Here is a 227,249-nt window from a genome sequence, read left to right as displayed (position 1 = left end):
CGCGGACCGGCCGGTGCTCGCGGCGCGGCTCGCCGGGCGGGCCGGCAGGCGGCTGGAGCGGCCGGCCGCCGAACCGGGCACGACCCTGGCGATCGCCGCCCGGCTCGCCACGGGAGACGGGCTCGCCGACGGGCTGTTCGGCCTCGCGTACGCCGCCCGGGGCGGCGACCTGGGCTGGCCGGAGCCGTGGCGCGACGTCGTCGCCACGCTGCGCCGCCACCCGGTCGCGGAGGTGCGGGACGCCGCGCTGGCCCTGTCGACCGACCCGACCGTGGATCAATGAACATCGGCTTTCCAGACGGCGTACACCTCGCGTGAGCCATCCCCGAACCCGGCGGGCGTGCCGCACCATGTCCGGCGTGAGAGTTGCGCACTTCTGCGACAGCCATCCCGGCCGCTCCGACGGCGTGGCCATCTCGGTCGCGACGACCGTGGCGCTCCTGCGTGACGCCGGGCACGAGGTCCAGGTGTACCAGCCGGCGCCGCTGCTGCGCGGGCGGGCCGAGCCGTGCGGGGTGCGGTCGGTGCCGGTGCCGCTGCGCAACGTCCGGATCGGGGTGCCGAGGTTCCCGGGGATGCGGCGGGTGCCGGAGGTCGTGCACATCCACACCCAGGGCCCGGTCGGCGTCGGCGGCCTGCGGTACGCGCGGGCCCACGACATCCCGGTCGTCATGACCTGGCACACGGACCTGCTCGCCTACTCGGCGCACTTCATGGAGATCCAGCTCGGCGCCGCCCACGCCGCGCAGCGCCTGCAGGTCGGCTGGACCGTCCGCGACTACCTGAAGCTGACCCGGCCCGGCACCGAGCGGCGGGCCCAGCTGGTGCGGGTCGGCCAGGAGTTCCTGGACCGCACCGCGATCCTCATCGCGCCGTCGGAGAAGACGGCGGCGAGCCTCGCCGAGTTCGAGCGCGTCCCTCCGGTGTGGACGGTGCCGACGTCGGTGACGCTGCCGGACTGCCCGCTGAGCCGCGACGACCTGCGGCGGTCGCTGCGGCTGCCGGCGGACGCCCCGGTGGTCCTCGCCGTCGGGCGGGCCACCAAGGAGAAGGACCCGCAGCTGCTGCTCGAGGCGTTCGCGCGGCTGCTGCGGCGGCTGCCGGACGCGCGGCTGGTGATGCTCGGCGTGCTGCAGCGGCGGCAGGCGGTGCTGCGGCAGGCGCGGCAGGCCGGGGTGGCGCACGCGCTGCGGCTGGTCCGGCCGGTGCCGCACGCGAGCATGGCCGCCTACTACCGGATGGCCGACGTCCTGGCGTTCGCGTCCACCACCGACACGCAGGGCCTGGTGCTCATCGAGGCGGAGGCGCAGGGCCTGCCGGTCGTCCTCGCGGACGCGGCGCTCGCCGGCACGCACCGGCTGAGCACCGCGCCCGACGCCGACTCGTTCGCCGCCGCGCTCGTGCGGGTCCTGACGGATCCGTCGCTGCACCGCGAGGTGGCCGAGGCCGGCCGGGCCGCCGCCGGGGCGTACTCGACCCAGAACTACCTCGACCACCTGCTGCGTGCGTACAGCGCGGCTCAGGGTGTCGCGAGAGCCTCCGTCGGGGCGAGCCTGGCGGCGCGCACCGCCGGGTAGAGGCCCGCGATCGCGCCGATCACCAGCGTCGCGACGACCCCGCCGGCGGTCGCCCACGGCGGCACGACCGCCGGCCACGACCTCGTGAGGGCGTAGACGCCGGTGACCGTGACCCCGAGGAACACCCCGCCGACCCCGCCGAGCGCCGACAGCAGCAGCGACTCGGCGAGGAACTGCAGCAGGACCTGCCCGCGGGTGGCGCCGAGCGCCCGCCGAAGGCCGATCTCGGCGCGCCGCTCCAGGACCGAGATGACCATCGTGTTGGCCACCCCGACGCCGCCGACGAGCAGCGCGACCGCGCCGAGGCCGAGCAGCAGCCCGGTGAACGTCTTGTCCGTCGCCTGCCGGGCGGCGAGCGCGTCGGACGGCCGGGACACCTTGACCTCGTTGGGCTTCTGCGGGTTCGCGGTCGCGGCCAGCACCGACCGGACCGCCTCCACCTGCTCGTCGCGGGACCGCGTGTAGACGGTCGTCGGGTGCCCGTCGAAGCCGAGGTAGGTCTGCGCGGCCGCCCAGCCGACGAGCGCGGCCGCGTCGAGCTCCGGCGCCAGCGGCACCGGCCGCAGCACCCCGACCACGGTGAACCACCTCCGGTCCAGGTACACCTGGACGCCCTCGCCGGCCGTGTCGATGCCGAGCCGCCGGGCGGCCGCCGCACCGAGGACGACCGCCGGGTAGCGGGCGGTGGCGTCGTTGAGCCAGACGCCGCCGGCGAGCGACGCGCCGACGGTGCGCGGCAGGTCCAGGTGCGCGGCCTGGACGCTGATCGCGCCGGTCTGCGCGGCCGGGATGTGGTCGCTGCGGTACACGTGCGCGCCGGACACCTTGCCGGTCGCGGCGACCTCGGTGACCGGGCCGATCCGCGAGATCATCGGCACCGACTCGTCGGGCAGGGTCGCCTCGCCGCCGAACAGGTCGTTGCCGGGGGCGACGGTCAGCAGGTTGGTGCCGAGCGCGTCGAGCTGCCGGTCGAGCTCCGCCCGGCTGGACGAGGAGATGCCGACGACGGCGGTCATCGCGGCGATGCCGATCGCGATGCCCAGCGCGGACAGGAACACCCGCATCGGCCTGGTCCGCAGCCCGGCGCTGCCGACCCGCAGCACGTCGCTGAGGAACAGCCGGGCGGGGCGCAGCGGCGCGGTCGCGCTCGTCATGCGACCACTCCCCCGGTCGGCGCGACCACCTGACCGTCGCGCATGACGACCTGGCGCGGCAGCGCCGCCGCGATCGCCTGGTCGTGGGTGATGACCAGGACGGTGGTGCCGGCGGCGTGCAGCTCGCGCAGCAGCTCGACCACGCCGGCCCCCGACGTGGAGTCGAGGTTGCCGGTCGGCTCGTCGGCCAGCAGCAGCGCCGGCTCGCCGACGACGGCGCGGGCGATCGCGACCCGCTGCCGCTCGCCGCCGGACAGCTCGTGCGGCAGGTGGTCGAGGCGGTCCGCGAGGCCGACCCTGACGAGGGCCGCCTCCGCTCTGGCCCGCCGTTGGGCCCGCGACGGCCCCGCGTAGAGCAGGCCGTCGGCGACGTTGTCGAGCGCGCTCTGGCCGGGCGCGAGGTGGAACTGCTGGAAGACGAACCCGATCCGGTGGGCCCGCAGCGCCGACAGCTGCCGGTCGGTGAGCGCGGAGACGTCGTGCCCGTCGATGCGCACCGTGCCGGACGACGGGCGGTCCAGCGTGCCGATGAGGTGCAGCATGGTCGACTTGCCGGAGCCCGAAGGCCCGACGATCGCGACCATCTCCCCCGACTCGACGGTCAACGAAACCTCCCGCACCGCGGTGACGCCGCCGGGGTACGACTTGCTGACCCGCTCCAGCGCGACCACCTCGGCCGGTCCGGCCGCGACGGCGTCCCCCGCCGACAGGTCGATCACGGCGGTCATGACGGCACCCCGACCTGCATGCCCTCGGTGAGCCCGCCGCCGCTGACCTCGACCCGCCCCGCGGCGAACATGCCGAGCTCGACGGCGACGACGCGGCTGGCGCCCTGCTCGACGACCTGGAGCCCGTAGCCGCCCTCGGCGAGCGCGAGCAGCGCCGAGACCGGCACCGTGAGCACGTTCTCCTTGCGCGAGGCGGTGAACACGACCTCGACGGTGATCTGGTCGAGCCCGGCGAACGCGGCGCCGTCGTCGGGTGTCACGGTCACCTCCAGGTTCGTCTCCGCCGGGTTGTTGCCCTGCGCGGGCGTGATGACCGTGACGACCTTCACGACCTTGCCGGGCACCGTCCTGCCGGTCGGCAGCTTGACGGTGACGGCGGTCCCCACGGCCGCGAGCCGCTGCTCGGAGACCTCCAGGGAGACGGTGACGACCGGCCCGGTGCCGGTGCAGGTGAGCAGCGCCCCGCCGGCGGGGTCGCCGAGGGCCGCCTTGTGCTCCTCGACGCGGACCGCGCCGACCGCGTAGACGACCCGGCCGAGCTCGACCACGCCGGTCTTCGTCAGCCCGAGCTTGCCCTGCCACGCCTTGACCGCGGTCGCCGTCGACGCGGTGTACTCGTCGTCGACGGTGAACCCCTTGTAGCCGAGCGCGGCGAGGTTCTCCTCGAACTGGCGGACGTCGGCGCCTTCCGTGCCGGGTGCCAGGTTCCGGTAGGCGGGCAGGCCGCCGTACAGGAGCACGACCGGCGTGTCGTCCACCTTGTACAGCGGTTGTCCACGCTGGACGGTCGCGCCGACGGCCGGCAGCTCGGTCAGCGTGCCGCTGAGCCGCCCCGACACGGTCGCCGAGGTGCCGTGGCCGAGCTTGCCGTCCTCGGTCTGGGTGTCGACGAGCGTCTGCCGGGTGACCTTCGTGGTCTTCGGCGGCGCCGCGGCGGCCTGGGTGCTCGCGTCGCTGTCCCGGTCCGGCAGCCCCAGCCCGGCCGCCGCGGCGGCTCCGACGGCCGCCACCGCCACGACCGCCACCGCGACGCGCCCCGCCCTGCTCCTCTTCCTCCGGCGATCGACGCTCATGCGCCGCCGCCGGTCTCGGTCTTCTGGTTGGTGGCGGGGCCGCCGTCGCCGGGGCGCTTCGGCCCGAACTGCTGGCACGCCTGGTCGGCCTTCTTGAAGGCCTCGCTGCCGGGGTCGAGGTTGCTGCCCTGGCCGCCCTCGATGCGGATGCCGCCGTCCTCGCTCGGGTCCGGGAACTCCGGCACGCCGTTCTCCCGCATGCACTGCGAGTACTTGCGCATCCGCTCCTGCATCTCCGGGTCGGCCTTCATCGGCTGGCCGCCGTTGGGCATGTACTGCTTGCACTCGGCGTTCGCGGCGTCGACCTTCGCTTTGTCGGCACCCTGCGGGAGCATCATGCTGACCCCGCCGCCCTCGAACTGCGGGTCCGGCATGTCGATGCCGTGTTCACGCATGCACTGGGCGTACTTGAGCATGTTCTCCTGGTCCTTGGCCGGGTCCCGGGGCTGGTTCCCCGACCCGGCGCTCGCGCTCGCGGTCGGCGTGCCGCCGGCGCTCGCCACCCCGTTGTCGCCGCCGCCGGTCTTGCCGCACCCGGAGACGGCGAGGCCGGCGACGAGCAGCAGGCCGAGCAACAGACCCCGCGCCGGGGCTGTCCTGACGCGCATCATGGTGTTCCTCCTGAGAGGGGCCGGGCCTTCGCCGGCCGCTGCGCCGAAGTCAAGCGGGGAGCGCGTCACCCGGCCGTAACCGCGAACGTTGACGCCGGCGTGACGTCACCACGCGTCACCATGGAGGCATGCGCATTCTGGTGGTCGAGGACGAGCCGCTACTGGCCGAGACGGTCGCGCAGGGGCTGCGGCGCGACGCGCACGCGGTCGACGTGGTCCACGACGGCGGCGCCGCCCTGGAGCGGCTCGACGTCAACGACTACGACGTCGTGGTCCTCGACCGGGACCTGCCCGTCGTCCACGGCGACGACGTGTGCCGGTCCCTGGCGGCCCGCGACGGCGCGGCCCGCGTGCTGATGCTGACCGCCGCCGCCGACATCGACGACCGGGTCGCCGGCCTCGCCATCGGCGCCGACGACTACCTGCCGAAGCCGTTCGCGTTCCGGGAGCTGTCGGCGCGGGTCGCCGCGCTCGGACGGCGGGCGCGGGCGGCGGCCCCGCCGGTCCTGGAGCGCGCCGGGATCCGGCTCGACCCGCACCGCCGGGAGGTGTTCCGCGACGGCCGGTACGTGCCGCTGTCCCGCAAGGAGTTCGCGGTCCTCGCCGAGCTGCTGCGCGCCGACGGCGCCGCGGTCTCCGCCGAGCAGCTGCTGGAGAAGGCGTGGGACGAGCACGCCGACCCGTTCACGCACACGGTGCGGATGACGATCCTCAAGCTGCGGCGCAAGCTCGGCGACCCACCGGTCGTCCACACCGAGCCCGGCGTCGGCTACCGGGTGGCGTGATGACCACCAGACTGATGAACAGGCTGACGATCCGGGCGCGGCTCACGCTGGTGTACGGAGGGCTGTTCCTCCTCGCCGGGCTGCTGCTGCTCGGGGTCACGTACGTCCTGCTGTACCAGCGGCTCAGCGGCAACGCGATCATCAGCGGGACCGTCAGCGGGCTGCCCCCGGGTGTCGCCGCGCCGCCGCCGGACGGGCAGCTGTTCGTCCGGCAGATCAGGGACGACATCACCACCGACACCCGGCAGACGCTGATCGTCCAGGGCGGCATCGCGCTCGCCGTCATCGCGGCCGCGGCGACCGCGTTCGGCTGGCTGATCGCCGGGCGGCTGCTCCAGCCGCTGCACCAGGTGACCGCCACCGCCCGCCGGATCGCCAACGCCCCCGACCGCGGGCTGCACGAGCGGATCGCGCTGCCCGGTCCGCACGACGAGGTCAAGGAGCTCGCCGACACGTTCGACCTGATGCTGGCCCGGCTCGACCACGCGTTCGACGGGCAGCGGCGGTTCATCGCCAACGCGTCCCACGAGCTGCGGACCCCGCTGACGCTCAACCGGACGCTCCTGGAGGTCGCGGTCGACCCCGAGGACGCCTCCCCGGAGCTGCGGCAGCTCGGCAGGACGCTGCTGGCCGTCAACGCCCGGCACGAACAGCTCATCGACGGGCTGCTGCTGCTCGCCAGGTCGGAGCGGGAGGTGACCGACCGGTCGTTCGTCGACCTCGCCGACATCGTCGAGCACGTCACGGCTCAACTGCCGCCGGGCAAGGCGGCCGTGGACAGCGCGCCGCAGGAGGCCCCGACGACCGGCAACGCCGTGCTGCTCGAACGGCTCGTCCACAACCTGGTCGAGAACGGGGTCCGGCACAACCTGCCCGACGGCGGCTGGGTCCACGTCAGCTGCGGCACCCGCCCCGACGGGACCGTCGCGCTGACCGTCAGCAACACGGGTCCGGTCGTGCCACGGTACGAGATCCCGCGCCTCTTCGAACCGTTCCGGCGGCTCGGGCCCGAGCGGGTCGCGGCCGGCGTGCCCGGCGCCGGGCTCGGCCTGTCGATCGTCGGTGCCGTCGCCCGCGCCCACGGCGGGCGGGTGCGGGCCGAGCCGCGGGAGGGCGGCGGGCTGGTCGTCACGGTGATCTTGCCCATCGCACCGCCGGATTCCTGACATAACGGGTTGCCACCGTCCGGCAGACTCGGATCATGCCAGTTCCGACCGACCCACCGGCCAGCACCGCCGAACTCATCGCGCTGATGTCGACCGACGCGCGGGTCCGTTTCCTGCACTTCTGGGGGCACCGGCCCAACCGCGACGGTTCCGTCGGGCCGGGCTGCCTGAGCCAGTGGTGGCCGGCCGAGTTCCAGGTCGGCGGCGTGCGGTACGCGTCCGCCGAGCACTACATGATGTGGTCGAAGGCCACCCTGTTCGGCGACGCCGCCACCGCGGCGAAGGTGCTGAAGGCCGGTCACCCGAACGACGCGAAGACCCTCGGCCGTGAGGTCCGCGGCTTCGACGAGACCGTCTGGAAGCGGGAGCGCTTCGACATCGTCGTCAACGGCAGCGTAGGGAAGTTCGGCCAGCACGAGGACCTGCGCGCGTTCCTGCTCGGCACCGGCGACCGGATCCTGGTCGAGGCGAGCCCCGTGGACCGGGTCTGGGGCATCGGGCTGAGCGCCCAGGACGCCTCCGCCGACGAGCCGGCCCTGTGGCGCGGCCTCAACCTGCTCGGCTTCGCCCTCATGCGGGCCCGCACGATCCTGGCGGCGGCATGACATCGCTGAAGAAGCAGTCCCGCGAGCCGGAGCCGCTTCCCGACTGGCTGGCGTGGCCGGTGCGGGTGGTCGCGGTCGTCGTGGTCGTGCCGTTCAAGCTGCTGTGGGAGCTGCTCGTCGCGATCCGCAGGTACGTCCTGGAGCCGATCCCCCGGCTCGTCCACCGGTACGTCCTGCGCCCGATCGGCATCGCGATCAACTACGTCCTGCTCCGGCCGCTCGCCTGGGTATGGCGCACCCTGATCTGGATCCCGCTGGTCTGGGTGCTGCGCAACCTCGTGGCGGCGCCCCTCGCGTGGCTCATCGAGCACGTGGTCGCGCCCGCGCTGCAGGCGCTCTGGGACGCGACCGTGTGGCTGGCGAAGCGCACCCGCCTGTTCTGGGTCTACCTCGGCAAGGGCGTCTACTACGTCCTCTGGGCCCTGGTCCAGGGGGTCCGGTGGACCGGGATCGGGCTGTACCGCTACGTCCTGCGCCCCATCGGCATCGCGATCGCGTGGCTGGCCGAGACCGGGTACCGCTACGGCATCCGCCCGCTGGGCATCGCCATCGCCTGGCTCGCGGTCGCGCTGTGGCGCTACGTGCTGAGGCCAATCGGCCTCGCGGTCGCGTTCGTCGTCGGCGTCATCGGCTACTACGGGATCCGGCCGGCGGGCCTGCTCATCGCCTGGCTCTGGCGCAACCTCGTCGTGCCGGTCGGGCGGGGGATCGCGTGGGCTGTGTCATGGGGGTGGAACCACTCGGTCGTCCTGCTGTGGAAGTACCTCGTCGTGGCGCCCGTGCGGTGGGCCTGGCAGTCGGTCGTCGCCCCGACCGGCCGGTGGATCCGCGATGCGGTCCTCCGGCCGGTGGGGCAGACGGTCGGGCGGGTCCTCGCCGCCCTCGGGCTGCGCTGAGGCGCTGCGCTGAGGCGCTGCCCCGGGGCTGCCCCGGGGCAGCCCCGGGGCTTACGCCACGGGCGCGAGCTCCCGCTCCTCGGCCGCCTCGACCTTCACGTGCGGCAGGAGGCGGTCCAGCCACGCGGGCAGCCACCAGTTGGCGCGGCCGAGCAGCGACATCGTCGCCGGGACCAGGACCAGGCGGACCAGGGTCGCGTCGACGAGGACGGCCGCGGCCATGCCGACGCCGATCATCTTGACCGTCACGTCGGGGTCGAGGGCGAACCCGATGAACACCGCCACCATGATGGCCGCCGCGCCGCTGATGACCCGGCCGGTCGCGGACAGGCCGCGGACCACGCTGCCCTGCGCGTCGCCGGTCGCCAGCCAGTCCTCGCGGACCCGGGACAGCAGGAAGACCTCGTAGTCCATCGACAGCCCGAACAGGACGGTGAAGAGCAGGATCGGCACCCAGCTCGACACCGGCACCGAGTGCGGCAGCCCGACCGCCTTCGCGCCGGCGTCGGTCTGGAAGACGGCGGTCATCACGCCGTACGCCGCGGCGACCGACAGCAGGTTCATGATGGCGGCCTTGACGGCCACGACCGGCGCCCGGAACAGGACGGTGAGCAGCAGCAGCGACAGCGCCACCACGAACGCGACCACGATCCACAGCCGGTCGGAGAGCCGGTCGGAGATGTCGGCGAACACCGCGACGAGCCCGGTGACGAGCGCGCCGTCGGGCAGGACGTCGGCGCGGAGACGGTTGAGCAGCTCGGTGGTCCGCTCGTCCTGCGGTCCGGTCGTGGGCTCGACGAGGATGACGGCGGCGTCGGCGGTACGGGCGGCCGGCGCCACCAGCGCCACACCCGGCACGGCACGCAGGGCGGCGACGAGACCGTCGACGTCCGGCACCTTGGCCGTGTCGACGGCGATGACGAGCGGGCCGTTGGCTCCGGCGCCGAACTCGGCGGAGGTCAGGTCGTAGGCCTGCCGGGTCGTGTTGGAGGTCGGCTGGCTGCCGGCGTCCTGCGGCCAGGTGCGCATGCCGAGGACCGGCGCGGACAGCACACCGAGGACCAGCAGCGACGCCAGGGCCGCGACGACGGGCCGGCGCCCGACGAGCGCCGCCCACCGCGCCGTGAGCCCGGGCCGCGCCACGGTGTCCCGCGCCACGGCGGCGCCCTTGCGGACCGCGCGGGGCAGGACCCGGTGGCCCGCCAGGCCGCACAGCGCCGGCACGAGGGTGATCGAGGCGAGCATGACGGCGCCGACGGCGGCGAACGTGGCGTAGCCGAACGACGAGTAGACCGGCAGCGTCGCCAGCCTCAGGCCGAACAGCGACACCAGCACGGTGAGCCCGGCGACGATGACCGACGCGCCCGCGGTCGCGTTCGCCGCGGCGGCCGCCTCCCGCGGGCTCAGCCCCACCCGCAGCCCTTCGACGTGCCGGGCGACGAGCAGCAGCGCGTAGTCGATGCCGACGCCGAGCCCGACCATGGTCGCGATCGTGGGGGCGGTGCCGCTGATGTCGGTGACCTTCGCGAGCAGCGCGATGATGGCGCTGGCGACGCCGAGGCCGCTGATCGCCACGATCAGCGGCAGGCCGGCGGCGATGACCGAGCCGAGCGCGAAGACCAGGATGAACAGCGCGGCGACGATGCCGACGGCCTCGGCGGTGCCGGACGGCGCGGAGATGTTCTCGGCGACCTGACCGCCGAACTCGACCTGCAGGCCCTCGCGGACGAGCGGCTCGGCGGCGGCCCGCAGCGCGTCCATGCCGGTGGTGCCTTCGAAGTCGGTGACCGGGATGGTGTACCTGACGGCGATGAGCGCCGTGTCGCCGTCGGCCGACATGCGCGGCTGCGACACGTCCCCGGCGCTCGGCATCGCGGCGAGCCGGGTGCGGAGCCCCTCCAGGGTCGCGGGGTCCACCTTGCCCTTGCCGTGGACCACGACGCGGGCGTCGGTGCCGGCCAGCTCCGGCAGGTGCTTGCGCAGGAACTCGGTGCCCGCCTGCGACTCGGTGCCGGGCACGTTGTAGTCGTCGTGCGGGGTGCCGCCGAAGCCGGCGGACAGCGCGGTGAACGCGACGAGCACGATCACCCACGCGCCGATGATGCGCCAGGGATGGGCGGCGGCCGCTCCTCCGAGCCGGCCGAGCAAGCGGGACATATGTGGTGCCTCCAAGTCGTCTGAATCAGCAGCGACACCATCCCGGGTGCCACTTACAGCCGACTTGGAGGTGACTAGGACAGCACTAGAGCCGCATGACCGGCGGCGGCTGGAACGTCCCGGACAGGACGGCCTGGCTCGGCTCGTACACCCGCAGCACCGGCCGGAAGCCTCCCTCCGGCGCCGGAAGCCAGTTGGCGACATCGTCGGGCCGCTCGTGCTGGATGCGGATGGTGAGCGACCCGTCGGCCTCGGGCCGCAGCCCGGGGGTGCCGCCGCCGATCGCGCGGCGGTCCAGGGGGTTCGGCACCGGGAAGGAGCCGGGCGCGTCGTACATGGACAACGACCACCCGGCCTCGGTCGGCGGCGGCTCGGAGAAGCGGAGCTCGTAGCGGTGGGCGCCGCTGAGCCGGACGCCGGCAGCGTCCTTGTGCACGGTCGGCGCGACCGACTCGTAGGCGTGGTTGCCCCACAGGCCGGTCCGCGCCGCGACGGCCCGCATCACGTGCGCCTCGTCGCGGTCCGGCATCGTCCACTCCGGCGTGTCCATCGTGCCGACCTCGAAGAAGTCGAGGTTGAAGTCGAACATGTGCAGGTCGTTGGTCCAGCCGTTGACGAGTTCGGCGTGCCGGGTCGTCGCCTCCTCCTCCAGCTGGTCGCGGGCCGCTTCGAGCCCGTCGCGCAGCGTCTCGCGGAACTCGCGCGGCGCGCCCGCGTACGGCGACGTGCCCGGCTCCAGCAGCCCGATCGCCGCGAACCTGCGCTGGTAGCGCCGCTCCGCCGGCGACGGCGGGAACGCCGCGAGGGCCCGTCGCAGCGTCTCGAAGAACACCAGGTCCTCCGGGACGCCCGCCTGCGGGTGGGGCAGCCCGTCGAGCGGGACCTGCGGGTACATCGGCTCGATCCGCAGCGCGTCCTGCAGCGCGTGCACGGCGGTCTCGTCGTCGGCGCCGCCGCAGGCGAACCGCCCGATGAGCGTCGTCACCATCGTCGGGATCCTGATGACCTGGGCGCCGGGGGCCTCCCGTCCGGCCCACCCGGGCGGCACGAGCAGGAACTCGCGCTCGCCGCCGCCGGTGGACCGCCGGCCGACGTACGCGAAGTTGTCCGTCCACGCGTCGACGAACTGCAGCACGTGGTACCGGTCGCCCGTGTCGGGGACGCGCAGCCACAGCGGCCCGCCGGACAGGTCGAGCCGCGCCGTCGAGTGCAGCAGGTCCGGGTTGGCGTTGGCCCGGTCGTCGAAGCGCCGCTGATGCCTGAACGTGTTGTCCGCGCCACCCTCCCGCTCCACGGCGGCGAGGCTGGTCAGCAGCGGGTAGCCGTACTGGAACGCCTCGGCGGCCAGTGTGGTCAGGTCCATCGCGCGGAAGTCCATGCGTCCCTCCCGGAGTTGGATCGCCTCCTCTGGACTCCAGCCTGCCCGCCGGCCGTGACGCCGGTGGGTGAGTCGCCGGGTGGCTTCACCCGCACGGGTACACGCGGCCCCGGTTGGCTTCACCCGCGCGGGGTCCCGCGCCCGCCGGTGCTTCCCTTGCGCGGTCTGGTGCGCCTGGTCGAGGTTTCACTTGCGCGGGTTGGTGCGCCTGGTCGGGGTGGCGGTGGCCGGGTCCTCCGGCCAGGGGTGGCGTGGGTACCGGCCCCGCAGCTCCGCCCGGACCTGCGGATATCCGGTGCGCCAGAAGGACGCCAGGTCGCGGGTGACGGCGGTGGGGCGCCCCGCGGGCGACAGCAGGTGCAGCAGGACCGCCACCCGGCCGTCGCCGATGCGTGGGGTCTCCAACCAGCCGAACGCCTCCTGGACCTTCACCGCGAGGACCGGCGCCTCGGGGTCGCTGTAGTCGAGCCTGACGAGCGACCCGCTCGGCACCGGCAGCCGCTCGGGCGCGAGCTCGTCGAGCCGGGCCGCCGCGGGCCACGGCAGCATGGCCCGGAGCGTCGTCCCGGGGTCGACCGCGGAGAGCTTCGTGACGCGGCTCAGGTCGGTGTGCGCGATGACGGCGGCGTCGCTGACGTCGGGCCACGGCGGGCCGAGGACGCGGTGGCAGAAGTCCATCCGCTGCCGCAGCTGGGCCGCCTCCTTCGTCCAGCGCAGCCCCTGCTTGGCGAGCGCCTCACGGAGCGCCCGCTCCACCAGCTCCCGCGGCGGGTCCTTCAGCTCGCGCCGCCGCAGCGTGATCGCGCCGAGCCGCTCCTGGCGCTCCGCGCCCTCCGCCGTCACCTCGTCCACCGTGGACAGCAGCGCGACGCCGGCCTCGCGGGCGGTGTCCTCGTCGATCGCGGCGGCGAGCCGGACCCTGGCGGAGGCGCTGCCGGGCTGCCGGTCGGCGACGGCGACCGCGAGCCACGGGTGCCCCGTCAGCGCCGACCCCTGCGCCAGGGCCGCCTCGGTCCCGCCCGCCATCAGGTACGCGCCGCCGCGCAGCCGGGCGAGCCGCTCCGGGTAGGCGAGCCCGACGATCAGCCCCGCGACCAGGTCGTCGGGCATCGTCACGGGCGCCCCATCCCCTCCGGCGGCACGCCGCCGCCCGCCGTCCTGGTCGGCGCGCTTCCGGTCGTCGTCGGCGGGCTGCCGGTCTTCAGTGGCGGTGCGCTGCGGGGCGTCGGGGGCGGCGCTGCGCTGCAGGCGGTCGGCCTCGGCGCGCCAGCGGGGGTCCCGGGCGTCGCGGAGGTGTCGCCAGGCGGCGGCGAGGTCGTCGCCCCTGGCGAGGGTGTCGTCGGCGAGGATCGCGACCACCTCGGCCGCCTTCCGCGCCCCCCCCCGCCGGCGCGCCGTCCAGCAGCGCCCGCGCCAGCCGCGGATGCGCGCCCACGCGCGACATGCGGTGCCCGCGCGGCGTCGCCCGCCCCGCGTCGTCCACCGCGCCGAGCGCCCGCAGCGTCGCCTGCGCCACCCGCATCGCCGCGTCCGGCGGTGTGTCCGGCAGGGCGAGGCCCACCCCGCCCGGGTGCCCCCAGCAGGCGAGCGCGAGGGCGAACGCGCTCAGCTCCGCCACGGCCACCTCGGGCTCGGGCTGCGCCGGCAGCCGCTCGTCGTCCAGTTGCGACCAGCAGCGGTACACGACGCCGGGCCCCTCCCGTCCTGCCCGCCCGGCGCGCTGGACGGTGGAGGCCTTCGCCGCTCGTACCGTGGCGAGAGACCCCAGACCGCGAGCATGATCCGTCCGTGGGACCCGCGCCAACCCGGCGTCGACCACGACCCGCACTCCCGGCACCGTCAGGCTGCTTTCCGCCACCGCCGTCGCGAGCACGACCCGGCGCCGGTCGCCGGCCCTGATCGCCGCGTCCTGCGCCGCCGCCGGCAGCCGGCCGTGCAGGACGTCCGTGGGCAGGTCGGCGAGCTTGCCGCGCACTGAAGCGATCTCCGCCGCGCCGGGCAGGAACACCAGCAGGTCCCCGGCCGTCTCCCGCCACGCCCTGCGCACCACCGCCGCCACGTGGTCCAGGAACGCCGGGTCGACCTTGAGCCCGTGCGGCGGCCTGACCGGCCGCTCCGGCGGGCACCACACCACCGCCACCTCGTGCGGCGACCCGTCCGCCGCGACGACGCCCGCCTCCAGCAGCTCCGCGAGCCGCAGCGTGTCGGCCGTCGCGGACGTCGCCAGCAGCCGCAGCTCCGGCCGCAGCGTCTGCCTGCTCTCCACCAGGAACCCGAGCGCCAGATCCGTGTCCAGGTGCCGCTCATGACACTCGTCGATCATCACGGTCCCCACCCCCGCCAGCTCCGGGTCCGCGAGGAGCCGCTGCACGAGCAGCCCGGTCGTGACGACCTCGACCCGCGTCCCGGGCCCGACCCTGCGGTCGCCGCGGACGCTGTACCCCACGCTCTCCCCGACCCGCTCGCCCCGTAGCTCGGCCATCCTGCGCGCCGCCGCCCGCGCCGCGATCCGCCGCGGCTCCGCCACCACCACCCTGCCCTCGAACGCCCCCGCGAGGACCCCCGGCACCAGCGTCGTCTTCCCACTCCCCGGCGGCGCCACCAGCACCCCGGCCCCACCCCCGAGCACGGAGACCACATCCCCGAGCACCCGCTCCACCGCCAGCTCACCCACGCCCCCACTCCTACCCCATCCCGGCCACGGCCTGTGGTCGGGGGGCGGTGGTGGGCGGAAGGTGACGGTGGGGAGCGACTTTCGGCGGTAGGCGGGGCGGTGGCGGGCCGGTGGACTGGAGGCATGGGAGCGTTCATCCGCAAGATGGCGCCGGTGGCCGGGCTGCTCGTGCTGGCGCCGTTCGTCGGGGAGTACCTGCTGGGCAACATCTCGGTGCGGGAGCTGGCCGCGCTGCCGTTCCTGGTGCCGATGTACGGCGCCGGCGCGCTGCTCATCAGGGAGGTGGTGCGGCGGGCCGGGTTCGGGTGGCCGGCGGTGCTGCTGCTCGGGGCGGCGTACGGGGTGATCGAGGCGGGGCTGGCGGACCAGTCGATGTTCAACCCGGCGTTCGAGGGGCACGACTTCCAGTCGGTGACACCCGTGCCGGCGCTGGGGATCAGCGCGCTGCACTCGATGGCGTTCGTCGTCGGGCACGCGGTGTGGAGCATCACCCTGCCGATCGCGCTGGTGGAGCACCTGACGCCCGGCCGGCGCCGCACCCCGTGGCTCGGACCGGTGGGGCTGGTGGTGACGGCGCTGGCGTACCTGGGCGGGCTCTGGATCATCTTCAAGGAGCTGCACGACTCGTCGGGGTTCCTCGCCACGCCGGCGCAGCTGACCGGGGCGGCCGTGGTGGCGGCGCTGCTGGTGGTGGCCGCGTTCCTGACCCGCCGGCCGGGACCGCCCGGCGCGGGCGGGTGGGTGCCGAAGGCGTGGCTGGCCGGGGCCGGTGGGTTCGTGCTGTCGGGGGCGTTCGTGGCGGTGCCGGAGAGCTGGGCCGGGGTCTGGATCGGTGTGGCGCTGCTCGGGCTCGCCGCCGTCGTCGTCTCCCGGCTCGCGCGGAGCCCACGGTGGACGCACGGGCGGCACATCGCGCTCGTCGGCGGGGTGCTGCTGACGTACGCGTGGCTCGGCTTCGTCCTGACCTGGCTGGTGCGGCCCGACGACCAGGTCCGGTGGTGGGGCAACGCCGGGTTCGCGCTGGCCGCGGTAGCGCTCCTGACCTGGTGCGGACGGGTCCAGCGCAAGCCCAGCGCAGACTCAGGGCAGGTTCAGCGCGGATGAGCGCGGAGCCCCGACAGGGCGGCCTCCGCGTCGGCGACCCAGTGGGCGGCGCCCCACGTTGCGGCGACGTCCCGCGACAGCTGGAAGTGCTCCGCCGCCCGGTCGTGGTCGCCGAGGAGCTCGAACAGCCGGCCGAGGATGTACGCGACCGGGCGCATCGCGATCGAGGTGCTGCTCATCCCGGCGATCTGCGTGCGGACCGGCAGCAGCGCCTCGATGACGGCGGGTGCCAGGTCGGCGCGGCCGAGCGCGACGACGGCCAGCCCCCGCACCGCCATGAACGCGGACTGGAAGTAGTCGGGCCGGTGCCGGTGCTCGCCGACCGCGATGGCCCGCGCCTCGTCCGGCCGGCCCGCCTCGACGAGCGCCAGGGCGAGGGCGTCGTCGGCGATCGGGCCGAGGGCCGCCTGCGTCGCGCGGGTCTGCGCCAGGTACTCCTGGAAGCGGCCCTGGCTGATGAGCAGGCTCGCGGTGGCGAGGAAGTGGAACCCGTCGGCGTGCAGCGACCCCTGCCGGCGCATGTATTCGAGCGCCTCGTCGTAGAGCCGCTGCGCCTCGGCGTAGTCGCCGGCGACGTGCGCGAGCGCGGCCCGGGCGCTGAGGATGATCGCCTGGGGCTCCGGCAGCTGGTACGCCGTGGCGAGCGCCCCCTGCCGCGCGATCCGGTCCCGCACGCCGGCGGCGTCGTTGCCGGCGGCGGCGCAGTTGGCGAGGATCTGCTCGGCGGCCCACTCGTAGGCGACCATGTCGTGCGCCCTGGCGAGCTCCGCCAGCCGCGCGCCGACCTCGGCCCGCTCGCCGGCCTCCAGGTCGAAGCGCATCGTCCTGGCCCTGGCGGCCAGCCCGAGCGCCCGCACGGCCGGGTCGGGCAGGGACGCGGCGAGCTCGAAGGCCTCCAGGCCGGCCGCCGGGCCGCGTGGGTCGTCCTCGCCGTCGAGCTCGGCGGTGAACGCGTCGAGCAGCCGCACCCTGGTCGCCGGGTCCAGGTCGGGCCTGCGCAGGAGGCGGCTCAGCAGGCCGACGACCCGGTGGTCGATCACGCCGTACGGGCGGATCTGCCAAGGCGTCGGCACGTTCCACGCGGTGAACGCCGCGATCAGCAGGTCCTCGCGCCCGCCGGCGACGGCGATGTCCAGCGCGCGGTCGCGGGTCTGCCGGGCCTGCGCCACCGCGCCCGCCCGCGCCTGCGCCCGCAGCAGCCGGCCGAGGAGGTCGATGCGCAGCTGGTCGCGGTCCCCGGCGACGGCCTCCACGGTCTGCACCGCGCCTTCGAGCAGCTCGATCGCGGCGTCGTACGCGTAGCGCCGCTCGGCCAGCTCCGCCGCCCGCACCGCGTAGTCGACGGCGAGCGCCGCGGTGTCCGACGAGGCGGCCCGCGCGTAGTGGTACGCCAGCGCGGGGTAGTCGTCGGGGCGCAGCTGCCTGGTGCACGCGGCGACCTTCGCGTGCATGCGGGTGCGGCGCAGCTGCGACAGGTCCGTGTACATCGTGTCCCGGACCAGCCCGTGCACGAACCTGACCCGTCCCGGCGCCGGCTCCGTCAGCAGGCCCGCGATGAGCCCGGCCTCGAGCGCGTCGAGGACGGCGCCCTCGTCGGTGTCGGCGGCCCCGACGAGGGTCTCCACGTCGGCCTCCCGCCCGACGACCGCGGCGAGGCGCAGCACCGCGACGGCCGGCTGCGGCAGCCGCGACAACCGGCGGCGCAGCACGTCGCGTACCCCTTCCGGCACGTCGGACGTGGCGACGAGCGCGCCCTCCGAGGCGAGCAGCCGCGCGGACTCCCGGACGTAGAACGGGTTGCCGCCGGTGCGTTCGGCGAGGGCCGCGACGGTGCCCGCGTCGGCGTCGGCGAACGCGCCGACGAGCCGCTGCACGTCGGCGGGCCCGAGCCCGTCGAGGTGGACGCGCAGCGGCGACCGCCGGGCGAGCGCCGCGAGGGTCTCGGCGAGCCGCTCCCGGTTGTCGGCGGGCCGCAGCGCGGCGACGATGAGCACCGGCGCGTCGGTGAGGTCGGCGACGCTGGCGAGCAGCAGCAGCGTCTCGGCGTCCGCGGCGTGCAGGTCGTCCAGGACGATGGCCACGGGTCTGCGGGCGGCGGCCCGCCGCAGCCACGCACGCACGGACCGGTGCAGGCGGAACCGGCCGCCGGCCACGTCGCTGACCTCGCCGGGGGCCGCCAGGGGGCGGTCGGCGTCCTCGAGCAGCGGCGCGAGCGCCGGCGCGAGGTCGTCGGGCGGCACGTCGCCGGCGAGCCCGCGCAGCGCCTCGACCCAGGCCCACGCCGGTGGCGCACCGTCGACCTCGGGGCACCTGCCGACCGCGACGAGCCAGCCGCCGTCGAGCAGCTCCTGCCGGAACCGGGCGAGCACACTGGTCTTGCCGACCCCGGCCTCGCCGCTGAGCAGCACGATCCGCGGACCGCCGGCGACCGCCTCGGCGGCGACCCCGGAGAGCGTCGCCAGCTCCTGTCCCCGCCCGACGAACACCTCGTCCTGCCCGGCCCCACGCGCCTGCGGTGGCGTCGCCCGCTCATGTACGGGGCTGCCGGCCGCACGTTCATGGTGCTCCTGGCCTGCCACCCGTGCGGCGGGCGACCGGTCCGGCGGCGCCGCGCCCTCGGCAGTCCACCCCTCGGCTCCGCCGGAGCCGGGGTTTGGGTGCGGGTGCGGGTCGGGCTCGGCGGTTGCCGGTACATCTGCCCGGACGCTGCCCGCGGAGCTGGGCGCCGGGCGCAGGCTGTCGAGGATCTCGACGCGCTGGCCGAGGATCGCGGACTCCAGCTCCACCAGCGCGGGCCCCGGGTCCAGGCCCAGCTCGTCGGCGAGGACGGCGCGGGCGCGGCGCAGCGCGGCGAGGGCGTCGGCCTGCCGGCCGGTGCTCCACAGGGCGAGGGCGAGCAGCCGCCACCCCTCCTCCCGCAGCGGCGCCTGCCGGGTCAGCAGCTCCGCCTCCGGGACCGCCTCGGCGGCGCCGCCGGTCCGCAGCGCCACGTCCAGCAGCAGCTCCCGGGCGACCAGGCGGAGCTCTTCGAGGCGCGCCGCCTCCGGCTGCGCCCAGGGCTCCTCGGCGAACTCGGCGTACGCGCCGCCCTGCCACAGCTCCAGCCCGGCCCGCAGCAGCAGCCGAGCCCGGCCGGGCTCGGCGGTGTGCGCGGCGCGCGCCTCGGCGAGGAGGGCCTCGAAGCGCCACGCGTCGACGGCGTCGGGCGGCACCCGGATCGCGTAGCCGGGCGGCGCGCTGATCAGCAGCCGGGCCGGCGCGCGGCGTTCGCGGGCGGGTTCGAGGACGCGGCGGAGGTTGGAGACATACGCCTGCAGGGACGCGATCGCCCGCGGCGGCGCCTCGCCGCGCCACAGGTCGTCGATCATCCGGTCGACGGAGACGACGTCGCCGCCGGCGGACAGCAGGAGCGCGAGCACGGCGCGCTGGCGGGGGCCGCCGAGGTCGGCCGCACCGCCACTGACGTCGACCGCGAACGGCCCGAGCACCCGCATCAGCATGACGCGGGCCATCGTAGCCGTCCCCAAGCGTGTTCCAAGACCGCTACAAGACAGTCCCCGCACCTTGAACGCACCACTGAAACCGCGTTCTAGGAGTTACCGATATGACCACCACCGTTGAGCGTCCCTGGGTCCAGGAGATGGTCGTCGTGCACCGCGTGTTCCGGCGCGAGTCGCGGCTGATGCCCCAGCTCGTCCGCAACGTCCGGCCCGGCGACGTGGAGCGCGCCAGGTTCCTGGGGTCGATGTTCCGCGAGTACGACGCCGGCCTGCACGCCCACCACACGGGCGAGGACGCGATGCTGTGGCCGAAGCTGCTCGCCCGCGTCGACCTGGACGCGGACCTGGTGCTGCGGATGGAGCAGCAGCACGAGGTCGTCGCCGCCGGGCTCCGCGAGGCGATGGCCCTGCTCGCCGCGTGGGAGGCCGACGCGTCGGCGCCGGCCCGGGACGCGCTCGCCGACGCCATGGACCGGCACCGCCGGGACCTGCTCGTGCACCTCGACGAGGAGGAGCACTCGGTGCTGCCGCTGGTGTCGGAGCACATCACCGTGGCGGAGTGGGCGGCGCTCGGCGAGGAGGCCCGGTCGCACACGCCGAAGGACAAGCTGCTCTTCATGCTCGGCGCGCTGCTGGAGGATGCCACGCCCGAGGAGACGAGCCGCTTCCTGTCGCACCTGCCCATGCCGGCCCGGGTGCTGTGGCACACGGTGGGCCGCCGCCAGTACGAGAAGCAGATGCGCAAGGTCCGCGCGGGGCTGCGTTAGTTGCCGGGCCAGCTGCCCGGTCAGTTGGACGTGTAGCCGGGGACGTCCTGGGAGCCGTCGGCGCTCTCGACGCGGTCGACCTCGCCGTCGAAGTCGTCGTCGTGGTAGATCAGGTCGATCTTGCCGTCGTGGTCCTGGTCGTAGGCGACCTGGTCGATGAGGCCATCGTCGTTGGTGTCCCACATGGCGATGTCGGTGACGCCGTCGTGGTTCTCGTCGGCGACCAGCACGTCGGCCACGCCGTCGCCGTCGCTGTCGTAGCTCGCGGTCTCCAGCCCCTCGGTGGACGGCGGCGTCTGCGACCCGGCGGCGGCCGCGGCGGAGTCGGAGTCGGACTCCTCGGTGCCGGGGTCGGCCGTGGTCTCGCTCGCGGGACTGAGGCCGGCCTCCACCCCGTGCTCCTCGCCGAAGACCGCGTGCGGGTCGGCGAAGTCGGACACGCCGAGGTCACCCGGGTCGAAGTCGACGCCGAAGTCGGACTGCAGGCCGAAGTCACTCATGCCTGTCACCTTTCCAGCACCGGCGAACCCGGCGCCACCCGGGACACGTGCGGGTCGGTATGAGAAGACCCGCGATCCGGGGGCGCCGGCTCCGCGTCCCGTTCGGCCCGAGCCTTCCTACGACGTCCGGTCGCCCGGCGCTGACCGGTCGTCCGGCCGCCCGCCGCCCGCGGTGAGCCCCTCCCGGGCTTCCGTGGCGAGCGCGAGGTTGGCGCGGCGCATCCCGTACAGGAAGAACAGCACCAGACCGACGGCCATCCAGATCAGGAACCGCACCCAGGTCACCACCGGCAGGTTGAGCATCAGCCACAGGCTGGCCAGCACGCTCAGCGCCGGCAGCCACGGCACCCCCGGCGCCCGGAAGGCCCGGGGCAGGTCGGGCCGCGTGCGCCGCAGGACGATCACGCCGAGCGACACCACGATGAACGCGAACAGCGTCCCGATGCTGGTCAGCTCCGACAGCTCCGACAGGGGCACGAACGCGGCGAGCACGGCGACCACGACGCCGGTGATCGTCGACATGACCCACGGGGTGCCGTAGCGGGGATGCACCTTCGACAGGACCGGCGGCAGCAGGCCGTCGCGGGCCATCGCGAACGACACCCGGGCCTGCCCGAGCAGCAGCACGAGGATGACGGACGTGATGCCGCACACGGCGCCGAGGGAGATCAGGTCGGCGGCCCAGCCCTGCCCGACGAGGTCGAACGCCTTCGCCAGCGGCGCGGCGGTGTCGAGCTGCCCGAAGGGGACCATGCCGGTCACCACGAAGGCGACCGCCATGTACAGCACGCCGCAGATGACCAGGGAGCCGATGATGCCCCACGGGACGTCGCGCTGCGGGTTGCGGGTCTCCTCGGCGGTGGTCGCGACGACGTCGAAGCCGATGTACGCGAAGAACACGATGGACGCGGCCGCGACGATGCCGAACCAGCCGAAGTGCTGCGGCGTGATCCCGGCCAGGACCTGCAGCAGCGGCGCGTCGCCGCCGCTGGCCTTGGTCGACGGCTCGGCGGCGGGGATGAACGGCGTGTAGTTGGCGGCCTTGATGAAGAACACGCCGAGCCCGATGACGAACACGACGACGGCGACCTTGACGACGACGAGGAACCCGGTGACCCGCCCGGACAGTTTCGCGCCCATGACCGCCACGATCGTGAGGGCGGCGACGATGAAGGCGGCCCCGAAGTCGGGCAGGGCCTTGTCCCCGGCGAGCCAGGCGGGCAGGTCGAACAGCTCCTGCAGGTAGGCCGACCAGCCGCGGGACACGACGGCGGCGCCGAGGGCGAGCTCCAGGCACAGGTCCCAGCCGATGATCCAGGCGACGAACTGCCCGAGGGTGGCGTAGGAGAAGGTGTACGCGGAGCCGGCGACCGGCACGCTGGAGGCGAACTCCGCGTAGCAGAGGGCGGCGAGGGCGCACACCACCCCGGCCAGGGCGAACGAGATCACGATGGCCGGGCCGGCGTTACGGGCGGCCTGCTGGCCGGTCAGCACGAAGATGCCCGTACCGATGATCACGCCCACCCCGAAGACCGTCAGGTGGAACGCCGACAGGTTCTTGCGCAGTCCTCTGCCCGGTTCGTCCGTGTCCCGCAGCGACTGCTCGATCGGCTTGGTCCGAAAGATCGACATCGGTGCACCTCCTCGGGGCCCGACAGGCCCTGAACCCGACATGCCCGGACGATCTGGGTTCTACACCCGGACGGCCGCACCTAGTACAGTTAAAACCTACCGGTTAGATAGAAATTAGGGGCGGGCATGCAAACCACAGTGGTCGTGGGCGGAGGCTGTAGCGGCGCCCTGACGGCGATCCACGTCAGCGGCCCGGCGGACCGGGTCGTGCTGGTCGACCCGGCGCCGGCGGACACGCTCGGTCGCGGCGCGGCGTACCGCACGACCGACCCGACACATCTGCTCAACTCGCGGGCGGCGGCGATGAGCGCGCTCGCCGACACCCCGGACGACTTCGTCGACTGGTGCCGGGAGCAGGGGCTCCCCATCGGCCCGGCGGACTTCGCGCCCCGCGCGGTCTTCGGCGAATACCTGCACGACCGGCTGCGCGGCGCCGACTTCGAGCACGCCCGCGGCGTGGCGATCCGCCTGGACACCGGCCGGGAGCGACTGAGCGTGGTGCTGCGCGGCGGGCAGACCGTGGCCGCGGACCGGGTCGTGCTCGCCCTCGGCCACGGCGCCCCGGCGGGCCCGCTGTCGATCACCTCGGCCGTGCGCACCCACCCCTACTATGTGGGAAACCCGTGGACGCCGGGCGCGCTGGACCGGGTCCCGGGCGACGTGCCGGTGCTGCTGATCGGCACCGGGCTCACCGCGCTGGACGTGGCGATGTCGCTGAGCAACCGGGGGCGCCGGGCGCCGCTGCACGCGGTGTCGCGCCGTGGCCTGCTCCCCCAGCCGCACCTGGAGACCCAGCCGAAGGCCACCGGGACGTTCGCCCACGACGGCGCCGACGCGCGCGGGCTGCTGCGGGCGGTCCGGCGCTACGCGGCGACCGAGGCCGACTGGCGCTGCGCCGTCGACACGCTGCGGCCGCAGATCGACCGGCTGTGGCGGCAGCTGTCGGTGGACGCGCGGCGGCGGTTCCTGCAGCACGTCGCGGCGTACTGGGAGGTCCACCGGCACCGGATGGCGCCGACGGTCGCGGCGCGGGTGGCCGCGCTGCGCGACAGCGGCGCCCTCCGCACGCACGCGGCGGCGATCCACTCGATCCGGCGCGGCGAGCGCGGCTTCGTGGTGACGCTGCGGTTCAAGGACAGGGACGTGAGCTGGCCCGTCGGCGCGATCGTCAACTGCACCGGCCCGGGCGGCGCCGCCACCAGCACGCTCGGCCGGGCGCTGCTGGACGACGGGCTGGCCCGCCGCGACCCGACCGGCACCGGCCTCGACGTCGACGGGCACGGCCGGCTCGTCGGCCGCGACGGCGAGCCGTCCGACCGCATCTTCGCGATCGGCCCGACCCGCCGGGGTGCCTGGTGGGAGACGACGGCCGTGCCGGAGATCAGAAGCCAGGCCGCCGCGCTGGCTCGAGTGCCGGTGCCTGCTTGATCGTCATGACGTGCTCGACGAGCGCGATGAGCACACCCTTGATCGAGCGCCGGTCGCGGGCGTCGCAGAGCACCACGGGCACGTCCGGGTCGAGGTCCAGCGCCCGGCGGACCGCCTCCGCGGTGTGCTTCTGCACGCCGTCGAAGCAGTTGACGGCGACCAGGAACGGCGTGTTGCGCTCCTCGAAGTAGTCCACCGACGGGAAGCAGTCGGTGAGCCGCCGGGTGTCGGCGAGCACGACCGCGCCGAGCGCGCCGAGCGCCAGCTCGTCCCACAGGAACCAGAAGCGGTCCTGTCCCGGGGTACCGAAGAGATAGAGCACGATGTCGTCGTTGATGCTGATCCGGCCGAAGTCCATCGCCACCGTCGTGGTGGTCTTGCCCTCCACGCCGTTGACGTCGTCGATGCCGACGCCCGCGTTGGTGAGCACCTCCTCGGTCTGGAGGGGACGGATCTCACTGACCGCGCTGACGAGCGTGGTCTTGCCGACGCCGAACCCCCCGGCGATGAGGATCTTCACCGCCAGCGGGATGTGCCCGTCAGAGCGATCGGAGACCATTGACAACCGCCTTGAGAATGCGATCGTCGGGCCGCTGCGGCCCGACGGATTGGTCGTACACAGGTTCGTGCATTTCGATGAGGCCCTGCTGGAGCAGGTCGCCCAGCAGCACGCGCACCACGCCGAGCGCGAGATCGAGGTGTGAGGCGAGCTCCGCGACCGTGATCGGCACGCGGGTGCGGGCCAGGATCGCATAATGCTCGGGCTGCAGGTGCCGCGGGCCCGTCCCGCCGTCGGCGTTGACGACGAACGCGACCAGGTCGAAGCCGCCGACGGCGGGCTTGGCCCGCCCGCCGGTCACCGCGTACGGGCGCACCACCGGCCCGGCGTCGGAGTCGAGCCAGTCGTGCTCACCCCGCGACATCGGACGGAGCGCCCGTTCGTGACGGTGCGGTGAGGTACTGCCCGACCCGGGTCACCAGCATCGCCATCTCGTAGGCGATCACGCCGATGTCGGAGTCCGCCGTGCTCAGCACCGCCAGGCAGGCGCCCTGCCCGGCGGCCGTGACGAACAGGAACGCGTCGTCCATCTCCACGATCGTCTGCCGGACGGTGCCGCCGTTGAAGTGCCGGCCGGCGCTGCGGGCCAGGCTCTGAAACCCGGACGCGACCGCCGACAGGTGCTCGGCGTCGTCCCGGCCGAGGTGGCTGGACGCGCCCATGAGCAGCCCGTCGGCGGAGAGCACCACGGCATGCTGCGCCGACTCGACCCGATCGACGAGGTCGTCGAGGAGCCAGTCGAGCTTGCCGGTGCGACTCGTCGATTGTGCCACCTATGCGTCCCTTTCCAGTGTGGGTTGATCGTCGGTGAGCGCCGCCTCCCGGCGCCCCCGGGTGAACCCCGCCTGCAGCGACGTCATCATCGCGCGGGTCTGCTCGGGCGACCTGCCACCGGTCCCGGCGGCCGCGAACTGCGACGCCGGCACGCCGTCGACCGTGTGCTCGTCGTCAGGTCGCTCCCGGAGCTGCGGGGCGAGGCTCGCCTGCCGGCGCCGCTTGGGGAGTCCGTCGTCGGTGAGATCGACGGGTTGCTCTGGTGGTGTCTGCCGCGTCGATACCGCCTGAGCCGGCACGACCGGCGGCGGCATCTCGGCGTCGGCGTCGCGCCCGCGGACGGGCAGGGGCACGTGCGTGGCGGCCGTGCTCACCTGCGACGGGACGAGCTCCAGGACCTCCGCGGTGAGCCGCTCGTCCGGCCCGACCCGGCGCGTCTCGAACTCGGGCTGCGCCGCCACGTCGCCGGCCAGCTCACCGTCCAGGTCACCGGCCAGCTCGCCCGCCAGCTCCGACGCCGCCTCCGACGGGGTCGACGCGGTCAGCTCCGGGGTGGCGCCCGTGATCAGATGGGGCGGGATCAGCACGACCGCGGTGACGCCCCCGTACGGCGACGACCGCAGCGTGACCCGGACGCCGTGGCGGGCCGCGAGCAGCGCCACCACGAACAGGCCGAGCCGGGCGCTGTTGGCCGGGTCGAAGTCCGGCGGGTGCAGCAGCCGCTGGTTGGCCTCCTCGATGGCCTCCGGCGACATGCCCAGCCCGCGGTCCTCGATCTCGACCGCGAATCCGTTCGGCACGAGCTGCCCGCTGATCTGCACCCGGGTGTGCGGCGGCGAGTACGACGTCGCGTTCTCGATCACCTCGGCGAGCAGGTGGATGACGTCGGCGACGGCCCGCCCGACCAGCGACGCCTCGGGCAGCGTGAGGAAGCCGACCCGCGCGTAGTCCTCGACCTCCGACACCGCGCCGCGGACCACGTCGACCATCGGCACCGGGTTGCGCCAGCCGCGGCCGGGGGTCGCGCCGGCCAGGATGACCAGGTCCTCGGCGTGACGGCGCATGCGGGTGGCGAGGTGGTCGACCCGGAACAGGTCCTCCAGCTCCTCCGGGTCGCCGGTCCGGCGCTCCATCCGGTCCAGCAGCGCGAGCTGGCGGTGCAGCAGCGTCTGGCTGCGGCGGGCGATGTTCAGGAAGACCTCGTTGAGCCCCCGGCGCAGCTGCGCCTCGTGCGCCGCGGACTCGATCGCGGTGCGCTGCACGGCGCTGAACGCGTTGCCCACCTTGCCGATCTCGTCGGTGCCGTAATCCAGTGGCGGCGCCGCCTCGGCCAGGTTGAGCTCCTCGCCCCGGCGCAGCCGGCCGACGAGCTCCGGCAGCCGCTGGTCGGCGAGGATCTGGGCGTCCTGGCGCAGGCCGGTGAGCCGGTTGATCAGCGACCGGCCGATCCGGATCGACAGCACGACCGAGATCGCGATCGCGAGCAGACCCAGCACCGCGGCGAGCACCAGCCGGACGATGATCGCGACACCGACGGGCTCGGCCCGCTCCAGGATCGTGTCGCCGTACTGCAGGTCCAGCTGGCGCAGCTGCTCGGCGAGCTTGTCGTAGGCGTCGCGCCACACGGCGATGTCGACCGGGATGGCGACGTTCGGCCTGGCCTCGGCGATGATCTTGTCCTCGAAAGCGGTCAGCTTCTTGTGCGCGTCGCCCGCGACGATGTCCCGGTAGACCCGCTGCACCGTCTCGGGCAGCTCCGCGGACTGCTCCGCGTATTCGGCGCGCTTCGCGCCGATCGCCGCGATCAGGTCGGCGGCCTCGGTGCGGATGAACTTGCCCGCCGCGGCGGCGCCGTTGACCAGCGAGTCCTCCCGCGCGAGCAGCTCCCGGGCGCGGCTCATCGCGATGTTGGTCCGGGCGTCCTTGCTCAGCTGCGCGTCACTGACGCCGGGCAGTGCGTTGTACCAGCGGTAGATCGCGTTGATCGGCTCGTTGTAGACCTCCATCGCGCCGGTCCGGTCGATCTGCCCCAACGAGATCCCCGAGCGCCCCGACACGATCCCATCGAGCGCCACCATGATCTCCGTGAGGCGCCCTCTGGCGGCCTCCGGCATGGCGTCCTTGGTCTCCCCCTTGCCGGCGAGGGACCGGAAGTGGCTGATGGCGGTGTCGGTCTTGCGCCGCTGCTCGGCCAGCAGCGCCGCCTCCGGCTTCCCCTCGGCCCGGCCGGACCCCAGGTACACCTGCGAGAGCTTCCGCTCCCGCTGCAGCTCGACGGTCATCGTCTCGGCCGGCTCGGCGGCCAGCTCGTAGTAGGTCTGGGCATCGAACAGCTCGACCACCGCGCTGGACGTCAGGCTGGTCGCGAAGACCCACAGCACGACGAGCGACAGCAGCGGCGGGAGCAGCAGGGTGACGATCTTGGCGCGGATCGACCACGTGCGGATTCTCCACGTGCGGGTCTTCATGTGGTCCTCGTGGGTCGCGTCGACAAGGGGGGTGGCGCGTCTCGGGCATGATACGGACAGACAGGCGAGGAAGTCACCAACAAGGTCGTCGCCGTCCCAAACCCGGCTCGCTCCGGATCTCCCTCCCCCGCCGGTGTGCATTCCCCGCCCCCGGGCAGGGCGCCCCGCATGCGGCGTGGACGGTGGGTTTTCGCGATCAGTGCCTGGGCCGTGTGCACGACGGCGCTCAGCGTCGTCGGCATCGACAAAGTGGAGGCCGTCCGCTCGTCCATGGTGGCCGCCACCAGCGGCGGCCGCCCTTCCGCCACCCCTTCCCCGTCCCCTTCTCCGTCGCCCGGCTCCACGCAGATCCTGCGCACCCCCGGCGGCACCGTCGCCGCCCACTGCAACGCCGGCCTGACCTGGGCCGACTACCTGCGCCCGGCGACCGGCTTCCACGTCGAGGACGCCCAGCAGGGCCCGGCCGCCGAATACCGGGTGACCTTCAAGACGAACGGCCAGGAGGTCCGGGTCGTCGTCCGCTGCGACCCCAAGACCCTCCTCCCCACCACCGAGGTCACCCTCGGCTGAACCACCGCACCCCGCGGAACAAGACCCACGAATCGCGACATTGACCAACGTCTGCGCGGGCGGGCGAGGAGGGCGTACACGGTGCGGGGAAGTCGAGCGGCTCGATGGTGGGTCAGGCTGGGGTGGGGTCCAGGGAGCCGAGCTGGGCGGCGGCGAAGGGGAGGTCGCGGTCGCGGATGGCGGCGCAGCGCTGGGCGGTGGCGGCGGCCTCCGGCAGGGCGGCGCCGGCGAGCTGGGCGAGGATGAAGCCGGCGACGTACGCGGACCGGTTGCGTGGTGTCGGGGCCGCCGAGGTGTGGACCGTGTCGGCGTCGTGGCTGTGCACGACCGCACCGTCGGCGTCGAGGGTGACGGCCACGACGGCGGCGGCGGTCGAGCGCAGGAGCATGCCGCGGGATGCGATGACGGCGGCGGTGGTCGTCCCGTCGACGACCCCACCGACGGTGTCGAGGGTGGGTGTGACGAGGTCAGGGCCGAGGTGGGCCCACGGCGCGAGGTCCAGCGCGTCGACGGCGAGGAGCGGCACGTCGAGGCGCCGGCTGGCCAGGAGCGCGCGGACGGCGGGGCCGAGGGTGCCGGCGCCGAGGTCGCAGACGACGACCGCCGCGGGGCGCTCGGCGAGGGACTCGCCGAGGCGGTGCAGAAGCGTCTCGGCGGCCCCGCCGGTGAGGGGGCTCGTGTCGCCGTCGTCGAACCGTGCCACCACCTGACCTGCGGCGACGACGCGGCGCTTGGTGAGCGTACGCCGGCCGACCGCGACGACCAGGCGGTCGGTGGCGCCGCCGTCCCACACCCTGGAGCGCAGCGTGGCGCCCGCGTCGTCGTCGCCGGTCACGCCGACGACGGTGGTCCTGGCGCCCAGGCCGGTGAACGCGCCCGCGACGGCCGCGGCACCGCCGGCGACCTCGCGGGTCGTCTCCAGCGTGATGACGGGGACGGGAGCCTCCCGGCTCATGCGGGTCGGGGTCCCGGTCAGCCAGCAGTCGAGCACGGCGTCGCCGACGACGAGCACGGGTCGGTCCTGCCAGCGGGCGGCGAGTTCGGCGAATCTCACGCCTCCATGCCTACCCGACTCGAATCGGAACATTCTGCAACATCACAACATCGCCTGCGACAATTGCAGGATCGAACGCGCAGACGTGGCGATGATCGGTGGGGGCATGGCCGGCCTGTCCCTTGCCGCGGAGCTCGCCGAGCTGGACAGCCGGATGGTCGCACGGGTGGAGGCGGCGGGTGGCCACCGCGAGCCGTTGCGGATCATGGTGCTCGAACGGGAGAACCAGTTCGGTTACCACACGACCGGGCGGTCCGTGGCCGCCTTCCTCGAGAGCTACGGCACGCCGGAGGTGCGGGCGCTGACCCGCGCGTCGCGGGCGATCCTCGACGCGCTCGGCGCCGAGTCCGGCACGCCGCTGCTGCGGGCCAGGCCGCTGGTCTGGATCGCCGGCGAGGAGCAGCTCCCGGCGATGAACGCGCTGCTGACCGCCAACCCGGCGCTGCGCGGCACGGACGTCGCCGGGGCGCAGACGCTGTGCCCGGCGCTGCGCCCGTCGGCGGTCGCCAGGGCCGCGGTCGAGCGCACCGCGCAGGACATCGACGTCGACGCGCTGCATCAGCTGTACCGCAAGCGCGCCGCCGCCGCGGGGGTGGTGCTGCGCACCGCGATCGGCCTGGAGGCCGGCGAGTGGACCGGGCGCGGCTGGCGGCTCACCACCGACCGCGGCGAGCTGGAGGCCGAGCGGGTCGTCAACGCGGCCGGTGCCTGGGCGGACGCCGTCGCCGGGCGGCTCGGGGTCGCGGCCGCGGGGTTGAAGCCGCTGCGCCGTACCGTGGCGATCGTCTCCATCGAAGGGGTCGCGCCCGGCTGGCCGCTGGTGCACGACGTGGGCGACGAGTTCTACTTCCGCCCCGAGGGCGGCGGGCTGCTGGTGTCGCCGTGCGACGAGACGCCGTCGCCGCCGGTCGACGCGGTCGCCGCGCCGGAGGACGTCGCCCTCGGGGTCGAGCGGGTCGCCGCGGTCACCACCCTGGACCTGCGGCGGGTGCGGACGAGCTGGGCGGGGCTGCGGACGTTCGCGCCGGACCGCAACCCGGTCGTGGGGCCCGACCCGGTGCAGGACGGGTTCTACTGGTTCGCGGGGCAGGGCGGCTCCGGCATCCAGACCGCGCCGGCGCTGGCGCGGCTGGGCGCGGCGGAGCTGCTGGGCGAGCCGTTCGAGATCCCGGGCCTGCGGCGGGGCGCCCTGCACCCGCGTTAGGCGGGTTGTTGCAGCTGGTCCGGGCCCGTCGGCCGGACGCCCTTCAGCGTGGCGACCGTGGCCGGATCGCTCAGCAGCGCCCGCTCCGCGTCGTCGACGAACGCGAGGTCGGCCTCGACGTGCCGGGTCGCCGCCGACAGCAGCAGCCCGACGACCGGGTCGGCCGCCTTGCGCCGCAGGCCGTCGAGGTTGCGCAGCTCGCGCAGCAGGTACGTGCGCTGCTGGCCCAGCACGGTGCGCACCACCTCCCCGTCGCCGGAGCGGGCCGCGGCGGTCACCTTGAGGAAGAAGTCGTCGCGGAAGCCGCCGCTGCGCGGGCTCGCCTCGTCCAGCCAGCGCCGCAGCTCGCCGCGGCCGGCGTCGGTGATCTCGTAGACGACCCGGTCGGGCTTGACCGCCTGGGCGTGCCGCTCGGAGCTGACCATGCCGTCGCGGGAGAGCCGGTCCAGGATCTGGTACAGGTGGCCGATGTTCAGCGGGCCCCACTGCGGGCCGACCGCGGTCTCGAAGGCGCTCTTCAGCTCGTACCCGTAGCTGGGCCCGTGCGACAGCAGCGACAGCACCGCGTGATGGATCGGCATGTCCAGAGCCTACTCGCCCCTTGCATTGTCGCAATGCATTGCGACAGAGTAGGGCGATGACCGCACCGTCCACCGGCGCCACCCTCTCCACGGGCGCCGCGCTGTCCGTCGCCGGGTTGACCAAGCGCTTCCACACCGGGGAGCAGGACATCGTCGCCGCCGACGAGCTGACCCTGAGCGTGGAGCCCGGCAGCTTCACCGCGGTCACCGGGCCGAGCGGGTCGGGCAAGTCGACGCTGCTGCACCTGGTCGGCGCGATCGAGAGCGCCGACGCCGGCACGATCGTCGTCGACGGCGTCGAGGTGACCGCGCTGCGGCGGCGCAAGCTCAGCGAATACCGGCGCACGGTCGGGTTCGTGTTCCAGCGGTACCACCTGCTGCCCGCGCTCACCGCGCTCGACAACGTCATCGCGCCGGTGCTGCCGTTCCGCGTCGGGTTCGACAAGCAGCAGCGCGCCCGCGAGCTGCTCGACGCGGTCGGCCTCGCCGGCCGGGAGCGGGCCCTGCCGGCGCAGCTGTCCGGCGGCCAGCAGCAGCGGGTGGCGATCGCCCGGGCCCTGATCGGGTCGCCGAAGCTGCTGCTCGCCGACGAGCCGACCGGCAACCTCGACTCCGCCAACGGCACGCAGATCCTGGACCTGCTGCTCGACCTGCGGGAGGAGCGCGGCATGACGGTGCTGCTCGCCACGCACGAGCAGCAGATCGCGGCGCGGTGCGACCGGCTGCTGCGGCTCGCCGACGGGCGGCTCACCGACGACATCGACCTGACCGCCGGCGAGGACCCGTCGTCGACCCTGGCCCGGGCCACGCAGCTCCGGCTTTAGTCTGATTTAGCCCCTTTGCGCGGGTACCATCGACCTAGCTGCTCGCGGGTTGGGGGTGGACATGCCGCAGCTCGACCTCGGCGTGCTCACGCAGCCCGAACGGCTTGCCGCGCTCCGGCGCGCCCAGACACTGCTGGCGTCGTCGTCCGCGCCGGTCGACGGCCTGGTCCGGCTCGCCGCACGCTCGGTCGTCGCCCCCGTCGGTCTGCTGACCCTCGTCGACGACGAGCGGATGCACATCATCGGCCGGCACGGCCTCCCGCCGGACCTCGACCGCGTCCACGCCGAGCCGGCGACCAGCTCGTTCTGCCAGTACGTGGTGACCGAGAACGCGCCGCTCGTCGTCAGCGACGCCCGGGACCACCCGGTGCTGCGCGACCTCGGCGCGGTGCTCGACCGGGGCGTCACGGCGTACCTCGGCCACCCCATCCACGACCTGCACGGCAACACGCTCGGGGCGATCTGCGTCACCGATTCGGTCCCCCGGCACTGGACCGACGACGACATCGCGGCCGTGTCGGAGTGCGCCGCGATGCTGGAGGTCATGCTCGGCGCCGAGACCAGCCGGCAGGACATCTCCATCGCCGCGGCCGAGACCGACGCGGTGCTGGAGACCGCGCTGGAGGCGTTCATCGCCATCGAGCTCACCGGCGAGATCACCCGCTGGAACAAGGCGGCCGAGCGCACCTTCGGCTGGTCCGCCGCGGAGGCGATCGGCAAGCAGGTGGACGAGCTGATCATCCCCGAGCGGTTCCGGGCGGCGCACCGCGCCGGGCTGACCAGGCTGGCGCGGGGCGGCGTACCGAAGCTGATCGGGCAGCGGCTGCAGCTGTACGCCACCAACCGGGCCGGCGACGAGTTCCCGGTCGAGCTGACCCTGAACGTCGTGGAGGGGCCGGCCGGGCGGCACGCGCACGCGTTCGTGTACGACATCAGCGAACGCGTCACCGCCGAGCGGCAACTCGCCCGCGAGCGGCACTTCCTCAGCGCCCTGCTCGACAACCTCGACGCCGGCGTGGTCGCCTGCGACGAGCGCGGCCGGCTGATCCTGTTCAACCGCGCGATGCGGGAGATCACCGGCGGCGACGCCGACCAGTCGACCGCCTCGAGCTGGGTCGAGACCTACCGGTCCTACGGGGACTCCGGCTCCTCGCAGGCGGAAGACCTGCCGCTCGTCCGCGCCTTCCACGGCGAGCACGTCCGCGAGGCCGAGGTCGTCGTCCACATGCCCGGACGCCCCCGGCGCAGCTTCACCGCCAACGCCCAGCCGATCCGCGACACCGACGGCAACCGGCTCGGCGCCGTCGCGGCCCTGCACGAGGTCACCGACCGGCGCCGGGCGCAGCGGCTCATCGAGTGCGAGCTCGCCGTCTCCCGCATCCTGGAGCAGGCGCCCACGATCGAGGACGCCGGCCCGGAGCTGCTCGGCACCGTCGCGCGCACCCTGCAGTGGCCGCACAGCGAGCTGTGGCTGGTCGACAAGGTCGGCAACGTCCTGCGCAACGCCGCCATGTGGACCGAGCCCGGCTACGTCATCCCCGAACCCGGCCCCCTCGCCCCCGGCGTCGGCGTCTCCGGGGTCGCCTGGGAGACCGGCCAGCCCGCCTGGGTCCCCGACATCTCCGTCGTCGGCAGCCGCCTCAACGTGCCGTCGCTGGCCCGGCACGGCCTGCGGGTCGGCCTGGCCGTGCCGATCCGCGACGGCACCGGGGTCACCGGCACGCTCAGCTTCTTCGGCGACGCCGCCGAGGAGCCCGAGCAGTCCCTCATCGCGCTGCTGTCCGGGATCGCCGCGCACGTCGGGCAGTTCCTGGAGCGCCGCCGCGCCGAGGACCTGGCCCGCCAGCTGGCCCGCACGAAGGACGAGTTCATCTCCCTCGTCGGCCACGAGCTGCGCACCCCGCTCACGTCGATCTCCTCGTACACCGAGCTGCTCCTGCACGACAACGACGACGAGACGACCCGCTCGCAGTTCCTGTCGGTCATCGCCCGCAACGCCGAGAACCTCCGGGCGATCATCGACGACCTGCTGGACCTGGCCGGCCTGGAGAGCGGCTACGTCTCCCTCGTCGAGCGTCCCCTGGACTTCGCGGCCGTGGTCGGCGACTCCGCGCTCGCGGGCACCCGCGCGGCGCAGGAGAAGGACATCGACATGCGGGTCACGCTCCCCGACGGCCCGGCGCCCGTCGCCGGCGACCCGCCGCGGCTGCGCAAGGTCGTCGACCACCTCGTCACCAACGCGGTGAAGTTCACACCCGCGGGCGGCCGGGTCGAGATCGAGCTGACCCGCGACCGGGCCGGCGTCGACCTGCGGGTCACCGACACCGGCGTCGGCATCCCCGAGGAGGAGCGGTCCCGGCTCTTCGAGCGCTTCTTCCGCGGCTCCAACATCCGCAGCCTCGGCCTGCCCGGCACAGGCCTCGGCCTGGCCATCAGCCGCACCGTCATCGAACGCCACGGCGGCACGATCACCGTCACCGACCACGGCGACAAGCCCGGCACCACGTTCCTCGTCCGCCTGCCGTCGCTGTAGCCCGTGGCGGCCGCCCGCTCGCCCTCCCGGCCCGCGACCACCGCCAGGTTGCCGTCCCGGCGGGCTCCAGGTTGCCGTCCTTGCGGACCCGGGCACAATGGTTGCTGATGCAACTACGACGACTGACCTCCGTGTTCGTGGTGAGCGCCCTGCTGCTCGCCGGCTGCAGCGACCCCGCCCCGTCCTGGAAGGGCGGCGGCAGCGGCTCCAGCGCGGCGGCCGCCACCGTCAAGGTGACGGCCCCCACCGACGGCGCCAAGGACGTCTCGACCGCGACGTCCCTCGTGTACGAGGCCTCCTCCGACGCCACGGTCACGCTGCAGGACGCCTCGGGCGCCACCGTGTCCGGCGCCGCCCTGCCCGCTGGTGGCCAGGGTGCGCCCTCCACCGGCGCCTCGCCCTCCACCGCCGCCTCGCCCTCCACCGCCGCCTCGCCCTCCACCGCCGCCTCGGGCTCCACCGGCGCCTCGGGCAAGGGGGTCGAGTGGATGCCGGACAAGCAGCTGAAGTACTCCACCGAGTACACGGCCACGATCACCGCCGGCAGCGCCAAGTCCACGGTGAAGTTCACCACCATGGCCAAGCCGTCCAGCCTCGCCCGCACCAGCAGCCAGATCGGCGACGGCCAGGTCGTCGGCGTCGGCATGATGATGATCCTGTCCTTCGGCGTCGAGATCCCGAAGGACAAGCGGGCCGGCATTGAGCGGCGGCTCCTCATGTCCTCCGACCCGCCGCAGGAGGGCAGCTGGAACTGGTACACCAGCAAGGAGATCCACTACCGCCCCAAGGAGTACTGGCAGGCGGGCACGAAGCTCTCCCTGCGCGCCCGCGTCGGCGGCGTCTCCTTCGGCGGCAGGTCCTACGGTGAGAAGGACATCACCGTCGACGCCACCGTGGGCAAGAAGCTCATCATGGAGGTCGACAACGCCACCAAGCAGATGACGATCACCGAGGACGGCGTCCTGCTCAAGACGATGCCCGTCTCCCTGGGCAAGCCGAGCAACCCCTCCGACAGCGGCAACTTCATCGTCATGGTGAAGAACGAGTGGGAGTGGTTCGACTCCTCCACCTACGGCGTCCCCGTCGACTCCCCCGACGGCTACCGCACGAAGGTCGAGTACCCCCAGCGGATCACCTGGAGCGGCCAGTACATCCACGCCGCCCCCTGGTCCGTCAAGGACCAAGGCAAGCGCAATGTCTCCCACGGCTGCGTCAACATCTCCCTCGACCTGGCAAAATGGCTGTACGGCGTGACCCACATCGGCGACCCCGTCATCGTCAAGGGCACCGAGGAGCGCGTGAAGTACGGCGACGGCTGGACCGACTGGGAACTGTCCTGGGACGAGTACAAGAAGGGCAGCGCCCTGTAAGACCCCACCCCACCGTGGCCGCCCGTTTTGGCTGGCAGGGTGGGGACCTGGTAACCTGATTCATCGCGCACGGTGACGCGTCCCTGTTGCTTGCGCCTAAACTTTTCCAACCCGAGCTAACAAGACGAGGTCTGTCGCGTGGCGAACATCAAGTCCCAGATCAAGCGCAACCGGCAGAACGAGAAGCGCCGCCTGCGCAACAAGTCGGTCAAGTCTTCCCTGAAGACCGCGATCCGCAAGTTCCACGAGGCCACCGCCGCCGGCGACACCGAGGCCGCCACCACCCTGCTCCGCGACGCCTCGCGCAAGCTGGACCAGGCTGCCAGCAAGGGTGTCATCCACAAGAACCAGGCGGCCAACCGCAAGTCGGCCATCACCAAGAAGCTGGGCTCGCTGGCCGCCTGACCGGCCCCAGCACTTCTTCTCAGCTCCGCGAAAGGCGCCGCCCCACCGAGGGCGGCGCTTTCGCTGTTCCCACTCCCCGCCGCGGACACCGGGGGCTGCCGCCGGCCCCGCTCCGCATACATCCGGGTCCTGGTAGCGCGCCCCCACCGCCCCGGGCATCGCTGCGCTGGAGGCGACCAGGGCCAGGCAGGCGTCCGCTTCCGGCACGCCGCCCGAACCCCGCTGACAGTCCGCCAGGCCCGGTCCCGGTCGAAGCCAACCCTTCCGCCATCGCCAGGCCACGCCCCAGACGCCGCCACCAGGCCGATGCAGCACCCTCAGACGCCAAGAGCCGGAGGCGACCAGGGCGAGTGCCCCGAGCCGCCTCCGGCTCATCGTTCATGGCGTCCAGCGCCCGTCAGGCCCCTGTACTGGCCGGCCTGCTGTTCGGCTCAGGCGAAGCGGCCCTGGTTGAAGCCTCCGGTCCGCTGCCGGGTCAGGTCGTCGTCGGTCCGCCAGGGCCGCTCGGCGTGCCGCCCCGACTGGAACTGCCCGGACGGGAAGTGCCCCGTGTCATCCGCCCTCCGGCGCCCTCCCGGCTGACGCTGCGCGTGGCGCCCACCGGCGGCATCCCGGTTGGCGGCGGTCCGGCCGTTGTCGACGGGTCGCACCGGCTCGTCGGTGTCGGGCTCGTCGGCCGGCTCGTACCCGTTCCACGCCGCCTGACCCGCCCCCCAACCGGTCTGCCCACCCCGGCTCGGCGCGGCACCCCACTGCGACTGGTCCGCCCACCCGGTCTCGTCGTCCCACTCCGCCCACGGGTCGACCGGCTCACCGGGCACCACGTTTCCGTGCCCGTCGCCGCGCCCGCCCTGCTCGCCGCCGGTGTACCCCGAGCCCGCCTGCCCGGCATACCCCGCCTGCCCGTCGCCCGCGTACTCCGCCTGGCCGTCGCCCGCGTAGCCCGCGTAGCCCGCCTCACCGCTGCCCGCGTAGCCTGCCTGACCGGCCGCGTAGCCTGCCTCGGCGCTCGCCGCGTAGCCCTGCTGACCGGGCACGTAGCCAGGCCCGCCGTCGCCCGCATGACCCTGCTGGCCGGTTGTGTAGCCGGCATCGCCGCTGGCCGCGTAGCCCTGCTGACCAGGCACGTAGCCCGCGTCGCCGCTGCCCGCCCGGCCGGACGCGTAGCCCGCTTCGCCGTTGCCCGCGTAACCCTGCTGGCCGGCGCCTGCGTAGTCCGCTTGGCCGTGGCCGCCCGCGTAGCCGGCCGATCCGCCGGCGACGGTGTAGCCGGCCCCCTGCTGCGCGTCGGCGTGACCGTCCGCGTACGCCTCCATCGCCGCCCGCGCACCCGGGGCCGCCTGCTCGGTGCGTGCGGCGGCGGCGCGGCTGATCCACGCGGCGCGGTCGCCCCAGGCGGTCTCGTCGCCCCAGTTGGCCTGGCCGTCGCCGGCACCTTGCCGGCCGGCCCACGCCGCCTCGTCGCCCCAGCCGGCCTCGGTGTCCTCGCCCCACGCCTGCTGGCCCTCGCCGGCGCCGCCGTGCCCGGCACGCGTCACCCGATCCTGGCCGGCGTCCTGGGCGACCTGCTCCCAGCCCGCGGGGGTGGCCCGGTCCCAGCGCTGACCCTCGTCGTCGTGCCCCCACTCCGGCGCGCCATGGCCGGTGTAGCCCTTCGGGTCGCCCTGCCAGCCCTGGGGACCGTGCTGCACGCCGCGCCAGCCACGGCCGTCGGAAGCGTCCTGGCCCCCCTGCGAGCCGTGGCCGTCATAGCCGCTACGCCGGCCGTGGCCGTCGGAGGCGTCCCGGTCGCCCTGCGAGCCGTGACCGTCGTGGCCGTCGTGACCGCTGCGCCAGCCGCGGCCGTCGGAGGCGTCCCGGCCGTCCTGCCAGTCGCGGCCGTCCTGACCGGCGCGCCAGCCACGGCCGTCCGAAGCGTCGTGGTCCGCCCGGCCGTCGTGCTCCCAGGCGCCGCTGTCGTGGGCTCGGTCCTGGGTGGGCCGGCCGGACACGTCCCAGGCCTCGGTCGCCTCGTCGTCGCGGCTGCGGCGCTGGCTGATCTGCGTGGCCTGGCCCCGGTCCTGGCCGGCACGGCCCGCGCGGTCCCAGTCCTGGCCGGTCTCGCCGGAGTGGTCCCGGTCCCGGCCGGTGCCGGAGTAGTCCCAGTGCTGACCCGCGTGTGCGGACTCGGCCGACTCGTCCCAGCCGCTGCGGGTCGGCCAGGTGGCGTCGCCGGCGGCCTGGTCCCAGCCCTCGTGCTCGCCGGTCCGGCCATGGCGGCCGTCGGACTCGTCGGCGTGCACGCGCGACCGGCGGCCGTCCGAGGTCTGGTACGCCGAGTGGCTACCCGTGTCCGCCTCGTGGATGTCCTCGTGACCGCCCTGGCGGAACGCGGACCGGGCGCCGCCGCCCTCCCCCGTCCGGAACGCCGGGTGAACCCCGGTGTCCCCGTCGCGGACCACGACCTGCTGACCTGGGACGCCTTCGCGGAACGCCCGGCCAGAACCCGTGTCACCCTCTTGGAAGGCCCGACCGGAGCCGGTCGTGTCGCCGTCGCGGAAAGCCCGGCCGGAGCCCGTGGTGTCGCCGTCGCGGAACGCCCGACCCGAACCCGTCGTGTCCCCATCCCGGAACGCCCGACCCGAACCCGTCGTGTCCCCATCCCGGAACGCCCGACCCGAACCCGTCGTGTCCCCATCCCGGAACGCCCGACCCGAACCCGTCGTGTCCCCATCCCGGAACGCCCGACCCGAACCCGTCGTGTCCCCATCCCGGAACGCCCGACCCGAACCCGTCGTGTCCCCATCCCGGAACGCCCGGCCAGAGCCCGTGGTGTCGCCGTCGCGGAAGGCCCGACCCGAACCCGTCGTGTCACCGTCGCGGAAAGCGCGGCCGGAGCCCGTCGTGTCGGCGTCGTCGAACGCCGCGTGGGAGCCGGTGTCGGCGTCGCGGACGGCCTGACCGGAGGCGGCGTGGTGGCCGGCGGTCTCGGCGGTGGGCTGGGTGGGCGGGGCGTCGCTGGCCGGCGAAATGCCGTATTCGTTGTTCGTCTCCGGCTGGCGGGCGCCGCGCGGCCCGCCGTCGCGGGCCGGGACCGAGATCCGGATGACGCCGACCTTCTTGCGCTGCGCCGGCGGCTCGCCGGATGCCGGCCGGGTCGCGGTGCGCGTGGCACCCGCGCCGCCCTGGCGGACGCCGACCCCGCCGGAGCCGTTGCCGGCGGAAGCGGCCGCGGCACCGGCGGACGAGCCGGCACCCCGGGCCCCGCCGGACGGATCCGAACCATCCGCCGAGCCGAAGCCCGCCGAACCCGAACCACCTGACGAGCCGAAGCCCGCCGAACCCGAACCACCTGACGAGCCAGAGCCGGCCGAACCCGAACGGGAGCCGTAGACGCCGGAGCCGCCGACGCCTGCCGCGGCGAAGCCGGACCTGGCGACGCTGCCCGCGGCCGCGCGGCCCGAGCCGGCGGTCGAGACCCCGATCCCGGACGAGTCGCGCCCGGCGCCCGCGGCGCGGGCCGCCGCGCCGGAGCCGGTGCCGGTGCCCCGGGCCATCTCGGCGCGGTCCAGCGCGGTCGTGGTCCGCCGGGTGGCGGATGTCGGCTCATCGGTCTCGGTGGCCGGATCCACCCGAGTGGATGACGCCCGTTCGGATGAACCCCGGGCCGCGGAACGCGCCTGCGCCCGGACCCGCTTCGAGCCGCCGATGGCCACGTCGTTGACCTTCACCATGACGGCGACGACGGCGGGGAGGACGGGGACCGCCCACCAGCTGGCCAGCTCGGCGAGTGCGAGCAGCACACCGCCCGCGATCATGCACTCGAACAGCATGAAACTGACGAATCCGCCGATATGCAGGTGGCGAAGCCGCAGCGCACGCACATACAGCGGCGCCTGTGAGGCGAACCCGTTGCTCGTCGTCATCGTCCTATTCCTCCAGCACGCGCCGCGACCACTGCGAACACAGCCCGCTCGAGCGCATAGCCGCGGTCGTCCGAGCCACCCTTCACGGCGGCATTGCACTCTGCCGCCACTCGCATGGCATCAACGAGCGCCTCGGCCGTCCAGCCACGGGCTTGGCGCTGTGCGCGTTCGACCTTCCACGGAGGCATTCCCAAATTTCCGGCGAGTTGATATGCGCTGCCCTTGCCCGCGGCGGCCACCCGGGCGACGGTGCGGACGCCGTCGGCGATGGCGTCGGCGATCGGCACGGGGTCCACTCCGACGTGCATCGCCCACCGCAGGGCCTCCAGCGCCGCGGCCGTGTCGCCGACCATGACGGCGTCGGCGACGGTGAACCCGGAGACCTCGGCGCGGCCGCGGTAATACTGCGCCACGGTGCTCACGTCGATCCGCCCGCCGGTGTCGGCGACCAGCTGCGAGCATGCGGCGACCAGCTCGCGCAGATCGTTGCCGACGGCGCTGAGCAGGGCCTCTGCCGCGTCCTCGCCGATCTTGCCGCCCTGCCGGCGGATCTCGTTGCGCACGAAGTCGACCCGCTCGCGGTGCTTGCCGATCTTCGCGGCGGGCACGACGTCGGCGCCGGCGGACTTGAGCCCGTCGGCGAGGGCCTTGCCCTTGGCGCCGCCGGCGTGGGTGACGACGAGGACGACGTCGTCCTCGGGGTCGGCGGCATAGGCGAGCAGCGCCGCGACGATGTCCTTCTTGGTGTCCTGGCCGCTGTCGACGACGAGGACCCGCCGCCCGCCGAACAGCGACGGGCTCAGCAGCTCGGCCAGCTCACCGGCCGTCAGATCGGCCCCTGGACGGCGGTGGACCTCGGTGTCGGGGTCGTCCGCCCGGGCGGCGGCGATGGTGTCGGTGACGGCGCGGGAGACGAGCAGCTCCTCGTCGCCGATCACCAGGCGGAGGCGGGGCAGACCAGATCCAGACACGCGAGCCATCGTGTCACGACCCCCTGACAAAAGCGGACGAGCCGTGGGCCACGACCGCGAGCCGACCGGCGGCGTCCCGGACCACGGCGATGTCGCCTTCCTCGTCGGTACGGACGACCCGCGCACCCCCGCGGACCAGGCGGCTCAGGACGGCGGGGCTCGGGTGGCCGTAGTCGTTGCCGGAGCCGACGCTGACCAGGGCGACCCTCGGGGCGACCGCGTCGAGGAACGCCGGATCTTGATACGCCGAGCCGTGGTGGGCGACCTTCAACACGTCGGCGTGCAGGGGCGCGTCGAGCAGGCTCAGCTGCTCCTCCGTCTCGGCGTCGCCGGTGAGCAGGATCCGGATCCCGCCGACGGTGACCGCGACGACCAGCGAGTTGTTGTTGACGTCGGACCGGGTGCCGGTCACGGGGCGGGCCGGGCCGAGGACGGTGAGCCGCGCCGCGCCGGCGGTGAGGACGGTGCCGGCGGGCGCGTCGAGGGTGGCGACGCCGCGGGCGAGGACGGCCCGGCGGCCGCTCGCGGGCTCGGCGAAGGGCGGCACGAGCAGCCGGTCGACGCGGCGGCGGCGCAGGACGCCGTCGAGGCCGCCGATGTGGTCGACGTGGAAGTGGCTGACGATCAGCAGCGGGACGCGGCGGACCCCGAGGTCGCGCAGGCAGCGGTCGACGGGGTCGGCCTGCGGTCCCGCGTCGACGACGACGGCGTCGCCGCCCCCGGCGGCCACGACGAGCGCGTCGCCCTGGCCGACGTCGCAGGCGACGACGACCCAGCCGGGCGGCGGCCAGCCGCCGGCGAGGATTCTGACGGGGACGGCGCCGAGCACGCCGGCGAGGGTGATGACGACGACGATCCGCCGCACCGCCCGGCGCCGGAACGCGAGGATCAGCGCCGCGAGCAGCCCGCCGAGCAGGATCCCGCCGAACGCGCCGCCCGGCCACGGGAGCACACCGTCCGGGACGGCGGCGCCGTGGTGGGCGATCGCGACGAGCCAGCGGGCCGGCCAGGCGGCCACCCAGGCGGTGAACGCCGCGACGCCCGGCAGCACCGGCGACGTCACGGCGGTGATGATGCCGAGGATCGTGGCGGGGGCGACGGCGGGCGCGGCGAGCAGGTTGGCCGGCACGGTCGTCAGGCTGACGCCGCCGGAGATGCCGGCGATCACCGGCGCGCACGCCGCCTGCGCCGCGGCGGGCACGCAGACCGCCTCGGCCGCGAACGCCGGCCAGCCCTTGGCGCGCAGGGCCTCCGCCCAGCGCGGCGCGAGCAGGACCAGGCCGCCGGTGGCGAGGACGGACAGCGCGAAGCCGGCGTCGACGGCCAGCTCGGGGTCGGCGACCACGAGCACGAGGACGCTGGTCGCGAGGGACGGCAGGACCGCCCGCGGGCGGCCGAGCGCGAGCGCGACCAGGGCGAGGCCGCCCATCGCCGCGGCCCGCAGCACGCTCGGCGACGGCCGGACCAGCACGACGAACCCCGCGAGGGCCAGCACGCAGATCAGCGCGGCGACCTTCGGGCCGGCGCAGCACCATCGGGCGAGCAGCAGCACCAGCCCGACCACGATCGCCAGGTTCGCGCCGGACACGGCGGTCAGGTGGGTCAGGCCGGTGGCGCGGAAGTCGTCGGCGAGCTGCTGGTCGAGCCGGCTGGTGTCGCCGACGACGAGCCCCGGCAGCAGGCCGCCCGGTTCCGCGGGCAGGGGCAGGCAGGCCCGCTGGAGGCCGGACCGCAGCGTGCCGGCGGCCCGCTGGATCGCCGGCGCCGGGGTGACGCGGGCCGGGGCGTCGGTGACGGAGATGATCGCGGCGCGCAGGTCGCCGCCGTCGGCCGGGGACAGCCGGCCGGTCGTCTCGACCCGCTGGCCCGGCAGCAGCCCCAGCCAGCCCTTGTCGGCGGCGAGGACCAGCACCCGTGCGCCCAGGTCCACGTTCATGCCGTCGGCCGTGCGCAGCCAGGTCAGCCGGGCGGGCAAGACGACCGTCGGCGACCGGCCCGCCGTGGAACGGCCGAGCCGCGGGTCGTCGGAGATCCGCAGGCCGAGCCGCACCGTCGTGTGCGCGGCCGCGAGGCCGGCGAGGGGCTCGGCGTCGCGCTCGCCGACCCGGGCGGCGGTGGTGACCGCGCCGCAGGCGACGCCGAGCAGTGCCGCGACGACCACCCACCGGGTCGGGCGCAGCGCCCGCACGGGAAGCCGCCCCCACAACGCGGCGAGGGCCACCGCGCCGAGACCGACCGCCCAGCCGGCCCGCGCGGGGCAGAACAGGCAGCCCAGCGCGGTCAGCCAGCAGCCGATCGCGGCGCCGGCCAGGCGCAGGTCGGTGCTCACACCGTCACCCGGTCCTTGAGCTGCGCGAACTTGGCGTCGCCGATGCCTTCGACCTGGCGCAGGTCGGTGACGGCGCGGAAGCCGCCGTGACGGTCGCGGTAGTCGATGATGCGCTGCGCGAGGACCTGACCGATGCCGGGCAGCGTCTGGAGCTCCGCGACGGTGGCGGTGTTGAGGTTGACGGGGCCACCGCCGCCGGAACCGCCGCCCGCACCGGGTGGCGCGGCACCGGGCGGCGCAGGGATCCCGACCGCGATCATCTCGCCGTCGACGACCTTGCGGGCGAGGTTGAGGCCGGTCGGCTCGGCGCCGGGCAGCAGGCCGCCGGCGGCGGTGATGGCGTCGGCGACGCGGGCCCCGGGTGGCAGGTCGACGAGGCCGGGGCGCTGCACCTTGCCGACGACCGAGACGACCAGCCGGGGCGGGGCGCTGGAGGCCGCGGCGGGCGGGGCGGCGGAGACGGAGGCGACCGGCGGCGCCGGGGTGACCTGCGGCCGGGAGCGCCAGGCCAGGAACGCGGCCACGCAGACGACCAGCACGGCGACCACGACGAGGGCCCGGACTCCACGCCGACCGGGGTCGACCGCCGACAGCCACGACCGCCCACCGGAGGCGTCCGGACCGGGACCGGGGTCCAGGCCAAGGTCAGGGCGAGGGTCCGGAGACCCGGCGGACCGAAACGACTCATCCCACGGATACGGATCGGGATCCGGCGGGAGGCCGACCACCCTCGCCAGCCGCCCCGCCGTCTCGCTGTCACCGTCTGCAGTACTGCGCCTCATGCCCGGTCACGCTAAGACCGGTCACGACCGCGCCACCCCCGCGAACGCACCGCCCTGTGGACAACCACGCGCTTGTGGACAACCGACACGAAGGGACAACCGACAGCGGCGGCTACACCGTGTGCACCACCACGGCCACCATCCCCGGCCCGACGTGGGCGCCGACGACCGCGCCCACCTCCGTCAGGTACACCCCCCGCAGCCGCTCCCCGAGCCGCTCCTTCAACGTCGTGAGCAGCGCATCGGCGCGCTCCGGCGCGGCCAGGTGGTGCACCGCCACGTCGACGACCGACGACCCCGCCGCCTCGTCGGCCATGTCGACCAGCCGGGCCAGCGCGCGGCTCGCCGTGCGGACCTTCTCCCGCACGACGACGCCTTGGTCGGTGGTGTGCAGGATCGGCTTCACCGACAGCGCGGTGCCGAGCAGCGCCGCCGCCGCCCCGATCCGCCCGCCCCGGCGCAGGAACTCCAGGGTGTCGACGTAGAAGAGCGTCGAGGTGCGGCCGACCGCGTCGAGGGCGGCCTGCCTCGCCTCCGACAGCGCGGCACCCGAGGAGGCCGCGGCCGCCGCGGCGAGGGCGGGAAAGCCCAGCCCCATCCCGGTGGACTGGGTGTCGACCACGGAGACGGCATCGCCGAACTCGGCCGCCGCCAGGCTGGCCGCGTCGTAGGTGCCGGAGAGCTTCGCCGACAGGTGCACGGACAGGACCGCGGTCGCCCCGGCGGCGAGCAGCCCCCGGTAGACGTCGGCGAACGCCTCCGGCGAGGGCCTGGAGGTGGTGACGGCGACCCGCCGGGCGTTGAGCGCCTCGGCGACGGTGGCGGAGTCGACATCGACGGTGTCGAGGCCGGGGACGCCGTTGACGACGACGGCCAGCGGCACGACGGTGAGCCGCCGCGCCGGGTCGGTGGCCAGCTCGGCCGGCAGGCAGGCGGTCGAGTCGGTGACAACGGCGACGGCGGGGGGTGCGCCGGTCATGCCGCCACCTCCGCTGCGCTCCGGCGTCGGCCTGGCCGACGGACTGCGCTCATGATGCCGACGCTCCGCTCCGGTCCGGTCATGACGGCACGGTACCCGACCGTCCGCTCCGCTCCGGTCCGGTCATGACGGCACGGTAGCCGATCAGCCGCCCTGGACCGAGCTCACCTGGAACGGGGTGCCCTGCTGGCACGTGCTCATCAGGTCCGGGGTGGGCCGCCCGGTGACGGTGACCTGCTTGCCGACCTGCAGCACGGCCCGGTCACCACCGATCAGCAGGTACGTCTTGTCGGGCGCGCGAAGCAGCAGGCAGCCCGACTCGACACCCTCGACGACCTGACCGGAGACGGTGATGGCGGCGGGAGCGGAGCCGGGGGCGGCGGCCGACGACGGCGCGACCGACATGGACGACGGAGCGGAAGCGGAGACCGACGGAGGCTCCCCGGGAGAGGAGGTCGGAGACGCGGCACAGCCGCCGAGCGCGAGAGCTACGGCGGCCACCAGAAGCACAGAACGCACTGCCATGATCCCTTCGACGCTACCGGCGCCCGCCCGGTTCCGCGACAATCATGGCAGGTTGTGGCCAGCCAGCTGCCACCCCCGGGTCGCGTCGAACCGCAGGTCGGTCGAGTGGCAGTTGTGCAGCGCGCCCAGCGTCGCCGCCAGCGCGTGCGGCCAGCCCAGCAGCGCGCACGTGCCGTGCCTGGCCACGGCGCCGTGCGTCGCGACCACGATCGTCGACCCGTCCGGCGCCGCCGCGACGATCTCCTGCAGCGCCTCGGTCATGCGCTTGCTGAGCGCGTCGACCTCCTCGACGCCGGCGTCGTCGACGGGCTCGCCCCGCCGCCACCGCTCGAACGCCTCCGGCCAGGTCGCGCCGATCTCGGCGTGCGTCAGCCCCTCCCACTCGCCGAAGCTGCGCTCGCGCAGGCGCGGGTCACGGGTGACCGGCACGTCCACGAGCGCGGTCAGGGCGTCCATGGTGGTGCTGGCGCGGCGCAGATCGCTGGAGACGAGCACGGCGGGCTCGAGCGCGGCCAGCCGGGGCGCGGCCGCGGCCGCCTGCGCCAGACCGGTCTCGGACAGCGGCGTGTCGATCTGCCCCTGCACCCGCCCACCGGCATTCCAGGAGGTCTGTCCGTGCCTCCAGAGAATCAGCCTGGTCACGCCGGCGCGGGCAGGTCGCGGTCGACGAACTCGATGACCGGGCAGTCCTTCCACAGCTTGTCGAGCTGGTAGAACTCGCGCTCCTCGCTGTGCTGCACGTGCACGACGATGTCGACATAGTCCAGCAGGACCCAGCGCCCGCCCCGGTTGCCCTCGCGACGCACCGGCTTCGCCTTCTCGGGCAGCTGCACCAGCTGCTCCTCGATGGCATCGACGATCGAGAGGACCTGCCGCTCGTTGGGCGCCGACGCGATCACGAACGCGTCGGTGATGGCCAACTGGTCGGCGACATCCAGGATGACGATGTCTTCAGCCTTCTTGTCGGCGGCCGCCTGTGCAGCGGTGAGCGCCAGCTCGATGGCACGCTCAGTCGCGGGCACCGGGCTCCCTTCGTCGGTCTCCCCCGGCCTGCTGTGCCGGGCTCGTTCTAGCCTCTCACGCCCGTACGACACTCTGCCCCTCAGATGTTGTCGACTTTTCGGTACAAACCGCGCTTAGCGATGTATTGCACCACTCCGTCGGGGACGAGATACCAGACCGGCTTGCCGGACGCGACCCGCCGCCGGCAGTCGGTGGACGAGATCGCCATCGCCGGCACCTGGACCAGGCTCACCGAGTCCGCCGGCAGGTGGGAGGCGTCGAGCTCGAACCCGGGCCGCGTGACGCCGACGAAGTGCGCGAGGTCGAAGAGGTCCCGCGCGTCCTTCCACGACAGGATCTTCTTGAGCGCGTCGGCGCCGGTGATGAAGAACAGCTCCGCCGACGCGCCGTACTGCTCGCGCAGGTCACGCAGCGTGTCGACGGTGTACGTCGGCCCGCCGCGGTCCACGTCGACGCGGCTGACGGTGAACCGCGGGTTGGAGGCGGTCGCGATGACCGTCATCAGGTAGCGGTCCTCCGGCGAGCTGACCACCGACCCCGTTTTCTGCCAGGGGTCGCCGGTCGGCACGAACACCACCTGGTCCAGCCCGAACCGATCGGCCACCTCGCTCGCCGCGACCAGGTGGCCGTGGTGGATCGGGTCGAACGTCCCACCCATGATGCCCACGCGCATCCTGGCATCGTAGTGATCACCACGTCGCCCGGACGAGTGCTCCGTTTCCGTCGTCCCATGTTGTACGTGTAGCCTCAAGTTCCATGACGTTGTCGCACCCGAAGGGTGCCTTTGACAGCTCCCGCGCCGTGTGGCGCTCGGCGCCGGGCGAGAGCCACGGCAGCCGCGTGGAGGTCGCGTTCGTGGACGACCTGATCGGCCTGCGCAACGGCGCCGACCCGCACAGCCCGGTGCTCGTCTTCACCCAGGACGAGTGGGACGCCTTCGTGGCCGGCGCCAAAGACGGCGAGTTCGACGTCTGAAAAGCCGCACAGCGGCGACAGACGCAAAGCCGTAACGCCGCAGCCGCCGCAACAGCGACGGCCGCGGCGACGACCGACCGTCACGGATACAGCAGCGACCGGATCGGCGGCATCCGCTCCAGCTGCGGTGCCAGCGCCCGCAGCCGGAGCGCCAGCGTGACCGCCTCCAGCGTCACGTCGGCGTTCCCGGCGGACGGCACCGGCGCGCGGTGCAGGTCGAGCCAGGCGGACACGTCCGGCCAGTGGTAGACCGGCCGCCGCGGGTGCTCCCGGACCGGCGCCGGAAACCCGGCGTGCGTCCACCCCCGCACGACCTCGACCGGCCGCCGCACCCGGGCCGCGATCACCTCCAGGGTCACCAGCGGGTCGTCGGCGACCGCCCGCACGATGCCGACCCCCGCCGCGTCCAGGTCGCGGACCCCGGACACCACCGCGTCGACCAGCGTCGGCGCGACCCGGTCGAATGCCACCCAGGCGACCCCCTCGCCGGGCACCACCTCCACGCTCAGGTCGTCCGCCCTGTCGAACAACAGGTCGGCCCGCTCGTCGTCCAGCGGCCCGCTGGCGGTCAGGCGAAACTGGCGCAGCATGGTCACCGCCCGCACCGCGCGTGCCGCTGCACGAACGCGTCGATGCGCCGCGCCACCAGCTGCGCCACCATCCCCGGCGGCACCTCACCGGGCACCCCCAGCCACCCCCGGCAGCCGGGACAGCTGAGCCGCAGCCAGTGCCGCTCCCCCGCCACGTCGATGTCCGCCCCTGTCATCTCGTGCATGTCGCGCCTCCCCGATCGAACCTCCGCTCCAGCCAACACCTGGATCCGCCGCTTGGGAGGGGCCAGAGAGGGGGCCACTGTGACCACGGCAAGTGCCATCGCGGGCTGCTATCGTGGTGACGTGCTGCACCGTGATTCGAGCTGGCGCGCCCGCTAGGGGCGGCCGCTGTTTCCTGCACACATCCCCATCGAGGCCGTCCGTTTCCGGGCGGCCTTTTGCGTGTCCCGGTGGCGGCGGGCCTCCAGACCCAGACCGAGGAGCCCCCATGTCCCGCCGCATCTCAGGCTTCAAGCCCACCGGCCCGCTGCAGCTCGGCAACTACGTCGGCGCCATCAGACCCGTCGTCCGGGGCCAGCACGAGCAGGACACGGTGGCGTTCATCGCCGACCTGCACGCCCTGACCGTCCAGCACGACCCCGTCCTGCTGCAGAGCCGGTCCCGCGAGGTGGCCGGCCTGATGCTCGCCGCGGGCGTCGATCCCGATCGGACGCTGCTCTACCGCCAGTCCGACGTCGCCGCCCACCTGGAGCTGCACTACCTGCTCGAATGCGTCGCCAGCTACGGTGAGGCGCACCGGATGATCCAGTTCAAGGAGAAGGGCGGCGGTGGCGGCTCACGGCTGTCGCTGCTGACGTACCCGGTCCTGATGGCCGCCGACATCCTGGTGCACGACATCGACGAGGTACCGGTGGGCCGCGACCAGCGCCAGCACGTCGAGCTGACCCGCGACCTGGCGGAGCGGTTCAACGAGCGGTACGGCCGCACGTTCACCGTGCCGCGGGCGGTCCACCCGGCGTTCGCCGCCCGGATCGCGGACCTCGCCGACCCGGCCCGCAAGATGGGCAAGACCAACGCCTCCACCGCGGGTGTGCTGTTCCTGCTCGACCCGCCGGACGTGCTGCGCCGCAAGGTGATGCGGGCGGTCACCGACGCCGGCACGGAGGTGGTGTACGACCCGGAGGGCAGTCCCGGCGTCGCCAACCTCCTCGACATCCTGGGCGCGCTGACCGACCGCGCGCCGGAGACCATCGACTTCCGGGGCAGCGGGTACGGCCGGCTCAAGACCCAGGTCGCCGACGCGGTGATCGCCACTCTGGAGCCGCTCCAGCGCCGCTACCAGGAGCTGACCGACGAGGAGATCGAGGCCGTCCTCGCCAAGGGCGCCGAGCAGGCCGCCCAGACCGCCGACGCGACCGTGCGCCGCGCCAAGGCGGCGATCGGCCTCACAGGTGGACGGCGCGCTCCCGCAGGTAGCCCAGCGACGCCGGTGACGGCCGGTCGACCGCGGTGAAGCGCGCCGGCCGGAAGTCGATCTCCTCGATCAGCAGGTCGGCCTCGATCATCAGCGCCCACGGCACGTAGAACACCCGCTCCCCCGGCAGCGCCACCCCGACGAAGTCGACGACCGGCAGCAGCGTCGGCTTGCCGACCGCCCAGACGGCGGTGGTGAACGTGGAGCCATCGGGCCGGGCGGTCAGGGTGCAGTCGGACAGGCGCGGGTCGGCGAGGGTCCGCCGCTGGTGCTCGGCCACGTCGGTGGCCAGGCGGCGGCGGGCCTTCGCCGCGGCGTGGAACGCCGGGTGGCCCGGCGACGGGTCGAAGGGCACGACCCGTCCGTCGTCGTCGGTGGTGTACGCCATGGGCGACAGCGGCACCGGCGTGCGCGCGTACTCGTCGGCGGCCAGGTCGAACAGCTGCTCCACCAGGCGCGGCTCGTCGGCGCAGACCAGCAGCATCAACGTGCTCGGCAGGAACGCGACGGCCCGCCCGCCGACCTGCTCGTCCAGGTCGGCCAGCCAGCCCTCCAGGAGCACCCAGGAGACCAGGTGGTCGCCGGAGTGGTCGGGCACGTGCAGCACCGACGGGCCGAAGAGCGCGGCGCTGGCCGGCAGTTCGGCGCGGGCGAGGGTGTGCTCGTGCGCGGCCGCGAAGATCTGCTCGGCGCTGACCCCCCAGCGGGCCGGGCTGTCCAGGTCGACCGGGATGTCCTCGACGAGCACGACCTCGTCGAGGTGCGGCAGCGCGGGCCGGCGCAGCGTGCGGGTGCCACGGGCGGCGTGCCGCAGGGCGAGGCGCAGCCGCGGCAGCGCCTCTTCGAACGTCGAAGGCTGGGCCGGCGGCGCGAGGCTGCTGGCCACGAAGTCCCGCACGAAGCGCTTCCGGTCGCCGGGTCTGCGTTGATACTGGCTGAATGCCTTGGCCAGGAAGAGCCAGCTGTACGCGTCCTGACCGCACTCGCACACGATCGCGAACTGGGTCGGGCGGAACTCGGCGTCCCGGACACCGAGCCTGCGCAACTCTGCCAGCACCTGGTCGGCGAAGCGCTCACGTGGCGATCGCGCAGGTCGGGTCAGCCGCTCGAGGATGCCCACCGACCGAACATTAGCCTCACGCGAGCCCCCGCGCGATGGCCTCGGCGGCCATTGCCGGTTTTTCGTAGCAGAGGCTGAGCGGACAGTAGACGGACGTAACCCGCAGATTCGTACAAACGGATCGGCGGGTCAGAAGTCGTCCTGGTCGTCCTCGTCCGAGGGGGCGAGCTCCAGCGTCTCGTACGGCTGACGGCGGGCCCCCCGCATCGCCTTGCGCTCCGCGGCGCGGACCCGCTTGTTGGGCTCCTCCAGGCGGTAGTCGGTGCCCCGGTTGCCCGGCACGAAGTCGTCGGCGGTGTACGTGTTGGGCTGCCAGTCGAACTCGCGGGCGCCGATGCGGACCGGCGACCCGGGCTCCGCGCCGGCCTTCTTGAGCGCGTCCTCGACGCCGAGGCGGGCGAGCCGGTCGGCGAGGTAGCCGACGGCCTCGTCGTTGTCGAAGTTGGTCTGCCGGACCCAGCGCTCGGGCGCGCCGCCCCGGACCACGAAGACGCCCTCGTCGTCCTGGACGATGGTGAAGCCGCTGTCGTCGACGGCGGCGGGACGGATGACGATGCGGGTGCGCTCCGGCGGCGGGGCCAGCTTGCGCTGCTGCCCGACCAGCTCCGACATCGCGAAGATGAGCTCCTTGAGCCCCTCGTGGGTGACGGCGCTCACCGCATACACGGCGTAGCCGCGCTCCTCCAGGTCGGCGCGCATGATGTCGGCGAGGTCGCGACCGTCCGGCACGTCGATCTTGTTCAGCGCGACGATCCGCGGCCGGTCCTCCAGGCCGCCATACGCCGCCAGCTCGGCCTCGATCGCGTCGATGTCGGACACCGGGTCGCGCTCGGTCTCCAGGGCGGCGGTGTCGACCACGTGGACCAGCACCGCGGTGCGCTCGATGTGCCGCAGGAACTGCATGCCGAGGCCCTTGCCGGTGGCGGCACCGGGGATCAGGCCGGGCACGTCGGCGACGGTGAACGTGTTGTCGCCGGCCTGCACGACGCCCAGGTTGGGCACCAGGGTGGTGAACGGGTAGTCGGCGATCTTGGGCCGGGCCGCGGAGATGACCGAGATCAGCGACGACTTTCCGGCCGACGGGAAGCCGACCAGGCCGATGTCGGCGACGCTCTTGAGCTCCAGGACGACGTCGATCTCTTCGCCGGGCTCGCCGAGCTCCGCGAAGCCGGGCGCCTTGCGGCGGGTGTTGGCGAGGGCCGCGTTGCCGCGCCCGCCCCGCCCGCCGCGGGCCAGCTCGAACTCGGTGCCCTCGCCGATCAGGTCGGCGATGACCTCGCCGTCCATGCTGTGCACGACGGTGCCGTCGGGCACCCGCAGCACGAGCGTCTGCCCGTTGGCGCCGTCGCGGTCGTTGCCCGCGCCGCCGGCGCCGTTGCCACCCTTCTGGTGCGGGTGGAAGTGGAAGTCGAGCAGCGTGTGCACGGCCGGGTCGACGACGAGCTTGACGCTGCCGCCATGGCCACCGTCACCGCCGTCAGGGCCGCCGAACGGCTTGAACTTCTCGCGGTGGATGGACACGCAGCCGTGGCCACCGTCGCCCGCCCTCACGTGCAGCACGACGCGGTCAACGAACGTGGTCACGACCCGATCCCCTCAACCTCACAGATCGCCGGCGGCACGGCACTGCCGCACCCCGAGGACCTCACGAACACAAGAACGGCGGGCCGGGAGCGAATATGCCCCCGGCCCGCCGTCCGGAAAAGCTGCTTCAGCCAGCGACCGGGGTGATGCTCACGGTCTTGCGGCCCCGCTTGGTGCCGAAGAGCACGTGGCCCGCGGCGAGCGCGAACAGCGTGTCGTCGCCACCGCGGCCCACCAGGTCACCCGGGTGGAACTTGGTGCCGCGCTGCCGGATGATGATCTCGCCGGCGTTGACCAGCTGGCCGCCGAAACGCTTCACGCCGAGCCGCTGGGCAGCGGAGTCGCGCCCGTTCCGCGAGCTGGACGCACCTTTTTTATGTGCCATCGCGCTGCCCCTACTTCCCGGTGGAGATGCCGGTGACCTTCACCTGGGTCAGCGGCTGGCGGTGACCCTGGCGCTTGTGGTAGCCGGTCTTGTTCTTGAACTTGTGGATCCGGATCTTCGGACCCTTGGTGTGCGCGACGACCTCAGCGGTCACCGCAGCGCTGGCAAGCTTCGCCGCGTCGGTGATGAGATCTTCGCCGTCGACAAGCAGCACCGCCGCGAGCGACAGGGAGTCGCCAGGCTGGCCCGCGAGCTTCTCGACCTCGATCACATCGCCCTCGGCGACCTTGTACTGCTTGCCGCCGGTCTTGACGATCGCGTACATCGGACGCGGACTCCTGTCGTAGCTACTGGCGGTTGGTCATCCGCGTGACCCATACAAAGCACGCAAAGACCCGACGCACGAAAGTGCGCCTTGAGAAGGGTACGCCATCGGTGGCGTACCCCCCAAATCAGGGGCGGGTCCGCCTGCGCAGACCACCCCGGCGGGTCCGGCGGCGGGCACCGTTGCCGGCCGACTCGTCCTCGTCGTCGTCGATGTTGTCCGGGTCGTCCTCGGAGGCGATCGGCGTGAACTCCGCCTCCTCCTCGACGTCCTCGACCGTGTGCGGCACGTCCACCGAGTCGGTCTCCTCCTCGACGGCCTCGACGGCCTCGGCCACCTCCGCGACCGCGGCGCCGCCCCGGCGGCCACGCCGGCGACCGGTGCGGGCCGGCTGGACGTCGGCCTCTTCCACGCCGCTGGTGACGGTCGCCGCGGCCACCTTCGCCGCACCGTGACCGTTGCTGCCGGCGCTGCCGCCGCCACCGCGCTTCTCGGGGATCGGCTCGGTGTGGATGATCAGGCCGCGGCCCTTGCACACCTCGCAGGTCTCGCTGAACGCCTCGAGCAGGCCCTGACCGACCCGCTTGCGGGTCATCTGCACCAGGCCGAGCGAGGTGATCTCGGTGACCTGGTGCTTGGTCCGGTCCCGGCCCAGGCACTCGGTCAGCCGGCGCAGCACCAGGTCGCGGTTGGACTCCAGGACCATGTCGATGAAGTCGATGACGATGATGCCGCCGAGGTCCCGCAGCCGCAGCTGGTGGACGATCTCCTCGGCCGCCTCGAGGTTGTTGCGGGTGACCGTCTCCTCGAGGTTGCCGCCGGCGCCCGTGTACTTGCCGGTGTTGACGTCGATGACGGTCATCGCCTCGGTGCGGTCGATGACGAGGCTGCCGCCGGAGGGCAGGAACACCCGCCGGTCGAGGGCCTTGATCAGCTGCTCGTCGATGCGGAGGTCCGCGAAGACGTCGTTGACGCCGGTGTACCGCTTGACCCGGTCGACCAGGTCCGGCGACACGTGCGACAGGTACGGCTCGACCGACTCGTAGGCGTCGTTGCCCTGGATGACCAGCTCGCCGAAGTCCTCGTTGAACAGGTCACGGACGACCCGCACGACCAGCTCGGGCTCCTCGTAGAGCAGGGCCGGCGCGCTGCTGCTGCCGGACTTCTCCTGGATGGCCTCCCACTGCGCCTGCAGCCGCTTCACGTCGCGGGCCAGGTCGTCCTCGCTGGCGCCCTCGGCCGCGGTGCGCACGATGACCCCGGCGCCGTCGGGCACCAGGTTCTTCAGCACGTCGCGGAGGCGCTTGCGCTCGATGTCCGACAGCTTGCGGCTGATGCCGGACGCGTTGCCGTGCGGCACGTAGACGAGGTGCCGGCCGGACAGCGCGATGTGGCTGGTCAGCCGGGCGCCCTTGGTGCCGATCGGGTCCTTGGTCACCTGGACCAGCACCGAGTCACCCGACTTGAGGGCCTGCTCGATCGAGCGGGTGCGGCCCTCCAGGCCGGTCGCGTCCCAGTTGACCTCGCCGGCGTACAGCACCGCGTTGCGGCCCCGGCCGATGTCGACGAACGCCGCCTCCATGCTGGGCAGCACGTTCTGCACGCGGCCGAGGTAGACGTTGCCCACCATCGAGCTGGACGAGGCCCGGGTGACGTAGTGCTCGACGAGCACCTTGTCCTCCAGGACCGCGATCTGCGTGCGGTCGTTCTTCTGCCGGATGACCATCGTGCGGTCGACCGCCTCGCGGCGGGCCAGGAACTCCGACTCCGACAGGATCGGCGGGCGGGTCCGGCGCTGCTCGCGGCCGTCGCGGCGACGCTGGCGCTTCGCCTCCAGGCGGGTCGAGCCGGAGATCCCCTGCACCTCGTCGCGCTCGCGCTCGCGGGCGGCCGGGCGGGGCTCGCGGATCTTCACGACCACGTGCGGGTCGTCGGCGGGCTCGGTGTCGGCGGAGCCCTTGCGCCGGCGGCGGCGCCGGCGGCGGGTCATGCCCTCGCCGTCCTCGTCGCCCTCGTCGGACGCCTCGGCGTCCTCGTCGGCGGCCGCCTCCTCCTCGCCCTCGGCGTCGGTCTCGGCCTCGCCCTCGACCTCGTCCATGTCGTCGCCGAGCGTGCCACGGCCACGGCCACGGCCACGGCGGCCGCGCCGCCGCCGGCGGCGGGTGCCGGGCTCGAACTCGTCCTCGTCCTCATCCTCGTCGACCTCGGCGTCGACCTCGTCGGTCTCCACCGGAGCCTCGACGGCGGCGGGCGCCTCCTCGGCGCCGCGGCGGCCCCGGCGCCGGCGGCTGCGGCCGACGGGCTCCTCGGGAGCCTCCTCGCCCAGGTCCTCGTAGTCGACGGCGGCGACGGCCGGCGCGGCGAACGGGTCGATGCCGGACGTGGCGCCGGACGCGGCACCGAACGCCGGGGCGGCCGGGCGGACCGGCTCCACCTCCTCGCTCGGCGGCATGAACAGCACCTGGATCGGCGCGGCCCGGCGCCCCCGGCGGGCGGGCGGCTCCTCGACCGGCGCGACGACCTCCTCGGCGGGGGTCTCCTCGACCGCCTCCTCGACCGCCTCCTCGCCCTCGGTCTCGGCCGGAGCGGTCTCCTCCGGAGCCTCGGCGACCGGTGCCTCGGCGACCTCGGGGGTGACGGCCTCGGGCACCGGCAGCGGCTCGGGCTCCTCCACCGGCGCGGCCTTGACCGCCCGGCGGCGGGTGCGCTTGACCGGCGCGACGACGGCCGGCTCACCAGCCTCAGGGGCCTGGTCGCCGACGGCCGCTGGGCTGTCCGCAGCGGCGGCGGCCGGGGTGCCGGCGTCCAGCGGTAGCGCCTGCTGTCCAGACTCGCCCAAATCGTCCGATTCGGCGCTCGCTGTCGCCTTCACCGCTCTGCGGCGCGTCCGGCGGACCGGCGCGGCCTCCTCCGCCGGTGCCGCTTCCGGGGTCACCTCCGGAGTCGCCTCGGCAGCGGCCGCGTCTGGCTCGGCGGCGGGGGTGGCGGCCGCCTTGGTGGTCCGGCGCCGCGTGCGGCGGACGGGAGTGGTCTCTTCGGTGGTAGCGGCGTCTGCAACCGGCGCGTCGCCGGTTGCCTCGCCGCTTGCCGACTCGTTGTCGAACATGCGGACGTTCTCCAGTTCTGGCGCTCCCGGGCGCGTAGCAACGCAGCCACACGGGGGCACCGCATATATGTTGTGCCGGCGGAGGTATCCGCTCACACGGACGATCCGCCGAAAGTCTGCCAACCTCGCCGACTACTCCAGTGACGAAGCCCCGACGACGACCGCCGGCCGATCCGCGGCGAGCGGATCGACAAGCTCTCCCTGCGCGGTCAGCACTCCCTGAGCCAGTCGGGTCGCACGAGGCGGGACCGGAGGCTCCAGGTCGGCTACTACACGCAGACCGGACAGCACATCGTCGGGTCGCACGGTCGGGGTTCCCTGCCGCACGACAAGGTCGAGTATCGCACACGGTGCCTCGGTGACCTCGGAAGGTACGTCACCGGGGGTCGAAGGGACGGAAAGTACGGCGAGCCGGACAACCGCGGCACGCGTGTCGAAGACCCGCTTGCCCTGCTTGGTGAGCCGCTCCACGAGCACCTCGGCGGCGCCCAGGAAGGCCTGGACCGCCGCCTCGGCCTCGGCCGGCGTGACGCCGGGCAGCTCGAGGTGCCAGGCCGACGCGTCGATACGGTCGGCCAGGCTGCCGCCGCCGTTGAGCGGCGACTGGACGGCCTCGATCACGTCGAGGCCGGGCGAGAGGGCCGCGTCGAGGGCGGCCCGCAGGTCGCCCGGGTCCACGACGGCCCGCAGGCCGATCTCCAGGTATTCGGCCTCGCTGGCCACGCCGGTCGGAGCGGCGGAGGCGTAGGAGACCTTCGGGTGCGGGGTGAAGCCCTGCGAGTACGCGATCGGCACGTTGGCGCGCAGCAGCGCCCGCTCGAACGCCCGGGCGAAGTCGCGGTGCGAGGTGAAGCGCATCGGGCCCCGCTTCGAGTACCGCAGCCGGATCCGCTGCACGACGGGGTCCTGGCCGCCCTCAGGCTGTCGCTTAGCCATGACGGTGCACCGCCTCAGGCATCCGCAGTCCCGCGCCGACCGGGGTCAGCGGCAACAGCTTCTTGCCCGTGGGGCCGATCTGGATCTCGGTGTCCTGGCTCGGGCACACGCCGCAGTCGAAGCACGGCGTCCACCGGCAGTCGTCCTGCTCGAACCCGGTGAGCGAGTCCTGCCAGTCCTGCCAGAGCCAGTCCTTGTCCAGGCCGGAGTCGAGGTGGTCCCACGGCAGGACCTCGTGCTGGTCGCGCTCGCGGGTGGTGTACCAGTCCAGGTCCACGCCGCGCTCGGGCAGCACCGCCGCGGCGGCGTCGACCCAGCGCTGGTATGAGAAGTGCTCGGACCAGCCGTCGAAGCGGCCGCCGGACTCCCAGACCCGCCGGATGACCGCGCCGACCCGCCGGTCACCCCGGCTGAGCAGGCCCTCGATCAGGGAGGGCTGACCGTCGTGGTACCGGTAGCCGATCGCCTTGCCGAGGTTGCGGTCGGCGTTGATCGCGGTCTTCAGCGCCCGGAGCCGGTGGTCGATGACCTCAGGCGGCTCCATGCGCGCCCACTGGAACGGCGTGTGCGGCTTGGGGACGAACCCGCCGATCGACACCGTGCAGCGGATGTCCCGGGAGCCGGTGGCCTCCCGGCCGGCCCGGATGACGTCGTGCGCCAGCTTGGCGATCTGCAGCACGTCGTCGTCGGTCTCGGTCGGCAGCCCGCACATGAAGTACAGCTTCACCTGCCGCCAGCCGTTGCTGTACGCCGTGACGACGGTCCGGATCAGGTCCTCCTCGGTGACCATCTTGTTGATCACCTTGCGGATCCGCTCCGAACCACCCTCGGGCGCGAAGGTCAGGCCGGTGCGCCGGCCGTTGCGGGCCAGCTCCTGGGCGAGCGTCACGTTGAACGCGTCGACCCGGGTCGAGGGCAGCGACAGGGAGACGTTGGTCCCCTCGTACTGCTGGGCGAGGCCGGAGCACATGTCGCCGATCTCGGAGTGGTCGGCGGAGGAGAGCGAGAGCAGGCCGACCTCGTGGAAGCCGGAGAACTCCAGCCCCTCCTTGACCATCTGCCCGACGGTCGTGATCGAGCGCTCGCGCACCGGGCGGGTGATCATCCCGGCCTGGCAGAAGCGGCAGCCCCGCGTGCACCCGCGGAAGATCTCGACGGCGTAGCGCTCGTGCACCGTCTCCGCGAGGGGCACCAGCGGGCGCTTGGGGTAGGGCCACGCGTCCAGGTCCATCGTGGTGCGCTTGTGCACCCGGAAGGGCACGTCGGCGCGGTTGGGCACGACCCGCTGGATGCGCCCGTCGGGCAGGTAGTCGACGTCGTAGAAGCGCGGCACGTAGACCGACTCGGTCCGCGCCAGGCGCAGCAGCAGCTCGTCGCGGCCGCCGGGCGAGCCGTCGGCCTTCCACTGCCGCACGATGGCGGTGATCTCCAGGACCGCCTCCTCGCCGTCGCCGAGCACGGCGGCGTCGATGAAGTCGGCGATCGGCTCGGGGTTGAACGCGGCGTGCCCGCCGGCGACGACCACCGGGTGCCGGTCGTCACGCTCGCGCGAGTCGAAGGGGATGCCGGCCAGGTCCAGCATGGTGAGCATGTTGGTGTAGCCGAGCTCGGTGGCGAACGAGATGCCGAACACGTCGAACGCGGTCACCGGGCGGTGCGCCTCCACGGTGAACTGCGGCACACCTTCGGCGCGCATGAGCGCCTCCAGGTCGGGCCACACCGCATAGGTGCGCTCGGCGAGCACGTCCGGCTGCTCGTTGAGCACCTCGTAGAGGATCTGGACGCCCTGGTTGGGCAGGCCGACCTCATAGGCGTCCGGGTAGGACAGGGCCCACCGCACGGTGGCGGAGTCCCAGTCCTTGACGACCGCACCGAGCTCACCTCCCACATATTGGATCGGCTTGCTGATCCTGGGCAGGAGACGCTCGAGTTGCGGGAAGACGCTTGCGACGCTCACGAGCTACCAGGGTACCCGCAGCCTCAGAACGCCCCCGGCCGCCGCCTCAGGAGTTCCGGTGCCGCCGCCTCGGCTCCCGCCTGGCGGGCGGCTTGGGCGCCGGCGTGGCCGGCCGCGGCGGCGGGACCCGCAGCGTGACCGGTTTGTCCGCCGTGACGGTGAACCGCTCGCCGTGGTGGCGCAGTGTCATCTCCCCGGAGTCCAGCTGGTACGTCGCCTCCTCGTGGTCGACGGTGACCCGCAGGATGGCGCCGTGGCAGGTGATCGCGAACGACAGCCGGTCCAGGCGGTCCGGCAGCCGCGGCATGAACGACAGCTCCCCGCCGTGGTCCCGCATCCCGCCGAAGCCCGCGACGAGCGCCAGCCACGTCCCGGCGAGCGAGGCCATGTGCAGTCCGTCACCGGAGTTGTGCTGCAGGTTGTACAGGTCGACGAAGGCCGCCTCGCCGAGGTAGTCGTAGGCCAGCTCGGTGTGCCCGACCTCGGCGGCCATCACCGCCTGCGTGCAGGCCGACAGCGAGGAGTCGCGGACCGTGCGCTCGTCGTAGTAGGCGAAGTTGCGGGCCTTCTCCTCCGCGGTGAAGGCGTCGCCCCGCCAGTGCATGGCCAGGACCAGGTCCGCCTGCTTGACGACCTGCCGGCGGTACAGGTCGAAGTACGGGTAGTGCAGCAGCAGCGGGTAGTGGTCGTCAGGCGTGTGCTCGAAGTCCCACTCCTGGTGCCGGGTGAAGCCGGCGGACTGCTCGTGGACCCGCAGCTCGTTGCTGTAGGGCAGGTGGATCCTGGCGGCCGCGTCGCGCCACGACGCGATCTCCTCGTCGTCGACGCCGATCGCCCGCGCCTCGTCCGGGTGGCGTTCGGCGGCGCCGGCCGCGGCGACGAGGTTCTGCTGGGCCATGAGATTGGTGTAGATGTTGTCGTCGGCGATCGCGCTGTACTCGTCGGGGCCGGTCACCCCGTCGATGTGGAAGACGCCGTGCCGGTCGTGGTGGCCCAGGGAGCGCCACAGCCGGGCCGTCTCGACCAGTAGCTCCAGGCCGAAGTCGGCCTCGAAGGCGGTGTCGCCGGTCGCCTGGACGTAGCGGACCGCGGCGGCCGCGATGGCGGCGTTGACGTGGAACCCGGCGGTGCCGGCGGGCCAGTACGCGGAGCACTCCTGCCCGCGGATCGTCCGCCACGGGAAGGCCGCCCCGGACAGGCCCAGCTGCGCGGCGCGGTCGCGGGCGAGCTGCAGCGTGTCGTGCCGCCAGCGCAGCCCGTCGCGGGCCGCCTGCGGGTGCGTGTAGGTCAGCACCGGCAGCACGAAGCCCTCCGTGTCCCAGAACACGTGCCCGTCGTAGCCGCGGCCGGTCAGGCCCTTCGCCGCGATCGGCCTGGCCTCGGCCCGCGCGCCGGCCTGCATCAGGTGGAACAGGGCGAACCGCACGGCCTGCTGGATCTCCGCGTCGCCCTCGACCTCGACGTCGGCCTGCGCCCAGAAGCCGTCGAGGAACCGCCGCTGCGCCGCGACGAGGCCGTCCCAGCCGCCGAGCCGGGCGCCGGCGATCGCCCCGTGCACCTGGTCGCGGATCGCCTGCCGGGACCGCTGGCTGGACCAGCCGTACGCGAGGTACTTGACGATCCGCAGCCGCTGGCCGGGCTGCAGCTCGCACGCGAACGTGGTGCGCGCCCAGTCCTCTCTGGCCTCGGTGTGCGAGCGGACCGGCACCGGCGCGTCGACCTCGTGGTCCATCTCCGCGCCGAGCCGCAGCCAGCTCGCCTTCGTGCGGTGCAGCAGCTGGCCGTTGAGCCCGCTGGCCGTGTGCTCCTCGGGCTCGAGGGCGTGACCGAGCGCCGCGGCGACCCGCGGATCCTTGCTCGTCTGCGGGATGTCCTCGTTGGCGACCAGCTCCGACTGCACGATCACCCGCGCCGGGCCGTCGACGGGCTCGACCTCGTACAGGAACGCGGCGATCGACCGCTGCTCCAGCGACACCAGGCGGGTGGTGCTGACCTTGACCCGCTGCTGGGCCGGCGACATCCAGTCGACGTCGCGCCGCAGCGTGCCGGCCCGCAGGTCGAGCACCCGCTCGTGGCTCAGGAGGTTGCCGTACCGCACGTCGAACGGCTCGTCGTCGACCAGCAGGCGGAACACCTTGCCGTTGGTGACGTTCAGGATCGACTGGCCCTCTTCCGGGAAGCCGTAGCCCGCCTCCGCGTAGGGCAGCGGGCGCTCCTCGTAGAAGGAGTTGAGGTACGTGCCGGGCAGCCCGAACGGCTCGCCCTCGTCGAGGTTGCCGCGCAGCCCGACGTGCCCGTTGGACAGCGCGAACAGCGACTCGGTCTGCTCCAGGTCGTCGAGGTCGAGCTCGGTCTCGCGGACCGCCCAAGGCTCGACCGGGAATGTCGCCATCAGCGGTCCCGCCCTTCCGGCTGGTCCTGACTTTCCAGCAGCGCGTCGAGGTCCGGCACGACGATGTCGGCGCCGGCGGCCCGCAGGTCGTCGGCGTGCCCGCCGCCGATCCGGTCGATCCCGACGACGTAGCCGAACCCGCCGGCCTTCCCCGCCGCGACCCCCGAGAGCGCGTCCTCGAACACGGCGGCGTGCTCCGGCGCGACGCCGAGGTCCCGCGCCGCCGCCAGGAACGTGTCCGGGGCGGGCTTGCCGCGCAGCCCCTGCTCGCGGACCGTGACGCCGTCGACCCTGGCCTCCAGGTAGGCGTCGAGGCCGGTCGACGTGATCACCTGCAGCGTGTTGGCGCTGGAGCTGACCACCGCCCGGCGCAGCCCTTCCGCGGCGGCCGCCTTCAGGTAGCGCACGCTGCCCGGGTACGGCTCGAGCCCCTCCTTGATGAGGGTGAGCAGCAGCTCGTTCTTGCGGTTGCCGAGCCCGTAGACGGTCTGGGCGTCCGGAGGGTCGTCGGGGGTGCCTTCGGGCAGCGTGATGCCGCGGGAGGCGAGGAAGTCGCGGACGCCGGCCTCGCGCGGCTTGCCGTCGACGTGGTCGTTGTAGTCGGCGACCGGGTCGAACGGCCGCTGGCCGTCGCGTCCGGCGAGGAAGTCGTCGAACGTCCTGGTCCATGCCTTGTTGTGGATGATCGCGGTCGGGGTGAGCACCCCGTCGAGGTCGAACAGGCAGGCGGTCACGCGTTCCGGTAGACCCAGCACACCGCAACCGTATCCGCGCGAGGTGTCCGTCAAACCTGCCGCCGCTGAACGGCGGGCCGTGCACGGGGTCGCTAGCCTTCAGGGTGTGACACATCCGGATGAATCGCCGACCGACCGCCAGCCGGCCACGCCGACGTGGGTGGGCTCGGCGTCGGTGCCTCCGGGCGGGTCACGCCGGCGACGGCAGTGGGAGGACACCCTCGATCTGCCCGCCGCGCCGCGGACGGTCCCCCTGCCCGCTGATCCTTCCCCGCCGCCGCCGGAGATCCGGTACGTGCCGGTGCCGCAGTACGGTCCGCCGCCGCCCGGGTACCGTCCCCCGCCCGGTTACCGCCCGCCGCCCGGCTACGGCCCGCCGCCCCCGGCCTACCGGCGGCGCAAGCGGCGCTGGCCGTGGGTGATGCTGCTGCTCTTCGCCCTGTGCGCGGGCTGCTGCGGCGGCTCGTACGCCTGGGCCCGGCCCTACTGGGTGCAGTACCCGGCCTCGGTGCAGGTGGACGCGACGGTGCCGGGGCTCACCCGTTCCAGCGACGCGAACGCCAAGAAGGCGGCCACGGACCTGCAGAAGGCCCTGACCTCCGACCACCTCGACGAGTCCGGCTTCACGGTCACGTACACCGACGCCTCGAACAAGCAGCTGCGGGTCCTCGTCGCGGGCGCCACCCGCTTCATCACCGACCCCACCCGCGACCTGGAGGCCTCGATCCGCAAGCTCCCGGCCGCGCTGCAGGTCGGCACGGTGCGCGACATCGACCCCGGCCCCTTCGGCGGCGAGCAGCGCTGCGCCGCGGCCCGGTTCGACGGCCGCTCGGCGACCGTCTGCGGCTGGGCCGACCACGGCGTCATCGCCCTGGCCGTCTTCCCCGGCAAGTCCGTCGAGCAGGCCGGCACCCTGACCCACAACATCCGCGGCTCCATCGTCCGCCGCGGCTGACGACTCAGTCCTTCTCTGCCGCGCCGTTCGCGGCGGCGATCTGGTCGGGGCGCTTCGGGGCGTACCGGGTGACGTACTCCTGGCCGGTGAGCTGCTGGATCGCGTTCATGAGCTTGAGGGTCAGCTCGCGCAGGCCACGGCTGTCGATCTCGCCGCCCTGCCACTGGCTCAGGTCGAGCGGCTCGCCGACGCGGACCTCGACCGTCGGGCCGATGCGCGGCACGGAGGCGCCGATCGGCTGGATCTTCTCGGTGTTGAGCAGGCCGATCGGGATGATCGGGGCGGGCGCGTCGAGGGCGAGCTTCGCCACGCCGGGGCGGCCGCGGTACAGGCGGCCGTCGGGTGAGCGGGTGCCCTCGGGGAAGATGCCGAGGACGTGGCCGTCGCGCAGGACGGGCAGCGCGGCGTCGAGGGCCATCAGGCTGGCCCGGCCGCCGGAGCGGTCGACGGGGATCTGGTTCAGCCCGTACATGACGTTGCGCATGACGGTGCCCTTGACCCCGGGGGCGATGAAGTACTCGTCCTTGGCGAGGAAGTAGACGTTGCGCGGCATGAGCGCGCCCATCAGCACCGAGTCGATGACGGACTGGTGGTTGCTGGCGAGGATGGCCGGGCCGGTGGCCGGCACGTTGTCCAGTCCGCTGACCTTGGGCCGCCACAGCAGGCGGGACACTGGAGAGATCGCGAACTTGCCGACCGCATACAGCGCGGACAAATGCCCTCCACCAGGCTCAACAGACGATGCCGCCCACTGTAGACGGCGCGGGTCGTCAGGTCAGCCGCTGAGCTCACACCGTGGGCAAGACCACCCGCGGCTCATGCCGCCACCTCCGCTCCGCTCCGGCGTCGGCCTGAGCACAAACCTGCAATACCGATTCGCAGCCCTCCGCTCCGCTCCGGCCCGCTCATGCCGCCACCTCCGCTCCGCTCCGGCGTCGGCCCGAGCGCCGACCTGCGATACCGATTCGCAGCCCTCCGCTCCGGCCCGCTCATGAGGCGACGAGCACCAGCGCGGTCGCGGCCAGTCCGAGCCCGGCGAGCTGCACCGGCCGCAGCCGCTCGCGGTCGACGAGCATCGCGAGCAGGACGGTGCTCACCGGGTACAGCGACGCGACCGGCGCGATGATGCTCAGGTCCCCGCGCTGGACGGCCAGGACATAGAGGGCGTTGGCGCTCATGTCGAGCATCCCGGCGGCGAGCAGCCAGCGCAGCGGCGTCCCGGACGGACGTGCCGCGCCCCGGCCGCGCAGCAGCAGCGGCGCGCCGAGCACGACGGCGGTGACCTGCGCGCCGAGGACCGGCCACATCCCGGCGGCACCGCCGGCGGCGTCGCTCGCGGCGGACAGGCAGATGAAGAACAGACCGAACGCGACGCCGGCGCCGAGCGCCATGCCGAGGAGCCGGGCGGAGATCCTGCCGGCACCGTCGCCGTCGCTGTCGCCGCCGGGCGCCAGGCTGACGAGCGCGATGGCGACGATCGCGCAGCCGGCGCCGGTCAGGGCGAGCGCACCGGGGCGCTCGCCGGAGAGCAGGCCGGCGGCGACGGGCAGCAGGGCGGTGGTGACGGCGCTGACGGGAGCGACGATCGTCATGGCGCCACCGGCCATCGCCCGGTAGAACACCATCATCCCGACCATGCCGAGCGCGCCGGCGGCGGCGCCCCAGCCGAGGGCGCCGGCGTGCGGCGCGGCGGGCATGAGCACCAGGAAGAGCAGCAGCAGTGGGATGCTGGCGGCCTTCGACAGCACGACCACGGTCTTCGAGTCGACGCGCTGGCTGGCCTTGCCGCCCGCGAAGTCGCCGACGCCCCACACCAGCCCCGACAGCGCGGCGAGCACGATCCCGATCACGCGAGCCTCCGTACGGTGATCGTGTCTGCGTCGAGCAGGTCGGCGAGCATCTCCGCGGCCGGCGTGAGGTCGGTGTCGAGGCCTTCCAGGAGGAAGGCGGCCGAGGTGGTGGCGGCGGTGACGGCGGTGCGGCGGCCCTGGCGCCAGTTCCACCGCCGGCAGGTCACCCCGAGGTCGTCGCGCCAGATCACCTCGCCGGGCTCCGGCGTCTCCACGACCGGCGCGCCCTCCTTCACCGTGTCGAACGGCTCGTCGCCGGCGGCGAGCACGAGCCGCTCGGTGCCGGCGAGCGCGGCGCGGTCCTCGCCGCCGATCGGCACGGCGAAGCGGATGCTGACGGCGTTGTACGCGTCGACGATCCGGTCGATCACGGGCACGTCCCCGCGGGCGGCCCGCTTGCGCAGCGCCTCCGCCGAGCACGGGGTGCGCTGCGGCTTCGCCCCGAAGGCCCGGTAGACGTCGCGCCATGCCTGCAACGGAGCGTCGAGCGGCAGGCCGGGACCACCGGCGTCCTTGATCGCCTGGTGCAGCACGGCGCCGTCGCTGGGACCGTTGCGGAGTCCGTCGGCGAGCACCGCGAGGACGGTAGCCTCATGGCCCACGGACCGGCACAGGTCGAGCACCTCATCGGCGATGGCGAACATGCCGCAGTCGTATCACGATATTGACTGTGAAGGAAAATATTTTGACCGACGATGTGGCGCAGGTCGCCCAGGCGGCGATCGCCAGGCACGTGAAGGCGCTGCGGCAGGGCCGGCGCTGGTCCCTCGACGAGCTGGCCAGCCGGTCCGGCGTCAGCAAGGGCATGCTGGTGCAGATCGAGGGCGCGAAGACCAACCCGAGCATCGGCACGCTGTGCCGGATCGCGGAGTCGTTCGGGGTGAGCATCGGCCGGCTGCTGGAGTCGGAGCCGGAGCCGGTGGTGCGGATCGTCGGCGCGGACGAGCCGCCCGTGCTGTGGCGGGGCGGCGCCGGCGGGACCGGCAGGCTGCTGCGCGGCGTGAACGACCCGGCGTTCGTCGAGGTCTGGGAGTGGCGGATGCCGCCCGGCGAGACGCACGACTCCGGCGACCATTCCTCCGGCACGCGGGAGCTGATCCACCTGCGGGAGGGCTCGCTCGTGGTGACGGTCGACGGCTCGCAGTACACCGTGCGGACCGGCGAGACGATCGACTTCCGGGCCGACCGCCCCCACACCTACCGCAACGCGGCAGACGTGGAGGCGGTCCTCACGATGGTGGTCGTGATGCCCGAGGGCGAGTTCGACCGGCGGGCGCCTAGGCCTTCGTCACCTTGACGACGACGGCCTGACCGTCGCCGACCTCTCCGGCGAAGCCCTGGGGCACCGCCCCCAGCGACACCGTGTCGGCGAGGACCTCGCCGGCCACGAACGCGCCGTGCGCGGCGAGCACCGCGTCCAGCCCGTCGCCCTGCACGAGGACCGTGACGCGGTCCGAGACGTTCAGGTCCGCGTCCCGCCGGGCCTGCTGCACGACCCTGACCAGGTCGCGGGCGAGCCCTTCGGCCGCCAGCTCCGGGGTGACCGTGCTGTCGAGCACGACCACGCCCTCGCCGCCGGGCAGCGGCGCCGACTGGGTCGGGTCCGCCGCGACGAGCTTCAGGTCGTACTCGCCGTCCTGCAGGGTCACGCCGCCGGCCACGACCTCGTCGCCGGCGTGCTGCCAGTCGCCGGCCTTGACCGCCTTGATCACCTGCTGGACGTCCTTGCCGAGGCGCGGGCCGAGCACCCGCGGCACCAGCGTCAGCACCGGCGTGCAGTGCGCGGCGACGTCGCCGGTGAAGACGACCTCCTTCACGTTGACCTCGTCGGCGACGAGCGCGGCGAAGGGCCGCAGCGCCTCCGCCCGCGGCGTGGCCACCGTCAGGGTCTGCAGCGGCAGCCGTACCCGCAGCCCGCGGGCCTTGCGCAGGGAGAGCGCCGCCGAGCAGACGTCCCGCACCGCATCCATGTCCGCGACCAGCGCGTGGTCGGCGGGGAACTCCGCCGCCGACGGCCAGTCGGTCAGGTGCACCGACCGCTCGCCGGTCAGGCCGCGGAAGATCTCCTCCGCGGTCAGCGGCGCGAGCGGCGCGACGACCTGCGTCAGCGTCGACAGCACGGTGTAGAGCGTGTCGAACGCGTCGTGGTCGCCGGACCAGAACCGGTCGCGGGAGCGGCGCACGTACCAGTTGGTCAGCGCGTCGAGGTAGGACCGGACCGTCCCGCAGGCGCCGGACAGGTCGTAGGCGTCCAGCTGCGCGGTCACGGTCGCGACCAGCTCGCCGGTCTTGGCCAGCACGTACCGGTCGAGCAGGTGCGTGCTGTCGGCGCGCCGCCGGGCGGTGTAGCCGTCCGCGTTGGCGTACAGCGAGAAGAAGTACCAGACGTTCCACAGCGGCAGGAGCACCTGCCGGACCGCGTCGCGGATGCCGACCTCGGTGACCGGCATGTCACCGCCGCGCAGCACCGGCGACGCCACGAGGAACCACCGCATCGCGTCGGAGCCGTACTCGTCGAACACCCGGTAGACGTCGGGGTAGTTGCGCAGGCTCTTGGACATCTTGCGGCCGTCCTCGCCGAGGAGGATGCCGTGGCTGACGCAGTTGTTGAACGCCGGGCGGTCGAAGAGCGCGGTGGCCAGCACGTGCATGGTGTAGAACCAGCCGCGGGTCTGGCCGATGTACTCGACGATGAAGTCGCCCGGGTAGTGGTGCTCGAACCAGTCCCGGTTCTCGAACGGGTAGTGGACCTGCGCGAACGGCATCGAGCCCGACTCGAACCAGCAGTCGAGGACCTCCGGCACGCGGCGCATGACGGACTGCCCGGTCGGGTCGTCCGGGTTGGGCCGGGTCAGGTTGTCGATCTCGGGCCGGTGCAGGTCGCCGGGGCGCACGCCGAAGTCGCGCTCGAGCTCGTCGAGCGAGCCGTACACGTCGACGCGCGGGTACTGCGGGTCGTCGGACTTCCACACCGGGATCGGCGAGCCCCAGAACCGGTTGCGGCTGATCGACCAGTCGCGGGCGTTGGCCAGCCACTTGCCGAACGAGCCCTCCTTGATGTGCTCCGGCGTCCAGGTGATCTGCTGGTTGAGCTCCACCATCCGGTCGCGGAACGTGGACACGGCCACGAACCACGACGAGACCGCCTTGTAGACCAGCGGCGTGTCGCAGCGCCAGCAGTGCGGGTAGGAGTGCGTGTAGGAGTCGTGGCGCACGACGACGCCCGCGGCCTTCAGGTCGCGGATGACCGGCTTGTTGGCCTCGAAGACCTGCAGCCCCTGGTACGCGGGGACGACCGAGGTGAAGCGGGTGTGCTCGTCGACGGTGACGACGGTGGGGATGCCGACGGACGCGCAGGCCGCCTGGTCGTCCTCGCCGAAGGCGGGCGCCATGTGCACGACGCCGGTGCCGTCCTCGGTGGTGACGAAGTCCGCGCCGATCACCTGGAACGCGTTGGGGGTGTCGGCGAGGAAGTCGAACAGCGGCGTATACCGGCGACCGACCAGGGTGGCACCCTTGACGGTTTCGACCTGGACCGCGCTCGCGAGTTCCTTCTCGTAGGCGGCGACGCGGGACGATGCCAGGATGAACCGCTGCCCGTCCTCCTCGAACACCGCGTAGTCGATGTCCGGGCCGACGGCCAGGGCCAGGTTGGACGGCAGCGTCCACGGGGTCGTCGTCCAGGCGAGGATCTTCTCGCCGCTCTCCAGCTGGAAGGCCACGGTCAGCGCCGGGTCCTGCCGGTCGCGGTAGACGTCGTCGTCCATGCGCAGCTCGGTGTTGGACAGCGGGGTCTCGCAGCGCCAGCAGTACGCGAGGACCCGGAACCCCTCGTAGACGAGACCCTTGTCGTGCAGGGTCTTGAAGGCCCACATGACGCTTTCCATGTAGTCCAGGTCGAGCGTCTTGTAGTCGTTGGTGAAGTCGACCCAGCGCGCCTGGCGCGTCACGTACCGCTCCCACTCGGCCGTGTAACGCAGCACGGACTCCCGGGTGGCGGCGTTGAACTTGTCGACGCCGAGCTGGAGGATCTCCGCCTTCGTGCTGATGCCGAGCTGCTTCTCCGCCTCGACCTCGGCCGGCAGGCCGTGGCAGTCCCACCCGAAGCGGCGCTCGACCCGGAAGCCGCGCATCGACTTGTACCGCGGGACGACGTCCTTCGCGTAGCCGGTCAGCAGGTGGCCGTAGTGCGGCAGGCCGTTGGCGAACGGAGGGCCGTCGTAGAACACGAACTCGTTGGCGCCGTCGACGCCCGCGTCACGCTGCTCGACGGAGGCCTCGAAGGTCTTGTCGGCGGCCCAGTGGTCCAGGACGCCCCGCTCGACCTCGGGCAGGTCGGGGCTGGCCGGCACACCCTGCGCGGCATTGTGCATCGGATAGGCCATCGGCGGTCGCACTCCTCGCGTGACGTCAGCTGTCTCGACTCCACGCGGGGACGAACCTTCACAGGTCCGCGGTACCACCCCGCTTGCCACCTGACGGTGGCCGCTCGTTGGCCGGCTGTAACGGACCGGTGCCCGTCCGGTTCTACTGAGGCCGCCGATGACCGGCGGCCCGTTCTTCCGGAGGCTCGCCGGTGATGGCCGGGTCGACGCCTGTGCATCCAGGGTACCGCGTCGCGCATCCAGGTTTCCCCGGCTGCCATAAAGAATAGTAAAGAAACCTTGACATTAATTCCCCGCTGGAGTTTCGTGACACCAAACGTCGACGCCCATCGACGTCACCCCCACCTGGAGCCACGATGCGTCCACGCACTATCGCCCTGCTCGCGGGCACCGGAGCGGCCGCGCTGACCCTCGCCGGGGTCGTGATCGCGCTGCCCGCCTCGGCCGCCGAGCTGCTCACCAACCCAGGCTTCGAGACCGGCAACGCCAACAGCTGGAGCTGCGAGCCGTCGGCCGCGGTCACCTCCGGCGGCGCCCGGTCCGGCAGCTACAAGCTCACCGGCACGCCCGGCGGCACCACCGCCCGGTGCCAGCAGACGGTGTCCGTGCAGCCGAACACGAAGTACACCTTCTCCGGCTACGTCAACGGCTCCTACGTGTTCATCGGCGTCACCGGCGGCGTCGACGCCAGCACCTGGACGCCCGGCACCGGCGGCGCCTACTCGCAGCTCTCGGTGTCGTTCACCACCGCCGCGACGCAGAAGACGGCGGTCGTCTACGTCAACGGTTGGTACGGGCAGCCCGCCTACACCGCGGACGACTTCTCGCTGAACGGCCCCGGCGGCACCCCGCCGACGACGCTCGAGCCGACCACCCCGTCCGCGTCCCCGTCGCGGTCGACCTCGCCCTCGCCGTCGGTGTCGCCGTCGGTCTCGAAGTCCCCGTCGACCTCGCCGTCACCGTCGACCTCGACGCCGCCCAGCCCGCTGCCGAAGCACTTCCTGACCGGCTACTGGCAGGACTTCGTCAACAGCGCGGCGAAGCTGAAGCTGCGTGACGTCCCCAGCGAGTACGACCTGATCGACGTCGCGTTCGCCGAGACCGGCTCGCAGCCGGGCCAGCTGACCTTCGCGGTCGACCCGCAGCTCGCCTCGGCGCTCGGCGGCTACACCGACGCGGAGTTCAAGTCCGACATCGCCACCCTGCACGCCCGCGGCAAGAAGGTCATCCTCTCCGTCGGCGGCGAGGCCGGACGGGTCAGCGTCGGCGACGCGACCGCCGCGACGAACTTCGCCAACAGCGCGTGGGCGCTGATGCAGCAGTACGGCTTCGACGGCATCGACATCGACCTGGAGAACGGGCTCAACCCGACCTACATGGCGCAGGCGCTGCGCTCGCTGCGGGCCAAGGCCGGCGCGAACCTCATCATCACGATGGCGCCGCAGACGATCGACATGCAGTCCACCGGCGCCAGCTACTTCGCGCTGGCACTGTCCATCAAGGACATCCTCACGGTGGTCTACACCCAGTACTACAACTCCGGCGCGATGCTCGGCTGCGACCAGATGGCCGCGTACTCGCAGGGCACCGTCAACTTCATGACCGCGCTCGCCTGCATCCAGCTGGAGAACGGGCTGCGCCCCGACCAGGTCGCCCTCGGCCTGCCGGCCGGCCCCGGCGCCGCCGGCGGTGGCGTGGTCGCCCCGGCGCTGGTCAACCAGGCGCTGTCGTGCCTGGCGTCCGGCACCAACTGCGGCACGTTCAAGCCGCCGCACACCTACCCCGGCATCCGGGGCGCGATGACCTGGTCGATCAACTGGGACGTCACGAACGGCAACAACTTCGCCAAGACCGTCAAGCCGCACCTGGCGACGCTGCCCTAAGGCTTTCTTCCCCAACACAGTGAGGAGGGCGGGTGTCCCAGCACCCGCCCTCCTCGCCATTCAGGTCTCGCCCATTCAGGGTGATTTTTATTCCGCGAGCTCCGGGAACCACAGGGCGATCTCACGCTTCGCACTGTCCACCGAGTCGGACGCGTGCACGAGATTCTCCCGGTTGGACAGCGAGAAATCGCCGCGGATGCTGCCCGGCGCGGCCTTCCTGCCGTCGGTCGAACCGATCAGGGTGCGGATGACGGCGATCGCCTCGTCGCCCGAGACGACCAGCGCGACGAGGTCGCCGCTGGTCATGAAGTCACGCAGCGGCGGGTAGAAATCGCGCTCCACGTGCTCGGCATAGTGCTGGTCGGCGAGGGTCCGATCCATGGTGCGCAGCCGCATCGCGTCGATGGCGAGGCCCTTGCGCTCCAGGCGCCCGATGATCTCGCCGACGAGTCCACGGCGCACGGCATCAGGCTTGATCAAAACGAGCGAACGCTCGGCCACGAGGTGCCTCCAAGATGGGTCCGGTTCGCCCCCGAGCCTACCCAGCGTCACCGAACCCGACCCGCCCGGGTGCCGAAGACTTCCGTTCCGGCGATGATCAGGCATAGCCTGATGTCAGTCGTCTGGGGAGGTCGACTTTGCCGTCCAGCAATCGTGCGCAGGACACCGGCACCAGGAAACTCGTGATCGCACTGCTCGTCGTGGTCGGTAGTTTCCTGGCATTCTGCGGACTGGGGATGACCAACGCGTTGGTGGTCGCGTTGGGCATCATCCTGGCCGCGGCCGGTCCGGTGCTGATCCTTGTCCTCAACTCGCGCAACAAGGTGCGGCAATACGTCTACGGCACAGCGAGGGTCGCCGATATCTCGCCCCGCCCGACGACCGACGGACGCACCGCCCGCGGGCGGCTCAAGCTCGTCGTCAGGGCGACGGGCATCAACGGCGTCACCGTCTCCACCGTCGACCCGGCCATCCCGCTGGACAAGTGGCCCGACGCCGGCGCGACCCTGCCGGTCCAGGTCCTCAAGGGCAACCCGCGCAAGCTCGCCGTCGTCTGGGACAAGGTCCAGTCGCACCAGGACGCCCAGGCGTCGGAGCGGCGCCCCTCCGGCGGCGGCGGCCCGCGCTACTCCGTCGACGGCGACGAGTTCGACGTCGTCGACTCCCCCACCGACGACTACGAGCGCGAGCGCGAACGCGCCAGGGTCGCCGCCGGCGGCGCTGTGGGTGGTCCGGCCGGTGGCCCAGTCGGGGGCTCAGTCAGGGGGCCGGGCGGTGGCTCGGTCACGCCCTTCGAGCGGCCCGCCGAAGACCTCCCGCCCGACAACCGGCCCACGCTCACCGACCTCCCCCCGATCGCGGCGCCGGTCATCGAGCCGGTCCGGCTGTCGGGGCGCGGTGACCGCACCGGCCAGACCCGGCCCGCCCAGCGGCCGACCACCCCCGCGCCCAGCGGCACCGGCACCGGCACCGGCGGCACGTCGGGATTCGCGGCACCGGCGGCGGTCGCCTTAACTAAGACGGGCTCGCAGGCCACCGGCTCGCCCACGGCGAGCGCTTCGCCCACGGCAACCGGCTCGCCCACGGCGGCCGCCTCACCGGCGTCGGCCGGCGGGCAGGCATCGGCCGGCGGGCAGGCATCGGCCGGGGAGCACGCCGGGGTCGGGACCGTCACCGCCGCGCCCGTCAGCGGGGCCGGGGTCGCGGATCCCGCCGCCGACGCCCAGGCCACGCACGCGGGTGTCGTGACCGAGGACACCCCGCCGATGGTGGTGCGCCTGCCGTCCAACCCGGTGCGGGGCGGCGCCCGGCGCCGGCCGAGCCCGCGTCCCCGCCCCGGCACCCACGACCGCGCACCGGCGAGGACCGTGGAGCCGGCGGTCGCGCCCACCCCGGAGGAGACCCCGGCCGCGGTCACGGAGGCCGCGCCGTCGTACACGATCCCGGAGGCGGGCTCCACCCTCTCGCCACCGCCGGACCTGCCGTCCTCGGACCTGCCCGAGCCCCTCGCCGCCGATCAGCCCTCTGACCAGCCCTCTGAGCAGGCCGCCTCGGAACAGGCCTCAGTGCAGGCCTCTCAGCAGGCCTCGGAACAGGCCTCGGAACAGGCCTCGGAACAGGCCTCGGAACAGGCCTCGGAACAGGCTCCGGAGCTGACGCCCGCGGTGCAGGACGTCGAAACCGCCGTCGAGGGGGGTGTCGAGCAGCCCGCCGACGAGCCCACGGGCGCCGCCGCCCTTCCGCCAGGGATCACCTGGTGGCCCGACCGCGAGACCGAGCAGCTGCCGACCCGGCTCCCGCACCTGGAGCACATCCAGGTCCACGACGCCGAGCCGCCCGCCGACCCGGCACCCGCCGACACCGCTCCCACCGGCACGACGCCCACAGACACCACTCCCTCGGACTCGGCCCCGGCGGACAGCGGCCCCGCCGACCCCGCGCCCGCGGGCGGCACCGACGAGTCGGCACCCGTCGTGGGGCCGGCACCGGTCGTCGGGCCGTCGCCGGTCGTCGGGCCGTCGCCGGCCGGGCCGCCGACGCCGCTGCGGTCGGCGAACGAGGCCGCCGCCGGCGACCCGGCGAGCAACGGCAACGCCACCGTCCGCCCGTGGGGTACAGGCGACGCCGGCGGGCGCACGACGTCGGCGTGGTCGAGCAACGGCCACTCGCGCGACGCCACCCCGCCCGGCACCGGCGTGTTCGGCGCCGCGCCCGCGTGGCCGACGCCCGGCACGGCGCTGCCCGGCGGGAGCGGCGACGACGATGACGAGGAGCCGGTCGCCCCGAACCCTTACGCCACGGAGCACTACGTCGGCGACTCGCCCGAGGACCAGCTGGAGGAGCAGCCGCCGTCCGAGGGCGCGGTCGGGCAGTTCCTGGCGACCGAGCAGCGGCAGCAGCCCAACCCCCTCGACGGCGTCAACGGGGTGAGCATCACGCTGATCGTGTCGGACCTGGAGCGGTCCCGGCGGTTCTACCGCGACACCCTCGGCCTCACCGAGCTCGACAGCGGCGACACCGCCGCGGTCCTCGCCACCGGCGACGCCAGGGTCGTGCTGCGCCGGGTCGCGGACATGCCGCCGGTCGACCGCCGGGTCGTGCACCTCAACCTCGAGGTCCCCGACGTGTACGAGGCGTACGAGCGGCTCCGCGAGCAGGGCGTCGACTTCGTCCACCGGCCGCGGGTCGTGCCGCAGGGCGAGCAGCTGGAGCTGTGCTCGGCGACGTTCCGCGACCCCGACGGCCACGCGATCGCGCTGACCAGGTGGGAGCTGCGGCGCTAGCCGGAGTAGCGGCGGAGGGTCTCCTCGGCGGTGCGGCGCATCAGTTCGCGCAGCTCCGCCGGGGCGAGCACCTCGACGTCGGGGCCGAAGCGGCCCAGGTCGACCCGCACGTGCTCGAAGGTCTCGATCGGCAGGACGATCTCCACCCAGCCGTCGGCGTCGGGCGGGCCGGCGGTCTCGCGCAGGGCCCGTTCGGCGACCGGGCCCAGCATCCACCACATGCTCGCCGCGCGGGGCCCGACGCGGACGGTGGCCTCGCCCCCGCGGTACAGGGTGCGCTGCAGCCGATCCGACCACCCGGTCCAGTAGTCGCGCAGGTCGAAGCCCTCGGGCCGCTCGAACCGCTCCGGCAGCACGTCGACGGCGTCGACGCGGGAGATCCGGTAGGCGTTGACGCGCTCCCGTCCGCGGGCGACGACGTACCAGGCCGTGCCCTTCAGCACCAGGCCGAGCGGCTCCAGGCTCCGTTCGACCTGGGTGCCGTCCCACTTGCGGTACGACACCCGCAGCCGCCGCTGGTCCCACACCGCGCCGGCGACGGCGTCGAGATGCGGCGGCGCCTCCGGGTCGCGGAACCAGCCGGGCGCGTCGACGTGGACGCGCTCCTGAATGCGCGCCGCCATGGTGCGCTGCTCCAGGGGCATCGCCGCGAGGAGCTTCAGCTGCGCCGCGTCGAGCGTCGGCCCGAGGCCCAGGTGCCCGGCGGTGGCGCCGCTGCCGGCGAGGAAGAGCGCGGCCGCCTCGTCGGTGGTCAGCCCCGTCAGCGTCGTGCGGTAGCCGTCGACGAGCTGGTAGCCGCCGGCGGGCCCGCGGTCCGCGTACACGGGAACCCCTGACGCGGAGAGCGCCTCGATGTCGCGGTAGACGGTGCGGATCGAGACCTCGAGCTCGTCGGCGATCTGCTGCGCGGTGAGCCGGCCTCTGGTCTGCAACAGCAGCAGCGTCGAGAGCAGCCGGCTCGCCCGCATGCGTCAGGGTTTGTTCGCGTAGACGGCTCGCCGCACGTACAACACGTAAGCCCACGTCAGGCCGAAGACGATGCCGAGGGCGAGCAGGGACCAGTGCAGGACGCCGCCGGCGAGCAGCGCGACCGGCACGACCAGCGCCGCGTGCCACGCCCATCCGTGCCGCAGCAGCCCGCAGAGGGCGAAGCTGAGCACGGCGAGCCCGCCGCAGAGCCACAGCGCGCCGGCCGACTGGCCGAGCTTCGCCAGGGGCAGCAGCGCGAGCAGCAGGACCAGGCCGAACACGACGAGCGCGGACGCGCCGACGCCGCGGACGGCGCCGCCGGGGTTCTTCAGGCCGGCGGTGCTCATCGCTTCAACAGCCCGCGGGCGTCGGCGACGGTGACGACCGAGCCGGTGACGAGGATGCCGATCGAGCCGGGGATCGCGTTGTCGGACTCGGCGAGCGTGACGGCCGCGTCGATCGCGTCGGCGAAGTCGGGCACGACGTGGACCCGTTCGGGCCCGTACAGCTCCTCGGCGATCGCGCCGAGCTGCGCGGCCGACATGGCCCGGGGCGAGCTGTTGCGGGTGCAGACGATGCTCTCGGTGATCGGCTCGAGCAGCTCCAGCATGCCTTCGACGTCCTTGTCGGCGAGGGCCGCGACGACGGCGACGAGGCCGCTGAACGCGAACTCCTCGTTGAGCGCGCGGACGGTGGCCTGCATGCCGACCGGGTTGTGCGCGGCGTCGACGAGGATCGGCGGTGACTTGCGGACCCGTTCGAGCCGGCCCGGCGAGGTGGCGCCGCCGAACCCCTCGCGGACGGCGTCGGCGCTCAGCGCCCGCTCGTTGCCGGCGCCGAGGAACGACTCGACGGCCGCCAGGGCGATCGCCGCGTTCTGCGCCTGGTGCTCGCCGTGCAGCGGCAGGAAGACGCCCTCGTAGGTGCCGGACAGGCCCTGCAGGGTGAGGACCTGCCCGCCGACGGCGAGGTCGCGCCGGACGACGCCGAACTCGCGGCCCTCCCGGGCGATGGTCGCGCCGACCTCAGCGCAGCGCTCCAGGATCGGGCGCATCGCCTCGTCCGGCTGCGCCGCGCAGATCAGCGTCGACCCCTTGTGCACGATGCCGGCCTTGGCGAGCGCGATGTCCTCGATGGTGTCGCCGAGCCACTCGGTGTGGTCGAGGCCGATCGGGGTGATCACGGTCGTCTGCGCCTGCAGCACGTTGGTGGAGTCGTCGGCGCCGCCGAGGCCGACCTCGACGACGGCGACGTCGACGGGCGCGTCGGCGAACGCGGCGAACGCCATCGCCGTGGTCATGTCGAAGTACGTCAGCGGCGCGTCGCTGCGCGCGTCCAGGTACTCGGCGAGGGGCTGGACCTCGTCGTACACCTCGACGAACCGCTCCTCGGTGATCGGCTCGCCCTCGATGCTGATGCGCTCACGGATCGTCTGCAGGTGGGGGCTGGTGTAACGCCCCGTCCGCAGGCCGTGCGCGCGCAGCAGCGAGTCGATCATCCGGGCCGTCGAGGTCTTGCCGTTGGTGCCCGTCAGGTGGATCGCCGGGTACGCCCGCTGCGGGCTGCCCAGCGAGTCGAGCAGGGCCTCGATCCGGCCGAGGTCGAACACCATCCTGGTGAAGCCCCGGCCGTTGAGCTCCTGCTCGACCTCGTTGAAGCGACCCGGCCCGCTCACGCCGCCCCCTCCGCTGCGCTCCGGCGACGGCGCGAGCTCCACCCTGCAATCCTGGTTCGCAGCCCTCCGCTACGCTCCGGCCCGCTCACAGCGCGTCCAGCTGCCCGTTGATCCGGGCCAGGTCGGTCTCGGCGGCGGCGAGCCGCTGGCGGATCTTCTCCACGACCGCGTCGGGTGCCTTGTCGGTGAACGCCGGGTTCTCCAGCTTGGCCCGGCACTGCGCGGCTTCCTTCTCCGCGGCGGCCTTGTCCTTGCCGAGCCGGGCCCGCTCCGCGGCGACGTCGATCGTGCCGCGGGTGTCGAGCTCGACGGTGACCCCGACGCCGACGCTGAGCTTCGCGGTGGCCGCGAACTCCGCACCGGGCGCCTCGAGCCGCGCCAGGGACCGGATGAGACCCTCGTGCGCGGACAGGCCGGCGGCGTCGAGGCCTTCGAGCCGGGCGACGACCCGCTGGGCCGGCTTGACGCCCTGGTCGGCGCGGAACCGGCGGACCTCGGTGACGACCCGCTGCAGGTCGGCGACCTCCCGCTCGGCGGCGTCGTCCACCAGCGCCTGGTCGGCGAATGGCCAGGCGGCCCGCACGAGCGTCGGCGCGCCGGTCAGCGTCGTCCACAGCTCCTCGGTCACGAACGGCGTGATCGGGTGCAGCAGCCGCAGCAGCTGGTCGAGCACGTGCCCCAGCACCCGCTGCCGCTGCGGCGTCATGGCGCCCTTCGACAGCTCCAGGTACCAGTCGCAGACGTCGTCCCACGCGAAGTGGTAGAGCGTGTCGCACACCTTCGCCAGCTCGAACGCCTCGAACTGCTCGTCGACCTCGGCGATGACGTGCTGGAGCCGGGACAGGATCCACCGGTCGACGGTCGACAGGTCCTCGGTGGGCAGGTCACCCTCGACGGTCGCGCCGTTGGACAGGCCGAACCGGGTGGCATTCCACAGCTTGTTGCAGAAGTTGCGGGCGCCCTGCACCCACTCCTCGCTGACCGGCACGTCGGCGCCGGGGTTGGCGCCGCGGGCGAGGGTGAAGCGGGTCGCGTCGGCGCCGAACCGGTCGATCCAGTCGAGCGGGTCGACGACGTTGCCGAACGACTTCGACATCTTCTTGCCGTGCTGGTCGCGGACCATGCCGTGCAGCATGACGACGTCGAACGGCTGGCGGCCGTCCATCGCGTACAGGCCGAACATCATCATCCGGGCGACCCAGAAGAACAGGATGTCGTAGCCGGTCACCAGGACGCTGGTCGGGTAGAACTTCGCCAGGTCGGGGGTCTCGTCGGGCCAGCCGAGCGTGGAGAACGGCCACAGCGCCGAGGAGAACCACGTGTCGAGGACGTCCTGGTCCTGCGTCCAGCCCTCGCCCGTGGGCACCTGCTCGTCGGGGCCGACGCACACGACCTCGCCCTGCGGCCCGTACCACACCGGGATGCGGTGACCCCACCACAGCTGCCGGGAGATGCACCAGTCGTGCATGTTGTCGACCCAGCCGAAGTAGCGCTTGGTGAGCTCCGGCGGCTCCACCCGGACCCGGCCGTCGCGGACGGCGTCGCCGGCGGCCCGCGCCAGGGGCTCGGTGCGCACGAACCACTGCAGCGACAGGCGCGGCTCCACGGTGGTGCCGCACCGCTGGCAGTGGCCGACGGCGTGGACATACGGCCGCTTCTCCGCGACGATGCGCCCCTCGGCGCGCAGCGCGGCGACGACGGCGGGCCGCGCCTCGAAGCGGTCCAGGCCGAGGAACGGGCCGTGCACGGTGATGACGCCGTGCTCGTCCATGATGGTGAGGCTCGGCAGGTCGTGCCGCTGGCCGATCTCGAAGTCGTTGGGGTCGTGCGCGGGGGTCACCTTGACCGCGCCGGTGCCGAACGCCGGGTCGACGTGCGCGTCGGCGACGATCGGGATCCGGCGGCCGGTGAGCGGCAGCTCGACCTCGGTGCCGACGAGGTGCTTGTAGCGCTCGTCGTCGGGGTGCACGGCCACCGCGGTGTCACCGAGCATCGTCTCGGCCCGCGTGGTGGCCACGACGATCGCGTCGGCACCCTCGCCGTAACGGATCGAGACCAGCTCACCGTCGTCGTCGGAGTGCTCGACCTCGATGTCGGACAGCGCGGTCAGGCACCGGGGGCACCAGTTGATGATGCGCTCGGCCCGGTAGATGAGGCCGTCGTCGAAGAGCCGCTTGAAGATGGTGAGGACGGCGCGGGACAGCCCCTCGTCCATGGTGAACCGCTCGCGGCTCCAGTCCACGGAGTCGCCGAGGCGGGTCATCTGGCCGAGGATCTTGCCGCCGGACTCGGCCTTCCACTGCCAGACCTTCTCCACGAACGCCTCGCGGCCCAGGTCGTGCCGGGACTGCCCGGACGTGGCGAGCTGCCGCTCCACGACGTTCTGCGTGGCGATGCCGGCGTGGTCCATGCCGGGCAGCCACAGCGCCTCGAAGCCCTGCATCCGCTTCCGGCGGATGATCGCGTCCTGGACCGTGTGGTCGAGGGCGTGACCGATGTGCAGCGAGCCCGTCACGTTGGGTGGGGGCAGCACGATCGTGAACGGTGGCTTGTCGCTGGCCGTGTCGGCCTTGAACAGACCGTCGGCCACCCATCGCTCATACCGCCGCTGTTCCACCTCGCCGGGCGCATACTGGGCCGAGAGCACCGAGGCAGTGGGGGCGGTCGGCTCGGCGCTGCCGGGCGTCCGTTGAGTCTCCGTCACAACAGCGAGTCTAGAACTTCGCGCGTGGGGTCTACGCTCGCCATTGCCCCCTCACTCAGGAGACTGATCGACGGTGACTTACCCGCCCCGCCCGTCCGACGACGAGCCCCACTCGCAGCCGTTCCAGCCCCAGTCGTACGACCTGGCGCCGGAGTTCGGCACGCAACAGGCTCCGAGCGGCGGGTCCTACCCGCAGCAGCCCGGCCCGTACGGCCCGCCGCAGTCGTATGCGCAGCCTCAGCAGCCGTACCAGCAGCCGGCGTACCAGGACCCGTACCAGGCGTCGGCACCGCCGTTCCAGCCGTCTGTACCGCCGTTCCAGCCCGCGGCGCCGTTCCCGGGGCAGGGCCCGGCCTTCCCGCCGCCCCCGCCGCCGCGCCGGGGCAAGGGGCTGAAGATCACACTCGGGATCCTGGGCGCGCTGTTCCTGATCTGCGCGGTCGGCTGCGGCGTGTTCCTGTATCCGATCATCGACGCGTCCGGCACCACGGTGACGGCGCCGGAGACGCTGCCGGGCGGGCTGAAGAAGGAAACCTCCGACGAGATGCAGACGATCGTCGACCAGATGGAGCGTGATCTGCGCAACGACGTCGGCGACGTGGACGAGGTCGCGGCGGGCATCTACAGCACCGGCGACCCGCAGAAGCTGGTCGTGATCGTCGCGGCGACGTCCACGGTCGTCTTCCCCGACGACGAGATCGAGGACGCGTTCAAGGGCTTCAACTCCACCGGCGGCAGCGTCGGCGGGCAGACCAGCTACCCGGCCGGCGACCTGGGCGGCACGGTGAAGTGCGCGAGCGGCACCGAGGACGAGCTGCCGATGACCCTGTGCGCCTGGGCCGACCACGGCAGTGTCGGCATCGGGGTGTTCATCGGCCGGGACCTCGGGGAGGCCTCGGACCTGTTCCTGCAGATCCGCCCGGCGGTGGAGTCCCGCTGATCGCGTTTTCCGCTGATGTACCGGTGGGGTCGGGCCGCTGCGGTCCGGCCCCACTGTGCGTGCGGGGCCTTGCTAGGCTGCGCCGATGGTCGATCTTCCGGGCATCTCCGACGCGGATGAGCCTGATGACGAGCCGCGTTCTTCCGTCAATGTGAAGAAGGTGGCCATCGTCTGCGGGGCCCTCGCCGGCGTGGCCCTGCTGGGCTCCGCGGTCGTCTACGGCCCGACGGTCTGGCGGGTGACCCAGCAGAGCGACACCAAGGTGTCCACACCGACGCAGATCGGCTCCTACACGCTGTTCTCCACCGACGAGGCCGCTCAGGCCTCCGAGTACGTCCGGGACGCGATCGTGACCGAGGTCAGTCTCGACGACAGCCTCGGCGCCATCTACCGGGAGCCGAACGGCTCCGAGGCCCGCACGGTCATCCTCGTGGCCGGGACCGGCCGCATCTGGAAGCCGGAGCGGTCCCTGGACGGCGCCTTCAAGGCCGTCGCCGGCGCGGACACCGCGATCCGCGGGGTTCATGACGTCGACGCCGGCGACCTGGGCGGGGTGGCCCGGTGCGGCGAGATCGACGACAAGGACGGCGTGATCGCCGTGTGCGGCTGGGCGGACAACGGCTCGCTCGGCGTCGTGGTGCTTCCCGGCAGCAAGACGGCGGACGCGGAGAAGGCCCTGTCGACGATCCGGCCGGCCGTCGAGAAGCGCTGACCCCGGCTTTTTCTTCCGGCGCCTATCCGGCGCTGTTTTCCTGGTCTGGAAATGCGAGTAGCCCCAGCCGGATGGCTGGGGCTACTGCGAAATTTTGTCCGGCGGCGTCCTACTCTCCCACACTCTCTCGGGTGCAGTACCATCGGCGCTGGAGGGCTTAGCTTCCGGGTTCGGAATGGGACCGGGCGTTTCCCCTCCGCTATGGCCGCCGTAACTCTATGAACCTGTCAACCACCGCACACCCCAATCTCTGTCGGGGGTGCGTTCTGGTGTTGGTTCAGAATCACACAGTGGATGCGTTGTCTTCACAGCTTTTGTGTATGAGGTCAAGTCCTCGGCCTATTAGTACCGGTCAGCTCAAACCTGTTACCAGGCTTCCACTTCCGGCCTATCAACCCAGTGGTCTAACTGGGGGCCTTAACCCTCAAGGGGTGGGATACCTCATCTCGAAGCGAGCTTCCCGCTTAGATGCTTTCAGCGGTTATCCCTTCCGAACGTAGCCAACCAGCCGTGCTCTTGGCAGAACAACTGGCACACCAGAGGTTCGTCCGTCCCGGTCCTCTCGTACTAGGGACAGCCCTTCTCAAGTATCCTACGCGCGCGGCGGATAGGGACCGAACTGTCTCACGACGTTCTAAACCCAGCTCGCGTACCGCTTTAATGGGCGAACAGCCCAACCCTTGGGACCTACTCCAGCCCCAGGATGCGACGAGCCGACATCGAGGTGCCAAACCATCCCGTCGATATGGACTCTTGGGGAAGATCAGCCTGTTATCCCCGGGGTACCTTTTATCCGTTGAGCGACACCGCTTCCACCTGCCAGTGCCGGATCACTAGTCCCGACTTTCGTCCCTGCTCGACCTGTCAGTCTCACAGTCAAGCCCCCTTGTGCACTTGCACTCAACACCTGATTGCCAACCAGGCTGAGGGAACCTTTGGGCGCCTCCGTTACATTTTAGGAGGCAACCGCCCCAGTTAAACTACCCACCAGACACTGTCCCTGAACCGGATCACGGTCCGAAGTTAGATACCCAAATCCAACAGAGTGGTATTTCAAGCTTGCCTCCACAACCACTGGCGTGGCCGCTTCACCGGCTCCCACCTATCCTACACAATCGAATTCGAGTACCAATGTCAAGCTATAGTGAAGGTCCCGGGGTCTTTCCGTCCTGCCGCGCGTAACGAGCATCTTTACTCGTAGTGCAATTTCGCCGGGCCTGTGGTTGAGACAGTGGGGAAGTCGTTACGCCATTCGTGCAGGTCGGAACTTACCCGACAAGGAATTTCGCTACCTTAGGATGGTTATAGTTACCACCGCCGTTTACTGGCGCTTAAGTTCTCCGCTTCGCCCCGAAGGACTAACAGGTCCCCTTAACGTTCCAGCACCGGGCAGGCGTCAGTCCATATACATCGTCTTACGACTTAGCATGGACCTGTGTTTTTAGTAAACAGTCGCTTCCCCCTGGTCTCTGCGGCCACCAACCGCTCCACCAGCACGTGGTCTCACCATCGGTGGCCCCCCTTCTCCCGAAGTTACGGGGGCAATTTGCCGAGTTCCTTAACCACAGTTCGCCCGATCGCCTCGGTATTCTCTACCTGACCACCTGTGTCGGTTTGGGGTACGGGCCGCTCGAAACTCGCTAGAGGCTTTTCTCGGCAGCATGGGATCACTGACTTCGCCTGAAACGGCTCCGCTTCACGTCTCACCCTCAAGCAGTGCGGATTTGCCTACACTGCGGGCTACACGCTTGCCCCGGCACAACCACCGGCCGGGTCCAGCTACCCTCCTGCGTCACCCCATCGCTTGCCTACTACCCCACAAGTTCCCAACATCAACCCATCCACCCGAAGGCTTCAAGGAATCCGGAGGTTAGTACATGAAGGTTCAGCATGGACGCTTCTACGCGGGTACGGGAATATCAACCCGTTATCCATCGACTACGCCTCTCGGCCTCGCCTTAGGCCCCGACTCACCCAGGGCGGATTAGCCTGGCCCTGGAACCCTTGGTCATCCGGCGGCAGGGTTTCTCACCCTGCTTTCGCTACTCATGCCTGCATTCTCACTCGCGTCACCTCCACGGCTGGATCACTCCGCCGCTTCACCGGTGACACGACGCTCCCCTACCCATCCACACACCTGGACCCTCATCCGAAGAATCAGGCCGGGTTATCATGTGAATGCCACAGCTTCGGCGGTGTGCTTGAGCCCCGCTACATTGTCGGCGCGGAACCACTTGACCAGTGAGCTATTACGCACTCTTTCAAGGGTGGCTGCTTCTAAGCCAACCTCCTGGTTGTCTATGCGACCCCACATCCTTTACCACTTAGCACACGCTTAGGGGCCTTAGCTGGTGATCTGGGCTGTTTCCCTCTCGACTACGAAGCTTATCCCCCGCAGTCTCACTGCCACGCTCTCACTTACCGGCATTCGGAGTTTAGTTGACTTCAGTAAGCTTGTAGGCCCCCTAGGCCATCCAGTGCTCTACCTCCGGCAAGAAACACGTGACGCTGCACCTAAATGCATTTCGGGGAGAACCAGCTATCACGGAGTTTGATTGGCCTTTCACCCCTAACCACAGGTCATCCCCCAACTTTTCAACGTTGGTGGGTTCGGCCCTCCACGCGGTCTTACCCGCGCTTCAGCCTGCCCATGGCTAGATCACTCCGCTTCGGGTCTAGGACACGCGACTGAACGCCCTGTTCAGACTCGCTTTCGCTACGGCTCCCCCACACGGGTTAACCTCGCCACGTATCACTAACTCGCAGGCTCATTCTTCAAAAGGCACGCCGTCACCCCCACCAAACGGTGGGACGCTCCGACGGATTGTAGGCGCACGGTTTCAGGTACTATTTCACTCCCCTCCCGGGGTACTTTTCACCTTTCCCTCACGGTACTAGTCCGCTATCGGTCACCAGGGAGTATTTAGGCTTACCAGGTGGTCCTGGCAGATTCACGGCAGATTACAGGAGTCCGCCGCTACTCGGGAACACACCAACACAGACCCGCGATTTTCGCCTACCGGACTCTCACCGTCTACGGTGCCGCTTTCCAGCGGACTTCGACTAACCACGAATTTTCTGACTGTGCAACCAGATGGCAGCCTGGTTCAGACATGTCCCACAACCCCGCACACGCAACCCCTGCCAGGTATCACACGTGCACGGTTTAGCCTCATCCGCTTTCGCTCGCCACTACTCACGGAATCACAATTGTTTTCTCTTCCTGCGGGTACTGAGATGTTTCACTTCCCCGCGTTCCCTCTACCCGCCCTATGTGTTCAGGCGGGAGTGACACCACATGACTGGTGCCGGGTTCCCCCATTCGGACACCCTGGGATCACAGCTCGGTTGACAGCTCCCCCAGGCCTATCGCGGCCTCCCACGTCCTTCATCGGCTCCTGGTGCCAAGGCATCCACCGTACGCCCTCAGCAACTTGACCACAAAAAAAGCTATAAAGATGCTCGCATCCACTGTGCAATTCTCAACCAACACCAAACCCACACCTCTTTATCAGCCACAACCTCGCCGGCTACGCCGACCGGTTTTGCGACAGATGTGGATCTCGTCTGAAAACAACCCCGCTCACGCGCTGATTGTTTCAGGACCCAACAGGGTGCCTGTGTGACCTCCCAACCGCATCCAATCGCCGTTCCACGCCCACAAGTGAGCAGTACTAGGACACATGAACCGTTGTCAGGAAGTCTTCGCCAGTGTCTCCGCCATATGAGCACCCTGTCGACACATTCGGTCGACCATGGGCTCCTGTCACCTTTCGGTGAAGGTTGCTCCTTAGAAAGGAGGTGATCCAGCCGCACCTTCCGGTACGGCTACCTTGTTACGACTTCGTCCCAATCGCCAGTCCCACCTTCGACGGCTCCCTCCACAAGGGTTGGGCCACCGGCTTCGGGTGTTACCGACTTTCGTGACGTGACGGGCGGTGTGTACAAGGCCCGGGAACGTATTCACCGCAGCGTTGCTGATCTGCGATTACTAGCGACTCCGACTTCACGGGGTCGAGTTGCAGACCCCGATCCGAACTGAGACCGGCTTTTTGGGATTCGCTCCACCTTACGGTATCGCAGCCCTTTGTACCGGCCATTGTAGCATGCGTGAAGCCCTGGACATAAGGGGCATGATGACTTGACGTCATCCCCACCTTCCTCCGAGTTGACCCCGGCAGTCTTCGATGAGTCCCCGGCATAACCCGCTGGCAACATCGAACAAGGGTTGCGCTCGTTGCGGGACTTAACCCAACATCTCACGACACGAGCTGACGACAGCCATGCACCACCTGTGAACGCCCCCGAAGGACACAACATCTCTGCTGCTTTAGCGCCCATGTCAAACCCAGGTAAGGTTCTTCGCGTTGCATCGAATTAATCCGCATGCTCCGCCGCTTGTGCGGGCCCCCGTCAATTCCTTTGAGTTTTAGCCTTGCGGCCGTACTCCCCAGGCGGGGCGCTTAATGCGTTAGCTGCGGCACAGAGAACCGGAGAGGCCCCCCACACCTAGCGCCCAACGTTTACAGCGTGGACTACCAGGGTATCTAATCCTGTTCGCTCCCCACGCTTTCGCTCCTCAGCGTCAGTATCGGCCCAGAGACCCGCCTTCGCCACCGGTGTTCCTCCTGATATCTGCGCATTTCACCGCTACACCAGGAATTCCAGTCTCCCCTACCGAACTCAAGCCTGCCCGTATCAGCTGCAAGCCCACAGTTGAGCTGCGGGTTTTCACAGCTGACGCAACAAGCCGCCTACGAGCTCTTTACGCCCAATAAATCCGGACAACGCTCGCGCCCTACGTCTTACCGCGGCTGCTGGCACGTAGTTGGCCGGCGCTTCTTCTCCAGGTACCGTCACTTGCGCTTCGTCCCTGTCGAAAGAGGTTTACAACCCGAAGGCCTTCATCCCTCACGCGGCGTCGCTGCATCAGGCTTCCGCCCATTGTGCAATATTCCCCACTGCTGCCTCCCGTAGGAGTCTGGGCCGTGTCTCAGTCCCAGTGTGGCCGGTCGCCCTCTCAGGCCGGCTACCCGTCGTCGCCTTGGTAGGCCATCACCCCACCAACAAGCTGATAGGCCGCGAGCCCATCCCAGGCCGAAAAAACTTTCCACACCCCACGATGCCGCGGAGAATGAATATCCGGTATTAGCCCCCGTTTCCGAGGGTTATCCCAAAGCCTAGGGCAGGTTACTCACGTGTTACTCACCCGTTCGCCGCTCGAGTACCCCGAAGGGCCTTTCCGCTCGACTTGCATGTGTTAAGCACGCCGCCAGCGTTCGTCCTGAGCCAGGATCAAACTCTCCAACAAAATCTGGAAAATCAGTCCTGGCAACAAACAATCGTTTGTCACCAAAGGAATCCTCGGACACGACAACAAAGCCATGTCACGGGGTCAATCAATTGGCACTGGCTTAACAAGCACCCTGTTGAGTTCTCAAACAACCAACACACACCGCTGAAGCTCGCTCAGTTGAGCTTGCCTCATCCGGGGCAACTTCTCTACTTTACCAGGTCGCTCGCCGTTGTCAAGTCCGTATTTCCGGGCTATTCAACTTCAAGCGGCTTCCCGAGCATAACAAGGACACCGTTTCCGGTGATCTTGTTCGGGAGATCCAGTAGGACCGGCCGGCACTGGAGCGTGTGTCGCTCGCTTGCCCGCCCGGCTCCCTGCCGGCTTTGTTACTTTACCAGGTCGTTCCTGCCTGTCAAGTTCGCGTTATCCGCTTGTCGACCTTCTGGAACGTTTCCCGCACACGCCAGCCACACCGTTTCCGGTGTGGAGACCTGCTCGGGATTCCGACTGGACCGGCCGGCTCGAGCCTCTCGGCTTTCACCCGCCCGGCTCCCTGCCGGCTGGATCAACTTACCTGGCCGGCTTCGCGATCGCAAATCCGGCTTACACCGGTTGAAACCGCACCACCCAGGAAGAAGTCCGGCGAACCGGTCGTTTCCGACCAGTCCCTCGGACCTGGAGAACCGTACGGGGAACGGCGAACCCGCGTCAAATCGGGGAGGATGACGGCATGACGCCGAGCCCCCACGCGGACGCACTGCTGGACATGCTCTTCCCGCTGTGGCAGTTCGTCATCGGGATCGCCGTGGCGTTGTTCGTGGTCGTGGCCACCTATCGGCTGGCGATGCGCGGGCCTTCACGGATGCGGGCCGCGATGCTCGTCACGGGCGCGGCGATCGTCGGGATCACCGTCGTCGGCATCCTGAGCAACCGCCACGCCTGACCCGGCGGCAACCGCCGGGCCGGCGCGGGGAGGGTCAGAGCCGGCGGTTGGCCAGGCTCGGCAACGTGGCGCGGATCTCCGCGAGCCGTGCGAAGTCGAGATCGGCGAACGTGACGCCCACGACATCGGGCGCCAGGGCGACGACCGTCCCCCAGGGGTCGATCACCATGCTGCGCCCGAAGCAGGTGCGGTCGGGGTCGTGGTTGCCGACCTGCCCGGCGGCCAGCACATAGCACTGGTTCTCGATCGCGCGGGCACGCAGCAGCGGCTCCCAGTGGTCGCGGCCCGTGTGGAGCATGAACGCCGCCGGCACCACGAGCACCGTCGCACCGTCGATCGCCAGCTGCCGGTACAACTCGGGGAAACGAAGATCGTAGCAGATCGACAGGCCGAGAACGGCCTCGTCGACGTCGAGCAGCGTGGTCTGCGTGCCGGGCGCCACCGTCGCGGACTCATGATAGGAGACGCGACCGGGGATCTCGACGTCGTAGAGGTGGATCTTCCGGTAGGTGCCGGCGAGTCCGCCCTGGCGGTCGAAGACGAGCGTGGTGTTGTACGTGTGCTCGGGGTCGGGCCCGACCTCGTGGAAGGAGCCGGCGTGCACCCACATCCCGAGCTCGCGCGCGGCGTCGGCGAAGAAGGCCGCGAACTCCCCGTCGATCGCCTCCGGCTTCGGCGCCCCGTCGGCGCGGCCGAGGTAGTCCACGTACTCCGGAAGCACCGCCAGATCCGCACCGCCCGCGGCGGCACGCTCCAGCAGGGTCCTGGCCACCCTCAGGTTGTCGGCCCGGTCGTCACGGGCGTTCAGCTGACACACCGCTACGCGCATACCCTCAGCCTATCGATCAGGCGGCGGTCAGGACGAGAGCAGCGGCGGCCAGACCGAGCCCGGTGATCTGCAGCGGCCGCATCCGCTCCCGGTCGACGGCCATCGCGAGGAAGACCGTGCTCACCGGGTACAGCGACGCGATCGGCGCGGTGATGCTCAGCATGCCCCCGCGGACGGCCACGAGGTAGAACGCGTTGGCGGTCACGTCGAACGCGCCGGCGGTGCTCGCGAGCGCCACCGACGTCCGGTCCATCCGCAGCGGCACGCGCATGACGCGCATCGCCACGAGGAGCCCGGCGACCCCGGCGACGCGGCCCGACAGCAGCGGCCACATCCCGGACGCGTGCGATGTCTGGGCGATGAGGGTGAAGTACCCACCGAACAGCAGCCCGGCGCCGAGCGCGGCGACGATCGTCCCCCGCGGGACGGTGACGCCGCCGGTCGGGCCGGCGCTGACGAGCGTGATGGCGGCGACGGCGAGCACCGCGCCGCACAGGGCGAGCGCCGACGGGCGCCGGTCCAGGACGAGGCCGAGCAGCAGCGGCACCGCGGCCGTCGTCGTGGCGGTCAGCGGCGCGACGACCGACATGGCGCCGCCGGCGAGACCGCGGTAGAAGACGACGAGACCCGCGACGCCGACGACGCCGGCCGCGGCGCCCCACGTGAGGTCGGCGGCGGCCGGCAGGCCCGGGCGGGTGACGATCAGCCAGCCGACGACCAGTGGGATGCCGGCCAGCTCGGCCACGAGCGCGATGCCGAACGAGTCGGTGCGCTGACTCGCCTTGCCGCCGGCGAAGTCACCCGCACCCCAGACGAGCGCGGACACGGCGGCGAAGACGAGTGACAACACGCCGAGAACGCTATTGGTTGTCATCGTGCACCGCCACCGCGTTTTCCGTCGCGTTACTGGCAGTGTGATCCGTATTCCGTTGCTCAGGTCGTACACATGCCGCAAACGCCACAAAGAGAAGCGCCGCCCACCCGTGGGGGTGGACGGCGCTGCGTCTCGTGCGGCTAGGCCGACTTCTCCTCGCGGTCCGCGCGGCGGCGGCCGGCCCGGTGGGCGGCGAGGTCGCGGGGAACGATGGTCGGGATGACCTTCTCGAGGACGACCTCGCGGGTGATCAGCACGCGGGCGATGTTGGGGTTGCTGGGCACCTCGTACATCACGCTGAGGAGCACTTCCTCCATGATCGCGCGGAGGCCGCGGGCGCCGGTGCCTCGGAGGATCGCCTGGTCGGCGATCGACTCGAGGGCCTCGGCGTTGAACTCCAGCTCGACGCCGTCGAGCTCGAACAGGCGCTGGTACTGCCGGACGAGCGCGTTGCGCGGCTCGGTGAGGATCTTGACCAGCGCGTCGCGGTCGAGGCTCTTGACGCTCGTGATCACGGGGAGGCGGCCGATGAACTCGGGGATGAGCCCGAACTTCAGCATGTCCTCCGGCATCACGTCGCCGAAGCTGTCGTCGAGCGTGCGGTCGGTGATCGAGCGCAGGTTGGCGCCGAAGCCGGTGCCGCCCTTGCCGACGCGCGCCTGGACGATCCGGTCGAGCCCCGCGAACGCGCCACCGCAGATGAACAGCACGTTGGACGTGTCGATCTGGATGAACTCCTGGTGCGGGTGCTTGCGGCCGCCCTGCGGCGGCACGTTGGCGACCGTGCCCTCGATGATCTTCAGCAGCGCCTGCTGCACGCCCTCGCCGGACACGTCCCTGGTGATGCTGGGGTTCTCCGACTTGCGGGCGATCTTGTCGACCTCGTCGATGTAGACGATGCCGGTCTCGGCGCGGCGGATGTCGTAGTCCGCGGCCTGGATCAGCTTCAGCAGGATGTTCTCGACGTCCTCGCCGACATAGCCGGCCTCGGTGAGCGCCGTGGCATCCGCGATCGCGAACGGCACGTTGAGCATCCGGGCCAGGGTCTGCGCCAGGTGGGTCTTGCCGCAGCCTGTGGGGCCGATCAGCAGGATGTTGGACTTCGCGAGCTCGACGCCGTCGCTGGAGTTGCCGCCGGACTCGGCCTGGACCCGCTTGTAGTGGTTGTAGACCGCCACCGCGAGGGCCTTCTTGGCCTGGTCCTGCCCGACCACGTACTGGTCGAGGAAGGCGCAGATCTCCATCGGCTTGGGCAGCTCGTCGAACTTGACGTCACCCGACTCGGCGAGCTCTTCCTCGATGATCTCGTTGCAGAGGTCGATGCACTCGTCGCAGATGTAGACGCCCGGTCCTGCGATCAGCTTCTTCACCTGCTTCTGCGACTTGCCGCAGAAGGAACATTTCAGTAGGTCGCCGCCGTCGCCGATCCGTGCCACCTACGATCTCCCTGCATTCGGCCGGACTGACTGCCCGGATCGCGTCGCGCCTGTGCTTCGCGCTTTGCGCGCTTTGCGCTTTTGTTCAGCTCACGTGCGCGGCTTGCTGCCGGTCGCCGCTTGCGTCGTGCGTGTTGCTTCGTGCTGCCTCGACGTTACCTGGTGGTCGGCCGTATTCCGACCCCCTGAGCGGTGGTGTCTTTCCGGATGGCCACATCGGCCCGCCAGACCGTGAGGTGAGGCGGGCCGACCGTGAACCTTGTGGGCTACGCCCCGGAAGCGACCAGCGCCGACTTCTTGCGGCTGACCAGGATGTTGTCGACCAGACCGTACTCCTTGGCCTCGTCGGCCGTCAGGATCTTGTCGCGGTCGATGTCCTTGCGGACCTTGTCGATCGGCTGCCCGGTGTGCCGGGACACCATCTCCTCGAGGTTCGTGCGCATCCGCATGATCTCGCGGGCCTGGATCTCGATGTCGGACCCCTGCCCGTAGCCGCCCTCGGTGGCCGGCTGGTGGATGATGATCCGCGAGTTGGGCAGGGCCAGCCGCTTGCCGGGCGTGCCGGCCGAGAGCAGGACCGCTGCGGCGCTCGCCGCCTGGCCGAGGCAGACCGTCTGGATGTCGGGCCGCACGTACAGCATCGTGTCGTAGATCGCCGTCATGGCCGTGAACGAGCCACCGGGCGAGTTGATGTACATGATGATGTCGCGGTCCGGCTCGTTGCTCTCCAGCGTCAGCAGCTGCGCCATCACGTCGTTGGCCGACGCGTCGTCGATCTGCACGCCGAGGAAGATGATCCGGTCCTCGAACAGCTTGTTGTACGGGTTGGTCTCCTTGATCCCGTACGACGTGCGCTCCACGTAGGACGGGAGGATGTAACGGTTGTGCACCTCGCGCATCGCCGGGGGCAGGCTCAGATCGGTCATCGCTTCGCTCCTCAAGCCAGGGTTCCGGCGCCTTCCGGAGCCTGCTGGGCCCCGGTGATCACCTTGTCGATGAAGCCGTAGTCGCGCGCCTCTTCGGCGGTGAACCAGCGGTCGCGGTCGGAGTCGGATTCGATCTGGTCCAGGCTCTGCCCCGTGTGGAACGACACCCGCTCCTGGAACATCCGCTTGGTGTAGAGCATCTGCTCGGCCTGGATGGCGATGTCCGAGGCCGTGCCGCCGATGCCACCCGAGGGCTGGTGCATCATGATCCGCGCGTGCGGCAGCGCCATGCGCTTGCCCGGCGCGCCGGCGCACAGCAGCAGCTGTCCCATCGACGCCGCCATGCCCATCGCGACCGTCGCCACGTCGTTGGTGACGAACTGCATGATGTCGTAGATCGCCATGCCCGAGTAGACGGAGCCACCGGGCGAGTTGATGTAGAGCCAGATGTCGCGCTCCTCGTCCTCAGCGGCGAGCAGGAGCATCTGGGCACAGATCCGGTTGGCGACCTGGTCGTTGACCTCGCTACCAAGGAAGATGATGCGCTCCTTGAGCAGCCGGTTGAACACCGAGTCGTCGAGCGTCAGGCTCGAGTCCGCGCCCCGACCGCGCCCCGAGGGCGCGGGACTGACTGGCGACGCTGGAATATGCAGGTCGGTCATGGCAGCCCTTCGCAAGAGTCTTGTACTTGCCGACCCTAACCGGTGTTGGGAGCGGGAGCTTCCCATGCTCACCGCATTTCGCTATGAGCGCACCGTGGTCGGCCGGGCCCGTTGTGCGTGCTTTGCCGCGTTGCGTGCATCCACGCTGCGGCTCGGACCCGGCCGGATCCCAGATCAGTGGTTGTGACCCTCGTGGTCACCGTGGTCGTGGCCCTCGTGCTCGTCCACCGGGCCGCGCAGGTCGTCCAGCGACAGGGCGGTGCCCTCCGAGTCGACGATCTTCACCCGCTCGAGCACCACACCCAGCGCCTTGCCCCGCCGCACGTCACCGAAGACCGCACCGGCGACGCCGGCCTGGACCAGCTGGTCGTAGTACTGCTGCGGGCCGACCCCGGCACGCTGCGCCCGGTGCACGATCTCGTGCCCGAACTCGTCGTCGCTCACCTGGATGCTCTCGGCGTCGGCCAGGGTGTCGAGCACCAGCTGCACCTTCACGCCCTCGACGGCCGCCTCGTTGAGCTCGGCGTCCATCTCTTCCTCGGTCTTGCCCTCGGTCGACAGGTAGTCCTCGAACGACGCACCGATGCGCTGGAGCTGGTCGTTCATCGACTCCTTGCGCGACTCCACCTCGTCCTTCACCACGCCCTCCGGCGCGGGGACCTCGGTGGCCTCGATGACGGCCTTCAGGGCAAGGTCACGAGCCGAGTAGAGCTGCTCCATCCGCTTCACCCGGGTCAGCCGGGTGCGCAGGTCGTCCTTGAGCTCGTCGAGCGTGTCGAACTCGCTCGCCAGCTGCGCGAACTCGTCGTCGACCGGCGGCAGCTGCTTGTCCTTGACCGACTTCACGGTCACCGACACCTCGGCGTCGCGCCCCTCGAAGTCGCCACCGACCAGCTGCGTGGTGAACGTCGTCGACTCACCCGCCGACATCCCCGCCAGCACGTCGTCGAGCCCCGGCACCAGCTGACCGCTGCCCACCTCGTGGGAGATGTTGGTGGCGCTGCCGCCCGGCACCTCCTCGCCGTCGACCGTCGCGACCAGGTCGATCTGCACGAAGTCGCCGACCAGCGCCGCCCGCTCCACCGTCTTCAGCGTCGCGAACCGGTCCCGCAGCCCCTTGAGCTGCTCGTCGACGTCCTCCTCGCTCACCACGAGCGCGTCGACCGTCACCTGGATCTCCGACAGGTCCGGCAGCGTGATCTCCGGCCGCACGTCCACCTCGGCGGTGAACTTCAACGGCTGCCCGTCCGCGAACTCGGTGATCTCCACCTCGGGCCGGCCCAGCGTCTTCACCTCGTGCTCACGCACCGCGGCCAGGATCTGCGTCGGGATGACCTCCTGCACCGCCTCGTTGAGCACGGCACCCCGCCCGACCCGCTGGTCGATGACGGCGGTCGGCACCTTGCCGCGGCGGAACCCGGGAATCACGACCTGCGAGCCGATCTCCCGGTAGGCCTTCTTCAAGCTGGGCTCCAGCTCGGCGAACGGCACCTCGATTTCGAGCCGCACGCGCGTCGGGCTCAGGGTCTCGACGGTGCTCTTCACAGAACTTCTCCTCATGGGTCGCGGTCAGCCGCTCCAACGGCTGGGGTGGACTGGCGGCTGCCTGGTATGTCCCGGTCGGGGTGGCGGGATTTGAACCCACGGCCCCTCGCTCCCAAAGCGAGTGCGCTACCAAACTGCGCTACACCCCGGTGCTGTGCGTCGGCAAGTGTATGCGTTGGGTCTGACAGTCCGCCGCTCGGTATGGCGGTGTCGCACTGCATGGACCCGCCATATGCCCTCCGGCGGAGGATTCGGTACGCTGGGAGGCGCACCCGGCAGCGCTGGGAGCACGCGGGCGTAGCTCAATGGCAGAGCTTCAGTCTTCCAAACTGACGGTGTGAGTTCGATTCTCATCGCCCGCTCTTAGCTCTTCAAGCAGGTCACAGGCTCCATCGTCCCACTGCCGCGACCTGCGCCTCTCACCCTTGGGCCGTTAGCTTCTCGCCCGCGCCCTGCTGATCCTCTGCACTCATCGCCCGCGGCGATCTCACGCGGCCCTGGTCGCTCGCGCGGGCCGGCGCTCCGGATCCCTGGTGCGCCGGCATACGGGTTCCTCGTGCCTATCAGGTCATCGACAGATCACCCCGTGCTGAGAAAGTCAGACGGAGACGGGGCGGGCGGTGGCGAGGACCTGCTGTCCTGAGGCGGCGACGGCCTCGGCGAGGGCGCGGCCCAGGCCGGTGGAGCATCCGGTGATCAGCCAGCGGCGAGTCATGCCCGACAACGTGACGCTGAGTGCTCGGCACGGAACAGAGCGAGAACGTGAATGATCGTCATTCATCACCGGAAATCCGTCGTTCGTGAATGCGAACGCGGCGGGGCGGGGCGTCGTACAGTTGCGGAATGCGCTCGCTCGCCGAGCTGATCTCCGAGGACCGGTCGGCGTGGGCCGAGGTCGAGGCGGCGGTCAGCGGGTCACCGTTCGCGGTGGAGATCCTGCCGACCGATCCCGACAGGGCGGCATCCTGCCTGGAGCGGCTCCAGGTCACCACCAAGTCGTGGCTCGGGTCGCTGGTGTACCTGTCCGGCGGGCTGGTCATCGACGACGGCTGGCTGCGGATCCTCGGCTCCGGACACCCCGAGCGGCGGCTGCCGGACATCCACACGGTCAACGCCGGGTTCGAGGGTGCGGGGCTGGTCGTCGCGCAGGACGTGATGGGCGGCGAGTTCGTGTGGCGGCAGGGTGACGGTCCGTCACCGTCGATCCACTACTTCGCGCCCGACACGCTCGGCTGGGAGGACCTCGGCCTCGGGTACACCGACTGGCTGTACGCGATGCTCGGCGGCGCGATCGACCAGTTCTACCTGAGCTGGCGCTGGCCGGGCTGGCAGGACGAGGTGGCCGCGGTGCCGTTCGACGCCGGGATCCACACGCTGCCGCCGCTGTTCGCCGCGGAGGGCAAGGACGTGGCCGAGGTGAGCCGCCGGCCGGTCCCGATGACCCAGCTGGTGAGCGTCCTGCACGACTTCGCCGACCAGCTCGGCGCGTAGGTGGAGCTGCACCATCGCGACCAGGGCCCGCGGGACGCCCCTGCGGTGGTCCTGCTGCACGGCGGGGGCAGCCGCGGCGCGACCTGGGACCTGTTCGCGCCGGCGCTGATCGAGGCCGGGCACCGGGTGGTCGTGCCGGACCTGAGAGGTCATGGAAGCAGTCCGCGCTCCCGCCAGTACACGCTGAACTCCCACCGCGACGACGTGCTCGCGCTGCTCGACCGGCTCGGTCTGGACCAGGTGACGCTCGTCGGGCATTCGCTGGGCGGGTTCGCCGCGTCGCTGGTCGCGCAGGAGCGGCCGGACCGGGTCACGCGGCTGGTCCTCGAGGATCCGCCGGCGCCGCCGCGCGTCTCCGAGGGCCGGTTGTCGCTGGGCCGGCTGTTGCTGCTGTCGATCGGGACCGCCGACCCGCACCGCCGGTACGACCGGCTGGCGCTGACCTCCGCGATCGCGCAGCTCAGGCAGGCGCAACCGCAGTGGTGGGACGCGCTGCCGGCGATCGCGGCGCCGACCCTGCTGCTGTCCGGCGGGCCCGCGAGCCACATCGCGCCGGCGCGGCTGGCCGAGGTCGCGGCGCGCATCCCGCGCTGCGAGCTGGTCACCCTCCCGGTCGGGCACCGCATCCACAGCACCGCCCCGGACCGGTTTCGCGAGACGGTCATGAAGTTTCTCGGCGATGCTGTCCGGGACGGCGCGCCCGCTCCGACGTCTCCGGCGTCACCGGTGGACGGTGCCGTTCGAGAGGAGTGACCGTGAAGTACATGATCCTGACGTACGCGTCGCAGCGGGACTACGACGAGATGGCCGGCAAGCCCGGCGACGCCCCGGTCTGGACCGCCGAGGACTTCGCCGCGATGGGCGAGTTCATGACGAAGTTCAACCAGGAGCTCGAGGCGGCCGGCGAGCTGGTCGAGACCCGTGCCCTGGGCGCCCCGGTGCACACCCGCCGCATCGGCGGGACGCCGCCGCTGGTCACCGACGGGCCGTACGCGGAGACGCAGGAGGTCCTCGCCGGGTACTGGATCGTCGACGTCGACAGCTTCGACCGGGCCACCGAGATCGCCTCCCGGCTCGGCCAGTGCCCCGCGCCGCCCGCGGCCGCCGCGACGGCCTACGCCGACGTGCGGCCGATCATCGAATCCGGCGATGAGATCGGTCTCTGAGGACGCATCAGGGGACCTGCTGCGTTCACTCGCGCCGCAGGTCCTCGGCGCGCTCGTGCGCCGGTACGGGCACTTCGACCACGCCGAGGACGCCGTGCAGGAGGCGCTCATCGCGGCCGCGGCGCAGTGGCCAACCGGCGGCGTCCCCGAGTCCCCGCGCGGCTGGCTGATCACCGTCGCGTCGCGGCGGCTGACGGACCTGCTGCGCAGCGAGCAGGCGCGGCTGCGCCGCGAGGCGGAGTGGGTGCCCCCGCCGCCGTCGGGCGCGGCGCACGACGACAGCCTGATCCTCCTGGCGATGTGCTGCCACCCGTCGCTGACCCCGCCCGACCAGATCGCCCTGACGCTGCGGGCCGTCGGCGGCCTCACCACCGTCGAGGTGGCGCGGGCGTTCCTGGTGCCGGAGGCGACGATGGCCCGCCGCATCAGCCGCGCCAAGCAACGGATCAAGGCCAGCGGCGTGCCGTTCGCGCTGCCGTCCGGCTTCTCCGGCGCCGTGCTGCACGTGCTCTACCTCATGTTCAACGAGGGCTACGCCGCCACGACCGGCCCGGACCTGCACCGGCCCGATCTGGCCGCCGAGGCGATCCGGCTGGCGCGGCTCGTGCACCGGCTGATGCCCACCGACAGCGAGGTCGCCGGGCTGCTGGCGCTGATGCTGCTCACCGACGCGCGGCGGCCCGCCCGCACCGCACCCGACGGCACCCCGGTCCCCATGGACACGCAGGACCGCACCCTCTGGGACGCGGCGCTGATCGCGGAAGGTGTCGCCCTCGTCACGGCGGCGCTGCCCCGCGGCCCGGTCGGCCCGTATCAGCTGCAGGCGGCGATCGCGGCCCTGCACGACGAGGCCCCCACCGCCGCCGAGACCGACTGGCCGCAGATCGTCGCACTGTACGAGCTGCTGCTGACCCTGACGGACAACCCGATGGTCGCGCTGAACCACGCGGTGGCGGTGACGATGGCCTCGGGCCCCTCCGCCGGCCTGTCGCTGCTGTCGTCGCTGAGCTCCCTGGCGGGCGATCACCGTTTCCACGCGGTGCGGGGGCATCTGCTGGAGATGAGCGGCTCGCTCGCGGACGCCCGCGACGCCTACACGAAGGCCGCCGGCCTCACCGGCAGCGTGCCCCTTCGCCGGTACCTGCACACCCGCGCCGCCGCGTGCCAATGATCGGACGGTCCGGCACGTAGCGGGCGTTCCTCCTGGTCAATTCCATGATCCGGCTGATTTCGAACGCCTGTTCGACTACTGTCCCCACTCATGGAGATCACCTGCACCGCCGTGAAGCTCACCCCGACCGCCACCGGCGACGTCCCTGTCCGCTGCTCGAAACACCCCGACCACGTCGCGGCCGGCGACCCGGTCCACGAGTCCCGCGTCGGCGTCTTCCCGGTCCGCTGGACCTCCCAGGAATGACCGGCGCTGTCCGAACGTACTGGATCCTTGACTGAACGTGATTCCGATGACGTCCGCGCGACCGATCAACGATGGCGCTCCGCGGCGGAAGATCAGCGCATGAGCCGTCGCCGCCTCACCGCCGCCGTGATCGTCCTGCTCGCCCTCGCCGGCTGCGGCTCCACCGCGAAGCCGGGCACCCAGTCCGTGGCCGCGGCCGGCTCCGCGTCGCCGTCGGTGTCCGCGTCGGCGTCCGACTCCCCGTCTCCGTCTCCGTCCCCGTCCGCGTCGCCATCTGCGTCCGTTGCCGCGTCTGTACCGGCGACCGGCGTCCCCGCGCCGAAGACGACGACCGGCGCCGCGAAGCCGACCACGACGAAGCCGGCGCCTCCGAAGACGACCGCCCCGGCCGGCGGCGGCAACAACAACGTCCACCCGGGCGCCTTCTGCTCGCCCGAAGGTGCGATCGGACACACGTCGACCGGAACGCTGATGCGCTGCACCCGTAAGCCGGGCGAGGACCGCGCCCGCTGGCGCGCGGCGACCTGATCGCCGCAGCCCGGCGCGGAAGGCACCGCCGCCGCCTAGTGCAGTCCGACCGTGCGAGCGAGCTCCGGGCGCGGCACCGGGAGGCCGGATCCCCGCCGTGCGCCCACGCCGACCTCGCCAAGGAGTACTACCTCGGCGCCCAGACCGGCGACTACATCTGCACCGCGTGCGGACGCGAGTTCGGCAGCGTCGCCGAGCGCGACGCAGCGGTGAAGAAGGACGCGACCTGACGATCGCCTCGCCGCGATGCTTGACCTACGGCGAGGCATCCGCATGGACGGCGAAGCCTGCGAGCTGGGGCCGGCCCGCCGGCGGGACGGCGCGGCCGTATCGATGCTGGTTTGATGATCGGCGTGGCGAAGGATCTATGGTGGCGGATCGGTGTCCCCGCGGTGGGGCTGGTGGTCGCCATGGCGGTGGGGTGGCGGCTGGCGCACGGCGTCGTCGCACCCGTCGTCGTCTGCGCATGGCTGCCCCTCGCCGCGTGGTGCCTGTTCGCGCCCCGCGTCCGGGCGGCGCTGCCGATCGCGCTGGTCCTGCTCGCCGCGATCGCCACGATCCGGTGGACGCTGCCCGGGCAGCCCGGCGACCGGAGCATGGCGATCGTCGTGCCGACCCTGATCTGGTACCTCGTCCCCGGCGGTGTCGCGCTGCTGGTGGCGGCGACCCGGCGGTCCCAGCCGTTCCGGACCGTCCCCACGCTGGTCGCCTGCGGGGCGCTGGCGCTCGCCTGCGGCGTCGGCGTGCTCTCGTGGAACCAGGTCGGCGAACCGTCGCCGGACGAGCTGTTCCCGTTGCCCGCCGGGCTGACCGCGACCAGCGCCACCGGGCCTAACGGAACCGACGGCTGCGACCAGGGCGGCCACGCCTGCTGGACGTACTACCGCGTCACCGGCACCGCGGGTGACTCCACCGCCGCCCTCACCGAGCGGCTCCGGCGGCACCTGCAGGAGACCAAGGGATGGGGCACCTTGGCGATGCCGGGCGGGGCCTCGTCCGAGTCGTGCCGCCCGGTACGCCGCCTCGGCCGGCCTGCCACGACGGACCTCTGCATCGCCGTGACGAGTGACCCGGCCGGCACCCCCGACCGCCCGGCCATCGGCGTGGAGCTGTCCATGTCGAAGATCGGCCGCGCGCCCTGAAGCTCGTGTCGCCCGCCGATGCGTGTTCGCGGAGTACATCTGTTCGCCTGCCTAGGATCTCCGCTCGTGGACATCGCAACACTGCTGCGGGAGATCGGGTCGCGGGCCGGATGCCGGGTGTTCCCACCGTCCGGCCCGATCCGGATCGAGCCGCACCACACCGCACCGCGGGACGTCATCGACTTCTATGCCGCATGCGGCGGCGCGGAAGTGTTCGCCGACGAGTTCTACGGCGCGCTGATCCTGCCTCCGGACCAGGTCGTCAAGGCCAACCCGGCAATCGTTCGGGAGGAGTTCCCGGACGACCCGTCGTTCCCGCGGCTGGGCGACGCCTACGACTGAGCGGGCCGGGACGGTTCAGGCGACCAGCGCGGCGCGCAGGGCGGACAGGTCGTCGTCCTTCAGCCCGTACGTGTGGGCCCAGTCCTGGATCGAGCCCCAGCGGTCCTTCACCAGCTCCAGCGTCCGCAGCATCATCGTCGCCTCGGGGGTCCAGTCCAGGACGGAGGCGGGGCGGGGCGGGAGGCCGAGGCGGTCGACGACGACCGAGACGCGCTCGTGGATGCGCGGCATCGCGGCGGCCGTGGCGGCGTAGTCGGCGGCGATGACCTCGTCTGGGACGCCCAGGAGGCCGAGGACCACCGCGGCCAGCACGCCGGTGCGGTCGCAGCCGGCCTCGCAGTGGAAGACGGCCGGCAGGGTCGAGGAGGTGGACAGGAGGCGGACCGTGGAGGCGAGGACGTCGCCCTTCTCGGTGAGCATCGCGACGTAGTGGCCCACGAGGTCGGCGGCGCCGCTGACGTCGGCGATCGGGGCGGAGACGTAGTCGACGGGGGCGGTCTCGACGAACCCGCGGCCCAGGTGGGCCACCTCGTACTCGCCGCGCAGGTCGATGACGGTGGCGACGCGCAGGTCCTTCAGGAGGTGGGTGGCGTCGGCGCCGGTGGCGTAGGCGAGGGAGTCGCTGCGGAAGAGGCGGCCGGGGCGGACCGCGCCGCCGGCGGCGGGCAGGCCGCCGAGGTCCCGGAAGTTGATCAGGCCTTCCAGGGTGTGGGTGGTGCGGCGGCGGCGCCAGCGCCTCCCCCGGCCGGGCTGCCAGCGCCTCACCCGGACAGGCCGGTCAGCCAGGTCCAGAACTGCATGAACCAGCCGACCTCGCGCAGGTAGGCGACGCCCGCCCCGGCCAGGAAGAGGCCGGTGAGCGCGTGGGCGCCCTTCGCGCTGCGGCGGATCCGGCCGAAGCGCTGCTCCAGGACGAGCCGGCCGACGAGCCGGGTGAGGGTGAACACACCCGCGGCGACGGCGAGGACGACCAGGAACGCGATGAACGGGCCGCTGAGGCTGCCGTCGCTGTCCAGCGCCCAGAGGCCCCAGCAGATGAACGCGATGAACGCGCCGGTGCCGGTCAGCTCCCAGCCGATCTTGAGGGTGCGGGCGCGTTCGCCGGGCTCCGGCCGGTACATGGGGCGCTCGATCTCGGGATCGGAGGGCATCATGCCGGTCGGGTCGGGCGCCGGCCGGTGCACGACCTTGGCCCGGCCGCGCATCTGCGGCACGCCGGCATCGGAGACGGCGACGCCGGTCGCGCCGGGCGACACCGGTACACCGGACACAGGCGGTGCGGAGACAGGCGGCGCGGAAACGGGCGGCGCGGAAACGGGCGGCGCGGTGTAGAACGCGGTCGGGGCCGAGGAGCCGGCGCGAAGGGCGACCAGCTCCCGCTCCAGGCGTTCGATGCGCTGGTACGCGTCGGTCTCGGTGCCCGTGACGGACGGCCTGGCCCGGCCGACGGCCCGCGACGTCTCCGACGCCTCCGGCTCGACCCAGTCGCAGCCGACGTCGGGCAGCCCGGACCGGCGCACCAGCTCCGCCAGGTGGGCCAGCCACGACGGCAGCTCGCGGGTGTCGGGGCGCTCCGCCGGGCGGTCGGCGAGCGGCGCGTGCAGGTGGTCCCGCAGGGCCGGGATGCGCTCCAGCAGCGGGTGGCGCCGCAGCACGTTCCACTGCGGCGGCGAGGCCTCCTGCGGGTTGCGCTGGTCGGTGCGGCCGTCGACCCGCGGATACGCACCGGTGACCATGAAGTAGGCGACCGCGCCGTAGCCGTGCACGTCGTACGCGGGACCGACGTACTTCACGCCGCCGAACGCCTCCGGGCCGCCGGACTCCGGGGTGTAGGCGATCTGGGTGATCTCCTCCTCGCGGAAGTACCGGGCGCCGGTGAAGTCGATCAGGCGCACCTCGCCGGTCGCGAGGACCATGAGGTTGGACGGCTTGACGTCCATGTGCAGGACGGCCGTCGCGCCGGACTGCTGCGGGTAGTGCAGCGCCTGCAGCACCGACCCGAGCGTCTTGAGCGCGCCGACGGCGTTGAGCCGGCGGCCACCGGGCGCCATACCGGCCCGCTGCGCGATGTACTCGCGCAGGTTGACCCCGTGCAGGTAGTCGTAGACCTGGTACGGCACGGCGTCACCCGGCGCCGGCCGCTCCCCCGGACGGTGCGGTGGCGGCCCGTAGAAGCCGTCGGCGCGCCGGCAGATGCCGCCGACACCCCGGTTGTTGAGGTCCATGAGGGCGGCGTCGCCCTTGTCCCACGAGCGCAGCTCGTCGGCGATCGGCCGCTGCGGGTCGATCCGGAAGACCTTCACGGTCATCGGCGCCGACGTCACCCCGCCGCAGATGCGCACCGCGCGATAGACGTCCGCCTGACCGCCCGAGCCCAGATGGGCGACGAGCCGATAGCGCTGGAACGTCTCGGGCAAAGGGCTCGCCGGACCACATACCAGGTCCAGCAACGCACCCTGCGTCATCGTGCGACTCCCCCCAGACAGACTTCCGCCCCCGGATACTTGCCGTCGGTCACTTCCGAGAGTAACCACGCCACGAAATCGGTCGCGCTCAGTGGAGGTCACGAGGTAGACACGACTGCGTGACCGGATACACGCTGCGCGCCGCGACACCCGCCGACCTTCCCGCCATGCGCGAGGTGATCCGGTCCAACTTCAACGGGCTCGGCGCCCCCGACCCGGGCAGCAAGCTCCACCTGGTGCTCGACCTGGCGCGGTACCTGCTGACGGAGTCGGACGGGCGGATCGTCGGCACCGCCGGCGCGCTCACCCGCGACCTCGCCGTGCCGGGTGCCGTGATCCCCGCCGCCCACGTGACCGCGGTGACCGTCTCCCCCGTGCACACCCGCCAGGGCCTGCTGCGCCGCATGATGACCGAGCAGCTCACCACCGTGCCGGAGGCGGTCGCGGTCCTGTGGGCGTCGGAGGGGCGCATCTACCAGCGGTTCGGCTACGGCCTCGCGTCGCAGAACGTCACCATCCGCGCCGACCGCCGTGAGGTCGCGATCCGCGGAACCATCGGCACCGGCGCGGGGCACCTGCGCGGCGCGGCGCCCACCGAGGTGCTCAAGGAGCTGTCCGAGGTGTACGCCCGGTCGCTCGCCGGCCGGCCCGGCCTGTCGTCCCGCAGCGACGCCTGGTGGACGTTCCTCACCACCGACCTGGAGTCCGAGCGCGACGGGCACACGGCGACGCGTGCCGTGCTGTTCGAGAACGCGGACGGGGTCGTCGACGGGTACACCCGCTACCGCATCCGCAGCCAATGGGACGACAACGGCCCGAAGGGCGAGGTCAACGTCGTGGAGCTGGTCGCCGCGACGCCCCACGCCTACGCCGCGCTGTGGCGCTTCCTGCTCGGCGTCGACCTCACCCGCACCGTCGTCATGGGCCTCTCCAGCGTCGACGAGCCGATCTTCCACATGGTCGACGAGCCCCGCCGCCTGGCCGGCAAGGTCGGCGACGGCCTGTGGCTGCGGATCGTGGACCTGCCCCGGGCGCTGACCTCCCGCAAGTACGCCGCCCCCGTAGATGTCGTCATCGAGGTCACCGACGCCCTCCTGCCGGCGAACGCGGGCCGCTGGCGCCTGCGCGCCGGCGCCGGAGGCGCCCTGGTCAACTGCTCCCCCACCGACGCCCCCGCCGACCTCACCTGCGACATCCTCGAGCTCGGCGCCGCATATCTCGGCGGCACGACCCTCGGCACGCTCGCCGCCACCGGCCGCGTCCAGGAGCACCGCCCCGGCGCGGTCGCCGCGGCGAGCACCGCCTTCGGCTGGCACGTCGCCCCCGTATCGATCGAGATCTTCTGATCCCTCTGCTCCGGGCCCCGGAACGGGTAGGGTCTGTGCTGTGGGTGGGATCCAGCGCCGGCGGCGCCGCATGCGGCATCACCAACCGGTGACCACCGACGCCCAGCCACCCGCCATGGACGACCTGGACCCCGCCGCCGACACCGCTCCCGATGCGTCTGCGGCCGATGTACGACCAGCTGCCGCCACCCCCTCCGACGCCCCGCCGGCGGACATGCCTGCGGCGGAGCCGACGACGACGGAAGCGGCGGTGACGGAAGCGGCGACGGCTGAGCCGACGACGGCGGAAGCGGCGACGGCGGCCAAGCCCCACGCGCCCGTGCCCCGGCCGCCGATCCACCCCCCGGTCAGCACCCAGCCGACCTCCGGCCCGCCGGCCGCCGCCGCTCTGTCCGCCGTCTCCCCGGCAGATCTCGCATCGGCCGGCCGCCCCTCCGGCAGCGGCCAGGACGCCCCCTCACCCCCGCTACCGCTCGGCGCTCCTCCGCTGCCCGGCAGCCCTTCACGTGGGGCGGGACCGAGCGCCACGCCTCCGCAAGGGGCGGGCGCGGCACCCTCGCCGAGCGTCATGCCTCCGCAGGGAGCGGGACCGAGCGCCGCTTCACCGCAAGGAGCAGGACCAGCGCCCGCGCCGAGCGCCACGCCTTCACAAGGGCCCGAAGGCACGCCTGTGCCGAGCGTCGCCCCGACCAGCCCGGCCCCGCCGAGCCCGGCCCAGCTCGCGGAGCTGTCGGGCGCGTTCGCCATGACCGCGAACGTCCACGACCCCGAAACCGCGGACACCGACCCCCACCACCACGCCGACCGGCACCCCGGCAGCCCCAGGGACGACCAGGACCGCGACCACGACCACCACCACGACACCCACCACCATCACCACCACCACGACGAGGTGGTCTCCGAACGCGGCCTACGCGGCCTCGTCGGCGGCGGCGCGTCCCAGGTGAGCGTCTCCGCCGCCATGCGCGCCCGCGACGCCGCCCGCCCCACCGACGACGACCTGGCCGCCGCCGAGCGCGACCTGCAGATCATCCGCCGCGGCTGGGTCCCCCGCGAAGAACTGACCCGCCCCGGCCACCGCCCCCGCACCTGACCGGCCGGCCGGCCCCGACGACACGCAACACAGACGTTGGTCAATGCGCAGGTTGCGGCCCTCCACACAATGGACGACGCACGGCCACCCCACCCGCCGACAGGGCGCAGCACAGACGTTGGTCAATGCGCAGGTTTGCGGCTTTTTTCCCATAGACAGTGCGCGATCCACCCCCGTTTCAGAGATCGAATTGGGGGTGGATCGCGCAGCGTCGATTCGGAAAAGGGGCATTTCAGGGCATTGACCAACGTCTGTACAAGAGCAGAGCAGCGCAGGGCAGAGCGGCTGTCAGGACTCGGGCAGGGGTGGCAGGACGCGGGTGGTGTCGTAGTCCAGGACCTGCGCGATCCGGCGGGCGTGCCGCTCGTTGCCGGAGAAGGACGTGGACAGGAACGCCGTCACGAGGGCGGTTGCCTCGTCGAGCGTGTGCTGGCGGGCGCCGACGGCCACGATGTTGGCGTCGTTGTGCTCGCGGCCGAGGCGGGCGGTGTCCAGGTTCCAGGCCAGGGCGGCCCTGACCCCGAGGACCTTGTTGGCCGCGATCTGCTCCCCGTTGCCCGAGCCGCCGATGACGACGCCGAGGCTGCCGGGGTCGGCGACGACGCGGGCGCCGGTGTGGAAGCAGAAGGCCGGGTAGTCGTCGTCGGGGTCGAACTTCGCCGGGCCGACGTCGACGACCTCGTAACCCTGCAGCTGCAGGGCGCCGACCAGGTGCACTTTCAGCTCATAGCCGGCATGGTCCGAACCAAGATAGACGCGCATACCGGGAAGTCTGTCAGAACTGGATCAGGCCCAGGCAGGAACCCACCACCAGGGCGAAACCGACGAAGAGCAGCCCGGACACCCATCCGGCGGTGGCGCCACCGGTGAGGCCCCAGTGCCGCCGCCGGTCCCAGACGAGGGCGGCGGCGGCAAAGGCGCCGATACCGAAGGCGGCGACCATCGCCGCGATGAAGATCTGCATGTGCACACCCCAGGCCGTAGACGAAGCGGCCTAGTGTCTACCACGATCGGGTGAAGCTACGACAGTTGGGCGACGACCAGCCCGGCGCGTGCTTTCGGGGTGAACCAGGTGCTCTTGCGGGGCATCTTCTGCCGGGCGAGGTTGACCGCGACGAAGTCGTCGACGGTGACGGGGGCGATGAGCACGGCCAGCTCGGCGCGGCCCGCGTCCACCTCGTCACGCAGCCACGACGCGGGGTAGTCGCCGCCGACGTACGTGATGCGCTTGTCGCCCGGGTCGAGGCCGAGGGTCTCGGCGAAGAGCCGGCGCTCGACGAGGGCGTGGTCGAGGTTGTCGATGACGCCGCCGTCCGCGTCGCGGGGAAGCTCGACGGACCAGGCGCCGTCCCGCGTGTACAGGTGGACGCGCCCACCGGAGGCCGGCACCTCGGCGGCGTCCAGCGCGGTACCGCCGAACGACACGCCGCCGGGGAGCTCGGAGACCAGGCGGTTGTAGGGCTGGATCGCCACCGACTCGGGCGTGGTGACCACGGCGAGGAAGCGCGGGTAGCCCGCGGTCTGCGCGGCGAGGCTGCGGTGGTTGCCGTCGGCGACGACGAGCTCACCGCCGCCGGCCAGCGCCAGGAGCCGGTCGCGGGTCGTGCCGGCGCCGACGGCCCAGATCTCGTGGCTGCGGCCGGCGGGGTCGATGTCGGCGACCGCGGGGCTGCCGGCGTGGGTGACGGCCTGGGCGATGGCCGCGTGCAGCGCCTCGCCGTGCGCGGTCTGCAGCAGGAGCACCGGCGACAGCAGGTGCTGGGTGGCCTCGGCGAGGGCGACCCGCTCGCGGACCTTCTCGATGAAGACGTCCTCGTTGCGGATCACGGCGCCGGGCTCGTCGGCGCTGGTGGAGATCTGGTCGGTGGCGACCATGCACCACAGGCCGTAGGCCCGGGCGCCGTCGGGCGACGTGATCCGGTACAGCACGACCACATCGTCGGCTGCGGTGTAGTGCCCGGCGTCCTTGGCCGCCTGGAGGCGGCTCACGGCGTCGGGAAGACTGTCGGTGAAGGAGCGGCCGACATTGTCCGGCGCCCGGTGGGGCATCTCGATGGCGAGCGCGCTGGACGGGTTGGCCGCGATGATCGCGGTGATCTCCGCGTCGTCGGCGAACTCGTCGTAATTCTGCGCGCCGGTGCCTCCGGCGGACAGCCAGGCGTGGGCGATCGGGTACGCAACCGTCATGAACGAAACGGTATAGCTCAGACATCCCGCGGGGAGGTGCGGGGGACGGTGCGTCCCGCGATGGTGGACGCGCTGACCACGACCGGTGGAGCCAGCAGCGCGATGACGTCGTCGGGCAGGTCGGGCAGCTCCTGCTTCCAGGCGCGTTCCTGCACCGTCCAGCGGGTCTCGACGGGGATGGTCGGCGTGGTCATGATGTTGAGCCCTCCGGCTTCGTTGGGTGACGTTGCACACTGCGCAACGGTGCCCAGATGCGCCGGAGTCGCACCGGCTGTGCGGCTCCATTGCAGACCCGCTCGCCGATCGACGGCATGGTTCCGTCCAGAAAATCACCAGGGTGGGCAGGAACGATCAAAGGGTGAGGTCAGACGGTCGCCGGGGTCACCCTCGTCAGCATCTTCACGATCCGCAGCGCCACCCCGTGCGGCTGGTGGCGGCGCAGCTCGACCATGTCCGCGAGGGCGTGGATGATCCGCAGCCCGCGGCCGTTCTCCGCGATGTCGGGATCCGCGGACGGCTCGGACTCCGGGGAGGCGGCGGCGACGTCGGACATCCCGATCCCCTCGTCGACGACGTCGATGACGCAGCGGTCCTCGTGGATCGTGACGGTGACCTGGTAGTCGGCGCCGGCGTGCTGTACAGCGTTGGCACAGGCCTCCCCGACGGCGAGTCCGATGTCGTCGCGGCAGTCCCGGGTGACGGAGAACACGCCCAGCGCGGCGTCGAGGACGCGGCGGGTCAGCGGGACGGTGGACCGATCGCGTGGCAAAGAGAGTGTCAGCTGGATTTCCATGCCCACGGACCAGCCCTCCTTCATCGCACTGCAACGTCGTACTGATTAGATGCCCCGGCTCGCGGCGACAGAAACGGGCGCCGCAACCGCTGCCGTCATATAGCGAAGCACGCATAAGATGGCTGGCATGGGGCACGACCACGATCACGACCACCACCACGCCCCGTCGGCCGACGCCGACCGGCGGCTGCTGAGTGTCGCGCTGGCGCTGATCACCGGCTTCATGGCGGTCGAGGTGACCGTCGGCGTCATGGTCGACTCGCTGGTGCTGCTGTCCGACGCGGCGCACATGCTGTCGGACGCCGCGGCGATCGCCCTCGCCCTGTTCGCGACCCGGCTGGCGGCGCGGCCGCCCTCGGGCGGGTTCACGTTCGGGCTGAAGCGCGCCGAGATCCTCTCCGCGCAGGCGAACGGGCTGACCCTGCTCCTGCTGGCCGTCTGGATCGGCTACGAGTCGGTGGTCCGGCTGGCACACCCGCCGTCGGTGGGCGGCGGCGCGGTCCTGGTCACCGCCCTGGCGGGCGCCGCCGTCAACCTGCTGGTGGTGTGGATCCTCCGCCGGGCCGACCGCTCCAGCCTCAACGTCGAGGGCGCGTTCCAGCACGTACTGACGGACCTGTTCGCCTTCGTCGCGGCGGCCGTGGCCGGCCTGGTCGTGCTGCTCACCGGCTTCCACCGGGCCGACGCGATCGCCTCGCTGGTGGTGGCGGCGCTGATGGTGCGCTCAGGGCTCGGGCTGGTCCGCGAGTCGGGCCGGATCTTCCTGGAGGCGGCGCCGGCCGGGCTGGACCCGGCCGCGCTCGGCCGCGAGCTGGTCGGCGTGCCGGGCGTGGTCGAGCTGCACGACCTGCACGTCTGGCAGGTCACCTCCGGCTATCCGGCGCTGTCCGCGCACGTGCTGGTGGCGCCGTCGGGCGACTGCCACGCGGTGCGCGAGGCGATCGAGGAGCGGCTCCGGGAGCGGTACGCGATCGAGCACACGACGCTGCAGGTCGACCACACGCTCGACACCGAGCACTGCGCCGACTCACACGGCGCTTCCTACAAGGGGTCGGGCTGACTGGACCCGGCGGGTCACGACCCGCTCGGCCACGAACGACAGGAACGGCACCGTGCCGGCCAGCAGCACCAGCAGGGTGAAGCCGAGCTTGAACTTCGCGCGGCGGGCCAGATCGGCGGCGAGCACCAGGTAGGCCATGTAGAGGAAGCCGTGCGCGGGGCCGACGAGCGCCACGATCGTCTCCTCGTCGGCGGCGTACTTCAGTACGGTGCCGACGGTGAGCACGACCAGCAGCACGCCGACGATCCAGGCGATGATCCGGAAGCGCACGAGCGCGTTGTTCAAGGGCACGGGAACCTCATCCTGGGAAGTCGCCGGGGCGGCGGTCGGGATTGGCGGCGAGCCAGGCCAGCATGCGGTTGTACTCGGCGAGCTCTGGATCATCGTCGGCGGTGGCGGGCCGGGGCGCGGGCCGTGCGGCCCTGGGGCGCAGCGGCTCCTGGGTCTTCACGGGCCTCGGCCCGAGGACGTCCCGGACGGCCCGCACCCACAGAAACACCACAAAAAGCGCAAACAGCGGCCACTGTACGGTGTAAGCCCAGCTCAGCATGTTGCCGGCGGCCGCCCGCTGATACTGCCAGCGACCGGCGACCAGGCACACGGCCACCCCGGCGAGCGCCAGGACGTGCCAGAGCACCCACCGAGGAGTCAGGAACCGCCGCACAGGTAGGCAGCCTACCGCTTCCGCATCAGTCGAAGACCGGCCCCACGTCGCGGGTCCGCTTGATCTCGTAGAAGCCGGGCGTGCCGGCGACCAGGAGCGTGCCGTCCCACAGCCGGCCGGCGGCCTCACCCTTCGGCGCCGGCGTGACGACCGGGCCGAAGAACGCGATCGGCTTGCCGTCCTCGCCCGGCACGTGGATGACGGGCGTGCCGACGTCCATGCCGACCGGGTTCATGCCGGCGAAGTGGCTCTCCCGCAGCTGCTCGTCGAACTCGGTGGAGTCCGCGTACCCGGCGAGCTGCGCCGGCAGGCCGGCCTCGACGAGCGCGGCCTCGTACAGCTCCGGGCCGAGCTCCTGCTTCTCGTGGTGGATCCGGGTGCCGAGCGCCGTGTACAGCGGGCGGAGCACGTCGTTGCCGAACTTCTGCTCGGCGGCGATCGCCAACCGGACCGGCCCCCAACCCTTGGCCAGACCCTCTTTGTATCGGTCCGGCAGATCGTCGCGACCCTCGTTGAGGATCGACAGACTCATGACATGAAACCGCACGTCAACTGGGCGAACCTGCTCCACGTGGAGCAGCCAGCGGGAGGTGATCCAGGCCCACGGGCACCGCGGGTCGAACCACATGTCTGCGATGATGCGCTCTTCTGCCATTGGCGGCGACACCTCACTCGAAAAGGCCCTACAGCAACGCTACTGAAAGAGTCGGGAATCCGATTCGATCCTTACGTCCTGTGGGTCTCGGGTGCCAGGCGAGCTTGGGGTGACCTGAGCCACTCCTCCGGTGTCCGCCATGGACGTGGAAGACTCTGAGATGGCGCCGTCGACGGGGACGGCCACAGCGAACGACAGGAGACGACACGTGGCCGGTGTACGCAACCTACGCCAGGTTGAGGCGGTCGACCGGGCCCGCCTGCTCGACGTTGCGGCGTACGACATCAGTCTCGACCTGACGGACGGCGCCGGCTACCCAGGTGAGGGCACGTTCCGCACGACCACCGAGGTGCGCTTCTCGTGCACCGAGCCGGGTGCGGAGACCTTCATCGAGCTGGCCGTCACGGAGGTGCTCAGCGCGACGCTCAACGGCGCCGTCGTGGACACGTCCGCGTGGTCCCCGCAGACCGGGCTGCGCCTGCCCGGCCTCGCCGCCACGAACATCCTCATCGTCGAGGCGATGGGCACCTACTCGACGACCGGCCAGGGGCTGCACCGCAGCGTCGACCCGGTCGACAAGGAGGTGTACCTGTACAGCCAGTTCGAGACGACCGACGCGCAGCGGGTCTACGCCTGCTTCGACCAGCCCGACCTGAAGGCCAGCTTCACGTTCCACGTGACGGCGCCGGCGCACTGGCGGGTCATCTCCAACATGGCGCCGGAGCGGCGCGACGGCCTCACCGTGCACTTCCCGCCCACGCCGCGGATGAGCACCTACGTGACGGCGATCTGCGCCGGTCCCTACCACGAGGTCCGCGACAGCCACGACGGGATCGACCTGGGCGTGTTCTGCCGCCAGTCGATGAAGCAGTACCTGGACGCCGACGACATCCTGCTGATCACCAAGCAGGGCTTCGACTTCTTCCACCAGGAGTTCGGCATCCGGTATCCGCTGCCGAAATACGACCAGGTGTACTCGCCGGAGTTCAACGCGGGCGCGATGGAGAACTTCGGCTGCGTCGTGCACGCCGAGCAGCACTACATCTTCCGCTCCCCCGTCACCGACTTCGAGTACGAGCAGCGCGCCAACACGATCCTGCACGAGCTCGCCCACATGTGGTTCGGCGACCTCGTCACCATGCGCTGGTGGGACGACCTGTGGCTCAACGAGTCGTTCGCGGAGTGGGCCAGCCACTGGTGCAACACCCGCGCGACCCGCTTCACCGACGCATGGACGACGTTCCTGTCCATCCGCAAGAACTGGGGCTACCGGCAGGACCAGCTGTCCTCCACCCACCCCGTCTACTGCGAGATGCCCGACGTCGAGGCGGTCGAGGTCAACTTCGACGGCATCACCTACGCCAAGGGCGCGAGCGTCGTCAAGCAGCTCGTCGCGTACGTGGGGATCGAGGCCTTCACGACCGGCCTCCGCGCGTACTTCCAGCAGCACCAGTGGGGCAACGCCACGTTCGACGACCTGCTGTCGGCCCTGGAGACCGCCTCCGGCAAGGAGCTGCGCAAGTTCGCCGCGCAGTGGCTGGAGACCGCGCAGGTCAACACCCTGCGCCCCGAGCTGACCATCGCCGCCGACGGCACGTATGAGCAGGTCGTCGTCGTGCAGGAGGCGCCCGCCGCCTACCCGACGCTGCGCACCCACCGCATCGGCATCGGCCTGTACGACGTGACCGACGCCGGCCTGATCCGCCGCGAGCTGGTCGAGGCCGACGTCGACGGCGAGCGCACCGAGATCACCACCCTCGCCGGCCGCCCCGCCGCCGACGTCCTGCTGCTCAACGACGACGACCTCACGTACGCGAAGCTGCGCCTGGACCCGCGCTCGATGGACACCGTCGCCGACCACATCCTCGGCATGGACAACTCCCTGGCCCGGGCGCTGGTCTGGACCGCGGCGTGGGACATGGTCCGCGACGCCGAGCTCGCCGTGCGCGACTACATCAAGCTGGTCGCGTCGGGCCTGCCCGCCGAGCGCGACATCAACCTGGTCACCGCGACCATCCGGCAGGCGCAGTCGGCGCTCGTCTTCTACGCCGACCCCGCCTGGGCCCCGGAGGGCTGGCGCGTCCTCGCCGCCACCGCCCGGGTCGCCCTCCGCAACGCCGAGCCCGGCAGCGGCTTCCAGCTCGCCTGGGCCCGCTCGTTCGCCGCGGCCGCCCGTACCCCCGAAGACCTCGCGGTGCTGACGGGCTGGCTGGACGGCGTCGACGTCCCCTCCGGTCTCACCATCCAGGCGGACCTGCGCTGGGGCATCCTGCACGCCCTCATCGCCAACGGCGCGGCCGACCCGGCCCAGATCGAGACCGAGCTCGACCGCGACCGCACCGCCAGCGGCGAACGCCAGGCCGCTCTCGCCCGCGCCCTCGTCCCGACCGCCGAGGCGAAGGCCGAGACCTGGCGCCGCCTGGTCGAGGACCACCACCTGCCGAACTGGCTGCAGCGGTCGCTGCTGCAGGGCTTCCAGCACTCGGCGCAGGTGTCCCTCACCGCACCGTTCCTGCCCGCGTTCTTCGACGCCCTGACGACCGTCTGGGAGAACCGCGACTCGGAGCCGGCCGCCGAGTTCGTCGAGCTCGGCTACCCGTCGTTCCAGGTCAGCGAGGACACGGTCGCCCGCACGGAGGCGTGGCTCGCCGAGCCCGGCCGGCCCGCGCCGCTGCGCCGCCTGGTCGGCGAGGGCCGCGACGGCATCGTCCGCGCCCTGAAGGCCCGCGCCAAGGACGCCGCCGCCGACTGACCCGCTCCCCCCGTGATCCGGAAGACTTTGTGTCGCCCTGACAGCACAAAGTCTTCCGGATCATTGGCAGCGGCGGCCTCGGGGCTTATTGCCCGTGATCCGGAAGAGTTTGGGTCGGGCTGACAGAAGCGTGGAGGGACGGAAAACGCCGAACGCGCGGCGGATCCTCTGAAAGAGGGTCCGCCGCGCGTGTGTAAGCAGCGGTCAGTGGCGGCCGGCGTGGTCGGCGAGCTGGGACAGGCCGGCGACCAGGCCGCCGGCGAGGTCGCCGCCGCCGAAGGCGGCCGCCATGGACAGGGCGGCCAGCTTGGCCGCGCGGTCCGGGAGGCGGCGGCGCGCCTCGCCGCCGGTGATGATCTCAAGGATGCGCTGGTTGGGCGACACCGCGATGAGCACGGAGTGCGGCGGGTCGGCGAGCTGACCGTGCAGCTGCTCGGCGTGGCCGCGGACGGGCTCGTCGAGGTCGCCGACGTAGATGCTGAAGGTGAGGCCGGTCGAGGAGTCGGCCAGGCGCAGCGCCTCGTCGAGGCGCAGCAGCTGGCGCGTGGTGAACGGCCCGTTGAGGACGTCGGGCTGGCCCTTCAGGCCAGCTCCGTTACCACCGGTCACTTGCGCCTCCCATGGCGTGCGGCTGCGCCCGGTCGCCGGACCACTCGGTCACGGCCGGCGCACCCGCGGTCAGCTCGGCCCGCCGCGCGCCGGTGAGCTCGCGGGCCTTGGCCGCCTGCGTCACCTGCTCGGGCACGGACAGGAACCAGACCGGCGTGAACTCGAACGGCCGGCCCGGCCGGTAGCGCCGGGCGCGCCGGGCACCGCCGGCGTAGTTGGCGCCCGCGATGAGCACGATGACCACGGCCGGGATGCCGGCGAAGATCAGCGTCGTCTCGATGATGGACAAGCTCAACGCCCCCAGGCGTCGAAGGGACTAAAAGACTGGCTTCACGTTAGCGGTCCACGATGACCAGCGCGTTGCCGGGGGTCTTGCCGATCTTCGCAGACGATACCGTCGGGGCCATGGACCTCAGCCGCCAGTATGCCGAAACGCGTGACGCACAGGACCCGATCGGTCACTTCCGCGCGCGTTTCCACATCGCCGACGAGCAGCTCGTGTACTTCGACGGCAACTCGCTCGGCCGGCTTCCGCTCACGACGCGTGACCGGCTGCGTGACGCGGTCGACCGGGAGTGGGGCGGCGAGCTCGTCCGCGGCTGGGACAGGTGGATCGACCTGGCCGGACAGGCCGGTGACGTGATCGCCGAGGGGGTGCTGGGCGTCGACCAGGGCGAGGTCGTCCTGTCCGACTCGTCCAGCGTCAACCTGTACAAGCTGGCCTCCGCGGCGCTGGACGCGAACCCCGGCAGACGCGTCATCGTGACCGACGACGACAACTTCCCCACCGACCGTTACGTGCTGGAGGGTCTGGCGTCGGCGCGGGGCCTCGAGCTGCGGGTCGTGCCGACCGACATCGACGAGGGCATCGACCCGGCGCGGGTCGCCCGGGCGCTGGACGACGACGTGGCGCTGGTGTGCCTGTCGCACGTGGCGTACCGGTCGGGTGCGATCGCCGACATGGTGGCGATCACCACTGCCGCGCACCGGGTGGGGGCCCTCACACTGTGGGATCTGTGCCACTCCGCCGGTTCGGTGCCGGTGCCGCTGCGGGAGTCGGGGGCGGACCTGGCGGTCGGGTGCACGTACAAGTACCTCAACGCGGGGCCCGGCGCGCCGGCGTTCCTGTACGTGCGGCGCGACCTGCAGCAGCGGCTGCGGCAGCCGATCTGGGGCTGGTTCGGCCAGCGGGACCAGTTCGCCATGGGCGCCGGCTACGACCCGGTCGAGTCGATCGGGCGCTTCCAGGTCGGCACGCCGCCGATCCTCGGTGGATACGCCGCGCTGGAGGGCGCCAGGATCACCGCCGAGGCCGGCATCCGGAGCCTGTACGACAAGAGCGCCGAGCTCACCTCGTACGCCATCCGACTCAGCGACGGGCTGACGCTGGCCTCCCCCGTGGATCCGGCACGGAGGGGCTCGCACGTGACCTTCCACCACCCGCAGGCGTGGCAGATCTGCCAGGCGCTGAAGGCGGCCGGGGTCGTCCCCGACTTCCGGACCCCGGAGCGGCTACGGATCGGGCTGGCGCCGCTCTACACCCGCTTCGTGGACGTGTGGGAGGGCATGGCGCGGCTGCGCGACATCCTGACCAGCGGCTCCTACCGTGAGTTCGCAGCAGCCGCCGGCCGGGTGACGTGATGCGGTCAGGCGGCGAGCTGCTGGCTGTCCATCGGCATGTCGAGCCAGTCGGCCCAGCGCGGGTCGGGGGTGCGGTGACCGAGGACCCGCCACGCGACGCCCTTGGGCGCATGCGGGCTGGCAAGCAAACGCCAGCCGAGTTCGGCTGGCGTTTTGTCACCTTTGGTGTGGTTGCAGCGGGCGCAGGCGGCGACCACGTTGTCCCAGGCGTGCCGCCCGCCACGGCTGCGTGGCATCACGTGGTCGATGGTCTCGGCCGGGCCCCGGCAGTAGGCGCACCGCCATCCGTCGCGGGCGAAGATGCCCCGGCGCGACAGGCCTATGTGCGTGCGGTACGGAACCCGCACGTAGCGCGTGAGCCTGACCACGGAAGGCACGGGAAGCTCGTTCATCGCACTGTGCAGGATGCCCTCACCGTCAGCGACGCAGACCGCCTTCGAAGTGAGGACCAGGATGGTGGCACGTCTGACAGACACGACACACAGCGGCTCGTAGGTGGCATTCAGAACCAGCGCACCCGATACTCGTGCGGGTCGTATGTCAGGCATCGCCGTCCCCCTAGTGCGTGAAGGAAACTCCCTGGAGAAGGTCTGTGTGGCGGGCCACCGAGGTGGGGGTCCGTGCGCTAATCGTCCCTGATAGATCCTCGGATTGCACGTACTATTTGCGGCCGGCGAGTGAACCTTCGCCCACCGCACCGAGTGTTTGTGTGGACTTCCCCCGGTTCGCACCGTTTGCAAGGAGTGCTTGTTGAGCAGCGTGCTCGCCCTCGCGCCAACCCCGGCGCCCGCGCCCGATCCCACTCCGAGCTGCTCCGACAACGGGTTCTGCGAGTTCGTGTACGAGCAGACGAAGATCACCTGGTTGGCCGAGAGCAGCTACTGGGTACTGGTCAAGCCGCTGACCATCGCGTTGATCATCGTCCTCGCGTTCCTGGTCCGCTGGGTGATCCACCGGGCGATCGACCGCCTCATCAGGCACACGGTCTCGGACAACGAGACCGGCGGCTCGCTGCTGCGCCCGCTGCGCCGGCGGCTGCCCAACGCACTGACCGCGCCGTGGGAGCGGCGCAACCAGCGGGCCCGGGCGCTCGGCTCGGTGCTGCGCAGCATCGCCTCGGCGGTCGTGTTCAGCATCGCGGCCATGCTGGTGCTCGGTGAGATCGGCCTCAACCTGGGGCCGCTGCTGGCCAGCGCCGGGATCGCCGGCCTGGCGATCGGCTTCGGCGCACAGAACCTGGTGAAGGACTTCATCGCCGGCCTGTTCATGCTCCTGGAGGACCAGTACGGCATCGGGGACGTGGTCGACATCGGCGAGACCGTGGGCACCGTCGAGGCGGTCGGCCTGCGGATCACCACGATCCGGGACGCGGGCGGCGTCGTCTGGTACGTGCGCAACGGCGAGATCGTCCGGGTCGGCAACAAGAGCCAGGGCTGGGCCGTGGTGAACATCGACGTGCCGGTCGGGTTCGTCGCGGTCGACCAGGCCACCGCGGTGCTGCGCGAGGCCGCCACGACGGTCGCGGAGGACCCCGACTTCGTCGACGACTTCATCGACCCGCCCACCGTGCTGGGGGTCGAGCAGCTCACGGTCGAGGGCGCCGTGCTGCGCACGACCGTCAAGACGTCGACCGAGGCGCAGTGGCGCGTCGGCCGGGAGCTGCGGCGACGGCTCACCGAGGCCCTGGAGAAGGCCGGGATCACGGCGCAGATCAACGCCTCGCGCATGTTCATCCGCCCGCCCGCGGACGGCGGCCCCGACGGCGGCCCGGGCGGACCGACCTGACTCTGACCATACCGATGGTTTTGCCCGATCTTGCGGTCACTTGCGGCCAGCCCACTGGGTAGGGTCGCGCATCGGGTGGCTAGTCGGTTATCGTCCGTTCGTTCAGGTGCATCGCTGCACAGTGTCCCGGTCCGGCGTCGTTCGACCCCTCTCGACGCCGACAAAGGCCGGCTCGGCCGCGCCCGCGAACGCTCGACGCCGCTGTCGTGACCGATGGAAAGGGGGCTCCACCGGTGTCTGATCCCGACGAGTCCGCCGAACGCCCGGCCGGCGCCTGGGAGGTGCTGGCCGACCGCGAGTACCGTGCGGTGTTCACCGCCAGCGCACTGTCCTGGTTCGGCGACAGCGCCGCCCGGGCGGCCGTCATCGCGCTGGTCTACCAGCGCACGGAGTCACCGATCGCGTCGGCGGCGGCGTTCGCGATCAGCTACCTGCCGTGGCTCGGCATCGGCGCGGTGCTGTCGGCGATCACCGAGCGGCACTCGTACCGCAAGATCATGATCCTGTCGGACCTGATCCGGATGGGCATCATGACCGCGCTCGCGGTCTTCGGCGGCCTGCCGGTCGGCGCCCTGATCGGCCTGCTGTTCATCAGCGCGCTGCTGAGCCCCCCGTTCGACAGCGCCCGCTCCGCCCTGCTGCCGCGCATCCTGCAGGGTGAGCGGTACGTCACCGCGCTGACCCTGCAGCGCACGTCCGGCCAGTTCGCGCTCATCGCCGGGTATGCGGTGGGCGCCGCGCTGACCGCCGTCGACGCCCGGTACGCGCTGCTGCTCAACGCCGCCAGCTTCGGCCTCTCCGCCCTCCTGGTCGCGGTCCGGGTGCAGGAGCGCACGCCGAGCCTCACCGCCGACAAGCGCACCAACCTGCTGCGGGAGAGCGCCGAGGGCTACACGGTCGTGTTCCGCTCGCCGGTGATGCGCTCGATCGCGCTCATCGTCTTCTGCGGGGTCTGCTTCGGCGTCGTGCCCGAGGGTCTCGCCGCGGCCTGGTCGGCCGACCTCGCCGGCGGCCCCAACGCCGTCTACCTCGGCACGATCATGGTCGCCGCGGCGGTCGGCTTCGTCGCCGGCAGCATCGTGATGACCTGGCTGGTCAAGCCGCAGCGCCGCAACGCCTTCATCCGGCCGTTCTCCCTGCTCACGCCCCTGGCGCTGGTGCCGGCGCTGTTCGACCTCAACATCTACGGGGTCCTCGCGATGACCCTGATCTCCGGCGCCGCCCTGTCGGGGACCCTGCCGGCCACCAACGGGCTGTTCGTGCAGGTGTTGCCGCCGGCGTACCGGGCGCGCGCGTTCGGCGTGATGCAGAGTGGCGTGCACCTCATCCAGGGCGGCTCGATCCTCTTCACGGGCTGGCTCGCCACCCACAACCCGCTGCCGCAGGTGGTCGGCTACTTCGCGATCGCGGGCGTGGTCGTGATGGCGGTCATCGTCGCCACCTGGCCGGCCCACGCCACGATCGCCGACGCCATCGCCGCCAACAAGGTCCAGGTCGCGGCCGACGCGCACGCCGCCAGCCCCGGCGCCGACGAGGACTTCGGCGAGGTCACCATCGACCTCGGCCGCGCGCCCCTCGCGGCCCGCCGCTCGCGCCCGTCGCCCGGTCCGGCACAGCGCCGGACGCCCAGTGCCGAATCCAGGGCCGAATCCAGCGCCGAATCCAGCGCCGACCCCGACGCCGCTGAGCGCGGCCCGGCGCAGCGCCGGATGCCGGTCTCCGACCCGGAGGAGCGCACGGTCGACCTCAGCGAGCGCACGACGGACCTCGGTGCGCTCCCGCCGCGCTCGTTGAGCCACGGTCGCGGCATAGTTGACGGGTGACGTCCTCCCCGAACTTCTACGAGCTCGTCGGCGGCGAGCCGACGTTCCGCAAGCTGGTCGACGAGTTCTATGCCGGCGTGGCCGACGACCCGATCCTGCGGCCGCTGTATCCGGAAGAGGACCTGGGGCCGGCGAACGAACGGTTCCGCCTCTTCCTGATCCAGTACTGGGGCGGCCCCAGCACCTATTCGGAGGCCCGCGGCCATCCCCGGCTGCGGATGCGGCACGCGCCGTTCGTGATCGGCCCGGCCGAGCGCGACGCGTGGCTGCGGCAGATGCGCCGGGCGGTCGACGCGATCGCCCTGGAGCCTGAGGCCGAGGCCGTGCTGTGGGAGTACCTGGAGCGCGCCGCGCACTTCATGGTCAACGCCCCCGAGGACGGCCATATCGGACACATCGTGTCTTAGGTAACTTTCCTTCGTTAGTGGGGTATGCGCCCCATGTTGGGCGCTTCCCCTGGCACTGACGAAGGAGCCGCACGTATGCGCCGACGATTGATCGCCGCCGCCGCTACCGCACTGGCCGCGCTCGCGGTCGCGATCCCCGCCTCGGCGGCGCTGAACCACGCCACGACCGTGTCGACGAACCCCGCCGACAACACGCCGAACGTCCTGGACGGCGAGGTGCGCGCGTTCGCGCTCGTCGGGGACGTCGTCGTGGTGGGCGGCGACTTCACCACCGTCGTCCCGGCCGGGAAGAGCGCGAAGCTCAAGCGCAAGAACATCTTCGCGTACCGGGTGGCCACCGGCGAGATCCTGCCGTTCGCGCCGGAGGCCGACGACGCGGTCCTCACGCTCGCCGCCGGGCCAAACAACACCGTCTACGCCGGTGGCGCGTTCAAGAAGATCGGCGGCGGTGCGCAGCGTGGCCTCGCGCAGCTCAGCCTCGCCGACGGCAAGCGGGTGCCGGCGTTCACCGGTGAGATCAACTGGGGCGACCTGCGCAGCCTCGTCACGTACGGGCCGTGGCTCTTCGCCGCCGGCTCGTTCTCCTCCATCGGCGGCCAGAAGCGGGCCGGGCTGGCCCGTCTCAACGCCACCAGCGGCCTCGCCGACACGACGTTCGACGCCAGGCTCGCCGCGCCGAACCTGACCCGGGTCAAGCTCGAGGACCTGGCGATCAGCCCCGACGGCAACCGGCTCGCCGCCGTGGGCGCCGTGGAGCAGGCGTTCGGCCAGTACCGCGCCCAGCTGGTCGTCATCGAGAACGCGTCGAACTCGGCCCGGCTCGCCGACTGGTACACCGACGTCTACACCAAGCCGTGCCGCGCAGGCTTCGAGACCTACCTGCGGGGCGTCGACTTCGACCCGACCGGCACCTACGCCACGGTCGTCACGACCGGCCGCAAGTGGGGCGACCACCTCATGTGCGACACCGCCGCCCGCTTCGACCTGCGCGGCACCGGCCTGCACAAGCCGATCTGGACCAACTGGACCGGCGGCGACTCGCTGTACTCCGTCGCCGACACCGGCGCGGCCGTGTACGTCGGCGGCCACCAGCGCTGGATGGACAACCCGTTCGGCAAGGAGACCGCCGGCAAGGGCGCGGTCAGCCGGCCCGGTATCGCCGCGATCAGCCCGGTGAACGGCAAGGCCACCTCGTTCAACCCCAAGCGGGAGCCGCGGGGCGTCGGCGCCAGGGCGCTGCTCGCGACCCCGTACGGCCTCCTGGTCGGCTCCGACACGGAGAAGATCGGCGGCGAATGGCACGCCAGGCTGGCGATGCTCCCCTTGTAGACGTATCTGGTTCGCACGGCCCCCGTCTTGTTGGACGGGGGCCGTTTTCGTGTGTACGCGTGGCCACACTCTCCGCGACGACCAGTCGAATGTCGGACACGCGTCGGTGCACGCGGCTACGGCGGCGAATAGTTTTGAGGAGCATGGATGCGAAGGGACGGAACCAATGGCATCGCAGGGCTATCGCGACTGGATCAGAGCCGGCCGGCCGTACACCCTGATCCGCCCGGCACGAGCGGTCCAGGCGGCGCTGCTCAAGCACGGCATCACCGTCTGGGACTTCCCGGACGAGGGCCACCAGAAGGCAGAGCCGCCCGAGGACCACACGCCCTACTCGACGACGGGCTTCCCGGGCCAGAACCAGCGCTGGAACGCCCGCGGCCTGGACATCATGCCGCGCTCGGACTCCAAGGCGCACCGCAAGGAAAACGCCGACATCGCCCGTCAGATGATCCGCGACCGCGACGCCGGCGTGCCGGGCGCCATGTGGATCAAGTACATCAACTGGACCGACGAGGACGGCGCCTGCCGCCAGGAGCGGTGGACGAGCAGGAGCAACCAGTTCCAGCGGACCACCCGGTCCTCGACCGACAGCGGACACGTGCACGTCTCGGGCCGGTCCGACGCCGACAACGACGCCCGAGCCGACGGCTACGACCCACTCGCCCGCATGCGCGGTATGACAGGAGACGACATGAACCTCGGCGACCGGATCACGATCCCGCTGTACGAGGCGCCCGACGGCGTTCCGCTGCCGACCGGGCCCGAGACGCTCGACGTGGCGACGATCCTCGGTGGCGCCCACCGCCGGGCGTACATCGCCATGCACCTCGCCCAGCAGGCCCGTGACGAGGCCCGGGCCGCGTCCGTGGCGGACGCGCAGCGGGACCAGGCGGCGATCGCCGCCATCCAGGCGCTGACCGCGATCATCCAGGCCGGCGGCGGGACCGTCGACACCGCGCCGATCCTCGCCGAGATCCGCGCGGTCCGCGAGGAGACACATGCCGAGGTGACCCGGCTGCAGGAGGAGATCAACGCGCTGAAGGCGCAGAACGAGACGCTCGCCACGGCCCTGGCGGCCGCGAACAAGGACTGAAAACAGTTCGGCCCCGGTCCTTCCGGACCGGGGCCGAACTGTCCTACATGGGGTGACTGATGGGATTTGAACCCACGACACCCGGGACCACAACCCGGTGCTCTGCCAACTGAGCTACAGCCACCATGAACGTGCTCGCCAATAATAGGGCATGAGCACGGGCATACGTCGACTGGGTTAGCGCGCGCCGGTGTCGGTTTCCCGGCTCAACTCCGCCCCGATCGCCTTCGCCGCCTCCACGTCCGGCCCCGGCAGCGGCACGAACAGCGTCCGGCGGTAGTACTCGAGCTCCCGGATGCTCTCCCGGATGTCCGCGAGCGCCCGGTGGGCGAGGCCCTTCGGCGGCTGGCCGAAGTACACCCGCGGGTACCACCGGCGGCACAGCTCCTTGATCGAGGACACGTCGATCATCCGGTAGTGCAGGTGGTTGTCGAGCCGCGGCATGTCCCGCGCCAGGAACCCCCGATCGGTGGCGATCGAGTTGCCGCACAGCGGCGCGGTGCGCGGATCGGGCACGTGGGCCGTGATGTAGTCCATGACGAGGTCCTCCGCCTCCGCCACGGTGACCGCCGACGCCCGCACCGCGTCGGTGAGCCCCGACTTGGCGTGCATGTCGCGCACCACGTCGAGCATGCCGTCCAGCAGCGCGTCCTCCGCGTGGATCACCACGTCGACGCCCTCGCCCAGCACGTTGAGATCCGGGTCCGTGACCAGCGCCGCCACTTCGATCAGCGCGTCCTTCCCCAGATCGAGCCCCGTCATCTCACAGTCGATCCAGACCAAAAGATCACCCACGCCCCACAGCCTAGTGTTCATCTGGCCGACTTCTCACACTCCACATCTCCTCGTTACCTTTATCCTTCGGTCGGGACCCGCCGGACGTGGTGCGGCTCACGTTCCGCCGGGGAACCGTCACCGCGAGGTGGCCGCCTCTTCCTGCCCCTCCACCGCGACCGGCGCCCAGGTGAACTGCAGCTCGATCGGCGGCAGCTTCGGCAGCGGCGGCAGCGCCAGGGGCCCCGGGGCGTCGTCGTCGAGCGCCTCCGCCGGAGCGGGGCGGTCCAGTTCGGTCTCCGCGAGGCTCTCCTCAGCAGCGGTCCGACGTTTTGTCCGCGGCGTCTCCTGTACAGCGACCGCCGCATCCGGGGCGTCTTCGCCGTCGGCCGCCGCTTCCTGCCGCGCCTCACCCTCGGGCTCCGTGGCCTGGGCCGGGTCGTCGACCGGCTTGTCCGTCACCACGACGCCGATCACGGTGGTCTGGCGGTCGGCCTCGTCCGTCTGGCTCGCCACCGCGAGCGCGACCACCGGGACGTCCCCGCTCTGCTCCGCCGCGGTCGCCTTGCCGGCCTCGGTTTCGGTTGCCTTGTCGGCCTCGGGGGTTTCGCTGGGTTCGTTCGCCTCGCCGGTTTCCGGCATGTCGCGGTTCTTCGGCACGACGGGGTTGAGCAGGGCGGCGATCGGCTCCGACAGCGTCGACAGGTTGCGGCGCAGGACCGCCCGGCTCTTCGTCGGCTGCGACGGCAGCGTCGGCAGCACGAGCCGCTCCTCCGCGCGCTGCGGCGGCCAGGCGAGGACCAGCAACGCCAGCAGGAACCCGGCCGCCCCGAGCATGAGCAGCCCACCGGCCGTCGGCCCGATCCACGCCGGCGCCAGCCGCGCCGTCACCGTCGCGTCGATCCCGGCGGTGCCGTCCGCGTTCATGACCACGAGCGCCAGGTGCCGCCCCCGCAACGCCGACGGCGACCAGGACAGCTCCGCCGCCCCACCGGCCGTGACGCTCTTCGCCAGCCAGAACGTCTGCTCCCCCGGCGTCCCGCTGCCCACGTTCGGGTTCCCGGCCGCGCCGCCGCTCGTCACGGCGTTCGGGTCGCTCACGTTCGGGTCGGCGGCGGTCGCGCCGGGGACCTCGGACCCCGCCGTGCCGGGCGCTGTCACACCGGGACCCGCCACGGCCGGCCCTGTGGCACCGGGCTCGACGTCACCGGGGCCTTCGGCACCAGGCGCCGCGGTGCCGGTCTCGCCGGCACTGGGCTCTCCGACGCCAGGACCTTCGGTGCCGGGGACGGTCGCGTCGGGGGTCACCGCGCCAGGAACCGCGGGCCCCGTCATCGCCGGGTCGCTCGCGCCGCCCTGCACCTGTCCGGCCTGGGACCCGGCGGTGCCGGGCTTCCCGGCCTTCGCCGCGGCCGCCCGGGTCTCGAACTCCGTGAACTCGACCGGCAACGGCCCCCGCGCCAGCCGCACCCGGTCGATCCGGGCCTGCACCTTGCCGTCGAGGTACTGCCCCACCGCCGCTTCCGGAGCCAGCCCGATGAACAGGGGGCCGCCGGAGCCGACCGCCGACAGGCTGAGCGTCGTCTGCCCACCCCGCGCGAACGGCGCATCGGCTCGCAGCAACGCGTCGACGTCAGGCACCACCACCGCGCGCCCCCCGGAGCGCAACCGCTCCAACCGCGCCGTGAACGTGTCATCCCCCGCACGATGCTCCATGGCCACCCAGAGTCCGCCCCCAGCCAGCCCCAGCGGCACCGCGATGAGCAGCAACAGCGCGCCGACACCTGCCCGAACCAGACGCACGACCATGGCAGCGGCCCCTTCCCCCAGCAATCCGAAGCCGACAATACCGCCAAAAAACCCGCGAATTACCTTCTTTCGCCGCAAACCCACTAGGCGGCGCCGAATTACCCCGCCCACGCACAAAGATCCCGATCCACCGCCCTGACCAGCACCTCCCCACACCAGAGCAGGCCGTCGATCCCCACCCTGTCCCGCGCCAGCCACCGCTGCCCCGCGCCCCCACCGCCCCAACACCCCGCGGCGCGTTGATCGAAGTCTGGATCCGGCCGTCCCGACGACCGCCCCTGTCCTTCGATCAAGCCAGCGGCACGAGAACCGGCAAACGGCAGCCCGAGGTCCAGCAAGCCAGCAGCGAGGATCGGCAAGCCGACGCCACAAGGGTCAGCGTTGCGCAGGTGGCGCCCAGGCCCACCACTGCGCCGTGCCGCCACACCAACTGCGACGGCGCCCAGCACTCACCGCCTCGACACCCAGCAACGCGGTGATCAAAGTCCGGATCCGGCCGTCCCGACGACCAGATCTGTCCTTCGATCAACCCAGCCGCCCAAGCACCACCAGCAAGCCAGCGGCGAGCGTCAGCAGGCAAGCGGCACGAGAATCGGCGAGCCCGCGGCACAAGCACCGGCAAGCCAGCAGCACGAGGACCAGCAAGCCAGCAACGAGGATCGGCAGGCCGACGGCACGAGGGTCGGCGTTACACATGTGGTGCCCTGGTCCGGCAAGCAGCGATGTCCCCCACCCAAAGCCGGCGACCCCCACACGGACGCGCCGATCAACCCACTGCACCGCCACGGACGCACCGCTCAGCCCACGGCGACGACATGGACGCGTCGCGCCGGCCACGGGCGCCGCCACATCCGCTGGCACACCGATCAACTGCCGGCACCCCGAGCACAGGCAACGGGGTGCACGGCAGCCGACCCGGAGCTCGGCGCTCGCGGGAACCCCGAAGCCCGCACATCGTCAGCGCAGACCCGACCGGCCAGCACAGCAATCAACCAGCCAGCGCCGCGATCAACGGCCAGCCCAGCGGCACCGGCCGACGACCGGCCCTGCGGGGCCAGCCAGCATCGCGATCAACGGCCGACCCAGCGGGACCGACCAACGACCCGACCCAGCGGGACCGGCCAACGACCCAACCCAGCGGGACCGGCCAACATCCCAACCCAGCGCGGCCAACCAGAGCCGCGCAGGGCCGAGCGGGGCGAGGCCACCTGGCGGGTGTCAGCTGCGGATCGGGACCTGGACGGCGATGGTGGTCTGGTTGAGTTCGTCGACGCGGACGGTGAACTTCAGCTCCCACGTCCCCGCCGGCGTCAGGGTCACCGAGCCGGTGGCGTGGTCGGGGGTGATGGGCAGGGTCGGCAGGACGATGGGTTCGATGCCCTTGGCCGGCAGGGCGGCGGTCGCCTTCCACTCCGCGACGGTCTGCGGGCCCGAGCCGTCGGGCTTGAGGGCATACAGGTGGACGGTGTTGGGGCCGACGCGACCCGGGGAGACGTCGACCTCGAGCTTCACCAGGTTGGTCGTGACGGTGGTGGTGAAGGGGCCCTCCGCCCCGTTGTCGCCGGCCGCCACGCTGCGGGCCGGGCTCGTCTGCACCAGCACGGACGTGAAGCCGAGCACCACGACAGCGATGAGCACCTCGATCAGCACCGCCCGCCGCAGCCGGGCCCGGTCGGCAGGCTCGGCCGGAGCGTCGGCGACCTCCTCGGAGTCGGACAGGTCGGCCAGGTCCTCCGAGTCATCGGGGTCGTCAGGGGCATCGGAGTCATCGGAGTCGTCGAAGTCGGACGGGTCCGTGGCGGCGGGCGTGGGGGCCGGCGTGAAGCGGCGGTTGGTGATGCTGCGGGAATAGGCCGCGACCCCCAGGATCACGGCCAGGAGGCCGACCTTGACCATGACGAGGCGGCCATACGTCGTGCCGGTCAACGCGTCCAGGGTGCCGATCTCGACGAGGGCCTGCGCGGTGCCGGCGAGGACCAGCACCGTGATCGCCAGCAGCGCCCAGCCGGACCAGACGGGCACGATCGCGGTGAGCTCGCGGGTGTCGGCGCGACGCAGCAGGAACGCGAACAGCATCAGCAGGCCGCCGAGCCACACCGCCATCGCGGCGAGGTGCGCGGCGTCGGCGACGACGGTCAGCGTCGGCACCGGCGAGGCGCTCGGGTGCCCGGAGATCGGCCAGGTCGCGAGGCCGACGACGCCGAGGATGACGAGCAGTGTCTGGTCGATCTTGCCGGCGCGGCCGGCGATGAGGGGGCGCAGCAGCACCGCGACGGCGATCGCGACGGCGATGCGGATCAGGTGGGCGGCGCCGAACGTGGTGCCGAGCACCTCGCGGGCCGCGGTCGAGGAGACGTCGAACAGGGAGGTGCCGGAGGTGTACGGGATCTGCAGGTACAACTCCAGGGCGGCGCTGAACACGAGCAGCCCGGCGCCGGTCAGGGCCACCCTGCCGGGGTCGCGGGCGGAGAGCCGCCGCGGCCAGAGGGCGAACAGGACCAGCGTCGGGCCGACCAGCAGGATCAGGCCGGCGAAGCCGATGAACCGCGCGACGGACATCGCGTTCTTCACCACGGCGTCGGTCTTGACGTCGGCGCCGGCGTCGTTGCCGCCGGGCACGGCGGAGGCCTGGCCGTAGGAGAAGCTGTAGCCGCCGCTCACGGGGTGGCTGTCGGCGGAGATGACCCGGTAGCTGACGAGGTAGGTGCCCTTCGGGCCGCCGGACTTGAGCGGGATGACGAGCTCGGTGTCGCGCGCGGCGGGCTTGCCCGTGTCGGCTCGGCTGCCGTCGGGCGCGATGACCCGGATCTTGTCGGCGACGATGCGCACGGGCTCGCTGAAGGTCAGCGTGATCTCGCCGGGCAGCTGGTCCACGACCGTGCCGGCGACGGGGGCGGTGCGCTCGATGATCGCGTGCGCGCCCGCGGGCGAGGCGGGGAGCAGCAGGATCAGCAGCGCCCCGAAGAGCGTCGCCAGGGGGATGGACCAAGCGCGGCGGGTCATGCCGACCATGATTTCGCGAATTTCTCGGAGATGCTGCCGCGGGGGTCGGGTTTATACGATCCGTCACGTCGCCGGGACGCACCGCTATGCGCCGTCATGGATGTCACCGCCGCGCGATAGAGTGCCGAACCATGACGACCACACGCCTGGAGCCGGGTGACACCGCTCCCGATTTCACGCTGCAGACGGATCGCGACGAGCCCCTGTCGCTCGCCGACCTCCGGGGGCGCAAGGTCGTCCTCTATGCCTATCCGGCGGCGATGACGCCCGGCTGCACCAAGCAGGCGTGCGACTTCCGTGACAATCTCGCCTCGCTCAAGGCCGCCGGCTACGAGATCGTCGGCATCTCGCCGGACTCCCCGGCGAAGCTGGCCCAGTTCCGCGAGCGCGACGCGATCACGTTCCCGCTCGTGTCGGACCCGGACCGGGCGGTCCTCAAGGCATATGGCGCGTTCGGCGAGAAGCAGAACTACGGCCGCACGGTGCTGGGCGTGATCCGCTCGACCTTCGTCATCGACGAGAAGGGGCAGATCGAGCGCGCGCTGTACAACGTGAAGGCCACAGGACACGTAGCGAAGCTCCGCCGGGACTTAGGACTGGACTGACGCGTCGCGCAAACACATCGGTAATGCGGCTGAAACGGGCCGTGCCTAGCCTCTCGCCATGGCGGACATCTTCGACGACTATTCGATGTCCGGGGCCATGTTCGAGGCGTGGGACGAGATGTTCGAGCGCCCCGGCCTGCCGCGGTCGCCGTACCGTTCGCTGTTCGCCGCGCTGCAGCCGCTCGCCCCGGCCGACCTGAGGTTCCGCGCCGACCAGCTGGCCCGGGTCTTCACGGACCGGGGGGTCACGTTCGCCTATGCGGGCGAGGAGCGTCCCTTCCCGCTGGACCTGATCCCCCGGATCCTCGACGCCCACGAGTGGGACCTGCTGACCGCGGCCGTGCAGCAGCGGGTCAAGGCACTCGAGGCGTTCCTCGCCGACATCTACGGCGCCGGGCGTGTGTTCGCCGACGGCGTCGTGCCCCGGAAGCTGATCACCACCAGCGCGCACTTCCACCGCCAGGCATACGGCATCGAGCCGGCCAACGGGGTCCGTGTGCACATCAGCGGCGTCGACCTGATCCGGGACGAGGAGGGCAGGTTCCGCGTCCTGGAGGACAACCTGCGCATCCCGTCCGGGGTGTCGTACGTGATCGAGAACCGCCGCGCCCTGACCCACACGATGCCGGCGTTGTTCGCCGAGGCGCGGGTCAGGCCGGTCGACGACTACCCGGCCCGGCTCCTGGCGGCGCTGCGGGCCGCGGCGCCGGAGGGCGTGGAGGACCCCACGGTGGTCGTGCTGACGCCGGGCGTCTACAACGCCGCCTACTTCGAGCACGCGCTGCTCGCCCGGCTGATGGGCGTGGAGCTGGTGGAGGGGCGCGACCTCGTCTGCAGCGGCAACCGGGTCCGGATGCGCACCACGCAGGGCGAGCGGCCGGTCCATGTGGTGTACCGGCGGGTCGACGACGAGTTCATCGACCCGTTGCACTTCCGGCCCGACTCGGTGATCGGCTGCCCGGGCATCGTCAACGCGGCCCGCGCGGGCCAGGTCACGCTCGCCAACGCGGTGGGCAACGGCGTCGCCGACGACAAGCTCGTCTACACGTACGTGCCGGACCTCATCCGGTACTACCTGTCGGAGGAGCCACTCATCGACAACGTCGAGACGTACCGGCTGGACGACCGCGACCCGGAGGTCCTCCACGACGTGCTCGGCCGGCTCGACCAGCTCGTGCTGAAGCCGGTCGACGGCGCGGGCGGCAAGGGTATCGTGATCGGCCCGCAGGCGTCGGACGAGACCCTCGCCGCGCTCAGGACGCAGGTCGAGCGGGACCCGCGGGGCTGGATCGCGCAGCGGCCGGTGGCGTTGTCGACGTCGCCGACGCTGCTCGGGGACCGGGTCGCGCCGCGCCACATCGACCTGCGGCCGTTCGCGGTCAACGACGGCGATGAGATCTGGCTGGTGCCCGGTGGCCTGACCCGCGTCGCGCTGCCGGAGGGCGCGCTGGTCGTCAACTCCAGTCAGGGCGGCGGTTCCAAGGACACCTGGGTGCTCGCGCATCCGACCGACCCCGCGCCGTCAGTACCGCAGAAACACAAACTGCCAGAGCCGCGTGAGGCCGGTGGCGGCCCCCGCGACTCCGGCCCGGCCGCCGCGCAGCTCGCCGGTCAACAGCAGCAACAACAGTAGGAGGGGCCGTGCTCAGCCGCATCGCGGAGTCCCTGTTCTGGATCGGCCGCTACGTCGAGCGCGCCGACGACACCGCCCGCATCCTCGACGCGTTCCTCGGCCGGCTCCTGGAGGACCCGTGGGCCGACGAGGACGCCGCGTGCCGGACGCTGATGTCGGTGCTCGGCGCGCCCGCGCCGCAGGACCGGCGGATCACCACGGGCGACGTGCTGGAGCTGCTCGCGTTCGACGCGGAGGACCCGAGCGCGATCTCCGGCGCGATCGTCGCCGCCCGTGACAACGCGCGCGGTGTCCGCGAGACGATCTCCAGCGAGATGTGGGAGTGCCTCAACGTCACCTGGCACACGCTCGCGTCCCGGCGGGTCGCGGCTGAGCGGCTCGGACCGACCGTGTTCCTCAGCTTCGTCCGGGAGCGTTCGGCGGTACTGGCGGGGCTGGCCGAATCCACGATGAGCCGCGACGACGGATGGCGGTTCCTCGTGCTGGGGCGCAGCCTGGAGCGCGTCGACATGACCGCACGGCTGCTGTCGATCCAGACCAACACCACGGACGAGATCACGGGCTGGCGGACCGTGCTGCGCTCCTGCGGCGCCGACGAGGCGTTCCTGCGCACCCACGGCGGCACGTTCGACCCGCAGCGGGTCACGGAGTTCCTGCTGCTGGACCGGCTGTTCCCGCGGTCGGCGCTGCACGCGCTGGGCACCGCCGAGCAGTGCCTGCGCGAGCTGGCGCCGACGACCGAGCGGGCCGGCGTCACCGACGCGGCGCGCCGGCCGATCGGGCAGATCCGCACCCGGCTCGAGTACGCCGACACCGCCACCCTCCTGGCGGAGCTGCCGCAGCACCTGCGGGCGCTGCAACAGACCTGCGCCACGGCCAGCGCGGCGATCACGGCCCGCTACTTCCCGCAGTCAACCCCCGTCACCTGGGGCACCGTCGCATGGGGTGGATCATGAGTTGGCGTCTCAAGATCAGGCATGTCACCGGCTACCGGTACGCGGGCACCGTCTCCGCGTCCTACAACGAGGCGCGGCTGACCCCGCTGACGCTGCCCTGGCAGACCACGCTGTTCAGCCAGGTCGAGGTCACGCCGGGGGCGACGACATACCGGTACCACGACTACTGGGCGACGCAGGTGACCGCGTTCGACCTGCACCGGCCGCACCAGCAGCTGCGGGTCGTGTCCAGCAGCCTCGTCGAGGTGACGCCGCCGCCCCGGCCGGTCGTCGACCTCGGCTGGTCGGAGCTGGCCGCCGACGCGGTCCTCGACACCCACGCGGAGCTGCTGACGGAGCGCCCGCTGACGGCCGTCGACGCCGATCTGGCCGGTGAGGCGTGGGACGCGGTCGCCGGCAGGTCGCCGAAGGCCTCCGCCGAGGCGTTGTCGCATTGGGTACGGGAGAACGTCGCCTACGTGCCCGGATCCACCGGCGTGCAGACGAGCGCCCAGGAGGCGTGGAAGCTGCGAAAGGGGGTCTGCCAGGACATCGCGCACCTGACCGTCGGGCTGCTACGGGCCAGGGGCGTCCCGGCCCGGTACGTGTCGGGTTATCTGCATCCGAAGGCCGAGGCGGAGATCGGCGAAACAGTCGCGGGGCAGAGCCACGCCTGGGTCGAATGGTGGGCCGGCGATTGGACCGGCTTCGATCCCACGAACGGGATCCCGGTCGGCCCGCGGCACGTGGTGGTCGCCCGGGGGCGCGACTACGACGACGTGCCGCCACTGCGCGGCGTCTATCACGGCGCGCCGAGCAAACACCTCGGGGTCACCGTCGAGATCACGCGCCTGGCCTGAGTAGAGTGATGCCCGGTCATACGCGGGGCCGTAGCCCAATGGCAGAGGCACACGGTTTAGGTCCGTGCCAGTGTGAGTTCGACTCTCACCGGCCCCACGTTTATCTCGGATGAATTTCGTCGTACCCGGCTCGTACACTCGGCCGCATCATGACGAAGCTGAATCAGATCATCGCGGTCGAGAAGGGCGTCAAGTCGCGCTCCTTCCAGGAACTGACCGACGCGCACCACGTGCTGCAGAAGCCCGCCCTGCTCGCGGGCATCGCGCGCACCTACCGCCCGAAGGACGAGGAGGGCGAGCAGCTGCCGCCCGAGTCCACCCGCGTGCAGGTCAAGGCCGACGAGATCCTGCGGCAGACCGCCACCATCCTGACCCGGCTCTTCGACGTCACCGCGACGAAGGACTGGACCAACTGCGTCGCCCGCGCCGACGTCGTCGTCGACGGCACGCCGCTGCTGCGGGACGTGCCGGTGTCCTACCTGCTGTTCCTGGAGAAGCAGCTGGTCGACCTGCTGACGTTCGTGCGGAAGCTGCCGGTGCTCGACGCGTCCGAGTCGTGGGTGTATGACGCCTCCGCGGACTGCTATGCGACAGAGCCGACGCAGACCACCCGGACCAAGAAGATCCCGCGCAACCACGTGAAGGCCGAGGCCACGGAGAAGCACCCGGCGCAGGTCGAGGTGTACTACGAGGACGTCGTGATCGGCTACTGGAAGACCGTGAAGTTCTCCGGCGCGCTGCCCGCCCAGCGGGTCAACGAGCTGGTGGAGCGGGTCGAGAAGCTCCAGGCCGCGGTGAAGTTCGCCCGCGAGGAGGCCAACGGCGCGGAGGTCGTGCAGCAGGAGGCCGGCGAGAAAGTGTTTCGCTTCCTCTTCTCCTGACGACTAAGATCGGTGGTGCGCAAGGAGCGCAGACTGAACCTGAGGCTCAGTTTGACAGGTGCGCGCGGTGTCAATGTGAAGGTTCGATTCCTTCCGCCGTCACTCGTGACGGCGTAGCCCAATGGCAGAGGCGGCCGCGGGAGCCGAAACACAAACTCAACTTCTCGCTCCAGTCTGAGCATTCGCCGCTCAACACCGGATCGACCGATCGCAGACCTCGTCGTCGAGGCTACGGGTTCAACTCCCGTTCGGGCCTCCAAGCACGGCCCGATAGCTCAATCGCAGAGCGCGACGCCTTCAAGCTGATCTGCGATCTTAAACGTGCCGGTGTGTGCAATTGGGCGGCAAATCGAGGCCCGGGGATGGATACTCCCCGGGCTTCACCAATTCCGGCGTCAGCGGGCGCTGCTGCGCATCCGGTTCAGGGCCGCCTCGGCCTCGTCGGGGTCGTCGACGCTGACCGTGAACTGGCGACCGGCGAAGTCGAACAGGAGCGCCGGCCCTGACCGTACGATGACCGCCCGGCCGCGACCGGGAATCCAGGTCCACCCCCATCGCTGGGCGATGCTGGACTGCACGTCGACGGCGCGCAGGCTGTTGACCATGCGCAGCGGCACCTGGATCGGCGGCATCGGCAGCAGCCCGTGCCGGATGCGGACGTTGTACATGCTGATCTGCACGCTGACGTGTGCCATCGCAGCGGCCCAGACCAGGGCGGCGAGCGCGGCGACGAACAGCAGCGCGGCGGCCGCAAGGGTCTTCGGCCGGTCGAACGGGTGCTCCGGGAAGAGCGTCACGGCCGCCGCGGCGCAGGCCACCGCCACGAGGGCGCCGACGCCGGCGCGGCGGTGCCCGATCGCCTGTCCCGACCAAAGCAGAAACGACACGGGCGTTGTTCTACCAGAGGCGCCGCCTCATGCGGCGCGGGCCCTGATGGCGTCGGCGAGGTGGGTCAGCGACTGCACGACGGCGTTGCTGCCCTCGCCGCCGTGCAGCATCTTGCGGGGCTCGCGGATGCGTTCGACACCGATGGCGTGGGCGCCGGCCCGCTGCGTGGCGGACATGGCCGAGAAGGTCGCGCACACCACCGCCGTCCCGCCTGGGTGGGCGCCGATCGCCTCCAGTACAGGAGCCATCGTGCGGACGGCGGGATGTCGCATCGCGAATCCCCGGCCCAGTGCCGGCCCGACCAGGGCGCGCAGGCCGTGGTGCTGCAGGAAGCGACCCACCGCCGACTCGCTGTGCGGTGCGTAGACGGTGACGGCGCGGCCGGTGGCGCGGCAGGCCTCGAGGAGGGCGGGCGCGCCGGCCGTGATCGGTGCCTGCCCGGCCGCGTCGAGCTCCGCGTCGTGGACGAGCTGCTCGGCGCGCCTGCCGAGGTCCTCGCCCGCGGTGTACGCCTCGGCCAGCATGTCGAACGGGTTGCCGCTCACGCCGACCATGATCGACATCTGGTGGCCGGTGTCCAGCAGCATCTCGCGGATCTGCCCGGCGACGGCCTCGGGCTCGGGCAGCAGGTTGCCGAGCACGCTGAACGTCAGGACCACGTGCCCGGTCCGGTCGAGGATCTCGGCGAGGTGGGGCCGGACCCGCAGGGGCGTCACCCCTTGATCATGACCCGTCACCCGCCCCGCCGGGTCCGTTATGCCACGATCACCTCGTCGCCCACAGCGATCTTGCCCTCGTGGTCCGGGATGAGGTTGACGCCGAACAGCAGGCCTTCCGGGAAGCGGCGGCGCTCGCCGAGCACGCGCAGCGGCTGGCGGCCCTTCTCGCCGGTCTCCGGGTCGATGGTGGTCAGGACGCAGCGGCTGCACGCCTTCGGCACCCGGAACGACACGTCGCCGATGACGACCCGCCGGCCGATCCAGGTGTCTTCGGCCCAGGCGGTCGCGCCGCCGACGACCACGTTGGGCCGGAAGCGGGTCATCTCGACGGGCTCGTCGCCGCCCTCGACCAGCCAGTCGTTGACCGCGTCGAGCGAGGCCGCGTTGGCCAGCAGCAGCGGGAAGCCGTCGGCGAAGCTGACCCGGTCGCCAGGCTCGCTGTAGTCCGGCTCGACCGGGCGGCGGGTCGGGTCGTCGAGCCAGACGAGGCTGACGGGGCGGCCGATCACGCCGGAGACCCACTGGTCGGCGGCCTCCCCGGCCGGCGTGGCGGCGATCGACAGGAAGAAGTGCCGGACGTCCTTGGTGGCGCCTCGCGGCGACGGAACCCACAGGTCCGGGGCGCCGGGCGCCCGCAGTGTCAGCCCGCCGTCGCGCGGCTCGGGCCGGATGCGCCCGAGGGCCGGGGTGTCACGCTGGGTGACGAGCTTCGCGTCGCCGTCGACGACGAGCCAGCGGCGGTCGCCGGCCAGCCCCCACGGCTCCACCTCGGCGGAGGCCGCCTCCACTCGATAGCAGCTCTTGACGGGGTAGGTAGCCAGGTAGGTCAACCGCACGCCGCGAGCGTCGCACGCCGACCCCGTGGTTAGGCAACACTATGAATGAGTTGATGCGCTTGACTCGATCATGAATGTACTCTTACATTCGGGCGGTGACATCGGAGATGGAGCGGCGACTGCTGGAGCTGTTCGACGGGCAGCGGCTCACGCCCGCCCAGCGGCGCATCGCCCGCTGCCTGGTCGACAACGCCGGCCAGGCCGGCTATCTGTCCAGCGGCGACGTGGCCACGCTCGCCGGGGTGAGCCAGCCGTCGGTCACCAGGTTCGCCACGGCGCTGGGCTTCGACGGCTATCACGCGCTCCGCGACGAGATCCGGGTCACGTTCGACGGTTACCAGCACCGCCCGCCCCGCGACGACGAGCCGGTCGAGACCGAGACCAACCAGTTCCAGCAGGCGCTGGGCGCCGAGATCGCCAACCTGCAGCGCCTCGCCGACGCGCTCGCCGACCCCAAGCCGCTCGCCGAGGCGGGCCGGGTGCTCATCGGCAGCCGGCCGCTGCCCGTGTTCGGCATGCGGGCCGCCCGCGCCCTGGCGACGGCGTTCAGCTACTTCGCCGCCAAGGTCCACCCCGACGTGCGGCCGCTGCACGAGCACGGCAGTCTGCTGGCGGATCGGCTGGATCAGGCACGCACGGCGGGCGCAGTTGCGATGCTGGCGTTTGTGCTGCCCCGGTATCCGCGCGAGGCGGTCGACGCGCTGCGGGAGGCACGCGCCGCCGGTCTCACCGTCGTGACCGTCACGGACTCGCCGGTCAGCCCCGCCGCCGCCGAGTCCGACATCGTCCTGCCCGCGCCCGTCGGGTCGCGGCTGGTGTTCGACTCCCACAGCGCACCGACGGCGATGGTGACGATGCTGCTGCAGGCCATGTGCGACGCCGCCCCGACCGAGACCCAGGCCCGACTCGAGGCGTTCGAGCGGGCCGCCGCCACCCGCCAGGTCTTCCTGCCCTAACCCGAGGAGTTCGATGGAGACGGTCCGTGCCCCTCGCGGCACCAAGCTGACGGCCCGGGGCTGGCAGCAGGAAGCCGCGCTGCGCATGCTGATGAACAACCTCGATCCCGACGTCGCCGAGCGGCCGCAGGACCTGGTCGTCTATGGCGGCACGGGCAAGGCGGCGCGCGACTGGCCGTCGTTCCGCGCGCTGGTGCGCACGCTCACGACGCTGGCGCCCGACGAGACGATGCTGGTGCAGTCCGGCCGCCCCGTCGGCGTGCTGCAGACCCACGAGTGGGCGCCGCGGGTGCTGATCGCCAACTCCAACCTCGTCGGCGACTGGGCGACCTGGCCCGAGTTCCGGCGCCTCGAAGCGCTCGGCCTGACCATGTATGGGCAGATGACCGCCGGCTCCTGGATCTACATCGGCACCCAGGGCATCCTGCAGGGCACCTACGAGACGTTCGCGGCGGTGGCGGCCAAGCGCTTCGGCGGCACCCTCGCCGGCACGCTGACGCTCACCGCGGGCTGCGGCGGCATGGGCGGCGCCCAGCCGCTCGCCGTCACGATGAATGGTGGCGCCTGCCTGATCGTCGACGTCGACCGCACGCGTCTGGAGCGGCGGGTCGCGACCCGCTATCTCGACGTCATCGCCGACTCGCTCGAAGAAGGGGTGCGGCTCGCGGTCGAGGCGCAGATCGCCCGGCGGGCGCTGTCGGTCGGCGTCGTCGGCAACGCCGCGCTGCTGCTGCCCGAGCTGCTGCGCATGGGCGTGCCGGTCGACATCGTCACCGACCAGACCTCCGCGCACGACCCGCTGTCCTACGTGCCGAGCGGGGTCGATCCCGGCGACGCCGCCGACTATGCGGCGAAGAAGCCCGAGGAGTTCACCGAGCGGGCCCGCCACTCGATGGCCCGCCACGTCGAGGCGATGGTCGGGTTCCTCGACCGGGGCGCCGAGGTCTTCGACTACGGCAACTCGATCCGCGGCGAGGCGCAGCTGGGTGGTTTCGACCGGGCGTTCGCGTTCCCCGGCTTCGTCCCGGCGTACATCCGGCCGCTGTTCTGCGAGGGCAAGGGCCCGTTCCGCTGGGCCGCCCTGTCGGGCAACCCGGCCGACATCGCCGCCACCGACCGGGCCGTGCTCGACCTCTTTCCCGACAACGACTCGCTGCACCGCTGGATCCGCATGGCCGGCGAGCGGGTCGCGTTCCAGGGGCTGCCCGCCAGGATCTGCTGGCTCGGGCAGGGCGAGCGCGACAAGGCCGGCCTGAGGTTCAACGAGATGGTCGCCGACGGCACCGTCGAGGCGCCGCTGGTGATCGGCCGCGACCACCTCGACACCGGCTCCGTCGCCTCGCCCTACCGGGAGACCGAGTCGATGCGCGACGGCTCCGACGCGATCGCCGACTGGCCCCTGCTCAACGCGCTGGTCAACACCGCCTCCGGCGCGTCGTGGGTGTCGATCCACCACGGTGGCGGCGTCGGGATCGGCCGCTCGATCCACGCCGGGCAGGTCTCCGTCGCCGACGGCACGGAGCTCGCCGCGCAGAAGCTCGCCAGGGTCCTGACCAACGATCCGGCGATGGGCGTGCTCCGGCACGTCGACGCCGGCTATGACGAGGCCACCGAGGTCGCCGGGCAGACGGGGCTGCGGGTGCCGATGGGAGAGACGTCATGACGATGACCGGTGAGCGGTTCGCGGCGCTGTGGGGTTCGCTCAGCCCCATCGGCATGGCCGGCGGCGACGGCGGCTACCTGCGGCACTCGTGGACGGACGCCGACATGGTGTGCCGGGAGTGGTTCATCGAGGAGGCGATCGACCGCGACCTGGAGGTGGAGGTCGACCGCAACGGCAACCTGTGGGCCTGGTGGGGCGCCCCCGACGGCGAAGGCGCCGTCGTCACCGGCAGCCACCTCGACTCGGTGCCGCACGGCGGCGGCTATGACGGGCCGCTCGGCGTCGTGTCCGGGCTGCTCGCCGTCGACCGGCTCCGCGAGCGGGGCGTCACACCCACCCGCCCCCTGGCCGTGGTGGTCTTCACCGAGGAGGAGGGGGCCCGCTTCGGCGTGCCGTGCCTCGGCTCCCGCCTGCTCACCGGCGCGTTCGACCCGGCGCAGGCGCTGCGGCTGCAGGACCGCGACGGGATCCACCTGGCCGAGGCGATGGGCAAGGCCGGCCTCGACGTCGACACGCTCGGCCCCGACCTCGACCGGCTGGCCCGCATCGGCGCCTTCGTCGAGCTGCACGTCGAGCAGGGCCGCGCCCTCGACGTGCTCGAAGCCCCGGTCGGGGTGGCGAGCGGGATCTGGCCCCACGGGCGCTACCGGCTCGACTTCTCCGGCGAGGGCAACCACGCCGGCACGACCCGGATGCTCGACCGGCACGACCCGATGCTCACCCTCGCGCACACCGTCCTCGCCGCCGACGAGACCGCCAGGGCGCACGGCGCCCACGCCACGGTCGGCCGGGTGGACGTCGCGCCCAACGCGACCAACGCGATCGCCGCCCGCGCCTCGGCGTGGCTGGACGCGCGCGCCGCCGACACCGACACCCTCGACCGGCTCGTCAACGCGATCCGCCAGCGCGCCGAGGAGCGCGCCATGCACGACGGCACCCACGTCGCCCTGCACCCCGAGTCGGTGACCGGGGAGGTGGCCTTCGCCGGCGACGTCAGCCGCCTGGCGGCGCTGGAGCTCGGCGCCCCGGTCCTGCCGACCGCCGCCGGCCACGACGCGGGCGTCCTGTCGAAGCACGTCGACACCGCCATGCTCTTCGTCCGCAACCCCACCGGCATCTCGCACGCCCCGCAGGAGTCGGCCACGGACGCGGACTGCGCGGCCGGCGTCGAGAAGCTCACCGATCTCCTGGCCCGGCTGTGCCGATGACCCCTTCCACCGCCCCGCCGCGCTTCCACTGCGAGTGGGCGTGGCTCGCGGACGGCCTCGCGGCCGACGTGCTGATCGAGGTGGCCGACGGGCGGTTCACCACGGTCACCCCCGGCGTGCCGCTGGCCGCAGGGCTCGACGTGGTCTGGTTGCCGGGGGTGACGCTGCCGGGGTTCGCCAACGCGCACTCGCACGCGTTCCACCGGGCGCTGCGCGGGCGGACGCACGGGGGGCGGGGCACGTTCTGGACGTGGCGCGAGCAGATGTACGCGGTGGCCGCCGCGCTGGACCCCGACTCCTATCACCGGCTCGCCCGGGCCGTGTACGCCGAGATGGCCCTGGCCGGCATCACCTGCGTCGGCGAGTTCCACTACCTGCACCACGGCCCCGGCGGCACGCCCTATGACGAGCCCAACGCGATGGGCGAGGCCCTGATCGCCGCGGCCGCCGACGCCGGCATCAGGATCACGCTGCTGGACACGCTGTACCTGACGTCGAGCGTCGACGGCAGCCCGCTGGAAGGGGTCCAGCGCCGCTTCGGCGACACCGGCGTCGACGGCTGGGCGGACCGCGTCGGCCGGCTCGCCGCACGACCGCACGCGAAGATCGGCGCAGCGGCGCACAGCGTGCGGGCCGTTCCGGCGGCGGCGCTCACCGAGCTCGCCAGGCACACCGAGGGGGTGCCGGTGCACGTACACCTGTCGGAGCAGCGCGCGGAGAACGATGCCTGCCTGGCGGTCCACGGCCGCACCCCCACGGAGCTGCTCGCCGACCGCGGGCTGACCGGGCCGCGGGTGACCGCCGTCCACGCGACCCACCTCACCGACACCGACCGCACCGAGCTGGGCGACTCCGGCACCGGGGTGTGCTTCTGCCCCACCACCGAGCGGGACCTCGCCGACGGCATCGGCCACGCCCGCTCGCTGACCGACGCGGGCAGCCCGCTGTCGCTCGGCAGTGACAGCCACGCCGTGATCGACCCGTTCGAGGAGGCGCGCGGCGTCGAGATGCACGAGCGCCTGCACACCGAGCACCGCGGCCACTTCACCGGCGCCGACCTGATCACGGCCGCGACCGCCACCGGTCACGCCGCCCTCGGCTGGACCGACGCGGGCACCATCACCCCCGGCGCCCGCGCCGACCTCGTCACGGTCTCGCTGGCCTCTCCCCGCACCGCCGGCTGCGATCCGGCCGCCGTCGTGTTCGCCGCGACCGCCGCCGACGTCCGCCACGTCGTCACCGACGGCCGCGTCATCGTCCGCGACGGGACCCACCTCACCGTCCCCGACGTCGGCGCCGCCCTGACCGACGCCCTCCACACCACACTCACCGGCAGCCGGCGATGACCCCCACACCCGCCACCATCACCACCCACAGCAGCGCACCCGCCGCCGCGAGCCTCACCGCGACCGCCACCGCCAGCCGCCACATCGCCGTCGCCAGCCGCGTCGTCGTCCGCAGCAGCACCTGCCCCGCCGTCCCCGACGTCGGCGCCACCCTCCACACCACTTATCGTCGGCCATCAATGGAATCCGCACCCGCCATCATCGCCACCCACAGCGACGACAGCGGAGAACCTGCTGCCGTGATCTTCGCCGCCACCGCCACCGCCAGCCGCCACGTCGCCGTCGACAGCCGCCTTGCCGCCGTCGACGGCCGCGTCATCGCCTGTGACGGCGCCCGCCCCGCCGCGTCCGGTGTCGGCGCAGCACTGGCCGGCGCGCCGGCATCCGCTTCGATCGGCGGGCGGCCGGCGCTGCACCGCCCCGGGCGGGGAACCGTGACCCGCGTAGGTCGACGGCGGCGGTCGCCAGCGACGAGGGCGACGCCCGCCGCCGGTTTCAGCGCAGCCCGAACCGCCACGCCGGTCGGGGCAGCGGTCAAGGCGACGCCCACCACCAGCCTCAACCCAACCCGAACCGCCACGCCGGTCCGGGCAGCGGTCAAGGCGACGCCCACCACCAGCCTCAACCCAACCCGAACCACCACGCCGGTCCGGGCAGCGGTCAAGGCGACGCCCACCACCAGCCTCAACCCAACCCGAACCACCACGCCGGTCAGGGCAGGCGGGAGAGCGACGCTCGCTGCCGGTGGCCTGGGCGATGGTCGTCGCACCGTGCGGGGTGTCGGCGCCGTGGGGATCGGGGGGCGGGGATGAGGTCGATGCTCGTCACCAACATCGGTGAGCTGGTCACGTGTGTGCCGGGGCAGGGTGAGGGGCCGCTCGGGATCAGGCGGCAGGCGGCGCTCGTGGTCGACGATCGCAAGGTGGCGTGGATCGGCCGGGCGGCCGACGCGCCGCCGGCTGACGGGCGGGTGGACGCGGGCGGGGGTGCGGTCGTGCCCGGGTTCGTCGACAGCCACGCGCACCTGGTGTTCGCCGGTGACCGGGCCGGGGAGTTCGCCGCCAGGATGGCGGGTGAGCCGTACACGGGCGGCGGCATCCGCACGACGGTCGGGGCGACCAGGGCGGCCGGTGACGAGCAGCTGCGGACCAACGTGGCGCGGCTGCGGCAGGAGGCGCTGCGGCAGGGCACCACCACGATGGAGATCAAGTCTGGGTACGGGTTGACGGTCGCCGACGAGGCGCGGTCGTTGCGGATCGCGCGGGAGTTCAGCGCCGAGACGACGTTCCTGGGGGCGCACGTGGTGCCGGCCGAATACGCGGGACGGACCGACGACTACGTGAGCCTCGTGTGCGGTCCGATGCTGAGCGCCGCCAGGGGCGCCGGGGCGCGGTGGGTCGACGTGTTCTGCGAGCGGGGGGCGTTCGACGCCGACCACTCCCGTGCGATCCTGACCGTCGGCGCCGCCGCGGGGCTCGGCACCAGGATCCACGCCAACCAGCTGACCGCCGGGCCGGGGGTGCGGCTGGCCGTCGAGCTCGGGGCGGCGTCCGCCGACCACTGCACGCATCTCACGCCCGACGACATCGACGCGCTCGCCGGGTCCGCGACGGTGGCGACGCTGCTGCCGGGGGCGGAGTTCTCGACCCGGTCGCCGTACCCGCCGGCGCGGGCGCTGCTCGACGCCGGCGCGACGGTCGCGCTCGCCACGGACTGCAACCCGGGTTCGTCGTACACGACGTCGATGCCGTTCTGCGTGGCGCTGGCCGTGCGGGAGATGGCGATGACGCCGGCCGAAGCGCTCCTCGCGGCCACCGCCGGCGGCGCCGCCGCACTGCGCCGCGACGACGTCGGGCAGCTGCGGGTCGGCGCGCGCGGCGACCTCGCGATCCTCGACGCACCGTCGTTCCTGCACCTGGCGTACCGGCCGGGTGTGCCCCTCGTATCCACCGTCATGCTCAATGGGGAGCTGGTTTGATCACCGTCACCGCTTCAGGCATCACCCCCGCCGACCTCATCGCGGTCGCCCGGGGCAACGCGCGGGTGACCCTCGCGCAGGACGCGCTCGACGCGATGCGCACCAGCCGGTCGATCGTCGACGCCATCGAGCGTGACGGCCGGCCGGTGTACGGCGTCTCGACCGGCTTCGGCGCGCTCGCCAACACGTTCATCGCGCCGGAGCGCCGCGCCGAGCTGCAGCACGCCCTGATCCGCTCCCACGCCGCCGGCATCGGCGCGCCCATGCCGCGGGAGGTGGTGCGGGCGATGATGCTGCTGCGCATCAGGTCCCTCGCCATGGGGCGTTCCGGTGTACGGCCGGAGGTCGCGTCCGCCCTGGTCGACCTGCTGAACGCGGACATCACGCCATGGGTGCCGGAGCACGGCTCGCTGGGCGCGTCCGGGGACCTCGCGCCCCTGGCGCACTGCGCCCTCGTGCTCATCGGCGAGGGCTGGGTGCTCGCCAAGGACGGCGCCAGGATCAGCGCCACCGACGCGGGGGTCAGCCCGATCGCCCTGTCGTCGAAGGAGGGCCTGGCGCTGATCAACGGCACCGACGGCATGCTCGGCATGTTGTTGATGGCGATCGCCGACGCGGCCCACCTGTTCACGATGGCCGACGTCACCGCCGCGCTGTCGATCGAGGCGATGCTGGGGTCGGACCGGCCGTTCATGCCCGAGCTGCACACGATCCGCCCGCACCCCGGGCAGGCCGCCTCCGCCGCCAACCTGCACCGCCTGCTGCAGGACTCGCCGATCATGGACTCGCACCGCGACGACCACGAGCACGCCGTGCAGGACGCGTACTCGATGCGGTGCGCGCCCCAGGTCGCCGGCGCCGCCCGCGACACGCTCGAGTTCGCGACGACGGTCGCCGCCCGCGAGCTGCGCTCAATCGTCGACAACCCCGTCGTCCTCACCGACGGCCGGGTCGAGTCGACGGGCAACTTCCACGGGGCGCCGCTCGGGTTCGCCGCCGACTTCCTCGCGATCGCCGCGGCCGAGGTGGGCGCGATCGCCGAACGCCGCGTCGACCGCATGCTCGACGTCTGCCGGTCGCGTGACCTGCCGCCGTTCCTCACGCCCGACGCGGGGGTCAACTCGGGGCTGATGATCGCGCAGTACACGGCGGCCGGCATCGTCGCGGAGAACCGGCGCCTCGCGTCCCCGGCCAGTGTCGACTCCCTGCCCACGTCGGGCATGCAGGAGGACCACGTCTCGATGGGCTGGGCCGCGACCCGCAAGCTCCGCACCGTCCTGGACAACCTGTGCAGCATCCTCGCGGTCGAGCTGCTGTCCGCGGTACGGGGGCTGCAACTGCGCGCTCCGCTCACCCCGTCGGTGGCGGGCAGGATCGCGATGGCCGCGGTCGAGGAGCACGCCGGCGGGCCGGGCCCTGACGTGTTCCTCGCCCCGGTCCTGGAGGCGGTGCGGGCGACCGTGTCGGGCCCCGCCCTGCGCGCCGCCATCGAGCAGGAGGTCGGCACCCTGGCCTGACGTGTGAGCACCTTCCGGCCGTCGCCGGCGCTGCCCGCGGCGCGCTCAGACACGGGTCGGGGCGGCACGTGACGCGATGTGTCCGCTCCGGCCACCGAGCGCGGCAGGATCTTCCGCCTCAGGTCGAGCGGCAGGAAACGCTGGGGTGCCGGAGCATCCGGGGGTTCCTGCCGCTCACGCGGGTGAGGACGGGTGGGTCAGAGGGTGGCGGCCAGGGCGCGGAAGGCCTTGCCGCGGTGGCTGATGGCGTCCTTCTCGGCGGGGGGAAGCTCGGCGGTGGTCAGCTCGTAGCCGGCGGCGACGAAGATCGGGTCGTAGCCGAAGCCGCCGCCGCCGCGGGGGGACCTGATCAGGTGGCCGGGCATCTCGCCGCGGAAGACCTGCTCGCGGCCGTCGGGCCAGACGAGGGCGGCGGCGCAGACGAAGGCGCCGCCCAGGTGCTCGTCGGGGACGTCGGCGACCTGGGCCAGGACGAGGCGGAGGTTGGCGCCGTCGCGGTCGGGGGTGCCGCTGGGCAGGCCGGACCAGCGGGCGCTGAAGACGCCGGGCATGCCGTTGAGGGCGTCGACGGCCAGGCCGGAGTCGTCGCCGACGCTGGGCAGGCCGGTGATGGTGGCCGCCTCGCGGGCCTTGAGCAGGGCGTTCTCCTCGAAGGTGAGGCCGGTCTCCGGGGACTCCGGATACGGGGGCACGTCGTCGAGGCCGACCAGCGAGACGTGCGGCGCGGCCTCGGCAAGGACGCGGCGCAGCTCGACGAGCTTCTTCTGGTTGCGGGTCGCGAGCAGCAGCTTCATCCGGCGATCGCCTTCTGCTGGAGGGTGGTGAGCTCCGCGCAGCCGAGGGCGCCCAGGTCGACGAGGAGGTCGAGCTCGGCGCGCGAGAACACGGCCTGCTCGCCGGTGCCCTGGACCTCGACGAAGTCGCCGGCGCCGGTGCAGACGACGTTCATGTCGACGTCGGCGATGACGTCCTCCTCGTAGCAGAGGTCGAGGCGCGGCTCGCCGGCGATGATGCCGACGCTGACGGCGGCGACGGAGCGGTGCAGGACCTGCGCGGGCTTGCCGGCCAGCTTCTTGTTGGCGGCCAGGTAGGCGACGGCGTCGGCGAGGGCGACGTAGGCCCCGGTGATGGCGGCGGTGCGGGTCCCGCCGTCGGCCTGCAGGACGTCGCAGTCGAGGACGATCGAGTTCTCGCCGAGGGCCTTGAGGTCGATGCAGGCGCGGAGGCTGCGGCCGATGAGGCGGGAGATCTCGTGGGTACGGCCGCCGATCTTGCCCTTGACGCTCTCGCGGTCGTTGCGGGTCGTGGTGGCGCGGGGCAGCATCGCGTACTCGGCGGTGAGCCAGCCCAGCCCGGAACCCTTCCGCCAGCGGGGCACCCCTTCGGTGACGCTGGCCGTGCACAGCACCCTGGTGTTGCCGAACTCGATGAGCACCGACCCTTCCGGGTGCATGCTCCACTGGCGGGTGATCGATACGGGCCGAAGTTGATCTGCTGCGCGAGCATCCGGACGAGCCATGCGTCCAGCCTAGTCAAACCACCCGGTCGGGCAGCGACAGGCCCGGGGGGAGCTCGGGCGCGAGGTCGGCGGACAGGTTGCCGGTGTCGCGGCCCAGCAGCTCCGTGACGGCCAGGCCGAACAGGCCCGGCAGCAGGTCCGTCGAGCGGCGGATCATCCAGCGGGTGCCCTGGGTCGCCATCCACCACGCCTGCGCGGTGCGGGTCGGCGGCGGGCTGCTCGGCGCCGGGTCGGGGCGGGTGCCGATACCGCCGCCGAGGCGGGCCGCGAGCAGGTCGAAGAACGAGCAGGCGAGGAAGCGGTGCCCCCGTTCGCTCGGGTGGAGGCGGTCGACGCTCCACATGCGGCGGTCGTACGAGTCGGTGTTGCCCGCGGCGTCGAAGTGCACGGTGGCGTGCCGGGCGGCGACGAGGTCCGCGGCGGCGTTCAGGTCGCGCATCCGCCGGGCGAGCGGGCGGGCCAGGGGGCCGGGCAGCCCGAACATGCGGCCCGGGTCCGGCAGCCGGATGGTGAGGACCTCGGCGCCGGTCGCGCGGAGGGCGGCGACGGTGCGCTCCAGGTTGCGGGCGACCCGCGCGGCGTCGAACGGGCTGCGCAGCGTGTCGTTGGTGCCGACGAGGACGGCGGCGACGTCGGGGCGCAGCTCGAGGGCGCGGGGCAGCTGTTCGGTGACGACGTCGGCGCTCTGGGCGCCGCTGCGGGCGATGTTGTGCAGCCGGGCGCCGAGCGCGGCGGCGAGGATCGGTGCCCAGCCGCGCCAGGAGCCGTCGGGCATCCGGTCCCCGAAGCCGACGGTGGTGGAGTCGCCGAGCGCGACGAAGACGGTCACGGCACACCCGCCGAGACGGGGACGTCGTGCACGGCGAGGAACCCGGCGACGGCCGCCGGCCAGGAGTACCGCTCGGCGCGGTCCCGGGCGGCCCGCCGGCGCTCGTCCGCGGGTCGGGCCAGCACCTCCTGTACACCGGCCGCGAAATCCGACAGGACGGCCGCTCCGGCACCGCCGATGACTTCGGGCAGGGCCGATGCCGAGGACACGACGACGGGCGTCCCGCAGGCGAGGGCCTCCAGCGCGGCGAGGCCGAACGTCTCGATCGGGCCGGGGGCGAGGACCACGTCGGCGGTGGCGAGGAGCGAGGCGACGGCGGTGCGGTCGGCGACGAACTGCATGAAGTGCACCGCGTGCCCCTGGGCCAGCTCCTGCAGCCGGGTGCGCAGCGGCCCGTCGCCGGCGACGACCAGGACCGCGTCGACGCCCTGGGCGCGAAGGGCGACAAGGGCCTCGACGGAGCGTTCGGGGCGCTTCTCGGTCGAGAGCCGGCCGCAGTGCACCAGCAGCACCTGGCCGGGGGCCGCGAACTGCGCGCGCAGGGCCGGCGACGCCCGCGAGGGGTGGAACAGGCCGAGGTCGACGCCGAGCGGGACGCGGACGAGGTTGCCGGCGCCGATCCGGTCGAACTCGGCCGCGGCCCAGGCGGTGGTGCACAGGATCTGGTCGTAGGCGCGGTGGCTGCGGGCGTTGAGCAGGTCAGCGCAGGCCGCCCCGACCGGCCCGGCGAAGCTGAGCAGCCCGGCGAGGCTCTCGTGCGACACCATGACGGCGGGGATGCCCCGGTCGCGGGCCCAGCGGCCGGTCCAGCGCAGCGTGAACCGGTCGGAGACCTCCAGCCGGTCGGGCTGGAGGCGGTCGAGGAGCTTGGCGAGGCGACGCCGGTGGATGAGCACCCGGTAGCCGCCGGTGCCGGGCACGACCGGGCCGGGCAGCGTGATCACCCGGCCCTGCGCGTCGGACACGTCGGAGTGCTCCTCGCCGGGCACGATCAGGATCGACTCGTGGCCCGCGGCGACGTAGCCCTCGCCGAGGGCGCGCAGGGCGGTGCGGAGACCGCCGGACCGGGGCATGACGAAGTTCGCCAGGCGGACGATCCTCACGCGGACACCGCCGGCACGGTCACCGGGACGACGGAGGTGTAGTGCCGGATCAGCTCGTCGCCGACCGCCGACCAGCTGCGGGCCGCGACCGCGACGCGGGCGGCGAGGCCCATCGCCTGCCGGCGCTCGGGGTCGGCGACCAGGTCGGTGACCGCGTCGCGCAACGCCAGCGCGTCGCAGGGCGGCACCAGCAGCCCGGTGCGGCCGTCGTCCACGAGGTCGAGCGGGCCGCCCTGGGCGGGGGCGACCACCGGTACACCCGATGCAAGGGCTTCCTGGACCGTCTGGCCGAACGTCTCGAAGGGCCCGGTGTGGGCGAACACGTCGAGGCTGGCGTAGAGCCGGGCGAGCTGGTCGCCGCGGCGCTCGCCGAGGAAGGCGGCGCCGGGCATGGCGCGCTCCAGGGCGGCGCGGGCGGGGCCGTCGCCGACGACCACGACGCGGACGCCGGGGATGCGGCTCAGCGGCGCGAGCAGGTCGACGCGCTTCTCCACGGCGAGCCGGCCGACGTAGCCGACGAGCACGGACCGGTCGGTGCCCAGCAGCGCCCGGCGGAGGGCGGCGCTGCGGCGGCCGGGGTCGAAGCGGGCGGCGTCGACGCCGCGGCGCCACAGCCAGACCCGCTCGATGCCGTGGCTGTGCAGGGCCGTGGCGGCGGCGGTGGACGGTGCGAGGGTCCGGTCGGCGGCGTTGTGGATGCGGCGCAGCCACCGCCACGCGGCCTGCTCGCCGAGGCCGGAGTGGTAGTACAGGCGGGCGTAGGCGGGGACGTCCGTCTGGTACACGGCGACGGTCGGCAGGCCGAGCGACGCGGCGACCGTCATGCCGCGGGCGCCGAGCACGAACGGGCTGGCCAGGTGGACCAGGTCGGTGCGGTGGGCCCGCAGCGCGGCGGCGAGCCGGCGGCTGGGCAGGCCGAGCCGGAAGGTCCCGTAGCCGGGGGTGGCGACCGAGGGGACCCGGATGATCTCGTACGGGAAGGCGCCGGTGACCGACCGCGCCCCGGAGGAGGGCTGAGGGGCGATCACGAGGGGCTCGTGGCCTCGCGCGACGAGGTGTTCGGCGACCCGTACGACGGAGTGGGCGACGCCGTTCACATCGGGCGGGAACGATTCGGTGACGATCGCGATCCGCATGCCGTCACCATGGGGTCGGCGACCGTGCATGCGGCCACCATCGACTGACCAAACGGCGAACGCTGCCTAAATGTCGTACCTCGCGCCGGGCCGGACGATGTCGATCGGCCCGTCGAACGCGGCCTTCGCCGCCTCCAGGGTCAGCGCCTCGCTCCCCCACGCCGGCACCAGGTGCGTCAGCAGCAGCCGGCCGACCTCGGCCTTGGTGGCGTGCTCGGCCGCCTCGCGCCCGGTGAGGTGCAGGTCCGGCGGGTTGTCGGCGCCGTCGAGGTAGCTCGCCTCGCACAGGAACAGGTCCGCGCCCTGGGCGAGGCGGATCAGCTGGTCGCAGGCGGCGGTGTCGGCGGAGTACGTGATGACCCGGCCCCCGTGCTCGATGCGCACGCCGTAGGTCTCTATCGGGTGGTTGACCCGGTCGACGGTGACGTGGAGCGGGCCGATCGGGAAGCTGCCCGGCTGCAGCGAGTAGAACGTGTAGACGTCGCTGATCGCCATCGGCTCGTTCTCCCCGCCGTACGCGGCGGAGATGCGCTCGGGCGCGGCGACCGGCGCGTAGACGGGCAGCGGCGGCAGCGGGCCGGACGGTGCGTAGCGCCTGGCCACTATGTAGGAGCACGCGTCGAGCATGTGGTCGCAGTGCAGGTGCGTGAGCAGGATGGCGTCGACGTTGTAGAGGCCGGAGAACCGTTGCAGCGTCGACATCGACCCGGGGCCGAAGTCCACCAGCAGCCGGAACCCGTCCGCCTCGACGAGATACGCCGAGCAGGGCGCCTCGGGTCCCGGGAAGCTGCCGGCGCAGCCGAGAACGGTGAGCCTCATGCTTCCCCTAAGAACAACGCGGGCGCGCCACTGTGGATCACGCCGGTCAGGTGAGGATAGTTCGTCAACCCGGGGTGCCGGATGACGGCACCGGCACAGCAACCGGGCGCGGACGGACTGCACCGGCGGGGGTTGCCCGGCCGGTTGCTGCCGATGGGCAAGTCCGTCACGTGGCGCAGCCTACGCCGGACTGGCAGGCAAGGCTGAACGATCGGACGGCAGATGTCGCCAACGTGACAGGGTCGCGTGACGCCGGGCGCCCGGGCTCGTTGGGATTCGTAAGCCACCAAACGACCCCGGGCAACAGGAGTGGACGTGACCGTCGAGGTGTCCAGGACCAAGCGGCTGCGGCAGCAGCTTCCCGACGCCTTCCGGCTGCCGACGGACCGCGACCCGGCGCCGGAGCCGCGCCACCTCGCCGCCGTCTGCGGCTGGGCGGCGCTGCTCGGCCTCGGCGGCATGGCGGTGGCGCTGCGGGCGTTCGTGGGACTCGTCAGCGCGTCCCGGGGCTGGTACGCGCCGACGGTCATCGTCATCGGGCTGGTCGGCCTGGCGTGCACGATCGCCGCGTTCGCCAGCGTGCACCAGCGGCGCCTGCCGTTCGCTCTGCTCGGCGCCGCTTCGGTGAGCCTGCTGCTCGGGTGGATCGTGACGGGCCTCTAGGCCGCTCTAAGCCCACAGCTGGCCGTCGAGGGCCGACTCGGCGTCGGCGAGGGTGCCGCCATACGCGCCGGTCGACAGGTACTTCCAGCCGCCGTCGGCGACCAGGAACACCACGTCGGCCCGCTTGCCGGCCTTGAGCGCCTGGTGGGCGACCGCGAGGGCGGCGTGCAGCACCGCGCCGGCGGAGAAGCCCACGAACATGCCCTCGACCTCGACGAGCTGGCGGGTCCGCAGCACCGAGTCGCGGGTGCCGACGGAGAAGCGCCTGGTGAGGACGGTCGCGTCGTACAGCTCCGGGACGTAGCCCTCGTCGAGGTTGCGCAGCCCGTAGACCAGCTCGCCGTAGCGGGGCTCGGCGGCGATGATCTCGATGTCCTCGACCTTCTCGCGAAGGTAGCGCCCGATGCCCATCAGCGTGCCCGTGGTGCCGAGACCGGCCACGAAGTGCGTGATGGTCGGCATGTCCCGGAGGATCTCCGGACCGGTCGTCTCGTAGTGCGCCCGGGCGTTGGCCTCGTTGCCGTACTGGTAGAGCATCACCCAGTCGGGATGCTCCGCGGCGATCTCCTTCGCGACCGCGACGGCCCGGTTGGACCCGCCGGCGGCCTCGGAGAAGATGATCTCCGCGCCGTACATCCGCAGCAGCGCGGTGCGCTCCGACGAGACGTTCTCGGGCATGACGCAGACCAGGCGGTAGCCGCGCAGCTTCGCCACCATCGCCAGGGCGATGCCGGTGTTGCCGCTGGTCGGCTCGATGATCGTGTCACCGGGGCGGAGGCGGCCCGCTTCCTCGGCCGCCTTCACCATCCACAACGCGACCCGATCCTTCACGCTGCCCGTCGGGTTGCGGTCCTCGAGCTTGGCCCAGAGGCGGACCTCCGGGCTCGGCGACAGCCTGGGCAACCCGATGAGCGGCGTGTTTCCGCACGCCTCGAGCACCGACTCGTAGCGCGCCACGACAGATCAGCCCCGCAGGGCGTGGGCGGCCGCGAACGCGAACGCGCCACCCGCCACGGCGGGCAGGATCGTCACCGAGTCGCCGTCGTTGAGCTTCGCGTCGAGCGCGCCCAGGAAGCGGACGTCCTCGTCGTTGACATAGACGTTGACGAAGCGGTGCAGGCCGCCCTCCGGGGTCAGCAGGCGGGCCTTGATGCCCGAGTGCCGGCTGTCCAGGTCGGCGAGCAGGTCGGCGATGGTGTCACCGGCGCCCTCGACGGTCTTGGCACCGCCGGTGTAGCTGCGCAGGATGGTCGGGATGCGAACCTCGATAGCCATGATCATTTCCTCTTGTGTACGAGCGGTGAACTGGACGACTGGACATGGTGCGACGACAGGCGGCGATCAGCTGCCTGCGCGACACTCGTAGTCGACGGTCGTCGGGCTCTGCCCGAAGAGATATGACTGGACGGCGTGTGAGTCCACGACTGCATTAACTACCTGAACCGGCTCTTCGGCGACGGCTCCGTCCACGATGCGGAACGACCTGATCTCGGTCTGCTCCGGGTCGCGGGTCGAAACCAGCAGATAGTGCGCATTCGGCTCACCCGCGAACGACACGTCCGTCCGCGACGGGTAGGCCTCGGTGGCGGTGTGCGAGTGGTAGACGACCACCGGCTCCTCGTCCGCGTCGTCCATCTCGCGCCACAGCCGCAGCTGCTCCTTCGAGTCGAACTCGTAGAACGTCATGGAGCGGGCGGCATTCTCCATCGGCACGTGCCGGACCGGAGTGTCCGAGCCGGCCGGACCCGCGACGATCCCGCACGCCTCGTCGGGGTGGTCCCGGCGGGCGTGCGCAACGATCGCGTCGAGGATCGCGGCGTCGATGGTCAGCACGCCCCACAGCCTACCGAAACCTGAAGGCAACTCGCTCGTGACCGCGCTCACGCCACCAGCGCCGCGCTCCGCCCGGGCCGCTACGCCATCAGCGCGCCGACGAGGCTCTCCTGGAGGTAGGTCAGGTACTGGTACACCGACAGCTGCCCGACCCTCGTGGAGGTGGGGTCCTTCAGGATCGCCTCGTCGAGCTCCGCCTCGACGTCGACGTCGTCGTCGTCGATCCCGAGCCGGGAGCCCAGCGTCAGGCGGACGTCGGTCAGCGCGCGCAGCCACGCCTCGGCCTGCTCCTCGTCGAGTGCGACCTCGCCGCCCTCCACCGGCAGCACGTCCAGCAGCAGCGCCGCCTGCTCCAGCTTCGCCGAGCGGAGGTCGTCCTCCAGGTAGCGGCGCAGCTCCTCCGAGGCGGCGGCGTCGTCGCGGTACATGTCGGGGAAGAGCCGCGCGATCACCGGGTCGGCGCGGTCGAACCCCTCCGACAGCAGCGTGATGACCTCGAGCATGACCTCGTTGAGCACCGCGGCCTCGGCAGGGCCGAACCGGGCGATGCACACGGTCCCGTTGCGAACGAACATCGTCATGCCGCCACCTCCGCTGCGCTCCGGCGGCGGCCCGACCTGACGCTGTGCCCCCGGTGCCCGGCTCCAGCGCTGCGCTCCGGACCTGTCACGACTTGTCCACCGTCGCCCACAGCCCGTAGGCCTGCAGCCTGGAAGCGTCGTACTCCATCTTCTCGCGTGGCCCGCTGGACACGATCGCCTTGCCCTTTTGGTGCACGTCGAGCATCAGTCGCTCGGCCTTCTCCCGGCTGAATCCGAACAGTTTCTGCAGGACCCATGTCACGTAGCTCATGAGGTTGACCGGATCGTTCCAGACCACGGTCACCCACGGACGGTCGGTCTCGGGCACCTCATCAGCCTCGAGACGGGTCTCTTCGATCGGTACGACCTGCGGCGCCGCCATACCAACATGGTGCCATCAAGCGAGCAGCACGCCATGGTCGACCGCATCCCCACCGATGGCGGCCAGTGCCTGACGCAGTGCCGTGTAGCGCTCGCCCAGCTCGTGACCCATCTCGACCTCGATCTCGCGCAGCGCGTGCTGCAGCCAGCGCCGGCAGTCCTTCTTGTCCGCGTGCTTCGGCGGCCCGCCCGGCGCGCTCTTCGGCTGCCACAGCGCGTAGCAGCTGGCGTTGAGCGCGACGCCCAGCGACGGCAGCACCTGGCCGGCCGGCTCGCCGCCGCCGACGGCGCAGAGGTTGTCCACCGCGGCCGCGCCGGCCATCGAGGCCACTGCCGAGGTGGCGGTGAGCAGCAGCGCGTGGTCGCGGTCGCGCCCGTCGTCGCGCAGGGAGTCGACCGCCCGGCGGGCCGCGGCGGCGATCCTGGCCAGGACGACCTCGTCGGGCGCGGTGTCCAGCAGCTCGGTGAAGACCGCGGCGATCACCTCGCGCGTGTCGTCGCGCAGCTGGCGGGTGGTGCGCACGGACAGCGCGTGCAGCTCGCGGTCGAGCACGTACGGCAGCTCCGGGCAGCCCTTGCCGGAGCCGAGCTCCTGCACGCACCGCACGTGGATGGTCGCCAGGTCGATGGAGACGCGCTGCACGGCGGCGACCCGCCGGTTGGCGATCTCGCGGTCGAGCAGCTCCTGCCACTCGTCGCCGGCGCGGGAGACGGTCGCGGCGGCGACGCCGACCGGCGCGGGCCGCACCTCGCCCCAGGTCTCCAGCTCGTGGCGCAGCTCGGCGACGCCGAAGACGGCCTCCGGGTCCAGCGACACCGGGAACCAGGGTGCGGACGCCAGGCGCTGGCCGCGGGAGGCGAGCAGTGCCCGATTGGCGACCAGCATCTCGGGCCAGGCGTCGTGCTGGTCGATGCGGGTGAGCACGAACGCGATCCGGCCGGCCCGGTCCGCGGCGGCGGCGAGCAGGTCCAGGTCGGCGCGGGCGAGCGGGGCCGCGGCGTCGACGACGAACAGCAGCCCGAGGCCTCGCTGGGCGGCGTCGAGCACGATCTCGGCGTTGGCGGCATCCAGGCCCCCGCTGCCGGGCGTGTCGACCAGCGCGACGCGCTTGAGCAGGCTCGAGGAGTGGTTGATCTCGATGCGGCGGGCGGGCCGCGTCGGGCCGGGCCGCGGGTCGCGCTGGCCGGGGACCAGGGCGGCACGCGCCTCGCGGTGACCCGGGACGAACACGCGGGTCTCGGCCTTGTCGCCGTGCCGGAAGACCAGCCAGGCGTCGCCCGCCGGAGCCGGCTCGGCGCGCCGGATCAAGGCATTGAGCAGGGCGGTCTTGCCGCTGCGGGGCGAGCCGGCGATCACTGCGAAGCTGCCGGAGCCCGCCGCCTGACGTGGCTCGGACTGCCGGTGACTTCTGCTGCCGCGGACCGGCATGGCGGACACCGGCCCCCCGGGCGGCGTGACTGTCAGATCGATCAGCGGCGCCTGCATGACCCCAGACCCCATGTGCGACCTCCTCGTGCACGGCCGGTAAGCATCGGAACGCTACGTGAACAGCCACTTACGGAGGCAGTACTCGAGCTACTCAACTGAGACCAAACGCACTACTCAAGTTCAAACATCGGCGGGTACGCGCAGTAATCGACCTATCGATATGCTGCGACGGTGCCCCCCTGGAGCTTTGTCGGTCGAAACGCTGAACTGGTCCGCCTCGCCGAGGCAGCCACCGGCTCAACCGGTCGCGGATTAATTCTGGGCGGCCCGCCAGGCATCGGCAAGAGCCGATTGCTGCGCGAGGGTGTCAACGCCCTCGACCAGGACAGACTCGCCGTCTGGACGGCGACCGCCAACGCGGCGACGGCGGGCCTACCGCTGGGCGGCCTGGCCCAGGTGCTGCCACCGGACCAGCCCTCTGGCGGCTCGCCGGCCGGCCTGCTCCGCTGGGCCGTCGACGCGCTGCACCGGCAGGCGGCCGGCCGGCCGATCGTCGTCGCCATCGACGACGCCCACCTGCTCGACCCGTTGTCGGCCGCGCTCGTGTACTACGTCGCCAGGTCCGAGAACGCGACGGTGATCGGCACCGTGCGCACCGGCGAGCCCGTGCACGACCCGATCAGCGCCCTGTGGAAGGACGACCTGGTCGAGCGGATCGAGCTGACCCCGCTGACCCTGCAGGAGACCTCCGACCTGCTCCAGCAGGTGCTCGGCGGCCCGGTCGACTCGGCCTCCGTCGACCGGCTCCAGCAGCTGTCGCAGGGCAACGCGCTGCTGCTGCGCGAGCTGGTCATCGCCGCGCACGCCAGCGGCGAGATCATCGAGAGCTACGGGATGCAGCGCTGGACGGGCAAGGTCGACCTCGCCCCCACGCTGACCGAGGTGGTGGACGCCCGCATCGGCAAGCTCACCCCGCAGGAGCGGGCGGTGCTGGAGCTGGTCGCGTTCGGCGAGCCGATCGGGCTGCCGCTGCTGGTCAACGCCACCGACCTGAACACCGTGGAGACCGCCGAGGAGCGGCAGCTGATCCGCGTCGTCGTCGAGGACCGCCGCACCACGGTCCGCCTCGCGCATCCCCTGTACGGCGAGGTCGTGCGCCGCCGCTGCCCCGTGACCCGGGTCCGCCGGCTGCTCGCCGACCTGGCCGGCCTGGTGGAGGACAGCGGCGCCCGGCGCCGCGACGACCTGCTCCGCGTCGCCGTCTGGCGGCTGGACAGCGACACCGCCCGCGACCCCCAGCAGCTGCTCATGGCGTGCCGGCTCGCGTTCGCCACCTATGACATGGCCCTGGCGATGCGGCTGGGCAAGGCCGCCCTCGCGGCCGGCGGCGGGTTCGACGCCGCGGAGACCCTCGCGACGATCCTGATGTTCGTCAACATGCCCGAGGAAGCCGTCGCGATCCTCGACGCCAACCAGGACCAGACCGTCGAGGAGTCCCAGCGCAGCCGGTGGCTCGCCATCCGGCACATCACCGCCCAGTGGGGTCTCGGCGACCCGGACACCGTCGACGACATCGACCGCAAGGCGCACGAGCTGAGCGACCTGCGCGAACGCTCCCTGGTGCTGGCCGTGGAGTCGACGATGCGGCTGCACCGGGGCGACAACGCCCAGGCACTCACCCTCGCCCGCCAGGTCCTCGACAGCGCGGCCAGCGCCCCCGGCCCGCGGGCCCTCGCCCGCAGCAACATGGCCCAGCTGCAGGCCATGCGCGGCACACCGGTGCAGACCGTCAAGGCCCTCGCGGCGGTCGACGCCGAGGCGGCGCAGTGGCGGGTCGAGCTGCCGTACTTCCAGCTCGGCATCGAGCTCTCCCGCGGCACCGCCATGATCCTCGCCGCCGACCTGGAGGCCGTCGACGCGATCGTCGCCGCCGAGTTCGCCGGCATGGCCGACGCCGGCAACTTCAACATGGGCTCCGGCTACCTGCAGATCGTCCGGGCCCAGGCGGCCCGCCTCCGCGGCCGGCTCACCGAGGCGGCCCGGGCCGCGTCGCAGGCCTGCGCGGCCCTGGCCACCGGCAAGGTCTTCGTCGCGCTCGCCCACGCCGAGCGGGCGCACGTCGCCGCCCTCACCGGGGACGCGGCCGGCGCCGCGGAGGCGTTCGCGATCGCCGAGGCGTCGCACTACCGCTCGATGGAGGTGCTGTACCCGTGGCTCGAGGAGGCCAGGGCATGGGTCGCGGTCGCCTCCGGTGACGTGCCGACCGCCGCCGAGGTCCTGCGGCTGCTCGCGGCCCGCACCCGCGGCGACGGGTTCGCCGCGCACGAGATGTCCGCGCTGTACCACCTGGGCCGGCTCGGCTTCGCCCGCGAGGTCACCGACCGGCTCGACGCGCTGTCGCACACCGTCGAGGGCCGCATCGCCCCCTCGATGGCCTGGCACGTGCGGGCGATGGCCGGCGAGGACGGCGGCAGCCTCCTCGCGGTCGCCGAGGAGTTCGCCGACCAGGAACTCAATCTGTACGCCGCGGAGGCCGCCGCCGGTGCGGTCACCCTGCTGCGGAGCATCCGGTCGCCGCAGACGCCACGGGCCGCGCAGCGCCTCGCAGAGCTGCGGGTCCTCTGCCCGGCCGCGGCCACGCCGGCGCTGGTCGTGCCGCAGCCCATGCTCACCGGCCGCGAGCGGCAGATCGCCCGGCTCGCCGCCGCCGGTGTGCCGTCGAAGGAGATCGCGGACCAGCTGTACCTGTCCTCCCGCACCGTCGACAACCACCTCATGCGCGTCTACGCCAAGCTCGGTGTGACGGGGCGCGCAGAACTGGCCGCCGCCCTGCGCTCGCTGCCACCCGAGGAGTGAATAGTCTTGGTGGCGTGACGACAAGCGCGCTGCTGACCGACCACTACGAGCTGACGATGCTGTCGGCGGCGCTGCGCGACGGGACCGCGTCGCGCCGCTGCGTCTTCGAGGTGTTCGCCCGCCGCCTCCCGACCGGGCGGCGGTACGGTGTCGTGGCCGGTATCGGGCGCCTGCTCGCCCATGTGCAGGACTTCCGCTTCGACCCCGCCGACGTCGAGTTCCTGCTGTCCTGCGGGATCGTCTCCACCGAGACCGCCGAGTGGCTGGCGGCCTACCGGTTCACCGGCGACATCGACGGCTATGCCGAGGGCGAGCTGTTCTTCCCCGGCTCGCCGATCCTCACGGTCAGCGGCACGTTCGCCGAGTGCGTCGTGCTGGAGACGCTGATCCTGTCGGTCCTCAACCACGACAGCGCGATCGCGGCCGGCGCCGCGCGCATGGTCACCGCCGCCCGCGGCCGCTCCGTGATCGAGATGGGCTCCCGGCGCACGCACGAGGAGGCCGCGGTGGCCGCGGCGCGAGCCGCTTATCTGGCCGGGTTCGCGTACACCTCCAACCTCGAGGCCGGCCGGCGCTACGGCATCCCGACGACCGGCACCGCCGCGCACGCCTTCACGCTGCTGCACGACACCGAGCAGGCCGCGTTCGCCTCCCAGGTCGCGACGCTCGGCAAGCAGACGACGCTGCTCGTCGACACGTACGACATCGCCCAGGGCATCCGCAACGCCATCGAGGTCGCGGGCCCCGACCTGCGGGCCGTGCGCATCGACTCCGGCGACCTGTCCGTCCTCGCCGCGCACTCCCGCGCGCTCCTGGACTCCCTCGGCGCGACCGAGACCCAGATCATCGTCTCCGGCGACCTCGACGAGTATGCGATCGCGGCCCTCGCGGCAGAGCCCGTCGACGCGTACGGCGCGGGCACGGCCGTCGTCGTCGGCTCCGGCGCCCCGACCGCCGGCCTGGTCTACAAGCTGGTCGAGGTCGACGGCCGCCCGGTGGTCAAGCGCTCGGAGAACAAGGGCACGGTCGGCGGCCGCAAGACCGCCGTCCGCCGGCACAAGCCGACCGGCACCGCGACCGAGGAGGTCGTCGTGTCGATGGGCACGCCCACCGCCGAACCCAACGACCGGCTCCTGCAGCGGGCCTTCGTCCGCGGCGGCGAGCTGGTGCCCGACCTGCCCGACCTCGCCGCCTCCCGCGAGCACCTGCGCCAGTGCCTCATCTCGATCCCCTGGGAGGGGCTGAAGCTGTCCGCCGGCGACCCGGCGGTTCCCGTCCAGATGCTTGGGGGCTCCCTGTGACTCGCGCCTTGATCATCGTTGACGTGCAGAACGACTTCTGCGAGGGCGGCTCGCTCGCCGTCGGCGGCGGCGCCGGCGTCGCGGCCGCGATCTCCGCAGCCGTGGCCGGCGGCGCCTGGGACCACGTGGTTGCCACCCAGGACCACCACATCAGCCCCGCCGGGCACTTCGGCGACCCGCCGGACTACGTGTCGACGTGGCCCGTGCACTGCGTCGTCGGCACCGGCGGCGTCGACTTCCACCCGTCACTGGACGTGTCCCGCGTCGAGGCCGTGTTCACCAAGGGCGAGTACTCGGCGGCGTACTCCGGCTTCCAGGGATCATCGTCCGGCGTCGACCTCGCGTCCTGGCTCCGCGCCCGATCGGTCTCCGAGGTCGACGTGGTCGGCATCGCCACCGACCACTGCGTGCGAGCGACTGCCATCGATGCGCAACGCGAAGGCTTTGTTACATCTGTGCTGCTGGACCTCACCGCGGGCGTCGCCCGGCCCACGGTGGACGCCGCCCTTGCTGAGCTGCGCACCGCTGGGGTGACCCTTGTGGGTGAACCGGTCGTATCGGCAAGCTGACCATCCGGTGGATGGCACACGACTGGACTTGCCGTGTAACAACCGACGTGTACCGTCATCCCGGCAAGCGGTTCCGCACCCGACGTGAAGAATTCTCACCTCACAACGTAAGGACCACCTACACGGAGCGTGGCGAAACAGGGAAGACTTCGCTACGCTTGCGGGACCTCGAAGGGTCGTCCATGGTGGACGACTCAGCACCAGGAGGGTCACGTGAAGTTGTCGATCGAAACTCGCCCCTCGGATCAGCGCGAAGCACTGCTGACCTTGAGCGGCGAAATCGACTATGAGACCGCTCAGGAGCTTCGCACAGCGGTGAGTTCAGTGCTCGACGGCAACATCGACACGCTCGTCATCGACCTCGCCGGCGTCACGTTCCTCGACTCCACCGGCATCGGCACCCTCGTGGTCGCCAAGCGCATCTGCCACAGCATGGGCGTCAAGCTGCACATTCGCCGACCAAACCCGTTCATCGCGCGGCTGTTCGCGGTGGTCGGGGTCAGCGACATCCTCGGGGTCCCGATCCCGCCGGGCACTGTCTCCGGCCGGCTTCCCCAGCCCCGCGAGCGCGGCGTCACCCAGCCCGCCTGACACCACCAGGGCAACGCGACCCGGACCTTGGACCCCGCACGTCCAAGGTCCGCGCTGTCTCCTCCCCCGCCTCTGCGGTCGCCGGTTTACGCCCCGCAGCGGCCTGCTGAGCGCTCCGCAACCCCCTTCCCGCAGCGCCTCACCCCGCCCACCGTTCACTACGCCCCGTCACCCACCCACGGCAACCGTCCCGCTACGGATTGGTAGGACGACTCCCCGCCACCCATGATCGACTGATACTTCCGGTCACCATGACAACCGGAACCACCCCTCGATCACTGATCACGGCGCCCCCGAGCGCTCGACGGCTGCCTGAGTCCCGCCAAGACTCGAACCGCCCCGCCCGGCGCCGACCCCCACGCGGCCGTCCCACCACCCCACACTCGAGCGGCACCCTGTCCGCCGTCCCACCGATCGACCCCACGACGCCGCCGTGATCGAGAGATGACACCGGCCGGTCCACATCCCGTCGCCCACAACCCCAGCGACACAGGACGACACAGCAGGCCCCCAGCGCAATCGCGAGTGGAGCTCTCGGACACCACCACCCAGACACCGCCACGGAGCGCCCGCCGACATAGCGGCACGAAGCCGAAGCACCACGAAGCGTGAGCCGAAACGAAGCGGACACCACAGAGCCCAAGCCGCCCCGGAGCAGGATCCAGCGCGGAGCGACGCGGAAGCGGTGCACGTCGTTGACGCGTGAAACCGCCCTCTGGCCCCGGAACCCGCCCACGGCCAGGGGTCACTTTCAGCCGCCGTCGACAGCAGCCAGGCTGCACGGAAGCCGAAGTCGACGTGAGCCGGCACCGAAGCAGCGCGAACACCACCGCAGAGCGGACGCCGGCTCGAGAGCTAGCACGGCTCGGAGCCGGCGCCGGAGCAGGAGCCTGCGCGGAAGCCGGTGCCTGTCGTCGACGCGCGAACTGACCCCTTGCCCTGGAACCCGCCCGCCATCAGGGAGCCCGTACACCGCCGATGACAGCGCGAAGCAGGAGCCACCACGGCGCAGTAGCCAGGCTGCACGGAGGCCGAAGTCGACGCGAGCAGGCACCGAAGCGGCGCGAACGCCACCGCAGAGCGCAGGCCAGCTCGAGACCTGACGCGGCTCGGAAGCCAGGGCCGGCGCAGGAACCGGCACGCAGCGGCGCGGAGGCCAGCATGTGTCATCAATGCGCGCACCCGGTCCTTGGCACTGGAACCCGGCCACCGCCAGGAGGCACATGCAACCGCCGCTGACAGCGCGGCGCAGAAGCCGGGCGGCGCAGAAGCCGGGCGGCGCAGAAGCCGGGCGGCGCAGAAGCCGGGCGGCGCAGAAGCCGGGCGGCGCAGAAGCCGGGCGGCGCAGAAGCCGGAGTTGGCGTGAGCGAACGCCACCAAAGCGGAGCGGGCACCGCCGCAGCGCGCAAGCCGGCTCGAGGACCGGCCCAAGTGGAGGGGAGCCGGCCTGGCCCGGAAGCCGACACCACCGCGAAGCGGAGCGGACATCACGCGAAGTGCAAGCAGGCATGAGGCAGACCAGGAACCCGCACGGCACGACTGGCGAGAAGCGGTCGGTTGGAGGTGGAAAGGGAGCAGCCCCGGCCGCGGGCCTCCGGGAGGAGGCGGGGCGGGCCAGGGCTGCGTCCTGGTGGAGCTAGGAAGGAACGCGCGTCAGTGCTGTTCCTCATAGGTGGCGCCGCCGTCGGCCTCGTGGCTGAGGGGGCGGGCGCCGCCGGTGGGTGGGGCGTCCAGGGAGTGGCCTGGGGCGTGGGCCGGGAAGCGGGCGTCGAAGGCCGGGCGCTCCGAGCGGATGCGCGGCATGCTGTCGAAGTTGCGCAGCGGGGGCGGGCAGGAGGTGGCCCACTCGAGGGACATGCCGTGGCCCCACGGGTCGTTGACCTCGACGACGCGGCCGGTCTTGTAGGACTTCCACACGTTCCAGAGGAAGGGCAGCGTGGAGAGTCCGGTGATGAAAGAGCCGATGGTCGAGACCGTGTTGAGGGTGGTGAAGCCGTCGGTCTCGAGGTAGTCGGCGTAGCGGCGGGGCATGCCCTGCGTGCCGAGCCAGTGCTGCACCAGGAACGTGGTGTGGAAGCCGATCGTGGTGAGCCAGAAGTGCACCTTGCCGAGGCGGTCGTCGAGCATCCGGCCGGTCATCTTCGGGAACCAGAAGTAGACGCCGGCGTAGACGGCGAACACGATGGTGCCGAAGAGCACATAGTGGAAGTGGGCGACCACGAAGTACGTGTCGGAGACGTGGAAGTCGATCGGCGGGCTCGCGAGCAGGACGCCGGAGAGGCCACCGAAGAGGAAGGTCACCAGGAAGCCGATGGCGAAGAGCATCGGTGTCTCGAAGGTGATCTGGCCCCGCCACATGGTGCCGATCCAGTTGAAGAACTTCATGCCGGTCGGGACGGCGATGACGAAGCTCAGGAACGAGAAGAACGGCATGAGCACCTGGCCGGTCGCGAACATGTGGTGGGCCCACACGCTCATCGACAGGGCACCGATCGAGATGGTCGCGCCGACGAGACCCTTGTAGCCGAAGACGGGCTTGCGGCTGAAGACCGGAATGACCTCCGTGATGATGCCGAAGAACGGCAGCGCCACGATGTAGACCTCGGGGTGGCCGAAGAACCAGAACAGGTGCTGCCAGAGCATCGCGCCGCCGGTCTCCGCGTCGTAGACGTGGGCACCGAGGCGGCGGTCGGCCTCCAGGGCGAGCAGCGCGGCGGCCAGGATCGGGAAGACCATGATGACCAGAACGCTGGTGACCAGGATGTTCCACGTGAACATCGGCATGCGGAACATGGTCATGCCGGGCGCGCGCAGCGTCAGGATCGTCGTGATCATGTTGACGGCGCCGAGGATGGTGCCGAGGCCGGAGAGGACCAGGCCGACGATCCACAGGTCGGCGCCGACGCCGGGCGAGTGGATGATGCTGTTGAGCGGCGCGTAGGCGAACCAGCCGAAGTCCGCGGCGCCGCCCGGCGTGATGAAGCCGATCAGCGTGATCGACCCACCGAACGCGTAGAGCCAGTAGGCGAACGAGTTGAGCCGCGGGAACGAGACGTCGGGCGCGCCGATCTGCAGCGGCGTGATGTAGTTCGCGAAGGCGAACACGATCGGCGTCGCGAAGAACAGCAGCATGATCGTGCCGTGCATCGTGAACAGCTGGTTGTACTGCTCCGGGGAGAGGAACTGCAGCCCCGGCCGGGCCAGCTCGGCGCGCATCAGCAGCGCCATGAACCCGCCGATCATGAAGAACACGAACGACGTGGTCAGATACATCAAGCCGATCTGCTTGGCGTCCGTCGTGCGCAACAGCCGAGCGAACGCCGAGCCCTTGACCGGCTTGTGCACCGGCCAAGGCCTGGTGACGATCGGCTTTGGTGCAACGGTGGTCACGAAAGGCCTCCTGAGGCTGTTGAACCCGCTGGCGAGCCAGCTCCGCGAGGTGGCCTGACGATCGACGGCGCGATCAACACGTCACCTCCGAGGCAGAATAGTCTCCCGGTCCGACACAAAATCGCTGGGGGCACAAGACCTAGCGGGTGGCAGGCGTGGCGCCACCCGCCGCGCCGAGGTTGAACGTGATCGCGCCGGCCGCGATGGCCGCGAGCACCAGCAGGATGACGCCCCAGAAGATCAGCCGGTCCGCCGCGGTCGGCTCCTTCCAGGCACTCGAGATCCGGGCACCGACCGGCACCGCGGGCGACAAATCCGAAGTGTCCGATCCATCCGAAGACAGAGCGGAAGGAGACGGACCGGCAGCGGGGGCAGGGCGAGCAGGCAGCGCACGGAGCAGAATCAGGGTCGCGCCCGCAAGGACCAGCAGGACGCCCAGGACGGCAATGATGACGGCGATCCAGTCACGCATCGCAGATCTCCTGACTGAGGGGGGGGTTGATGCCAAGCAGGCTAGGAGATCCACGCAGGTCACGCCAGAACCCCCCGCGACGCCCCGAGGAGCACCCCGGCCGTCCGCGCGTGAAAACCCGGTGAAATTTACAGTCGAAACCCCGGTAGTGAAACCTGGCGGCAATCTCGTGTTGACAGTGCGGAAACCGTGTACGACGCTCGGCATGGAAGCGCTCCCAAAATCGACGCCTTGCTATCCGAGGAGGTCGCGATGTCGATTACCGCCGCTGCCGAACACCCCACCCTCGCCCATGTCGCCGCGCTTGCCGGTGTTTCTTCCGCCACCGCCTCCCGCGTGCTCAACGGCTCCGCCCGAGTCAGCCCCACCGCCCGACAGCAGGTCCGTGACGCCGTCGACCGGCTCGGCTACGTCAGGCAGCGCGCCGCCCGCGCCGTCGACCGCCGCCCCCGCTCGGTCGCCGCCGTGGTCTGCGAGCCCAACGCACGACTGTTCGCCGATCCGTTCTACTCCCGCGTGCTCGCGGGCGCCAGTGCCGCGTTCGCCGAGCGCGACATGCCCATGCTGCTCGCCGCGGGCGAACGACCGGCGTCGCTGCAGCGGTACCTCAGCAGCGGCCACATCGACGGGGTCCTGCTGATCTACTGCCGCAGCAGCCACCCCCTGGTCGTGACGCTGCCCGCGCTCGGCGTGCCGGTCACGCTCATCGGCCGCCCGCTGCAGACCAGCACGCTGCCGTACGTCGACGCCGACAACAAGGGCGGCGCCCGGCAGGCCGTGGAGCACCTGGCGCGCACCGGGCGGAAGCGGATCGTCACGATCGCCGGGCCGCCGGACGTGTCCGCCGGCGTCGACCGGCTCGCCGGATTCCGCGAAGGCCTGGAGCGGGCCGGCCTGGAGCCGGGGCCGATCGCGTACGGCGACTTCACCAGGCCGGCCGGCGTCCACGCCATGACCAGGCTGCTCGACCACCGGCCCACCCTCGACGCGGTGTTCGCCGCGTCGGACCTGATGGCCGTCGGGGCGCTGCACGCGCTGCGCCAGGCCGGTCGCCGGGTGCCGGAGGACGTCGCCGTCATCGGCTTCGACGACCTGCCCCTCGCGGCGTTCACGCAGCCGCCGCTCACCACGATCAAGCAGCCGGTCGAGGAGATCGGCGCGGCCGCGGCGCGGCAGCTGCTGGCGCTGATGAACGCCGACAACCCGGAGCCGTCGCCGGTGCTGCCGACCACGCTCGTGCGCAGGCAATCCGCATGAGAGCGCATCCAAGCGGGGCCGCCGCGACGAACAGAAGGGTATGCAACGGCTACTGGAGGCGGCCCGGTCGCTCGACACCGGCACGGTCGCGCGCACCGTCCGGGAGCTGATGGACGACCACGGCGTGGCCGAGGTCTGGACCAGGGTGTGCGTCCCGGCGCTGCACCACGTGACCGGCGACGTCGCCGTCGAGCACGCCCTCAGCCAGGGCGTCGCGCACGGCCTGGACCTGGTCAGCGCGCCGCGGCACGACGACATCAGGACCAACCACGTCCTGCTGGCGTGCGCGCCCCGCGAGGCGCACTCGCTGCCGCTGCGCGCGCTGGCCGCGGCGCTGTTCGAGCGCCGGATCGGCACGTTCCTGCTGGGCGCGGAGGTGCCGTGGAGCGCGCTGCGGGCTGCGGTCCACTGCACGGTGCCCGGCACCGCGATCGTCTGGTCGCAGCAGCCGGGCACCGCCGACCCGGCCATGCTGCTCGCCCTCGCGGCGAGGTTCCCGGCCACCCGGTTCGCGGTGGCCGGACCGGGCTGGGACCCCGCGCCGGCCGGTCTGCCGCACCTGACATCCATCGAGGACGCCGTTTCCGCGTGTGTACCGGTCGCCGCCGGCCGACCCCCGGACGCCGACTGGTAGCACCGCACCTGACATCCATCGAGGATGCGTGCGGTCGGCCCCCGGACGCCGACTGGCAGCGCCGCACCTGACATCCATCGAGGATGCGTGCGGTCGGCCCCCGGACGCCGACTGGCAGCGCCACACCTGACGTCCATCGAGGATGCGTGCGGTCGGCCTCCCGACGCCGACTGGTAGCGCCGCGGCCGAACCGATAGCGTGCCGGGCATGATCGAGCTGGGGCCGCCGGCGTACACGGGACGGCGCCGGGCAGGCATCGGCGGTCAGCCACGGTTCGTGTTCGCGGCGGTGCTCGTGCTGCTCGCGCTGGTCGCGCTGCTGCTGCGGGTCATGGCCGGCGGCGGCGACCGGCCGGAGGCACAGGCGACGATCGAGCCGCCGGGCCCGGTCGTGCCTGTCGAGCCGGGCAGCGCCGCCGCGCAGACGACGGCCGCCGCCGCGTCCCCCAGCGCGAAGGCGAGCCACAGCGCGTCACCGTCCTCGTCGCCGAAACCGTCGTCGACCCCGTCGGCCTCTCTCCAGCCGCCGGCGCCGAGCGCGAGTGGGAGCCCGAGCGCCGCCGGTACAGCGGCGACGACGGTCGAAGCGGAGGCCGCCGCGAACCGCAGGCCCAGCCAGATGACGGTGCGCGAGGTGTCGTCGGCGTCCGGCGGGCGGGCGGTCACCGGGGTCGGCAACAACCGGGTGCTCACGTTCACCGGGGTCACCGCCGAACGGCCCGGCGAGGCCACCGTCACCGTCGCCTACCTGTCGACCGAGGACCGCTCCTGCTGGCTGCGCACCGGCCGCGGCAACTGGCAGCAGGTCCGGTTCCCCGCCAGCGGCGGCTGGGACCGGGTCGCGACCGTCACACTGACGGTCCGGCTCGAAACGGGCCAGAACACGATCGAGGCCGGAAACACCACCGGCAGATGGTGCCCCGACCTCGATCGCATCACCGTTGCCCCCCGCTGACCACCCCAGCCGCGGCAACATGATGTGGAACGTTTGGCGTGACCGTGCGCCGGGTGGACCATCCAGGGAGGCTTCCGGTTTTGTCCGGCGCCGGTCACATGAACAAATATGCGGGCCGGACCTGAGTCGCACCCGTAATCGCGCTGGGAAGTTCCTGGTAATAGGGTCCCGGACATGGCGCTCTTCGACCTTCCCCTCGCCGAGCTGCGGCAGCACCGCGCAGCGACCCCCGAGCCCGCCGGCTTCGACGCGTTCTGGGCCGAGACCCTCGACGAGGCGCGCCGGCTGGCCGCCCCCGCGGTGCTCACGCCGGCCGACACGGGCCTGCGGGCGGTCGACACCACCGATGTGACGTTCACGGGATTCGGCGGTCAACCGGTCAAGGCCTGGCTGAGCCGCCCCGCCGGAGCGACCGGACCCCTTCCGGTGGTCGTGGAGTTCATCGGGTACGGCGGAGGCCGGGGCTTCCCCCACGACTGGCTGCTCTGGTCCGCCGCCGGCTACGCGCACCTGGTGATGGACACCCGCGGGCAGGGCGGCGGCTGGCGGTCCGGCGACACCCCCGACCCGGACGGGTCCGGCCCGCAGGCGCCCGGCTTCCTCACCCGCGGCGTCCTCGACCCGCACACGTACTACTACCGGCGCCTGATCACTGACGCGGTCCGGGCCGTCGAGACCGCCAGGGCGCTGCCCTTCGCGTCCGACGTGCTGGTCAGCGGGATCAGCCAGGGCGGTGGGCTGGCGCTCGCCGCGGCCGGCCTGAGCGACGTCGCGGGCGTCATCGCCGGCGTGCCCTTCCTGTGTGACATCCGCCGCGCCGTGACGATCACCGACCGGGCGCCGTACGCCGAGTTCGCCGCCTTCTGCCGGCTCAACCCCGCCCGCGCCGCGCAGGCCCTCGCCACCGTCGACCACGTGGACGGCGTGCACTTCGCCGCGCGGATCACCGCACCGGCCCTCCTGTCGGCGGCGCTGATGGACCTGACGTGCCCGCCGTCGACGGTGTTCGCGGCGTACAACGCGCTCACCGGCCCCAAGGAGCTGGAGCTCTACGAGTGGGACGGCCACGACGGCGGCCAGGGCCACTTCGCCGCCCGCTCGGTCGCCTTCGCCAACGCGCTGTTCGGGCGCTAGGCGACCCGGAACGACTCGCCGAGGGTGTGCACGACGTCGCCGCGGTGCAGCTGGCGGCCGCGCCGGGTGTCGACCTCGCCGTTGACGGTGACCTCGCCGTAGGCGATGAGGTCCTTGCCCTCCCCGCCGGTCTCCAGCACGTCGGCGAGCTTCAGGAACTGACCCAGCCGGATCATGTCGCCACGGATCTGGACATCTCTCATCGGGCACGCTCCAGCAGCGTCAGCATCTCGGGCAGGTCGAAGAACCGGGCCGTGTCCAGCGCCGACGGCCCGCCCGCGGCCGGGTCCGCGCCGGCGTCCAGCAGCGCCCGCACGGACTCCTCGGACCGGCGGAACACGGCGGCGGCGAGCGCGGTCTGCCCGCGGTCGTTGGCCCGGCCGGTGTCGGCGCCGCGGGCCAGCAGGGCCGCGACCGTCGCCGGGTGATTGTGGTACGCGGCGAGCATCAGCAGCGTGTCGCCCTTGTCGTTGGTCAGGTTCACCGGCAGCCCGGCGTCGACGTTCGCCGCGAGCTCGTCCGCCGCACCCGCACGGGCCAGGTCGAACATCTGATGCGCGAAGTCGATCACCGCCGGGTCGATCGGTTCACTCACGTCATCACCTCCGCTGCGCTCCGGCCGCCGCCGCGAGCCGACCCCCGAACCCCGAAGCGTAGCTGTCAGGCAGCCGACCGGCGGACTCCGAACCCGCCGCGCGCCGCCCCCGTGTCACTGGGCAACGCTGCGAACAAGGAGACGCCGACATGCGCAAGATGATCCTCACCCTCGCGGTGGCCGCCGCGGCCGCCCTGTCGCTCACCGCCTGCGACTCGATCGACCTGACCAAGCAGGACCAGGCCGCCACGGGCGCCGAGGCTCCCGCCGCCGCGGAGACCGGCAACGGGACGCCGGCGGCCGCCGGTACCGCCGCCGCGACGACGGCCGCCGCCACTGTCGCCGGTGTCAAGGTCCGCGACGACGCCACGCTCGGCAAGGTGGTGACCGACTGGAAGGGCTGGACGCTGTACCGCTTCGAGAAGGACACCCCGAAGCCGTCGAAGTCCACCTGCGAGGCGGACTGCCTGGCCAAGTGGCCGTACGTGCCGTACGCCGAGAACATGAAGATCGAGGGTGTCGACCAGAAGCTGATCGGCAAGGTCACCCGCGCCGACGGCGCGCTGCAGCTCACCATCAACGGCTGGCCCGCGTACCGGTTCGCCGGTGACGCGAAGGTCGGCGAGACCAAGGGCCAGGGCGTGGGCGGCGTGTGGTTCGCCTTCACGCCCGAGGGGAAGAAGGCCCAGGCCGTCACCGGGGACAGCGGCAACGGCGGGTACTGAACCCCTCCGGTCATGCCGGCTCCCGCCCCCCGTCGGGAGCCGGCGTGGCCGTGTTGTGCAGATCTCGTGACGAGGGCTCCCCCGCCCCGGAGGAGCGGCCTACGCTGCGGCCATGACCACGCGGCGGAAGATCCGCATCTGGCTCGTGCTGTTCCTGATCGGCCTGATCGCCAGCGGGGTGACCGCCTTCCCGCTCGAGCACGAGGTGCACTGGCTGCGGTCGGTGCTCGACCGGTTCGACGCCGCGCCCGACGCCCTCGTCACCTGGATCCAGCGGGTGGATCAGGGCATCACCGAGACCAACGACCGCTATCCGTTCATCATGTACGGCACGGACTGGCTGGCCTTCGCGCACCTGGTGATCGCGGTCGCCTTCTGGGGCCCGCTGCGCGACCCGGTCCGCAACATCTGGGTCATCGAGTTCGGCATGATCGCCTGCGTCGGCGTGGTGCCCCTCGCCCTGTTCGCCGGCCCGGTCCGCGGCATCCCCGGCTGGTGGACCGTGATCGACATCTCGTTCGGCGTGTTCGGCATCGTGCCCCTGATCATCGTCCGGCGCCTGATCAAGCGGCTCGAGGCCGAGGGCACCCACCTTGCTCCCGAAAAACCGTTGCAGCCGCTCGGCGGCCGTGGCTAGGTTGGTCGTACACGGGAAAGGAGGTGGTCCAACGTTGTGTAGCAATGGGACTCGTGAGGTGACTGTCCGCTAGCCGCCGTCCTCTGGACTCGCATTTCGTGCGGCCGCCCGGATGGCGGCACGGCGAATACGAGACAGTTTCCCAGCCCCCGAGGCTTTCCGGTGTCAGTCCAGCCGGCCCGCGCGCAGTCAGCGCAGGAACCTCGGGGGCTGTTCCATATCCTGATGCACATGATCTCCGCCGACCGTCTCCGCGACCACGTCGCCGCGCTCGTCGCCCACGGACCGCGCTGCGGCGACCTGCCCGGGGTGCCCGCCGCGCTGCGGTACATCACCGATGAGCTGAGCGGGCTCGGCCTCGTCGTGCGGGTCGAGCGGTACGGCGGCGAACTGCACGACGTGAACCTCGTCGCCGAGATCGAGGGCGGCACCTCCGACGACGCCGTCGAGCTCGCCGCGCACTGGGACACCGTCGACACCACCCCCGGCGCCGACGACAACGCCAGCGGCGTCGCCGGCGTCCTGGAGGCCGCCCGCGCCCTGCGCGACCTGGACCTGCCGGCGCGCACGATCCGCTTCTGCCTCTTCGGCGGCGAGGAGGACGGCTTCAAGGGCAGCACCGCCCACGTCCGCCAGATCACCCCCGACACCGAGTCGATCGTCTTCGAGATGATCGGCCGCACGTCACCGACCCAGTCCTCGCCGTCGTTCCTGCTCGACCCGCCGACGGTCGGCGACTTCATCGCCCTCATCGCCAACCCCGCCTCGGCCGGCCTCGCCGACGCGTTCGCCTCCGCCGCCGCGCCGCACCTGCCGACGTTTCCCCTGGTCATGCCCACCGAGGCGATGGAGGTCGTGCTGCGCAGCGACCACGTGCCCTACTGGAACTCGGGTCGCCGCTCGCTGCTGGTCACCGACACCGCCGAATACCGCAACCCCGACTACCACGCGGCCACCGACACCCTGGACCGCCTCGACCTGGACTTCGCCGCGAAGGTCACCACCGCCGCCGTCCGCACCATCACCCGCCTCGCCGGCTGACCCATCCGCCATCGATGTGATTCAGATCACCTGACTCTGGGTGAGGGCGCCGTCCCTCCACCGGCCCGCCGCCCCTGATCTGGCAGCATCCCTGCCGTGAGTCCGACGCCGATACGGCTGCTGATCGCCGACGACCAGGCACTCGTCCGCGGGGCGCTCGCCGCGCTGCTCGACCTCGAGCCCGACCTCTCCGTCGTGGCGGAGGTCGGGCGCGGCGACGAGGTGGTCGCGGCGGCCAGGGAGCACCGGCCCGACGTGGCGCTGCTCGATGTGGAGATGCCCGGCATCGACGGGATCGCGGCCGCCGCCGCGCTACGCAAGGCGATGCCCGGCTGCAAGGTGCTGATGGTGACGACGTTCGGGCGGCCGGGGTACCTGCGGCGGGCGATGGCCGCCGGGGCGTCCGGGTTCGTCGTCAAGGACACGCCGGCCAGGCAGCTCGCCGACGCCGTGCGGCGCATCGCCTCGGGGCTGCGGGTGGTGGACCCGGCGCTGGCGGCGGAGACCCTCGCCAGCGGCGACAGCCCGCTGACCCCGCGCGAGGCCGACGTGCTCCGGGCGGCCCGCGAGGGCGGCACGGCCGCGGACGTCGCCGGGCAGCTCGGGCTCTCGGAGGGCACCGTGCGCAACCATCTGTCGGCGGCGATCGGCAAGACCGGCGCCCGCACGCGTGCCGAGGCCGTCCGGCTCGCCGAGGAGAACGGCTGGTTGTGAACGGGCACGGAAACCGCGATGTAAGGAGCAACCAGTAGGGTGGGTGCATGACGGCACTCCTGGCGAGCGGTCGCGACGCGGACGTCTACGCCATCGACGAGCGGCGGGTGCTGCGTCGCTACCGGCAGGGCGGCGACGTGACCGCCGAGGCCGCCGTCATGGAATATGTCAAGGATCACGGCTTTCCGGTTCCTCGCGTGTACGAGGCGACCGGCGCCGACCTGATCCTGGAGCGGCTCGACGGCCCGACGATGCTGCAGGCGCTCGCCGACGGGTCCCTCGACCTCCGCGACGGCGGCACGGTGCTCGCCGACCTGCTCGACCGGCTCCACAAGGTGCGCGTGCGGACCGCGAAGGACCCGGGCACCCGGATCCTGCACTTAGACCTCCACCCGGAGAACGTGGTGATGACCGAGGGCGGGCCGGTCGTCATCGACTGGCGCAACAGCACCGAGGGCCCGCCGGAGCTCGACGTGGCGATGAGCGCCCTGATCCTCGCCCAGGTGGCGATCGAGCCGGGGCACGAGTTCGCGGAGCGGGCCGAGGTGTTCCTCGACGTGTTCCTGTCGTGCACGAAGGACAACCCGCTGTCGCAGCTGGAGGCCGCGGTCCGCCGCCGCGGCGCCGACCCGGGCGTGACCGCCGCGGAGCAGTCCCACCTGCACGAGGCCGCCATACTGGTCACCACCCTCGCCCGGGCCCACCACTGAGCGGCGACCGGCCGCCTGACCTCTCTCGAAGGCCGCCGGGCGGCGGCCCGCCCGCCCGCCCGATCGAAGCTCGTCGAGCGGCTCCACAGACTCACCTCCCGCAGGCGACGCCCGGCCCGCGCCGGCGGCGGCACGCTTCATGCCATGGAGGAACTCTTCGTCCGGCAGGTCGACATCGGCATCGCCGAGATGGACGTCGCCGACGGCGACCAGCTGACCACCGCCCGCGTCGTGGTGGAGCACGCCACCGCCACCGACGGTCGCGGCGGCCCCGAGCGGCAGCTGCTGCTCGTGTACGGCGCCGAGGAGACCCCAGCGGTCGCCGAGGCCCTACTGAGAGCAGCGGAGACCGCCATCACACCCTGACGCACATCTTGTTGAGCGCTCAACTACTTGCTACATTCGACGCATGAGTACGCTGCCCGAGCTGGACCGGCATCTTGCCACCGCGATCCCGGCCAGCCGGGACCAGCGCGCCTGGACACCCGACGACGGCGCGCTGCCGAGCATCTACCTGAGCCACGGCGCCCCGCCGCTGCTGGAGGACGGCCCGTGGATGCGGGAGCTGTTCGACTGGGCCGCCGGCCTGCCCAAGCCGAAGGCCATCCTGATCGTCAGCGCCCACTGGGAGTCCGCCCCGCTGAGCGTGTCCGGCACCGCCGCGGGCACGCCGCTGGTCTACGACTTCGGCGGGTTCGCGCCGCACTTCTACCAGTTGCAGTACGCGACCCCGGACGCGTCCGACCTCGCCCGGCGGGTCGCCGCCGCGATGCCCGACTCGGAGCCGGTGCACGAGCACCGCAGCCGCGGCCTCGACCACGGCGCCTGGGTGCCGCTGATGGTGATGTACCCGCTGGGCGACGTCCCCGTGCTGCAGCTCAGCCTGCCGACGCACGACCCGGACCGGCTCCTGGAGCTCGGCCGCCGGCTGCGGTCGCTGCGCGAGGAGGGCGTGCTGATCGTCGGGTCCGGCTTCATGACGCACGGCCTGCCGTTCCTGCGCCGCGAGCACTGGCTCGGCACCGGCGGGACGCCCGGCTGGTCCGCCGACTTCGACGCCTGGGCCGCCGAGTCCCTCGCCAAGGGCGACCTCGACACGCTGACCAGGTATGCCAGCCTCGCGCCCGGCATGCCGTTCGCCCACCCGACGGTCGAGCACTACACGCCGCTGTTCGTGACGCTCGGCGCCGCCGACCGGCCCGACGCGCCGGCCACCACCGTGATCGACGGCTACTTCATGGGGCTGTCGAAGCGATCCGTGCAGGCGGGCGCTAGCGTCTGACCGTGGCCTACCTGATCTCCGTCAACGCCGGCACCCCCACCCCGACCGACCACTCGACCGAGCCGGTGACCGGCATCGACAAGCGCCCCGTCGAGGGTGCGGTCCTCGTGCTGGTGCCCGGCCCGGAAGGCACCGCGCCGACCGGGATCGCCGGTGACGTGGTGTGCGACCTGCGCGTGCACGGCGGACCGGACAAGGCGGTCTACGCGTACGCGCGGGAGGACCTCGACCGGTGGGAGCGGGAGCTCGGCCGGGAGCTGACCGGCGGCGTCTTCGGGGAGAACCTGACGACGTCCGGCCTGAACGTCACCGGCGCGCGGATCGGTGAGCGCTGGCGGATCGGCGGCGAGGTGCTGCTGGAGGTGGCGTCGCCGCGCATCCCGTGCCGCACGTTCGCCGGCTGGCTCGACGAGAAGGGCTGGATCAAGCGCTTCACCGACCAGGCCGAGCCCGGCGCGTACCTGCGCGTGCTGCGGCCCGGCACGATCCGCGCCGGCGACCCGATCGAGGTCGTGCACTCCCCCGGGCACGACGTGACGATCGGGCTGGCGTTCCGGGCGCTGACCGCCGAACCCGCGCTGCTGCCCCGGCTGCTCGCCGCGGACGAGCTGCCGGAGCGCACCAAGGAGAAGGTGCGGGCCAGACTCGGCCAGCAGCTCAGCCAGTAGGCAGGACCAGCGCGTAGGCCCGCGGGAAACCCAGCCGCGGGATCCTGTGCTGCTGGATCTCCTCCAGCGTCACCTCGCGGACCTGGCCGGAGCCCGGCTCGAAGCAGCGCAGCACCGTCTCCTGCGGGTGGGCGGTGATGAGCACCCAGTGGCGGGGCACGCCCTGGCCGACCAGCATGGCGACCGGCCAGCCGGTGTCGACGGCGGCGGTCACGTCGCTCAGGCGGTCGTCGCGGCCGCGGAATCGCCGCCACCCGTACCGTGTGCCCAGCTCCGCGGTGTGCCTGGAGATCGTCGCGGCGACGCCCCACGGGGTCGTCCCCAGCTTGCGGGGCCAGATCCGGTTGGCGGCCTCGTGGATGCGGTGCTGCTCGGCGCCGTAGTCGGCGACGCCATCCGCGTACTGGGGGTCCAGCAGCGCCGACGCCACCATGGCGACGGTGGGTCCACACGTGAACCCGTCGGTCTGCCGGACCCCGGTCCGTAACTCAGCGGTCGTGAAATCGACGCCCCAGGCAAGCATGCCCGGTTTGTATCAGACGGCGCGGGCCACCGCTATCTTCGTGCCGGAGCGCTGGCCCGCCTCGTAGAACATGTACTGCACGCCGCCGTCGGTGCCGAACGACGGCGCCGCGGAGCGGTTGTTGTCCGGCGCGCCGGACAGCGCGGCATGGAAGACGCCGAGGTGGACCTCTTTGTCGAAGTTGTTGCCGACCTCGGTGAGGAACATGTCGCCCGACGAGCCGTGGTAGACGACGTACGTGGTGTTGTTGCGGTACAGCAGGTGCGGGCCGCTCAGGTCGGTCTGCCCGTCGGCGGCGGGCGACACGAGCGGGTTGGGGTCGAACTGCCACGACTTGCCGTCGGCCGACCAGCCCCAGAAGATCCGCCGGCCACTCTTGAGGCCCATGAAGACCATGACGTACTTGTTGCCGAGCGCGGCGATGCGGTGCTCGAAGACCCGCGCGTAGGTGGTCTCCGTGGTGCCGGGCACCATCGCGGTGGTCAGCACGGTGCCGTAGTAGGTGAAGTTGATCCCGTCGCTGGAGATGGCGAGCCGGGTCGTGGTGTTCTCGCCGTGGTAGTACATGAAGAACTGCCTGGTCGAGGCGTTCCACACGACGTGCGGCGACGACACGTGACTGACCGAGTAGTGCGGCGACCAGGTCCGGCTGATGATCGGGTTCGCCGGGTGCTCGGTGAACGGGCCCGCGAGGGAGTTGCCGTAGGCGAGGCAGATCCCGCCGGGCGCGTCGTGCGGGGCGTAGTAGAGGTAGTAGCGGCCGCGGGCGCCGCTGATCTTGTCGTACACCCCGCGGATGCAGGGGAAGATGAGCTCCCCGGTCGGGTTGTAGGCCAGGTTCGCCGGGAGCGGCTGGCCGAGGTACTTGTAGGTGGGGAATCCGGCCGGGGCGGCGGCGGACGCGATGCTGGGGATGGCGAGTGCTCCGGCGAATCCGGCGGCACCGGCCAGCACCTGGCGGCGGTTAACAGGTGACATGCGACCGAGTCTGGGGAAAGCCCGGCGCCTGGCACAAGAGGGTAATACGTATTATCTGCCAGAGGCCTCAACCGCCGCGGCGACCCTGCCGATAACCAACGCGTGGAGACTCGGGGGGCCAGGCCGCTCTGGCTTGCCTGGCTGCTGATCGGCGGCCTGGCCGCGGTCGCCTGCCCGCTGCTGCCCGACGGCACCTACGTCGCCGACTTCGGCTTCGAGGTCGTCGGGCTCTTCTCGGTCACCATGGTGCTGCTCGGCGTGCGGCGCAACCGGCCGCCCCGGCGGGCGCTGTGGTACTGGTTCGCCGGCGGCCTCGCCACCTGGGTCCTCGGCGACGTCACCTGGGCCATCTACCAGCACGTGCTGCACCGCAGCCCGTTCCCGTCGCTCGCCGACGTGTTCTACCTCGGCGCGTACCCGCCGCTCGCCGCCGGCCTGTGGCTGCTGCTGCGCCGGCACGGCCGCGACGTCGCCGGGCTGATCGACGCGTGCATCGCCGCCGCCGGCACCGGCCTGCTCTTCTGGGTGTTCGTGATGCGGCCGGTCGCCGAGCTCGCCGGCGTGTCGCTCCTGCAGCGGCTGATCTCCCTCGCATACCCGGCCGCCGACGTGCTGCTGCTCGTGCTGCTGGCCAGGATGCTCGCCGGCCGCGCCGCGAAGACGGCGAGCTTCTGGCTGCTGGCGGCCAGCATGACGCTGATGTTCTGCACCGACGTCGCCTATTCGCTGGTGTCGACCTACGACATCCTTGCCGGCGGGGTCCTCGTGGTCGGCTGGCTGGTGTCGTACGTCTGCCTCGGCGCCGCCGCGCTGCACCCGTCGATGCGGGTCATGGACGAGCCGTCCGACGCCGTCGACACCGCCCTGTCCCGGCGCCGGCTCACCGTGCTCGCGGTCAGCTCGCTCGTCGCACCCGCCCTGCTGCTGGGGCAGGGCGTGGCGGGCCGCGGGCGGATCGACTGGCTCGCCATCGGCACGGTCGCGGTCGTGGTGTTCCTGCTGGTGCTGGTGCGCATCGCGGGTCTCGTCGGCAAGGTGCAGGACCAGGCCGACCAGCTCAGCGAGCTGGTCATGCGCGACGACCTGACCGGGCTGCCCAACCGGCGGTTCCTGGAGGAGCTGATCCGCGACGAGCTCGACGCGGGCACCGTGCCGCAGGTCGCGTTCATCGACCTCGACGACTTCAAGCGCATCAACGACGGCCTCGGCCACGCCATCGGCGACCAGCTGCTCGTGGCCGTCGGCAGGCGGCTCGGCACGGTCCTGCGCCCCGGCGACGTGGTGGCCCGCCTCGGCGGCGACGAGTTCGCGGTCCTCATGCCCGACACCGGCCCCGTGGCCGCCGACGCGATGGTCACCGAGCTCGCCACCGCGCTGCAGGAGCCGGTGTTCGCCGGCGACCAGCACCTGCTCGTGCAGGCGAGCATCGGCGTCGCCGACGCGGCGGGCACCCGCGACCCCTTCGAGCTGCTGCGCCGCGCCGACGTCGCGATGTACGCCGCGAAGGAGGACAAGACCCGCCAGCAGCGCTTCCGGCCCGAGCTCGACCAGCGGGCCGCGGCGCACGCGCAGCTCGGCGCGCAGCTGCGCGAGGCGCTCGACCAGGGGCAGTTCCAGCTGGTGTACCAGCCGATCGTGACGCTGCCGCACGGGCAGATCGTCGGCGTGGAGGCGCTCATCCGCTGGCACCACCCGACGCTCGGCTTCATGAGCCCCGCCGACTTCATCCCCGTCGCCGAGCGCAACGGCCAGATCGTCGAGCTCGGCGCCTGGATCCTGCTCGAGGCCTGCTCGCAGGGGGCGGCGTGGATGGCCACCCTCGGCGACGCCGCGCCCGGCAAGGTGTCGGTCAACGTCTCCGCCCGGCAGCTCGCCGAGCCCGACTTCCCGGAGGTGGTCGCGGCGGTGCTGGCGGCGACCGGCTTCCCCGCGGACCGGCTGGCGATCGAGGTCACGGAGACGGCCGTCTTCGGTGGCGGGCGCGCGATCGAGGCCCTGGACGCCGTCCACGAGCTGGGCGTGCGGATCGCCCTCGACGACTTCGGCACCGGCCACTCGTCGCTGGGTCTGCTGCAGACCTGCCCGGTCGACATCCTCAAGGTCGACAAGTCCTTCGTCGACGACATCACGATGGCGGGCCGGCACTCGGTGATCGCGACCGCGCTCATCAACGTCAGCGACGGGCTCAACCTCGACGCCATCGCCGAGGGCGTCGAGACGGCGGAGCAGGCGCAGGAGCTGTACCGGCTCGGCTACCGCTTCGCGCAGGGCTACCACTTCGGCCGCCCGGTCGCGCAGCCGTCCTTCGCCCTGGCCTCCGCCGCGGCCTGACCTCCGGGCTCCTGCCGTGCCGACCTCCTGGCGCGGTCTGGCGGGCTTGCGGCCCCGGAGCTCGCCGGCGGGCGCCCGCCTTCCGTGGCCGCGGCGGCCGGCGCGCTACGCGGTGACGCCCGCGGTCTCCTGCTGGCGGGGCAGGGTCCGGGCCGCGGTCGCCGGCAGGACGACGCAGGTCCTGCAGCGGGCCTCGTACGTGTACGTGCCGTCGTCGGGCAGCGCGGTCGACGGGGCCAGCTCGCGCAGCATCGGCTCACCGTGCTCGAGGACCTGCGTGTAGACGGCGCTGAAGCCGCGGCACACGTCGCACACGGCGCGCCGGTAGGTCACCGACGCGGGCCCCAGCTCCAGCAGCGCCCGCACCGGCGCGAACAGCTCGCCCCGGTGATCCAGGTCGATCCCGGCGGCGACGACCCTGGTGCCGCGCTCCAGCAGCGTCCGGACGACCGCCATGTCCGACATGGCGAACATGTGCACCTCGTCGATGCCGACCACGTCCACGTCCCCGTCCAGCGCCGAGGCGAGCGAGCTCGCCTTCACGGTCGCCAGGGCGGCCCCGCTGCGCGACACGACCCCGGCGTCACGGACGTGCCGCGCGCTCTGGAACACCCGGTGCCGCACGTCGGTGAACTGCAGCGGCGACAGCAGGCTCACCAGCTCGAGGGACTTGCCACTCTTCATCGGCCCGAGGATGACGGTCAGATCCACGGCGGCCAGGCTACCGCCCCGACCGGCCCCGCTCACGTGTTACGGCTCACCTACGGCTCATCCCGTGTCGCTCAGCCCATCTGCCAGAGCGCGCTGACGGGGACGGCGCGGATCTTGGGGCCGAAGGGCAGGGTCGCGGTGCCGGTGTAGAGGACGACGCCGACGATGAAGTCGTCGCCGAGCCTGTCGGCGAGGCGGCGCAGCCCGCCGAAGTCGTCGGCCTTGACCGTGGACGAGTCCTTCACCTCGATGCCGACGACCTGGCCGCGACGGTTCTCCAGGACGGCGTCCCTGGCACCAGGCTTTCGATCCGCGGCGGTTTGCTTTTCGATTTGCGCGCGTTTGGCTTTCGGTTTGCGGCACCGCATGCCGCCGGTTCGCGGCCGGGCGCCGGCAGGCGTCGGCGTGGCGGCAGGTGGACCCGGTGACGGGCAGGTGGTCAGGCGCCGGTCAGGGCCAGGTCGGCGCCGGCGCGGATGCCGGGGCCGGCGACGGTGGTCAGGTGGCCGTCGGCGTCGGCGTGCACGACGCGGGCGCTGGCGTGGTAGCGGATGTTGAGGTTCTCCGCGAAGTGCCGGCCGTTGAGCAGGCCGCCGGCGGCCATGACGGTGGCGATGTCCAGGGCCCAGTACCGGTGGCCCTGGTGCCCGTCGCGGTAGTGGACGGCGACCTCGCCGGACAGGTAGGCGTCGTAGACGACGCGGACGCCGAGGTCCATGTGCAGCGCGACCAGCTCGTCGCCCGCGGCACCCGGCGGCAGGTCGACGCTCGCGGACTCGACGGTGCCGGTGCCCCAGTCGTGGGTGTAGTCGAGGCCGGCGGCGCCGGCGGGGAACGTGATCGCGTAGCGGACCGGCGTCGTCGGGCTGACGCCGCCGACCGGCGACCACAGGTGCGTGGCGGTGCAGGTCAGGCGGGTGCCGGCGCCGGCCAGCGGGACGCTGACCGGCATGGAGCCGACGCCGGTGACGGAGGCGCTCTGCACGACCAGGGTCGTGGTGACCGGTGACCAGTCGTGCGAGCGGTGCAGGAACCCGTCGAGCTGCGCCAGATCGGGCCGCTCGCCGAGGCACGCCGTGACGGCCTCCGTGAGCGCCTCGCCGGACAGGCCGAAGAGCTCCGTCTCCTCGGCGGTGACCGGATGGTGGTCGGCGCCGGTCGCGTTGACGCTGGACGAGGCGTAGCAGAGCCCCGCGATGATCGACAGCTCGATGCCCATGACCGCCCCCTGGGTTGTAACGCCGCTGTTACGAAGCGTCCCACCCGTGCCGGAGGCCAAGGTCACGAATGCTGAAACCGCACCGAAGAGGAGCGCAGCGAGGCCTGGCGCGGTGCGGAGCGGACCTGCAGCGTCGCGCTGAACGCCTCGTCGTCGAGGCTGCGCTTGGACGACGCCGCCAGGTCGGCGGCCGCGGCGGCCTCCCGCTCGAGCGTCGAGGCCTGCTGGTACGCGCGGAACAGCCGGTCCCGGATGATCCGGCGCATCCGCAGCTGCTGCGCGAACGGGTGCTCCGTCGGGTCCCAGCCGTTGCGGTGCATGAGGGCGTCGGCGAGGTGCGCGGCGGACAGCTCGCCCCGCTGGTGCGCCGCGTTGACCATGCGGACCATGTGCTGCCGCCGGGTGTCCGGGTCGTCCTCGGTGAGCGGGAACGCCTGCGCCCGCTCCAGCCGCCGGACCCCCTTCTCGGCTTCCTCGTACGCCCGCCACGCCGCCTCCTGCGTGCGCTGCGCGGCCTCCCACTCCTCCCGCCGGCGCCCGGCCATCACCGAGGTCCGGGACGCCGCGACGGCGACCTCATCGCTGTACCGCTGCAGCTCCTGAAGCTCGGCGTTCTTGCGCTCCATGGCGAGCTGCCGCTCCCGGGCGGCCTCCGGGTCCCGGATCGCCTTGCGCAGCCGGGCCCACCAGGACGGCCGCCCGGACCGCCCGGCCCTGGCCTCCTGGCGCTTGGACAGCAGGGTCAGAACGACGAACGTGACGAAGACGGCGGCGAGCAGCGCGGCCCAGATCGCGAGCGCTTCGCGCATCCCGTGGGCAAGGTCCTGCAGAGCGGCGTCCATGAATGCACCTCGAGGGGGGATCGAGCGGCGAGAGGGGGACGTCTCAAACCCAGGCGCGAGGCGGCGCCCGCCCAGCGACAGCCCCCACGGCGAACGCGTCGAGAACCACCGCGACGACAGCAGATGTACCAGTAGCCGGCGCGACCCCGGCCGGAAATTCAGGCGCCGAGCTGATGACTGCGGGCAGCGCCGCAGACGATGCACGCACGGCGTTCCCCGAGGCGACCCGCACGGCCCCCGCAACGGGCGGCGTCCCCCGATCCACAGTGGACGCCGGCAGCGCGGGCGTGAACCCCGCGCCCAGAATCACCGCACACAACGCCAACGCCAACCGCCGCACGCCACGCCGCAGGCGGCTCGCAGGCACAACGACGTACATGACTCAAACATGCCCTGCGAAGATGAAGGTCGCAACATGGGAACGCGCACCGTGACCTGTCCCACGCGCCGGTCCACGCCGCCACCCGTACACCACCCGACAGACGAACCGGAGCACCGACGACACAAACGTCGCCCCGAACCGGTCTTGTGAGGGTGTTGGGCGGAGCAAGCTCCCCACCGAGGAACACCGGCGAAGCCGATGCGCGGGAAATCATCAAGCGCTGATGCGAAACGTCGCCCCCGAACCGATCTTGTGGGGTGTTGGGTGGAGCAAAGCTCCCCCACCGGGAGCACCGGCAAAGCCGGTACGCGGGAAATCATCGAGCACTGATGCGAAACGTCGCCCCCGAACCGATCTTGTGGGGTGTTGGGTGGAGCAAAGCTCCCCCACCGGGAGCACCGGCAAAGCCGGTACGCGGGAAATCATCGAGCACTGATGCGAAACGTCGCCCCCGAACCGATCTTGTGGGGGTGTTGGGTGGAGCGAAGCTCCCCCACCGGGGAGCACCGGCTTCGCCGGTGCGCGGGGAACGACGACATCACCAACGCGAATCGGCGCCCCGCCGATGAGCAGGAGGCGCCGATTGATGGAGTGGAGACGAGGGGACTCGAACCCCTGACCCCCACACTGCCAGTGTGGTGCGCTACCAGCTGCGCCACGTCCCCATCTTCGTGCCCCGGTCTTGCGGGCACTCACGGAATAGTACACAACCTTGGAGGGGGTCTCACACCGGGTATCTAGTTCTGCGTCGGGTCGGCCGGGTAGTGGGCGACGGCGGCCATGAGCCCGCCCTGGCGGCGCAGGACCATGTGCCAGAGGTCGTCCGGGCGGGGGGCGAAGGCGTCGCTGGGGAGGGCGTCGAAGACGAACCAGGAGCCGCTCTCGATCTCGCGCTCCAGCTGCCCCGGGGACCAGCCCGCGTAGCCGGCGAAGACGCGGACGCCGACGACGCCGGCGACGAGGAGGTCGGGGTCGCCGGAGAGGTCGACGGTGCCGACGGCGCCCGAGACGCGGTTGAAGCCGGCCAGGTCCTCGACGCCGGGGCGGGTGCGGGCGAGGCAGATCGCGGCCTCGGGCTGCACGGGGCCGCCCTCGAAGACGACGGGTGGCTCGCCGGCCAGGGCGCCCCAGCCGCCGAGGACGTCGGCGACCTGGACCTCGGTGGCACGGTTGAGGACGACGCCGAGGGCGCCGCCTTCCTCGTGGGCGACGACGAGGACGACGGTGCGTTCGAAGTTGGGGTCGCGGAGCGCGGGCGTCGCCACCAGCAGCCGGCCGGTCAACGACTCCATCGCCCTCCCTCGACGCTGTTTCGACGTGCCCCGCCCGCCGGAGCTCCCCCTCCGGGGTGATCCCCGGCCGGTCGGCGCTCCGAACATCCCACCGGCCTGGTCAGCACCACCCGAAGAACCGGACGAACCGCCACCCGGCGAACCGGACGAACCGGAGTCGCCGGACGAGTCTGACGGACGGAACTGTTCCATCCCACCGAGATCCCCGTATGAAGACATCAGCTCCACCAGCAGACATGACGGGCCGCGCGGTTGAGGACGAGCCGGGGTGCGAGCGTCATGTCTCGCACATTAGCCTGACCCGCCGCTCGCGGTTAGGGTCTGTTGCGTGACCTCACTCGCGGACGTTGCCGTCATCGGTGGTTCAGGGCTCTATGCGCTGCTCGACGACGCCGAGGAACATGTGCTCGACACGCCGTTCGGCGCGCCGTCGGATCCGGTCACGGTGGCGACGGTCGGCGGGCGGCGCACGGCGTTCCTGCCCCGGCACGGCAAGGACCACCGGTTCCCGCCGCACAGGATTCCCTACCGGGCGAACCTGTGGGCGCTGCGGGAGATCGGGGTGCGGCAGATCCTGGCCCCGTGCGCGGTCGGCGGGCTGCGGCCTGAGCTGGGGCCGGGCACGTTCGTGGTGCCGGACCAGCTGATCGACAGGACGTCGGGGCGGGTGCAGACGTTCTACGACACGGGCGCCGTGCACGTGAACTTCGCCGATCCGTATTGCACCAACGGGCGGGCCGTCGTGAAGAAAGTTGCAGCGGAGCACGGGATCGACACGCACGACGGCACGATGGTGGTCGTCGAGGGGCCCCGGTTCTCCACCCGGGCGGAGTCGCGGTGGTACACCGCGATGGGTGGCGCTGTCGTGAACATGACCGGCCACCCCGAGGCCGTCCTGGCCCGGGAGCTGGCGCTGTGCTACACGTCGATCGCGCTCGTCACCGACCTCGACGCGGGGGTCGAGGGTGACCACGGGGTGACGATGGACGAGGTGTTCGCGGTGTTCGCGGCCAACACCGAGCGGCTGCGGAAGGTGCTGCTGGACGTGGTCCCGGCCCTGCCCGAGCTGCCCGACGACCCGTGCCAGCACGCGCTGGACGGCATGCCGGTCTAGCGGCCCGGCGGGCCGGTCTCCAAGGACCGACGGGCCGGTCTCACAGCCGGTCTCAAAGGCCGGTCTAGGGGAACCGCACCACGAAGCGGCAGCCGTCGCCCTCGTTGGCGACGGCGACGTCGCCGTGGTGCGCCTCCACGAGGCCGCGGACGATGGCGAGGCCCAGCCCGCCGCCGGCCTCCCGGGTCGGGGTCCTGGCCGCGGTGCCGCGGAAGGCCACATCGAACACGCGCGGCAGATCCGACTCGGGGATGCCGCCGCACGTGTCACTGACGGCCAGCCAGCCGCCCTTCGTGTCCTGGCCGCCGGTCACGGCCACGGTGCCGTCGGGCGGCGTGTACCGGATGGCGTTGCGGATGAGGTTGTCGACCACGCGGGACAGCTCCGGGACGGACCCCTGGATGGTCGGCCACCCGTTCGACGACGCGGTGAGATGGATGCCGGCTGCCGCCGCGAGCGGCGTCGCGGTGGCGATCGCGTCGGAGACCACGTCGCCGAGGGGCACCTCGGACAGGGTCAGCTGCAGCGCGCCGGCGTTGATCCGGGACAGCTCGAAGAGGTCGTCGACGAGCGCGGCCATCCGGTCGGTCTCGGCGCTGATGCGACGGTGGTAGTCGGCGACGGTCGACGGGTCGGAGACGACCCCGTCCTCCAGGGCCTCGGCCATGGCGCGCAGCCCCGCGAGGGGCGTCCGCAGGTCGTGCGAGACCCAGGCGACCAGCTCGCGGCGCCGGGCCTCGGCCGCCCGCTCCCGCTCCCGCGCCTCGGCGGCCCACATGCTGGCCCTGGCGAGCCGCCCGCCGGCCCAGAGCCCGGCGGCGAGGCTGACGGTGGCGGCGGTGCCGACGACGATGAGCAGCACGTGCAGGTCGTGGTCGGAGATGAACATCTCCATCGAGGCGCCGACGATCCCGGCGAGCACGCTCAGGACGGTGACGAGCAGCAGCACCACGATGTGCGCGGTCACGGAGCGGCCCCGCAGCGGCCCGCGCAGGACGAGCAGCCCGGCGACGGCGACGGCCAGCGAGCAGCCGAGGGCCATCAGGAACGTGAGGAGGACGTCACGCATATTCGTACCGGTAACCGACGCCCCACACCGTGAGGATGCGCCGCGGCTCGGCCGGGTCGTCCTCGACCTTCTCCCGGAGGCGTCGCATGTGGACGGTGACGGTCGACTGGTCGCCGAAGGTCCAGCCCCACACCTGCTGGAGCAACTCGGCGCGGCGCAGGACCCGGCCGGGGTTGCGCATCAGGAACACCAGCAGGTCGAACTCGCGCACGGTCAGCGCCAGCGCCTCGCCGCGCAGCGTGGCGGTCCGCCGCTCGGCGTCGACGCGCAGCTCCCCGTCGACGAGCGTCTCCTCGACCGGAGCCGGGACGGCCCGGCGCAGCACCGACTGGACCCGCAGGACCAGCTCGCGGGGTGAGAACGGCTTGGTGACGTAGTCGTCGGCGCCCAGCTCGAGGCCGAGGACGCGGTCGGACTCCTCGCCGAGGGCGGTCAGCATGATGACCGGCAGCGTGCGGTCCTGCGCGCGCAGGCGCCGGCAGACCTCGAGCCCGTCGATGCCGGGCAGCATGAGGTCGAGCACGACGAGGTCCGGACGTTCGGCGTCGTACGAGTCGAGCGCCTGCCGGCCGTCACCGGCGAGCGCGACGGTGAACCCTTCGCGTTCCAGGTATCGCCGCACCACGTCGCTGACGGTCGGGTCGTCGTCGACGACCAGCACACGTTGCCCCATCACCCGAGCCTAGAGCGCCCGGAAGCGCCTTCGGAATCACCGGGCGAGCCGTAAGCGAACCGTCAGGTCTCGCCGCCCAGGTCGGTCTCGTACGCCTCGTGCAGCAGGTCGGCGCCGCGCTGCCGGTGCTGCCACACCTCCCGGATCAGCCGGGCCGCGTCCTCGCAGACCACCTCCGGGCGGACGCCGCCCGCACCGAGGTGCCCTTCCAGGTCGTCCAGGGCCTCCCAGACGATCTCGTGCTCGTCGACCAGCCCGTAGAGTCCCCGCGCGAGCCGGGGCGCGTCGCCGAGGACACCCGCGTAGAGCCCGGACGGGCCCTCGGTCTCCCGGACGTGGGCGGCGAACGCCGCCTTGAGCTGAGCGACGGCCTGACTGACCGCCGGGCGCCAGGCCGGGTCACCGGCCGGCGTCTGTATCGCGTGCTCCACCCGTTGTATGCCACCGAGCAGTTCCATGGGACGCACCTCCGCCGCGGTTACGTCAGTCCCTCCATGGTGTGACCTGGAGCACAATTTGTCCAGGCTAAAGCGTCGAAATCTCCTCATTCACCCCGGCCGAGGCGCCGGCCATCCGGTGCAGCCACGTGGAGACCACCGCCAGATCCGCCTCACTGAACCCGGCCGAGAGGCGGGCCTCGACGGCCTGCACGGTCGGCAGCGCGGCCTCCAGCCGCTCCAGCCCGAGCGGGGTCAGCATGATCTGCTGCGAGCGCCGGTCGGTGGGGTGCTGGCGCCGCTCGACCAGGCCCGCGCGCTCCAGGCCGCCGAGCATCTCGTTGGCCGACTGGCGGGCGGTGGACACCTTGCGGGCGACGTCGGCGACCGACATGCCCGGCGACTCCCGCAGCAGGAGCAGCGAGGCGAACTGCGCGACCGAGAGGTCGTGCTCGACGAGCGCCTCGGCGACCACGCCGCGCAGGCTCAGCCACGCGTGCCGGACGAGAAACGTGGAGCAGGCTTCGTCGGTACTCACGGAACCATTGTGCGCCGTGCCAGTATTGACAGGAACCTGACGTTATTGCCACAGTGAAGCCATGACCGTCAGGGACCTGTCAATAAAGCTACCCCAGCAGCGTCGCGTGCTGTCGGTGCTCGTCTTCGCCGCAGTGCTGATCTGGATCGACACGACCATCCTCGGCATCGCCCTCGAACGCATCGCCGACCCGCGGACCGGTCTCGGCGCGACCCCCGGCGAGCTGCAGTGGGCCGTCGGCTCGTACGCGCTGCTCTTCGCCACCGCGCTGTTCGCCGCCGGCGCGCTCGGCGACCGCTACGGGCACCGCACGATCCTCGCCGCCGGCCTGGCGATCTTCGGGGCCGCCTCGGTCTGGGCCGCCTGGGCGGGCGACGCGACCGGCCTGATCCTGGCCCGCGGCCTGATGGGGCTCGGCGGGGCGATGATGATGCCGACCTCGATGGCGATCATCGGCGCGACGTTCCCGGCCGAGCGGCGCGCCGGCGCGATCGCGGCCTGGTCGGCGTCCAGCGGCGTCGGCGTCGCGCTCGGCCCGCTGCTCGGCGGCGTGCTCGTCGACCACTTCTGGTGGGGGTCGGTGTTCCTGGTCAACCTGCCCGTCGTCGCCATCGCCCTCACCGGCGTCCTGCTGGTCGTGCCCAACCCGAAGCTCGTGCAGCGGCGCCGCCCCGACCCGCTCGGTCTGGTGCTGTCCACCGGTGGCCTGGCGCTGCTGGCGTACGGGCTGATCGAGGCCGGCCAGAACACCGACTGGACCCGCTGGCAGGTGTGGGCGACCACGCTCGCCGGTCTCGTGGTGCTCGCGCTGTTCACAGTCGTGGAGTGGCGCTCGGCGGAGCCGTCGTTCGACCCGCGCCTGTTCCGCAACGGCCGCTTCAGCGCCGGCAACGTCGCCCTCGCCACCCTGTTCTTCGGCATCACCGGCCAGATGTTCTACGGCAACTTCTACCTGCAGGGCGCCCGCGGCATGTCGGCCCTGGAGACCGGCCTGGCGTTCCTGCCGGGCGCGATCGGGGTCGCCGCCGGCTCCGGCATCGGCGCGCGGCTGGCGAAGCGCTTCGGCGTCGGCCCCGTCAGCGGCGTGTCGCTGCTGGTGGTGGCCGCGAGCTTCCTGGCCAACCTCACGTTCGACCTGGACACGCCACTGCTGTGGTTCTGCGCCGTCGGGTTCGTCAGCGGGATCGCGATGGGCATGGCCATCGCGCCGACCGTCGCCGCGGTCATCGCGGTGCTGCCGCTGGACCGCATGGGCGCCGGCTCGGCGGTCAACAACACCGTCCGGCAGGTCGGCAGCGTCCTGGGCATCGCGCTGCTCGGCACGATCCTCGCGAGCACCTACCGGGACCGGATCGCGCCCGCCCTCGCCGGCCTGCCGCCGTCCGCCCGCGACGCCGCCGCGCCGTCGGCCGAGCACACCCGCGCGGTCGCGGAGCAGCTGCACCGGGCCGACCTGGCCGCCGCGGCCGACGGCGCGTTCGTGACCGCGATGCACGTCACGGCCGCCACCGGCGCTCTCGTCGCCTTCGCGGGTGGCGTACTGCTGCTGGCGGCGTTCCGCAGCAGGAAGTCCACTGTGGAAGATCAGCGGGTCTTGTCACCGACGGGTTGAGGCCCGACGATGACCACATGCCGGCAAACCGGGGGGTTGCGGCCGCACTTGTGCTGGCCGGGGGCTTGGCGATCGCATCGGCGGTCCTCGCCGGATGGGGCCCGTGGCGGTTCGTCGCGCTGATCCCGCTCGAACGACCCTCCAGGGCGATCGCGGTGCTGGTCACCGGGGTCGCCCTGGTCGCTGCCGGCCTCCTGCGTTCTTTCCTGCCGGCTTCGTTGGCTTCTTTGGCTTCGTCGCCTTGGTTAGCTTCGTTGGCCTGGTTGGCTTCGTTGGCTTTGTTGGCTTTGTTGGTGGGCGTCGTGATCGCCGGCTTGGACGCGGGGCCGGCCACGGTCGCCGAGTCGGGCGACGGCCGGTTCACGCTGGTGGCGTACGACCGCGACCACCGCCACTACGTCTTACGCACCACCGGCCCGTTCGGCCGCGAGGGCCGCACCGACGTGGCATGCACCGCTCCCGGCGGCGTCCAGGTGCGGGCCGTGCGGTTCTCCGACGGGCGGCAGGTCGCGTTCGACACCTCCGACGGCCTCACCTGGCAGGTCGGCTTCTCCCCCGGCAGCCTCCGGCCGACCAGGATCCTGGACTGGTGCACCCGATGATGCCCCACTGGGGCACTGGCCTCGCGCGCCGCTGGGGTGCCATCGCCCTCACCGTCCTCAGCGTCGCGACGCTCGTGACCGTCTCGGCGGGCCTGCTGACCGCGTCGGTCGCACCGTGGCGCTTCGTGCGGTTCATCCCCTTCGAACGCCCCACCGGCTGGATCCCGGTGGCCGTGACCGCCGTCGCCGGACTCGTGGCGGCCGGGTGGCTCGGCCTGCGCACCCCCGCCGTCAGGAGGGCCGTCACCGGCTTCGGCACGGTCGCGGTGCTCCTCACGGTGTGCGCCGGCGCCGCCGCCAACGTCGGCAGCGTCCTGGCCGGCGACCCGGCACAGGCCCCGGCGAAGCTGGTCGCGGCGACCGGCGACGGCCTGGAGCTCGTCGCGCACCTGGCGGACCAGCGGCACTACCGGCTGCGCACCACCGGCCCGTTCGCCCGCGAGGGCACCACCGACGTCGCCTGCACCGCCCACCAGTCGGAGCAGGAACGCCCCGACGTCGAGGCCCCGCCGGACAACACCCACCCCCCGATGATGCCGGCGGTCCGGGTGGAGTCGGCCAGGTTCCCCGACCCCACGCACCTGGAGCTGACCACCACCGACGGCCGCACGTGGACGATCCGCATCAACGGCGTCAACCCCGACCGCACCCTCGACTGGTGCGGCCGGCGCTCCGACGAACCCCGCTGACAACCATTTCCGCGCCACCTCGGCGGCCGTCCGCGCACCGGCACGGCAGGAAGCGCCCACGGCCAGGACCGGCCCGGCTGCGCGACGAGTGAGATCGCGCCGTGCTGGCTACCAGGAGGAGCGCGCCGGGCGGTACACGCGAAAGGCCGTCAGCAGGCCGTCGATGCTCTGACCTTGAGATCGCACGGGACCCGGATGAGCTCGTGGTGCTGTGGCGCGCCGTTGATCGCGGCGAGCAGCAGGCTGCCGGCGGTCCTGCCCATCTCGTGCAGCGGCAGCGCCACCGTGGTCAGCGGCGGGCGCTGGTGCACGGCCAGGGACCGGTCGTCGAAGCCGACGACCGCGACGTCGCCGGGGATCCGCAGGCCCCGCTCGTGGATCGCGGCGAGCGCGCCGGTGGCCAGGTCGTCGCTGGCGCAGAAGATCGCGTCCGGTGGCTGCGCCGCGGCGAGCATCGACTCGGCCAGGGCGAAGCCGTCCTCGGGCGACCACGACGGCGAGTGCCGCACGAGCGCCGGGTCGAGGGCGAGGCCGGCCTCCTGGACGGTGACGGTGAGCCCGTCGAGCCGGTCGCGGGTCGCGTCCCACGAGGCCGGCCCGTTGATGAACCCGATCCGCCGCCGGCCGATGTCGATCAGGTGCCGGGCGGCGAGGGCCGCGCCGCCGCGGTCGTCGGGCAGCACGCTCGGCACGGGCTCGGAGGTGCCGTACTCGTACAGGAACACGTACGGCGTGCCGGACAGCGGCAGGGCCGGGCCGGGGCGCGGGCGGACCCGGTTGCCCGACATGATGATCAGCCCGTCGACCTGGCGGTCGATGAGCCGGCGCAGGTGCTTGCGCTCCTTCTCGGGGTCGCCGTAGCTGTTGGCGAGCAGCACCGACACGTCGTATTCGGAGGCGGCGTCCTCGACCCCGCACATCAGCGCGTTGGTGAAGATGCCCTCGAGGTCGTCGGTGAGGATCGCGATCGTGTCGGTGTGGCGGGAGCGCAGCCCGCGGGCGACGGCGTTGGGCCGGTAGCCGAGCCGGGGGATCGTCTCCAGGACCCGCTGCCGGACCTCGGCGCCCACGTCGGGGCGGTCGTTGAGCACCTTCGACACCTTCGCCGGCAACTGCGCCGGCTGCAACGCGTACACCCTGCTGCCCTACGTCTGGGCCAGCGGCGGCGACATCATGAACGCCGACGGCACCCAGGCCACGCTGGACGACCCCGCCGTCGCCGCCGCTCTGAACGCCCACAAGACGATGTGGGACGAGAAGCTCATGCCGGCCGGCGTCAAGGACGACAACGGCGCCACCTGGCTGTCGGGCTTCCAGTCCGGCAAGATCGGCATGCTCGCCCTCGGCAGCTTCGGCATCAGCGTCTACAAGGCGGAGAAGAGCCTCGACTTCGGGGTGACCGCGATCCCCGGCACCAAGGGCACGGCCTCGTTCCTCGGCGGCGACGTCATCGGCATCTCCAAGGGCGCCAAGAACGCGAAGACCGCCTGGGACTTCATCGCCTGGAGCATGAGCGAGGACGTGCAGAAGACCGTCGTGGCGAAGACCGGCCAGCTGACCGTGCGCTCCGACGCCGCCGACAACCCGTCGACGCAGGCCGAGCCGCGGCTGCTCGCCGCCAACCAGCTGATCGCGTCCGCCAAGGTCCCGGTCACCGCCAAGTACAACTCGCTGTTCATCGACCCGACCGGCCCCTACCTGCAGTTCATCCGCGACTGGGTGTTCACCGGCAACCCGGCCGAGGCGATCGACAAGGGCAAGAGCGGCTTCAGCAGCCGGCTCGCGTCCTGAATTCCTGAGGAGAGCAGAACCATGCACGACCTGAGCTTCCGGTGGCCGCATCCGCGCTTCGCCACCCCGCTCGGCCCGGTCAGTGTCCGGATCCACACCGGCGAGAACGTGTACGGGCTCGACCCCGACCACGTCACGGTCGAGCACGACGGGGCCACCACGACGATCGTCTCCGAAGGGCTCACCTGGGCCGGCGGCCAGCAGACCGGCCCCGGCCGCGCCCAGATCCGCATCGTCGAAGCAGACGGGACCGCTGTCGGAGCAGACGGGATCACGGTCGAGGTGCGGGCCGAACATGAGGACGGCGTGCGCTGCGTCGCCGTGGTCCTGCACGACCAGCCGGCCGGCGACGTGACCGCGTTGCGCGAGGGCGACCTGCCGGTCCCGGTCACCGGCCGGGTCGTGACGTACCCCAACGGCTGGTTCGACCTGGCCACACCGCTGCTCGGGCTGCGCCGCCCGGACGGCACGGTCACCGTCGCGCGCAGCCTCGACCGGCAGGTGCGGGGCAAGCGCTTCGCCGTGGTGCCGCACTTCGCCGACCCGTCGGTGTGCGACTTCGAGCTCATCGCCGACGCCGACGCGACCCAGCCGTCCGCCGAGTTCGACGTGCCGCCGTGGCATCTGTCGCGTCCCGGGGATCCGGCTCCTGTACTGGCGGCGCACACCGCGCACGTGCGCGACGCCTACGAGCTGCCCACCTGGGAGGCGCGCACGGACGTGCCGGCGTGGCTGCGGCGGACCGCGCTCGTCGTGTCGCTCAACGGCATGCACTTCACCGGACGGGTCTTCCTCGACTACGACGGCATGCTCGCGACCCTGCGCCGGCTGGCGGAGCAGATCGAGCCGGAGCGGATCCTCGCGTACCTGCCGGGTTGGGAGGGCCGCTACTACCGCTGGTACGGCCGCTTCGACGTCGACGAGCGGCTCGGCGGCGAGGCGGGCTTCCGGCGGCTCGTCGACGGCGCCCACGAGCTGGGCGCCCGGGTCATGCCGATGTTCGGCGCCAACGTGGCCGCCCGGGACCTGCCCGGTTTCGAGACCTGGGCGGCGCCGGGGCAGCTGCTCAACCCGAGCGGGCACATGCCGATCGGGTCCGTGGACTGGGACGCGTCCCGGCACTTCGACCACAGCTGGGGCGCGCTGATCAACCCGTCCTACGAGCCGTGGCGGCGGCATCTCGCGCAGCAGATCGTCCGGCTGTACCGGCGGTACGGCTTCGACGGCGCGTTCCTGGACATCTCCGCCATGTACAACAACGACCCGCGCGGCAGCACCACCGAGGGCCTTCGGGCGCTGGTCGAGCTGATCCGGGCCGACTGCCCTGACCTGCTGATCGCCGGCGAGGCCTGGTTCGACGCGATCGGCGGCATCATCCCCCTCGTCCAGGCCGGTCACCGCGACACCGTGCCGACGCTGCACGACCAGCCGGACCCGGCGCTGTTCACCGGCACCAACCGGTCCTTCGGCCACGTCTGCCTCGGCGACCCGGCGTACGGCTCGACCGGCGTGCACGAGGCCGGATACAACCCGCACTGGCGGCTGCCGGTCCGCGAGGGCGTCCTGCCGACGCTGACCGTCGTCGACGACACGCTGGACGCCGCACCCGAGCGGGTGGCACTGATCGTCCAGGACGCCCGGGAGTACGCCGCGAAGTACCTGACCTGACGAACCCGAGGACTCCCGGTGGCGGCCGGGACATCACGGCGGCGGCGCGGCCTGAGCACCCGCGCCGCCGCCGCCTTTTCTGCACATCAGCGGCCGCGAGGTCGCCCCGTGGCCCTTCTCCGGGACCACAGCAGCCAGCCCAGGCCCACGACGGCGATGGCGGCTGCGGCGGTGGTGAGGCGGAGCCAGACCGGCCACGGGCCGCGGTCGGGGTCGCCGCCCGGGGCGACCCGCGCCGACGGCAGCAGCGCGGTGGCGGCCTGCAGGTCGTAGGTGGTGGAGCCGTCGGCGGTGGTCAGCGGGCGCAGGTCCGGTCCGCTGACCGTGCGGTGCTCGGTGGCGCCGCCCTGGGTGACCAGCGGCCGGTCCTGCGCCGCCCAGCCGACCAGCGCGATCTGCTCCTTCGTGACGATCGGCGCGGGCGGCGGGGTCCGGTCCGCCGGGCCGGTGGGCAGGAACGTGATCGTGCAGTCGAGCTTGCCCACGCCGGCGTTGTCGGCGACGGCGAGCCACCGGCCGTCCGGCGACCAGGCGGCCTGCCCGGCGATCAGCACGCCGAAGCCGACGGGGTCGAGTCCGGTGACGACCCCATCGTCGGTGAGGTCGAGGATGCGGATCGCGCGCCGCGGCTCGACCTCCGTGTCGGGGGTGCCCTGCACGGCGAGCCGCCGGCCGTCGGGCGAGAACGCGGCGGCCGTCGCCACCGTCGCGAGCCTGGTGGAGGTGCCGGTCGTGAGGTCGAGGACCGCCGATTCGGTGTCGCCCACGGTGTACGCGAGGCGGGTCCCGTCAGGTGACCAGGCCAGCGGCTGGACCGCCCCGGTGCCGGAGGTCGCGCTGGTGGCGGTCACGCCGGTGCGCAGGTCGACGACGGCGACGTCGGCGGCGGCGCCGATGCTGCCGACCGCGACCCGCGTGCCGTCGGGGGCGAGCAGCGCCGGCGCGTCCTGCCAGGTGCCGAGCTCGGCGGGGCCGCCGCGCCGCTCGGCCTCGTCGAGCCGGCGGTACGTGTGCCCGTCGGCGCCCAGCACGACCGTCTGCTGGGTGTGCAGCCAGCGCGGTCCGCCGGCGCCCTGCACATACATGAGGAGCGCGGGGCCGGGCGGCGCCTCGGACACCGGGGCGGTCAGCAGCGACAGGCCCGCGAGGCGGGTCGGCAGGACCGTCCCGTCGGTGGGCGTCGCCGGCTGCGCCAGCAGCCCCGGGCCGAGCGCCGCCGCGGCCAGTACACCCAGAACTCCAGCGGCACTGAGCAGCGGACGCCACCGGCCCGGCTTCGTCGTGGCCCGCGCCATCAGCACGGCGACGTCCGGGGGGTCGACGGGGACGGCGTCGGCGATGGAGCGGACGGCCGCGCCGACGCGGGCCTGCGGGTCAGACGACATCGAGGTCCTCCTTGATCGCGGTCAGCGCCCGGTGCAGCAGCGACTTGACCGTGCCCGGGCGGCAGCCGAGCGCGGCGGCGATCTGCGCCTCCGGCAGGTCGAGGTAGAACCGCATGAAGACGGCCGCCCGCTGCCGCGGCGAAAGCTTCCGCAGCGCGGCCCGGACGACCTGGGCGTCGGGTGTCGTCTCGGCGCTCAGCTCCCACGAAGCGGTGGCGTGGCGGCGCTCCAGCCGGCGGCGGCGCACCCAGGACGTGCACCGCGACACCACCGCCCGGCGCAGGAACGGCACCGGCTCGCGGACCTGGTCGCCGCGGCGGAACCACTCGATGAACGCCTCCTGCGCGACGTCCTCCGCCGCGGCGAGGCTGCCCGTCGTCAGGTACGCCAGCCGGACGAGCGCCGGGTAGTGCACGGCGTACACCTCCCGGAAGGCCTCCTGGTCGAGGCCCTCCGGGGCGGGATCGTCAGTCACCACGGTCACATCGTGCAGGCGCACGAGGTGCCGGGTCGGTTCCGGCTACCTTCCCATGAGTTTTTCGACGTCGGCGAGCTCCGCCGCGGTGAGCGGCCCGTGGGCGAGCGCGCCGGCGTTCTCCTCGACCTGCGCGACGGTGCGGCAGCCCGGGATCGGCACGGTCCGGCCGCTGTACGCCCACAGCCACGCGAGCGCGCCCTGGGCGAGGGTCCGGCCGCCGGACGTCAGGACGTCACGGACGGCGTCGATCCTGTTCAGGAACTCCGCCGCCGGGCGCCCGTCGGTGAAGTAGGTCATCCACTCGGGGCTGAGCCCGCGGACGTCGTCCTCCGGCAGCTTCGACTCGGCGGTGTACCTGCCGCCGAGCAGACCCATCGCGAGCGGCCCGCGGATGATGACGCCGAGGTCGTGCTGGTCGGCGACGGGGATCACGCCGAAGGAGCCCCGCAGCACCGAGAGGTCCGCCTGGATCGTGGTGCAGTGGACGCCGGCCTCGGCGAACGCGGTCGCCCGCTCCGGGAAGTCGGTGCTCCACCCGTACGCGCGGATCAGGCCCTGCTCCACGAGCGCCTCGAGGGCCGGGATCAGGTCCAGCGCCTGCGGGATCGGCAGGCCGTTGATGTGCAGCTGGTACAGGTCGATGTAGTCCGTGCCGAGCCGCCGCAGCGATTCCCGGACGGCCCGCCCGACCCCCTCGGGCGTGCCGTCGTCGGGGCCGACCTGGCGGGTCTGCTCGTCGAACGTGCTGCCGAACTTCGTGGCGATGACCGCCTGGTCCCGTCTTCCTTGCAGGGCCGTGGCCAGGATCTTCTCGCTGTGCCCGGCGCCGTAGACGTTGGCGGTGTCGAAGAACGTGACGCCCAGGTCGAGCGCCCTGCGGATCGCCCGGATCGACTCGTCGTCGTCGACCTCGCCCCAGCCGAGCGGCTGGTCCCCGGCCCAGAAGGGCCCGCCGATCGCCCAGCAGCCGATCCCCAGCGCGCTGACCTCGATGCCGCTGCGGCCCAGTTTCCTCGTTTCCGTCATGGTCGTCAGGCTGCCAGCTGGAGCGCGCTCCAGGTCAACTCGTGCAGCTCCACGTGACCGCGACCGGCTCCGCTCAACTCGTGCAGCTCCACGTGACCGCGACCGGCTCCGCGTTCATCGTGCTGCCCCGGCTGGACAGGTATCCGGCGACGACCGTCCCGTCGTCGCTGAGCGCCTCGACGGTCAGCATCGCCGTCTTCTCGTCGTACCCGGCCGGCAGCGGCAGCTTCTGCGTGGTGCCGTCGGGCGCGACGATCGTCTGCTCGCCGGCGATCCGGCCCTGGGCGTTGACCACCCACATCAGGCCGTCCGCCGTGTCGAGCCGGCCGGTGCGCAGGTTCCACCGCGGCGCACCGATGAACCGGCCGCCGCGGGCCGGCTCGTCGTGCCCGGCCCAGCCGACCACCCAGCCGTCCCGGATCACCTTGGCGCTGTACGTGGTCGCGGGCTTACCGTTGACCTGCGGCTGCGGCAGCTGCTGCACGGTGCCCGCCGGCGACCAGACGTAGCCCAGGTCCGCCTTCGCCTCGCCGCCGACCAGGGCGCCGACCACGGTGCCGTCCTCGTCGATGCCGGTCGCCTTGCCGGTCATGCCCTTCGCCGGCGTCGCCAGCATCGTCGGCTGCGCGTCCGGCGACGCCCACATCGCCGCCCTGCCCTGGACCGACCCGACGATGACCTCCCGTTCGTTGATCGCGAACGCCTGGGCGTCGGTGCCGGCGAGCTTGCTGAACTTCCCGTCCTTGTACACCCACGCCGTGGTCGTGTCGGCGGTGGTGAAGCTGGTGCCGACGAGCACGCCCTTGGAGGTGGCGTCGTACAGCGTCGGGTCGTCGCCCGGCATGGGCACCTTCCGCAGCTGCCGGTCCTCCCACACGACGGTCGACGGGTGCCCGCTCTCGTAGGTGCGGCCGACGATGTACCTGCCGGTCGGGTCGGACCCGCTGACGACCGCCTTCCCCTCAGCGAGCTTCTGCACCTCGCACCCTTTCGGGCCGGTGCTCCGGCCCGGTTCCTGGTTGGGGCTCGCTCCCGTCACGGCCGGCTTGTCCGCTCCGCCGTCCGTCACCGCGGCCCATCCGGCGACCGCCACGATGACGGCCGTGGCGCCGGCGCCCGCGATCCGCACCCGCCGGTGGTGCCGGTCCCCGTCGGCCATCGCCCGCGCGACGTCCACCGTGGACGGTCCCATCGGCCTTCCACCGGCCAGCGGCCGCAGCAGCGCCGCACCGTCCTGTTCGTGCTCGTGCTCGTGCACCGTCATCGTCCTCTCCGCATCTCGGCCGGTTCGGCCTCCTCGACGTACCTGCGCAACGTCGCCAGCCCGCGGGCGGTCTGGCTCTTGACCGTGCCGGGCGAGCAGTCGAGCATCGCGGCGACCTCGTCCACCGGCAGGTCGCACAGGAACCGCAGCACCAGCACCGCCCGCTGCCTGCGCGGCACCCGGGCGAGCGCGGCCCGCAGCACGACGGCCTCCTCGACCCGCTCCGCCGCCGCGCTCCGCGGGTCCGGCGCGTCGGGCGGCTCCGCCGTCAACCCGACCCGGAACCAGGTCCGCCGCCGCTCGTCGACGAACCCGCGGACGACCATCGTCCGCACGTACTGGTCCAGGTGCTCGACGTCCCGGATCCGCTGCCACTTGACGTACAGCTTGGTGATCGCCTGCTGCACGAGATCGTCGGCGCGGTGCTCGTCCCCGCACAGGATGTACGCCAGCCTGCGCAACGACGGCATGGCGCCCGTCACGTACTCGACGTACTCGCGCTTCGCCTCGGCCCGCATGCCCGCCCTCCCTGGTGTCGCGACTTCAACGCGTCCCGACCCACTCGCGGTTGCACGGTTTCCGCCAGAAGTTTCAGCACCGCAGCCGGTAGTCCAGGTGGGTAACACCCCGACCCACGATGATCGTCGGCTCCTCGAACCTGGCGGGCTTTCCGGCGTGTACGAGTTCGCGGAGCACCTGGACACCACCCGGGACCAGGTTGATCCGCAGCTCGTCCAGCAGTCCCGCGTCAAGGCACTGGCGGGCTACCTGTCCCGGCCCGACCCCGACGATCCCGCCGCCGGCGACCGCGACGGCCTGCTCGACGGCGCGCCTGTACTGGCCGGCCCCGCTGTCTTGCACGCCGACGACGACCTTCTTGTCCACAAAAGTGACGGTCTTCCGGCACGCGGCCTCCTGCGCTCGCGGGCCTCTGATGCGAGGACCTCTGACGGAGGACCTCTGACGCGAGGAGCTCTGGCTCGCGGGCTTCTGGTGCGCAGTTTTTCTGGCGCGGGGACCCCCGGCTCGCGGGCTTCTGGTGGGTGGGCAACGTCGTCACGCTCGGGGGAACGGGTGCGGCCCTGACCGCCAAGCCCAGCCCCGCCGAACCAGGCCACGCCCAGCCACGTCGGCCCGGCCCTCGCCGCAACCGGACCGCATCAAGCCCAGCCCCCGCGCCAAACCAGACCACGCTCAGCTCAGCCCAGCCGAGCCGGGCCGCGTCGCGGTGGAGCGGACCGTGCCGGGGCGTGGGGGCGACTGGGGGGTCAGGCGGGGCGGACGTCGAGGCCTAAGGCGACCGCGATCATCGCCGCCTGGTCGGTCGTGATGATGGCGTTGCGGAGCTCGGTGGTCAGGGGGTCGAGGCCGGACAGGTCGCTGCCGCGCAGGTCGCACCGGGTGAGGTCGGCCTTCTGGAGGGCGGCGCCGGAGAGGTCGACGTCGCGGAAGGTGGCGCCCTCGCAGCGGGCGGCGGTCAGGTCGGCCTCGCGCATGCGGACGCCGGTGAACTCGGCGCTGCTGAGCTTCGCGGCGGGCAGGGCGACGAACGACCAATCGCCCTCCTCGACCTTCAGCAGCTCGAAGGTGCAGCGGTCGAAGGAGCTGCCGACCAGCTTGCAGCGGGTGAAGGTGGCGTCGAAGAAGTTGCAGCCGACGAACGTGCAGTTGAGGAAGGCGACGTCGGTCTGCACGGAACAGTTGAACCTGACGTTGGTGAACGTGCACTCGGTGAAGACCGACCGCTCGTTGGTCGCCTCGCACATGTCGACGTCGACGAACGCGACCCCGGAATGCTCCAGGCCGACGGCGTGGTGGTCGGTCCAGTCGTCGTCGTAGATCGTGGTGTGGGTCAGTGGTCGCCGCTCAGCCATGCCCCACCTTCTCACCCAGGTACGACAAAAAACGTCGTGAGGCGGCCGGCGTCGTACAGGTGGAAGGCCAGCGCGGGTGGCGCGGAGCGGTCCAGGCCGCCGTCGCCCTCCCACGGGAGGACCAGTGTCGATGCCACACCGGGGGCGGACAGCACGGGTACACCGGCGAAGACGCTGGCGGTGGCGCTGTGGACGTGCCCGCACAGCAGCGCGAGGACGTTGGGGTGCCGGGCGATGACCTCGGCGAGCCGCGCGGCCCCGAACTGGCGCACGCGGTCGGCGGCCGGATGGCCGATCTTCACCGGCGGGTGGTGGAAGCACACGAGGGACGGTGCGCCCTCCGCCAGGACGTCGTCGAGCCACGCCAGCGTCTCGTCCGCCAGCCAGCCGTCGTCACGCCCCGGGATCGACGAGTCGCACAGCGCGAACACCAGGTCGCCGACCCGCGCGATCTGGTCGACGGGCCCGGCGCCGGCGGCGGCCACGTAGCGGCGGAACTCGGGCCGCGAGTCGTGATTCCCGGGCGTCTGCAGCAGCGGTACGCCGAGCCGTCGCAGCACCGTCGCGGCCGAATACTCCGACGCCCGCCCGTGATCCGCCACGTCGCCCGTGACCAGCACGGCGTCGACGGGCCGGCGCAGGCGCTCCAGGTAGGACAGCACCCGCTCCGCCCGCTCGGCGCTGCGCCCGCCGTCACCGTCGTCGAAGTGGGTGTCGCTGACGTGCGCGATGAGGGTCACCGCCCGACGGTACGACCGCCGCCGACCCTCCTTCGAGATCCAATCGCACCGGCGCGGCCCACGCCCGCGGTGCCCGCCGCCCGACGGTCCGGAGGTCGACGGATTCCTAGGTATCGTGGTTTGGGTGATCGAGCTGTTGTTCGAGCCGGGGGACCTGGCGCGGCTGCGGTTCGCGCGCTCGCCCATGCAGGAGCTCGTGAGCAGCGTGCGGGTCGCCGATCACGCCGAGCGGATGCGGATGCATCAGCCGTGGGTCAGGTCGGTGCGAGGGGGCGTGTCGGCGCTGCGGCTGGAGCTGCTGCGGGCGGTGCTGGGCGATCCGCGGTACGTGCCGGAGTTCCTGGCGCCGGCGCCGGACCGGATGGACACCAGGTTCGGCGACGAGCTGGCGCGGGTGCGCAGCACGCCGGGTGAGGTGGTGCGGGCGCAGCTGGACCTGCTCGGCAGGCCGCTGCCTGAGGCGTTGCTGCCGTTGTACGAGGACCCGGAGCGCCATCTGGGGCGGCTGGCGGCGGAGATCCAGGCGTACTGGCAGGTCGCGATCGAGCCGGTCTGGTCGCGGCTGGCCGGGCTGCTCGACGCCGAGATCGGACACCGTGCGGATCAGCTGACGTCGGGCGGCATCGTACGGCTGCTGGGAAACCTGCATCCGGAGCTGGAGTACGCCGAGGACGCGCTACGGGTCCTCTGGCCGACGTGGCAGTCGCGGAGCCGGCTGGAGGGTGCGGGGCTGCTGCTGGTGCCGTGCGTGTTCGCGTGGCCGTCGCTGCTGGTCGACACCAGCCCGGAGTGCCCGGCGCTGATCTACAGCCCGCGCGGCGTGGGGCAGGTGTGGGAGGGCGCGGCCCGGGTGGCGGTGCCACCGGTCGCCGACCTGCTCGGGCGCAGCCGGGCGGCGCTGCTGGTGAAGCTCGACCTTCCGCTGTCCACCACGCAGGTCGCGCGGGATCTGGGGCTGAGCGCGGCGTCGGTCAGCGAGCACCTGTCGGTGCTGCGCCGGTCAGGGCTGGTCACGTCCAGGCGGTCGGGGCGGCAGGTCCTCTACCAGCGCACGGCGCTGGGCACCGACCTCCTGGGAGCCGCGACAACGGGTCGCGACGGCAGGGCCGCGACGATTCGGTGACGACCGAATCGTGGAGCCGCCGCCGCGGCCGCGCCCACCATGTCGGAAGACATGAAGGAGGCCCACATGCGTGTGGTGAAGACGTTGGTCATGGCGGCGGCGATCGTGGCGATGACGGCGGGGACGGCGGCCGCCTCGAGCGGCACCGGTGGTTGGGAGCCGACGAGCACGCCGCCGTTCGTCATCCCGGCCGGCGAGGTGTGCCAGTTCGAGGTGAAGGGCGACATCGTCCGGGACCAGGAGCGGATGCGCACGCCCGCCACCTATCCCGACGGCTCGCCGAAGGTGCAGGATTTCGCCGGTGTACTGGTGATCCGCTACACGAACACGAGCAACCACAAGTCGGTCGTGCGGGACGCCACCGGCACGATCCGCGTGTACTACCTGGAGGACGGCACCCGGATCCTGCAGCTGCACGGCAACAACGCCCTGCCGATCAAGGCGGCCAACGTCGGCTTCCCCGGCGGCGACTACATCACCCACGGCGACTTCGTCGTGATCAGGCACCCGGACGGCAACCGCGAGGTCCCGGTCCAGCTCGGCACGATGGAGAACCTCTGCCGGACCCTCGCGTAGAGCACAGCGAACGAAGGGCCCCCGCCGTGTGGCGGGGGCCCTTCTGGGTGGAACTAGAGCGCCGGGTAGGCGTTCGTCATCAGCTGCTGGAACTGGGCCGAGAACCAGGCACCGGAGACCGGGGCGTTGGGCAGGGCGCCACTCATGCTGTTGCCGTTGCGGCCGTTACCGGTGTAGGTCGGGTCGCACATCCCGTCGAAGCCCTTGCCGCCCGGGTTGTTCGGGCCGGTGGGGATCAGCGAGCTGGAGCCGTCGGACTCGCCCGGGGGCTTGATCCAGACGTACGCGTCGATACCGGTGGCCGGGGTCGCCCGCGGACGCTCGCCGAGGCCGGCGCCGGACTGGTTGCACCAGTTACCGGCGTGGATGCGGCGGTCGATGCGGGACGCGTTGACCCAGGTGTTCATGTCGGTCGAGGTGCTCGCCGCGGTCGGCCGGGCGGTGCCGCCCCAGCCGTTGCGGGAGGTGTCGATCAGCATGCCGATGTTGCTGTTGAAGCCGAGCGAGACCAGCTTCGTGCGGAAGGCCTGCGCGAAGGAGAGCTCGTCGGTGTAGAAGTTCCAGTCGACCCACTTGGACTGCCGGACCGACTGGCCGCCGACGGTGGCGTTGATGGTGACGAACGGCTCGACCAGCGCCGAGTAGTTCGCGGTGTTGGTGATGAAGCCGTCGACGGTGGCGAAGCCGCCGGTGGCACCCTGCACCGTGGTGGCGAACAGCTGCGCGGCGGGGCCGAAGTTGCTGTCCCAGCCGAGCCAGCCGTGGTGCGCGGCGTCGATGTAGTTGTAGGTGTTGGTGCCGGCGGCGTGCAGCTTGCTCAGGGCGTACTGGATGCCCGTCGAGTAGTTGCCGTTGGCCTTCATGACCGCGCAGGCCGCGGTCGCGCCGGCCTCGCCGCCCGCGTTGGTGACGATGTTGGGCAGCGAGTCGATCTCGACGATGTTGACGATGCGGATCGACTTGTACTTCGGGTCGGCCTCGATCGCGGCGATCGGGTCGATGTACTCGGTCTTGTACCGGTCGATCTCTGTCGGGCCGAGCTCGCCGTTGGAGGCCAGCGCGGCGCAGTCACGGCCGGGCAGGTTGTAGATGACGAACTGCGCGAGCGTGGCGCCCTGGGCGAGAGCGTTGTCGAGGTGCTTGCGCATGCTCGTCGTGTAGCCGGAGCCCGACGGCGCGGTGATCGCGGCGATCGTGTCCAGCCAGACACCGGTCGGCTGGTTGGAGACCCGGCTGCCACCGGCCTCGGCGGCGGCCTTGGCGGACCAGTCCGGGTTCACGTAGACCTTGGCGCCGACGTACGGGTTGTCGACGTGCGTCGGGTCGTTGCCACCGGTGGTGACGGTGATCGGGACCGCGGTGCTGGTGGTCGACAGGTTCGCCGCGTTGTACGCCTTGGCGGTCAGCGAGTACGAGCCGGCGGCGACGTTGGTCCAGCTGTAGGTGTACGGCGAGCTGGTGTCGGTGCCGAGCAGCGTCGAGCCGTTGTAGAACTCGACCTTGCTGATCGTGCTGCCGGACGAGGTCGCGGTCGCGGCCAGGCTCACCGTGGCGGGCGCGGTGAACGAGGAGCCGGACGACGGGCTGGTCAGCGACACGACCGGGGCGGTCGGGTTCTGCGACTGGGACTGCGACGGCGACGCCGACGGCGACTGGCTCGTCGGGTTGCCCGTGCACGCCACGCCGTTCACCGTGAAGTTGGTGCCGGCCGGGTTGGCGCTGCTCCAGTTGCCGTTGAACCCGAAGGAGATGACCCCGCCGGTGGCGACGGTGCCGTTGTAGCTCAGGTTCGTGGCGCTGACGTGCGTGCCGGTCTGGGTCTTGTTGGCGTTCCAGATCTGCGAAATGGTCTGGGACGCGTTGCCGAAGTCCCAGCCGACGTTCCAGCTGGTGAGCGGGTCGCCGAGGTTCGTGACGTCGACCTGGGCACCGAAACCGCCGGGCCACTGGTTGGTGATCGTGTACTTGGCCGAACAACCGGCCGCCGCGAACGCCTGGTTCGCGATCAAAACGGTACCCCCGGCCGCCACGACTGCGGCGGCCGATATGAGGGCGAGCTTGCGCCTCATCGAGTCTCCTTACTTGGTGTTGCGGCTGATGCGTCACACGGTCCGCACCGGCCCGTCGCCCCGTCAAGGCGATCGATCGCGGGGGTGCCGCCCACCTCGTGCGGAATCGGAAAGGAGCCTGAAACTTTCGCCACGAACCCCCGTCCCACCAGCCTGTTCATGGCCGGCGCGGGCACGGTCCGAGCTCCCGCCGACCACCGGCACGGCGGCTCTGCATCGAGTTTTGTGAATGCCTTGGTACGGAAGGTGCGGTTACCCGAACCCGGACGCTCGCGGCAGCACCGATGCCCCGCGGACCCGTCTCGACCAGGCTCGACGGCATGGAACCCGTCCTGGCACTCGAGAACGTCGCCCGCGTCTTCCCCCGCGGCGTCACCGCGCTCCGGCAGGTGTCGCTGACCGTCGGCGCCGGAGAGTTCGTCGCCGTCATGGGGGCGACCGGCTCGGGCAAGAGCACGCTGTTGCACTGCGCCGCCGGGCTGGACCGGCCGACGTCCGGCTCGGTCCGGTTGGCCGGACGCGAGATCAGCAGGATGCGGGAGGGGCCGCTCACCCGCTGGCGGCGCGACCGGGTGGGCTTCGTCTTCCAGTCGTACAACCTGCTGTCCGAGCTCACCGTCCGGCAGAACCTCGCGCTGCCCGGCCGGCTCGGCGCGCCCCGCCGGCGCGGCATCGAGGAGGTGCTGGCGGCGGTCGGCCTCGACGGCACGGGGCGGCGGCCCGTCGGCGAGCTCTCCGGCGGCCAGCGCCAGCGGGTGGCGATCGCCCGCGCCCTGGTCACCGGGCCGTCGGTGATCTTCGCGGACGAGCCCACGGGCGCCCTCGACCCGGCCACCGGCGGCCAGATCCTCGGCCTGCTGCGCCGGGCCGCCGACCGGGACGGCGTGACCGTGCTGATGGTGACCCACGACCCCGCGGCCGCCGCGTGGAGCGACCGCCTCGTGCTGCTCCGCGAAGGCGCGGTGGCCGCCGACACGGCGACCCCGGACGCGCCCACCATCGCCGGCCGCCTCCAGAGCGTGTCGGCGGGGGCGATCGCATGATCCGGCAGGCGCTGCGCGCCAACCCGTGGTCGTTCCTCGGGCCGTTCACGACCCAGCTGCTGGCCGCCGCCCTCGTCACGGCGGGGCTCGGCATCACCGCCTCGATCGACCGGGCACCGCTGGACGCGGCCGCCCGGCAGGCACTGACCGACAGCGGCATCGCCGACATGGCGGTCATCTTTGTCATGATCGCGATCTACCTGTCGGTGGTCATCGTCGGCGTGACGATGACCGCCACCATCGCCCAGCAGGCCCGCGACATCGCCCTGGTACGAGCGGTCGGCGCCACCCCGGGCAGGGTCCGCCGCTCGGTGGCCGCCCAGGCGGCGGTCGTCGCCGTGCCCGCCACGCTGCTCGGCGTGCCGCTGGGCGGCGCCGGCGGCCGTGCCTGGATCGACGGGGTCGTCACGCACGGGTTCGCCCCGCCCGCGGTGACGTTCCACCCGCACCCGGCCGCGCTCCCGGTCGCCCTCGCGGTCACGGTCGGCACGTCGCTGCTCGGCGCGCTGGTCGCGGCGGTCCGCCCGTCCCGGATCCGGCCCGCCGCGGCCCTCGCGGAGTCGGGCGCGCCGCGGCGGCGGACCGGCGTCGTGCGCACCGCCGCCGGGCTCGTCCTGGTCGCGGGCGGCGCGGGGCTGTCCGTCGCGATCGCCGACCTGGACGCGGAGACCACCGACGCGCTGGGGCTCTTCGTCATGCTCGCCCTGTGCGTCGGGGCGGGTCTGCTCGGCCCGGCCCTGCTCAAGGTCACCGCGCTGGCGGGACGGCTGTTCGGCGACACCGGCCGGCTCGCGGGCGACGCCATCGCCGTCCGGGCGAAGGCGCTGTCCGGGGCGCTGGTGCCGCTCACCCTCGCCATCGCCTTCACCGCCGTCAAGGTGGTCATGTTCAAGACGGCCGAGCGGGTCACCGGTACACCGGCCGCAGACGCCGACAGATGGCTGGAGTATTCGGGGACGGCCGTCTACGTCGGCTTCGCGGCGGTGGCGGCGGTCAACACGCTCGTCACGGTGATCCTCGACCGCCGCCGGGACCTGGCGGTCACCCGGCTCGCCGGGGCGACCCGCGGGCGCGCGCTGGCGGCCGTCGTCTGCGAGGCTCTGCTGGTGACCGGGACGGCGCTGGTGGTCGGGGCTGCGGTGGCCGCGACGACGACCCTGCCGTTGCTGCACACCGCGCTGGGCACCTGGCGGCCGTGGCTGCCGGCGAGCTGGCTGCTGACCGGCGTGCTCGGCACGGCCGCCCTGGTCCTCGCCGGCACCGCGCTGCCCGCCGCCCTGGCGATGCGCCGGCCGCCGATCGAGACGGTGCGGTGACCGTGCTGACGGCTGTGCTGACAACATGGCTGACCCGCCGGGCCTGGCGGGAGCTGGTGTTCCTGGTCTCCGGGGTGTTCGCCGGTCTGCCGGCCGTCGTCCTCGCCCTGGTCGGCGTCGTCGCCACCGCCGCGTCGGTGCTGACCGTGGGCCTGCCGCTGCTGGTCGTGGTGCTGGCGGTCGCCCGGCGCCTCCCGCGGTACTTCCGGGGGCCGGCGCGGCGGCTGCTCGGCTGGGACTGGAGCGACCCACCGCCGCTGCCGGGCCGCACCGTGTGGCAGCGGATCCGGGCGCTGCCGGCCGACCCCACGGCCTGGCGGGTGCTCCTGTACGGCGTCGCCCACTGGCCGCTCATGGTCGCCGGGGCGTACCCCGGGCTGATCTGCCTGGTGCTCGCGCCGGTCGCCGTCACCTGTCCGCTGTGGTGGCCGCTGGTGCCGGACGACTGGCGGGCCCTGGACACCACCACCTGGGCGGGCACCTGGTGGATCGCGTTGCAGGGCGCGGCGCTCCTGCTCGCGACGCCCTGGTGGCTGCGCCTGATGGTGCTGCTCGACCGCCTCCTCGTGCGCGGGCTGCTGCACCCCACCCGCTCGCAGCGGCGCATCGCCGACCTGGAGGCGGGGCGGGCGGCCCTGCAGTCCGACGCGGCGGCGCTGCTGCGCCGGGTGGAGCGCGACCTGCACGACGGTACGCAGGCCCGGCTCGTCGCGCTCGGCCTGACCCTGGCGCGGATCGAGCACCGCAGCACCCAGGAGACGGTCCGCGAGCTGGCGGCCGGCGCGCGGGGCACGGTCACGGAGGCCCTCGCGGAGCTGCGCGACATCGTCCGCGGCATGCACCCGCCCGCCCTGGACGACGGCCTCGACGTCGCCCTGGCCACCCTCGCGGCGCGCAGCGCCGTCCCCGCGGACGTGAGCGTGTCGCTGGCCACCCGCCCGCCGGACGCGACGGCGTCGGCGGTGTACTTCGCCGTGGCCGAGCTGCTGACCAACGTCGCCCGCCACGCCGGCGCCACCCGGGTGCGCATCGACCTGCGCGCCGCGTCCGGCTGCCTCCGCCTGACCGTCACCGACGACGGCCGCGGCGGCGCGGCTCTTCCGGCGGGCTCGGCGGGTCCGGCCGCCGGCACCGGGCTGGCGGGGCTGACGCGCCGGGCGGCCGCGCTGGACGGCTCGCTCACCGTGGACTCCCCGGCCGGCGGCCCGACGACGGTCACCATGATCCTTCCCGAACGGCCCTGAGAGGACCTGTCGATGCGCGTGGCCATCGCCGAGGACAACCCGCTGCTGCGCGACGGCATCGCGCTGCTGCTCGCCGAGCACGACATCGAGGTGACGGCCGCGGTCGGCGACGCGGAGGCACTGCTCGTCGCGGTCGCCGCGGACCCACCTGACGTGGCGGTCGTCGACGTGCGGATGCCGCCCGGCCACGTCGACGAAGGACTGCGGGCGGCGCTGGCGATCAGGGCCACGCACCCCCAGGTCGGGGTGCTGGTCTTCTCGCAGTGGGTCGAGACCAGCTACGCCCGCCGGCTCCTCTCCGAGCACGCCGGTCACGTCGGCTACCTGCTGAAGGACCGCATCGTCAGCACCGGCGAGTTCGTCGGCGCGCTGCAACGCGTCGCCGCCGGCGGCACCGCCCTGGACCCCGAGGTCGTCCGGCAGCTGCTCGCCACGCCCGCCGCCGACGCGGGGCTCGCCCGGCTGAGCGACCGGGAGCGGGAGATCCTCGGCCTGCTCGCCGAGGGCCGCTCCAACGTGGCCATCGCCGAGCGCCTGCACCTGGTCGAGCGCAGCGTCGAGAAGCACGTCACCGCCATCTTCACCAAGCTCGACCTGCCCCAGGCCCGCACCGACCACCGCCGGGTGCTGGCCGTCCTGCGTTACCTGAGGTCCTGACGCGTGGCGATGGCAAGGTACGGTATGCGCGCTTGACAGGCGGCTCCGAGCCGGCTGGCTGGCTCAGCCGCACCACTCGACAGGAGGCCGGGCACGCTGTGGACCACCAGATCCTGTTCGTCCTCGGCGTCCTCCTCGGCAATGCCGTCGGGTGCCTGCTGGCCGTGTTCTGCCTGGTCCGGATGACCGACCAGCGGCGCTCCGCGCGCAGCCGCCTCCTGCTGGTGCTGGTGGCGTCGTGGGCGCTGGTCGAGACCGCCCGCGACGACATGCTCTTCGTCGCCGCCACCGCCATCCACATGAGCGACTACCAGGTCCACTTCTTCCTGGCCCCGAGCATGGTCCTGACCGTGCTCGCGGTGGTGTTCACGGCCGGCGTCCTGTGGCTGGTCGCCAAGCACCCTCATCCAGTGTGGACAGCCGGCGCCGGCACGGCGGTCGGCCTGCTGCTGGGCGTGATGAGCCTGCAGGCGGCGCTCGCCGGGCGCACCAGCTCGGCCTTGTCGATCGACACCGTCAACGCCCTGGTCGTCGCCGCCGGCCTCGGCGTCGCGACAGGCATCTCCGTGTGGCTGGGCACCGGCGCCACCCGCCGGTCCACCATCGCGACCGCCGTCACCCTGCTGGCGATCTGCCTGACGATCGCGCAGTACCGGATCGCCAGCGTGGTGACCACGGACCCGTCCATCCAGGTCGACAGCGACGCCGGCATCGACCCGATCCAACTGGGCGTGTTCACCGCCGTGGCATTCGGCATCCGAGCCATCGCGCTCACCGTCATGAGCATCATCGACGAGAGCAGCCTGGAGCCCTCACCGGACCAGGACCTGCTCGCCATCCGCGACCGGCACTGACACAACCACGCCCCGCGAGCAGGGGGCGTTCATGACCACCCCCATCCATTCAGGAGCGGACATGCGACAGCATGCACTGCGCCGTACCCTGCTCTACGCAGCAGTGACGGCAGCCACGATCGCCGGCGCGGCGGTCTCCACCACGCCGGCGCACGCCGCGACCGGCACAAGTGTCACCACCGTGGGTGCGGGAGCCACGGTGACGGTGGACGACCAGCTGCCGACCGGGACGATCTCCGGCAGCCTGCTGAACCGGGACGGCACACCGGCCTGGGCATACCTCACGGTCTTCGACAGCGCCGAGCAGAACTTCGTCACCAGCGTCAGCGTGCCGTCCAGCGGCGCGTTCACGCTCGATCTGCCGGCCGGCTCGTACAAGCTCAACTACCGGGTCCGCAACGCGTTCGACCAGTGGTCGGGCGGGAAGACCTCCTACGAGACCGCGGTGCCCGTCGAGGTGACCGCCGGCCAGGCGGTGCAGGTCGTGGAGACGGTGCTGCCGACGGGTTCGGTCGGCGGGCGGTTGACCAAGGCCGACGGTAGCCCGGCGGCGAACGTGGGCGTCACCGCCAGCCAGCCGGGCGGCAGCGGCTCGGGCTGGACGAGCACCGGCACCGACGGGCGGTACCGCATCGACGACCTGATGCTCGGTGACTACGTCGTCGCGTTCTCCGGGCCCGCGGGGGTCTCGCAGTACGCGCACGGCAAGCTCGACAGCGCCGCGGCCGACCGGTTCACGGTGGCCGACGGGCAGCTGACCACGGTCGACGAGACCTTCCTGCCGACGGGCGCGATCCGGGTCGTCGCGCACGACGCCACGACCGGCGAACCGCTGGAGCATTTCTGCGTGTGGGCGACGAACACCGACAACGCCGGAGGCTGCGCCACCGGAGCCGAGTTGCTGATCACCGGCCTCTTCGTCGGCAGGTACACACTCAGCGTCAACATCGACGACCGCCTTCACCTGACGGTGCCCTACACGCCGGTCACGGTCACCGCCGGGCAGACCGCGACGATCGACGTGGCCATGCGCCAGGGCGCGTCGATCACCGCCACTATGGCCAGCCGCGACGGCGGCACCGCGGTCGACGGCTGCATCGGCGTGGCGAACGTCGACCAGCCCTACGGCTACGACCCGTACGGCTTCTGCTCGGACGAGCGGCCGGGCCCGACGCCGGGCTCTGTGGTGATCGGTCCGCTGGAGCCGGGCACGTACCAGCTGCTCGCCGACCCGCGCGGTGACGCACTCGGCCTGCAGTGGGTCGGCGCGGCCGGTGGCACCGGCGACCGCGGTGCCGCCCAGCGGTTCACGGTCGCGTCCGGAGACCAGATCACCACGCCGACCATCCAGTTCGACCGGGCCGGCACGGTCCGCGGCAAGGTGACCGACGTCAACACCGGCGCCCCGGTCGCAAGCGTCTGCGTCTCGGTCGTCGCGCTGTCGCACGGCTTCGCTCCCCAGGGCGGCTGCGCATTCTCGACCGGCGCCGACGGCACGTACAGCATCCCGGGCGTCGGCCCGTACGCGTGGCCGGTGCAGTTCATCGGCCGTGGCTACCAGTGGCGCTGGTCCGGCAACGCGGCGAACCGCCCCGACGCGACGATGGTGACGGTGCCCGCCGGCAAGAAGGCCGCCGCGAACATCAAACTGCGCACCGGCGGCGGCACGCTCACCGGCACGGTCCACGACACGGCCGGCAACCCGCTCAACGCGTACCTGGTCGCGTTCGACGCCCTGTCCGGCGAGGCCGTCCACTCCGGCGACAGCAACAACCAGTACAGCAACCCGCCCATGACATTCACGATCCCGAACATCGCCCCGCAACAGATCAAGATCTTCTACCAGCTGCCCGACGGCCGCAGCGGCTGGCTCGGCGGCGCCGACCTCGCACACGCCCAGCCGTTCCAGATCCGGAACAACAAGACCCTGACCGTCGACGTCATCGTCCCGTAGCGACACCGGCCGGGGCCCGCCACAGCGGACCCCGGCCCGACCCCAGTAGAAGCCCGGACGGTTTCATGTCGAGTCCTGCAGATATCGGCCCACCGCAGACGAGAAGACCCCAGTGGGCAATGCCAGCGGCGGGCTCGCCGGTGGCGGCTCGGGCAATGCGGCCAGTCCGGCGATGAACGTCCCACGGTGCGCCGCCGACGATCGGCCCGCCGCGGTGAGCCAGTACCGGTCAGCGGCAACGTCGAACTCGACCAGCCCAGCCGCGGCCAGCCGGCCGAGCCCCGCCACAAGCTCGTCCTCCCGCGGAATCGCATGGTTGAGGTAGTCAGCAGCGGCGATCACCCCACGCAACGACGACCCCCGCGCCGAGTCCACCCCGCTGATCGACCGCAGAATCCACACGTCTGAGAGCGTCCAGCCTGCTTCCAATGCGGTCTCCATCCTGGCGGGGACAGGTGGATCACAAGCGACCTGAAGCCACCAACGACAACGTATGTGACAGAACCAGTTCGGTAACGAGACCTTCACCCGTGGCCTGCTTGGCTCAAGCCTCGCGAGGAGCGGTGCCGCACTCGCCCGCAGCCGCAGACGCCACCGTAGTCATACCGGTGCAGTTCCACTGTCATGTGCCGGCGCTCACGACAGCGGGTTCAGGGTCGGACTTGCCCGCGGGCGGCTGGGGGTCGTGGTGCTTGAAGAGCTTGCTGGGCCACCACATCCATCGCCCCACGTCCAGGGTGAGCGCGGTGACCAGCACCGAGCGGACGATCATGGTGTCAAGCAGCACGCCGAACGCCACCGCGAACCCTAGCTGCGCCGCGAACACCAACGGCAGCGATCCCAGCGCCGCGAAGGTGCCGGCCAGTACCAGACCCGCCGACGTGATCACGCCGCCGGTGGCGGACAGCCCGGTCCGCGCGCCGCGCCGGGTGCCGTGTAGCAGTGCCTCTTCCCGCACCCGGGTCACCAGGAAGATGTTGTAGTCGATGCCCAGGGCGACCAGGAACACGAACACCAGGAGCGGGAAGTTCGCGTCCGCCCCAGCGAAGTCGAACACGTGATTGAACATCAGAGCGCTCACGCCGAGGGCCGCCCCGAATGACAGCACCACCGTCGCCATGAGCAGCAGCGGGGCGACGATCGCCCGCAGCAGCAGCGCGAGGATGCAGAAGACCACGATCAGCACGATGGGGATGATCACCTTGGTGTCGCGGGCGGCTGACTGTTGCGTATCGAATGCGATCGCCGTGCTGCCGCCGAGCCGGGCATCGGCGCCCTCGATCTTGTGGATCGCGGTTCTGGCCTGCTCGACGGTGCGCATCGCGGCCTCGCTGCCGGGAGCGTCCTTGAGCGTCCCGAGAACGAGGACCTCACCATCCTTGATCATCGGCGCCGCGACGTCGGCGATCCCTGGAACGCCTGACAGCACGCTCTTGACCTGCTCCGCCGAGGCGGCCTTGGCCACGACGTAGACAGGGTCGCCCGACCCGGCCGGGAAGTGCCTGGACTGGATCTCCTCGCCGACGACCGCCTGTGGCTCGTTGGTGAACTGGCCCTTGCCCGGAATCCCATCGGCCTTGAGTCCCGTCACCCCGAGTGTCAGGACGCCGAGGGCGAGCGCGGTGCCGACCCATACGATCCGCGGCCGGCTGGCGATGACGGCGCCGACCCGCGTCCAGATGCTGTCCTTGACTGTGCCCACCGAGCCGTACGACGGCTTCGCGGGCCAGAAGATCCAGCGGCCGCAAATGACCAGCAGAGCCGGCATCAGCGTGACCATGGCGAGCAGCCCGACGAGAATGCCGACGGCACAGGCCGGCCCGAGCCCTTTGGTGGAGTTGAGCGTGGCCAGCAGCAGCACCAGCAGGCTGACAGCGACGGTCGCGGCGCTGGCGATGATCGCCGGGCTGGAGCGGTACAAGGCCTCCGCCATCGCCTCGTGCCGGTCCTCGTGGCGCCGCAGCTCCTCCCGGTACCGCGAGATGAGCAGGAGCGCATAGTCGGTGGCGGCGCCGAACACCAGGACGGTCAGAACGAGGCTGGTCTGCGTGTTGACGGTGAGCCCGGCATGCTTCGCCAGCACGTAGATCACCGCTTCCGCCATGACCAGGGCGCCACCCGCGGACAGCAGCGGCAGCAGCGGCAGCAGCGGGCTGCGGTAGGTGAGCAGCAGGATGACGACCACCACCAATGCGGTGATCATCCCGAGGGCACCACCCCCTCCGAAGGCCGTGATCGAGTCGGATGCATAACCGGCCGGTCCAGTGACGTGGAACCCGAGACCGTCGGCGTTCTGTTCGCCGATCCTGGTCATCGCGTCAACGACCTTGTGAGCCCCGGCCCAGCCCTCGTTGCCGTCGTCGACCTGGACCACAGTCTGGATGGCCTTGCCGTCCTCGGCCCGCAGCGGGCCCTGCGGCTGCCCCACGACCTTGTCGATGCCCTTGAAGGCTTCGACGTCAGCCTGCGCCTTGGCCATGTCGGCAGGTGTGACACCCTCAGGTCGGTCGTAGATCACGATCGCCGGCAGGGTCTCGGCGGGCTGGAACTTCTTGGCCTGTTCGATGACCTTGGTCGCCTCCGCGTTGCTGGGCAGCCAGGCCGAATTGTCGTTCTTCTCGACATCGCCCAGCTTGCCGGCCAGCATGAGCGCCGGCACCATCAGGATGATCCAGAAGGCCAAGACGGCCCATTTCGCAATCCTGCCACTGGGCAGGGTCATGACTTTTCGCAACATGGAGATTCCTCAGTGTCCAGTCGACGTGGGAAAGCTTGCCGGGATTGATGACGGCGTAGATCCGCACACCTGGCCGCCGCCCGAATTGAGGGCGAGAACAACGACGGCGAAGGGTGCCGTCGAGGGCGCCAGGACCTGCGGGCCCCTTACCGGCTGATCTGACGCCGGACCGTCATCGCGACGAGTTTGTCTGGATTGCGGACGGCGTAGAAGTTGGTGATCTTCCCGTCGATGACCTCGATCAGGAGGACACCTTCGGGACGATCGCCGATGCGCGCGACCATCGCGGGACCGTTGTTGCAGTTGACCATCTGGATCCGCATACCCGGCATCCGCCCGCCCGTGCGGAAGAGGTCAATGAGGAGGCCGGCCACCTTCTGCGCGCCCACCACCGGCGCACGCGCCGCGGTGGCCTTGCCACCGCTGTCGGCGGTCCAGGTGACGTTCGGCGCGAGCAGGGACAGCAGCCCGGCCATGTCCCCGGTGACCGACGCGGTCCTGAACCGCTCGGTGATCTGCATGGTCTCCGCGGCGTCGACGGGCTGGAACCGCCTGCGTCGCGCCTGCACGTGCTCGCGGGAGCGGTGCGCCACCTGATGCACCGTCGTCACGGATTTGCCCACCGCCGCGGCGATCTCGTCGTAGCCGAAGCCGAACACCTCGCGCAGCACGAACACCGCACGCTCATCGGGGGTGAGCGTTTCGAGCAGCACGAGCATCGCCATCGACACCGACTCGGCGAGCACCACATCGGCCGAGGGGTCGGCGTCGTCGAGCAGCAACGGCTCGGGCAGCCACGGGCCTACGTAGTCCTCGCGACGGCGCGCACTTGCCCGCAATGCGTTGAGCGTCTGACGGGTCACCAGCCGTGCCAGATACGACCTGGTGTCCCGCACCGTCGCAAGGTCCACCTCGGCCCACCGCAGATAGCTGTCCTGCAGCACGTCGTCGGATTCGGTGGCCGAGCCGAGTATCTCGTAGACGATCGTGAACAGTAACGGCCGCAACAGGGTGAATCGCTCGGCATGCTCGTCCGTGGTCATTGAGACGTGCCCACCGGCGCGACGGAGGCCGGCTGCCGCAGCCGGCGACCGCCCTTGACCCAGCCGACGGAACCCGGCTCGCGGGCCTCGCGACGAATCCTCGACACCGCGACCTTGCAGGTCAGCTCCTTGATCGCGGCACCCAGGCGGCCGCCGATGTAGATGCTCACCGCGGTGTCGTCCCTGCGGGCGAGCTGGCGCATGGCGGTGTGCCGGCCGAGGCTGACGCACGATCCCGTGAGTGCCTGGTCGATCGCCGCCGGTTCGGTCCCCGCGATGCGGCTCAGCACGGTGTCGGCGGCCTGAACCCCCAACGGCCCCGCGGCCTGACAGCTCATCCGCAGCGGCCGGCCGGACGGCGCTGCGGCGTCCCCGGCGGCGACCACCCGATCTTCATCGATGCTGGTCAACGTCTCATCCGTGAGCAGCCGCCCGAGCGCGTCAGTACGCAGCCCGCTCGCGGCCGCCAACTCCGGCACACCGAAACCGGTCGCCCAGACGGTCACTGCGCTCGAACGCGTCGTACCGTCGGCGAGGACGATCGCATCCGGCCGAACCTCGGTCACCACGTCGGCTTCGAGCACGGTGACACCGTGCCGCGACAGCCACTTGGCGGCGTATCGGCGACCCGGCGCACTCCATGACGACACCAGGATGCCGCCACACACCAGGGTGACCGTCCGTCCCTGCTCGGCCAGTTCGGCGGCCGTCTCGACGCCGGTCAGTCCGCCGCCGACCACGGTGACCGGAGCCCCGACGGGCAACTCGTCCAGCCTGGCCCGCAGCCGCCGCGCGGACTCGAACTCGGCGATGGGGTGCGCGAACTCGGCCGCGCCACGCACCGATGACGGTATCGCTGCGGTGCTACCGACCGCGTAGAGGACATAGTCATACTTCAGCGTCCGGCCCGACGCCAGCAGCACTACGCGCGCGGCGGTATCGATGCGCGTGGCGCTGTCCACAACCAACTGGATGCCGTCGCCGAGCAGCCTGCCGTAGCCGACCGTGGCGTCGGCGGTGCCGGCCACAAACTGGTGCAGCCGCACTCGTTCGACGAAGTCCGGCCGGGGATTGACCAGGGTGATGCCGACGCCGGCCCGCATCCGCAAGTGATTGGCCGCGAGCGTTCCGGCGTAACCACCGCCGATGACGACGACCCTGTGGCGTGTGTCGTTGTGCTCAGTCATGCCCCCAAGACACCGGGGAGCGCCGAGACCTGACACGACGTGACGCGCGTCACCCCACAGAAGTACGCCGGACACGCCGACCGGGCGAGCGGCCCGTTCCCGGAATCAGGTTGGCAGGCGTTGAGTTTGCTGGAACTTCGATCCGTCGGCGAGCTTGGCGGTGGCGTCGCCGGCCTCGGCGAGACGAGCCGGAGTGTCGCCGCGTTCCAGCAGCGCACCCCCACCGGGGAGCACGAGCTTGCTCGTGCGCGGGGAATCCGAACCGGAACGGTGAAGCTGACGATCGCGTACTTGAACCCGGCCGTCCGACCCACGTGTCACCTGCCATCCACCGTGAGCCAGGCCGGAAGCGGCGAGGACGGAAACACCACCGCGACATTGTCGGCGGACGGTTGCAGCTCCGAGCCAGATCGATGGCTCTCGCCCAGGAGAAGGTTGACGTCGCCGCGGTCGTACCGAAGTGTTGCCCAACGGCACCAGAACCCGTCGTCGTCCGGTTCGTAATGCACCTGGACGTCGAGGACCGACCGGCCCGCGAAGTCGGCCCAGCCACTTCGCGCCGTCACGTCCCACACCGCCACGTCCGCTTCGGGTCTCACAGCGTTGCCGAGCAGCGGCTGCTCCCAGAACACCAGCCCCTCGGTCCAGCTCGGCGACTGCCAGGTAACGCTGAACACCCGGCCGTCCGCGCACTCGAGCTCGACACCGTAGTCGATGGAGTCGAACCCATCGCATCGCCACGTCGGTCGCGCCCACTCCGCCTCGTCGACGATCCGGCGCGGCCCCTCGTATTCGGCAGCAACCTCGTGACGGAAGTAGTCGATGTCGACGTATCGCACCGTGCGGACGACCGCGCCAGCCATCTGCCGAGCGCGCTCCTCACGGGCATGGCGCTCGGCAGCCGTACGGACGAACGACACCATCGGATCGGACACCGAGACATTGTCGACGGCATCGCGGCCGGCGCACCTGGAAATTCCTGGTGCGGCGGATGCGTTGGAGGAGGCCGGCTTCGACGGCGATCCACCGTCGTCCTCCGCGAAAACGGACCCCCTTGATCGGTCGTGGCACGACATAAACCGTGCAGCTCACCACGGGCGATCGGCACACGTCCTCAGCGCCCCTGCCGACCCCCGGGCGCGACGACAGACCTCGAACGGACAACTGCACAGGCAGTCCGAGCCCGATCGAGGCACCCACGGGAGCGCCCCTTGCCGACCCGCCGCCGCGGCGACGGATCTTGAGGGGGCGAGGGTGGAGCGAAGCTCCCCCTGTGGGGAGCACCGGCGCAGCCGGTGCGCGGGGAATCCGGCACCGCCAACGGCGAACGCCCCCTGCGTGAGCAGGGGGCGTTCGGCGGTGGAGCTGACACTTACCTACTTGAACCCGGTTAGGTGAGGCGGCGAGGCACGTGGCGAAGCGGCCCTCACCGTCATGACCGTCGTCGAGGAGGGCCAGTCCTCACGCGATTACTGTCGGGGCGTGGTCACCGAGCATGTATGGCACCGTCCGCCGGTCACGTTCCCGAATTGCGTCACCAGTGGCCCCTCGGACCTGGTGACGCACGGGGCGTCCGGCCGGGCAACGCTCTGCGGCATACCGCTGTCCCGCGTGGACCTCACAGGCGGCTCCTTCGCCCCTGACGCCGCATCGGCATGTCGGGCCTGCGCGGCGCGGTCTGCCGCGACCCCACCCCGGCAGACCGCACAGGAGCGGCTGCACCGCCTCGTCGCCGCCGCGGACGCCGGGCCGCTGCGCGACGACCTTCTCGAGGCGCTCAGAAACGGCGCGCAGGTCAACCCCTGGGTCGTCGGCGTCTCCGCCGACCGCGCCCGGTCATCGACCCGGCTCCACGAGGCAATCGAGGGCCGCGACCAGGCGTCCGCCGCCCTGGACGCCGGGGGCACCTTCCAGCTGGCGGAGGTGGCCACCGACGCCTGCCGGTTCGTCGCGATCATCCCCACGGACGCACGTCCGGTGATCGTCCGCCGGTCGTCCCGCCGCCGCGCCGCTCCGGAACGCCCAGGCTGGACCTTCACCGACGCCCGCGAGGCGGCCTGGTTCGGCGTCGGGAGCGCGGGCGGCACGGAGCATGCCCTCGACGGTGCCGGGACGCTGTGCGGCATACCGCCGGCGCGGGTGACCGCCCAGCTTCACCTGTTCACCGCCTCCAGCGGATCGGCCTGTCCTAGCTGCGCCGCACTCGCGGCTGCGGCTCCCACCCGGCCCTGCGCCCAGGAACGCCTGCACACGGCGATCGCCACCGCCGCCCCGGGCCCGCTCCGCGACGACCTGGCCGCCGCCCTCACCCGCGGCGCGGAGATCACGCTCTGGATCGGCGCTCTCGGCCCTGACCTGGCAAAGCACTACGCCGACCTCGACGAACTCGACGACAACCGCGCCGCCCTGGCGGCCGCCCTGGCCGTGAACGAGCACGCCGGCCTCGCCCACGTCCTGCACGGCTCCTGGCGCTCCACCGTCCTCCTCCGCGACGGCGAGCCCCCACTGATCGCCCGCGGCCGCACCTGACTCGGGCAACCTGTCATACCCGCCGCCCAGGCTGCGTGCACAACCTGCCCGGAGCACAGCTACTCCGGCTGCGGAGCGAGGCGTGGCCCAGCCGGGAGCACTCAGAACGCAGCGTCGATGCTCTTGAGGGGGTGTGGGTGGAGCTTCAGCTCCCCCACTGGGGAGCACGAGCTTGCTCGTGCGCGGGGAACACGACACCTCCAACGGCGGACGGCCCTTGCGTCAGCAAGGGCCGTCCGTTGGTGGAGGTGCCGGGAATCGAACCCGGGTCCTTCGTTGCTTTGCTAGGGCTTCTCCGAGCGCAGCTCGCTGTGTCTCTACTCGGCCCTACCGATCACGCGAGCGAGTCGGTATGACGGGTCCAGTCGCGATTGATCTCGCCGCACGAGCCCCGCGACAGGACTCGGTTGGCCAGCCTTCTAGCTGATGCCGGTGATCGGGTCGAAGGCGAACCCGGACCGACAGATCTCTACCCTTGCTTAGGCAGCGAGAGCGAGATCGGAGCGCTTGTAATTGGCGCTTATACTTTTCCGACGACTGATTCGCGAGACAACGTCGGCTTCCTCGGCTCGCTTCCCCTAGCGCGGCGCACAAAGTCGAAACCAGTCACCCCCGCGCGGGTGGTGTTGGCCGCCGCTCCCACAAGCGACTGATCTAGAGTAACGCCTTCCGTCCAGCTTTTCATCCCGATACCTGGGTGCACGGACGGCCGTCGATGGTGCAGGTGAGGGGGGCGTTGCGGACGCCGAGGCCTTCGACCTCGAAGCGGAGGGTGGCGGTGCCGCCGGGGCGGACGGTCCGGGTGCTGTCGACCGGGGTGAAGATCGCTTTGAGGCCGGTGCGGGTCATGACGGCGCCGTCGACGTTGCGGACGGTGAGGTCGAGCAGGGGCAGGACGACGGCGACCGTCCAGTCGGTGCTGGCGGCCGGGCCGGGGTTGGTGACGGTGACGGTGACCCGGTAGGACGTCAGCGTGAGGTCCTCGGTGCGGCTGCTGGCGGTGAGCTGCGGACCGGACGCGGCCACCACGCTGGGCGCGGCCGTGGCCGACGGCGGCGCGGTCGCCGCGGCGGAGCTCGCCGCGACCAGGGCGGGGCGCGGGGACCGCTCGGCCGGCGTGCCCGGGAACGTGGCCTGCACGGGCCCCTCGACGCCGCCGCCGGTGCGCGGCGGCTTGGCCGGGTGCGGCGCGGTGGCCTTGCCGACGAGCAGGGCGATCATCGCGAGCAGCAGCAGGATCGCGGCCGCCGCCGCCACGGCCTGGCTGCGACGGTCGGCGGACCAGTCCCGAGCGGCCGCGACGCGTCGTACGCGCGACATGATGGCGTTTGCGGCAGATGTACCGACGGAGCCCAGCCGACGCACGCCTGCCGCGATGCCTGATGGCCGCGCGGACCGGTGACTGGGTGCGGCGGCGGGCGGCGCGGCGGGCGGGGCGGTGGCCGGGGTGACGGTCGGGGCGACGACGGGCACGGCCGCGACCCCGGTCGCCCGGGCGCCGAGGACCGCGGCGGCGAAGCCCGGCATGGTGGTCGTCGGGCGCGGGCCGGCGGTGGAGCGGGTGTGCGAGCTGAGCCCGGGCGCGGAGCGGCTCGGCGCGTTGGGCTGGCGCGGCGGCCGGTTGAACGGCCCGCCGTCGTTGCGCCGCACGGCCGGCGGAGCGTCGACGGCGGTGACCGGGGCGGATGGCTGGGCGTGCTTCTTCAGGGTCGCCGCGAGCGGGCCCTCGAACAGCTGCTGGTACGTCCTGCGCAGCACCCTGCGCCGCATCGTCCCCTGCGGGCCGAGGAACCCGCTCTGGGTCATCGTGAGCCGGGTGTGTCCGCCGGCCAACTCGTCGAGGGTCAGCGCGACGACGGTGTGCAGGTTCTCCCCCGACCAGCGCATGACCAGGCGGTGCGCCGTCTCGGTGGTGACGATCTCGCCCTCGATCGGGTCCTCGAGGCCGGCGAGGGCGGTCGCCTGGAACGTGAACGTGCCGTCGTCGCGGACCATGAACCGGGTCGTGGGCAGCCAGTCGGTGACGAGGTGGGCCTCGGTGAGCGCACGCCACACCGCGGACGGTGGGTGCTCGAGGTCGACATCGACCCGTATCTCGGTCACGCACGGACTATATGGCTTGCACGCATTGCTCGCTCGCCTGACGAGCACTACTCAGCCAGGCGAGACGATTTACTCGGTTCTGCCCTTGTTGCGGCTGCCCATGACGCGAGAGATCTCCCGCTCGGCGTCACGTTTCGCCAGCGACTGGCGCTTGTCGTAGGACTTCTTGCCCCGGGCGAGGCCGATCTCCACCTTGGCCCAACCGTCGGCGAAGTACACCGAGAGCGGCACCAGCGTGAGGCCGCTCTCGCGGACCTTGTTGCCGATGCGGCCGATCTCCTGCCGCTTCAGCAGCAACTTCCGGACGCGACGGGGAGGGTGGTTCGTCCAGGTGCCCATCGTGTATTCGGGGATGTGCATCGCATGGAGGAACACCTCGCCGTCGGAGATCTGCCCGAACGCGTCGACGAGCGAGCAGCGCCCGGCGCGCAGCGACTTGACCTCGGTGCCGGTGAGCACGACGCCGGCCTCGATCGTCTCGAGGATCTCGTAGTCGTGGCGCGCCTTCCGGTTGGACGCGACGACCTTGCGTCCCTTTTCGCGCGGCATCGACCCCTCCACAAATCTTGACAGGAGTATCAGCGTATCGCGCGCGGCAAGAAGGTTTCGGTCAGCAGAGGCAGCCGGGCAGCCAGTTCAGCGGCTGGATGGGGCTGCCGTTGAGGCGGACCTCGAAGTGCAGGTGGTTGCCGGTCGACGCGCCGGTGGTGCCGACCCGGCCGATGAGCTCGCCGCGGTGCACGGTCTGGCCGACGTGGACGAGGATCTGTGACTGGTGGCCGTAGCAGGTTGCCAGCCCCTTGCCCTGGTAGAGGCCGTGGGAGATGCAGGTGTAGTTGCCGTTGCCGCCCGCCCATCCGGCCCTGACCACCTTGCCGTCGGCGGCCGCGACGATCGGCTGGCCGCCGCCGGCGGCGACGTCGATGCCGGCGTGCAGCTGGTACACCTTGTAGACCGGGTCGAAGCGCATGCCGTAGTTGCTGGACTTCCAGCCGTGCACGGGCATCAGGAAGAAGGCGCCGGTCTTCGGCGGGATCGCGGTGGTGAGCGGCGCGCCGCCGGTGCCGGTCTTGCCGGTCTTGCCGGCCGCCTTGGCCGCCTTCGCCGCGGCCGCCGCCTCCGCCGCCGCGGCGGCCCGCAGCTCGCCGGCGACACGGTCGCTGTCGACCTTGAGCTGCTGGTAGCGGGCGAGGACGGCGGTGCGTTCGGAGTTGGCGACGGCCTCTGCCTGCGCGCTCTTGTCGATGAGGGCCCGGACGTCGGCGGCGGCCTGCTCGGCGCCGGCCTGGGCGGTCCTGCTGTCCTGCAGCGCCTGGCGGGTCTGCTCGGCCGCCCGGCGGGCCTTGTCGCGGGCCAGCTCGGCGACGGCGGAGCGCTGCTTGGCCGACATCCTGGCGCGGGTCAGGTCGTCCAGCGCCCGCTGGCTCTCGGCGGCGACACGGTCGAGGTAGGAGATGCGCAGCGCCAGGTCGTTCGGCGAGCCGGACTCGATGATCGAGTTGAACATGGCGAAGCCGCTGCCCTTGTACGTGGCGGCGACGAACACGGACACGTCGGCGCGACCCTGCTCGACCTCGGCCTTGGCGGCGTCGTAGTCGTCGTCGGCCGAGTCGAGCACGGCCTCGGCCGCGTCCCGGTCGCGCTCCGCCTGGCGGGCGGCGGCGTCGGCGGCGATGACCCGGCCCTTGGCATCCTCGAGGGCGTCCTCGGCGCCGGGCAGCGCTGCGGTCGCGGCGGCGTGGTCGGTCGCCGCCTGCTGGGCCCGCTCGGTGGCCGCCTCGAGGGTCGCCTGCGTCTCCTGGATCTGGCGGTCGATGCGGGCCTTGTCGTCGCGGGCGTCTGCGTGCCCGGCCGTGCCGCTGCCCAGCAGCACGACGAAAGCCCCGATGGCGCAGAAGATCCTGATCCGGTTCACGTAACCCTCCAGTACCACTTGAGGGTTACCGTACGCAGCGAAAGACCCATAAGTCCGGAATTTTGGCGAAATGCACCTATCGTGGTGCACTTCGGATATACGACGAGGGGTGGGCCGGAAACCGGCCCACCCCTCGTGGAAACAGCCCGCGGGTCAGACCCGCACGTAGAACCGCAGCGTGATCCAGGCGGTGACCGCGCTGACCAGGCCGCCGGCGCCGGCGAGGACCGGCAGCATCACCCAGATGCTGCTCCAGTCGATCGGCAGCAGGACGTTGGCCAGGGCCTTGAGCGACCCGTCGATGAAGAAGAACTTCGCGGCCACCAGGCCGCCGAAGGCCAGCAAGGCGCCGATCAGGCCAGCGAAGACCGCCTCCAGGACGAAGGGCAGCTGGATGAACCAGTTGGACGCGCCGACGAGCTTCATGACCGCGACCTCACGGCGTTTGCTGTAGGCGGCCACCTGGATGGTGTTGGCCACCAGGAGCAACGCCGCGGCGCCCTGGATGATGGCGACGGTCAAGGCGAGTGTCTGCAACGCGCCGAGCAGCTCGAAGACCTTCTTCAGCAGCTCCTGCTGGTCGACGATGTCGCTGACGCCAGGCTGGGAGATGAACTCCTCCTGGAGCTGCTTGACCGTCTTCGGGTCCTTGAGCTTGACGCGGTACGACTCCGGGAGCGAGTCCTCCTTGGTGGCGTTCACCAGGTCGGGCGCGTCACGGAACTGCGTCTTGAAGCGTGCGTACGCCTCCGACTTGCTCTCGTGCGTCACCTGCTTGACGAGCGCGTTGCTCTCCAACGCGCTCTTCAGGCTGGTCCGCTGATCGTCGGTGACGTCGTTCTTCAGGAAGATGGACACCTCTACCCGCTGGTAGAAGAAGTCCTCCATCTTGTTGACCTGGAAGAACAGCAGCAGGCTCGCGCCCAGCATGGTCAGCGACACCGTCATCGTGATGATCATCGCGATGGTCATGGTGACGTTTCGCCAAAGTCCGGTCAGGACCTCGGACAGGATGTACTTCATGCGCATCGGGTGGGGTTCCTTCCCAGCGGACCCGGCAACGTCAAGGGGTGGCTACGACGAGATCTGGCGATCGTCAGCCGTACACACCGCGCGACTGGTCCCGCACGATCCGGCCGCTCTCGATCTCGACGACCCGGCGGCGCATCTGGTTCACGATGTTGGAGTCGTGGGTGACCATGACAACCGTGGTCCCGGTCCGGTTGATCCGGTCGAGCAGACGCATGATCTCGATCGACGTGTCCGGGTCCAGGTTTCCGGTCGGCTCGTCGGCGAGCAGGATCAGCGGCCGGTTGACGAACGCGCGCGCCACGGCGACGCGCTGCTGCTCACCACCGGACAGCTCATGGGGGTAACGGTGCTCCTTGCCGCCGAGGCCGACGAGCTCCAGCACCTCGGGGACGACGCGGCGGGCGACGCCCTTCGACTTGCCGATGACCTCGAGCGCGAAGGCGACGTTCTCGTAGGCGGTGCGGTTGGGCAGGAGACGGAAGTCCTGGAACACGCAGCCGATCTGCCGGCGGAACGCCGGGATGCGCCACGAGCGCATCGAGGTCACGTCGCGCTCGTTGACGACGACCTTGCCCTTGTTGGGCGTGACCTCATGCAGCAGCAGCTTGATGATCGTGGACTTGCCTGAGCCGGAAGGTCCGATGAAGAAGACGAACTCGCCCTTCTCGATGTTGACGGAAACATCGTCGAGTGAGGGGCGGGACGCCTTCGGATACGTCTTCGTCACGTGGTCAAGCCGAATCACGGGACGTGAGTCTACGCGGTGTGACATCCACGCCAAGTACGCGAAGTGCGTCGCGTGCCGTTTGCCCTAAATGCGAACCCAAAGAGCTGACCCCAACCGCAGGGAGACACGGGATTCCAGCCGCAAGTGTGACGTACACCTCACTTGCGGCCTTGATCGCCTAATTACCGAAGGTGATCGCCGCACTCCAATGCGATGATCACACCCCCGGGGGTCACCCGAACGGGGGTTACGCCGGATTGAGCTCCCGCTGCTTGCGCCACCGGATGCCCGCGTCGATGAAGGCGTCCAGGTCGCCGTCGAAGACCGCGGTGGGGTTACCGGTCTCGTGCTCCGTCCTGAGGTCCTTCACCATCTGGTACGGGTGCAGCACGTACGAGCGCATCTGGTCGCCCCACGAGCCCTGGACGTCGCCGCGGAGCTCGTTCATCTTCGCGGTCTCCTCGGCCCGCTTCACGGCGAGGAGCTTGGCCTTCAGCACGCCCATGGCGGTCGCCTTGTTCTGGATCTGGGACCGCTCGTTCTGGCACGAGACGACGATGCCGGTCGGCAGGTGGGTGAGGCGCACCGCGGAGTCGGTCGTGTTGACGCCCTGGCCGCCGGGGCCGCTCGAGCGGTACACGTCGACGCGCAGCTCGTCGTCGGGGATCTCCACGTCGTCGGTCTGCTCGACGACCGGCACGACCTCCAGCGCGGCGAACGACGTCTGCCGGCGGCCCTGGTTGTCGAACGGGCTGATCCGCACGAGCCGGTGCGTGCCCGACTCGACCGACAGCGTCCCGTAGGCATACGGGGCCTTCACCGCGAACGTGGCCGACTTGATCCCGGCCTCCTCCGCATACGAGGTGTCGTAGACGTCGGTGTTGTAGCCGTGCCGCTCCGCCCAGCGCAGGTACATGCGCAGGAGCATGTCGGCGAAGTCCGCGGCGTCGACGCCACCGGCGCCGGCGCGGATCGTGACGAGCGCCTCGCGGGCGTCGTACTCACCCGAGAGCAGGGTGCGCACCTCGAGCTCCTCGATCGACTTGGTCAGCGCCGTGATCTCGTCGGCGACCTCGCTGAGCGACCCCGCGTCGTCCTCGGCCTGGGAGAGCTCCAGGAGGACGACGGCGTCGTCGAGCTTCGCCCGCAGCCGCTCCAGCTTGCCGATCTCGCCCTGCACGTAGGACAGGCGGGACGTCACCTTCTGCGCGGCCGCCTGGTCGTCCCACAGGTTGGGCACGGCCGCCGCTTCTTCGAGCTCCGCCTTCTCCTTGCGGAGCCGGTTGAGGTCGAGGACGGCCTCGATGTTGCGCAGGGTGCCATCAAGGTGCTTGAGCGATTCGGCGTGGTCGAGAGCGGTCACCCTCAAAGACTACGCCGGACCGGCGGGCGCTAACGGGCGGGCGCTATTTGGTCGGGGCGCTCTTGAGCCACGTGAGGGCGGCCTTGTGATAGCCGACCGCGAAGTCCAGCGACGCGGCGAAGAACTCGTCGCCGGACTTCTTCGCCTCTTTGGCCATTTCCCGGGCCTCGGTCAGCGCCGCATTGTGGTATTCCACCGCGTGCGCATACACCTGCTGCAGTTGCGCGCCCGTCTGCTGCACGCCGAAGGCGACACGCAATGCGACAGGATTGCGCAGCGCCTCCCGGCCGGCGGGCTCCGACAGCCAGCGGGTGAATGCCCGCTTGCCGGCTGGAGTGATCGCATAAGGCTGGCTCGAACGCGCGCCGGGCTTGCCGAGCCTGACATAACCAGCGGCGGCGAGCGCGGGGAGCTCGCGGTAGACCTGGCTGCGGGTCATCGACCAGTAGGCGCCGAGGCGTCGCTGGGCGGCGGCCATCAGCTGCCCACCGGTCATCGGCCCCTCGTGCAGCAGACCGAGCAGGGCCGCCGCCGTCGCGTTGACTCCAGATTCCGCCATGAACCCTACGCTGTCATCTTTCTCCGGCTCAGTCCAGGATTTCGACAAATCCACTGTCGACTGTCGCGTCGCGACTGTCGAGTTAGGACGGAAACTTCGGCGGCGAAGGAAAGGACGGCATCGTCGGGAACGGCGGCAGCGGATCACCGATGCCCGGCAGGCTCCGCCCCGGCGACGGCACCGCCGTCGGACGCTTCGTGGGCGTTTTCCCGCCACCGCCCCCGTTGTCTTCGCCGCCCGGTGCGGTGGATTCCTCGACCGGCGGCGCGCTGGACGGCTCCGGGGACGTGGCCGCCGAGGGGGCGGGCGAGTCGCTGGGGACGACCGCGGGCGTGGTGCCGTTCACCCGCGTGGGCTGCCGCCCGCCGCCGTCGAACGCGCCGCTCATGAGCACGGCGCCGACGCCGAGCAGGATGAGCAGCAGCACCGCCCCGCCGACGCCCGCGAGGACCCGGCGGTCGGACCGGCGCTCGCCGGCGGGCGGCGCGGCGGCATCGGACGCGTCGTCGGGGGCACGCAGCCAGGTCAGCGCGCCGGAGTCGGGGTCGGCGGCGGACGGCGGCGCGTCCGCGGCGGACGCCAGGACGTCGGTCGGCGGCTCGGCGGCATCCTCGAGATCCACCGGGTCCATCGGCGAGCGGTGCACCGGCGCGTCGGGCTTGACGAGCGAGGCTCCGGGGATGGGGCCGGTGGGCCGGTCGGGCAGCACGGGCCAGGCCGCGGGCACGACGACGTCGGTGGACCGCTCCCCCTCGGCGGTGGGGGCCGCTTCGGCGGAGGCCTCCCGCTGCTGGGGGACCGCGGGCGTGAGCACCACGGTGAACGCGTCCGGGTTGGGGCCCTCCTCGACCGGCGGCGCGGCGGGCTCATCCCCGCCGGGCGTGTCGCCGCCCCAGAGCGGGACGTCCGTCACCAGCTCGGGTCCGGCATTCCCGTTATCGACCGGTTCGTCGGAGTCTTCAGACTGTTCGGTCTCAGCCTGTACCGCGGCATCCTCGGCGACGACGTCGGCAGCGGCCTCCGCGGGCGTGGCGGATTCGGCCGGCACGGCGAGGGCCTGCTGGAGCGCCGCGAGGGCTCCGCCGGGAGCGCTCTGCGCCGGCTTGGCGAGCACCACGGCCTCCGCCTCAGCAGCGGACACGACGACCTCGGTGGGCGGTTCCGCCTCAGGAGCAGACGCAATCACCTCGGTGGGCGGTTCTGCATCGGAAGGGGACGCGACGACCTCGGCCGGGGGTTCCGCGCCGGAAACGGATGCGATGACCCCGGTGGGCGGTTCCACCTCGGGGGCGAGTGCGATGACCTCGGTCTGAGGCTCCGGCTCCGAGGCCGGCGGGGCGGCGTCCGCCGGCGGCTCCTCCGGCGGGGAAGCCGACAGCTGGGAGGCCGGCACCTCAGCAGCCGGCAGCTGGGACGGCACGGTGGGCAGCTCGGCGACGTCCTGGCGGACCGCCGCGGCGAACGCGCCCGCCCCGCGCGCCTGCGTGGGCAGCTCGGAGAGCGGCAGCCCGTTCGGCTCCGTCGGCAGGTCCTTGATCGGCACGGCCACCATGAGCGCCGCCGAGGCCGCGGCCGGTGAGGTCGGGGCGGTCGGCAGCGGCACCCAGTCGACCCGGCGGACCGGGGCGGACACGGGCGCGGTCTGCTCGGCGGAGCGGGCCCAGAAGGTGACCGCCTCGGCGGGCAGCCGCGGCAGCGGCTCGAAGCCGTCCAGCGCACCCTCGGCGACCCTGAGCCGGCCCATGATCGAGGCGGCCGCCGGACGCATGCGCGGGTCGAGCTCCATGCAGCCCTCGATGATCGGCCACAGCGCGGCCGGCATCCCGGGCGGCGGCACGGGCACGCAGTCCGCGTGGCGGCGCAGGACGTCGTTGGGGGATCCGCCGCGGTACGGGCTCCGGCCGCAGATCAGCTCGAAGAGCACGACCCCGAGCGCGTAGACGTCGGAGGCGGGGCTGGGCAGGCCGCCCGCGACGACCTCGGGCGCCACGTACTCGGGCGTGGCGTGGGTCGGCCCGGCGGGCTGGTCGAGGCGGCGGGCGACGCCGAAGTCGGCGAGGCGCACCGGGCCTCCGTCGAGCGGGACGAGCAGGTTGCCGGGCTTGACGTCGCCGTGGACGATGCCGGCGGCGTGGACGTACGCGAGCGCGTCGGCGACCTGGGCGACGACCTCGGCCGCGGCGGCGGGCGGCAACGGGCCGTCGGCGCGCAGCCGGCGCCGCAGGTCGGGCCCGCCCACGAGCTCCATCGCGATGGCGAGCAGGCCCTTGCCGGTGATCAGGTTGTGGACCCGGATGACGGACGGGTGGTCGAGGCCGGCGAGCAGCTCGGCCTCGCCGAGGAACCCGTCGACGAGCTCGGGCACCTCGGCGGCCTCGGCGCGCATGACCTTGACCGCGACCCATTGGCCGGTCTGCTCGTCGTACGCCCGCCAGACCGCGCCGATGGCGCCGCGGGCGACCTCGGTCTCCAGCCGGTACCGGTCGCCGAGCATGGTCTTCGTCTTCATTGCGGACCCCTCCCCATCACCTAGGACGGTAGGCCCGCATCGATGCGGCTGGACGGCCCGGGTGGGCCGGTTGGCACAAAGAAAGGAGTAGACAGACTACATATGCGAGCGCAGCTTCCACAGCGCCGGTGCTACAGGTGCGAGCGCAGCTCCCCAGCGCCGGTGCTACAGGTGCGAGCGCAGCTCCCACAGCTCCGGGTAGAAGCGCAGCTCGACCCGGGAGCGCAGGTAGGCGCCGCCGGCGC

General features: G+C 72.0%; 208 protein-coding genes, 6 tRNA genes, 3 rRNA genes, 1 other RNA gene and 2 pseudogenes (2 of these 220 running past the window's edge). 91 read left to right on the top strand and 129 right to left on the bottom strand.

Features of this window, described 5'->3' with window-relative positions:
* Positions 1-283, top strand: the 3' portion of a protein-coding gene (locus ACQEVZ_RS33260; protein ID WP_433373793.1) for a hypothetical protein. It extends 3,044 nt beyond the left edge of the window; 283 of the gene's 3,327 nt are visible here — the last part of the coding sequence; its start codon lies beyond the left edge, outside the window; it ends in the stop codon at positions 281-283.
* Positions 284-359: 76 nt separating this feature from the next.
* Positions 360-1,577 (top strand): glycosyltransferase, encoded by a 1,218-nt coding sequence (locus ACQEVZ_RS33255; protein ID WP_354901635.1) that lies wholly within the window; start codon positions 360-362, stop codon positions 1,575-1,577.
* On the opposite strand, the gene ACQEVZ_RS33250 is transcribed toward ACQEVZ_RS33255, so the two are convergent.
* Genes ACQEVZ_RS33250 through ACQEVZ_RS33235 form a run of 4 tightly spaced genes read right to left on the bottom strand, consistent with a single transcriptional unit; the run spans position 1,520 to position 5,143 of the window.
* Positions 1,520-2,731 carry an ABC transporter permease gene (locus ACQEVZ_RS33250; RefSeq protein ID WP_344512384.1) on the bottom strand — a complete coding sequence of 404 codons (1,212 nt, stop codon included), beginning with the start codon at positions 2,729-2,731 and terminating at the stop codon, positions 1,520-1,522. The two genes, ACQEVZ_RS33255 and ACQEVZ_RS33250, sit on opposite strands and share 58 nt — an antisense overlap.
* Complete coding sequence (locus ACQEVZ_RS33245) at positions 2,728-3,459, bottom strand: ABC transporter ATP-binding protein (RefSeq protein ID WP_433373788.1); 732 nt, start codon at positions 3,457-3,459, stop codon at positions 2,728-2,730. Before ACQEVZ_RS33245 ends, ACQEVZ_RS33250 begins: the two co-directional genes overlap by 4 nt.
* Complete coding sequence (locus ACQEVZ_RS33240; protein ID WP_433373785.1) at positions 3,456-4,469, bottom strand: peptidoglycan-binding protein; 1,014 nt, start codon at positions 4,467-4,469, stop codon at positions 3,456-3,458. Before ACQEVZ_RS33240 ends, ACQEVZ_RS33245 begins: the two co-directional genes overlap by 4 nt.
* A gap of 59 nt (positions 4,470-4,528) precedes the next feature.
* The gene (locus tag ACQEVZ_RS33235) at positions 4,529-5,143 is read right to left on the bottom strand and encodes a hypothetical protein (protein WP_344512380.1); all 615 of its coding nucleotides are present in this window, start codon (positions 5,141-5,143) and stop codon (positions 4,529-4,531) included.
* Positions 5,144-5,271: 128 nt separating this feature from the next.
* Between ACQEVZ_RS33235 and ACQEVZ_RS33230 the strand changes: the two genes are divergently transcribed.
* Genes ACQEVZ_RS33230 through ACQEVZ_RS33215 form a run of 4 tightly spaced genes read left to right on the top strand, consistent with a single transcriptional unit; the run spans position 5,272 to position 8,595 of the window.
* Positions 5,272-5,928: a response regulator transcription factor gene (locus ACQEVZ_RS33230; RefSeq protein ID WP_344512378.1), complete on the top strand. Its 657-nt coding sequence runs from the start codon at positions 5,272-5,274 to the stop codon at positions 5,926-5,928.
* 14 nt (positions 5,929-5,942) lie between these two features.
* On the top strand, positions 5,943-7,094 hold the full coding sequence (locus ACQEVZ_RS33225) for a sensor histidine kinase (protein ID WP_433377131.1): 1,152 nt from the start codon (positions 5,943-5,945) through the stop codon (positions 7,092-7,094).
* Positions 7,095-7,129: 35 nt separating this feature from the next.
* A complete protein-coding gene (locus tag ACQEVZ_RS33220) occupies positions 7,130-7,699 on the top strand; it encodes an NADAR family protein (protein WP_425552413.1) in 570 nt (189 codons plus the stop codon).
* Positions 7,696-8,595, top strand: coding sequence for a hypothetical protein (locus ACQEVZ_RS33215; RefSeq protein ID WP_433373780.1), 900 nt, complete (start codon positions 7,696-7,698; stop codon positions 8,593-8,595). The genes ACQEVZ_RS33220 and ACQEVZ_RS33215 overlap by 4 nt, the downstream gene beginning before the upstream one ends.
* Before the next feature lie 51 nt (positions 8,596-8,646).
* Here the strand turns inward: ACQEVZ_RS33215 and ACQEVZ_RS33210 are convergent, their stop codons facing one another.
* The 3 genes and pseudogenes from ACQEVZ_RS33210 to hrpB form a co-directional block, all read right to left on the bottom strand.
* Positions 8,647-10,752, bottom strand: a complete 2,106-nt coding sequence (locus ACQEVZ_RS33210) for an MMPL family transporter (protein ID WP_433373777.1) — start codon at positions 10,750-10,752, stop codon at positions 8,647-8,649.
* An 85-nt stretch (positions 10,753-10,837) separates the two neighbouring features.
* Complete coding sequence (locus tag ACQEVZ_RS33205; protein WP_433373774.1) at positions 10,838-12,130, bottom strand: DUF1254 domain-containing protein; 1,293 nt, start codon at positions 12,128-12,130, stop codon at positions 10,838-10,840.
* Between the two features lie 186 nt (positions 12,131-12,316).
* Positions 12,317-14,804 (bottom strand): annotated as a pseudogene (gene hrpB / locus ACQEVZ_RS33200) (ATP-dependent helicase HrpB).
* Positions 14,805-14,927: 123 nt separating this feature from the next.
* Between hrpB and ACQEVZ_RS33195 the strand changes: the two are divergent.
* A complete protein-coding gene (locus ACQEVZ_RS33195) occupies positions 14,928-15,908 on the top strand; it encodes a hypothetical protein (RefSeq protein ID WP_433373771.1) in 981 nt (326 codons plus the stop codon).
* On the opposite strand, the gene ACQEVZ_RS33190 is transcribed toward ACQEVZ_RS33195, so the two are convergent.
* Positions 15,896-19,408, bottom strand: a complete 3,513-nt coding sequence (locus ACQEVZ_RS33190) for a BTAD domain-containing putative transcriptional regulator (RefSeq protein WP_433373768.1) — start codon at positions 19,406-19,408, stop codon at positions 15,896-15,898. The genes ACQEVZ_RS33195 and ACQEVZ_RS33190 overlap by 13 nt on opposite strands.
* A 104-nt stretch (positions 19,409-19,512) precedes the next feature.
* Here ACQEVZ_RS33190 and ACQEVZ_RS33185 point away from each other — a divergent pair, with 104 nt between their 5' ends.
* Positions 19,513-20,175 (top strand): hemerythrin domain-containing protein, encoded by a 663-nt coding sequence (locus tag ACQEVZ_RS33185; protein WP_344512365.1) that lies wholly within the window; start codon positions 19,513-19,515, stop codon positions 20,173-20,175.
* 20 nt (positions 20,176-20,195) lie between these two features.
* Here the strand turns inward: ACQEVZ_RS33185 and ACQEVZ_RS33180 are convergent, their stop codons facing one another.
* Complete coding sequence (locus ACQEVZ_RS33180) at positions 20,196-20,675, bottom strand: hypothetical protein (protein WP_433373765.1); 480 nt, start codon at positions 20,673-20,675, stop codon at positions 20,196-20,198.
* A 117-nt stretch (positions 20,676-20,792) separates the two neighbouring features.
* Positions 20,793-22,307 carry an amino acid permease gene (locus ACQEVZ_RS33175; RefSeq protein WP_344512363.1) on the bottom strand — a complete coding sequence of 505 codons (1,515 nt, stop codon included), beginning with the start codon at positions 22,305-22,307 and terminating at the stop codon, positions 20,793-20,795.
* Between the two features lie 126 nt (positions 22,308-22,433).
* Between ACQEVZ_RS33175 and ACQEVZ_RS33170 the strand changes: the two genes are divergently transcribed.
* Entirely contained in the window at positions 22,434-23,735 is a 1,302-nt protein-coding gene (locus tag ACQEVZ_RS33170) for an FAD/NAD(P)-binding protein (protein ID WP_433373762.1), read from the top strand.
* Here ACQEVZ_RS33170 and ACQEVZ_RS33165 read toward each other — a convergent pair.
* Genes ACQEVZ_RS33165 through ACQEVZ_RS33150 form a run of 4 tightly spaced genes read right to left on the bottom strand, consistent with a single transcriptional unit; the run spans position 23,689 to position 27,536 of the window.
* Positions 23,689-24,294 (bottom strand): GTP-binding protein, encoded by a 606-nt coding sequence (locus tag ACQEVZ_RS33165; protein ID WP_344512360.1) that lies wholly within the window; start codon positions 24,292-24,294, stop codon positions 23,689-23,691. The genes ACQEVZ_RS33170 and ACQEVZ_RS33165 overlap by 47 nt on opposite strands.
* Positions 24,275-24,658 (bottom strand): DUF742 domain-containing protein, encoded by a 384-nt coding sequence (locus ACQEVZ_RS33160; RefSeq protein ID WP_344512358.1) that lies wholly within the window; start codon positions 24,656-24,658, stop codon positions 24,275-24,277. Before ACQEVZ_RS33160 ends, ACQEVZ_RS33165 begins: the two co-directional genes overlap by 20 nt.
* Positions 24,645-25,067, bottom strand: a complete 423-nt coding sequence (locus ACQEVZ_RS33155) for a roadblock/LC7 domain-containing protein (RefSeq protein ID WP_344512356.1) — start codon at positions 25,065-25,067, stop codon at positions 24,645-24,647. Before ACQEVZ_RS33155 ends, ACQEVZ_RS33160 begins: the two co-directional genes overlap by 14 nt.
* A complete protein-coding gene (locus tag ACQEVZ_RS33150; RefSeq protein ID WP_433373757.1) occupies positions 25,068-27,536 on the bottom strand; it encodes a sensor histidine kinase in 2,469 nt (822 codons plus the stop codon).
* A 168-nt stretch (positions 27,537-27,704) separates the two neighbouring features.
* On the opposite strand from ACQEVZ_RS33150, the gene ACQEVZ_RS33145 reads away from it, so the two are divergent.
* On the top strand, positions 27,705-28,106 hold the full coding sequence (locus tag ACQEVZ_RS33145; RefSeq protein ID WP_344512352.1) for a hypothetical protein: 402 nt from the start codon (positions 27,705-27,707) through the stop codon (positions 28,104-28,106).
* 112 nt (positions 28,107-28,218) lie between these two features.
* On the opposite strand, the gene ACQEVZ_RS33140 is transcribed toward ACQEVZ_RS33145, so the two are convergent.
* Positions 28,219-29,160 carry a PfkB family carbohydrate kinase gene (locus tag ACQEVZ_RS33140; protein ID WP_433373753.1) on the bottom strand — a complete coding sequence of 314 codons (942 nt, stop codon included), beginning with the start codon at positions 29,158-29,160 and terminating at the stop codon, positions 28,219-28,221.
* Here ACQEVZ_RS33140 and ACQEVZ_RS33135 point away from each other — a divergent pair.
* On the top strand, positions 29,060-30,364 hold the full coding sequence (locus ACQEVZ_RS33135) for an NAD(P)/FAD-dependent oxidoreductase (RefSeq protein WP_433373750.1): 1,305 nt from the start codon (positions 29,060-29,062) through the stop codon (positions 30,362-30,364). The genes ACQEVZ_RS33140 and ACQEVZ_RS33135 overlap by 101 nt on opposite strands.
* Here the strand turns inward: ACQEVZ_RS33135 and ACQEVZ_RS33130 are convergent.
* Positions 30,361-30,945, bottom strand: a complete 585-nt coding sequence (locus ACQEVZ_RS33130) for a PadR family transcriptional regulator (RefSeq protein WP_344512346.1) — start codon at positions 30,943-30,945, stop codon at positions 30,361-30,363. The two genes, ACQEVZ_RS33135 and ACQEVZ_RS33130, sit on opposite strands and share 4 nt — an antisense overlap.
* A 56-nt stretch (positions 30,946-31,001) precedes the next feature.
* On the opposite strand from ACQEVZ_RS33130, the gene ACQEVZ_RS33125 reads away from it, so the two are divergent.
* From ACQEVZ_RS33125 to rpsT, 4 genes are all read left to right on the top strand, one after another.
* On the top strand, positions 31,002-31,769 hold the full coding sequence (locus ACQEVZ_RS33125; RefSeq protein ID WP_354901661.1) for an ABC transporter ATP-binding protein: 768 nt from the start codon (positions 31,002-31,004) through the stop codon (positions 31,767-31,769).
* 61 nt (positions 31,770-31,830) lie between these two features.
* Positions 31,831-34,302 carry a PAS domain S-box protein gene (locus tag ACQEVZ_RS33120; protein ID WP_433373746.1) on the top strand — a complete coding sequence of 824 codons (2,472 nt, stop codon included), beginning with the start codon at positions 31,831-31,833 and terminating at the stop codon, positions 34,300-34,302.
* Positions 34,303-34,409: 107 nt separating this feature from the next.
* Entirely contained in the window at positions 34,410-35,672 is a 1,263-nt protein-coding gene (locus ACQEVZ_RS33115) for an Ig-like domain-containing protein (RefSeq protein ID WP_433373743.1), read from the top strand.
* Between the two features lie 138 nt (positions 35,673-35,810).
* Positions 35,811-36,077 (top strand): 30S ribosomal protein S20, encoded by a 267-nt coding sequence (gene rpsT / locus ACQEVZ_RS33110; RefSeq protein ID WP_344512338.1) that lies wholly within the window; start codon positions 35,811-35,813, stop codon positions 36,075-36,077.
* Between the two features lie 431 nt (positions 36,078-36,508).
* Here rpsT and ACQEVZ_RS33105 read toward each other — a convergent pair whose 3' ends face one another.
* From ACQEVZ_RS33105 to nadD, 9 genes are all read right to left on the bottom strand, one after another.
* Positions 36,509-39,982, bottom strand: a complete 3,474-nt coding sequence (locus ACQEVZ_RS33105; RefSeq protein WP_433373740.1) for a hypothetical protein — start codon at positions 39,980-39,982, stop codon at positions 36,509-36,511.
* Positions 39,979-40,962, bottom strand: coding sequence for a DNA polymerase III subunit delta (gene holA, locus ACQEVZ_RS33100; protein WP_433373737.1), 984 nt, complete (start codon positions 40,960-40,962; stop codon positions 39,979-39,981). The genes ACQEVZ_RS33105 and holA overlap by 4 nt, the downstream gene beginning before the upstream one ends.
* A 4-nt stretch (positions 40,963-40,966) precedes the next feature.
* Positions 40,967-43,282: a ComEC/Rec2 family competence protein gene (locus ACQEVZ_RS33095; protein WP_433373734.1), complete on the bottom strand. Its 2,316-nt coding sequence runs from the start codon at positions 43,280-43,282 to the stop codon at positions 40,967-40,969.
* Positions 43,279-44,064, bottom strand: a complete 786-nt coding sequence (locus ACQEVZ_RS33090) for a helix-hairpin-helix domain-containing protein (protein WP_433373731.1) — start codon at positions 44,062-44,064, stop codon at positions 43,279-43,281. Before ACQEVZ_RS33090 ends, ACQEVZ_RS33095 begins: the two co-directional genes overlap by 4 nt.
* A 112-nt stretch (positions 44,065-44,176) precedes the next feature.
* Positions 44,177-45,043, bottom strand: coding sequence for a DegV family protein (locus ACQEVZ_RS33085; RefSeq protein WP_433373728.1), 867 nt, complete (start codon positions 45,041-45,043; stop codon positions 44,177-44,179).
* Between the two features lie 144 nt (positions 45,044-45,187).
* Positions 45,188-45,448 carry a hypothetical protein gene (locus tag ACQEVZ_RS33080; RefSeq protein ID WP_433373725.1) on the bottom strand — a complete coding sequence of 87 codons (261 nt, stop codon included), beginning with the start codon at positions 45,446-45,448 and terminating at the stop codon, positions 45,188-45,190.
* A 162-nt stretch (positions 45,449-45,610) separates the two neighbouring features.
* The gene (locus tag ACQEVZ_RS33075) at positions 45,611-46,210 is read right to left on the bottom strand and encodes a histidine phosphatase family protein (RefSeq protein ID WP_344512324.1); all 600 of its coding nucleotides are present in this window, start codon (positions 46,208-46,210) and stop codon (positions 45,611-45,613) included.
* Positions 46,207-46,590: a ribosome silencing factor gene (gene rsfS / locus ACQEVZ_RS33070; RefSeq protein ID WP_344512322.1), complete on the bottom strand. Its 384-nt coding sequence runs from the start codon at positions 46,588-46,590 to the stop codon at positions 46,207-46,209. Before rsfS ends, ACQEVZ_RS33075 begins: the two co-directional genes overlap by 4 nt.
* An 80-nt stretch (positions 46,591-46,670) precedes the next feature.
* Complete coding sequence (nadD, locus tag ACQEVZ_RS33065; protein ID WP_344512320.1) at positions 46,671-47,264, bottom strand: nicotinate-nucleotide adenylyltransferase; 594 nt, start codon at positions 47,262-47,264, stop codon at positions 46,671-46,673.
* An 83-nt stretch (positions 47,265-47,347) separates the two neighbouring features.
* Between nadD and ACQEVZ_RS33060 the strand changes: the two genes are divergently transcribed.
* The gene (locus ACQEVZ_RS33060) at positions 47,348-47,566 is read left to right on the top strand and encodes a DUF397 domain-containing protein (RefSeq protein WP_033365485.1); all 219 of its coding nucleotides are present in this window, start codon (positions 47,348-47,350) and stop codon (positions 47,564-47,566) included.
* Between the two features lie 80 nt (positions 47,567-47,646).
* Here ACQEVZ_RS33060 and ACQEVZ_RS33055 read toward each other — a convergent pair whose 3' ends face one another.
* Both ACQEVZ_RS33055 and ACQEVZ_RS33050 read right to left on the bottom strand, forming a co-directional pair.
* Positions 47,647-48,162 (bottom strand): hypothetical protein, encoded by a 516-nt coding sequence (locus tag ACQEVZ_RS33055; protein WP_344512318.1) that lies wholly within the window; start codon positions 48,160-48,162, stop codon positions 47,647-47,649.
* A complete protein-coding gene (locus ACQEVZ_RS33050) occupies positions 48,159-48,341 on the bottom strand; it encodes a hypothetical protein (protein ID WP_433373718.1) in 183 nt (60 codons plus the stop codon). Before ACQEVZ_RS33050 ends, ACQEVZ_RS33055 begins: the two co-directional genes overlap by 4 nt.
* 266 nt (positions 48,342-48,607) lie before the next feature.
* Here ACQEVZ_RS33050 and trpS point away from each other — a divergent pair, with 266 nt between their 5' ends.
* On the top strand, positions 48,608-49,633 hold the full coding sequence (gene trpS, locus ACQEVZ_RS33045) for a tryptophan--tRNA ligase (protein WP_344512314.1): 1,026 nt from the start codon (positions 48,608-48,610) through the stop codon (positions 49,631-49,633).
* On the opposite strand, the gene ACQEVZ_RS33040 is transcribed toward trpS, so the two are convergent.
* The 9 genes from ACQEVZ_RS33040 to ACQEVZ_RS33000 form a co-directional block, all read right to left on the bottom strand.
* Positions 49,566-50,714, bottom strand: a complete 1,149-nt coding sequence (locus tag ACQEVZ_RS33040; protein WP_433373715.1) for a hypothetical protein — start codon at positions 50,712-50,714, stop codon at positions 49,566-49,568. The genes trpS and ACQEVZ_RS33040 overlap by 68 nt on opposite strands.
* 129 nt (positions 50,715-50,843) lie before the next feature.
* Positions 50,844-52,298: a GTPase ObgE gene (obgE, locus tag ACQEVZ_RS33035; RefSeq protein WP_344512311.1), complete on the bottom strand. Its 1,455-nt coding sequence runs from the start codon at positions 52,296-52,298 to the stop codon at positions 50,844-50,846.
* A gap of 127 nt (positions 52,299-52,425) precedes the next feature.
* Positions 52,426-52,683, bottom strand: a complete 258-nt coding sequence (gene rpmA / locus ACQEVZ_RS33030; protein ID WP_360567371.1) for a 50S ribosomal protein L27 — start codon at positions 52,681-52,683, stop codon at positions 52,426-52,428.
* Positions 52,684-52,693: 10 nt separating this feature from the next.
* Positions 52,694-53,008, bottom strand: coding sequence for a 50S ribosomal protein L21 (gene rplU, locus ACQEVZ_RS33025; RefSeq protein WP_033365478.1), 315 nt, complete (start codon positions 53,006-53,008; stop codon positions 52,694-52,696).
* 127 nt (positions 53,009-53,135) lie between these two features.
* Positions 53,136-56,114 (bottom strand): Rne/Rng family ribonuclease, encoded by a 2,979-nt coding sequence (locus ACQEVZ_RS33020; protein ID WP_433373710.1) that lies wholly within the window; start codon positions 56,112-56,114, stop codon positions 53,136-53,138.
* A gap of 132 nt (positions 56,115-56,246) precedes the next feature.
* Positions 56,247-57,050, bottom strand: a complete 804-nt coding sequence (locus tag ACQEVZ_RS33015; protein ID WP_360567375.1) for a TIGR03936 family radical SAM-associated protein — start codon at positions 57,048-57,050, stop codon at positions 56,247-56,249.
* Positions 57,043-59,007: a TIGR03960 family B12-binding radical SAM protein gene (locus ACQEVZ_RS33010; protein ID WP_433373706.1), complete on the bottom strand. Its 1,965-nt coding sequence runs from the start codon at positions 59,005-59,007 to the stop codon at positions 57,043-57,045. The genes ACQEVZ_RS33015 and ACQEVZ_RS33010 overlap by 8 nt, the downstream gene beginning before the upstream one ends.
* Positions 59,008-59,053: 46 nt before the next feature.
* Positions 59,054-61,399: a glycoside hydrolase family 65 protein gene (locus tag ACQEVZ_RS33005; protein ID WP_433373703.1), complete on the bottom strand. Its 2,346-nt coding sequence runs from the start codon at positions 61,397-61,399 to the stop codon at positions 59,054-59,056.
* Complete coding sequence (locus ACQEVZ_RS33000) at positions 61,399-62,154, bottom strand: HAD family hydrolase (RefSeq protein WP_344512297.1); 756 nt, start codon at positions 62,152-62,154, stop codon at positions 61,399-61,401. Before ACQEVZ_RS33000 ends, ACQEVZ_RS33005 begins: the two co-directional genes overlap by 1 nt.
* A gap of 85 nt (positions 62,155-62,239) precedes the next feature.
* Here ACQEVZ_RS33000 and ACQEVZ_RS32995 point away from each other — a divergent pair, with 85 nt between their 5' ends.
* Positions 62,240-63,088 (top strand): hypothetical protein, encoded by an 849-nt coding sequence (locus tag ACQEVZ_RS32995; protein ID WP_433373699.1) that lies wholly within the window; start codon positions 62,240-62,242, stop codon positions 63,086-63,088.
* A gap of 4 nt (positions 63,089-63,092) precedes the next feature.
* Here ACQEVZ_RS32995 and ACQEVZ_RS32990 read toward each other — a convergent pair whose 3' ends face one another.
* The 3 genes from ACQEVZ_RS32990 to ACQEVZ_RS32980 all read right to left on the bottom strand — a co-directional run bounded on the left by ACQEVZ_RS32990 (position 63,093) and on the right by ACQEVZ_RS32980 (position 65,582).
* Positions 63,093-63,803: a lysophospholipid acyltransferase family protein gene (locus ACQEVZ_RS32990; RefSeq protein WP_354901744.1), complete on the bottom strand. Its 711-nt coding sequence runs from the start codon at positions 63,801-63,803 to the stop codon at positions 63,093-63,095.
* A gap of 274 nt (positions 63,804-64,077) precedes the next feature.
* Positions 64,078-64,938, bottom strand: a complete 861-nt coding sequence (locus tag ACQEVZ_RS32985) for a DMT family transporter (RefSeq protein WP_344512292.1) — start codon at positions 64,936-64,938, stop codon at positions 64,078-64,080.
* A complete protein-coding gene (locus ACQEVZ_RS32980) occupies positions 64,935-65,582 on the bottom strand; it encodes a B3/B4 domain-containing protein (protein ID WP_433373694.1) in 648 nt (215 codons plus the stop codon). Before ACQEVZ_RS32980 ends, ACQEVZ_RS32985 begins: the two co-directional genes overlap by 4 nt.
* 41 nt (positions 65,583-65,623) lie before the next feature.
* On the opposite strand from ACQEVZ_RS32980, the gene ACQEVZ_RS32975 reads away from it, so the two are divergent.
* On the top strand, positions 65,624-66,235 hold the full coding sequence (locus ACQEVZ_RS32975) for a helix-turn-helix domain-containing protein (protein ID WP_344512288.1): 612 nt from the start codon (positions 65,624-65,626) through the stop codon (positions 66,233-66,235).
* Here ACQEVZ_RS32975 and ileS read toward each other — a convergent pair.
* Entirely contained in the window at positions 66,216-69,323 is a 3,108-nt protein-coding gene (ileS, locus tag ACQEVZ_RS32970; protein WP_433373689.1) for an isoleucine--tRNA ligase, read from the bottom strand. The genes ACQEVZ_RS32975 and ileS overlap by 20 nt on opposite strands.
* A gap of 356 nt (positions 69,324-69,679) precedes the next feature.
* On the opposite strand from ileS, the gene ACQEVZ_RS32965 reads away from it, so the two are divergent.
* Positions 69,680-71,206, top strand: a complete 1,527-nt coding sequence (locus tag ACQEVZ_RS32965; protein ID WP_433373686.1) for a chitinase — start codon at positions 69,680-69,682, stop codon at positions 71,204-71,206.
* 87 nt (positions 71,207-71,293) lie between these two features.
* Here the strand turns inward: ACQEVZ_RS32965 and ndk are convergent, their stop codons facing one another.
* Entirely contained in the window at positions 71,294-71,707 is a 414-nt protein-coding gene (ndk, locus tag ACQEVZ_RS32960; RefSeq protein WP_354901747.1) for a nucleoside-diphosphate kinase, read from the bottom strand.
* Positions 71,708-71,889: 182 nt separating this feature from the next.
* Between ndk and ACQEVZ_RS32955 the strand changes: the two genes are divergently transcribed.
* Positions 71,890-74,490, top strand: a complete 2,601-nt coding sequence (locus ACQEVZ_RS32955) for a VOC family protein (RefSeq protein WP_433373683.1) — start codon at positions 71,890-71,892, stop codon at positions 74,488-74,490.
* Here ACQEVZ_RS32955 and ACQEVZ_RS32950 read toward each other — a convergent pair.
* The 4 genes from ACQEVZ_RS32950 to ACQEVZ_RS32935 form a co-directional block, all read right to left on the bottom strand.
* Positions 74,487-75,458: a helix-turn-helix transcriptional regulator gene (locus ACQEVZ_RS32950; protein ID WP_433373680.1), complete on the bottom strand. Its 972-nt coding sequence runs from the start codon at positions 75,456-75,458 to the stop codon at positions 74,487-74,489. The genes ACQEVZ_RS32955 and ACQEVZ_RS32950 overlap by 4 nt on opposite strands.
* A 3-nt stretch (positions 75,459-75,461) precedes the next feature.
* Positions 75,462-75,806: a DUF4233 domain-containing protein gene (locus ACQEVZ_RS32945; RefSeq protein ID WP_433373677.1), complete on the bottom strand. Its 345-nt coding sequence runs from the start codon at positions 75,804-75,806 to the stop codon at positions 75,462-75,464.
* Positions 75,803-77,071 carry a bifunctional folylpolyglutamate synthase/dihydrofolate synthase gene (locus ACQEVZ_RS32940; RefSeq protein ID WP_433377128.1) on the bottom strand — a complete coding sequence of 423 codons (1,269 nt, stop codon included), beginning with the start codon at positions 77,069-77,071 and terminating at the stop codon, positions 75,803-75,805. Before ACQEVZ_RS32940 ends, ACQEVZ_RS32945 begins: the two co-directional genes overlap by 4 nt.
* A 148-nt stretch (positions 77,072-77,219) precedes the next feature.
* Entirely contained in the window at positions 77,220-79,838 is a 2,619-nt protein-coding gene (locus tag ACQEVZ_RS32935) for a valine--tRNA ligase (RefSeq protein WP_433373674.1), read from the bottom strand.
* Positions 79,839-79,911: 73 nt separating this feature from the next.
* Here ACQEVZ_RS32935 and ACQEVZ_RS32930 point away from each other — a divergent pair, with 73 nt between their 5' ends.
* Positions 79,912-80,778, top strand: a complete 867-nt coding sequence (locus ACQEVZ_RS32930) for a hypothetical protein (RefSeq protein ID WP_433373671.1) — start codon at positions 79,912-79,914, stop codon at positions 80,776-80,778.
* A gap of 85 nt (positions 80,779-80,863) precedes the next feature.
* Positions 80,864-81,490 carry a hypothetical protein gene (locus ACQEVZ_RS32925; protein WP_433373668.1) on the top strand — a complete coding sequence of 209 codons (627 nt, stop codon included), beginning with the start codon at positions 80,864-80,866 and terminating at the stop codon, positions 81,488-81,490.
* Positions 81,491-81,586: 96 nt separating this feature from the next.
* Here ACQEVZ_RS32925 and rrf read toward each other — a convergent pair.
* The 3 genes from rrf to ACQEVZ_RS32910 form a co-directional block, all read right to left on the bottom strand.
* Positions 81,587-81,703 (bottom strand): 5S ribosomal RNA (gene rrf, locus ACQEVZ_RS32920).
* Between the two features lie 109 nt (positions 81,704-81,812).
* Positions 81,813-84,930 (bottom strand): 23S ribosomal RNA (locus tag ACQEVZ_RS32915).
* 354 nt (positions 84,931-85,284) lie between these two features.
* Positions 85,285-86,801, bottom strand: a 16S ribosomal RNA gene (locus ACQEVZ_RS32910).
* Together the 16S, 23S and 5S rRNA genes form the textbook arrangement of a ribosomal RNA operon.
* A gap of 715 nt (positions 86,802-87,516) precedes the next feature.
* On the opposite strand from ACQEVZ_RS32910, the gene ACQEVZ_RS32905 reads away from it, so the two are divergent.
* Entirely contained in the window at positions 87,517-87,729 is a 213-nt protein-coding gene (locus ACQEVZ_RS32905; protein ID WP_344501468.1) for a hypothetical protein, read from the top strand.
* A 34-nt stretch (positions 87,730-87,763) separates the two neighbouring features.
* Here ACQEVZ_RS32905 and ACQEVZ_RS32900 read toward each other — a convergent pair whose 3' ends face one another.
* From ACQEVZ_RS32900 to ACQEVZ_RS32870, 7 genes are all read right to left on the bottom strand, one after another.
* Positions 87,764-88,558, bottom strand: coding sequence for a carbon-nitrogen hydrolase family protein (locus tag ACQEVZ_RS32900; protein WP_344501469.1), 795 nt, complete (start codon positions 88,556-88,558; stop codon positions 87,764-87,766).
* Between the two features lie 16 nt (positions 88,559-88,574).
* A complete protein-coding gene (locus tag ACQEVZ_RS32895; protein ID WP_433373664.1) occupies positions 88,575-89,408 on the bottom strand; it encodes an EamA family transporter in 834 nt (277 codons plus the stop codon).
* A 164-nt stretch (positions 89,409-89,572) separates the two neighbouring features.
* Entirely contained in the window at positions 89,573-90,868 is a 1,296-nt protein-coding gene (gene clpX / locus ACQEVZ_RS32890) for an ATP-dependent Clp protease ATP-binding subunit ClpX (protein ID WP_344501471.1), read from the bottom strand.
* A 266-nt stretch (positions 90,869-91,134) separates the two neighbouring features.
* Positions 91,135-91,794, bottom strand: a complete 660-nt coding sequence (locus ACQEVZ_RS32885; protein WP_344501472.1) for an ATP-dependent Clp protease proteolytic subunit — start codon at positions 91,792-91,794, stop codon at positions 91,135-91,137.
* Positions 91,795-91,805: 11 nt separating this feature from the next.
* Positions 91,806-92,456: an ATP-dependent Clp protease proteolytic subunit gene (locus tag ACQEVZ_RS32880; RefSeq protein ID WP_344501473.1), complete on the bottom strand. Its 651-nt coding sequence runs from the start codon at positions 92,454-92,456 to the stop codon at positions 91,806-91,808.
* A 174-nt stretch (positions 92,457-92,630) separates the two neighbouring features.
* Complete coding sequence (gene tig / locus ACQEVZ_RS32875; RefSeq protein WP_344501474.1) at positions 92,631-94,001, bottom strand: trigger factor; 1,371 nt, start codon at positions 93,999-94,001, stop codon at positions 92,631-92,633.
* A 75-nt stretch (positions 94,002-94,076) separates the two neighbouring features.
* Positions 94,077-94,150, bottom strand: a tRNA-Pro gene (locus ACQEVZ_RS32870).
* 142 nt (positions 94,151-94,292) lie between these two features.
* Between ACQEVZ_RS32870 and ACQEVZ_RS32865 the strand changes: the two genes are divergently transcribed.
* The 10 genes from ACQEVZ_RS32865 (at position 94,293) to ACQEVZ_RS32820 (ending at position 100,087) form a co-directional block, all read left to right on the top strand.
* Positions 94,293-94,363 (top strand) — tRNA-Gly (locus ACQEVZ_RS32865).
* A gap of 481 nt (positions 94,364-94,844) precedes the next feature.
* Positions 94,845-95,492: a DUF2625 family protein gene (locus tag ACQEVZ_RS32860; RefSeq protein ID WP_354900579.1), complete on the top strand. Its 648-nt coding sequence runs from the start codon at positions 94,845-94,847 to the stop codon at positions 95,490-95,492.
* A complete protein-coding gene (locus ACQEVZ_RS32855; RefSeq protein WP_433373657.1) occupies positions 95,493-96,245 on the top strand; it encodes an alpha/beta fold hydrolase in 753 nt (250 codons plus the stop codon).
* Positions 96,246-96,256: 11 nt separating this feature from the next.
* Complete coding sequence (locus ACQEVZ_RS32850; RefSeq protein WP_344501898.1) at positions 96,257-96,658, top strand: YciI family protein; 402 nt, start codon at positions 96,257-96,259, stop codon at positions 96,656-96,658.
* Positions 96,642-97,829 carry an RNA polymerase sigma factor gene (locus ACQEVZ_RS32845; protein WP_433373654.1) on the top strand — a complete coding sequence of 396 codons (1,188 nt, stop codon included), beginning with the start codon at positions 96,642-96,644 and terminating at the stop codon, positions 97,827-97,829. Before ACQEVZ_RS32850 ends, ACQEVZ_RS32845 begins: the two co-directional genes overlap by 17 nt.
* Positions 97,830-97,919: 90 nt before the next feature.
* The gene (locus ACQEVZ_RS32840) at positions 97,920-98,075 is read left to right on the top strand and encodes a hypothetical protein (protein WP_344501479.1); all 156 of its coding nucleotides are present in this window, start codon (positions 97,920-97,922) and stop codon (positions 98,073-98,075) included.
* A gap of 99 nt (positions 98,076-98,174) precedes the next feature.
* Positions 98,175-98,603, top strand: a complete 429-nt coding sequence (locus ACQEVZ_RS32835) for a hypothetical protein (protein ID WP_433373651.1) — start codon at positions 98,175-98,177, stop codon at positions 98,601-98,603.
* 38 nt (positions 98,604-98,641) lie between these two features.
* On the top strand, positions 98,642-98,833 hold the full coding sequence (locus ACQEVZ_RS32830; RefSeq protein ID WP_433373648.1) for a hypothetical protein: 192 nt from the start codon (positions 98,642-98,644) through the stop codon (positions 98,831-98,833).
* Positions 98,834-98,956: 123 nt separating this feature from the next.
* Positions 98,957-99,745 (top strand): hypothetical protein, encoded by a 789-nt coding sequence (locus tag ACQEVZ_RS32825; protein WP_433373645.1) that lies wholly within the window; start codon positions 98,957-98,959, stop codon positions 99,743-99,745.
* A gap of 66 nt (positions 99,746-99,811) precedes the next feature.
* The gene (locus ACQEVZ_RS32820) at positions 99,812-100,087 is read left to right on the top strand and encodes a hypothetical protein (RefSeq protein ID WP_433373642.1); all 276 of its coding nucleotides are present in this window, start codon (positions 99,812-99,814) and stop codon (positions 100,085-100,087) included.
* A 15-nt stretch (positions 100,088-100,102) separates the two neighbouring features.
* Here the strand turns inward: ACQEVZ_RS32820 and ACQEVZ_RS32815 are convergent, their stop codons facing one another.
* Both ACQEVZ_RS32815 and ACQEVZ_RS32810 read right to left on the bottom strand, forming a co-directional pair.
* Positions 100,103-100,852, bottom strand: a complete 750-nt coding sequence (locus ACQEVZ_RS32815; protein ID WP_344501484.1) for a tyrosine-protein phosphatase — start codon at positions 100,850-100,852, stop codon at positions 100,103-100,105.
* Positions 100,849-102,552 (bottom strand): serine/threonine protein kinase, encoded by a 1,704-nt coding sequence (locus tag ACQEVZ_RS32810; RefSeq protein WP_354900567.1) that lies wholly within the window; start codon positions 102,550-102,552, stop codon positions 100,849-100,851. The genes ACQEVZ_RS32815 and ACQEVZ_RS32810 overlap by 4 nt, the downstream gene beginning before the upstream one ends.
* Positions 102,553-102,671: 119 nt before the next feature.
* Between ACQEVZ_RS32810 and ACQEVZ_RS32805 the strand changes: the two genes are divergently transcribed.
* Both ACQEVZ_RS32805 and ACQEVZ_RS32800 read left to right on the top strand, forming a co-directional pair.
* Entirely contained in the window at positions 102,672-103,898 is a 1,227-nt protein-coding gene (locus ACQEVZ_RS32805) for a GNAT family N-acetyltransferase (protein WP_433373637.1), read from the top strand.
* Positions 103,899-104,568: 670 nt separating this feature from the next.
* Complete coding sequence (locus tag ACQEVZ_RS32800) at positions 104,569-104,991, top strand: hypothetical protein (protein ID WP_433373634.1); 423 nt, start codon at positions 104,569-104,571, stop codon at positions 104,989-104,991.
* A gap of 288 nt (positions 104,992-105,279) precedes the next feature.
* On the opposite strand, the gene ACQEVZ_RS32795 is transcribed toward ACQEVZ_RS32800, so the two are convergent.
* From ACQEVZ_RS32795 to ACQEVZ_RS32775, 5 genes are all read right to left on the bottom strand, one after another.
* A complete protein-coding gene (locus ACQEVZ_RS32795) occupies positions 105,280-105,753 on the bottom strand; it encodes a ribose-5-phosphate isomerase (RefSeq protein WP_344501488.1) in 474 nt (157 codons plus the stop codon).
* Positions 105,754-105,766: 13 nt separating this feature from the next.
* On the bottom strand, positions 105,767-105,955 hold the full coding sequence (locus ACQEVZ_RS32790; RefSeq protein WP_344501489.1) for a hypothetical protein: 189 nt from the start codon (positions 105,953-105,955) through the stop codon (positions 105,767-105,769).
* 56 nt (positions 105,956-106,011) lie between these two features.
* Positions 106,012-107,178, bottom strand: a complete 1,167-nt coding sequence (locus ACQEVZ_RS32785) for a DUF1015 family protein (RefSeq protein ID WP_433373630.1) — start codon at positions 107,176-107,178, stop codon at positions 106,012-106,014.
* Positions 107,179-107,195: 17 nt separating this feature from the next.
* Positions 107,196-107,372, bottom strand: coding sequence for a hypothetical protein (locus ACQEVZ_RS32780; protein WP_344501491.1), 177 nt, complete (start codon positions 107,370-107,372; stop codon positions 107,196-107,198).
* Between the two features lie 170 nt (positions 107,373-107,542).
* A complete protein-coding gene (locus ACQEVZ_RS32775) occupies positions 107,543-107,947 on the bottom strand; it encodes an ATP-binding protein (RefSeq protein ID WP_433373627.1) in 405 nt (134 codons plus the stop codon).
* Positions 107,948-108,098: 151 nt separating this feature from the next.
* Between ACQEVZ_RS32775 and ACQEVZ_RS32770 the strand changes: the two genes are divergently transcribed.
* A complete protein-coding gene (locus tag ACQEVZ_RS32770) occupies positions 108,099-109,031 on the top strand; it encodes a cation diffusion facilitator family transporter (protein ID WP_344501493.1) in 933 nt (310 codons plus the stop codon).
* Here ACQEVZ_RS32770 and ACQEVZ_RS32765 read toward each other — a convergent pair.
* From ACQEVZ_RS32765 to ACQEVZ_RS32755, 3 genes are read right to left on the bottom strand one after another with little or no spacing between them, the layout of a single operon-like run.
* Positions 108,999-109,316 carry a DUF3817 domain-containing protein gene (locus ACQEVZ_RS32765; protein ID WP_344501899.1) on the bottom strand — a complete coding sequence of 106 codons (318 nt, stop codon included), beginning with the start codon at positions 109,314-109,316 and terminating at the stop codon, positions 108,999-109,001. The genes ACQEVZ_RS32770 and ACQEVZ_RS32765 overlap by 33 nt on opposite strands.
* Positions 109,317-109,329: 13 nt before the next feature.
* A complete protein-coding gene (locus tag ACQEVZ_RS32760) occupies positions 109,330-109,695 on the bottom strand; it encodes a hypothetical protein (RefSeq protein WP_344501494.1) in 366 nt (121 codons plus the stop codon).
* A gap of 25 nt (positions 109,696-109,720) precedes the next feature.
* Positions 109,721-110,350: a mycothiol-dependent nitroreductase Rv2466c family protein gene (locus ACQEVZ_RS32755; protein ID WP_433373622.1), complete on the bottom strand. Its 630-nt coding sequence runs from the start codon at positions 110,348-110,350 to the stop codon at positions 109,721-109,723.
* Between the two features lie 160 nt (positions 110,351-110,510).
* Here ACQEVZ_RS32755 and pepN point away from each other — a divergent pair, with 160 nt between their 5' ends.
* Positions 110,511-113,102 carry an aminopeptidase N gene (pepN, locus tag ACQEVZ_RS32750; protein ID WP_354900588.1) on the top strand — a complete coding sequence of 864 codons (2,592 nt, stop codon included), beginning with the start codon at positions 110,511-110,513 and terminating at the stop codon, positions 113,100-113,102.
* 204 nt (positions 113,103-113,306) lie between these two features.
* Here the strand turns inward: pepN and ACQEVZ_RS32745 are convergent, their stop codons facing one another.
* A complete protein-coding gene (locus ACQEVZ_RS32745; RefSeq protein ID WP_354900557.1) occupies positions 113,307-113,711 on the bottom strand; it encodes a DUF5130 family protein in 405 nt (134 codons plus the stop codon).
* The gene (ctaJ, locus tag ACQEVZ_RS32740; protein ID WP_344501497.1) at positions 113,698-114,000 is read right to left on the bottom strand and encodes an aa3-type cytochrome oxidase subunit CtaJ; all 303 of its coding nucleotides are present in this window, start codon (positions 113,998-114,000) and stop codon (positions 113,698-113,700) included. The genes ACQEVZ_RS32745 and ctaJ overlap by 14 nt, the downstream gene beginning before the upstream one ends.
* A gap of 116 nt (positions 114,001-114,116) precedes the next feature.
* Here ctaJ and kynU point away from each other — a divergent pair, with 116 nt between their 5' ends.
* Positions 114,117-115,352: a kynureninase gene (kynU, locus tag ACQEVZ_RS32735; RefSeq protein WP_344501498.1), complete on the top strand. Its 1,236-nt coding sequence runs from the start codon at positions 114,117-114,119 to the stop codon at positions 115,350-115,352.
* A gap of 5 nt (positions 115,353-115,357) precedes the next feature.
* Here kynU and ACQEVZ_RS32730 read toward each other — a convergent pair whose 3' ends face one another.
* Positions 115,358-115,900, bottom strand: a complete 543-nt coding sequence (locus tag ACQEVZ_RS32730; protein WP_344501499.1) for an HNH endonuclease — start codon at positions 115,898-115,900, stop codon at positions 115,358-115,360.
* 199 nt (positions 115,901-116,099) lie between these two features.
* On the opposite strand from ACQEVZ_RS32730, the gene ACQEVZ_RS32725 reads away from it, so the two are divergent.
* From ACQEVZ_RS32725 to ACQEVZ_RS32705, 5 genes are all read left to right on the top strand, one after another.
* Entirely contained in the window at positions 116,100-117,137 is a 1,038-nt protein-coding gene (locus ACQEVZ_RS32725) for a mechanosensitive ion channel family protein (RefSeq protein ID WP_433373617.1), read from the top strand.
* A gap of 233 nt (positions 117,138-117,370) precedes the next feature.
* Positions 117,371-118,960: an MFS transporter gene (locus ACQEVZ_RS32720; protein WP_433373614.1), complete on the top strand. Its 1,590-nt coding sequence runs from the start codon at positions 117,371-117,373 to the stop codon at positions 118,958-118,960.
* Positions 118,957-119,367, top strand: coding sequence for a globin (locus ACQEVZ_RS32715; protein WP_344501502.1), 411 nt, complete (start codon positions 118,957-118,959; stop codon positions 119,365-119,367). Before ACQEVZ_RS32720 ends, ACQEVZ_RS32715 begins: the two co-directional genes overlap by 4 nt.
* Before the next feature lie 75 nt (positions 119,368-119,442).
* On the top strand, positions 119,443-120,696 hold the full coding sequence (locus tag ACQEVZ_RS32710) for a delta-60 repeat domain-containing protein (RefSeq protein ID WP_433373611.1): 1,254 nt from the start codon (positions 119,443-119,445) through the stop codon (positions 120,694-120,696).
* 166 nt (positions 120,697-120,862) lie between these two features.
* Positions 120,863-121,792: a hypothetical protein gene (locus ACQEVZ_RS32705; protein WP_433373608.1), complete on the top strand. Its 930-nt coding sequence runs from the start codon at positions 120,863-120,865 to the stop codon at positions 121,790-121,792.
* 48 nt (positions 121,793-121,840) lie between these two features.
* On the opposite strand, the gene ACQEVZ_RS32700 is transcribed toward ACQEVZ_RS32705, so the two are convergent.
* From ACQEVZ_RS32700 to ACQEVZ_RS32685, 4 genes are all read right to left on the bottom strand, one after another.
* Positions 121,841-121,916: transfer RNA gene (locus tag ACQEVZ_RS32700), tRNA-His, on the bottom strand.
* Positions 121,917-121,969: 53 nt separating this feature from the next.
* Complete coding sequence (orn, locus tag ACQEVZ_RS32695) at positions 121,970-122,587, bottom strand: oligoribonuclease (RefSeq protein WP_425552165.1); 618 nt, start codon at positions 122,585-122,587, stop codon at positions 121,970-121,972.
* Between the two features lie 117 nt (positions 122,588-122,704).
* A complete protein-coding gene (locus ACQEVZ_RS32690) occupies positions 122,705-124,375 on the bottom strand; it encodes a hypothetical protein (protein ID WP_433373605.1) in 1,671 nt (556 codons plus the stop codon).
* A gap of 1,218 nt (positions 124,376-125,593) precedes the next feature.
* Entirely contained in the window at positions 125,594-127,378 is a 1,785-nt protein-coding gene (locus tag ACQEVZ_RS32685; RefSeq protein WP_433373602.1) for a copper resistance CopC/CopD family protein, read from the bottom strand.
* Positions 127,379-127,509: 131 nt separating this feature from the next.
* On the opposite strand from ACQEVZ_RS32685, the gene bcp reads away from it, so the two are divergent.
* The 7 genes from bcp (at position 127,510) to ACQEVZ_RS32650 (ending at position 132,551) form a co-directional block, all read left to right on the top strand.
* Complete coding sequence (gene bcp / locus ACQEVZ_RS32680; protein WP_344501508.1) at positions 127,510-127,983, top strand: thioredoxin-dependent thiol peroxidase; 474 nt, start codon at positions 127,510-127,512, stop codon at positions 127,981-127,983.
* A 58-nt stretch (positions 127,984-128,041) separates the two neighbouring features.
* On the top strand, positions 128,042-129,616 hold the full coding sequence (locus ACQEVZ_RS32675) for a circularly permuted type 2 ATP-grasp protein (RefSeq protein ID WP_344501509.1): 1,575 nt from the start codon (positions 128,042-128,044) through the stop codon (positions 129,614-129,616).
* A gap of 8 nt (positions 129,617-129,624) precedes the next feature.
* Positions 129,625-130,572: an alpha-E domain-containing protein gene (locus ACQEVZ_RS32670; RefSeq protein ID WP_344501510.1), complete on the top strand. Its 948-nt coding sequence runs from the start codon at positions 129,625-129,627 to the stop codon at positions 130,570-130,572.
* Positions 130,569-131,411: a transglutaminase family protein gene (locus tag ACQEVZ_RS32665; protein WP_344501511.1), complete on the top strand. Its 843-nt coding sequence runs from the start codon at positions 130,569-130,571 to the stop codon at positions 131,409-131,411. The genes ACQEVZ_RS32670 and ACQEVZ_RS32665 overlap by 4 nt, the downstream gene beginning before the upstream one ends.
* A gap of 24 nt (positions 131,412-131,435) precedes the next feature.
* Positions 131,436-131,508 (top strand) — tRNA-Leu (locus ACQEVZ_RS32660).
* A gap of 52 nt (positions 131,509-131,560) precedes the next feature.
* Entirely contained in the window at positions 131,561-132,292 is a 732-nt protein-coding gene (locus tag ACQEVZ_RS32655; protein WP_344501512.1) for a hypothetical protein, read from the top strand.
* A 110-nt stretch (positions 132,293-132,402) separates the two neighbouring features.
* Positions 132,403-132,551: transfer RNA gene (locus ACQEVZ_RS32650), tRNA-OTHER, on the top strand.
* Between the two features lie 136 nt (positions 132,552-132,687).
* On the opposite strand, the gene ACQEVZ_RS32645 is transcribed toward ACQEVZ_RS32650, so the two are convergent.
* The 3 genes from ACQEVZ_RS32645 to ACQEVZ_RS32635 are packed head-to-tail and all read right to left on the bottom strand — an operon-like array spanning position 132,688 to position 134,735.
* Positions 132,688-133,179, bottom strand: a complete 492-nt coding sequence (locus tag ACQEVZ_RS32645) for a hypothetical protein (RefSeq protein ID WP_354900545.1) — start codon at positions 133,177-133,179, stop codon at positions 132,688-132,690.
* A gap of 27 nt (positions 133,180-133,206) precedes the next feature.
* Entirely contained in the window at positions 133,207-133,896 is a 690-nt protein-coding gene (locus ACQEVZ_RS32640; protein WP_433373597.1) for a hypothetical protein, read from the bottom strand.
* Positions 133,897-133,934: 38 nt separating this feature from the next.
* A complete protein-coding gene (locus tag ACQEVZ_RS32635) occupies positions 133,935-134,735 on the bottom strand; it encodes an MOSC domain-containing protein (RefSeq protein WP_433373594.1) in 801 nt (266 codons plus the stop codon).
* 107 nt (positions 134,736-134,842) lie between these two features.
* On the opposite strand from ACQEVZ_RS32635, the gene ACQEVZ_RS32630 reads away from it, so the two are divergent.
* The 4 genes from ACQEVZ_RS32630 to ACQEVZ_RS32615 are packed head-to-tail and all read left to right on the top strand — an operon-like array spanning position 134,843 to position 139,908.
* Positions 134,843-135,691 carry a MurR/RpiR family transcriptional regulator gene (locus ACQEVZ_RS32630; RefSeq protein WP_354900587.1) on the top strand — a complete coding sequence of 283 codons (849 nt, stop codon included), beginning with the start codon at positions 134,843-134,845 and terminating at the stop codon, positions 135,689-135,691.
* A 13-nt stretch (positions 135,692-135,704) separates the two neighbouring features.
* A complete protein-coding gene (hutU, locus tag ACQEVZ_RS32625) occupies positions 135,705-137,354 on the top strand; it encodes a urocanate hydratase (RefSeq protein ID WP_433373591.1) in 1,650 nt (549 codons plus the stop codon).
* Between the two features lie 2 nt (positions 137,355-137,356).
* On the top strand, positions 137,357-138,562 hold the full coding sequence (locus ACQEVZ_RS32620; RefSeq protein ID WP_433377122.1) for an allantoate amidohydrolase: 1,206 nt from the start codon (positions 137,357-137,359) through the stop codon (positions 138,560-138,562).
* Positions 138,559-139,908 carry a formimidoylglutamate deiminase gene (locus ACQEVZ_RS32615; RefSeq protein WP_433373588.1) on the top strand — a complete coding sequence of 450 codons (1,350 nt, stop codon included), beginning with the start codon at positions 138,559-138,561 and terminating at the stop codon, positions 139,906-139,908. The genes ACQEVZ_RS32620 and ACQEVZ_RS32615 overlap by 4 nt, the downstream gene beginning before the upstream one ends.
* Here the strand turns inward: ACQEVZ_RS32615 and ACQEVZ_RS32610 are convergent.
* Positions 139,889-140,059 carry a hypothetical protein gene (locus tag ACQEVZ_RS32610; protein WP_433373585.1) on the bottom strand — a complete coding sequence of 57 codons (171 nt, stop codon included), beginning with the start codon at positions 140,057-140,059 and terminating at the stop codon, positions 139,889-139,891. The genes ACQEVZ_RS32615 and ACQEVZ_RS32610 overlap by 20 nt on opposite strands.
* A gap of 88 nt (positions 140,060-140,147) precedes the next feature.
* Between ACQEVZ_RS32610 and ACQEVZ_RS32605 the strand changes: the two genes are divergently transcribed.
* Genes ACQEVZ_RS32605 through hutH form a run of 3 tightly spaced genes read left to right on the top strand, consistent with a single transcriptional unit; the run spans position 140,148 to position 143,403 of the window.
* Positions 140,148-140,720 carry a hypothetical protein gene (locus ACQEVZ_RS32605; protein WP_433373582.1) on the top strand — a complete coding sequence of 191 codons (573 nt, stop codon included), beginning with the start codon at positions 140,148-140,150 and terminating at the stop codon, positions 140,718-140,720.
* Positions 140,717-141,886 carry an imidazolonepropionase gene (gene hutI / locus ACQEVZ_RS32600; RefSeq protein ID WP_354900533.1) on the top strand — a complete coding sequence of 390 codons (1,170 nt, stop codon included), beginning with the start codon at positions 140,717-140,719 and terminating at the stop codon, positions 141,884-141,886. Before ACQEVZ_RS32605 ends, hutI begins: the two co-directional genes overlap by 4 nt.
* Positions 141,883-143,403, top strand: coding sequence for a histidine ammonia-lyase (gene hutH / locus ACQEVZ_RS32595; RefSeq protein ID WP_433373579.1), 1,521 nt, complete (start codon positions 141,883-141,885; stop codon positions 143,401-143,403). Before hutI ends, hutH begins: the two co-directional genes overlap by 4 nt.
* A 197-nt stretch (positions 143,404-143,600) precedes the next feature.
* Here the strand turns inward: hutH and rdgB are convergent, their stop codons facing one another.
* From rdgB to ACQEVZ_RS32565, 6 genes are all read right to left on the bottom strand, one after another.
* Entirely contained in the window at positions 143,601-144,197 is a 597-nt protein-coding gene (gene rdgB / locus ACQEVZ_RS32590; protein WP_433373576.1) for an RdgB/HAM1 family non-canonical purine NTP pyrophosphatase, read from the bottom strand.
* Entirely contained in the window at positions 144,194-144,922 is a 729-nt protein-coding gene (rph, locus tag ACQEVZ_RS32585) for a ribonuclease PH (protein ID WP_344501522.1), read from the bottom strand. The genes rdgB and rph overlap by 4 nt, the downstream gene beginning before the upstream one ends.
* A gap of 13 nt (positions 144,923-144,935) precedes the next feature.
* Positions 144,936-145,751 (bottom strand): SGNH/GDSL hydrolase family protein, encoded by an 816-nt coding sequence (locus tag ACQEVZ_RS32580; protein ID WP_433373573.1) that lies wholly within the window; start codon positions 145,749-145,751, stop codon positions 144,936-144,938.
* The gene (locus tag ACQEVZ_RS32575) at positions 145,748-146,854 is read right to left on the bottom strand and encodes a glycosyltransferase (RefSeq protein WP_433373572.1); all 1,107 of its coding nucleotides are present in this window, start codon (positions 146,852-146,854) and stop codon (positions 145,748-145,750) included. Before ACQEVZ_RS32575 ends, ACQEVZ_RS32580 begins: the two co-directional genes overlap by 4 nt.
* Positions 146,851-147,990: a glycosyltransferase family 4 protein gene (locus ACQEVZ_RS32570; protein WP_344501525.1), complete on the bottom strand. Its 1,140-nt coding sequence runs from the start codon at positions 147,988-147,990 to the stop codon at positions 146,851-146,853. Before ACQEVZ_RS32570 ends, ACQEVZ_RS32575 begins: the two co-directional genes overlap by 4 nt.
* A 66-nt stretch (positions 147,991-148,056) precedes the next feature.
* Positions 148,057-148,809, bottom strand: coding sequence for an MBL fold metallo-hydrolase (locus ACQEVZ_RS32565; RefSeq protein ID WP_360559478.1), 753 nt, complete (start codon positions 148,807-148,809; stop codon positions 148,057-148,059).
* Between the two features lie 315 nt (positions 148,810-149,124).
* Between ACQEVZ_RS32565 and ACQEVZ_RS32560 the strand changes: the two genes are divergently transcribed.
* The gene (locus ACQEVZ_RS32560) at positions 149,125-149,472 is read left to right on the top strand and encodes a hypothetical protein (RefSeq protein ID WP_344501527.1); all 348 of its coding nucleotides are present in this window, start codon (positions 149,125-149,127) and stop codon (positions 149,470-149,472) included.
* Positions 149,473-149,478: 6 nt separating this feature from the next.
* On the opposite strand, the gene ACQEVZ_RS32555 is transcribed toward ACQEVZ_RS32560, so the two are convergent.
* The 6 genes from ACQEVZ_RS32555 to ACQEVZ_RS32530 all read right to left on the bottom strand — a co-directional run bounded on the left by ACQEVZ_RS32555 (position 149,479) and on the right by ACQEVZ_RS32530 (position 153,768).
* Entirely contained in the window at positions 149,479-150,429 is a 951-nt protein-coding gene (locus tag ACQEVZ_RS32555; RefSeq protein ID WP_344501528.1) for a PLP-dependent cysteine synthase family protein, read from the bottom strand.
* Between the two features lie 6 nt (positions 150,430-150,435).
* Complete coding sequence (locus ACQEVZ_RS32550) at positions 150,436-150,747, bottom strand: MoaD family protein (protein ID WP_344501529.1); 312 nt, start codon at positions 150,745-150,747, stop codon at positions 150,436-150,438.
* Between the two features lie 66 nt (positions 150,748-150,813).
* On the bottom strand, positions 150,814-151,305 hold the full coding sequence (locus tag ACQEVZ_RS32545) for a Mov34/MPN/PAD-1 family protein (RefSeq protein ID WP_433373569.1): 492 nt from the start codon (positions 151,303-151,305) through the stop codon (positions 150,814-150,816).
* A gap of 80 nt (positions 151,306-151,385) precedes the next feature.
* Positions 151,386-151,886: a DUF2017 domain-containing protein gene (locus ACQEVZ_RS32540; protein ID WP_344501531.1), complete on the bottom strand. Its 501-nt coding sequence runs from the start codon at positions 151,884-151,886 to the stop codon at positions 151,386-151,388.
* Positions 151,887-151,971: 85 nt separating this feature from the next.
* Positions 151,972-152,268 carry an ATP-dependent Clp protease adapter ClpS gene (gene clpS / locus ACQEVZ_RS32535; RefSeq protein ID WP_344501532.1) on the bottom strand — a complete coding sequence of 99 codons (297 nt, stop codon included), beginning with the start codon at positions 152,266-152,268 and terminating at the stop codon, positions 151,972-151,974.
* A 15-nt stretch (positions 152,269-152,283) separates the two neighbouring features.
* On the bottom strand, positions 152,284-153,768 hold the full coding sequence (locus ACQEVZ_RS32530; RefSeq protein ID WP_433373566.1) for a dynamin family protein: 1,485 nt from the start codon (positions 153,766-153,768) through the stop codon (positions 152,284-152,286).
* Between the two features lie 159 nt (positions 153,769-153,927).
* On the opposite strand from ACQEVZ_RS32530, the gene ACQEVZ_RS32525 reads away from it, so the two are divergent.
* The 4 genes from ACQEVZ_RS32525 (at position 153,928) to ACQEVZ_RS32510 (ending at position 159,013) form a co-directional block, all read left to right on the top strand.
* Positions 153,928-156,552, top strand: a complete 2,625-nt coding sequence (locus ACQEVZ_RS32525) for a LuxR C-terminal-related transcriptional regulator (RefSeq protein ID WP_354900523.1) — start codon at positions 153,928-153,930, stop codon at positions 156,550-156,552.
* 14 nt (positions 156,553-156,566) lie between these two features.
* The gene (locus tag ACQEVZ_RS32520; RefSeq protein ID WP_433373563.1) at positions 156,567-157,853 is read left to right on the top strand and encodes a nicotinate phosphoribosyltransferase; all 1,287 of its coding nucleotides are present in this window, start codon (positions 156,567-156,569) and stop codon (positions 157,851-157,853) included.
* Positions 157,850-158,422 carry an isochorismatase family protein gene (locus tag ACQEVZ_RS32515; RefSeq protein ID WP_433373560.1) on the top strand — a complete coding sequence of 191 codons (573 nt, stop codon included), beginning with the start codon at positions 157,850-157,852 and terminating at the stop codon, positions 158,420-158,422. The genes ACQEVZ_RS32520 and ACQEVZ_RS32515 overlap by 4 nt, the downstream gene beginning before the upstream one ends.
* Before the next feature lie 213 nt (positions 158,423-158,635).
* Positions 158,636-159,013: an STAS domain-containing protein gene (locus ACQEVZ_RS32510; RefSeq protein ID WP_344501537.1), complete on the top strand. Its 378-nt coding sequence runs from the start codon at positions 158,636-158,638 to the stop codon at positions 159,011-159,013.
* Positions 159,014-160,666: 1,653 nt separating this feature from the next.
* Here the strand turns inward: ACQEVZ_RS32510 and ctaD are convergent.
* Both ctaD and ACQEVZ_RS32500 read right to left on the bottom strand, forming a co-directional pair.
* Positions 160,667-162,403 carry an aa3-type cytochrome oxidase subunit I gene (gene ctaD, locus ACQEVZ_RS32505; protein ID WP_344501538.1) on the bottom strand — a complete coding sequence of 579 codons (1,737 nt, stop codon included), beginning with the start codon at positions 162,401-162,403 and terminating at the stop codon, positions 160,667-160,669.
* A gap of 139 nt (positions 162,404-162,542) precedes the next feature.
* On the bottom strand, positions 162,543-162,875 hold the full coding sequence (locus ACQEVZ_RS32500) for a hypothetical protein (protein WP_433373555.1): 333 nt from the start codon (positions 162,873-162,875) through the stop codon (positions 162,543-162,545).
* Between the two features lie 252 nt (positions 162,876-163,127).
* On the opposite strand from ACQEVZ_RS32500, the gene ACQEVZ_RS32495 reads away from it, so the two are divergent.
* The 4 genes from ACQEVZ_RS32495 to ACQEVZ_RS32480 all read left to right on the top strand — a co-directional run bounded on the left by ACQEVZ_RS32495 (position 163,128) and on the right by ACQEVZ_RS32480 (position 166,854).
* Entirely contained in the window at positions 163,128-164,132 is a 1,005-nt protein-coding gene (locus ACQEVZ_RS32495) for a LacI family DNA-binding transcriptional regulator (protein ID WP_344501540.1), read from the top strand.
* Between the two features lie 40 nt (positions 164,133-164,172).
* On the top strand, positions 164,173-164,766 hold the full coding sequence (locus tag ACQEVZ_RS32490) for a transcriptional regulator (protein ID WP_433373552.1): 594 nt from the start codon (positions 164,173-164,175) through the stop codon (positions 164,764-164,766).
* A gap of 207 nt (positions 164,767-164,973) precedes the next feature.
* Positions 164,974-165,720 carry a hypothetical protein gene (locus ACQEVZ_RS32485; protein ID WP_433373549.1) on the top strand — a complete coding sequence of 249 codons (747 nt, stop codon included), beginning with the start codon at positions 164,974-164,976 and terminating at the stop codon, positions 165,718-165,720.
* A 174-nt stretch (positions 165,721-165,894) separates the two neighbouring features.
* The gene (locus ACQEVZ_RS32480) at positions 165,895-166,854 is read left to right on the top strand and encodes an acetylxylan esterase (RefSeq protein ID WP_433373546.1); all 960 of its coding nucleotides are present in this window, start codon (positions 165,895-165,897) and stop codon (positions 166,852-166,854) included.
* Here the strand turns inward: ACQEVZ_RS32480 and ACQEVZ_RS32475 are convergent.
* Positions 166,851-167,057 carry an RNA-binding S4 domain-containing protein gene (locus tag ACQEVZ_RS32475; RefSeq protein WP_344501544.1) on the bottom strand — a complete coding sequence of 69 codons (207 nt, stop codon included), beginning with the start codon at positions 167,055-167,057 and terminating at the stop codon, positions 166,851-166,853. The two genes, ACQEVZ_RS32480 and ACQEVZ_RS32475, sit on opposite strands and share 4 nt — an antisense overlap.
* Positions 167,054-167,404 (bottom strand): ankyrin repeat domain-containing protein, encoded by a 351-nt coding sequence (locus tag ACQEVZ_RS32470; RefSeq protein WP_344501903.1) that lies wholly within the window; start codon positions 167,402-167,404, stop codon positions 167,054-167,056. Before ACQEVZ_RS32470 ends, ACQEVZ_RS32475 begins: the two co-directional genes overlap by 4 nt.
* Before the next feature lie 194 nt (positions 167,405-167,598).
* Here ACQEVZ_RS32470 and ACQEVZ_RS32465 point away from each other — a divergent pair, with 194 nt between their 5' ends.
* From ACQEVZ_RS32465 to ACQEVZ_RS32430, 8 genes are all read left to right on the top strand, one after another.
* On the top strand, positions 167,599-168,174 hold the full coding sequence (locus ACQEVZ_RS32465) for a hypothetical protein (protein ID WP_344501545.1): 576 nt from the start codon (positions 167,599-167,601) through the stop codon (positions 168,172-168,174).
* Between the two features lie 112 nt (positions 168,175-168,286).
* The gene (locus tag ACQEVZ_RS32460; RefSeq protein ID WP_354900512.1) at positions 168,287-168,811 is read left to right on the top strand and encodes a hypothetical protein; all 525 of its coding nucleotides are present in this window, start codon (positions 168,287-168,289) and stop codon (positions 168,809-168,811) included.
* A gap of 231 nt (positions 168,812-169,042) precedes the next feature.
* Complete coding sequence (locus tag ACQEVZ_RS32455) at positions 169,043-169,852, top strand: M20/M25/M40 family metallo-hydrolase (protein ID WP_363408492.1); 810 nt, start codon at positions 169,043-169,045, stop codon at positions 169,850-169,852.
* A gap of 96 nt (positions 169,853-169,948) precedes the next feature.
* Complete coding sequence (locus ACQEVZ_RS32450) at positions 169,949-170,566, top strand: response regulator transcription factor (protein WP_344501548.1); 618 nt, start codon at positions 169,949-169,951, stop codon at positions 170,564-170,566.
* 47 nt (positions 170,567-170,613) lie between these two features.
* Positions 170,614-171,276 (top strand): phosphotransferase, encoded by a 663-nt coding sequence (locus ACQEVZ_RS32445; RefSeq protein WP_344501549.1) that lies wholly within the window; start codon positions 170,614-170,616, stop codon positions 171,274-171,276.
* Positions 171,277-171,420: 144 nt separating this feature from the next.
* Entirely contained in the window at positions 171,421-171,642 is a 222-nt protein-coding gene (locus tag ACQEVZ_RS32440; protein ID WP_344501550.1) for a hypothetical protein, read from the top strand.
* A gap of 43 nt (positions 171,643-171,685) precedes the next feature.
* Entirely contained in the window at positions 171,686-172,558 is an 873-nt protein-coding gene (locus ACQEVZ_RS32435) for a dioxygenase family protein (RefSeq protein WP_433373538.1), read from the top strand.
* Positions 172,559-172,569: 11 nt separating this feature from the next.
* Positions 172,570-173,226: an MOSC domain-containing protein gene (locus tag ACQEVZ_RS32430; protein WP_433377119.1), complete on the top strand. Its 657-nt coding sequence runs from the start codon at positions 172,570-172,572 to the stop codon at positions 173,224-173,226.
* Here the strand turns inward: ACQEVZ_RS32430 and ACQEVZ_RS32425 are convergent.
* Both ACQEVZ_RS32425 and ACQEVZ_RS32420 read right to left on the bottom strand, forming a co-directional pair.
* Complete coding sequence (locus tag ACQEVZ_RS32425; protein WP_433373535.1) at positions 173,216-173,749, bottom strand: hypothetical protein; 534 nt, start codon at positions 173,747-173,749, stop codon at positions 173,216-173,218. The two genes, ACQEVZ_RS32430 and ACQEVZ_RS32425, sit on opposite strands and share 11 nt — an antisense overlap.
* A 12-nt stretch (positions 173,750-173,761) precedes the next feature.
* Positions 173,762-174,727, bottom strand: a complete 966-nt coding sequence (locus ACQEVZ_RS32420; protein WP_433373532.1) for a hypothetical protein — start codon at positions 174,725-174,727, stop codon at positions 173,762-173,764.
* Between the two features lie 102 nt (positions 174,728-174,829).
* Between ACQEVZ_RS32420 and ACQEVZ_RS32415 the strand changes: the two genes are divergently transcribed.
* Positions 174,830-177,058 (top strand): putative bifunctional diguanylate cyclase/phosphodiesterase, encoded by a 2,229-nt coding sequence (locus ACQEVZ_RS32415; protein WP_433373529.1) that lies wholly within the window; start codon positions 174,830-174,832, stop codon positions 177,056-177,058.
* 105 nt (positions 177,059-177,163) lie between these two features.
* Here the strand turns inward: ACQEVZ_RS32415 and ACQEVZ_RS32410 are convergent, their stop codons facing one another.
* The 6 genes and pseudogenes from ACQEVZ_RS32410 to ACQEVZ_RS32385 all read right to left on the bottom strand — a co-directional run bounded on the left by ACQEVZ_RS32410 (position 177,164) and on the right by ACQEVZ_RS32385 (position 181,504).
* Complete coding sequence (locus ACQEVZ_RS32410) at positions 177,164-177,769, bottom strand: thymidine kinase (protein ID WP_344501556.1); 606 nt, start codon at positions 177,767-177,769, stop codon at positions 177,164-177,166.
* Between the two features lie 71 nt (positions 177,770-177,840).
* Positions 177,841-178,059 (bottom strand): annotated as a pseudogene (locus tag ACQEVZ_RS32405) (hypothetical protein); the annotation flags it as partial.
* 149 nt (positions 178,060-178,208) lie between these two features.
* Positions 178,209-178,988 carry a hypothetical protein gene (locus ACQEVZ_RS32400; protein ID WP_344501557.1) on the bottom strand — a complete coding sequence of 260 codons (780 nt, stop codon included), beginning with the start codon at positions 178,986-178,988 and terminating at the stop codon, positions 178,209-178,211.
* A 62-nt stretch (positions 178,989-179,050) separates the two neighbouring features.
* The gene (locus ACQEVZ_RS32395; protein WP_354900498.1) at positions 179,051-179,830 is read right to left on the bottom strand and encodes a hypothetical protein; all 780 of its coding nucleotides are present in this window, start codon (positions 179,828-179,830) and stop codon (positions 179,051-179,053) included.
* Between the two features lie 974 nt (positions 179,831-180,804).
* Positions 180,805-180,877 (bottom strand) — tRNA-Ala (locus tag ACQEVZ_RS32390).
* 72 nt (positions 180,878-180,949) lie between these two features.
* On the bottom strand, positions 180,950-181,504 hold the full coding sequence (locus ACQEVZ_RS32385; RefSeq protein WP_344501559.1) for a YqgE/AlgH family protein: 555 nt from the start codon (positions 181,502-181,504) through the stop codon (positions 180,950-180,952).
* Positions 181,505-181,832: 328 nt separating this feature from the next.
* On the opposite strand from ACQEVZ_RS32385, the gene ACQEVZ_RS32380 reads away from it, so the two are divergent.
* Complete coding sequence (locus ACQEVZ_RS32380; protein ID WP_433373523.1) at positions 181,833-182,618, top strand: S-methyl-5'-thioadenosine phosphorylase; 786 nt, start codon at positions 181,833-181,835, stop codon at positions 182,616-182,618.
* Between the two features lie 64 nt (positions 182,619-182,682).
* Here the strand turns inward: ACQEVZ_RS32380 and ACQEVZ_RS32375 are convergent, their stop codons facing one another.
* The 4 genes from ACQEVZ_RS32375 to ACQEVZ_RS32360 form a co-directional block, all read right to left on the bottom strand.
* The gene (locus tag ACQEVZ_RS32375; RefSeq protein ID WP_344501561.1) at positions 182,683-183,687 is read right to left on the bottom strand and encodes a sensor histidine kinase; all 1,005 of its coding nucleotides are present in this window, start codon (positions 183,685-183,687) and stop codon (positions 182,683-182,685) included.
* Positions 183,680-184,360 carry a response regulator transcription factor gene (locus ACQEVZ_RS32370; protein ID WP_344501562.1) on the bottom strand — a complete coding sequence of 227 codons (681 nt, stop codon included), beginning with the start codon at positions 184,358-184,360 and terminating at the stop codon, positions 183,680-183,682. Before ACQEVZ_RS32370 ends, ACQEVZ_RS32375 begins: the two co-directional genes overlap by 8 nt.
* Positions 184,361-184,422: 62 nt before the next feature.
* Entirely contained in the window at positions 184,423-184,818 is a 396-nt protein-coding gene (locus ACQEVZ_RS32365) for a hypothetical protein (protein WP_433373518.1), read from the bottom strand.
* A gap of 67 nt (positions 184,819-184,885) precedes the next feature.
* Positions 184,886-185,335 (bottom strand): MarR family winged helix-turn-helix transcriptional regulator, encoded by a 450-nt coding sequence (locus ACQEVZ_RS32360; RefSeq protein ID WP_344501564.1) that lies wholly within the window; start codon positions 185,333-185,335, stop codon positions 184,886-184,888.
* Between the two features lie 61 nt (positions 185,336-185,396).
* Between ACQEVZ_RS32360 and ACQEVZ_RS32355 the strand changes: the two genes are divergently transcribed.
* The 3 genes from ACQEVZ_RS32355 to ACQEVZ_RS32345 all read left to right on the top strand — a co-directional run bounded on the left by ACQEVZ_RS32355 (position 185,397) and on the right by ACQEVZ_RS32345 (position 188,238).
* Positions 185,397-186,947 carry an MFS transporter gene (locus ACQEVZ_RS32355; RefSeq protein ID WP_354900494.1) on the top strand — a complete coding sequence of 517 codons (1,551 nt, stop codon included), beginning with the start codon at positions 185,397-185,399 and terminating at the stop codon, positions 186,945-186,947.
* Positions 186,948-187,249: 302 nt separating this feature from the next.
* Complete coding sequence (locus ACQEVZ_RS32350) at positions 187,250-187,549, top strand: hypothetical protein (protein WP_344501566.1); 300 nt, start codon at positions 187,250-187,252, stop codon at positions 187,547-187,549.
* Positions 187,546-188,238, top strand: coding sequence for a hypothetical protein (locus tag ACQEVZ_RS32345; protein WP_433373513.1), 693 nt, complete (start codon positions 187,546-187,548; stop codon positions 188,236-188,238). Before ACQEVZ_RS32350 ends, ACQEVZ_RS32345 begins: the two co-directional genes overlap by 4 nt.
* A gap of 149 nt (positions 188,239-188,387) precedes the next feature.
* Here ACQEVZ_RS32345 and ACQEVZ_RS32340 read toward each other — a convergent pair whose 3' ends face one another.
* The gene (locus ACQEVZ_RS32340) at positions 188,388-189,329 is read right to left on the bottom strand and encodes a LacI family DNA-binding transcriptional regulator (protein WP_433373510.1); all 942 of its coding nucleotides are present in this window, start codon (positions 189,327-189,329) and stop codon (positions 188,388-188,390) included.
* Between ACQEVZ_RS32340 and ACQEVZ_RS32335 the strand changes: the two genes are divergently transcribed.
* Together ACQEVZ_RS32335 and ACQEVZ_RS32330 are read left to right on the top strand one after the other, a co-directional pair.
* Positions 189,322-190,029, top strand: coding sequence for an extracellular solute-binding protein (locus tag ACQEVZ_RS32335; protein WP_433373507.1), 708 nt, complete (start codon positions 189,322-189,324; stop codon positions 190,027-190,029). The two genes, ACQEVZ_RS32340 and ACQEVZ_RS32335, sit on opposite strands and share 8 nt — an antisense overlap.
* A 21-nt stretch (positions 190,030-190,050) precedes the next feature.
* Positions 190,051-191,697 (top strand): hypothetical protein, encoded by a 1,647-nt coding sequence (locus ACQEVZ_RS32330; protein ID WP_433373504.1) that lies wholly within the window; start codon positions 190,051-190,053, stop codon positions 191,695-191,697.
* An 86-nt stretch (positions 191,698-191,783) separates the two neighbouring features.
* On the opposite strand, the gene ACQEVZ_RS32325 is transcribed toward ACQEVZ_RS32330, so the two are convergent.
* The 8 genes from ACQEVZ_RS32325 to ACQEVZ_RS32290 form a co-directional block, all read right to left on the bottom strand.
* The gene (locus ACQEVZ_RS32325; protein WP_433373501.1) at positions 191,784-193,082 is read right to left on the bottom strand and encodes a TolB family protein; all 1,299 of its coding nucleotides are present in this window, start codon (positions 193,080-193,082) and stop codon (positions 191,784-191,786) included.
* On the bottom strand, positions 193,072-193,560 hold the full coding sequence (locus ACQEVZ_RS32320; RefSeq protein ID WP_354900485.1) for an RNA polymerase sigma factor: 489 nt from the start codon (positions 193,558-193,560) through the stop codon (positions 193,072-193,074). Before ACQEVZ_RS32320 ends, ACQEVZ_RS32325 begins: the two co-directional genes overlap by 11 nt.
* A 42-nt stretch (positions 193,561-193,602) precedes the next feature.
* Positions 193,603-194,586, bottom strand: coding sequence for an aldo/keto reductase (locus tag ACQEVZ_RS32315; RefSeq protein WP_433373497.1), 984 nt, complete (start codon positions 194,584-194,586; stop codon positions 193,603-193,605).
* 73 nt (positions 194,587-194,659) lie between these two features.
* Positions 194,660-195,850 (bottom strand): hypothetical protein, encoded by a 1,191-nt coding sequence (locus tag ACQEVZ_RS32310; protein ID WP_433373494.1) that lies wholly within the window; start codon positions 195,848-195,850, stop codon positions 194,660-194,662.
* Positions 195,847-196,368, bottom strand: coding sequence for a SigE family RNA polymerase sigma factor (locus ACQEVZ_RS32305; protein WP_344501574.1), 522 nt, complete (start codon positions 196,366-196,368; stop codon positions 195,847-195,849). The genes ACQEVZ_RS32310 and ACQEVZ_RS32305 overlap by 4 nt, the downstream gene beginning before the upstream one ends.
* A gap of 73 nt (positions 196,369-196,441) precedes the next feature.
* Positions 196,442-196,735 carry a hypothetical protein gene (locus ACQEVZ_RS32300; RefSeq protein WP_433373491.1) on the bottom strand — a complete coding sequence of 98 codons (294 nt, stop codon included), beginning with the start codon at positions 196,733-196,735 and terminating at the stop codon, positions 196,442-196,444.
* 383 nt (positions 196,736-197,118) lie between these two features.
* Entirely contained in the window at positions 197,119-197,724 is a 606-nt protein-coding gene (locus tag ACQEVZ_RS32295; RefSeq protein ID WP_433373488.1) for a pentapeptide repeat-containing protein, read from the bottom strand.
* 11 nt (positions 197,725-197,735) lie between these two features.
* Entirely contained in the window at positions 197,736-198,464 is a 729-nt protein-coding gene (locus tag ACQEVZ_RS32290; RefSeq protein ID WP_344501577.1) for a metallophosphoesterase, read from the bottom strand.
* Between the two features lie 124 nt (positions 198,465-198,588).
* Here ACQEVZ_RS32290 and ACQEVZ_RS32285 point away from each other — a divergent pair, with 124 nt between their 5' ends.
* Both ACQEVZ_RS32285 and ACQEVZ_RS32280 read left to right on the top strand, forming a co-directional pair.
* A complete protein-coding gene (locus tag ACQEVZ_RS32285; RefSeq protein ID WP_433373484.1) occupies positions 198,589-199,587 on the top strand; it encodes a DUF5937 family protein in 999 nt (332 codons plus the stop codon).
* A gap of 66 nt (positions 199,588-199,653) precedes the next feature.
* Entirely contained in the window at positions 199,654-200,163 is a 510-nt protein-coding gene (locus ACQEVZ_RS32280; protein ID WP_344501579.1) for a hypothetical protein, read from the top strand.
* Positions 200,164-200,216: 53 nt separating this feature from the next.
* Here ACQEVZ_RS32280 and ACQEVZ_RS32275 read toward each other — a convergent pair whose 3' ends face one another.
* Entirely contained in the window at positions 200,217-202,232 is a 2,016-nt protein-coding gene (locus ACQEVZ_RS32275; RefSeq protein ID WP_433373479.1) for a glycoside hydrolase family 6 protein, read from the bottom strand.
* A 320-nt stretch (positions 202,233-202,552) separates the two neighbouring features.
* Between ACQEVZ_RS32275 and ACQEVZ_RS32270 the strand changes: the two genes are divergently transcribed.
* The 6 genes from ACQEVZ_RS32270 to ACQEVZ_RS32245 all read left to right on the top strand — a co-directional run bounded on the left by ACQEVZ_RS32270 (position 202,553) and on the right by ACQEVZ_RS32245 (position 209,300).
* Positions 202,553-203,275 carry an ABC transporter ATP-binding protein gene (locus ACQEVZ_RS32270; RefSeq protein WP_433373476.1) on the top strand — a complete coding sequence of 241 codons (723 nt, stop codon included), beginning with the start codon at positions 202,553-202,555 and terminating at the stop codon, positions 203,273-203,275.
* Positions 203,272-204,591 carry an FtsX-like permease family protein gene (locus tag ACQEVZ_RS32265; protein WP_433373474.1) on the top strand — a complete coding sequence of 440 codons (1,320 nt, stop codon included), beginning with the start codon at positions 203,272-203,274 and terminating at the stop codon, positions 204,589-204,591. Before ACQEVZ_RS32270 ends, ACQEVZ_RS32265 begins: the two co-directional genes overlap by 4 nt.
* Positions 204,592-204,593: 2 nt before the next feature.
* Positions 204,594-205,835: a sensor domain-containing protein gene (locus ACQEVZ_RS32260; protein ID WP_433373471.1), complete on the top strand. Its 1,242-nt coding sequence runs from the start codon at positions 204,594-204,596 to the stop codon at positions 205,833-205,835.
* Positions 205,836-205,847: 12 nt separating this feature from the next.
* Complete coding sequence (locus tag ACQEVZ_RS32255; protein WP_433373468.1) at positions 205,848-206,492, top strand: response regulator transcription factor; 645 nt, start codon at positions 205,848-205,850, stop codon at positions 206,490-206,492.
* A 98-nt stretch (positions 206,493-206,590) separates the two neighbouring features.
* On the top strand, positions 206,591-207,346 hold the full coding sequence (locus ACQEVZ_RS32250) for a hypothetical protein (protein ID WP_433373465.1): 756 nt from the start codon (positions 206,591-206,593) through the stop codon (positions 207,344-207,346).
* 61 nt (positions 207,347-207,407) lie between these two features.
* Positions 207,408-209,300 carry an MSCRAMM family protein gene (locus tag ACQEVZ_RS32245; RefSeq protein ID WP_433373462.1) on the top strand — a complete coding sequence of 631 codons (1,893 nt, stop codon included), beginning with the start codon at positions 207,408-207,410 and terminating at the stop codon, positions 209,298-209,300.
* Between the two features lie 63 nt (positions 209,301-209,363).
* Here the strand turns inward: ACQEVZ_RS32245 and ACQEVZ_RS32240 are convergent, their stop codons facing one another.
* From ACQEVZ_RS32240 to ACQEVZ_RS32220, 5 genes are all read right to left on the bottom strand, one after another.
* Complete coding sequence (locus ACQEVZ_RS32240; protein WP_433373459.1) at positions 209,364-209,702, bottom strand: hypothetical protein; 339 nt, start codon at positions 209,700-209,702, stop codon at positions 209,364-209,366.
* Between the two features lie 220 nt (positions 209,703-209,922).
* Positions 209,923-212,037, bottom strand: a complete 2,115-nt coding sequence (locus tag ACQEVZ_RS32235; RefSeq protein ID WP_433373456.1) for an MMPL family transporter — start codon at positions 212,035-212,037, stop codon at positions 209,923-209,925.
* Between the two features lie 146 nt (positions 212,038-212,183).
* On the bottom strand, positions 212,184-213,080 hold the full coding sequence (gene sigJ, locus ACQEVZ_RS32230; RefSeq protein ID WP_433373453.1) for an RNA polymerase sigma factor SigJ: 897 nt from the start codon (positions 213,078-213,080) through the stop codon (positions 212,184-212,186).
* Entirely contained in the window at positions 213,077-214,267 is a 1,191-nt protein-coding gene (locus ACQEVZ_RS32225) for an NAD(P)/FAD-dependent oxidoreductase (protein ID WP_433373450.1), read from the bottom strand. Before ACQEVZ_RS32225 ends, sigJ begins: the two co-directional genes overlap by 4 nt.
* A gap of 317 nt (positions 214,268-214,584) precedes the next feature.
* Complete coding sequence (locus ACQEVZ_RS32220) at positions 214,585-215,202, bottom strand: hypothetical protein (RefSeq protein ID WP_433373447.1); 618 nt, start codon at positions 215,200-215,202, stop codon at positions 214,585-214,587.
* Positions 215,203-215,878: 676 nt separating this feature from the next.
* Here ACQEVZ_RS32220 and ACQEVZ_RS32215 point away from each other — a divergent pair.
* Entirely contained in the window at positions 215,879-216,796 is a 918-nt protein-coding gene (locus ACQEVZ_RS32215; RefSeq protein WP_433373444.1) for a hypothetical protein, read from the top strand.
* Between the two features lie 240 nt (positions 216,797-217,036).
* Here the strand turns inward: ACQEVZ_RS32215 and ssrA are convergent.
* From ssrA to ACQEVZ_RS32165, 10 genes are all read right to left on the bottom strand, one after another.
* Positions 217,037-217,410, bottom strand: a transfer-messenger RNA (tmRNA) gene (gene ssrA, locus ACQEVZ_RS32210).
* Positions 217,411-217,477: 67 nt separating this feature from the next.
* Entirely contained in the window at positions 217,478-218,899 is a 1,422-nt protein-coding gene (locus tag ACQEVZ_RS32205; RefSeq protein WP_433373441.1) for an SRPBCC domain-containing protein, read from the bottom strand.
* Positions 218,900-218,968: 69 nt separating this feature from the next.
* Positions 218,969-219,448, bottom strand: a complete 480-nt coding sequence (gene smpB / locus ACQEVZ_RS32200; RefSeq protein WP_344501593.1) for an SsrA-binding protein SmpB — start codon at positions 219,446-219,448, stop codon at positions 218,969-218,971.
* A gap of 61 nt (positions 219,449-219,509) precedes the next feature.
* Positions 219,510-220,814: a M23 family metallopeptidase gene (locus ACQEVZ_RS32195; protein WP_433373437.1), complete on the bottom strand. Its 1,305-nt coding sequence runs from the start codon at positions 220,812-220,814 to the stop codon at positions 219,510-219,512.
* Between the two features lie 153 nt (positions 220,815-220,967).
* Positions 220,968-221,843 carry a permease-like cell division protein FtsX gene (gene ftsX, locus ACQEVZ_RS32190; RefSeq protein ID WP_344501595.1) on the bottom strand — a complete coding sequence of 292 codons (876 nt, stop codon included), beginning with the start codon at positions 221,841-221,843 and terminating at the stop codon, positions 220,968-220,970.
* 67 nt (positions 221,844-221,910) lie between these two features.
* On the bottom strand, positions 221,911-222,591 hold the full coding sequence (gene ftsE, locus ACQEVZ_RS32185; RefSeq protein WP_344501596.1) for a cell division ATP-binding protein FtsE: 681 nt from the start codon (positions 222,589-222,591) through the stop codon (positions 221,911-221,913).
* Between the two features lie 229 nt (positions 222,592-222,820).
* Complete coding sequence (gene prfB, locus ACQEVZ_RS32180) at positions 222,821-223,936, bottom strand: peptide chain release factor 2 (protein ID WP_433373432.1); 1,116 nt, start codon at positions 223,934-223,936, stop codon at positions 222,821-222,823.
* 43 nt (positions 223,937-223,979) lie between these two features.
* The gene (locus ACQEVZ_RS32175) at positions 223,980-224,495 is read right to left on the bottom strand and encodes a PadR family transcriptional regulator (protein WP_354890947.1); all 516 of its coding nucleotides are present in this window, start codon (positions 224,493-224,495) and stop codon (positions 223,980-223,982) included.
* An 82-nt stretch (positions 224,496-224,577) separates the two neighbouring features.
* Positions 224,578-227,004: a serine/threonine-protein kinase gene (locus tag ACQEVZ_RS32170; protein ID WP_433373429.1), complete on the bottom strand. Its 2,427-nt coding sequence runs from the start codon at positions 227,002-227,004 to the stop codon at positions 224,578-224,580.
* A 165-nt stretch (positions 227,005-227,169) separates the two neighbouring features.
* Positions 227,170-227,249, bottom strand: the 3' portion of a protein-coding gene (locus ACQEVZ_RS32165) for a tryptophan 2,3-dioxygenase (RefSeq protein WP_344501599.1). The gene runs 742 nt beyond the window's last position; 80 of the gene's 822 nt are visible here — the last part of the coding sequence; its start codon lies off the right edge, out of view; it ends in the stop codon at positions 227,170-227,172.

This window comes from Dactylosporangium sp. CA-152071, assembly GCF_050936335.1.
In the GTDB taxonomy this organism is placed as follows: domain Bacteria; phylum Actinomycetota; class Actinomycetes; order Mycobacteriales; family Micromonosporaceae; genus Dactylosporangium; species Dactylosporangium maewongense.
The sequence above is the reverse complement of the archived record's forward strand: the minus strand, read 5'-3'. Positions and strand labels throughout refer to the sequence as shown.

What these genes read in the sequence shown, in the direction of transcription:
- ACQEVZ_RS33250 (WP_344512384.1), bottom strand. Translation starts at nt 2,731, where the DNA reads ATGACGAGCGCGACCGCGCCGCTGCGCCCCGCCCGGCTGTTCCTCAGC.
- ACQEVZ_RS33245 (WP_433373788.1), bottom strand. Translation starts at nt 3,459, where the DNA reads ATGACCGCCGTGATCGACCTGTCGGCGGGGGACGCCGTCGCGGCCGGA.
- ACQEVZ_RS33235 (WP_344512380.1), bottom strand. Translation starts at nt 5,143, where the DNA reads ATGATGCGCGTCAGGACAGCCCCGGCGCGGGGTCTGTTGCTCGGCCTG.
- ACQEVZ_RS33230 (WP_344512378.1), top strand. Translation starts at nt 5,272, where the DNA reads ATGCGCATTCTGGTGGTCGAGGACGAGCCGCTACTGGCCGAGACGGTC.
- ACQEVZ_RS33225 (WP_433377131.1), top strand. Translation starts at nt 5,943, where the DNA reads ATGAACAGGCTGACGATCCGGGCGCGGCTCACGCTGGTGTACGGAGGG.
- ACQEVZ_RS33220 (WP_425552413.1), top strand. Translation starts at nt 7,130, where the DNA reads ATGCCAGTTCCGACCGACCCACCGGCCAGCACCGCCGAACTCATCGCG.
- ACQEVZ_RS33215 (WP_433373780.1), top strand. Translation starts at nt 7,696, where the DNA reads ATGACATCGCTGAAGAAGCAGTCCCGCGAGCCGGAGCCGCTTCCCGAC.
- ACQEVZ_RS33210 (WP_433373777.1), bottom strand. Translation starts at nt 10,752, where the DNA reads ATGTCCCGCTTGCTCGGCCGGCTCGGAGGAGCGGCCGCCGCCCATCCC.
- ACQEVZ_RS33205 (WP_433373774.1), bottom strand. Translation starts at nt 12,130, where the DNA reads ATGGACTTCCGCGCGATGGACCTGACCACACTGGCCGCCGAGGCGTTC.
- ACQEVZ_RS33195 (WP_433373771.1), top strand. Translation starts at nt 14,928, where the DNA reads ATGGGAGCGTTCATCCGCAAGATGGCGCCGGTGGCCGGGCTGCTCGTG.
- ACQEVZ_RS33190 (WP_433373768.1), bottom strand. Translation starts at nt 19,408, where the DNA reads ATGCTGATGCGGGTGCTCGGGCCGTTCGCGGTCGACGTCAGTGGCGGT.
- ACQEVZ_RS33185 (WP_344512365.1), top strand. Translation starts at nt 19,513, where the DNA reads ATGACCACCACCGTTGAGCGTCCCTGGGTCCAGGAGATGGTCGTCGTG.
- ACQEVZ_RS33180 (WP_433373765.1), bottom strand. Translation starts at nt 20,675, where the DNA reads ATGAGTGACTTCGGCCTGCAGTCCGACTTCGGCGTCGACTTCGACCCG.
- ACQEVZ_RS33175 (WP_344512363.1), bottom strand. Translation starts at nt 22,307, where the DNA reads ATGTCGATCTTTCGGACCAAGCCGATCGAGCAGTCGCTGCGGGACACG.
- ACQEVZ_RS33170 (WP_433373762.1), top strand. Translation starts at nt 22,434, where the DNA reads ATGCAAACCACAGTGGTCGTGGGCGGAGGCTGTAGCGGCGCCCTGACG.
- ACQEVZ_RS33165 (WP_344512360.1), bottom strand. Translation starts at nt 24,294, where the DNA reads ATGGTCTCCGATCGCTCTGACGGGCACATCCCGCTGGCGGTGAAGATC.
- ACQEVZ_RS33160 (WP_344512358.1), bottom strand. Translation starts at nt 24,658, where the DNA reads ATGTCGCGGGGTGAGCACGACTGGCTCGACTCCGACGCCGGGCCGGTG.
- ACQEVZ_RS33150 (WP_433373757.1), bottom strand. Translation starts at nt 27,536, where the DNA reads ATGAAGACCCGCACGTGGAGAATCCGCACGTGGTCGATCCGCGCCAAG.
- ACQEVZ_RS33145 (WP_344512352.1), top strand. Translation starts at nt 27,705, where the DNA reads ATGCGGCGTGGACGGTGGGTTTTCGCGATCAGTGCCTGGGCCGTGTGC.
- ACQEVZ_RS33135 (WP_433373750.1), top strand. Translation starts at nt 29,060, where the DNA reads ATGCGGGTCGGGGTCCCGGTCAGCCAGCAGTCGAGCACGGCGTCGCCG.
- ACQEVZ_RS33130 (WP_344512346.1), bottom strand. Translation starts at nt 30,945, where the DNA reads ATGCCGATCCATCACGCGGTGCTGTCGCTGCTGTCGCACGGGCCCAGC.
- ACQEVZ_RS33125 (WP_354901661.1), top strand. Translation starts at nt 31,002, where the DNA reads ATGACCGCACCGTCCACCGGCGCCACCCTCTCCACGGGCGCCGCGCTG.
- ACQEVZ_RS33120 (WP_433373746.1), top strand. Translation starts at nt 31,831, where the DNA reads ATGCCGCAGCTCGACCTCGGCGTGCTCACGCAGCCCGAACGGCTTGCC.
- ACQEVZ_RS33115 (WP_433373743.1), top strand. Translation starts at nt 34,410, where the DNA reads ATGCAACTACGACGACTGACCTCCGTGTTCGTGGTGAGCGCCCTGCTG.
- ACQEVZ_RS33105 (WP_433373740.1), bottom strand. Translation starts at nt 39,982, where the DNA reads ATGACGACGAGCAACGGGTTCGCCTCACAGGCGCCGCTGTATGTGCGT.
- holA (WP_433373737.1), bottom strand. Translation starts at nt 40,962, where the DNA reads ATGGCTCGCGTGTCTGGATCTGGTCTGCCCCGCCTCCGCCTGGTGATC.
- ACQEVZ_RS33090 (WP_433373731.1), bottom strand. Translation starts at nt 44,064, where the DNA reads ATGAGGCGCAGTACTGCAGACGGTGACAGCGAGACGGCGGGGCGGCTG.
- ACQEVZ_RS33085 (WP_433373728.1), bottom strand. Translation starts at nt 45,043, where the DNA reads ATGACCGGCGCACCCCCCGCCGTCGCCGTTGTCACCGACTCGACCGCC.
- ACQEVZ_RS33080 (WP_433373725.1), bottom strand. Translation starts at nt 45,448, where the DNA reads ATGTCGGTCGCGCCGTCGTCGGCCGCCGCCCCCGGCTCCGCTCCCGCC.
- nadD (WP_344512320.1), bottom strand. Translation starts at nt 47,264, where the DNA reads ATGCGCGTGGGCATCATGGGTGGGACGTTCGACCCGATCCACCACGGC.
- ACQEVZ_RS33060 (WP_033365485.1), top strand. Translation starts at nt 47,348, where the DNA reads ATGACGTTGTCGCACCCGAAGGGTGCCTTTGACAGCTCCCGCGCCGTG.
- ACQEVZ_RS33050 (WP_433373718.1), bottom strand. Translation starts at nt 48,341, where the DNA reads ATGCACGAGATGACAGGGGCGGACATCGACGTGGCGGGGGAGCGGCAC.
- trpS (WP_344512314.1), top strand. Translation starts at nt 48,608, where the DNA reads ATGTCCCGCCGCATCTCAGGCTTCAAGCCCACCGGCCCGCTGCAGCTC.
- rpmA (WP_360567371.1), bottom strand. Translation starts at nt 52,683, where the DNA reads ATGGCACATAAAAAAGGTGCGTCCAGCTCGCGGAACGGGCGCGACTCC.
- rplU (WP_033365478.1), bottom strand. Translation starts at nt 53,008, where the DNA reads ATGTACGCGATCGTCAAGACCGGCGGCAAGCAGTACAAGGTCGCCGAG.
- ACQEVZ_RS33020 (WP_433373710.1), bottom strand. Translation starts at nt 56,114, where the DNA reads ATGTTCGACAACGAGTCGGCAAGCGGCGAGGCAACCGGCGACGCGCCG.
- ACQEVZ_RS33015 (WP_360567375.1), bottom strand. Translation starts at nt 57,050, where the DNA reads ATGGCTAAGCGACAGCCTGAGGGCGGCCAGGACCCCGTCGTGCAGCGG.
- ACQEVZ_RS33005 (WP_433373703.1), bottom strand. Translation starts at nt 61,399, where the DNA reads ATGGCGACATTCCCGGTCGAGCCTTGGGCGGTCCGCGAGACCGAGCTC.
- ACQEVZ_RS32980 (WP_433373694.1), bottom strand. Translation starts at nt 65,582, where the DNA reads ATGTTCGCCATCGCCGATGAGGTGCTCGACCTGTGCCGGTCCGTGGGC.
- ileS (WP_433373689.1), bottom strand. Translation starts at nt 69,323, where the DNA reads ATGGCCTATCCGATGCACAATGCCGCGCAGGGTGTGCCGGCCAGCCCC.
- ACQEVZ_RS32965 (WP_433373686.1), top strand. Translation starts at nt 69,680, where the DNA reads ATGCGTCCACGCACTATCGCCCTGCTCGCGGGCACCGGAGCGGCCGCG.
- ACQEVZ_RS32950 (WP_433373680.1), bottom strand. Translation starts at nt 75,458, where the DNA reads ATGCGGGCGAGCCGGCTGCTCTCGACGCTGCTGCTGTTGCAGACCAGA.
- ACQEVZ_RS32945 (WP_433373677.1), bottom strand. Translation starts at nt 75,806, where the DNA reads ATGAGCACCGCCGGCCTGAAGAACCCCGGCGGCGCCGTCCGCGGCGTC.
- ACQEVZ_RS32940 (WP_433377128.1), bottom strand. Translation starts at nt 77,071, where the DNA reads ATGGTGTTCGACCTCGGCCGGATCGAGGCCCTGCTCGACTCGCTGGGC.
- ACQEVZ_RS32925 (WP_433373668.1), top strand. Translation starts at nt 80,864, where the DNA reads ATGGTCGATCTTCCGGGCATCTCCGACGCGGATGAGCCTGATGACGAG.
- ACQEVZ_RS32905 (WP_344501468.1), top strand. Translation starts at nt 87,517, where the DNA reads ATGACGCCGAGCCCCCACGCGGACGCACTGCTGGACATGCTCTTCCCG.
- ACQEVZ_RS32900 (WP_344501469.1), bottom strand. Translation starts at nt 88,558, where the DNA reads ATGCGCGTAGCGGTGTGTCAGCTGAACGCCCGTGACGACCGGGCCGAC.
- ACQEVZ_RS32885 (WP_344501472.1), bottom strand. Translation starts at nt 91,794, where the DNA reads ATGACCGATCTGAGCCTGCCCCCGGCGATGCGCGAGGTGCACAACCGT.
- ACQEVZ_RS32880 (WP_344501473.1), bottom strand. Translation starts at nt 92,456, where the DNA reads ATGACCGACCTGCATATTCCAGCGTCGCCAGTCAGTCCCGCGCCCTCG.
- ACQEVZ_RS32860 (WP_354900579.1), top strand. Translation starts at nt 94,845, where the DNA reads ATGCGCTCGCTCGCCGAGCTGATCTCCGAGGACCGGTCGGCGTGGGCC.
- ACQEVZ_RS32850 (WP_344501898.1), top strand. Translation starts at nt 96,257, where the DNA reads ATGATCCTGACGTACGCGTCGCAGCGGGACTACGACGAGATGGCCGGC.
- ACQEVZ_RS32845 (WP_433373654.1), top strand. Translation starts at nt 96,642, where the DNA reads ATGAGATCGGTCTCTGAGGACGCATCAGGGGACCTGCTGCGTTCACTC.
- ACQEVZ_RS32840 (WP_344501479.1), top strand. Translation starts at nt 97,920, where the DNA reads ATGGAGATCACCTGCACCGCCGTGAAGCTCACCCCGACCGCCACCGGC.
- ACQEVZ_RS32835 (WP_433373651.1), top strand. Translation starts at nt 98,175, where the DNA reads ATGAGCCGTCGCCGCCTCACCGCCGCCGTGATCGTCCTGCTCGCCCTC.
- ACQEVZ_RS32810 (WP_354900567.1), bottom strand. Translation starts at nt 102,552, where the DNA reads ATGACGCAGGGTGCGTTGCTGGACCTGGTATGTGGTCCGGCGAGCCCT.
- ACQEVZ_RS32795 (WP_344501488.1), bottom strand. Translation starts at nt 105,753, where the DNA reads ATGCGCGTCTATCTTGGTTCGGACCATGCCGGCTATGAGCTGAAAGTG.
- ACQEVZ_RS32790 (WP_344501489.1), bottom strand. Translation starts at nt 105,955, where the DNA reads ATGCAGATCTTCATCGCGGCGATGGTCGCCGCCTTCGGTATCGGCGCC.
- ACQEVZ_RS32785 (WP_433373630.1), bottom strand. Translation starts at nt 107,178, where the DNA reads ATGACGGTTGCGTACCCGATCGCCCACGCCTGGCTGTCCGCCGGAGGC.
- ACQEVZ_RS32780 (WP_344501491.1), bottom strand. Translation starts at nt 107,372, where the DNA reads ATGACCACGCCGACCATCCCCGTCGAGACCCGCTGGACGGTGCAGGAA.
- ACQEVZ_RS32770 (WP_344501493.1), top strand. Translation starts at nt 108,099, where the DNA reads ATGGGGCACGACCACGATCACGACCACCACCACGCCCCGTCGGCCGAC.
- ACQEVZ_RS32755 (WP_433373622.1), bottom strand. Translation starts at nt 110,350, where the DNA reads ATGGCAGAAGAGCGCATCATCGCAGACATGTGGTTCGACCCGCGGTGC.
- pepN (WP_354900588.1), top strand. Translation starts at nt 110,511, where the DNA reads ATGGCGCCGTCGACGGGGACGGCCACAGCGAACGACAGGAGACGACAC.
- kynU (WP_344501498.1), top strand. Translation starts at nt 114,117, where the DNA reads ATGGACCTCAGCCGCCAGTATGCCGAAACGCGTGACGCACAGGACCCG.
- ACQEVZ_RS32730 (WP_344501499.1), bottom strand. Translation starts at nt 115,900, where the DNA reads ATGCCTGACATACGACCCGCACGAGTATCGGGTGCGCTGGTTCTGAAT.
- ACQEVZ_RS32710 (WP_433373611.1), top strand. Translation starts at nt 119,443, where the DNA reads ATGCGCCGACGATTGATCGCCGCCGCCGCTACCGCACTGGCCGCGCTC.
- ACQEVZ_RS32705 (WP_433373608.1), top strand. Translation starts at nt 120,863, where the DNA reads ATGGCATCGCAGGGCTATCGCGACTGGATCAGAGCCGGCCGGCCGTAC.
- ACQEVZ_RS32690 (WP_433373605.1), bottom strand. Translation starts at nt 124,375, where the DNA reads ATGGTCGTGCGTCTGGTTCGGGCAGGTGTCGGCGCGCTGTTGCTGCTC.
- ACQEVZ_RS32685 (WP_433373602.1), bottom strand. Translation starts at nt 127,378, where the DNA reads ATGACCCGCCGCGCTTGGTCCATCCCCCTGGCGACGCTCTTCGGGGCG.
- bcp (WP_344501508.1), top strand. Translation starts at nt 127,510, where the DNA reads ATGACGACCACACGCCTGGAGCCGGGTGACACCGCTCCCGATTTCACG.
- ACQEVZ_RS32675 (WP_344501509.1), top strand. Translation starts at nt 128,042, where the DNA reads ATGGCGGACATCTTCGACGACTATTCGATGTCCGGGGCCATGTTCGAG.
- ACQEVZ_RS32665 (WP_344501511.1), top strand. Translation starts at nt 130,569, where the DNA reads ATGAGTTGGCGTCTCAAGATCAGGCATGTCACCGGCTACCGGTACGCG.
- ACQEVZ_RS32655 (WP_344501512.1), top strand. Translation starts at nt 131,561, where the DNA reads ATGACGAAGCTGAATCAGATCATCGCGGTCGAGAAGGGCGTCAAGTCG.
- ACQEVZ_RS32630 (WP_354900587.1), top strand. Translation starts at nt 134,843, where the DNA reads ATGGAGCGGCGACTGCTGGAGCTGTTCGACGGGCAGCGGCTCACGCCC.
- hutU (WP_433373591.1), top strand. Translation starts at nt 135,705, where the DNA reads ATGGAGACGGTCCGTGCCCCTCGCGGCACCAAGCTGACGGCCCGGGGC.
- ACQEVZ_RS32620 (WP_433377122.1), top strand. Translation starts at nt 137,357, where the DNA reads ATGACCGGTGAGCGGTTCGCGGCGCTGTGGGGTTCGCTCAGCCCCATC.
- ACQEVZ_RS32615 (WP_433373588.1), top strand. Translation starts at nt 138,559, where the DNA reads ATGACCCCTTCCACCGCCCCGCCGCGCTTCCACTGCGAGTGGGCGTGG.
- hutI (WP_354900533.1), top strand. Translation starts at nt 140,717, where the DNA reads ATGAGGTCGATGCTCGTCACCAACATCGGTGAGCTGGTCACGTGTGTG.
- rdgB (WP_433373576.1), bottom strand. Translation starts at nt 144,197, where the DNA reads ATGAAGCTGCTGCTCGCGACCCGCAACCAGAAGAAGCTCGTCGAGCTG.
- rph (WP_344501522.1), bottom strand. Translation starts at nt 144,922, where the DNA reads ATGGCTCGTCCGGATGCTCGCGCAGCAGATCAACTTCGGCCCGTATCG.
- ACQEVZ_RS32570 (WP_344501525.1), bottom strand. Translation starts at nt 147,990, where the DNA reads ATGCGGATCGCGATCGTCACCGAATCGTTCCCGCCCGATGTGAACGGC.
- ACQEVZ_RS32565 (WP_360559478.1), bottom strand. Translation starts at nt 148,809, where the DNA reads ATGAGGCTCACCGTTCTCGGCTGCGCCGGCAGCTTCCCGGGACCCGAG.
- ACQEVZ_RS32550 (WP_344501529.1), bottom strand. Translation starts at nt 150,747, where the DNA reads ATGGCTATCGAGGTTCGCATCCCGACCATCCTGCGCAGCTACACCGGC.
- ACQEVZ_RS32540 (WP_344501531.1), bottom strand. Translation starts at nt 151,886, where the DNA reads ATGACGATGTTCGTTCGCAACGGGACCGTGTGCATCGCCCGGTTCGGC.
- clpS (WP_344501532.1), bottom strand. Translation starts at nt 152,268, where the DNA reads ATGGCGGCGCCGCAGGTCGTACCGATCGAAGAGACCCGTCTCGAGGCT.
- ACQEVZ_RS32530 (WP_433373566.1), bottom strand. Translation starts at nt 153,768, where the DNA reads ATGGGGTCTGGGGTCATGCAGGCGCCGCTGATCGATCTGACAGTCACG.
- ACQEVZ_RS32500 (WP_433373555.1), bottom strand. Translation starts at nt 162,875, where the DNA reads ATGCGTGACTGGATCGCCGTCATCATTGCCGTCCTGGGCGTCCTGCTG.
- ACQEVZ_RS32495 (WP_344501540.1), top strand. Translation starts at nt 163,128, where the DNA reads ATGTCGATTACCGCCGCTGCCGAACACCCCACCCTCGCCCATGTCGCC.
- ACQEVZ_RS32490 (WP_433373552.1), top strand. Translation starts at nt 164,173, where the DNA reads ATGCAACGGCTACTGGAGGCGGCCCGGTCGCTCGACACCGGCACGGTC.
- ACQEVZ_RS32485 (WP_433373549.1), top strand. Translation starts at nt 164,974, where the DNA reads ATGATCGAGCTGGGGCCGCCGGCGTACACGGGACGGCGCCGGGCAGGC.
- ACQEVZ_RS32480 (WP_433373546.1), top strand. Translation starts at nt 165,895, where the DNA reads ATGGCGCTCTTCGACCTTCCCCTCGCCGAGCTGCGGCAGCACCGCGCA.
- ACQEVZ_RS32475 (WP_344501544.1), bottom strand. Translation starts at nt 167,057, where the DNA reads ATGAGAGATGTCCAGATCCGTGGCGACATGATCCGGCTGGGTCAGTTC.
- ACQEVZ_RS32470 (WP_344501903.1), bottom strand. Translation starts at nt 167,404, where the DNA reads ATGTTCGACCTGGCCCGTGCGGGTGCGGCGGACGAGCTCGCGGCGAAC.
- ACQEVZ_RS32465 (WP_344501545.1), top strand. Translation starts at nt 167,599, where the DNA reads ATGCGCAAGATGATCCTCACCCTCGCGGTGGCCGCCGCGGCCGCCCTG.
- ACQEVZ_RS32460 (WP_354900512.1), top strand. Translation starts at nt 168,287, where the DNA reads ATGACCACGCGGCGGAAGATCCGCATCTGGCTCGTGCTGTTCCTGATC.
- ACQEVZ_RS32455 (WP_363408492.1), top strand. Translation starts at nt 169,043, where the DNA reads ATGATCTCCGCCGACCGTCTCCGCGACCACGTCGCCGCGCTCGTCGCC.
- ACQEVZ_RS32445 (WP_344501549.1), top strand. Translation starts at nt 170,614, where the DNA reads ATGACGGCACTCCTGGCGAGCGGTCGCGACGCGGACGTCTACGCCATC.
- ACQEVZ_RS32440 (WP_344501550.1), top strand. Translation starts at nt 171,421, where the DNA reads ATGGAGGAACTCTTCGTCCGGCAGGTCGACATCGGCATCGCCGAGATG.
- ACQEVZ_RS32435 (WP_433373538.1), top strand. Translation starts at nt 171,686, where the DNA reads ATGAGTACGCTGCCCGAGCTGGACCGGCATCTTGCCACCGCGATCCCG.
- ACQEVZ_RS32425 (WP_433373535.1), bottom strand. Translation starts at nt 173,749, where the DNA reads ATGCTTGCCTGGGGCGTCGATTTCACGACCGCTGAGTTACGGACCGGG.
- ACQEVZ_RS32420 (WP_433373532.1), bottom strand. Translation starts at nt 174,727, where the DNA reads ATGTCACCTGTTAACCGCCGCCAGGTGCTGGCCGGTGCCGCCGGATTC.
- ACQEVZ_RS32400 (WP_344501557.1), bottom strand. Translation starts at nt 178,988, where the DNA reads ATGGGCATCGAGCTGTCGATCATCGCGGGGCTCTGCTACGCCTCGTCC.
- ACQEVZ_RS32395 (WP_354900498.1), bottom strand. Translation starts at nt 179,830, where the DNA reads ATGGACGCCGCTCTGCAGGACCTTGCCCACGGGATGCGCGAAGCGCTC.
- ACQEVZ_RS32385 (WP_344501559.1), bottom strand. Translation starts at nt 181,504, where the DNA reads ATGGAGTCGTTGACCGGCCGGCTGCTGGTGGCGACGCCCGCGCTCCGC.
- ACQEVZ_RS32375 (WP_344501561.1), bottom strand. Translation starts at nt 183,687, where the DNA reads ATGCGTGACGTCCTCCTCACGTTCCTGATGGCCCTCGGCTGCTCGCTG.
- ACQEVZ_RS32370 (WP_344501562.1), bottom strand. Translation starts at nt 184,360, where the DNA reads ATGGGGCAACGTGTGCTGGTCGTCGACGACGACCCGACCGTCAGCGAC.
- ACQEVZ_RS32365 (WP_433373518.1), bottom strand. Translation starts at nt 184,818, where the DNA reads ATGGAACTGCTCGGTGGCATACAACGGGTGGAGCACGCGATACAGACG.
- ACQEVZ_RS32355 (WP_354900494.1), top strand. Translation starts at nt 185,397, where the DNA reads ATGACCGTCAGGGACCTGTCAATAAAGCTACCCCAGCAGCGTCGCGTG.
- ACQEVZ_RS32345 (WP_433373513.1), top strand. Translation starts at nt 187,546, where the DNA reads ATGATGCCCCACTGGGGCACTGGCCTCGCGCGCCGCTGGGGTGCCATC.
- ACQEVZ_RS32330 (WP_433373504.1), top strand. Translation starts at nt 190,051, where the DNA reads ATGCACGACCTGAGCTTCCGGTGGCCGCATCCGCGCTTCGCCACCCCG.
- ACQEVZ_RS32325 (WP_433373501.1), bottom strand. Translation starts at nt 193,082, where the DNA reads ATGTCGTCTGACCCGCAGGCCCGCGTCGGCGCGGCCGTCCGCTCCATC.
- ACQEVZ_RS32315 (WP_433373497.1), bottom strand. Translation starts at nt 194,586, where the DNA reads ATGACGGAAACGAGGAAACTGGGCCGCAGCGGCATCGAGGTCAGCGCG.
- ACQEVZ_RS32310 (WP_433373494.1), bottom strand. Translation starts at nt 195,850, where the DNA reads ATGACGGTGCACGAGCACGAGCACGAACAGGACGGTGCGGCGCTGCTG.
- ACQEVZ_RS32305 (WP_344501574.1), bottom strand. Translation starts at nt 196,368, where the DNA reads ATGCGGGCCGAGGCGAAGCGCGAGTACGTCGAGTACGTGACGGGCGCC.
- ACQEVZ_RS32295 (WP_433373488.1), bottom strand. Translation starts at nt 197,724, where the DNA reads ATGGCTGAGCGGCGACCACTGACCCACACCACGATCTACGACGACGAC.
- ACQEVZ_RS32280 (WP_344501579.1), top strand. Translation starts at nt 199,654, where the DNA reads ATGCGTGTGGTGAAGACGTTGGTCATGGCGGCGGCGATCGTGGCGATG.
- ACQEVZ_RS32275 (WP_433373479.1), bottom strand. Translation starts at nt 202,232, where the DNA reads ATGAGGCGCAAGCTCGCCCTCATATCGGCCGCCGCAGTCGTGGCGGCC.
- ACQEVZ_RS32270 (WP_433373476.1), top strand. Translation starts at nt 202,553, where the DNA reads ATGGAACCCGTCCTGGCACTCGAGAACGTCGCCCGCGTCTTCCCCCGC.
- ACQEVZ_RS32265 (WP_433373474.1), top strand. Translation starts at nt 203,272, where the DNA reads ATGATCCGGCAGGCGCTGCGCGCCAACCCGTGGTCGTTCCTCGGGCCG.
- ACQEVZ_RS32255 (WP_433373468.1), top strand. Translation starts at nt 205,848, where the DNA reads ATGCGCGTGGCCATCGCCGAGGACAACCCGCTGCTGCGCGACGGCATC.
- ACQEVZ_RS32245 (WP_433373462.1), top strand. Translation starts at nt 207,408, where the DNA reads ATGCGACAGCATGCACTGCGCCGTACCCTGCTCTACGCAGCAGTGACG.
- ACQEVZ_RS32235 (WP_433373456.1), bottom strand. Translation starts at nt 212,037, where the DNA reads ATGTTGCGAAAAGTCATGACCCTGCCCAGTGGCAGGATTGCGAAATGG.
- sigJ (WP_433373453.1), bottom strand. Translation starts at nt 213,080, where the DNA reads ATGACCACGGACGAGCATGCCGAGCGATTCACCCTGTTGCGGCCGTTA.
- ACQEVZ_RS32225 (WP_433373450.1), bottom strand. Translation starts at nt 214,267, where the DNA reads ATGACTGAGCACAACGACACACGCCACAGGGTCGTCGTCATCGGCGGT.
- smpB (WP_344501593.1), bottom strand. Translation starts at nt 219,448, where the DNA reads ATGCCGCGCGAAAAGGGACGCAAGGTCGTCGCGTCCAACCGGAAGGCG.
- ftsX (WP_344501595.1), bottom strand. Translation starts at nt 221,843, where the DNA reads ATGCGCATGAAGTACATCCTGTCCGAGGTCCTGACCGGACTTTGGCGA.
- ACQEVZ_RS32175 (WP_354890947.1), bottom strand. Translation starts at nt 224,495, where the DNA reads ATGGCGGAATCTGGAGTCAACGCGACGGCGGCGGCCCTGCTCGGTCTG.
- ACQEVZ_RS32170 (WP_433373429.1), bottom strand. Translation starts at nt 227,004, where the DNA reads ATGAAGACGAAGACCATGCTCGGCGACCGGTACCGGCTGGAGACCGAG.